Origin of the sequence: Trichodesmium erythraeum IMS101 (assembly GCF_000014265.1) — a bacterium.
GTDB lineage: Bacteria > Cyanobacteriota > Cyanobacteriia > Cyanobacteriales > Microcoleaceae > Trichodesmium > Trichodesmium erythraeum.
In genome coordinates, this window is sequence record NC_008312.1 from 6,676,176 (window position 1) to 6,906,861 (window position 230,686).

143 protein-coding genes, 1 rRNA gene and 5 pseudogenes (2 of these 149 only partly in view) are annotated in these 230,686 nt (G+C 34.7%); 81 read left to right on the forward strand and 68 right to left on the reverse strand.

Features of this window, described 5'->3' with window-relative positions; genetic code table 11:
- From TERY_RS28860 to TERY_RS20905, 3 genes and pseudogenes are all read right to left on the reverse strand, one after another.
- Positions 1-871 (reverse strand): annotated as a pseudogene (locus TERY_RS28860) (transposase); its annotated part reaches 26 nt to the left of the window's first position; the annotation flags it as partial.
- Between the two features lie 802 nt (positions 872-1,673).
- The gene (locus TERY_RS20900) at positions 1,674-2,726 is read right to left on the reverse strand and encodes an anthranilate phosphoribosyltransferase family protein (RefSeq protein WP_011613650.1); all 1,053 of its coding nucleotides are present in this window, start codon (positions 2,724-2,726) and stop codon (positions 1,674-1,676) included.
- Positions 2,727-3,208: 482 nt separating this feature from the next.
- Complete coding sequence (locus TERY_RS20905) at positions 3,209-4,186, reverse strand: LysR substrate-binding domain-containing protein (RefSeq protein WP_011613651.1); 978 nt, start codon at positions 4,184-4,186, stop codon at positions 3,209-3,211.
- A gap of 1,731 nt (positions 4,187-5,917) precedes the next feature.
- On the opposite strand from TERY_RS20905, the gene TERY_RS20910 reads away from it, so the two are divergent.
- On the forward strand, positions 5,918-6,136 hold the full coding sequence (locus TERY_RS20910) for a hypothetical protein (protein ID WP_011613652.1): 219 nt from the start codon (positions 5,918-5,920) through the stop codon (positions 6,134-6,136).
- A 136-nt stretch (positions 6,137-6,272) separates the two neighbouring features.
- Here TERY_RS20910 and ilvC read toward each other — a convergent pair whose 3' ends face one another.
- Positions 6,273-7,268 carry a ketol-acid reductoisomerase gene (gene ilvC / locus TERY_RS20915; protein ID WP_011613653.1) on the reverse strand — a complete coding sequence of 332 codons (996 nt, stop codon included), beginning with the start codon at positions 7,266-7,268 and terminating at the stop codon, positions 6,273-6,275.
- 367 nt (positions 7,269-7,635) lie between these two features.
- Positions 7,636-8,148 (reverse strand): pentapeptide repeat-containing protein, encoded by a 513-nt coding sequence (locus tag TERY_RS20920; protein WP_370496004.1) that lies wholly within the window; start codon positions 8,146-8,148, stop codon positions 7,636-7,638.
- 1,418 nt (positions 8,149-9,566) lie between these two features.
- Here TERY_RS20920 and TERY_RS20925 point away from each other — a divergent pair.
- Positions 9,567-11,084 carry a SagB/ThcOx family dehydrogenase gene (locus TERY_RS20925; RefSeq protein WP_044136979.1) on the forward strand — a complete coding sequence of 506 codons (1,518 nt, stop codon included), beginning with the start codon at positions 9,567-9,569 and terminating at the stop codon, positions 11,082-11,084.
- Between the two features lie 813 nt (positions 11,085-11,897).
- On the opposite strand, the gene TERY_RS20930 is transcribed toward TERY_RS20925, so the two are convergent.
- On the reverse strand, positions 11,898-14,051 hold the full coding sequence (locus TERY_RS20930) for an AAA family ATPase (protein WP_011613656.1): 2,154 nt from the start codon (positions 14,049-14,051) through the stop codon (positions 11,898-11,900).
- Positions 14,052-15,031: 980 nt separating this feature from the next.
- On the opposite strand from TERY_RS20930, the gene TERY_RS35465 reads away from it, so the two are divergent.
- Positions 15,032-15,277 (forward strand): pentapeptide repeat-containing protein, encoded by a 246-nt coding sequence (locus tag TERY_RS35465; RefSeq protein ID WP_370497300.1) that lies wholly within the window; start codon positions 15,032-15,034, stop codon positions 15,275-15,277.
- 6 nt (positions 15,278-15,283) lie between these two features.
- Entirely contained in the window at positions 15,284-15,661 is a 378-nt protein-coding gene (locus TERY_RS20940) for a hypothetical protein (RefSeq protein WP_213960326.1), read from the forward strand.
- A 554-nt stretch (positions 15,662-16,215) separates the two neighbouring features.
- On the opposite strand, the gene TERY_RS20945 is transcribed toward TERY_RS20940, so the two are convergent.
- Positions 16,216-16,764 carry a CAP domain-containing protein gene (locus TERY_RS20945; protein WP_011613659.1) on the reverse strand — a complete coding sequence of 183 codons (549 nt, stop codon included), beginning with the start codon at positions 16,762-16,764 and terminating at the stop codon, positions 16,216-16,218.
- 628 nt (positions 16,765-17,392) lie between these two features.
- The gene (locus tag TERY_RS20950; protein ID WP_011613660.1) at positions 17,393-18,688 is read right to left on the reverse strand and encodes an insulinase family protein; all 1,296 of its coding nucleotides are present in this window, start codon (positions 18,686-18,688) and stop codon (positions 17,393-17,395) included.
- A gap of 1,126 nt (positions 18,689-19,814) precedes the next feature.
- Between TERY_RS20950 and crtD the strand changes: the two genes are divergently transcribed.
- A complete protein-coding gene (gene crtD / locus TERY_RS20955) occupies positions 19,815-21,368 on the forward strand; it encodes a C-3',4' desaturase CrtD (protein ID WP_011613661.1) in 1,554 nt (517 codons plus the stop codon).
- A gap of 313 nt (positions 21,369-21,681) precedes the next feature.
- Here crtD and TERY_RS20960 read toward each other — a convergent pair whose 3' ends face one another.
- Complete coding sequence (locus TERY_RS20960; protein ID WP_011613662.1) at positions 21,682-22,647, reverse strand: choice-of-anchor L domain-containing protein; 966 nt, start codon at positions 22,645-22,647, stop codon at positions 21,682-21,684.
- Positions 22,648-22,758: 111 nt separating this feature from the next.
- Between TERY_RS20960 and TERY_RS37580 the strand changes: the two are divergent.
- Positions 22,759-23,195: pseudogene (locus TERY_RS37580) on the forward strand (IS1 family transposase); the annotation flags it as partial.
- A 222-nt stretch (positions 23,196-23,417) separates the two neighbouring features.
- On the opposite strand, the gene TERY_RS20970 reads toward TERY_RS37580, so the two are convergent.
- Positions 23,418-24,815, reverse strand: coding sequence for a Rieske 2Fe-2S domain-containing protein (locus tag TERY_RS20970; RefSeq protein ID WP_011613664.1), 1,398 nt, complete (start codon positions 24,813-24,815; stop codon positions 23,418-23,420).
- Between the two features lie 539 nt (positions 24,816-25,354).
- Positions 25,355-25,444, reverse strand: a complete 90-nt coding sequence (petN, locus tag TERY_RS28870) for a cytochrome b6-f complex subunit PetN (protein WP_071820711.1) — start codon at positions 25,442-25,444, stop codon at positions 25,355-25,357.
- A 682-nt stretch (positions 25,445-26,126) separates the two neighbouring features.
- Here petN and TERY_RS28875 point away from each other — a divergent pair.
- The 5 genes and pseudogenes from TERY_RS28875 to TERY_RS20990 all read left to right on the forward strand — a co-directional run.
- Positions 26,127-26,264: pseudogene (locus TERY_RS28875) on the forward strand (group II intron maturase-specific domain-containing protein); the annotation flags it as partial.
- A gap of 136 nt (positions 26,265-26,400) precedes the next feature.
- A complete protein-coding gene (locus tag TERY_RS20975; RefSeq protein WP_011613665.1) occupies positions 26,401-26,679 on the forward strand; it encodes a MoaD/ThiS family protein in 279 nt (92 codons plus the stop codon).
- A gap of 274 nt (positions 26,680-26,953) precedes the next feature.
- A complete protein-coding gene (gene thrC / locus TERY_RS20980) occupies positions 26,954-28,267 on the forward strand; it encodes a threonine synthase (protein WP_011613666.1) in 1,314 nt (437 codons plus the stop codon).
- Between the two features lie 292 nt (positions 28,268-28,559).
- The gene (locus TERY_RS20985) at positions 28,560-28,835 is read left to right on the forward strand and encodes a MoaD family protein (protein ID WP_011613667.1); all 276 of its coding nucleotides are present in this window, start codon (positions 28,560-28,562) and stop codon (positions 28,833-28,835) included.
- Positions 28,836-29,233: 398 nt separating this feature from the next.
- Positions 29,234-30,262 (forward strand): C39 family peptidase, encoded by a 1,029-nt coding sequence (locus tag TERY_RS20990; RefSeq protein ID WP_011613668.1) that lies wholly within the window; start codon positions 29,234-29,236, stop codon positions 30,260-30,262.
- Between the two features lie 1,069 nt (positions 30,263-31,331).
- On the opposite strand, the gene TERY_RS37585 is transcribed toward TERY_RS20990, so the two are convergent.
- From TERY_RS37585 to sufR, 5 genes are all read right to left on the reverse strand, one after another.
- Positions 31,332-33,980 (reverse strand): SUMF1/EgtB/PvdO family nonheme iron enzyme, encoded by a 2,649-nt coding sequence (locus tag TERY_RS37585; protein ID WP_011613669.1) that lies wholly within the window; start codon positions 33,978-33,980, stop codon positions 31,332-31,334.
- Between the two features lie 384 nt (positions 33,981-34,364).
- Complete coding sequence (nadC, locus tag TERY_RS21005; protein ID WP_011613670.1) at positions 34,365-35,237, reverse strand: carboxylating nicotinate-nucleotide diphosphorylase; 873 nt, start codon at positions 35,235-35,237, stop codon at positions 34,365-34,367.
- A 717-nt stretch (positions 35,238-35,954) separates the two neighbouring features.
- Positions 35,955-36,071, reverse strand: a 5S ribosomal RNA gene (gene rrf, locus TERY_RS21010).
- Between the two features lie 252 nt (positions 36,072-36,323).
- Positions 36,324-36,695, reverse strand: a complete 372-nt coding sequence (locus tag TERY_RS21015) for a hypothetical protein (protein ID WP_011613671.1) — start codon at positions 36,693-36,695, stop codon at positions 36,324-36,326.
- A gap of 190 nt (positions 36,696-36,885) precedes the next feature.
- Positions 36,886-37,572: an iron-sulfur cluster biosynthesis transcriptional regulator SufR gene (gene sufR, locus TERY_RS21020; RefSeq protein ID WP_011613672.1), complete on the reverse strand. Its 687-nt coding sequence runs from the start codon at positions 37,570-37,572 to the stop codon at positions 36,886-36,888.
- Between the two features lie 250 nt (positions 37,573-37,822).
- Here sufR and sufB point away from each other — a divergent pair, with 250 nt between their 5' ends.
- From sufB to TERY_RS21045, 5 genes are all read left to right on the forward strand, one after another.
- Positions 37,823-39,259: a Fe-S cluster assembly protein SufB gene (sufB, locus tag TERY_RS21025; protein ID WP_011613673.1), complete on the forward strand. Its 1,437-nt coding sequence runs from the start codon at positions 37,823-37,825 to the stop codon at positions 39,257-39,259.
- Positions 39,260-39,871: 612 nt separating this feature from the next.
- Positions 39,872-40,654, forward strand: a complete 783-nt coding sequence (gene sufC, locus TERY_RS21030) for a Fe-S cluster assembly ATPase SufC (protein WP_044137890.1) — start codon at positions 39,872-39,874, stop codon at positions 40,652-40,654.
- Positions 40,655-40,659: 5 nt separating this feature from the next.
- Positions 40,660-42,021, forward strand: a complete 1,362-nt coding sequence (sufD, locus tag TERY_RS21035; protein WP_011613675.1) for a Fe-S cluster assembly protein SufD — start codon at positions 40,660-40,662, stop codon at positions 42,019-42,021.
- 386 nt (positions 42,022-42,407) lie between these two features.
- Positions 42,408-43,670 (forward strand): SufS family cysteine desulfurase, encoded by a 1,263-nt coding sequence (locus TERY_RS21040; RefSeq protein WP_011613676.1) that lies wholly within the window; start codon positions 42,408-42,410, stop codon positions 43,668-43,670.
- Between the two features lie 905 nt (positions 43,671-44,575).
- Positions 44,576-44,953 (forward strand): DUF4177 domain-containing protein, encoded by a 378-nt coding sequence (locus TERY_RS21045; protein ID WP_011613677.1) that lies wholly within the window; start codon positions 44,576-44,578, stop codon positions 44,951-44,953.
- Between the two features lie 372 nt (positions 44,954-45,325).
- Here the strand turns inward: TERY_RS21045 and TERY_RS21050 are convergent, their stop codons facing one another.
- Positions 45,326-45,799, reverse strand: a complete 474-nt coding sequence (locus TERY_RS21050; RefSeq protein ID WP_071820769.1) for a hypothetical protein — start codon at positions 45,797-45,799, stop codon at positions 45,326-45,328.
- Positions 45,800-46,646: 847 nt separating this feature from the next.
- Here TERY_RS21050 and TERY_RS35470 point away from each other — a divergent pair.
- Positions 46,647-46,886 carry a hypothetical protein gene (locus TERY_RS35470; RefSeq protein WP_011613679.1) on the forward strand — a complete coding sequence of 80 codons (240 nt, stop codon included), beginning with the start codon at positions 46,647-46,649 and terminating at the stop codon, positions 46,884-46,886.
- Here the strand turns inward: TERY_RS35470 and TERY_RS25810 are convergent.
- The 3 genes from TERY_RS25810 to TERY_RS21070 form a co-directional block, all read right to left on the reverse strand.
- Complete coding sequence (locus tag TERY_RS25810) at positions 46,855-49,032, reverse strand: tetratricopeptide repeat protein (RefSeq protein WP_011613680.1); 2,178 nt, start codon at positions 49,030-49,032, stop codon at positions 46,855-46,857. The two genes, TERY_RS35470 and TERY_RS25810, sit on opposite strands and share 32 nt — an antisense overlap.
- Before the next feature lie 7 nt (positions 49,033-49,039).
- Positions 49,040-50,659 (reverse strand): CHAT domain-containing protein, encoded by a 1,620-nt coding sequence (locus TERY_RS21065; protein WP_370496015.1) that lies wholly within the window; start codon positions 50,657-50,659, stop codon positions 49,040-49,042.
- A 138-nt stretch (positions 50,660-50,797) separates the two neighbouring features.
- Positions 50,798-51,154, reverse strand: coding sequence for a trypco2 family protein (locus tag TERY_RS21070; RefSeq protein ID WP_011613682.1), 357 nt, complete (start codon positions 51,152-51,154; stop codon positions 50,798-50,800).
- A gap of 203 nt (positions 51,155-51,357) precedes the next feature.
- On the opposite strand from TERY_RS21070, the gene TERY_RS21075 reads away from it, so the two are divergent.
- Together TERY_RS21075 and cobJ are read left to right on the forward strand one after the other, a co-directional pair.
- Positions 51,358-52,104, forward strand: a complete 747-nt coding sequence (locus TERY_RS21075; protein WP_011613683.1) for a PAP/fibrillin family protein — start codon at positions 51,358-51,360, stop codon at positions 52,102-52,104.
- A 255-nt stretch (positions 52,105-52,359) separates the two neighbouring features.
- Positions 52,360-54,351 (forward strand): precorrin-3B C(17)-methyltransferase, encoded by a 1,992-nt coding sequence (gene cobJ, locus TERY_RS26505; protein ID WP_011613684.1) that lies wholly within the window; start codon positions 52,360-52,362, stop codon positions 54,349-54,351.
- Between the two features lie 1,086 nt (positions 54,352-55,437).
- Here cobJ and TERY_RS21085 read toward each other — a convergent pair.
- Complete coding sequence (locus TERY_RS21085) at positions 55,438-56,214, reverse strand: PEP-CTERM sorting domain-containing protein (protein WP_011613685.1); 777 nt, start codon at positions 56,212-56,214, stop codon at positions 55,438-55,440.
- A 1,464-nt stretch (positions 56,215-57,678) separates the two neighbouring features.
- Between TERY_RS21085 and TERY_RS33780 the strand changes: the two genes are divergently transcribed.
- From TERY_RS33780 to TERY_RS21115, 7 genes are all read left to right on the forward strand, one after another.
- A complete protein-coding gene (locus TERY_RS33780; protein WP_155994553.1) occupies positions 57,679-57,834 on the forward strand; it encodes a hypothetical protein in 156 nt (51 codons plus the stop codon).
- Positions 57,835-58,312: 478 nt separating this feature from the next.
- Positions 58,313-58,525 carry a hypothetical protein gene (locus TERY_RS21095; protein ID WP_044136980.1) on the forward strand — a complete coding sequence of 71 codons (213 nt, stop codon included), beginning with the start codon at positions 58,313-58,315 and terminating at the stop codon, positions 58,523-58,525.
- A 75-nt stretch (positions 58,526-58,600) separates the two neighbouring features.
- On the forward strand, positions 58,601-58,714 hold the full coding sequence (locus TERY_RS31355) for a PEP-CTERM sorting domain-containing protein (protein ID WP_081432500.1): 114 nt from the start codon (positions 58,601-58,603) through the stop codon (positions 58,712-58,714).
- Positions 58,715-59,300: 586 nt separating this feature from the next.
- Entirely contained in the window at positions 59,301-60,296 is a 996-nt protein-coding gene (locus tag TERY_RS21100) for an aspartate carbamoyltransferase catalytic subunit (protein WP_011613686.1), read from the forward strand.
- A gap of 515 nt (positions 60,297-60,811) precedes the next feature.
- Positions 60,812-61,336 carry a molybdenum cofactor biosynthesis protein MoaE gene (locus TERY_RS21105; RefSeq protein WP_011613687.1) on the forward strand — a complete coding sequence of 175 codons (525 nt, stop codon included), beginning with the start codon at positions 60,812-60,814 and terminating at the stop codon, positions 61,334-61,336.
- A gap of 605 nt (positions 61,337-61,941) precedes the next feature.
- The gene (locus TERY_RS21110) at positions 61,942-62,598 is read left to right on the forward strand and encodes a sigma-70 family RNA polymerase sigma factor (RefSeq protein ID WP_011613688.1); all 657 of its coding nucleotides are present in this window, start codon (positions 61,942-61,944) and stop codon (positions 62,596-62,598) included.
- A gap of 256 nt (positions 62,599-62,854) precedes the next feature.
- Entirely contained in the window at positions 62,855-63,307 is a 453-nt protein-coding gene (locus TERY_RS21115; RefSeq protein ID WP_011613689.1) for a putative transmembrane anti-sigma factor, read from the forward strand.
- 777 nt (positions 63,308-64,084) lie between these two features.
- Here TERY_RS21115 and TERY_RS21120 read toward each other — a convergent pair.
- Entirely contained in the window at positions 64,085-64,483 is a 399-nt protein-coding gene (locus tag TERY_RS21120) for a gamma-glutamylcyclotransferase (protein WP_011613690.1), read from the reverse strand.
- A gap of 320 nt (positions 64,484-64,803) precedes the next feature.
- On the opposite strand from TERY_RS21120, the gene TERY_RS21125 reads away from it, so the two are divergent.
- A complete protein-coding gene (locus TERY_RS21125; RefSeq protein ID WP_011613691.1) occupies positions 64,804-65,385 on the forward strand; it encodes a hypothetical protein in 582 nt (193 codons plus the stop codon).
- An 827-nt stretch (positions 65,386-66,212) separates the two neighbouring features.
- Here the strand turns inward: TERY_RS21125 and TERY_RS37590 are convergent.
- The 7 genes from TERY_RS37590 to TERY_RS21155 form a co-directional block, all read right to left on the reverse strand.
- Entirely contained in the window at positions 66,213-66,335 is a 123-nt protein-coding gene (locus TERY_RS37590) for a hypothetical protein (protein ID WP_370496022.1), read from the reverse strand.
- 580 nt (positions 66,336-66,915) lie between these two features.
- On the reverse strand, positions 66,916-67,473 hold the full coding sequence (locus TERY_RS21130; RefSeq protein WP_011613692.1) for a YqeG family HAD IIIA-type phosphatase: 558 nt from the start codon (positions 67,471-67,473) through the stop codon (positions 66,916-66,918).
- A 181-nt stretch (positions 67,474-67,654) separates the two neighbouring features.
- Positions 67,655-68,743, reverse strand: a complete 1,089-nt coding sequence (mltG, locus tag TERY_RS21135; protein ID WP_011613693.1) for an endolytic transglycosylase MltG — start codon at positions 68,741-68,743, stop codon at positions 67,655-67,657.
- Between the two features lie 137 nt (positions 68,744-68,880).
- Positions 68,881-69,462 carry a DUF3727 domain-containing protein gene (locus TERY_RS21140; RefSeq protein ID WP_011613694.1) on the reverse strand — a complete coding sequence of 194 codons (582 nt, stop codon included), beginning with the start codon at positions 69,460-69,462 and terminating at the stop codon, positions 68,881-68,883.
- Positions 69,463-70,367: 905 nt separating this feature from the next.
- Positions 70,368-70,817, reverse strand: a complete 450-nt coding sequence (ruvX, locus tag TERY_RS21145) for a Holliday junction resolvase RuvX (protein ID WP_011613695.1) — start codon at positions 70,815-70,817, stop codon at positions 70,368-70,370.
- Positions 70,818-70,986: 169 nt separating this feature from the next.
- Positions 70,987-72,279 (reverse strand): GNAT family N-acetyltransferase, encoded by a 1,293-nt coding sequence (locus tag TERY_RS21150; RefSeq protein ID WP_011613696.1) that lies wholly within the window; start codon positions 72,277-72,279, stop codon positions 70,987-70,989.
- Between the two features lie 648 nt (positions 72,280-72,927).
- Entirely contained in the window at positions 72,928-74,100 is a 1,173-nt protein-coding gene (locus TERY_RS21155) for a F420-0:Gamma-glutamyl ligase (RefSeq protein ID WP_155994727.1), read from the reverse strand.
- A gap of 781 nt (positions 74,101-74,881) precedes the next feature.
- On the opposite strand from TERY_RS21155, the gene TERY_RS33785 reads away from it, so the two are divergent.
- The 5 genes from TERY_RS33785 to TERY_RS21175 all read left to right on the forward strand — a co-directional run bounded on the left by TERY_RS33785 (position 74,882) and on the right by TERY_RS21175 (position 82,152).
- Positions 74,882-75,058: a hypothetical protein gene (locus TERY_RS33785; protein WP_155994556.1), complete on the forward strand. Its 177-nt coding sequence runs from the start codon at positions 74,882-74,884 to the stop codon at positions 75,056-75,058.
- Positions 75,059-75,160: 102 nt separating this feature from the next.
- Positions 75,161-75,445 carry a hypothetical protein gene (locus TERY_RS25815; RefSeq protein WP_155994558.1) on the forward strand — a complete coding sequence of 95 codons (285 nt, stop codon included), beginning with the start codon at positions 75,161-75,163 and terminating at the stop codon, positions 75,443-75,445.
- Positions 75,446-76,305: 860 nt separating this feature from the next.
- Complete coding sequence (locus TERY_RS21165) at positions 76,306-77,253, forward strand: DUF362 domain-containing protein (protein ID WP_011613699.1); 948 nt, start codon at positions 76,306-76,308, stop codon at positions 77,251-77,253.
- A 508-nt stretch (positions 77,254-77,761) separates the two neighbouring features.
- A complete protein-coding gene (locus TERY_RS21170) occupies positions 77,762-80,521 on the forward strand; it encodes a UPF0182 family membrane protein (protein WP_011613700.1) in 2,760 nt (919 codons plus the stop codon).
- Positions 80,522-81,246: 725 nt separating this feature from the next.
- Complete coding sequence (locus tag TERY_RS21175; RefSeq protein ID WP_011613701.1) at positions 81,247-82,152, forward strand: MauE/DoxX family redox-associated membrane protein; 906 nt, start codon at positions 81,247-81,249, stop codon at positions 82,150-82,152.
- Between the two features lie 292 nt (positions 82,153-82,444).
- On the opposite strand, the gene TERY_RS21180 is transcribed toward TERY_RS21175, so the two are convergent.
- Both TERY_RS21180 and TERY_RS21185 read right to left on the reverse strand, forming a co-directional pair.
- Positions 82,445-83,188: a methyltransferase gene (locus TERY_RS21180; protein ID WP_011613702.1), complete on the reverse strand. Its 744-nt coding sequence runs from the start codon at positions 83,186-83,188 to the stop codon at positions 82,445-82,447.
- Positions 83,189-83,506: 318 nt separating this feature from the next.
- Positions 83,507-84,310: a methyltransferase domain-containing protein gene (locus TERY_RS21185; RefSeq protein ID WP_011613703.1), complete on the reverse strand. Its 804-nt coding sequence runs from the start codon at positions 84,308-84,310 to the stop codon at positions 83,507-83,509.
- Positions 84,311-85,006: 696 nt separating this feature from the next.
- On the opposite strand from TERY_RS21185, the gene TERY_RS21190 reads away from it, so the two are divergent.
- Positions 85,007-86,557 (forward strand): radical SAM protein, encoded by a 1,551-nt coding sequence (locus tag TERY_RS21190; protein WP_011613704.1) that lies wholly within the window; start codon positions 85,007-85,009, stop codon positions 86,555-86,557.
- A gap of 817 nt (positions 86,558-87,374) precedes the next feature.
- Here the strand turns inward: TERY_RS21190 and TERY_RS21200 are convergent.
- Positions 87,375-88,712: a lysine 2,3-aminomutase gene (locus tag TERY_RS21200; RefSeq protein ID WP_011613705.1), complete on the reverse strand. Its 1,338-nt coding sequence runs from the start codon at positions 88,710-88,712 to the stop codon at positions 87,375-87,377.
- Between the two features lie 416 nt (positions 88,713-89,128).
- A complete protein-coding gene (locus tag TERY_RS21205) occupies positions 89,129-90,610 on the reverse strand; it encodes a glycoside hydrolase family 13 protein (RefSeq protein ID WP_011613706.1) in 1,482 nt (493 codons plus the stop codon).
- Positions 90,611-91,190: 580 nt separating this feature from the next.
- Here TERY_RS21205 and TERY_RS21210 point away from each other — a divergent pair.
- Positions 91,191-93,263, forward strand: coding sequence for a S8 family serine peptidase (locus tag TERY_RS21210; protein WP_011613707.1), 2,073 nt, complete (start codon positions 91,191-91,193; stop codon positions 93,261-93,263).
- A 16-nt stretch (positions 93,264-93,279) separates the two neighbouring features.
- Here the strand turns inward: TERY_RS21210 and TERY_RS21215 are convergent, their stop codons facing one another.
- Positions 93,280-95,835: a HEAT repeat domain-containing protein gene (locus tag TERY_RS21215; protein ID WP_011613708.1), complete on the reverse strand. Its 2,556-nt coding sequence runs from the start codon at positions 95,833-95,835 to the stop codon at positions 93,280-93,282.
- Positions 95,836-97,075: 1,240 nt separating this feature from the next.
- Between TERY_RS21215 and TERY_RS21225 the strand changes: the two genes are divergently transcribed.
- The 4 genes from TERY_RS21225 (at position 97,076) to TERY_RS21240 (ending at position 101,326) form a co-directional block, all read left to right on the forward strand.
- Positions 97,076-98,362 carry a glucose-1-phosphate adenylyltransferase gene (locus TERY_RS21225; RefSeq protein ID WP_011613709.1) on the forward strand — a complete coding sequence of 429 codons (1,287 nt, stop codon included), beginning with the start codon at positions 97,076-97,078 and terminating at the stop codon, positions 98,360-98,362.
- 82 nt (positions 98,363-98,444) lie between these two features.
- The gene (locus TERY_RS33790; RefSeq protein ID WP_011613710.1) at positions 98,445-98,618 is read left to right on the forward strand and encodes a hypothetical protein; all 174 of its coding nucleotides are present in this window, start codon (positions 98,445-98,447) and stop codon (positions 98,616-98,618) included.
- A 1,066-nt stretch (positions 98,619-99,684) separates the two neighbouring features.
- Entirely contained in the window at positions 99,685-100,698 is a 1,014-nt protein-coding gene (locus tag TERY_RS21235) for a DnaJ C-terminal domain-containing protein (protein ID WP_011613711.1), read from the forward strand.
- 250 nt (positions 100,699-100,948) lie between these two features.
- Complete coding sequence (locus TERY_RS21240; RefSeq protein ID WP_011613712.1) at positions 100,949-101,326, forward strand: DUF732 domain-containing protein; 378 nt, start codon at positions 100,949-100,951, stop codon at positions 101,324-101,326.
- Between the two features lie 229 nt (positions 101,327-101,555).
- Here TERY_RS21240 and TERY_RS21245 read toward each other — a convergent pair whose 3' ends face one another.
- Complete coding sequence (locus tag TERY_RS21245; RefSeq protein WP_011613713.1) at positions 101,556-102,539, reverse strand: ATP-binding cassette domain-containing protein; 984 nt, start codon at positions 102,537-102,539, stop codon at positions 101,556-101,558.
- A gap of 702 nt (positions 102,540-103,241) precedes the next feature.
- Here TERY_RS21245 and TERY_RS21250 point away from each other — a divergent pair.
- Positions 103,242-104,228 (forward strand): YdcF family protein, encoded by a 987-nt coding sequence (locus TERY_RS21250; protein WP_044136984.1) that lies wholly within the window; start codon positions 103,242-103,244, stop codon positions 104,226-104,228.
- A 735-nt stretch (positions 104,229-104,963) separates the two neighbouring features.
- On the opposite strand, the gene TERY_RS21255 is transcribed toward TERY_RS21250, so the two are convergent.
- Complete coding sequence (locus tag TERY_RS21255; protein ID WP_011613715.1) at positions 104,964-105,257, reverse strand: hypothetical protein; 294 nt, start codon at positions 105,255-105,257, stop codon at positions 104,964-104,966.
- A gap of 239 nt (positions 105,258-105,496) precedes the next feature.
- Here TERY_RS21255 and TERY_RS21260 point away from each other — a divergent pair, with 239 nt between their 5' ends.
- The 5 genes from TERY_RS21260 (at position 105,497) to TERY_RS21280 (ending at position 112,668) form a co-directional block, all read left to right on the forward strand.
- Positions 105,497-107,251 carry an ABC transporter transmembrane domain-containing protein gene (locus TERY_RS21260; protein ID WP_011613716.1) on the forward strand — a complete coding sequence of 585 codons (1,755 nt, stop codon included), beginning with the start codon at positions 105,497-105,499 and terminating at the stop codon, positions 107,249-107,251.
- Between the two features lie 933 nt (positions 107,252-108,184).
- The gene (gene leuB, locus TERY_RS21265) at positions 108,185-109,267 is read left to right on the forward strand and encodes a 3-isopropylmalate dehydrogenase (RefSeq protein ID WP_011613717.1); all 1,083 of its coding nucleotides are present in this window, start codon (positions 108,185-108,187) and stop codon (positions 109,265-109,267) included.
- A gap of 1,576 nt (positions 109,268-110,843) precedes the next feature.
- Positions 110,844-111,119 (forward strand): hypothetical protein, encoded by a 276-nt coding sequence (locus TERY_RS21270; protein ID WP_044136985.1) that lies wholly within the window; start codon positions 110,844-110,846, stop codon positions 111,117-111,119.
- Positions 111,120-111,802: 683 nt separating this feature from the next.
- Positions 111,803-112,045 carry a TIGR02450 family Trp-rich protein gene (locus TERY_RS21275; RefSeq protein ID WP_011613719.1) on the forward strand — a complete coding sequence of 81 codons (243 nt, stop codon included), beginning with the start codon at positions 111,803-111,805 and terminating at the stop codon, positions 112,043-112,045.
- Positions 112,046-112,053: 8 nt separating this feature from the next.
- The gene (locus tag TERY_RS21280) at positions 112,054-112,668 is read left to right on the forward strand and encodes a hypothetical protein (RefSeq protein ID WP_011613720.1); all 615 of its coding nucleotides are present in this window, start codon (positions 112,054-112,056) and stop codon (positions 112,666-112,668) included.
- Positions 112,669-113,671: 1,003 nt separating this feature from the next.
- Here the strand turns inward: TERY_RS21280 and TERY_RS21285 are convergent.
- From TERY_RS21285 to TERY_RS21300, 4 genes are all read right to left on the reverse strand, one after another.
- Positions 113,672-114,106, reverse strand: coding sequence for an SRPBCC family protein (locus TERY_RS21285; RefSeq protein ID WP_011613721.1), 435 nt, complete (start codon positions 114,104-114,106; stop codon positions 113,672-113,674).
- A gap of 305 nt (positions 114,107-114,411) precedes the next feature.
- Positions 114,412-114,747 (reverse strand): ribulose bisphosphate carboxylase small subunit, encoded by a 336-nt coding sequence (locus TERY_RS21290; protein ID WP_011613722.1) that lies wholly within the window; start codon positions 114,745-114,747, stop codon positions 114,412-114,414.
- Positions 114,748-114,920: 173 nt separating this feature from the next.
- Complete coding sequence (locus tag TERY_RS21295) at positions 114,921-115,307, reverse strand: RuBisCO chaperone RbcX (protein WP_011613723.1); 387 nt, start codon at positions 115,305-115,307, stop codon at positions 114,921-114,923.
- Positions 115,308-115,560: 253 nt separating this feature from the next.
- Complete coding sequence (locus TERY_RS21300) at positions 115,561-116,991, reverse strand: form I ribulose bisphosphate carboxylase large subunit (protein WP_011613724.1); 1,431 nt, start codon at positions 116,989-116,991, stop codon at positions 115,561-115,563.
- Positions 116,992-119,054: 2,063 nt separating this feature from the next.
- Between TERY_RS21300 and TERY_RS21305 the strand changes: the two genes are divergently transcribed.
- Positions 119,055-120,875 carry a protein kinase domain-containing protein gene (locus TERY_RS21305; protein WP_011613725.1) on the forward strand — a complete coding sequence of 607 codons (1,821 nt, stop codon included), beginning with the start codon at positions 119,055-119,057 and terminating at the stop codon, positions 120,873-120,875.
- A gap of 423 nt (positions 120,876-121,298) precedes the next feature.
- On the opposite strand, the gene TERY_RS21310 is transcribed toward TERY_RS21305, so the two are convergent.
- A complete protein-coding gene (locus TERY_RS21310) occupies positions 121,299-123,071 on the reverse strand; it encodes a DEAD/DEAH box helicase family protein (protein ID WP_011613726.1) in 1,773 nt (590 codons plus the stop codon).
- Positions 123,072-123,203: 132 nt separating this feature from the next.
- Positions 123,204-123,428 carry a hypothetical protein gene (locus TERY_RS21315; RefSeq protein WP_044136986.1) on the reverse strand — a complete coding sequence of 75 codons (225 nt, stop codon included), beginning with the start codon at positions 123,426-123,428 and terminating at the stop codon, positions 123,204-123,206.
- Between the two features lie 38 nt (positions 123,429-123,466).
- Between TERY_RS21315 and TERY_RS21320 the strand changes: the two are divergent.
- Positions 123,467-124,421, forward strand: a pseudogene (locus TERY_RS21320) (IS5 family transposase).
- On the opposite strand, the gene TERY_RS33795 reads toward TERY_RS21320, so the two are convergent.
- Positions 124,418-124,708 (reverse strand): hypothetical protein, encoded by a 291-nt coding sequence (locus TERY_RS33795; protein ID WP_155994560.1) that lies wholly within the window; start codon positions 124,706-124,708, stop codon positions 124,418-124,420. The pseudogene TERY_RS21320 and the gene TERY_RS33795 overlap by 4 nt on opposite strands.
- Positions 124,650-125,195: a hypothetical protein gene (locus tag TERY_RS21325; RefSeq protein WP_011613728.1), complete on the reverse strand. Its 546-nt coding sequence runs from the start codon at positions 125,193-125,195 to the stop codon at positions 124,650-124,652. The genes TERY_RS33795 and TERY_RS21325 overlap by 59 nt, the downstream gene beginning before the upstream one ends.
- 74 nt (positions 125,196-125,269) lie before the next feature.
- On the opposite strand from TERY_RS21325, the gene TERY_RS21330 reads away from it, so the two are divergent.
- The 7 genes from TERY_RS21330 to TERY_RS21365 all read left to right on the forward strand — a co-directional run bounded on the left by TERY_RS21330 (position 125,270) and on the right by TERY_RS21365 (position 141,552).
- Complete coding sequence (locus TERY_RS21330; RefSeq protein WP_011613729.1) at positions 125,270-126,502, forward strand: HhoA/HhoB/HtrA family serine endopeptidase; 1,233 nt, start codon at positions 125,270-125,272, stop codon at positions 126,500-126,502.
- A 1,627-nt stretch (positions 126,503-128,129) separates the two neighbouring features.
- Positions 128,130-128,489, forward strand: coding sequence for a hypothetical protein (locus TERY_RS21335; protein WP_011613730.1), 360 nt, complete (start codon positions 128,130-128,132; stop codon positions 128,487-128,489).
- 560 nt (positions 128,490-129,049) lie between these two features.
- Positions 129,050-131,914: an efflux RND transporter permease subunit gene (locus TERY_RS21340; protein WP_011613731.1), complete on the forward strand. Its 2,865-nt coding sequence runs from the start codon at positions 129,050-129,052 to the stop codon at positions 131,912-131,914.
- An 868-nt stretch (positions 131,915-132,782) separates the two neighbouring features.
- The gene (locus tag TERY_RS25820) at positions 132,783-135,551 is read left to right on the forward strand and encodes a DUF4347 domain-containing protein (protein WP_011613732.1); all 2,769 of its coding nucleotides are present in this window, start codon (positions 132,783-132,785) and stop codon (positions 135,549-135,551) included.
- Between the two features lie 47 nt (positions 135,552-135,598).
- A complete protein-coding gene (locus TERY_RS21350; protein WP_011613733.1) occupies positions 135,599-138,337 on the forward strand; it encodes an FG-GAP-like repeat-containing protein in 2,739 nt (912 codons plus the stop codon).
- 806 nt (positions 138,338-139,143) lie between these two features.
- Entirely contained in the window at positions 139,144-140,250 is a 1,107-nt protein-coding gene (locus tag TERY_RS21355) for a TRAP transporter substrate-binding protein (protein ID WP_011613734.1), read from the forward strand.
- A 216-nt stretch (positions 140,251-140,466) separates the two neighbouring features.
- Entirely contained in the window at positions 140,467-141,552 is a 1,086-nt protein-coding gene (locus TERY_RS21365; RefSeq protein WP_011613735.1) for a TRAP transporter substrate-binding protein DctP, read from the forward strand.
- A 751-nt stretch (positions 141,553-142,303) separates the two neighbouring features.
- Here the strand turns inward: TERY_RS21365 and panB are convergent.
- The 7 genes from panB to TERY_RS33805 all read right to left on the reverse strand — a co-directional run bounded on the left by panB (position 142,304) and on the right by TERY_RS33805 (position 149,850).
- Entirely contained in the window at positions 142,304-143,095 is a 792-nt protein-coding gene (panB, locus tag TERY_RS21370; protein ID WP_011613736.1) for a 3-methyl-2-oxobutanoate hydroxymethyltransferase, read from the reverse strand.
- Between the two features lie 716 nt (positions 143,096-143,811).
- Positions 143,812-144,018, reverse strand: a complete 207-nt coding sequence (locus TERY_RS21375; RefSeq protein WP_011613737.1) for a hypothetical protein — start codon at positions 144,016-144,018, stop codon at positions 143,812-143,814.
- Between the two features lie 433 nt (positions 144,019-144,451).
- A complete protein-coding gene (locus TERY_RS21380) occupies positions 144,452-144,973 on the reverse strand; it encodes a GNAT family N-acetyltransferase (protein ID WP_011613738.1) in 522 nt (173 codons plus the stop codon).
- 111 nt (positions 144,974-145,084) lie between these two features.
- On the reverse strand, positions 145,085-146,239 hold the full coding sequence (locus TERY_RS21385; protein ID WP_011613739.1) for an RNA polymerase sigma factor, RpoD/SigA family: 1,155 nt from the start codon (positions 146,237-146,239) through the stop codon (positions 145,085-145,087).
- A 1,162-nt stretch (positions 146,240-147,401) separates the two neighbouring features.
- Complete coding sequence (locus TERY_RS33800) at positions 147,402-147,551, reverse strand: zinc ribbon domain-containing protein (protein WP_155994729.1); 150 nt, start codon at positions 147,549-147,551, stop codon at positions 147,402-147,404.
- A gap of 139 nt (positions 147,552-147,690) precedes the next feature.
- Positions 147,691-148,572 (reverse strand): CbiX/SirB N-terminal domain-containing protein, encoded by an 882-nt coding sequence (locus TERY_RS21390; protein WP_011613740.1) that lies wholly within the window; start codon positions 148,570-148,572, stop codon positions 147,691-147,693.
- Positions 148,573-149,682: 1,110 nt separating this feature from the next.
- Complete coding sequence (locus TERY_RS33805) at positions 149,683-149,850, reverse strand: hypothetical protein (RefSeq protein ID WP_155994561.1); 168 nt, start codon at positions 149,848-149,850, stop codon at positions 149,683-149,685.
- 205 nt (positions 149,851-150,055) lie between these two features.
- On the opposite strand from TERY_RS33805, the gene TERY_RS21395 reads away from it, so the two are divergent.
- Positions 150,056-151,300, forward strand: a complete 1,245-nt coding sequence (locus TERY_RS21395; RefSeq protein ID WP_011613741.1) for an N-acetylmuramoyl-L-alanine amidase-like domain-containing protein — start codon at positions 150,056-150,058, stop codon at positions 151,298-151,300.
- Between the two features lie 254 nt (positions 151,301-151,554).
- On the opposite strand, the gene TERY_RS21400 is transcribed toward TERY_RS21395, so the two are convergent.
- Positions 151,555-152,883, reverse strand: a complete 1,329-nt coding sequence (locus TERY_RS21400; protein ID WP_011613742.1) for a D-alanyl-D-alanine carboxypeptidase — start codon at positions 152,881-152,883, stop codon at positions 151,555-151,557.
- A 442-nt stretch (positions 152,884-153,325) separates the two neighbouring features.
- Between TERY_RS21400 and TERY_RS21405 the strand changes: the two genes are divergently transcribed.
- From TERY_RS21405 to TERY_RS21430, 6 genes are all read left to right on the forward strand, one after another.
- Positions 153,326-155,716 (forward strand): ATP-binding cassette domain-containing protein, encoded by a 2,391-nt coding sequence (locus TERY_RS21405; protein ID WP_011613743.1) that lies wholly within the window; start codon positions 153,326-153,328, stop codon positions 155,714-155,716.
- Between the two features lie 135 nt (positions 155,717-155,851).
- The gene (locus tag TERY_RS21410) at positions 155,852-156,307 is read left to right on the forward strand and encodes an EVE domain-containing protein (RefSeq protein WP_011613744.1); all 456 of its coding nucleotides are present in this window, start codon (positions 155,852-155,854) and stop codon (positions 156,305-156,307) included.
- Positions 156,308-156,690: 383 nt separating this feature from the next.
- Positions 156,691-159,957, forward strand: a complete 3,267-nt coding sequence (locus TERY_RS21415; RefSeq protein ID WP_011613745.1) for a beta-galactosidase — start codon at positions 156,691-156,693, stop codon at positions 159,955-159,957.
- Positions 159,958-159,962: 5 nt separating this feature from the next.
- Positions 159,963-160,640 (forward strand): sulfotransferase family 2 domain-containing protein, encoded by a 678-nt coding sequence (locus TERY_RS21420; RefSeq protein WP_011613746.1) that lies wholly within the window; start codon positions 159,963-159,965, stop codon positions 160,638-160,640.
- 36 nt (positions 160,641-160,676) lie between these two features.
- Entirely contained in the window at positions 160,677-161,423 is a 747-nt protein-coding gene (locus TERY_RS21425; RefSeq protein ID WP_011613747.1) for a sulfotransferase family 2 domain-containing protein, read from the forward strand.
- An 18-nt stretch (positions 161,424-161,441) separates the two neighbouring features.
- Complete coding sequence (locus TERY_RS21430) at positions 161,442-162,557, forward strand: polysaccharide pyruvyl transferase family protein (RefSeq protein ID WP_044136990.1); 1,116 nt, start codon at positions 161,442-161,444, stop codon at positions 162,555-162,557.
- A gap of 503 nt (positions 162,558-163,060) precedes the next feature.
- Here TERY_RS21430 and TERY_RS25825 read toward each other — a convergent pair.
- Complete coding sequence (locus TERY_RS25825; RefSeq protein WP_011613749.1) at positions 163,061-166,246, reverse strand: tetratricopeptide repeat protein; 3,186 nt, start codon at positions 166,244-166,246, stop codon at positions 163,061-163,063.
- Positions 166,247-166,479: 233 nt separating this feature from the next.
- Positions 166,480-167,434 (reverse strand): annotated as a pseudogene (locus TERY_RS21440) (IS5 family transposase).
- 82 nt (positions 167,435-167,516) lie between these two features.
- On the opposite strand from TERY_RS21440, the gene TERY_RS21445 reads away from it, so the two are divergent.
- Complete coding sequence (locus TERY_RS21445; protein WP_052845853.1) at positions 167,517-168,617, forward strand: hypothetical protein; 1,101 nt, start codon at positions 167,517-167,519, stop codon at positions 168,615-168,617.
- A gap of 187 nt (positions 168,618-168,804) precedes the next feature.
- Here TERY_RS21445 and TERY_RS21450 read toward each other — a convergent pair whose 3' ends face one another.
- Both TERY_RS21450 and typA read right to left on the reverse strand, forming a co-directional pair.
- Positions 168,805-169,689 (reverse strand): methyltransferase domain-containing protein, encoded by an 885-nt coding sequence (locus tag TERY_RS21450; protein ID WP_011613751.1) that lies wholly within the window; start codon positions 169,687-169,689, stop codon positions 168,805-168,807.
- A 248-nt stretch (positions 169,690-169,937) separates the two neighbouring features.
- A complete protein-coding gene (gene typA, locus TERY_RS21455) occupies positions 169,938-171,728 on the reverse strand; it encodes a translational GTPase TypA (protein ID WP_011613752.1) in 1,791 nt (596 codons plus the stop codon).
- 787 nt (positions 171,729-172,515) lie between these two features.
- Here typA and TERY_RS21460 point away from each other — a divergent pair.
- From TERY_RS21460 to TERY_RS21475, 4 genes are all read left to right on the forward strand, one after another.
- Complete coding sequence (locus tag TERY_RS21460; protein WP_011613753.1) at positions 172,516-172,938, forward strand: SufE family protein; 423 nt, start codon at positions 172,516-172,518, stop codon at positions 172,936-172,938.
- Between the two features lie 594 nt (positions 172,939-173,532).
- Positions 173,533-173,835 (forward strand): helix-turn-helix domain-containing protein, encoded by a 303-nt coding sequence (locus TERY_RS21465; RefSeq protein ID WP_044137908.1) that lies wholly within the window; start codon positions 173,533-173,535, stop codon positions 173,833-173,835.
- 337 nt (positions 173,836-174,172) lie between these two features.
- Positions 174,173-175,027, forward strand: coding sequence for a D-alanyl-D-alanine carboxypeptidase family protein (locus TERY_RS21470; protein WP_011613755.1), 855 nt, complete (start codon positions 174,173-174,175; stop codon positions 175,025-175,027).
- Between the two features lie 132 nt (positions 175,028-175,159).
- Positions 175,160-175,849: a hypothetical protein gene (locus tag TERY_RS21475; RefSeq protein ID WP_011613756.1), complete on the forward strand. Its 690-nt coding sequence runs from the start codon at positions 175,160-175,162 to the stop codon at positions 175,847-175,849.
- Positions 175,850-175,872: 23 nt separating this feature from the next.
- On the opposite strand, the gene TERY_RS21480 is transcribed toward TERY_RS21475, so the two are convergent.
- Entirely contained in the window at positions 175,873-181,509 is a 5,637-nt protein-coding gene (locus TERY_RS21480; RefSeq protein ID WP_011613757.1) for a PAS domain-containing protein, read from the reverse strand.
- Positions 181,510-182,284: 775 nt separating this feature from the next.
- Here TERY_RS21480 and TERY_RS21485 point away from each other — a divergent pair.
- Positions 182,285-183,070 (forward strand): MotA/TolQ/ExbB proton channel family protein, encoded by a 786-nt coding sequence (locus tag TERY_RS21485; RefSeq protein ID WP_011613758.1) that lies wholly within the window; start codon positions 182,285-182,287, stop codon positions 183,068-183,070.
- Positions 183,071-183,408: 338 nt separating this feature from the next.
- On the forward strand, positions 183,409-183,993 hold the full coding sequence (locus TERY_RS21490) for an ExbD/TolR family protein (RefSeq protein ID WP_044136991.1): 585 nt from the start codon (positions 183,409-183,411) through the stop codon (positions 183,991-183,993).
- Positions 183,994-184,281: 288 nt separating this feature from the next.
- On the opposite strand, the gene TERY_RS21495 is transcribed toward TERY_RS21490, so the two are convergent.
- Entirely contained in the window at positions 184,282-184,605 is a 324-nt protein-coding gene (locus tag TERY_RS21495; RefSeq protein WP_011613760.1) for a hypothetical protein, read from the reverse strand.
- 452 nt (positions 184,606-185,057) lie between these two features.
- Positions 185,058-185,450, reverse strand: a complete 393-nt coding sequence (locus TERY_RS21500) for a hypothetical protein (RefSeq protein ID WP_011613761.1) — start codon at positions 185,448-185,450, stop codon at positions 185,058-185,060.
- 242 nt (positions 185,451-185,692) lie between these two features.
- Here TERY_RS21500 and TERY_RS21505 point away from each other — a divergent pair, with 242 nt between their 5' ends.
- The 7 genes from TERY_RS21505 (at position 185,693) to TERY_RS21535 (ending at position 197,280) form a co-directional block, all read left to right on the forward strand.
- On the forward strand, positions 185,693-186,793 hold the full coding sequence (locus TERY_RS21505; RefSeq protein WP_011613762.1) for an AAA family ATPase: 1,101 nt from the start codon (positions 185,693-185,695) through the stop codon (positions 186,791-186,793).
- Between the two features lie 349 nt (positions 186,794-187,142).
- Entirely contained in the window at positions 187,143-187,754 is a 612-nt protein-coding gene (locus tag TERY_RS21510; RefSeq protein ID WP_011613763.1) for a hypothetical protein, read from the forward strand.
- A gap of 761 nt (positions 187,755-188,515) precedes the next feature.
- Positions 188,516-190,729 (forward strand): AAA family ATPase, encoded by a 2,214-nt coding sequence (locus tag TERY_RS21515; protein ID WP_370496049.1) that lies wholly within the window; start codon positions 188,516-188,518, stop codon positions 190,727-190,729.
- 907 nt (positions 190,730-191,636) lie between these two features.
- The gene (locus tag TERY_RS21520) at positions 191,637-192,740 is read left to right on the forward strand and encodes a hypothetical protein (RefSeq protein ID WP_011613765.1); all 1,104 of its coding nucleotides are present in this window, start codon (positions 191,637-191,639) and stop codon (positions 192,738-192,740) included.
- A 244-nt stretch (positions 192,741-192,984) separates the two neighbouring features.
- The gene (locus tag TERY_RS21525) at positions 192,985-194,637 is read left to right on the forward strand and encodes a mechanosensitive ion channel domain-containing protein (protein WP_011613766.1); all 1,653 of its coding nucleotides are present in this window, start codon (positions 192,985-192,987) and stop codon (positions 194,635-194,637) included.
- A gap of 314 nt (positions 194,638-194,951) precedes the next feature.
- Positions 194,952-195,368 carry a secondary thiamine-phosphate synthase enzyme YjbQ gene (locus TERY_RS21530; RefSeq protein ID WP_011613767.1) on the forward strand — a complete coding sequence of 139 codons (417 nt, stop codon included), beginning with the start codon at positions 194,952-194,954 and terminating at the stop codon, positions 195,366-195,368.
- Positions 195,369-195,987: 619 nt separating this feature from the next.
- On the forward strand, positions 195,988-197,280 hold the full coding sequence (locus TERY_RS21535) for a PQQ-dependent sugar dehydrogenase (RefSeq protein ID WP_011613768.1): 1,293 nt from the start codon (positions 195,988-195,990) through the stop codon (positions 197,278-197,280).
- 414 nt (positions 197,281-197,694) lie between these two features.
- Here the strand turns inward: TERY_RS21535 and TERY_RS21540 are convergent, their stop codons facing one another.
- Entirely contained in the window at positions 197,695-198,201 is a 507-nt protein-coding gene (locus TERY_RS21540; protein WP_011613769.1) for a heme-binding protein, read from the reverse strand.
- A gap of 599 nt (positions 198,202-198,800) precedes the next feature.
- Here TERY_RS21540 and TERY_RS21545 point away from each other — a divergent pair.
- Positions 198,801-202,544 carry a CHAT domain-containing protein gene (locus TERY_RS21545; protein WP_011613770.1) on the forward strand — a complete coding sequence of 1,248 codons (3,744 nt, stop codon included), beginning with the start codon at positions 198,801-198,803 and terminating at the stop codon, positions 202,542-202,544.
- 324 nt (positions 202,545-202,868) lie between these two features.
- Here TERY_RS21545 and bluB read toward each other — a convergent pair whose 3' ends face one another.
- Complete coding sequence (gene bluB, locus TERY_RS21550) at positions 202,869-203,513, reverse strand: 5,6-dimethylbenzimidazole synthase (RefSeq protein ID WP_044137913.1); 645 nt, start codon at positions 203,511-203,513, stop codon at positions 202,869-202,871.
- A gap of 890 nt (positions 203,514-204,403) precedes the next feature.
- On the opposite strand from bluB, the gene ribBA reads away from it, so the two are divergent.
- The 5 genes from ribBA (at position 204,404) to TERY_RS21575 (ending at position 214,657) form a co-directional block, all read left to right on the forward strand.
- Positions 204,404-206,116, forward strand: a complete 1,713-nt coding sequence (ribBA, locus tag TERY_RS21555) for a bifunctional 3,4-dihydroxy-2-butanone-4-phosphate synthase/GTP cyclohydrolase II (protein WP_011613772.1) — start codon at positions 204,404-204,406, stop codon at positions 206,114-206,116.
- 526 nt (positions 206,117-206,642) lie between these two features.
- Positions 206,643-206,897 (forward strand): TIGR03643 family protein, encoded by a 255-nt coding sequence (locus tag TERY_RS21560; protein WP_011613773.1) that lies wholly within the window; start codon positions 206,643-206,645, stop codon positions 206,895-206,897.
- A gap of 419 nt (positions 206,898-207,316) precedes the next feature.
- Complete coding sequence (locus TERY_RS21565) at positions 207,317-209,524, forward strand: alkaline phosphatase PhoX (protein ID WP_011613774.1); 2,208 nt, start codon at positions 207,317-207,319, stop codon at positions 209,522-209,524.
- A gap of 747 nt (positions 209,525-210,271) precedes the next feature.
- On the forward strand, positions 210,272-211,990 hold the full coding sequence (locus tag TERY_RS21570) for an iron uptake porin (protein WP_011613775.1): 1,719 nt from the start codon (positions 210,272-210,274) through the stop codon (positions 211,988-211,990).
- Between the two features lie 918 nt (positions 211,991-212,908).
- Positions 212,909-214,657 (forward strand): iron uptake porin, encoded by a 1,749-nt coding sequence (locus tag TERY_RS21575; protein ID WP_044136992.1) that lies wholly within the window; start codon positions 212,909-212,911, stop codon positions 214,655-214,657.
- A 281-nt stretch (positions 214,658-214,938) separates the two neighbouring features.
- Here the strand turns inward: TERY_RS21575 and TERY_RS21580 are convergent, their stop codons facing one another.
- From TERY_RS21580 to bchM, 3 genes are all read right to left on the reverse strand, one after another.
- On the reverse strand, positions 214,939-217,035 hold the full coding sequence (locus TERY_RS21580; RefSeq protein ID WP_011613777.1) for a protein kinase domain-containing protein: 2,097 nt from the start codon (positions 217,033-217,035) through the stop codon (positions 214,939-214,941).
- A gap of 134 nt (positions 217,036-217,169) precedes the next feature.
- The gene (locus TERY_RS21585) at positions 217,170-217,559 is read right to left on the reverse strand and encodes a DUF423 domain-containing protein (RefSeq protein ID WP_011613778.1); all 390 of its coding nucleotides are present in this window, start codon (positions 217,557-217,559) and stop codon (positions 217,170-217,172) included.
- A 970-nt stretch (positions 217,560-218,529) separates the two neighbouring features.
- The gene (gene bchM / locus TERY_RS21590) at positions 218,530-219,216 is read right to left on the reverse strand and encodes a magnesium protoporphyrin IX methyltransferase (protein ID WP_011613779.1); all 687 of its coding nucleotides are present in this window, start codon (positions 219,214-219,216) and stop codon (positions 218,530-218,532) included.
- Positions 219,217-219,414: 198 nt separating this feature from the next.
- Here bchM and TERY_RS21595 point away from each other — a divergent pair, with 198 nt between their 5' ends.
- Positions 219,415-220,497, forward strand: a complete 1,083-nt coding sequence (locus TERY_RS21595; RefSeq protein WP_011613780.1) for a transporter substrate-binding domain-containing protein — start codon at positions 219,415-219,417, stop codon at positions 220,495-220,497.
- Between the two features lie 719 nt (positions 220,498-221,216).
- Here TERY_RS21595 and TERY_RS21600 read toward each other — a convergent pair.
- The 4 genes from TERY_RS21600 to nagA form a co-directional block, all read right to left on the reverse strand.
- Positions 221,217-224,192 carry a type I restriction endonuclease gene (locus tag TERY_RS21600; protein WP_011613781.1) on the reverse strand — a complete coding sequence of 992 codons (2,976 nt, stop codon included), beginning with the start codon at positions 224,190-224,192 and terminating at the stop codon, positions 221,217-221,219.
- Positions 224,193-226,054: 1,862 nt separating this feature from the next.
- On the reverse strand, positions 226,055-227,302 hold the full coding sequence (locus tag TERY_RS21605; protein WP_011613782.1) for a restriction endonuclease subunit S: 1,248 nt from the start codon (positions 227,300-227,302) through the stop codon (positions 226,055-226,057).
- A 121-nt stretch (positions 227,303-227,423) separates the two neighbouring features.
- A complete protein-coding gene (locus TERY_RS21610; protein ID WP_011613783.1) occupies positions 227,424-229,457 on the reverse strand; it encodes an N-6 DNA methylase in 2,034 nt (677 codons plus the stop codon).
- Positions 229,458-230,515: 1,058 nt separating this feature from the next.
- Positions 230,516-230,686, reverse strand: the final stretch of a protein-coding gene (nagA, locus tag TERY_RS21615) for an N-acetylglucosamine-6-phosphate deacetylase (RefSeq protein ID WP_011613784.1). 1,020 nt of this gene lie beyond the right edge of the window; 171 of the gene's 1,191 nt are visible here — the last part of the coding sequence; its start codon lies off the right edge, out of view — the gene reads right to left on this strand; it ends in the stop codon at positions 230,516-230,518.

Here is a 230,686-nt window from a genome sequence, read left to right on the forward strand (position 1 = left end):
GAATTAGGTAAGCCATGAGACTAGAATAGATTTGTCTGCTAATACCATTGACATTTTTGGTAATTAATCTATTTAGTTTTAAATGTATCTTTGAAAATTTCCATAGCAATTATACTTCCCACTTTTTTAGTTTTTCGGACTTATATCTCTGATATTTATTATTTAACTGCTGCCTCGACCTTCTCTAATAAATTCGCGACTAAGGTAAATTCTATTTTAGTCTCTACATCACAAAAATTAATTACTCTATAAGCAAGATTATCAGAGAATAAACTAATTTTACCTAGCCAGATTAGAATTGAAACTCTAGTTTTTAATTATTCTTAGTTCGTACTATAAAATATTTGTCTTTTTGTCGTAATTATGCCATAAATCTGAGTCCGGCAAATCCCTTATCCATTACTACTACTGCATATAGTGGTAAATTAGACATCATAGTTGCACCCTCTTTGTAATCATGATTATATCCAAAATTTAGAAAATTATCTTCGGGACTTTCTGTAGATAGATTCAGGGAACTAAAAAGTTTGACTTCATGAATACCTCAAACCCATAGCAACTTAATTGTTAGGGTAATTACTGTTGAATCTATTAGACAAATTGCATACTTGTAATATAAATTTTTATGATTATTTGTATGGGATAATTGATATAATTTGCCATAAGTTTTTGGAAATATATATTGATAATTCTATCTATATTGGCTGATTAAAATGTTGAGATTATAAAGTTAATTTATGTGTTATTTATATTTTCAATAAGTCTTTCAAACTTGTTAAGTTCATATCTAAAACTAGAACTCAATCTAAATACTGATATTAAATACATAATCATCATTTTTGGGGAATGCTTTGAGAATGTATTTGAGAATCTTAGGATAATAATTAAAATTATTATTGACTAATTTATTCTAATTATTTGGCTAAAGTTTATGAGATTAAAAATATTTGTTGTAATTTTTGTTATGATTACTGTAATCTAGATAATAGTTTAATTTTTAAATAATTATTTGGAGTAAATTATTGATGATTTTATAGCTGATTATATGCAGCAATAGTCTAGACAATATTTTTGATTTTTTTTAAGTAATAAAGCCATAATTTTTTGCAAATTTAATATTAATCACTAATCATTTATATTAATTTATTACTAAATATATATAACTACCAGTATTTTTCCCAAAAATTTACAAAATAAGTCAAGCATATACCAGGTTGTAATGTGATATTAGCTGATATAATAAAAACATCAATTGTAATAAATTGAGGAAATAGTAATAGTAAATTAGAGGTAATAAATTGAGGAAATAGTAATAGTAAATTAACTCTGATTGAAATTATTCACTTTGATTTAGCTTCAAGCACAAGAATAATTATAGGTATTTCATTATCAGTATTTTGGGACTAACTTTCAGATATAGCAACATGGGTATCTATTAAGACAATACCAATTTTAGTAAGCACACAAAATTAATCATATATCTATAGTTAAGCTAATTTTTTTGCTTTCTAAATATGCTAGAAAATAAGAATACTTAAATAATGAGTATAATGGTACTTATTCTAGTTTTATTTACTAACCTTATTTATACTTATATAATTACTAAATAACGGTTTTATAGAGATAAATCATTAATTATGGTGCGTTAACTTGTTTCAACGCACCTACTAAACTTATATCTCAATTTTTGCTTTAATTTCTCTCAACTTATCCCTAACTTTACCACTATTTAATAAACTTTCCGCTTTCAACAAACCTTCATTAATATCAGAGCAAATTCCACAACGCCACAAATAAAAAGCGCCATTCCAAATAACTGCTGACATTAACTTACTGGCTTTACCCTGTAGTATTTTTTGTATCTCTTCTACTAACTCTGCAGTTGAACCCAATACAACTTCCTTCCCTCCACAACTATAGTCACTCGGATGTAACAATAGACGTTCAAATGTGGCATCATTCCCAGATGACAACGATACCCCAATAATAGCTGTCCGATCGCGGGGCAAGTCACAACTTCCCTCTAACCCCTTCACCGTTGTATAATTCCTCAAACCATGTAATTCCAATACTTCACGAAACATACCTTCTGTGGGAGGATGAACATACCCTGCAGCTAAATGAACTTCTCCCGCCAAGGGTACCCAAATTAATTCCATTATTGCGATAGGAGGTCGTTTACCAATATCTCGACGATGTTTTACTAAAGCATCTGCTTGAGGAAAATGTCTTGGTAAATAGACGAACCCTAGACCAGTTTCCTCAAATACTCGTTGAACCTCCACCAGCGATAATTTTCCCCACTCAACCCCTAGTCCTTGCCAGATATCAATAAAAGGTATGCCTTCTTTTGTCGGCATCCGCCTTCCACCGTGGATGACAACAAATACTCCTGCTGTTGCCAAAATTAAAGCTGTGAGTAAGGTGACAGGTGAAGTCCGCGATCGCCCATCATAAGGACAACCTAAGACGGTTACTGTACCCATAGATGGTTGACTTTTAAGTTTTGGCCCCAATTCATTATAGGTATCTAACATTCCTGCTAACTCCTCACCAGTGGGGCGTTTAATACGGTGAGCAATAAGAAAAGCACCTATTTGTGTAGGTGTTGCTTCTCCTAATAACATCATGCGCATTGCTGCTGCTGCTTCTTGGCGAGTTAAATTTTTACCTGTGTGGGTTCCACTGCCAATGATTTTGAGTAATTCTCGAAAGCGATCGCTCATCTAACTTCTCTCTCCAGTTAATTAGTTAGTAGTTCTACATATAGTTAAGAATACCAAAACTGTTCTCGATCATTACTTTTTTTATGACTGAGACTTGAGGAAAAAATAGATGTTTTTCTTTTTCCAAACCTAAAATTAACTGTTTTTTTGATATCTTTAGGTTTGAGTTTTTTTGAGCTTTTTGGCAGTATTTCCTAATTTAACTGGATTATATCAAATCTGCTTAATTTGGTGTGAAAAAATATTTCATTTTCAGCCCAGCCTGTAAATATTCCTAAATTTTTGACTTCTGAGCTTTGAGTACTTACTCCTAATTAACTATCTAATTTTATCAATGCTACCGAATTTTATGTAAAAAACCTCAAAGTAGCGCTAAGAATTAGTTGATCAATAAAAGTGCTTATGGCAATGCTAGGGAGGCAGGCTTTCCTCTCTGTTTCAGTTGTTGCGGAGTTCTCAATAAGTAGTTATCAGGATTTTAGTCAGAGATGACTTTGAACTTTTAACTTTGAACTTTTAACTTGAGTGACTCTTGGTGGAATTATTTCTTTAACTAACTTGCAAAAATATTTTATTGGTGGAATTTTCATCCTATCGCTAGTTGTGACTAAAACTACATCACGACTCCAAACAGAATCTTTAGTTGAAGAGATCTTAGAAATGTTAGGAGTTTTAGCTATTGTTCTAATTGCTAGAGTGGGATCAACTCTGGCATCTAGTAGAGCTGAACTGGGCAGTAAAGCAATTAAATTTCCTTGTCTAACTACTCCTCGGAAAGCATCAAGGGTATTTAACTCTAATGTTGCGTTCAGTTTTGCCCCTAATTGCTCAAATTGTTCTTTGACTAATCTCTGCATTCCATACCCATCTTTGAAGATAACTTGAGGGTAGTAAATAAGTTCTGCCCAGGGTATTTCTTTGTATTTAGCAAGGGTATGGTTTGCTGCCATTAATACTTCTATGGTTTCAGTGTATAGATGATGTACTATCATTTCTGAAGTGGGGGTAAATAAGTCATTATTCATAATGATCGCTACATCTACTAGACCGTCTTTGAGAACTTTGAGGATGCGATCGCTTCCTAGGGCAGTTACTCGTAATTTAACTTCTGGATAGTGGCGACCAAATCTTTGCAAAACTGGAGGTAGGTAGTTAGCACAGACAGAGTGAATAGTTGCAATACATAATTCTGGTTGTTTTCCGGTGAACATTTCTGCTATTTCTTGAGTAGCATTTTCCCAAGCTTGACAAATTTTTCTAGCATGAGGCCACAAACATTCTCCTGCTAAGGTTAGTTTAGCTTGGTTGCTACGGTGAAATAAGATAGCACCTACTTCTGCCTCTAAGGCTTGCACTTGCCGACTGACTGTTGATTGGGTGACATTACATTTTTGTGCTGCTTCTTGAAAGCTACCCGTTTCTGCAACCCATAGAAACGCTTGCAATTGCTCTAGACGCATGGAGTTTTTTATGTGTTATTTTATACAAATATTATCATAACTTACGCAGGAGCACTGTATAGATTACCAAAAATATAAATATTTCATTTACATGACAATTAGAACCTTTAAGTAAGTTCTGTTATTGCCTAAACTTTTCTATAAATGCATTATTACCTAAACTTTCTTATAAATGCAAGGGTTTGAACAACTTAAAATTGTACCTAATTGAAACAATTATGTCTCAAATTTCACAGGTAAAATGGTCCATTTTCGTCCATTTTAAGTAAAAATTAGCTAAAAGGAAGTTGATTTAATGTAAACAGATAATTTTTGAAGACATAATTCACACAATTATGTCTTTTTTGATTTTCTGATGGTATTGAACCACAATAAAAGCAACAAAAAAATAGGCCCATAGTTTAATGGACAGGACTTACACAAATACACTATATATAGTGCATGCTAAATATAGTGATGTAGCTCCGGCCACCATTCTCCGCCAACGCTTAAAAATATAGAGGGATATAGCTGCCTAGCTGCTCCGCCAAGACCTCAATACAAGTACCATTGTTAAAACTAAATAAATTACCTTGAAAATAAAAACAGCCCTGAATTTTATTGTAAGCTTCTTGAATTCTTTCCTCGGATAACCTGAGAGTAATTTGTGTTTGACTTTATAAATAGTTTTTCCTATTTTCACTGCTTTTCACTGCTAATATTTTGAAAAAATTCTAGACTAACATAACACAGGCTACAAGATTTTTTTTAGTTTGCCTAAGACAATATTGACAAAATTATCTTGCCTTTAATTGTTTAATTGTGGCGTGAAATTGCTCAGTATTCTATCTACTATGAGACTCAAATTATACAGTATCTACTGAAGATTAACTTCAGTCATTAGTAACAACATATTCTGCTGAGGTTGGTAGAAACACTTACACATAAGGAGATTAACTTTTTTATTTCCAAGAAATTACTTTTATTTTAATTATTTTACCTGATATTTTTTATGATTCATTCTCAGTTAATTCTCCAATCTTTTTATACTTTTCTACACCACCAGTGTCGTCTACTAAATGATTAATTTTTAAGCGTTGGCGGAGGATGGTGGCGGCAGCTACATCGCTATATTTGTCTACACTATATATAGTGTCTTTGGATAAGTCCTGATTATGTAATAGAGTTGTTTGGTGTGGAAAATTTTAAAATACTCAAAGGTTTACCATGTAATATTTTCAGCATTTTAGAACTCAAAAGCAAGCTGAAACTTCAACTGATAAAGGCTTTAACCATTTTTTTTCTTTAATTTCCAACAACAATATCAGCAGATTAGTTATTTTAATTTTGTCAGTTATAGTAAATATTGCTAGTATTAATTATAAGTACCTCTGGCTAAATCAAAGGGTTAAAATACTGAAATTATTTTTTTTGATGACTTTCTTTATAATAACATCAAGTGATTAGAGATATAGGAATGGTTACTGATATTTATTTTCATTAAAAAAATGAACAATTTTGGGGAAAGCTTTTCCGAAATAACAGCTATATTTATCCCTTGATTTTTCCTTTCTTATTTGCTAAAAATACTAATATGTGTGAGTAAATAAAACTGAAAAACCGAATTTTTTTTTAACTTTTTTGATGGTTTTAACCTTTATTTTTCAGCCCTAACTAATCATAAATTATTATATTTTGATCAGTAGTGGGAAAAGCACAGTTAAACATAATAAATATAATTAAGATCAGCTTATGAATAAAAATCTAATATTGTTATTTTTCATTGTGGCTATAGTTTTTGTCAGTTTTGGAGATAGTTTAGAATTTATTCCTGAACCAATCCAAAATGCCAGTTTCAAAAGCCGTAAATTTGCGGTTGGGTTATGGCCTGATTGGTTGAAACCTAAAAATAGGAATGAACGTACGGAAGAAGCTTTAGAAAAGTTAGAAAATCCTGATCAAACAGAATAGTATTTATAAAGATAAGGGAAGAGGAAAATATAAGTTGTATCTTGACCAGAAAGTTAGATCTCAAGTTTCCAGTTGGAAGTAAGAGGTACTGATAACTAATGACTGGAATTACCTCTTCCCTTTTCCTAGAAAATTTTTAGCGTTTCTTTAACCAGCTAAACATAGCGCGTAAGTCTTTCCCAACTTCTTCAATAGAGTGTTCTGCTTCTTGGCGGCGCATGGCAGTAAATACAGGTTTACCGGTTTGGTTTTCCATGACAAATTCCCTGGCAAACTGACCAGATTGAATTTCACTTAAAATTTTCTGCATCTGAGCGCGAGTTTCATCTGTAACGATGCGAGGCCCGCGAGTGTAGTCGCCAAACTCAGCAGTATTGGAGATACTGTCACGCATATTAGCTAGACCACCTTCGACAACTAGATCGACTATAAGTTTAACTTCATGGAGACACTCAAAGTATGCTAGTTCTGGTTGATATCCAGCTTTTACTAAGGTTTCAAATCCAGCTTTAATTAATGCACTGAGGCCACCACAGAGAACAACTTGTTCACCAAAGAGGTCTGTTTCAGTTTCTTCCCGGAAGGTAGTTTCTAGGATACCAGCGCGAGTACCACCAATACCTTTAGCATAAGCCATAGCGCGATCGCGTCCTTGACCAGAAGCATCTTGGAAAATGGCAAATAGACAGGGGACTCCTTCTCCTTGTTCATAAGTACGCCTGACTAAATGTCCAGGGCCTTTTGGTGCTACCATTACTACATCCACATTTTCTGGGGGAATAATTTGGCCAAAGTGAATATTGAAACCGTGGGCAAAAGCTAAAATTTTTCCTTCTTTGAGATGGGGTTCAATTTGATTTTTATAGACGGTTTTCTGCACTTCGTCTGGTAATAGAATCATGATTAGGTCTGCTTTTTCCGCAGCTTCATCTACTGGGTAAACATCTAGACCTGCGTCTTTGGCTTTGGTAGCAGATTTACTACCTGAATAGAGGCCTACAATTACCTTTGAGCCACTATCTTTGAGATTAAGGGCGTGAGCATGACCTTGAGAACCATATCCAATGATAGCGATCGTTTTGTCATTTAAGATGTCCAGGTTAGCATCAGAGTCATAGTACATTCTGGCCATTATTTTTTTCTCCTATTAGCAACTGTTATCATATATGAGAGATTTTTATCATATCAAATATAACTTTAAGCATTTAAATATCGACAATATAGCCAAGACTCTTGGCTGTAAAGGGAATAATCACTGGTATTTTTGTCCTCACACTTTTTTTGCTAGCACCTTTCTTAAGTAAGAAGGAAGAAAAAATATTAATTATTTGTTACCTTAATTCAAGACTTTTACTATTAGCATGGCTCTAAATTTATATATCTGATTCCAGCCTTAATATTTTGTTGTTCAACAGTCTCTAAAATATCCTCACTCTATGAAAAATAAATATTTTATTTTTAGCCAAAATTAACCTTATAGCTAATACCTTTTTCAACCATCAATATCCATTAGGATTGATAGTAGTATGATCGTATTCTGCCATTGATAAATCAACAATTCTTGCTCTAAATAAATTACACCATCCCAATTTAGCATTATCTAACTTAGCTTTTTCTAGGTTAGTTCCTCTCAAATCTCCATACCTTAAATCTGTATCTCTTAAGTTTGCATGGTATAAGTTTGCACCTTGTAAATTAATTCCCCTCAAATTTGCACCTTGAAGATTAGCATGACGCAAATTAGCTCTTGATAGATGTCCCTGTTGAATATTAGTATTTGATAAGTTGGCTTTATAAAGTTGAATATCTCCCATTTTTACTTCTAGTAAATTACATCCTTGGAGGTTAGCTTGATTCAAATTTGCATAAGGAAGATAAGCTCTTGTTAAATTACAACCTTCTAAATTAATTCCTTCTAAATTAGCTTCAAATAACTCTATATTACTTAAATCAATACCAGAAAATTCTCTTTGACCCTCTGCATATCTCCATAGTAATTCCTCTGCATTCATATTCTCTATCTTAATATTTTTAGAGCTAATCTCGATTCGGTTGATAATCATAATTTATTGAATAAATGATGATTATTTATGTATTGTATTTTTATAATAAGTTATACTAATATTGTTGGGCAAAAATTACTACTATCCTAATCCTTTTTTAAGATTTGTAAAATTTTCATTTTTGATGTTCTCTTGACCCTGACTCTACTCTAGGAGAAAGTATGGTACTCGAAAATTATTGATAGGGGCTTTCTACTTCAATGTACCTGCTTTGAGAGACCTATTCTCCTCAAATATGCGATCGCTCCACAAACTGATACTGGGAGAGTCCCCCAACCAAAATATTAGTACTTAGGTATATATCGCAATGATAGTAAATACCAAATTCTGGGCTATCTCACCCTCTGATACTTAAGGGTAATTTTGCTACTATGTAGCTATAATTAGAGTAAAACTTAGAACTGGAGAAATATCTGTCAATTTTGATTAACTTATACCCCTAATTTTTTACTTTATATTCTAACTATCATTTTCTCTTGTAAGGGGATAGAGGTACTACTAAGCCTGAACCACAATCAATTAATTTTCTCTGATTATTTAAGTTTTCAGTTTATGGGCATCCTCAAGTATTAAATCTTTAATTTTTGCATGTATTGTTGCTAATTTGAGTCGTAGTTTATGATAATTACTAGAGCTTTTTGTTTTTATGAATAGAGACTTTTGAACTAATCTTAAATTTTTGTTTAATACCAAACCTGATAAATGTTTGGTACAAATAGCTAGAAGATTTTTTTAGAATTAATAATTTTCAAGGTGAATGGCTATCATCCTGTACAGAAGTTATGAATAAATAGCTTTTACAGCAATAATAGTTCATAAATTATCTGATTTTTAAAAAATATATCTTGTCAAATGTTTTGATATTTATAGCCAAAATCAATTGAAATATATTCTTTTTTTACCCTCTTGTTTTAATTCTATATAATTTTTATTATTAGCAAATACTGATAGTTAATAAACTAGTATTTTTCAAATAAATATACAGATAAAAAAATAAAAATTAAGCTCAAATAGTAATAATATATTATATATTTAAATGAACTATTAGAGTATATTTATAAATATAAATTAATCAAAAAAAGACTTATTATTTTTCAATACAAACAACTAATACTACTAATATAAATTGCTCAAAATTTTGCTAGCTGTAGATTAAGGTTGCACAACCTATTATTCTCCTTATTTCTCTTGTTCTGGAGTCGCACAAAACTTAAGTTTTTCAGTTCAATTAAGGATATAGAATACTTGCTTATTATTTTCTATACAGTTTAATATGTTATGTGTAAAACCACAATATTGCTTGCGATTTCTTGATGACGCTTCCTTGTAGGAAAGTAGTGGTCTACTCGCAACATTTAGATAAAAAGATGGCAGAAGTTAAACAATCTATCGCTCAATATTATCATGAACAGACAAAATATGACCCAGAAACCATTGGGAGGAAAAATCACCAACTAGACTGGGAAAATCAACCAATACAATTTAAAGAGTATAAATTTGGGACAACTATTGACCTGAAACCTTATCTACAAGAAAAAATTCAACAAAAAGATCCTAAAGAAGAAGAAAATCTATCCAACTTACTTGTATGTACTTATGGCTTAACCGGTAAGATACCAACAATGATGGGGAATCATTACTTAAGGGCGGCTCCTTCTGCTGGTGGGTTGTACCCAGCAGAGGTTTACTTAATTTCCCGTGGCACACCCCTATTACCTACAGGATTATATAACTATCAGGCCAAAACTCATTCCTTGCTCAAATTTTGGGACAATAGAGTCTGGCCAGAATTGCAGGATGCTTGTTTTTGGCATCCTGCTCTAGAAAATACAAAATTAGCGATCGCCATCACTGCCATATTCTATCGTTCTGCTTGGCGTTACGAAGATCGGGCTTATAGACGAATATTTTTAGATGCAGGTCACTTACTAGGTAACGTTGAACTAGCTTCTAGTTTCAGTAACTACCGATCACATCTAATTGGGGGGTTTAATGATGAAGCAATAAATCAAATGCTTTATTTAGATAATCAGGAGGAACAGGCGATCGCCATTGTCGCCCTTGCAGACTTATTAGATATTGAACAACATCTGCCCCACTGGCAAGCTGCTTTACCTTCTGGGACTCAAACAGATTATCCGAAAATTCAAGAGGGTGACCTCTTAAAATATTTACATAAAGCTACTCATATTAACTCAAATTCTCCAAAAGTATCTGCTTGGAAAACAAGAGCAACCCTAGAACATTCAGAAGATAAATATAACTTTCCATTTTGTACAAAAATTTCAACTGTAACTCCTCCCATTTCATGGGGTCAAGACTTACAAGGTCTCAGAAAGACAATTCTCAAACGACGTTCAACTCGCAGCTATTCGGGAGAAACTATTGCTTTGAATAAACTCTTGGCTGTCTTAGATTTTACTTATCAACCCCACCATTACATTAATCAAGAATTAGATCGTAATCCTGATTATTTTGATATAAGTTTGATTGAGACTTTTATTGCAGTTTCTGGAGTAAATGACTTAGAAGATGGTTGTTATTATTATGCCCCAATAGCTCAAGAACTACGACAAATTAGGTTTAAAAATTTCCGAAAAGAATTACATTTTATGTGCTTAGGGCAAGACTTAGGTAGAGATGCTGCTGCTGTTTTATTTCATACTGCCGACTTAAAAAAAGCTGTAAGCAAATATGGCGATCGCGTTTACCGTTATCTCCATTCAGACGCAGGCCATCTAGGGCAAAGACTAAATTTAGCAGCTATTTATCTAGGTTTAGGTGTTAGTGGTATCGGCGGTTTCTTTGACGATCATGTGAACCAAGTTTTAGGTATTCCTGTAGATGAAGCAGTTATTTATATAACAACTTTAGGTTCTATTTAATAACAAGAATAACAGTTTTCATAGTTATGGCTGGCTAATTAATTCTTAAAGCATTGACAGATAAAAGCTAGTACAAATTCTGGGGGGGGGTTGAGCAAGGGTAATAACCATTTTTAGGGCCTTGACATCTAGGGGAGCAAAAAAGCCCCCTTTCCATTTAAAGAGAAAGCGATCGCTTTGTCAAAGTCAGGGAATCTGTATATAATAGTATTGTCTGATATAGGAAAATTTAAAATGCTCAAAAGTTTACTCTATAATCTTTTCAGGATTTCAGTTCTCAAAAGCACGCCCTCCTGGACTTGTGTTAGATGTTAGCCATTTTTTCCCCTTAATTCCTAACAATTTTAATATCAAATTCCCTTAATTCGGTGAAAAAAATATTTTATCTTCAGCAAAGGTGCAAATCTTCTTAAACTCTCTTTTCTCGTATCTTCCTGAATCCTAATTTTTTAACATTTATAAATTTCCATCTACTCATTTGGCAATCATCTTTCCCTTTCTTTTTTGGAATACTTTTTTCCAACTAAACCAGTACTTACCCACCTATATGAAATTATACCCAAATGTAGAGTTAAAAAGCTATTAACCCTTACTATATATAGTAGTTATAGTTAAGTTCTATAAACCTGGTATTTTCCAAAGTGTAAGTAATATCATGCCCGGTTGAATATTTAAAGGTAGGATAATTATGGCATAAGGCTCTCTGGCTCTCGGCAGGAGGATAGAATTGGCGCTTGCCACCAGAATTTTTTTTTGATGAGTAATTATCCGGACATGATATAACCAAAGGGAAAAAAGGATAAAGTTTTTTGATCACTGATCATAAACTTCAACAATACCTAACCCAATTTCATAAACACTATCGATTAATTCATCTGGTTTTTTTACTTTTACATGACCGCCAAACCCAATAACCCAACTTAAAAAACTCACATCTTCTATACACCAACAAGGTAACTCTACTCGAAACCGATAAGGAAAATGTTTATTTTTTGTACCTTCCAAATCAAAAATTTTTTCATATTCCTTCTTCTGGATAAAACTACTACCTTGAGGAGGAGGTGACATTTTCAATGTTCCTGATGGAAACAGTTTAGTTTTTTCACATACAAACTCAAATTTCTCCTGATTAAACCACAACTCAACTGTTACTATTACCTCCTTTTTTTTCTTCTTGTCTTTACTTAAAAATTTACTTTGATCCTCAGCTTTATAACCTAAAAATATCCCAAAGCTGGCATCTAAAAGTTTTTGTAACCGTTCTAATTTTGAGCGCTGTTTTTCTGGGCAAGACTTTCCTAAATCTTGACTAATACGTAAGCGATCTAAACGTTCAAACCTGAATAAGCCATTGAAAGTACCCCCCTCATATTCAAAACCTAAATACCAAGCATTATTAAAAAATACTATCTGTAATAACCGAACAGAAAACTTTCCTTCTTCACCTCCACTAAATTTTCCTTTGCCTTTTAACCGCTCTAACTCGACTAATTTTCCATGAATAATAAATTCTTCAATTTGATCAAGTTTCCGAGATAATACATTCTCATCAACGAACTCTAAGTCGATCATTGATTTATGAGCGATCGCTCTAATTGGATAAGGTTTTTCAATGTTAATTTTAGAAGAAATCATCCGTTGACAAAACTGGTCATAAGTAGATAAAGCCATCGGATCTTCTATACTTTTAACTTGCCCTTGTAATATATCCTGCAAACGTTTTAATTGCTCCTGGGACAAAATTCCTGTCCCGGCAAAATAACCACGTCGCATGGGAAATTCTGGCAATATATGAAAGGGTTTGAGAATATATTCCACATCCTTGCGAAATTTGTCTCGACAGTTGCCTCCTATTCCTGGTTGTTTGGATAATTCTTCTGCAAAAATGTCTAAACTTTTTTGATCGTCGTTTCTGAGAAATGGTCGGTTTAAGATCAAACGAATGGCGGTTATTAACCTTTTAAACGGAGCAATATCTGAATAAGGATGGGGAATGATGTCTTGCTCTGAATTGTTTTCACTTCTCGCTTTTATCTCCTTCCCTTTTTTTCTTTTAAGGGGAAGATCAGATGTTCCATTTTTCTTTTTCCCCCTTTTTGTCAGGGGTTGGGGGGATATTTCCTGACGTAATATTGCCGGAGTAACAGTTTGTCCTTCTGCTACGATGCCGTTTTTTTCTAACCAAGCTAAGTCAGTAGCGATCGCTTCTCTGTCTGCATAAACTTCTCCTTTTAATAAGGCTATAACTGCTACTATTTCTGCTAAAGCATCTGGAAATTCTGGTACTTCTTTAAATATAGCAATTAGTATATCGGGTTCTGTTTGTTCTAAATTGCCAAGGCCTGGATATTTAATGAATAGGGCAATTAAATGCATGAGGCGCTCGAAGTCTAGGAGTCGGGAATAGGAATGAAATTCTAGGCACGAGAGACGGTTTTGGCGGTTAACGCTGCTGCGGGTTAGGGAGTCAATTTTTTCCTGTATTGTTTTGGGGTTAAAGTTAGGTTTTTGAAGAGTATGTACTGCTGCAAAGCCTTCTGCTATTATGGGCTGAAAGTTTTTCAGGGATAGAAACATTTTTTTGACAGTAGTTTCTGGTACTTTACGAGTCCGTTGTTTATTCCATTTTAGGCAGGTAGGGAGAGAGGTTTTTAGATGCCATGCTATCCATGCACAGTTTTTTTGGGGTAGTTTCTTTAGTAAGGCTATGCGATAGGGGCGTATGGCATTGGTGGCATCGTAAATGATGGGGATACCTGCTTTGATGCTTTGGGTAATTTGCTTGAGTAAGGTGGCTTCTATTTCCCTCCATTCTCCTTGGATGGTTTCGTTGCCATAGAGTTTGGAGCGTATTGTGTCTGTAGAAATGATGGTATAATCTCCTAATGTTGACAGTTTGGTGGCAAAGGTTGATTTCCCTGATCCTGGGGGACCGATGAGGAAGTGACATATTAAAGGTTTGTTCATTTGTGGTAGCGGTGTTAAAAATATCAAGTTTTACACTATTAAACTTTTGTTTGAAAGAGTCTGAAGACATAGACTCACCCCTAATTTTTTCCCTTGAGGGAGACTTTGTTTGGAATGTCCTTAAAACATTTATACAATTAATACTCTTTTAGCCTGCTAATTATCAAGAAAAGCTATCGGCTAGTGTTAATTGCTTAATTATTGAAGTTTTACCTAGATTTAAAAAATTTTTTTTATTTTTGGTATAACTAATTCTTTGGCAATGGGCATAATTTTTACAGAAAAATAGATAGTTGTCACTCGCATAATTTTACATAATAATGATTGCGGTTGTCAAAAAAAATATGCTATTTTAAAAATGTCAAAAAAATTAAGCAAATTATCAAATATGTAATCTAAGAATAGAAACTTTTCACTCGCATATATTGTCAATTCCTTAATTATTGAGGTTTTAGCTAGATTTAATTTTTTTTTATTTTTGGTATAACTAATTCTTTGGAAATGGACGTAATTTTTACAGAAAAATAGATAGTTATAACTCGCATAATGATACATAAAAATGGTTGCGGTTGTAAAAAAAGTATGGTATTTTAAAAATGTAAAAAAAGTCAAGCAAATTATCAAATATATGATCTAAGAACATAAACTTATCACTCGTATAACTTTACATAATAATGATTGCATTTATTAAAAAATGATGCTGCTTTCAGAATATTGAGAAAAAAATTAGCAAATTATCAACGACATTATCTAAGAATAAAAAACTTGTCTCCCGCATAAAATTATATAAGAAGAATTGTGATTCTCAAAAATGATGCTATTTTCAGAATATTGATAGTTTAGTTCGGGGTTTATACAATTTATTTGGGATAGAAACTCTGAGCAATGAACAGTTTCATCAGGCTCTAAAAGAGGGTCGAGGAGATTTTATAAAAACTTGATTAATTAACCCTAATTTAGCGAAGAAAAATTTAGATGGTATTAACCTAAGTGGAGTTAATTTAAATAAGGTTAATCTTAGGGAAGCGTCTTTAATTAAAGCGCAGTTACATAGGACTAAAATGGTAGGAGCTAATTTAGATTCGGCTAATCTCAAAGGAGCTCATCTTAGCCGAGCTAATTTAAAAGATGCTCAAGCATCTTGGGCAGATTTAAGAAATACAAATATGAGCAATACTGTACTTCATAATGCTAATTTAACCGGTGCAGATCTGGATAAGTCATAATCAATTTTGGAAGCTAAAACAATGTTTGCCAGAGAAACAATATTTAAGGATTATAAAAGCGCTGCTTATAACCTAGAAGCATCTAAGGCTATTGAAAACAGACTGAAGAATCTAATTTTATTAATAGCTATTTCTTATGCAATTAGTTCATTTCAAGGAAAAAAAATTAAAAATAAAGGGCTTCAAGAATATATATCAAGAACTAATGAAAGAGGTAGAAAAGAAAGAAGACATAATAGTTTTTTTGTGGGATTATCTAGGATTTATTGGGCAATAAATGATAATTTTATCTGGGAATTAGTAGAACATTTAATGAGTCTTAATCCTCATAAATTTCTCTATTATCGTAGGGAAATAAAAGCGATGAATACAGTGGTTAATTAGACTGTAATTTTTGATTAACTATCAATTAATAAAAGTGATTTTTTTCATAATATTATTCTCTAGTATAACTTGAATAATGATTCAACAATTTTAGGGGGTGCAGTGCGAGCACTCTGCCCTGGCACTGCACCCCTTTCCCAGTCCAATAAGGATTTTCTTTTAGTTGAAGTATTCCTCAGTTCCTGAACGCAAATTCATTTCTATATATAGCCTTCAACTAGCTTGTCACCCCATGAGGGAATTTTCACTTAGTTTTTTCTAACCAGCTTTCCCTGAAGCGAAACTAATGGAAACTTTATCGTTATCACACATTTATATCTGCTTATTCCTTGAATAGCGATCGCTCTTGGGAAGCCAAAACTTAAAAGTCACCCATTCAAAAGTCAGACTTGAAAAAAATTAAAATTTTGACGCGCTCAATAGCTTTAAATAATTATAGCTAACTTCAAAAAAATAATACACAAAGTAAATATTAAAAATCACATAGTTTGGGTACATTGTGTAGGTACATTGCCGCCGTGAGCATCTCGCCCCCGTGGGTGTACCTCTCTTTTCTACCTAGTTTTAATAAAAAGCTGATTGAAATAATACATTCCTTGAGAATTTTGAGCAATACCAATAGCAGTTAAATTATAGTCCCCCACTATATTTTTATGATGACCAGGACTTTTGATCCAACCCTTCACTGCTGCTTCTGCAGGGTCACTATAACCTTGGTTAGAAGCTATATTTTCAGCAGCACCCTTGTAAGGAATTTTTTGACTAATTATTTCTACTCTTTTTTTAAAACCATCATGGCTAAAAGTTGTTTTTCCACTAGCCATTTGTTGAGCATGAATTCTTGATTGTTGAACAATATCATTATTCCACTGTAATGCCGGTAAATTTTTAGATTGTCGATATTGATTTATCAGGGTAAATGTGTTTTTTTCTAACTCTTTAATATTTTGTGATGCTGCTAGATTTGTACTGGAAATATAATTTTTTTTTGGGTATAAATTGTCTTGCATTTCTGAAAAACTTTGGATTGATTTTTGATAATTACAACTACTCAAAAATATTACCATAATCCAGACAAATTGTTGTAAATATTTATGATTCATGATTTTAACCTATTCCATACCATTACTAATCTTTTTAAGTCTCTCTGCTTTTTGAAGCTATCCATTTCAGGAACTCCTCAAACCCTTTTCTGATAGAAATATGAGTTAATAGAAGCGCCAAATTATCCCATTTCTCAAAAACTTTCTACAAAGTAATTTGAGTAGGAGTAGGAAAATTGCATACAACATCTATACAACAGAAACAACCTAATTATCAATATTATAACTCAACATAATTATACTAATTTAATTAACTTAGGCTACACTTCATAACTATTAACAGCAAATGTCAAATAAATGTCAAATAACTTACTTAAACAACTGAAGCCGTCAAAGTTTAAATTTTAAAAATTTGACTTTTGAGGATAAATAAAAATCGGAATTGAATGGAGGATAAATACATAAATAAATAACTTCATTAAAACGGTATTAAGAGCATCTATATAATCTCAAAACTAAAGACTTTTAATAATTAATATTTATCACATAAAATTTCCTAGCCCTACTTGACTAACACAGCTAAAATAGTGCATTAACGCTTTTAGTATTATGGCAAAGCTTGACCATTTTTTTTCTAATGCAACAGTTAAATTTAAACCGTGTCAGTCAACCACCTAAACTTTTACACCTACTTAGGTCGAAAAACTGCTACTCCATAAGCATCAACAGATAAATACTTCAACGCTGCTTGTTGAATATCTGATGACTCAAATGCCTGAATATTCTGGGGATAGTTAATAGCAGATCCTAAGTCTCCGACCATTGACTGATAATAACTATATAAACTCGCGCGATCGCTTGGTGTCTCATTAGCAAAAATAAATCTCTTCGCCACCAACGTGCGAATACGTTGCATTTCTGCATCTGTTACCGACTCCTGTTGAATAGTATAAATATGATGAGCGATCGCTGCTTCCACTTCAGCTAAATTTTCCTCTGGCAGTCTTGCAGAAACATAAAAAAGACCTTGATAACGATGACTTACATTACTGATACCAATAGAATAAACTAAACCTCGTTCTTCCCGTAAGTCACGCACCAGGTGAGATGTTTTCCCCCCACCCAAAATAGTTGCTAACACATCCAACGCATAAGTTTCATATAACTCGGTTAACCCAGGTACCCGCCAAAACATAATTAACCTTGGTTGCTGAAGAGCTTCATCAACCACTTCATGGCGAACTATTTTTGTAAAAGGTGACTCTGGTGTAAAATTGATATTCGGTGGCAATAAAGTTTCTGAAGTACTTTTACCATTATTCGCTTCCGTAAACGAGTCTGTAACAATATCAATTAATTCTTCCACCGGCAAATTTCCGACAACAGTAGCAGTCATAGAACTCGGTTTATACAAACTCTGGTGAAAATCTCGCATTTGTTGAGTTTGTAGTTGAGAGATAATTTCTGGCGGACCCAATACTGGGCGACGATAAGGTAATTTTTCAAAAGCAGTTTCAATGACTTTTTGGTAACAACGACGGCTAGGGCTATCATCTGAACGCCGAATTTCTTCAAGTACAACAAGCCGCTCTTGTTCAAAAGCATCATCAGCAATACTCGGGTTGAGGAGTATCTCCCATTGCAAAGGTGCTAACTTAGCAAAGTCTTTGGGAGCGGTGGTAATGTAAAAGTAAGTGTAGTCTTGACTGGTGGCAGCATTCATTAAGCCTCCTTTTTGTTCTACTAAACGTTCAAATTCTCCACTAGGAAGCTTGGGGGTACCTTTGAAAACCATATGTTCCAGAAAATGGGCCATTCCGTTGATAGATTCAGATTCTAAAGCGGAACCAACATTAAGCCATATATTGAGGTTCACAGCTTCAACTGCCAGGTGTTCGGCGATGATGGTTAGTCCATTTGGTAATTGACGAACAGTGGGGGTATTAAGATAGGAGAGGGTCGGTGGGACTAAAGTTGAAGTCATTTTTAGTTTTATCTTTGGTTAGTCTTTAACTATATATAACAAAAGATAGAAAAAAGCGGAAAATGAGTAATAGTATGGGAGGTGAGCAGATAGAGAGTTTACTGGGGGAAAATAGGAGTTAGGAGAAAAGTAGGAGGGGTAATTATTTTTATGAGTTGTATCAGTAATACTACTATTTTGAAGCCTCACTCTCACAGTAGAGTAAACCCTAATTATCCTAAAAAAGCTCTATTCTAATGGTGTATTGAAAAACTTTCAAAATCAGTTTAATTATGCTTGAGTCTATAATTTTTTATAGCTATTTTTATCAAGTTATAGTCTTTTTTATAAGTGTTAATACGGAGTACCTTATTTCTGGTTAGTCAGAATATTTCTAATAATACTTAAGAATAGATGTAAATTTTTAAAATTAACTAATTAGCTATACTTTTAATCTGAAATATTTTCAATATAAAGTATGTAAAATATACTTTTTATGTTACTAAAAGTATAGAATATTTATACATATACTTTTTTTGATTAAACATTTAAGTTTTTTTTCAGTTATCTTCAGATATTGTAGTTCATCAAATTATCAAACATTCTGGAGAAATATTTAACTATAAGCTGTTGTATTTTTTTTAAAAAAATCAGGATTATAAATGCTAGTACCTAACCACTTCACTAAAAATTTAATGGATAGTCATTTGGGGAAAGGTTGAAGCCTCTAAAAAATAACGAATAATCGCAATTATTATTGATAATAACAATTTTCATAAAATCCAACATATTCCTCAACAAATCGAAGGATAAATACTAAATAATCGACAAGAATACTTACTAGAATACAATTCAGATTCTAACTTAATAGAATTACTAGGCTACTTAGCAAAAAAATAGATTACTAAACATTATAGTTACATCAATTGAATAATTATAAGATTTCCTCAAAAGATTGTTAAATGAAAAACACTAATTATTATAAACAAAAATAGCCCTATTTATTAAATCTAAATGCATAACGCCTTAGAAACAATAGAAATCCATTACAATTATGCGATCGCCAAGCTTTGTGGCCCTTTCCTTGCCAACTACCATCGGGACAGATTATATTAATATTTAGTTAAAAAATGTTAACAATGATCCTATGTCCTCTAAAAATACTAGACAAAAATCTAAAGTTGTGGTATGTGGTGCAGGTATTGGTGGCCTCACAACAGCAGCTTTACTGGCCCATAGAGGCTACGAAGTCCAAATATTTGACCAAGCTATTATTCCCGGTGGCTGTGCCTCAACTTTCAAACGGCGGGGTTTTACCTTCGATGTCGGTGCAACTCAAGTCGCAGGCTTAGAACCCGGTGGCATCCATCACCGCATTTTCTCGGAATTGGAAATAGACATCCCGAACGCCACCAATTGCGATCCTGCCTGTGCCGTATTTCTCCCCGGAGAAACAGAACCCATAAATGTTTGGCGAGACCCTGAAAAATGGCAAGAAGAAAGACAACGACAATTTCCAGGCAGCGAACCCCTTTGGCAATTAATGACAAAACTGTTTGAGGCAAGTTGGAAATTTCAAGGTCGCGACCCAGTTTTGCCTCCCCGAAATATTTGGGATCTCTGGCAGTTAGTCAAAGCAGTACGCCCAGATACTCTAATTACAGTACCATTTACTTTAATGACAGTAGCAGATGCGTTACAATTATGTGGTTTAAATGATAACCTAAGGTTAAAAACTTTCCTAGATTTACAATTGAAACTTTATTCTCAAGTTGGTACAGAAGAAACAGCTTTACTTTATGCTGCCACTGCTTTAGCTGTTTCTCAAGCTCCTCAAGGCTTGTACCATCTTGAGGGAAGTATGCAGGAATTGAGCGATCGCCTAGTTGCAGCCCTAAAAAGAGACGGAGCCAAATTGTTCATGGGTCATACTGTTGAAAACATACATGTAGATAATGGCAAAGCTAACGCTGTCAGGATCAGAAATCAGAAAACTGGGGAAACTTGGGTAGAAACTGCCGACCATGTTGTGGCAAACGTGACTGTACAAAACTTAGTAAAATTAGTAGCCAACGAAAATCAACCACACACTTTAGACTCAATGGCTGGTTACAAACGGCGAGTTGATAAACTGCCATCTCCCTGGGGTGCATTTATAGTGTATTTAGGGGTCGATGAAAGCGCTATTCCCACAAACTGCCCGCCTCACTTGCAATTTTTCTATAATTATGATGGTCCTATAGGGGAAAATAATTCTTTGTTTGTATCAGTGAGTCATCCTGGAGATGGTCGCGCTCCCACTGGTAAAGCAACAATTACTGCTTCAAGCTTTACTGATACTCAGATATGGCGACATAGCCAAAATTATCAGGAGTTGAAACAGAAATATATGGAGGAAGCGATCGCTCATTTAAGTGGATATTTTGACTTAAGGCCAGAAACAATAGTTTATCAGGAAGCTGCAACACCTCGTACTTTCGTGAAGTTTACAGCACGGGATGAAGGTATTGTTGGTGGTGTCGGTCAGCGTCTGGCAAACTTCGGACCTTTTGGAATTGCTAATAGGACTCCCATCCAGGACTTGTGGTTAGTAGGAGACTCAACTCATCCGGGAGAGGGTACAGCGGGAGTTTCTTATTCAGCATTGACTGTAGTGCGACAGATTGACGCAGAGGAAGGGTTTACAGGGTTTTTCAGTTGATTATATTCAAATAGGGACATTCTTATAAATGTCCCTAAAACAGTGGTAATTTTGACTTTGTGGTTTATATAGAAGTAACTAAAAAAGCCTTTCCTATCAATAATTGTCAATAATTTCAGTGACTTCAAACCTTTATTCCAAATAATTCCTCTGTGCTGTTGAAAGCGATCGCTATCTAATATCCTCAGTCGAAGAAATTAGTTATTAAACTTTGTAGACTTTCTTGAAAAAGAAACTGCCCAAACTAGTTACTCATAAACCGATCATTGTGGCTCGATCGCTATCTAATATCCTCAGTGGAAGAAATTAGTTATTAAACTTTGTAGACTTTTTTGAAAAAGAAACTGCCCAAACTAGTTACTAATAAACCGATCATTGCGGAAGGCTCAGGAACATGCTTTGTTAGTTTATTTGTTGGTTGATCAGAAAAAGTATTTTCCGGAATAAACACGGCAGGATCAGCGGAAGGCTCAGGAACATACTTTGTTGTTTGAGTAGAAAAAGTCTTTCCCTGAATAAACACGGCAGAATCAAGAGAAGAATCTCCTCCATCAGCTATCGCTAGTTTGATATTATGAACACCAGGATCTAGTCCAAACGCTTGGGCAGTAAAGACATCAGTGAACCCATCAAATGATATATTGAACCTTTCTCCATCATTATTATTGAAAAACTCAGGGTTACTCCCATTAGTTCCAAAAGGGTTGCCTCCGTTTACTGTGCTAATTGCAACTGGAGTAGATGTATTAGGAATGAGAGCAATATTTTTTCCGTTTAAAAAGAAGCCGAAGACATCGTTGAAGGCACTGCCAACATATTGGTTATATTCTTCCGAGGCAAACACATAATTAAAGAAAATATTGCCTCCTGCTGTTTTAAACTGAAACTCTAGAATAGTAGCATCACTAGTTGAAACCCCAGGCATCAAGGCACCCAAATCAGGATCGCCAGAGAGCCCATTCACAGTACTTCGTTTACTTAAGTTATTCGGACCTACTGCATGTTCTGCTAAACCTGTACTTAGAATAATACCTTCATCAATACCTATTCCTGATTTAATTCCATTTTGGAAAAATCCTGAAGCACCAGTAGCACCAATATAATTAACAGAACCTGGCATTAGTGTAATTCCACTTCCGAGAATCTTCGATGCTAAATCTTGTTCATTATTCCTAGGGGCTATAGAAATTGCCTCAGCTACAGTTGTTCCTGTTATGGAAAAAAAACTTGTTCCAGCGACGATAACTGAAAGTTTCTTCAGTAATTTTGACATATCCATTACCTTATTACTCCAATTAAATAAAGTATACCATATTATTATATCAAACAACATCAAAATTTGGGCGTTTGTGAATTAAGGTATCATTTGAGTTTATAAGGATCGCTTATCAACTCTATTAAACAAGTAGGAAAACTATTACCACGTTCTTAACTCTTCTCAAGAAACTCCTCAAGTAGGAGAGCTAGAAGAATTACAGACATAATTAAGCTCAAAAAAAAACCAAATTTGGCTGTAAACCGCAGTAAATCATTTTAAACAAGGAATTTTAGAATTGGTTATTGGAAGTCATAGTGGAAAAATCTTTTATTCTTTATGGGAACCAGTTAAAAAATGGGAATGTTGTTTTTATTTTACAGATGGATGGAAAGTATATGCCAAGACCTATTAATGATGGGGATAAAATTATCAGCAAAACCTTTATGACCAGAGTAGAAGGAGAAAACACTAGACTTCGGCACTATCTTGCCAGATGACATCGAAGGACTCTTTGCTACTCAAAATCTCACGAGAAGTTAAAGCATTCAATTCCCTTACTGATCCATTAAATATCAATTTTGGAATGTTCCAGTTCTTTATAGATATTCACAGTGATCGCTATCACCTCAAACCATATCCTAAGTCACCAATGCCAAAATTTGTATTATTTGTATATTTTTTGCAAATATTTTTTGCTACCTTAATCAAATATTTGACAAATAAATCACAACTCTATATTTATTCAGCAAACCATGTAGAAGTAATTTAGAAGCAGTTCTCTAGAGAAAAATTCAATTATTTAATAAATTTCTTGGAGGTATTTCTCGTCCTTGATAAAACTGTTTTTCTAATTTACTTAACAGTAACCAAAAAACAACTCCAACAGGCAAACTTAAAATCAAAAAAGTCATCAAAGTCATATTAAAATCATCTAATATTAACAGCATAAAAAAAATACTTGCCCAGATAAATGAAGTCACAAGCACGACTCCAACCTTTATTCGTTGTAAATTTTTTAAAGCTCTGCGACAACTACTACATTTTTTAGTATGAGAATGATACCTATCTAACAATATTTCTGAGTTCAGAGCAGAACTTAAAGTTGCATTAGGAAATAATTGAGCATTATATTTATTCACCCAAGAACGCAATTCAAATACAAATAAATCTGCTTTTGTAGGTAAATAAAAAGCCTTAGAAAAATTAGCACTACCACCCTTTGCTTCTAAATATCGTTCTTGATAATGTAAAAATATTTGGTCATCTTCCAATACTCCATTTTGCCCAATATGAGAATACCAACGGGGGCTTAACTGAATAAAAAATTTCGGTAAGGGAGAAGAAAACTTAAAAGGGAAACGGGCAAATAAACGACATTCTCCTTTACGAATAGGTGTTGCATATACAACTGTTAATGTACGACCAAATTGTTTAGAAGTAAGGTCATGCCACATCATTCCAGGAGCAATAAAAGTAGTCTCTTGTCTTCCTAAAGTTCCTTTTCTTGGACCTTCTTCCCAGACCCCTTTAAAACCCCATTTTCCAGATTCTAAAACTTCTAATTCTACAGGAGCAACATTAGCGCGGTTTCCCACAGTACGATGATGAGTATAAGGAATATGACTAGCATCTAAGACATTTTCCATTAATGTTAAACCATCATAAGGTACATCTCGAAAAGTATTTAAACAAATCCATTCATTAGAATTTTCATCTAAAACATCAACTTTAGGAATAGGTGTTTGAGCAGCATTTTCGATTTTTCCTGCATAGACAAATAAAAGACCTTGACAAACTTTTGTAGGTAGAGATTTAACTTTTGCTCTTGATGATTTTTCTGCCTTTCCTCCTGCAATTTGTTGAGGAATAATTTCACAATTTCCTCCCCCTGAAAATGCCCAACCATGATAGGGGCATTCTAAGCATCCAGCCTCATTAATTCTACCTTGAGAAAGGGGTGCTAAACGATGGGGACATTGATCTTCAAATACCCGCCATTGATTGTTTTTTTCTTCCCACCAAATCACAAGATCTTGTTCTAATAATGTAAATGTTGTAGGTTTATTTTTCTCTAAGTCTTCTATATAATAAATTGGATACCAAACTTCTTGCCAATCAAAATATTCTGGGTCTGTTCCACCTGCACTTACAGGAATATTGTCGGATTTTTTGATGGTATTAGCAATCATTAGAATATCAGTTATTTTACTTAAGCTACTTAATACAATATAGCTTTATGTGGGAAGAAAATTCTTAGTTTAGTATTTTGATGGGTCTTCGTATTATTAATCAATATCATTTCAGTTATTAGTTATTACTACAGACCGCTGCAGGTTTATATATCTATTTATTTCAAATTTATTAAATGACAAATTGTATTATAGTAGTTTTGATTTCAGTCAACTACAGTATAAACGTTTCAGAAAAGCCCCTAAATAATTTTATAAATGTGACGCGAAGTTATCAATTTTAACATCTCTGCCAGTCAATTTTTTAGTTAGCATTCAGCTAATTTTAAAAAAATGATTTATGGCTGTATTTGGTAAAAATTATGTAGTGCCCCCACCTGACTCCCGTAGGCATGTTTCATTAACCTGAAAGATGCTGTATATAAATTCAAGATGAGATAAGCTTATCACCTATCCCATCTTTTTGACTATTAGATTACAATTTAGTCTGGTAAACAAAGATCAAAAAATTAAGTTTCCTACAAACCGATACTTAATTTTTAGAACCCGTTACGACCCCAAACTACCATCGAAATAGAGAAACCGAACAGAACTAAAATGGAAACCCAACCTAATGACAAAATATCCATAATTGCTTTCAAAAAAAATAAAAATTTACTCCAAATTCTATAATATTTTATTTATGGTATTTTGACTACGAGATAATCACATAGAACAAAATATTCATAGGGTAGTCAGCAAAACAGAGTAATTCTGTTAATATAGATTCTAGTTATATAGTATATCTCTATGCTACATTTTGTAATGTAAAATATAGATCAATATAGCACATATCACTTTTCAAATAAATATCAAATCATATACCATAACTCAGTATAATACTCCCCATACCTAACAGCGGGGCAAGATATAAAACTGATTTTTCCTATTTATCACTATCTAGTTGCTAGAGGCAAAACCCAGCTTGTATGGTTAATTCCTAATCAAATTTTACCTTCACAGAAAGAATTGAATTTCTCAACGCAGAAATTCTTGTTGGTATTTTACTATTTTTGGCTTTCGGGGCGATCGCTTACGGCTACAGTTATCAGGCAAAAACAATTCTTTCAGAAAGCTAATTAATCTTCAAATAACAACTTATTTGGTCAAAAAAGCCACGACTCATAAAACTTGCAATGTTATTGAAAATTTAACAGATATTAGAAATAAAACTTATCCAATACATTGTTGTAGAATAAAACGAAGACTATCTAATAATTAGGCATTTTATTCAGTATCCCATAGATAATTAGGGAATAGGTTAACTATTTCTTAACTCAAGTCAGTAAAGAAGTATTCAATAGTTTAGACCACTTTCAAAGGAAAAAAATATGGCGTTTATCTTCTAAAAAACATTCAAATAAGTCCGCTACTAGGGAAAAGAAAAGACCTAGTTTAACTAATCTTTGATTTGAAGAAAAACAAACATTAACTTGCACAAAACACTAAACTCTGATTAATTAAGTTTATGGTTAAACTAATTTGTTAACAATAATGACTTTTTATTCAACAAAATAAAAAATTTATAGTTCTTTGCCTCCTTAACATGAATAACCCCAAAATCACGATTACTTTAAAACTATTTGCAGTCTACCAAGAAGCTTACAAAGTTCCCGAAGTCCAACTCAGCATTTCCCATGGAACAACAGTATCTCAACTTCTAGAAAGGGTCATTAGCCAATACCCCGAACTAGAAAAGTGGCAAGATGTCACAAAATTTGGCATTAACCTCAATTTTGTCCCTCCAGAAACCATTCTTCAAAACGGCGACGAAGTTGTCCTCATTCCTCCAGTCAGTGGTGGCCTTCATGATTTTAGAATTTAGAGATTTTTTTTTAGAAAATATAATTTACTCCCTATCTAGTCATAGATTATAGACTTAAACAAAATTAAAGTTCATAAAATGATACATTTACTATAACAAAAAGTAATATAAATAAACTAAAATTAACTATTTATCTGTAGCATCAAATTAATGAAAAAATGCTCAAAAATTATACCCGACTGTTTTTGTCGGGTATGGTTGACGGTAACTTTGACCCATGCTAGTATCTGAAAAATCTAAATAGTTCTGAGAAATGAAGTAGGGAGTAAAGACTATGACCCATGCCACAAAAACTCATAACCAAATCGAAACGACAAACACAGCCGTAGAAAACCTTAGATGCAAAGAATGTGGAGAAGAATACCCCTTAGAAGCAAAACACATATGTGAAGACGTGTGCTTTGGCCCTTTAGAAGTTAAATATAATTACGAAAAGCTCTCTCAAATAGTAAGTAGGGCCACAATAGAAGCAGGCCCTAAGTCTATCTGGCGTTATCGACATTTCCTACCAGTGGTAACAGACAACTTTATAGATGTAGGAACAGGTATGACTCCCCTCGTAAAATCAGAACGTTTAGCACGTCGCCTGGGTCTAAAAAATCTCTATATTAAAAATGATGCAGTAAATATGCCTACCCTTAGTTTCAAAGATAGGGTAGTATCAGTGGCCTTAAGTCGCGCTAGAGAATTAGGTTTCTCTACAGTATCTTGTGCAAGTACAGGTAACCTAGCTAACTCTACCGCAGCGATCGCGGCCAAAGCTGGATTAGAATGTTGTGTATTTATTCCTGCTGACTTAGAAGCAGGAAAAGTTCTTGGTACCTTAATTTACAACCCAACACTCATGGCAGTTAAAGGGAACTATGACCAAGTAAACCGCCTTTGTTGCGAAGTAGCAAATAGCTACGGTTGGGGCTTTGTAAATATTAATCTCCGCCCATATTATTCAGAAGGTTCAAAAACTCTTGGTTTTGAAGTTGCTGAACAACTAGGATGGCAACTACCAGATCATGTGGTTGCTCCTATTGCTTCTGGTTCCCTTTACACCAAAATTTACAAAGGGTTCCAAGAGTTTATCAAAGTAGGTTTAGTGGAAGATAAGGCAGTTCGTTTTAGTGGAGCCCAAGCTGAAGGTTGTTCACCAGTAGCTCAAGCATTTAAGGAGGAGCGTGATTTTATATCACCAGTTAAACCTAATACTATTGCTAAGTCAATTGCTATTGGCAACCCGGCAGATGGTGTCTACGCACTAGAGTTAGCTCGTAAAACAAATGGTAACATTGAATCTGTGAATGATACTGAGATTATTGAAGGTATAAAATTATTAGCAGAAACAGAAGGTATATTTACAGAAACAGCGGGTGGTACAACTATTGCTGTATTGAAAAAGTTAGTAGAGGCAGGTAAAATTGACCCTGAAGAGACTACTGTTGTTTACATTACAGGCAATGGCTTAAAGACTCAAGAAGCAGTACAAGGTTATGTCGGCGAACCTTTAACAATAGAAGCAAAGCTGGATAGTTTTGAAAGAGCATGGGAACGCGCTCAAACATTAGAACGTCTTGACTGGCAACAAGTTTTGGTTTAATTTTTCGTTATCCTATGGGATTTTTATGATAAATTCCTAGGAAACTTAAGGTTATATATAGTAATCCTATTTTTATGTGGTCTAAAATATTACCATTTTTTGGCAATATGTAATGAGTAATAGTTTTGGAGTTTATTTCTAGTTTTTGAATTTTTGCAATAGTTTGATAGGATTACTATATTAGTTTTGGAAAAATAATTTTTTTGTGAAAAAGATAACTATATTATTGAATTAACCATAATAATAAGTATCTACAAATTAAGCGTTATTTATACGAGTTAATTAACAAGTTATGGCAATCAAAGTTTTAATTCCTACTGCATTGCAAAAGTTTACTAACAATGAATCACAAATTGAATGTAGTGCTGGTAATATTTTAGATTTAATTGAATCTCTAGAAGCTAAATATCCTGGTATAAAAAAAAGTCTTTGTGATGATAAAGGAGAACCAAGAAGATTTTTAAATTTCTATGTTAATAGTGAAGATATTAGATTCTTAGAAGGAACAAAAACATCTATAAAAGATGGGGATGAAGTTAGTATTGTTCCTGCTGTTGCTGGTGGTTGAGTTAGTTGGGATAAAAAGTGTTGGAAAACCTACCCCATGGGATATCCTATGAAAGAAATTGGCGATCGCTTTTAACTTAATACATTACTTCCCTCTAAGGGTATATATCATGGCTTTTGAGCATTATACCTAGGTAATTTTTATTGTAATAGTAGTGTATTGTAGTTATTTTTGTGAAGAGACAAGGTAGTGGGAGCAAAGTGCTCCCGTACTATTCTATTTACCATTACTATATAAAGAATACTAAAATTTATAATACAAGAGTGTGACTATTCATACCTTAGTACTTTATTACTGCTTTTCAAATTTGCGTTTCAAAAATGTCCCATACTTTGGTCTAGCCCAAGAGATGGTATATCATAGCTGCTGATTACTATTTCCTATTATGTAAAGCTAATATGGAACTTAAAGATTTTCTCGGAACAGACCTTAAATACGACGTAAAAGCCCTCGCTGATGATGAATACTTAACTTGCGAGATTCAGGCCATACTAATTGACTTAAATATGCTTAACCCTCCAATAGATGGCATATTTGGCCCATTGACTACGGCAGCACTTCATCGGTTTCAAGTAGAGCAAAAAAGTGGTGAAGCGGGATATTTAGGAGAAAAAACTATCAAAAAATTGTGGGATGCAAAAGAAGCAAATATTTTTGCAGCTCCAATTATATTAAGAACTACAAAAGAAACTATTCTGAAGTTAAGACCTCTTCTATCTTCTCAATTATCTGATTCAGAAAAGCATCAAATGTCTGCTCATCAAGAATTTGAACTTTTAGCTTACACTCCAGTTAGAAATCATTTTCGGGTTGCTTTTCGTAATTATAAATATAATGGTTTAGGGGTTTGGTATGTTGATGAAAAAAAGGTTGAAATTTATGAAAATAATCAAGTTGTACATCCTAAGCTGAAGCCAGAAAGTATTAAAATAAAAGTTCCTTACAAAACAAAATTAGATGATTTGTATAATCCTACAGGTTTATGTAATATTACTTCAATAGCTTCATGTTTAGAATTTTTAGAAGTAAATCGTAAGTCGAATTATGGTGAGTTTGAAGATGAACTTTATGAGTATGCTTTAAGTCAAGGTTACAGTCGTCATCATCCATATCATTTAGTTAAAATTATAAGGGATTATGGATGTAAAGATACTTTTAAAACTCATGCTACTATTCAAGAGGTTCAAGACTCTCTAATAGCAGGAAACCCTGTGGCTATACACAGTTATTTTACTTCTTTTGGTCATCTAATTGTTGGTGTTGGTTTTGATAATAAAGGATTATTTATCCATGACCCATATGGGGAATGGTCTTCTACTAAATATCGGACTGACCTAAGTGGTGCTTGTCTACATTGTTCTTATGAGTTAATTCGTAATGTTTGTATGCCAGATGGTAATTTCTGGGTACATTTTATTTCAAAGTAGAAGCGATCGCGATACATAGACTATTAATAGTTATTATTAATAATAGAGGCTGAAATAAACTCTTTCTTCAAATAATATCATCTCTTCCGGTACAAAACACCTCAGGTAGTCTCTCTAGTCTCACTACTTCAATAGTGTTTTGTGCTTGAGCGGCTTGCAAGGCTGAGAACAATTCTATTCTTAACTGAGTGGTAATAACGCTCAGGAATAATTTGCCAGAATAAAGTTTAGTGTTTATGGCGGCAAGCGATCGCTAAACCAGAAAAGGATAGATATGGCAATTCTATTTTATTTATGTTGAAAATCCTGCCACTTTTTGAGAATAGGTAATGGTGTAATGGTCAATAGGGAAGAGTTTTAGAGTTTATTTCTAGTTTTTAAATTGTCACAACTTACGAGGGAATTGCTATACAATTTGATACATTGTTTATAGCTACTGAAAAGCTAGCACAATTTTATTTTGTATTCATTAGCAGCATGTTCATTTCTGAGCTTAACTCACTCTTTTTCTAGCTTTTCGATACGAGATTCCAGAGAAGCACCACTAGCATTAGTGGTAGAGTTGATAGCTTATTCAAGTCTAGTAAAAAACATAATTAGATATCTCCTGTCAATAATTAATAACTAACAATTAATAATTTATAAGCAAAGTTATGATATTTGATTGGTTAACAAATATAGCCATAGTCAAAGCAGAAAAGCTTAGACATAGCCTAGCTAAATGGAATAATTATTATTCAGATTTATTATCATTATAAGGTAGTTTTTTTTATTTGACAAGATATCTTATATTTGACTTTTTTATGGGAATAATTATTGTTTGAAAAGCAAAATTTATTGGTTAATAAAAAGGAATAACATTTGATAAATTGAGGAATACTAAAATCACAAAAAAGAATAATATTTAATCTGGATTTTGTCTTATAGTTTGTGTCTAATTCTATTCGTTGAATTTTATATTACAAATATATTACATTGATTTGAAAAAATTTTTCGACTCGCCAGAGGCGAGACTCATGAGAGAAAAAAAAACACAGAGTAAAGGGCAAAAGAGGAAAAGAATAAAGGGTTAAAGAGTTCTCCCGCCATCGCAGACAAGACGAAAACCAGTATCGTAGTTGAGGTCGACGCGCCTATAAAAGTAGTTGCGAACCGCAGAACGGCAATTAATAGGAAGGTTGAGCCAAGAACCGCCCCGCAGCGGTGATCGTTCTTTATTTCCATTTAGCCAAACACTGCCATCTGTAGGCGCACCAGCATAGTTATTATGCCATTCATCCGCACACCACTCCCACACATTTCCATGCATGTCATACAAACCAAAAGCATTAGCAGGAAATTGACCTACAGGAGTTGTTTGTTCTCTATATTTTCCTTTTGGTCCATTGCCGTAAGTGTAGTTACCATCATAGTTAACTAATTCAGTTGTTATAGTCTCTCCAAAGTAGAAAGGTGTAGTAGTTCCTGCGCGACAAGCATATTCCCACTCTGCTTCACTCGGTAGTCTATAGTCTCTTCCTGTTTTCTTAGAGAGCTTTTGACAAAACTCTGTAGCGTTATTCCAACTTACACATTCCACAGGGCGATTTTTTCCTTTAAATTCCGAAGGATCATTTCCCATTATTGCTTGCCACTGTTGTTGAGTAACGACATACTTTCCCATCCAAAATTCTGGCACATCTACATAATGTTGCGGACCTTCCTTGTCAAGTCTTTCTGCTTCCGTATCTGGAGACCCCATTAGAAACCTACCTCCAGGAATTTTCACCATTTCTAAAGACACTCCATTACCCAAATCTTCAATTATCTGTCTAGCGCTTTCTTGCCTACGGTTAACAATACTTCCAGAAGCATTAACCCTTACAACTTCAAAAGTAAATAATTTTCCTTTTTCTGGTTGAGATGTTTGTGGCTGAGATATTTGTGGTGGAGAAATATGCTGAGTTTTCCCGCCATCGCAGACAAGACGAAAACCAGTAATGAAGAAGTGGTCGTCGCGCCTAACAGAGTAGGTGTCGCGAACCGCAGAACGGCAATAATTAGGAAGGTCGTACCAAGAACCGCCCCGCAGCGGTGATCGTTCTTTATTTCCATTTAGCCAAACACTGCCATCTGTAGGCGCACCAGCATAGTTATTATGCCATTCATCCGCACACCACTCCCACACATTTCCATGCATGTCATACAAACCAAAAGCATTAGCAGGAAATTGACCTACAGGAGTTGTTTGTTCTCTATATTTTCCTTTTGGTTCATTGCCGTAAGTGTACTTGCCATCATAGTTGACTAATTCAGTTGTTATAGTCTCTCCAAAGTAGAAAGGTGTAGTTGTCCCAGCACGACAAGCATATTCCCACTCTGCTTCACTCGGTAGTCTATAGTCTCTTCCTGTTTTCTTAGAGAGCTTTTGACAAAACTCTGTAGCGTTATTCCAACTTACACATTCCACAGGGCGATTTTTTCCTTTAAATTTCGAAGGATCATTTCCCATTATTGCTTGCCACTGTTGTTGAGTAACGACATACTTTCCCATCCAAAATTCTGGCACATCTACATAATGTTGCGGACCTTCATTACTATGTCTTTTTGCTTCCGTATTTGGAGACCCCATTAGAAACCTACCTCCAGGAATTTTTACCATTTCTAAAGACACTCCATTACCCAAATCTTCAATTATCTGTCTAGCGCTTTCTTGCCTACGGTTAACAATACTTCCAGAAGCATTAACCCTTACAACTTCAAAAGTAAATAATTTTCCTTTTTCTGGTTGAGCTCTTTGTGGCTGAGATATTTGTGGTGGAGAAATATGCTGAGTTTTCCTTTGAGAAGTCGGTTGAATAACAGACAAAATTTCTCCTACATTTTGAAACCTTTTCTTAGTTGCTCCCACAATCATTTTATCCAATATTTCCCCACATTCATTACTCACATTTGATTGTAAATAATCCCGCCATACCCAATCATTTTCACTCACATCAAATAAGTCAAAAGGTTCTATTTGAGTTAATAAATGAATACAAGTTACACCTAGACTATAAATATCACTTACAAAACTTGCTTTTCCTACTGACTGTTCTGGTGCCACATATCCCGCAGAACCTATAACCGTTCCCGTTCTTCCTAAAGCTGTCATTGTCGCATATTTAGCTGCTCCACAATCTACTAATACTAATTGATTATCTTTTCTTCTCCTAATAATATTTTCTGGTTTAATATCTCTGTGAATAATTTGTTGGGAATGAATAAATTCTAAAACTGGTAATAAACTTTTTAATAATTCTAATATTTGATTTTCACTAAAAGCACCTGACTCTTCTAGTTCCTGCTTTAAATTTTGCCCATCAATAAATTCTTGCACTAAATATTGCCGATTATTCTGAGTAAAATATGCTAAAAGTTCTGGTATTTGTGAATGCCTACCTAAACCATCTAAACGTTCTGCTTCTTGAGCAAATAATTTCGCAGCTTTTTCCAAATTTTTAGTTCCTTGTGCTTGAGGAAAAAATTGTTTAATTACACAAAAAGGCTTTGAAGGTTTATCTTCATCTACAGCTTGAAAAGTTCTACCAAAACCTCCTTCTCCGATTATTTTCAGAGGGCGATAACGTTCTCTTAATACTAATTTTTCACCACAGCTAGTACAGAATTTTGTTTGTGCTTGGTTAACTTCTAAACAGTCAGGGTTTAAACATTGAGTCGTTTCAATTTTTAGAGTCATTTTAATTTTTAGTTATAAAATTATGCAGATAAATTATATAAAGCTATAATTATAGCAATGCTATTTTATTTGTGGCAAAAATCTTACTGCTTTTTAGGTAACAAGCAACAGGCAACAGCCAACAGGTAAGAGACTCAACTTTTTGATCTACTTTTTGATTTGCCGGAACCTATGGGCGGATGGCTATATCTATTCTCATCATTTTCACACAGCCCTACTCTAAGAACTCTTAAAACTGCTGGGACCATAGAAACCGGGTTTCTTCTTTCGAGTCTCTTGTTGTTACCTTTATAGCTGTTGTGAGATTCTCCCACTGCGACCATAAGGACCTTGTATACAACATCCTCAACATTAATTCATATTTTTTACCTAGAAATGAAACACTTATGAAACCGCTTTTGTTATTTTCATACTTAAATCTAACCAAGTTGACCGAGTAATAGGAGCACTAGTCGAAATATAATCAACTCCGGTTTCCGCAACATTTCTAATAGTTTCCAGGGTAATATTTCCCGAGGCTTCAATTTTAATCCGACTATTATTTTGCCGAATCATTTTAACCGCTTGCTCCATCACTTCAACAGACATATTATCAAGCATAATAATATCCGCTTGATGCTCCAAAGCCCTCTCAACCTCCACCAATGTTTCCGTCTCCACCTCAATAGTCAAAGGATAAGGTATCCTTTCTCTCACCTTAGCGATCGCTTCCCCAATACCTCCAGCAGCAGCAATATGATTATCTTTAATCATCACCCCATCATCCAAACCCATCCGATGATTTTTCGCCCCACCAACTTGAGTAGCATACTTTTCCAAAATTCTCAGACCAGGGGTTGTTTTCCGAGTATCAACCAACTGTACTGGCAGACCAGCAATTTTCTCCACATATTTACGAGTCATAGTTGCTATCCCACTCAGACGCATCCCCAAATTTAAAGCCACCCTTTCCCCAGTCAGTAAACTATCTAAAGACCCATCCAACTTAGCAACTACAGTTCCCTTCTCACACCATTCTCCCTCAGCAACAGTAGGTAAAAAGTTTACCTGCTGGTCTAGAAGTTCAAATACCCTAGCGGCTATAGGCAAACCTGCAATAACCCCAGGCTCCTTTATTAACCAATGGCCTGTTCCTACAATTACCTCATCTTCTAGTAAAAGGCCAGAAGTTGTGCGATCGCCGCGACCAATATCTTCTAGCAACCAATCTTTTAATAAATTATCTAATATTATTTTTGGAGGTATGACCCCTTTCATAGTTTTCCCTATTTGCGAAAATCAAACAAAAAATTTTTTTCCAGTACAATCAATAATAACCATCTTGTACATTCCCCATATCTCTACTACTTTAAGATTAAAATACAGGGTCGATCAAAATATCCATGCTGAACTGAAAAAGCATTAAATCCACCCTTTCATTTTCAGTTAATTGTAGTTAACCTTATATATTTGCTGATATGCTCCAATAATTGATAATACCACCTGATTCAGAAAATTAATGATTAACTCAGCAATTCATTTGTCCAGTACTAAAACCTCCATCAACTCTAGCAATAGTTAAAGTAGATAGCCATAGTTCAGATTAGCAATTTTAGCCAGCACTGGAGCAACCATATTCATCTTTTCCCATCCCATTAAAAATATAGGAAACTCAAATTTTTTTTTTCAGACAAACTCTTCATCATTATTAGTAACTAGATGAACTTAGGGATAACTCATTTTGTAAGCTCGTTTAACTTCAAAATTAATTTTTCAAAGTTACTTAATCATTTTTGAGGGTCAATGTCCCTTTGTCTTAACCCTTGTCCACTCCCGGCCAAGTTTGATCAACAGACATCTGGGCCAAAATAAAATATTTTAATTAGCCTGATTACTAATTATTATTAGGCCAGGAATTTTGCTAAATTCCATTAAACTAACCAAAAAAAAACAAAGGTCCTTTTGTATCGTTAAAAGGACCTTTGTTTATATTTAACCTGGCATCGTGCTATTTTACCGGGCAGCTACCCACCGAGTATCTTCACCACTGCAGCGTTTCACTTCCGAGTTCGAGATGGATCGGAGTGGTTCCACTGCGTCATAGACACCAGGAAAAGCTAGTTAACTATAATCTTTTTTGTTATAATTACCTTTGACTGTTCAGGTCGCCGGTTGCTTTCTTTTCCTTACATTTACTACTATAAATACCTTTTCCATAAATGTCAACCCCCTAAGCAAAATTTTTTTTTCACCCCCAACTTTTCCCTAAAATCGGCCATTTTTCCTAAAATCAGGCACCCAAAAACTGTCATCTAGGGGCCATCTGTATATTTGTGGCCCAAATTAAGCTCTAACCTTTCTTCTTTACTGAATTTTCCCTTTTTTCTCAAACCATTTAACAACTTGTTGGACAGTTAAATCCTGAAGTGCTACAGCAGATTCTTGAGCAACTTGTTTTAAAGGGGACAAGGAGGCCATCACCAATCTAGTAAAGAAGCTCTCAAAACTAGGGTCTGAATCTAAATTTTGCTTCAGACTTTTGTCCTTTTGCATCCAAGCCTTCACCTGTTCAGCAGGTATTTCCTCTAGAGTCAAACCTGTTTCCCTTGCTATTTGCCTTAAACACCTTAAAGAATAAATGGCCAAACGCGTTGAAAACTTATCTTTTGAAGTTAAGAGAGCTGCATCAACTTGAGCCGACTCCTCGGAAGTTAAAAAATTTAGAGATGATTCCATATTAACTTTATGATTTGATATTTTTTGACTGACGGGAAAGGGGCATTCTAACAAAAGTTAAAAGTCAAAGGTCAAAAAGAGGAGGTTAAATTCTCAGTACCCACTGTATTGTATTTAGGAATTTGAGAATATTCTCACAAAAATGGCCACTGCTGCGATATGTCACTTTGAGTAATCTCTTTTTAAAATTTTATTTTTTAGTAATTAAATAACCACAGCGATGTTCTCCATTAACAATTGAGTGGGTTCTTTCCACAGTACAATCAGGCAGTACAGCACCAAACATCTCTAATTCATGGCCACAAACAATGGGAAAAGATTCGGCCACATTAGATATGGCACAATTATGTTCTATTAATATATAGCCTTCAACTTCCTCTAAACTTGAATCACTTTTGAATTGTGAGTTTTGAGTTTTGACCTGTTCATTAGGGTACAATTCTGCCATGTAGCCCTCAGCTTTGCGAATTTCTACTAATTGGGCCATCCGCTCCTGTACTGAGCCTGTCCCCAATAGTTGGCGATAGTGCATTGCTTTGCGTTGCCATTGTTCGTGCAGCACTTGGCTGAGTTGCTCATGTCCCATAGTTTCGGCAAAGGTATCGAGGAAAGAAACAGCGAATTTATCGTAGCTGTGGGGAAAGCGATCGCGTCCCTGGGTTGTCAGTTCATAAATATGTTGTGGCCTTCCCGTTCCTGTTCCTACTGATTTGTATGTAATTAGTCCTTCTCGTTCCAGATCCTTCAAATGACGACGTATAGCTTGGGGACTAATTTCTAGGGACTTAGCTAATTCTAAGGCAGTAGCTTGAGTTTGCTTCATCAAATGTTGCAGAATTTCTTGTTTGGTTGAATTTTGTTGAGTCGTTTCCATCATTTCAGTTATCAGTTATCAGTTATTAATACCGACCCCCTTCAGCCAGGGACTTAAATACTTATGACAAAAAATCTTTGTCGTCCCCTATCCCAGGGCGGGAGACCTAATTTTTTGGTTTTTTGGTAAAAAAAAAATATTTTTACTAGACTTTGACAATATTAGTATTGTTAATGTAACATAAAAGAGAATTAAACAACAAATAAGTTGTTTAAGTATCCACCAAGTAAATATAACGAGGAAATTAAGTATAATGACTGCTAAAGTAACAAGTTTAGTCAATCAACCTTATAAATATGGTTTTGTCACTGATATTGAGTCAGACACAATTCCTCGTGGACTAAGCGAAGACATAGTTCGTCTGATATCTGCTAAAAAGAATGAACCAGAGTTCATGCTCAACTTTCGTCTCAAAGCATACAAGAAGTGGCTGCAAATGAAAGAACCACTTTGGGCACATGTTGACTATCCAAAAATAGACTATCAGAATATTATTTACTATTCAGCACCAAAATTGCAAGACAAGAAGAAAAGTCTAGAGGAAGTAGACCCTACTTTGTTAGAAACTTTTGAGAAACTTGGCATTCCCCTCTCAGAGCAGAAACGTCTAAGCAACGTTGCGGTTGATGCTGTGTTTGATAGTGTTTCTGTTGCTACTACTTTTAAAGAAAAGCTGGCTGAGGAAGGGGTAATTTTTGGCTCTATATCTGAAGCAGTACAGGAACATCCAGAGTTAGTAGAAAAATATCTGGGTAGTGTTGTACCAGTGGGGGATAATTTTTTTGCGGCTCTTAATTCTGCTGTGTTTAGTGATGGGTCTTTTGTGTTTATTCCTAAAGGTGTAAAGTGTCCGATGGATCTATCGACATACTTTAGAATTAATAATGGTGAGTCTGGTCAGTTTGAGCGGACTTTAATTGTGGCAGAGGAGGGTAGTTCAGTAACATATTTGGAAGGTTGCACTGCTCCAATGTTCGATACTAACCAACTTCACGCTGCGGTAGTTGAGCTGGTTACCCTTGACAATGCTGAAATTAAATATTCAACTGTGCAAAATTGGTTTGCTGGGGATGAAAATGGTAAAGGTGGTATTTATAATTTTGTGACTAAGCGCGGTTTGTGTAAAGGAGTAAATTCTAAAATTTCTTGGACTCAGGTAGAGACTGGTTCAGCTATTACCTGGAAATATCCTAGTTGTGTTTTGGTGGGTGATAACTCAGTGGGAGAATTTTATTCTGTTGCTCTAACTAATAATAAACAACAAGCAGATACAGGCACAAAAATGGTACATGTTGGCAAAAATACTCGCAGTACAATTATTTCTAAAGGTATTTCTGCTGGGAACTCCGCTAATAGTTACCGTGGTTTAGTAAAAATGGGGCCTGGTGCTAAGGGATCACGGAACTATTCTCAATGTGACTCAATGTTAATAGGCGATCGCGCACAAGCAAATACTTTTCCTTATATTCAAGTAGATAATAATACTGCTAAGGTTGAACATGAAGCTTCTACTTCTAAAATTGGAGTTGACCAACTTTTCTATTTTGCTCAAAGAGGTATTTCTCCTGAGGATGCGGTTTCTATGATTATTAGTGGTTTTTGTAAGGATGTATTTAATGAATTACCAATGGAGTTTGCTGCGGAAGCTGATAAGTTATTGAGTCTGAAATTAGAAGGTACAGTAGGTTAAATAAGGGAGTAGGGGAGAAGGCTAAAAAATATTCATGTTTGTAATTATACCATATCAAATTAAAGTTTGTTGTAATAATTAATAATGAATGAGTTTTCTGCCAGTTACTACTTCATGTTACTAAAAAACTTTCTAACTCTTTTTTTTGCAACTTTAGTTTGGGTTTTGCACTGCAACATGATTAAATGGCAAGGCAACCCAATAAAAGTTTATATCTATAGTTTTCAGCACATCGCGTATCAGCGAAAGTAAAAACTATAGTAAAAACTATTGGTTGTCGATGATAAGTTTTATTAATTTCCTAACACTTTGGGACTAGTTATATATGATTCTAGTAGATAAAACGTCATTTTCAAATAATTAAAATCAGAGTAAGGCTTACGTACCGACCTGGTGCTCATACAAAATTTCCAGATTTGAAAAACAGTAATCAGGGTAATAAACCAGGTTTCCTCTTTGGGTGAGTAAGTCCTGAAGATAATTACAATTTACACCCCACTTAAACTTAGCAGTAATTATTAATTATTAATTAATTACTAAAGTACTTACTTCTTAGAGAAATCAAGGGTAAATTACTTAATGAAAATCATTCATAACTCTTCTTATGTAAATATGATTAAAGAAAATAGCGAAGTAATTTTATCTGTTAAAAACTTAACAGCGAATGTAGAGGGAAAAGAGATTCTCAAAGGTTTTAATCTGGAAATAAAAGCGGGAGAAATCCATGCTATTATGGGGCCAAATGGTTCTGGAAAAAGCACATTTTCTAAAGTCTTGGCTGGTCATCCGGCCTACGAAGTTACAGGTGGAGAAGTAACATTTTTAGGTAAAAATTTATTCGACATGGAACCAGAGGAACGATCATTAAATGGTGTTTTTTTGGCATTTCAATATCCTCTAGAAATTCCTGGAGTTAGTAACTTAGATTTTTTACGAGTTGCTTATAATACGAAACAAAAATATCAAGGATTAGAAGAATTAGATGCTTTTGATTTTGATGATTTGGTACAGGATAAATTAGATGTTGTGAAAATGAAACCAGAGTTTTTAGACCGGAGTGTAAATGAAGGTTTTTCTGGAGGGGAAAAGAAGCGAAATGAAATATTACAAATGGCATTGTTAGAGCCAAAATTAGCAATTTTAGATGAGACAGACTCCGGGTTAGATATTGATGCTTTGAGGATAGTGGCAAATGGAGTAAATAAATTAGCAAATGAATCAAATTCTTTGTTAATAATTACTCACTATCAACGTTTATTAAACTACATTGTTCCGGATTTTGTTCATGTAACAGAAAGTGGTAGAATTATTAAAACTGGTACAAAAGAATTAGCATTAGAATTAGAAGAAAAAGGTTACGATGATGTGACTGAAGTAGCAAAAGTTGGGGTTTAAAAAGTATGCAAATATCCGTCAAACCAGAGATATTTTATTTAGACAAATTACTTGAAGAATCTTGTAAAAAAGTTTCCCCAGCTATAGCGTCAGACTTTTCTCTAGATGTAAAGATGGCAGCTTGGTTACAACAAGTACGCGATCGCGCAGCTGCCTGGGTGCGTGAGTTGAGTATTCCTACTAAAAAAGATGAGGAATGGCGCTTTACTAATTTGTCTTCAATGATGAAGCTAAGTTTCCAAGCACCGACCCTAGTAGACTTGGATGCTTTGAATATCGCTCCATTTATTTTGCCGGAAGTAGCAGACAGTCGGTTGGTGTTTGTCAATGGGGTATTTGCTCCTCAGTTATCAGAGGTGAAAGGTATAGAAAATCAGGTATTTGTGGGCAATTTGGGGCAGTTGCCTGAGGAATATCAAAAGCGCGTTGGCAATTATTTGGCACAACAACCAGGGAGTGAAGAAGTATTTACTTGCTTAAATACTGCTGGTTTAACTGATGCAGCAGTAGTATGGTTGCCCAAAAATCAGGTGCTAGAAAAACCAATACATCTATTGTTTATTGCGACTGAGACGGAAATTCCTATATTGACTCAGCGCCGTTGTTTAGTAGTAGCAGAAAGCAATAGTAGTGGGAAAATAATTGAGCATTGTGTGACAGCAGAAGTAATTTGTCCAGAAGCACCAAATTCTCATCCCTATCTGACAAATACTGTTACAGAAATATGGGTAGAGGAAAATGCAGAAATTGATCATACTAGAGTGCAACGAGATGCAGGGGCAGCGTTTCATATTGGCAAAACAGCGATCGCTCAAGCTAAAAATAGTCGTTATACTTGTAATGCTATTAATTTGGGAGGAAGGTTATCTCGTCATAATTTAGAAGTTGTTCAAATGGGTGAGGGAACAGAAACAAATCTTTATGGTTTGGCATTTCTTAGGAATGAGCAAGAAATAGATACTCACAGCAGCATTACTTTGAATTATCCCAATAGTGTGACTGACCAACTTTATAAGTGCATTGTTGATGACAAAGCACATTCTATATTTAATGGCAAAATATATGTTTCTCAAACTGCTCAGTTGACAAATGCTGCTCAATTAAATCGTAATTTGTTGCTTTCTTCTGGAGGGAGAGTTGATACAAAGCCACAGTTAGAAATTATTGCTGATAATGTTCAATGTTCTCATGGGGCAACTGTTAGTCAGTTAGATGATGATGAGGTATTTTATTTACAAAGTCGAGGCTTGAGCCAAGAGGCAAGTCGCAATTTGTTAATTGATGCTTTTGCTGCAGAAATTCTTAACAAGTTACCTTTACCTTCTTTGCAGCGTATTTTAAAACAATGTGTCGCTTGTAAAATTTAACATAAGAAAGGATAAATAAAGTGAGTTAATAAGTTTATTTAGATCTAGAGCTAACTCAAACTTAAAAGACTAATGTTAAATAATACCTTTGTCATGTTGGCATCTTGCCTGCTATACTTAATAGCTCAAAAGAAATAAGGCCTCAAGCAACTTTATTCAAGGGGATAAAAGAGGAAATTGCAGACTTTCTGACTTCGGTATTATTGGAGGTATTGTTTTATCACCTAAAATGAACAATACAGTTCCTCCTCCAGGAGGCTAACTGATAACTAATTTTCTGGCCTCCTTATTACTGGAGCACTGTTTAACTACCCAACATGAAAAAAGCAGTTTCTCTTCTAGGAGGCTAATTTATAACTGACCATTGATAACTGATAATTAAAAAGATGACTATTATTCAAGAAAGAACTTTGGCAGAAAAATTACGTGCAGATTTTCCAATTTTAAATCAGGAAATAAATGGTGAACCACTTATTTATTTAGATAATGCTGCTACTTCCCAAAAACCATTAGCAGTTATCAACGCTTGGCAAGAATATTACCTCAAATATAATTCTAATGTGCATCGGGGTATTCATACTTTAAGCTCGAAGGCAACAGATGCTTATGAAGGGGCAAGAGATAAAGTGGCTGCTTTGATTAATGCGGCATCTCGGAATGAAATTATTTATACTCGAAATGCTAGCGAAGCAGTTAATTTGGTTGCTTATTCTTGGGGTTTAAATAATCTTAAATCAGGAGATGAAATAATTGTCTCTGTGATGGAACATCATAGTAATTTTGTTCCCTGGCAAATGGTTGCTCAAAAAACTGGATCAGTTTTAAAATTTGTTGAGTTGAATGAAACTGAAGAACTTAATTTAGAACAATATAAAGCTCTAATTTCAGACAAAACAAAGTTAGTTGCATTAGCTCATGTTTCTAATGTTTTAGGTTGTATTAATCCAATTCAAGAAATTTGTTCAATTGCTCATAAAAATGGAGCTAAAGTATTAATAGATGCTTGCCAAAGTGTACCTCATTGTGTGGTAGATGTGCAGTCAATAGATTGTGATTGGTTAGTAGCTTCCGGCCATAAAATGTGCGCTCCTACTGGTATTGGTTTTTTGTATGGTAAGTTGGAATTACTAAAAGAAATGCCACCATTTTTAGGAGGGGGTGAAATGATTTCTGAGGTGTTTCTTGATCATTATACTTATGCAGAATTACCTCATAAATTTGAAGCAGGAACCCCAGCGATAGGAGAGGCGATCGCTCTTGGTGCAGCAGTAGATTATCTCACAAATATAGGTATGGAAAAAATTCATAATTATGAAGTAGAATTAACTACCTATTTATTTAATAAATTACGTCAAATTCCTCAAATTACTATTTACGGACCTCAACCAAATACCTATGGAGAAGGTAGAGGGACATTAGTATCTTTTACAGTAGAAAATATTCATCCTAACGATTTATCAACAATGTTAGATGAAGCAGGGATAGCAATTCGTTCTGGTCATCATTGTGCTCAACCTTTGCATCAATATTTAAAGGTTTCATCCACAGCAAGAGCAAGTTTATCTTTTTATAATACTCGTGATGATATTGATATTTTTGTTGATGCTTTGAAAGATACAATCAATTTTTTTGCTGATATTATGGGTTGAAAAAATAATTGATCAAATAATTAGTAATGAAGCCTTTGGTTGGGTTTAGCTATTGCTAAACTCAACGGAAATATTTGAGTTCTACTAAATTGGCAATAATTTATAGATTAATTTGAATTTTAACTATTTTTAGCCACTTAAATAAATGAAATTTCTGTGGTTTTCTCTACTCGTTACAGCAGTTTTTTGGCACCCTAGACAACAGTAGGAAGTTTACATACAACATCCCTATATGCAAGTCTCGACAAGGTTTTAGTTATGGCAATGTCGTTCATTAATTTGCATTAATTTGAAAAGCGCTGTTAATCAAAAATTATAACGGGAGCTTCTGAAACGAGGATAACTATACCCAAGTCTCAGAAGTTTCTGACTTTAGGGGCTGACTAAGGTCTAAGCTTTGTATAGCTATACAAAATGAGACCCACCTCCCTTCATATTTTATTTAATATGTTTCGTGTTCCATTCTCGTGTCTATCTAATACTTTTCTAAATTTATGACTATTGGGAGTTCTGAGTGATAGATATGAGTAATAAATTTTTAGGTACTTTGCTATTAGAATTGCTACAATAAGTGTGAAGTATTATGAAGATTTACTGTAAAAAAGGTGTTGCTGAACTAAGGGATGAGTCTTTGCAGAGTTTGCAGAAAAGGTAAATTCTATCTTTGACTTCCTATTTCTCTAAAACTGTAATTCATCCTGTAAATATGAAACGCTTTTAAAAATGACAGGCATATTTTGCTCCTACTGCTGGAAGTTTTATAAATTACTTGGAAAAGCTATATTATATATGTTGGGTTAATAGTGGGGATGAGCTTTCCTGCGGAATGGTGTGCCTAGGCTAATGCACCACCCAACCGCGACTAAAATTCCTAAATTTTTTTTCAATTAATAGAGGCGATAAGTATGAGAGAATGGAATCTAAATAAACTTATAGTTATTAACTTAATTGTTCTGAATGTTGCGATTATTTTATTAGCAATAGTATTGATTTTTTTTCCCTATCAAACTTTAGCAACTTCTACCCCTAAACCTCAAGGAAAAACAGAGTCAAAAACTGAATTTGTAAATTCAGAAAAGTTAAGTCAGGGTAGGAAGAGACGATATGAGTATAAGGTTGAATATCAATTTGGTTTTCCTCAAAGTGAGCAAGAAAGAGACAATTATACAAAAGCTTTAAATGAAGCTGGAAAAGATGGGTGGGAATTAAGTCAAACTAATGTTGTTTTTAATCCTACTAATGGACAGGGTTTATATATTTTGATTTTTAAAAGAGAGAAATAAACTTTGATTTTTATCTTGATATTTAATCAGGCTGCATAAAGTTAATTTAACTCTGGTTAGAATCTGCTATTCGGGTACAGTTTATATTGTTTTTTATAGTAATACTAATTCCCAGATATTAATACTAACTATTTGTAAGAATTCATAAATTTAAGTAATGAAGATAAAGGGAATAATTTTTTTTACGATTAACGCTATTGAATTGAGTTAATGTTATAAATCATGTACAGATGTTGTATGCAAAGTCTCTAATGTCATAATTTTTTATACAATATCTCTACAATTATTCCCATCTTCTGGAATTATTTCAAGTTAGGTGTTCTACTCAAAGTGGAAGGTTGAATTTTTTTTAATAAATAGTATTAGTTAGTCCTATTTTTGTGCTACAACTTCAATTATTTCTGTATCCATAATCATCTGGTTATTACTAACTAAATTTTCGTGTTTATTGGTATTCAGACTAACAGTTATTTTATTCTTACCTGGCTCTAAATTTCCGAGATAATACCAATTGCTATAAATTCTAGTTATTTTTTTGTCGTTGATGTAAAGATGAGCATGACCTTCATTAATGTTGCTATTTTGATTAACTGTTTCTGGGGAAAATTGAAAGTTAGTTAACTTGATATGTAAATTCCATCCTTTCATGGTATCTTGATAAACAAATAAATCTACTTTAGGAACTGGTTTTTCTGATGGAATTTCTATGTTTTTATGGCTATGATTTATGTGATTGTGAGACTTATCAGCAACTAAATGATTATTAGCATAATTTACTTTGATAGCAACTCCTAATCCAGTAGCTAAAATTAGTATTGTAGATACAATCTTGAGTATTTTGTTCATCTTTTTTTTCATTATTTATGATTAGTCTGCCTACCATAAAAAATGATAGTAACTGAAGCTTAGACTAAATTTTTTGGTATTCAAATAATCTACTCAGAAGCAATAAAAACTTGCCACTTAGAACCCTTGGGTAATGTAAGGGAGGCATATGTTTTATGTTTTTAGTGCTCTTGATTATTTTTATTTATTTGGCAAGTTTAGGTAATGCTGAGATTATTCAAACTATTTAAAAAGTTTTTCTAGGACACAATTACCTTGTAGCAAAAACTGTGGATAATTCTAATACAAAAATAGTTTTAGTCTAGTTGGCTTCTGTCACTATTTTTTTTGTACGCAAGTTTTTGAGTATATTTAGTTAATATAAACTTCAGTAATGAAAATGTCAAAAGACAAGTTGTCATACTTAATCAGTAAAAAAAAAATTAAGAATTAATTAAAAAATTATATATGTTGGTGATATTTTGGTCAGTAAAAAAAAAATTAAGAATTAATTAAAAGGTTATATATGTTGGTGATATTTTGAGCGGCTAGATTGTATAATACAAGGTGAACTGCTAGAAGCGATCGCTTTGACAGATAATCATGAAACGACTTCAGTTTTACCAATGGGCTGGGGAAGCTCAAAGACTAGAAAGATAGCTATTTTTAGCCATCGGTCATGCCACATCTATTGAACATTTGCAAAAACTAATTTTTTAGCTTGTTGTTTAGGCTAAAGAGAATTAAGTTATCAGTTTTTATTTAGAGGAAGTATTAAAATCATCAAAGGAAACTATATCAAACGGAAAATCTAGAAGCAGTTATTGGTTCTGCTTATTGAGAAAAGGAAGAAGGGACTTTAACAACTTTGGATAAATTATTAGAAGTTTCAGTTGATATGTTGACTGTAATTTTAATAGGTTATCAATTTACAGGAGTTTATAATAATTGGATGATTACACCTAGAGGTTATTTAGGGTTAGAAATAGATGAGCAGGTCGGGAAAACAAAATTGAATGGATGGAAGCATAATTTACCTTTCAGTAGAAGGCGTCCTTGTGATAGAAACTATTGCTTTACTGTTTTTTTATTGATTCTAATAAGTTGAGTGCTAATTCTATATGCCCATGTCGGTCCAGGTTATTCACAAGGGCGTCAATTTCTCTATTGTAGCCTGATTCTGCAATCTCAGAATAATATTTTTCTACAAATGTGCTTAAGTCTGTATCCTGGAGATAATTTTCGACTATTTTACAAAAATTACTTAAATGATTTCGTGTTTTCAAGTCTTCTCTGAGAGCGGCTATTGTATCTTCAAATTCGCTATATCGCCCTTGGTTAGAGTAAAGACCAGCTAAGTTGATGAAGCTTGAAGCAAGAGAGGGATGATTTGCTGGTAGGGCAATTTTATTAATTTCTATCGCTTGTTTGTACAAAGCTTCGGCTTCGCTGTATCGCCCTTGGTTAAAGTAAAGAGTAGCTAAGTTATCGAGACTCGAAGCAAGAGAGGGATGATTTGCTGGTAGGGCAATTTTATTAATTTCTATCGCTTGTTTGTACAAAGCTTCGGCTTCGCTGTATCGCCCTTGGTTAAAGTAAAGAGCAGCTAAGTTATCGAGACTCGAAGCAAGAGAGGGATGATTTTCTGGTAAGGCGATTTTATTAATTTCTATCGCTTGTTTATACAAAGCTTCGGCTTCGCTGTATCGCCCTTGGTTAAAGTAAAGAGCAGCTAAGTTCTCGAGACTCGAAGCAAGAGAGGGATGATTTGCTGGTAGGGCAATTTTATTAATTTCTATCGCTTGTTTGTACAAAGCTTCGGCTTCGCTATATCGCCCTTGGTTAGAGTAAAGACCAGCTAAGTTGTTGAGATTGAAAGCAAGAGAGGGATGATTTGCTGATAGGGCAATTTTATTAATTTCTATCGCTTGTTTGTACAAAGGTTCGGCTTCGCTATATCGCCCTTGGTTAAAGTAAAGACTAGCTAAGTTGTTGAGACTCGAAGCAAGAAAGGGATGATTTGCTGGTAAGGCGATTTTATTAATTTCTATCGCTTGTTTGTACAAAGGTTCGGCTTCACTATATCGCTCTTGGTTAGAGTAAAGACCAGCTAAGTTGTTGAGACTCGAAGCACGAGAGGGATGATTTACTGGTAGGGCGATTTTATTAATTTCTATCGCTTGTTTGTACAAAGGTTCGGCTTCACTATATCGCCCTTGAGAACGATAAAGAATAGCCAGGTTGTTAAGATTAGAAGCAATTTCTGGATGTGTTGCTCCTAACAGTTGCTTGTTCATCTTTAATGCTTCGAGATACAAGGGTTCGGCTTCGCTATATCGCCCTTGGGAATAGTAGAGACCAGCCAGGTTGTTAAGATTAGAAGCAATTTCTGGATGTGTTGCTCCTAACAGTTGCTTGTTCATCTTTAATGCTTCGAGATACAAGGGTTCGGCTTCGCTATATCGCCCTTGGGAATAGTAGAGACCAGCCAGGTTATTAAGATTAGAGGCCACATCCGGATGTGTTGACCCTAACAGTTGCTTGTTCATCTTTAATGCTTCGAGATACAAGGGTTCGGCTTTGCTATATTGCCCTTGATTTTCATAACAAATGCCTAAATTACCTAAGGCTTTACTTTCTGATTGCCGATCTTTTATTTCGCGAGTAATCGCCAATTGTTGTTGAAAATAATTAATGGAGCGTTCAAAATGCCCTAGTGACTGATAAACAATTCCTAAATTACCTAAGGCTTTACTTTCTGATTGCCTATCTTTTGTTTCTTGAGTAATCGCCAATTGTTGTTGAAAAGAATCAATGGAGCGTTCAAAATGCCCTAGTGACTGATAAACAATTCCTAAATTACCTAAGGCTTTACTTTCTGATTGCCGATCTTTTATTTCGCGAGTAATCACCAATTGTTGTTGAAAATAATTAATGGAGCGTTCAAAATGCCCTAGTGACTGATAAACAATTCCTAAATTACCTAATGCTTGACTTTCAGATTGCCGATCTTTTATGTCACGAGTAATCGGCAATTGTTGTTGAAAAGAATCAATGGAGCGTTCAAAATGCCCTAGTGACTGATAAACAATTCCTAAATTACCTAATGCTTGACTTTCAGATTGCCGATCTTTTATTTCGCGAGCAATAATCAATTGTTGCTGAAAATATTCAATGGAGCGTTCAAATTTTCCTAGCGAATGGTATGCAATCCCTATTTTTCTATATAGTTCTAATGTTAGTGGTTCTGGCATTTTAATTTTATCTACTGTATAACTCTGATTGTAATAACTTTTTTTGATTAAACTCTAAATGTTCTATTTTTTCTATTTCTTCTAAAATTTTTGGTTCTTTGCACTTTTTATAGAGCTTATAGAGTCCAGCTTTTAATTCTGATAATGTTGCTAAAGTATCAACTACAGTATCAACTACTAAGATTTCTGGCGAATTAATGTTATTAATGTTTTGATTGGGAATTGCTCTCAAACTTAATTTTATTTGATCCTCTATAATTGGTGGATGATTGCTCGGAATTGGCTTATTTACACTCTTATTTATACTTTTTATCGTAGATTGAGTAACAAACAATTGGCCCCCCTCATTATCCTGCCAGCGCAAATAAAGCACGGGACGATACCACTGATTTCCATCCACACCCATGGCTGCCCGCCCCTGACTAACAGCCACCGCTAGAGAATTTTTCTGTCCCAGAGAACGATAAAATTGTTCAGCAAACTTAGTTGCACTGTCTACCCTCACAGAATATTGCATGGCCACCACCGCCGGCACCCGATGAGCAATCAGACTTTGAGCAGCACCATTAAACACAGACTCTCCCACTATAGCCATTCCCGACTGACAAGCACTCAACACCACCAAAACCACACCCTCTGTTTTACCATTACCATCCCTCAAACCAGACTGTTGCAGCAGAGTACCCAATTCTTGACCACTAATATAATCAGCATCTCCATCCTTATCCTCAAAAACCAGATATCCCTGAGGCAAAGGCAACTCTGTCTCACACTTACGGCATCGTCGAGATTTTGTCCCCCCATTCATCGCCCCACATTCAGAATTAGGACAACGTTGGCCAAACAAACCATGTCCATCAAAATGGATCACATGGGGTCCCTTATCCCCCCGATGTTCTGTCAGATAATTTCTTAACTCATCCAAAGTAGGTTCTTCCAGTTGTGCCAAAAAAATATCCCCTCGATCTCTAGCTTTTTCCAACCCCTTAAGAACAGCCTTTTGTTCCTTGCGGGACAGAGGTTGGAGATTAAGTTTATGATCAGATGCGGCGGAGGATACCAATAAAACATTCAGTTTTTCCGCTGTGGGTAAGTTAGGAGGAACAGATGGATAGGCAATATACCGAGAAAACTCAACTTGGTAATGACAGAGAAAGCCTTGGTTGTGCAAAAGTTCCCAAGGATAATCTGCCAGTCGCGTTTTCTGGGCCACATCCCCGTCAAGTTTCAACCGCACCAACAGTTTAGTAGATTTAGATTCAGCAAAACTAATAGACTTCTGCAATAAATTTTCTACCTTACTACCTGGAGGAAACAGAGAAGAGTAAAGAGCTTTACCGATATTGATCAAATAATTAGGATGGAAATTTGAGCGATCGCTTCCTAAAATACCCGCTTGGCTCATCCATTCCTGTTCCTGTGCAGAAAAAAACTCAGGACGGAAAGTAGAAACCTCCAAACTTCTAATCACAGTAATGCGCCAGTCCCATTCAGCATCCAAAAAAGGCAACAATGACTCATTCCTTCCCTGTCCCGCAGGAGAGTCAGTCACAATAACCTCAAATTTAGTAGAGTCATCAAGGGGTGACAGGTATAACTCCAAAAGTTCCATAGCTCTAAAAGTCAAAAGTCAAAAGTTAAAAGTTAAAAGTTAAAAGTGAGATTTTAATAGATCAAAACTTTTACCCCCTCAGTAATTTCGCGAAATTATTTCAGAAATGGAGATAAGTGGTGTAGCCTAAGTTAATAAAATTGGTATTATTATTTAGAAATTTGGTTCCGGGCCTTTCATCCCAGCATCACTCACTTTTTCCAAAAATTCTGGCCAATTTTCCGGATACTTCTTTTGATACATTTTTAAAAGCTGTTCCCTATTCAAAAGTGGAGATAATTTCACCTTAACCTTCTGGACATCATCCCGACTGCTACCTCCTCCCATTTCTAGAACATATATTTTAATTCCAGCTTTTCCTGATTTTTTGACTGTAACTTGTAACTCTAATTCCACAGAATCAACTGCAAAAATAGGAATATCTGTTTCCCCATCTGGTGCTTGAGTTAGCAATTCCTCTTTTACTTGTTGAATTAACTCTGCTAAACCAATCGAACTTTCATCATTCATACTTTTTAACCTTATCCTTTTTTTTGTTTTAAACCAAAATAAATATTATAATTCAACACAAAATTAAATGTCAAAGAATTTGATAAATATTTACTTCTTAAACCCCTGTAGAATTGACCTCTAATTTATGGAAAAAATGCCTACATTATTCATGTTAAACTAATTTAATACAGGTAGTTATTCTATAGTCTGGGAAAAAAATTATGAATAATATAGCAACAATACTAGAAACAAAAATGGCTTTGAGAGAAGCTTTAAAAACCTATGATGGAGACGTGAAAAACCAGAAAGTTAAGGCAAAAATTGAGCAACTTTCTCAACTTAACCCCATAGAAAAACCGACCCATAGCTCCCTACTAGAATCTCATTGGTTATTAATTAGTGCCCCTTCTTTTCCTCAAGGGCAAAAACTTTCTAATGGCAAATATGCTTATACCTTGGGTAAATTAGCATTTAATATGTTTCAACCTACCAATTTAAAATTAGTTATTGACTCTGTTAAACAACCTGTTGTGTTGTTAGGAGAAAAATCAAAACGTAGCCATGATATTGTAGTTGAATTTAGTATTATTGATGAATTATTCCCACCATTAAAAGGTATTGTTCGTAATTTAGCTGTTTGTTATCCAGTGGATAATAAAAACTTACAAGCTGAATTTACAGGAGGTATTTTTGCTCCACAAAAAGGTGAAAATTTATCAACTTGGAAAGATATATTTGTTCAAGCAAAAGCATCAAAAAAAGGATTAAAAGAACAATTAATGTCTGTATTTTTCAAGTTGATGTTTGGGTTAACACCTCCCCAAGGTATGAATACAGAAACAGGAGAAATTTCTTTTACAATGAAGCGATCGCCTAAAGGTCGTTTAGAAATACTTTTTTTAGATGAGGAGCTTCGCATCACAAAGGGAAAAAAGGAAAATATTTTAATCTTTGAACGTATGGTATAGCTTTTACTTAATTCATCATTATTAACTGACCATTAGCACTCACTCATCTGTTAAATTTTAGTAGGTTTCCGGTTTCAGGTTCTAGACAAAAATAAAAATGATTGAAGTAAAAAGTTGTCAAAATTTAACAGGCAAAAATTATCACTTTGGTCCTAAAATATTATCAATTTGTTGACTTTTAAACTTAACACCTAACATCTGACACCTAACACCTTAAATTATAAATACAACTTCATATACCCAAACAGCTAAAAAATGAATGTAATTGGCCAAGAATTTCAACCAATAGCAGCGATCGCGACTACCCCTACAGGAGCAAAATTATTACAACCTATTTGCCAAAAATTGGAAGGTACTCTCTGGATACCAGAGTCTTGCCGAAAAACCGTAAACCTCTCTCTTAACACTCAGGTTTACACCGACTCTCTGAAAAACCATCTGGCAAATATTTGGCTAGACTATAATGCTATTATTTTTTCTCTTGCTAGCGGTGCAGTAATACGTTTAATTTCTCCACTCTTGCAAAATAAATATCACGATCCAGCAGTAGTTATCGTCGATCAAACAGGTAAATTTGTCATTAGTTTATGTAGCGGACATCAAGGAGGCGCCGATCAACTAACCAATATCCTCGCTCCCCTCCTCAATGCTACCCCAGTTATTACAGGCGCATCTCATAATTTAGAATTACCTGGTATTGATATTTTGGGCAAACCTTTTGGTTGGCAACGTGGGGAAGGTGACTGGAATACAGTTAGTGGAATTATTGCCAGAGAAGAAACTGTACAAGTGCTTCAGGAAGTAGGTTCCATGTTGTGGCAAAAACATCTACCACACCAACATCCATTTTACTTTGGGTTTCCCAAAATGGGTGAAACATCTCCAACTCCTAAAGCCAGAATTTGGATTAATTTTTATCAACATCAGTTTTCGCCAGATTCAGATTTACCAAAGGTCCAGTGGCACCCGCGAGTTTTATGGGTAGGAGTTGGTTGCGAAAGAGGAACTTCTAAAAAGTTAATTGCCACTGGTATTGAAAAAATATTGTCCACTTATAATTTAGCAGTAAAAGCGATCGCTGGCATCGCCACTATTAATATTAAAGCTGATGAAATAGGACTAATAGAATTTTGTCAGGAAAAAAACTTACCTTTGCAGACCTTCTCAGCAGAATTATTAAACTGTGTTGAAGTACCTAATCCTTCTGATATTGTGGCCGCAGAAGTAGGAACTACTAGTGTGTCTGAAGCAGCAGCAATTTTAGCGGCAAAGCAACAGCAAGACACAGATTTTAAACAGAAATATAACGTGTTTGAACAGGAAGAAATAAGAGACAATAAACAGGAATCAAAATTACCTTTACCTGGAGAATTTCAACAGGAAAAACAACAATTAAAATTATCCACAAATTTATTAGTTAGTAAAGAAATATTCCGCCTAGAAGGAGAACCAGGAGCAATGACTATTGCCATTGCTTTATCGGAAAAAGAATATACAGGCAGAACCGGAAAATTATTATTAATTGGTACAGGTCCTGGTCAACTAGACCAGATAACATCCGCAGCTAAAACTGCCATTAGTTATGCAGATGTTGTAATTGGTTATTCTCTTTATATTGACTTAATTCAACCCTTATTTAATCCCGGACAAATAGTCGAAAAAATGCCAATAACTCAAGAAAGACAACGAGCAGAAAGAGCAATTGAATTAGCAAACTTTGGTTTAACTGTGGCGGTAGTTTCTTCTGGAGATTCTGGAATTTATGGTATGGCAGGGTTAGTTTTAGAACAGCTTCGAGCTTCTTATTGGGATGGCAAAAATCCGGCAGTAGAAATATTTCCGGGAATTAGTGCTTTACAATCTGCTGCTTCAAGAGTTGGTGTGCCTTTAATGCACGATTTTTGTGCTATTAGCTTGAGCGATTTATTAACACCTTGGGAAGTAATAGAAAAACGTTTAATTGCTGCTGCAATGGCAGATTTTGTAGTGGCAATTTATAATCCTAAATCTCAGAAGAGAACCGAACAATTAGTTAAAGCGGTCAACATTTTTTTAAAATATCGTCAACCAAAAAATCCAGTAGCAGTTGTTCGCTCTGCTTATCGAGAAAATGAAGAAGCAACTTTAACAACTTTGGATAAATTATTAGAAGTTTCAGTTGATATGTTGACTGTAATTTTAATAGGTAATCAATCTACAGGTATTTATAATAATTGGATGATTACACCCAGGGGTTATTTAGGGTAAGTAGGGAGTGGGGTAGTGCATAAAATGACTCCCTATTCATGATATAATTATTAATATTAAACTCAAATATTCAAAAAATATTTTGCATTTCACAAGTTTAATATTAGGAATAATTAATTATGGATATCTAGATAGTATTATTAGCATTAGATGGAAAACTTGAATTACTCCCACCAAAAAAAAATTAAGCACTAAGCAAAATTAAAAAATCAAACTAACTATTAGCGATCGCTAAGTTTATATCAGAGAAAGTTTAATAATTTTAGAAAAAGTTCAGCAACCCCTAAACTTAAGTCATTGGTGTCAACATATTGAATATTTAGCACCAGGCTCAAATAAACCTTCTCTTTAAGAAATTAGTGAAATAGTAAAAAAAGTCGACGGGAACGGAAGTTTGATCAATGAGAGTTTTTCTAGATATAAATATTTTGATTTCGGCTTGGTTGTGGGGTGGTGTTCCTGGTCAAATTATATTCATTACTAAAAATCAGCAAATTACTGCGTAAGCTTTCTCAACCAATTTGATAGGAGTTAGAAACTACTTGAAAAATAGCAAAACTTCAGGCAAGAATAGAGTTATGAGAATAGTGGAGCCTTTCATTTCCAGAACCCAAAAGTAATCACAATTTTGTCTAACAACTGTTGTCAATTTTTTTCTACTCTGTGACCTAGATGATACTGTGATGTTGATCACTGCCCATGGATCTCAAGTTAATGTTCTTCTTGCTCGCGATTTAAATTTACTAAGTTTGTCAGAATTTTGAAGCATTCCGATCTTGAAACCCATAAATTTGATCACGGCTTATTTTCCTGCTACATAAAATATGATTTTCACTTATAAAGCGATCGCTCCTGGGTAGTCCTGTAGATCAAGTGATATTTACAGGTAAACTCTTTTTCTCTCTCATGAGTCTAACTGCAAAAATCACTACTTGTACACCACTACTCACTCCTAAAACTAGGAAGCGATCGCTCTGACCTAACATTTATAGTCATTTCAATTGAAGTCAAGACGAGGCTTGATTTTTTGTGAAATAGCTTCAGAACAAAAAGTGTTATACTCTTATTTGAAATGACCATATAACTTTAGTTATTCTTTTTCTGTTTTAACATCGAACCAGTACCAACAGCGCCTATAGCCAATAAACCTAAAATTGAAGTTGGCTCAGGTACCGGAGTAGACTTACTAATCCTGACTGGACCAACAATAGCATCCATTGACTCTGGACTACTAATGTCTAGTTGAATTGCCCCAACATTAGTGAAATCTGCAGTACCAACAAAATCTTGAAAGAGGAAAGTTTCTGCTTTTGAAGTCAACGTACTGCTGTTAAGGATCCGTGAAATACTTGAACTGTTGCTGTTCATATCATAGATAGTAAAGGTCATATCTAAACCAGCAGCCTCGGCTAACATGATATCCATCGAAATACTATCTAGATTACCCTGAGTTATATTTATTCCTCCCAAACCCTGAGGATTTAGTGTTTGAGAATTATTAACTCCATCCCAACGTATCATTCCAGTCCCAGTGATGCCAGCATCGTTGTTAAAAGATCCTTCTCCGTTAACTACTGAGAGATTACTGCTGAGATATGGATTATTACTATTGTTGTTTACTACCTCAACAAATATATCCCGGTAACCACCCAGAATATTACCTGTTGGTCCTACTTGGCTGTTAGTTAGTGGACCAGTACTCTCAACCATCTGAAAATCGAGAAACTCGTCGATAAATATATTTTTTGTATTTGCTTGAGCGTTACCTACTCCTAACAGAACTGTACTAGCTAATGCAGCAACTGTCGTTTGTACTGTCTTAGTTAGAGTATTTTTTTTTGACACTTGAGCTTTATCCTTCATAATTATTATGATCCTTAGAGTTGTATTTCCCCGGACTGAGGCAAAGAAAGCCGATTTCTAGGATAAATGGTTATTTTACTAAGCTAGCCTGCATAAGTCCTATTTATTTAACTACTCGTTAAATATTTTTGATTAATCTAACATCAATTATAGCAGAAATAAAAATAATCTACATACTTGCCCCTTTTGTCAATCTTTTATTTTACTTATTTCTCCTAATAATTATACTTATGCTTTGTTTTTTTGTCAATGCAAAGCCCCTAGAGGATATTATATTACAAACCAATACAATATTTAGCATCTGCTTCATCCCATTTTTATTAAATAAACATAAAAACTAGAAACAGGAATTCAGTTTCATAAACATTCTATTTTATAAATAGTATCATTTTTTCTATGGATACAGCTACTATAAAATATATGAATTGATTTTTTTTTAGGTCTATTCATAATAATCTATAAGTGGAAATAATAGTAAACAATATGATTTTATATTAAATATTATATACATAGTTTTATCTTTTGTAAGGTAATTATAAATCTACTATATCTCTACTAAAATCACCATTCTCATAATAGTAATTAGTCTGTATCTTATTAGCACCATTGATATTAAATGTAAGTTCAGCTTCTTTTGCTTTGCTTACAATATTTAGAAAAGACGATAAAGCTATATCTGATAAAATCCTAATAATAATAATCACTACAAATCACTCAATACAAGTAAATAAATAGTTATTATTTTGCTTGTTTAAACCTTGTAAAATCACCTAATTGTTCTTCTAAATTGAATAAAAATGAAAACTTTTATGTGATATCTCTATTAACATTCATATTTTTACCTTTGATATAAATATGATTTTTTATCAAGTTTGACCTTCATCTCTTCTATTGATATTCTTGTCTGCAATTTTATAAATTATGCAGTTATTTAGGTAAATATTTCCTGAGTAATATTGCGCAAATAGCCGTTAGCAATCAACTATAAACCATGAATTATTAATATTATTTCCATTTGAATAGTTCAGTTAAACCTCATCCCAGAGTTTGAGTAATAAGATAGATAAAGCTCAAACCCTACTACAAACAAAAACTTTTTTATTGCTTCCCCATCCACAGTAACAACTTTCACCTTGACAGATATCCCATACTCTGAAACCTTACTATTGAGTGTGGAACAAGAAGAAAACCCATATCAAGAACCTGGAAAAATTGTTGTTCTAAATTAATAGAAACAGGACTTACGCAAATTCACTGAGGCCCAACCTCTATAGGGACAACAGCCATTTGACCTCACAATTAATACCTGCCCGTGCCGAAGTCCTGAGAAATATATTATTTTCTATTATTTCACTAAACAAGTGCATAAATTTTCCTCCTCAATAAAAAAGAATTAATAGAAACTCGAAAAACCTATATATAGGAGTTATCCAAATATTATCTTTTTTCAACAGAATAGTTTTCTTGACCAATATTATTACTTTGATAGCGATCGCTTCCCCATCAATAGCAACCACGTTCACCTTGACAGATATCCCATACTCTGAAACCTTACTATTGAGTGTGGAACAAGAAGAAAACCAATATCAAGAACCTGGAAAAATTGTTGTTCTAAATTAGAAGTATAATATTAAATATTGTCAATTTTCAACAATTTTTTTTAATCTTCGTTTTTAATATTTGTGCCTTATGATTAAAATCAAGTTATTGCAAGGAGAAAACTATTCAATGATTTCCATAAAATAGTTATCAAGACTTATTATGGGAGCTCCAACTATTGCCTCAATAACGACAATGTCAGCTTTAAGTGCCAAAGCAGGAACATTTACTTACTCCGACTCAACATTTAATAACGAAGACTGAGAACTAACCAGAAAAAACACTGGTTACTTAAGTGGTTCAGCAACTGTAACCCAAGTCAATTCAGGAGATATTGATAGTAAATTTCGTCGTATAGTCAACTCTGTTAACTCATCTTCCCCTTCTCAAAAATCTACTGTTTGGGGAGTCCATCTTTAGAATAGCGATACCCATAGCCCACAAACTCAAGGAGCAATTTTTTCTATTAATTATTCTGAAAACTCTATTATCTATTCCGTTGTCTGGTTTTGGCCAAAGACAAAGTGTAGGTTTAGCTTTGAAACAAAACGGCAATTTTTATCTAGGGGTGGGCAATAACTATTTTATTAAGCCAGAGACAAGCTGGACTAAAAAATATTTAACAAATTTGACAGAAAGCAATTTTCAGTTAATAGGCGGCGGGGTTAACCAGCATCCAGACTTTTCTGAACAAGACGTAGACATTCAATGATGATTTTCCCGTGGCAATACCCCAGGTTTTAATGCTAATGGTTATTCCATATTTGGTGGTATAGACAACTAGTCAGTGGTAGTCACAATAGAAAAACAAGAAACAGCACCAGTTCCCGAACCAACAAGCACAGTGGGAATTGTGGTTTTAGTAGCGATCGCTTTATTCAGACACAAACGTCATAGTTAGAAATTCTAGCCCACCCATCTCACCAACACCTGAGTCAGATAAAATTCACTATATAATTTTATCTTCTCGGATACAAGAATAGTCCTGTTATTAATTCAAACAGGACTTACCTACGGGCACTACATGAGCGTGAGTGCGAACGCCTAAAAGCCTATACATATCGCGGACCTAGGTAAACTTGTACAACTACAAAACAAATGCCGTAAACTACTAAGTGCATCCTGAAATTTTCTAGCCTGTGTCATCACTAGGAAGCTCCTGGAGAAGGAAGTTACAATAACTAAAGGTATAGCTATTTTAGGATCGACAGAGGTTGCTATAGTAGGCAAACATATATTTAAAAAACCCAGTCATCTTATTCCTTTGAGAAAAGCTGCAAAGAAAAACAATAAAAGTATGGAAATTATTGCCTAGAAATTCATATCAGAATTTACCCACACACATGAAGTTATATAACATTTGTAGGGGTTAACAGCCATTAACCCCAAGCATCATATAGAATAGTTATCCGTAACTCCTGATATCATAGTGCTATTTATAAAAGCCAATTAATTAACTGATAATCATTTCACGAATATACACCAAAATGTCTACAAACATCTGGACTCCTCGTCATATCCTCTCTCTAGCAGAATTTACACCCACTGAATACAACATCATATTACAAACAGCAACCAGTTTTCAAGAAGTTCTGGGTCGCCGAATGAAAAAAGTACCTGCATTACAAGGTCAAGTAGTAGCAAATTTATTCTTTGAACCCTCAACACGCACTCGTAATAGTTTTGAATTAGCTGCCAAACGCTTATCTGCAGATACCCTAAATTTTGCTCCAGGAACCTCCTCTCTTACTAAGGGAGAAACTATTCTTGATACAGCAATGACCTATCTAGCAATGGGAACAGATATGATGGTCATCCGACATCGAAATGCAGGAGTTCCAGCAGCGATCGCCTCTGCCATGGATCGAAACGGTCATCAAGTTCGAGTTCTTAATGCTGGAGACGGTCAACACGAACATCCTTCTCAAGCTTTACTGGACCTATTTACTATTTGTAAATTATTAAATTCAACTGAACCCAGAATAGAACTTTTAGAAACAAAAAAAATTGCTATTGTAGGAGATATTTTGCACTCTAGAGTAGCACGATCTAATATTTGGAGTTTAACAGCTTCTGGTGCAGAAGTACATTTAGCAGGAACCCCCACTTTACTACCTAAATATTTTGGTGAATTTGGAAAACTAAGACCCTCAAAATTATTTGTACATTGGGATATCGAACCGGCCTTAGAAAAAGCTGATTTTGTCATGACTTTACGTCTACAAAAAGAAAGAATGAGTCAACATTTACTGCCAAGTTTACGGGAATATCATCAACTATTTGGAATTACACGTGATCGCCTAAAACTTTGTCAACCAGGAGTCAAAATATTACACCCCGGACCTGTTAACCGAGGAGTAGAAATTAGCTCTGACTTAATGGACGACCCACAGTTAAGTCTAATTTCTCAACAAGTCACCAGTGGCATTGCTGTCAGAATGGCTTTACTATATCTTTTAGGAGGAGGCAAAGCTGATCAATAATTAAAAACAATTAAAGCCTAAGTGCAAACATTCAGCAGTCATCTATTATCTTGAGCCGGTGATCAGGTAGAAACATTACATCCAACCTCAGTACTAAATAAGAATAATTAACATGAACTAGGCTCAAATTAGCAATAATATTCTTGATTTTTTTTCATTACTTAATAACTGAAATTTGACCTAAGTATATTATTAATTCATGAGAATTGGTATCAAATACCCACCCCAATTCATCTTTAAATTATCTTACTATATTATAATCTATTTTTATTTCAAATTAAACATACAGCATATTTAATAGTTTATGAAGTGAAATAGCAATAAATTTTGAGTTTTTGAAATATGCAATTAAGTTTTTCTTCTGACTTTCCCCAACCTACTATAACACTGCACCCAAATTACATGAATGGAAGCTATAAATCTTCATAACTCCTCATTTATCCTCTGAAAAAATCACAATTTTGCTATAATTAATATATTTTTGATATTACTGAAAAAAAAATATTTATACTACCATGAATTCTAATTTTACAGCACCTTTCTCTGGAGAACTGAAAGAAGAAAAAGATAACTTTTCTATTACTATAGCTCCTTTATCTATTGCAGAAATATATGCTTTAGCAGATAACCCTAGCAATGGCGCTGTAGTTGTAATGAGCGGAATGGTTCGTAATATAACAGACGCTAAATCTGTTATTGCTTTAGAATACCAATCCTATCAACCTATGGCTATCAAAGTCTTCGAGCAAATTGCCACAGAAATTCGCCATCAATGGCCAGAAGTTAATACAGTCGTAATTCATCATCGGGTGGGACGTTTAAACGTTGGTGACATCAGCGTATTAGTCGCAATAGGTTGTCCCCATCGCTCAGAAGCATTTGAAGCTTGTCGTTATACTATTGACACTTTAAAGCATACAGCCCCTATCTGGAAAAAAGAACATTGGGCCGATGGATCAAGTAGTTGGGTAAGTATTGGAGCTTGTGAAATAGAAAATCAGAATAACTCGGAACCTCTTAAAAATATTCCACGCCTATAAACATAGTTGCACTGTATTATATAACCCCCGTTCTAGATTCAAAAAATTCTAGTATAAAATGCAGGAGTCAGAATATGCAATGGTTCTGGCTAATAGCCATTCCCTTGTACAGAAGTTAGGATAAAATCATAGTCGTCCATAGGAATAAATATTTAACAAGCTGTGTATACTTGGGTAAGTCTTGGAGCTTGTGAAATAGAGATTCAGAAGAAGTTAGGAACTCTTAAAAATATTCCACGTCATTAGATATAATTACTTTTTTTATAATAAACACCCATATCTATATGTAATGTTCGTATGAAACCCGTTGTAGTGTAAAAAAAAGTCCAGGAGTTGTAAAGGCTGATAGCTATCCGCCTGCAAGCGCAGTTAGGATAAAATTATAGTTGTCTTACTTGAGTAAGTATTTTAACTAACCTATTTATATCTAGTATTTTCTTGAGGATATGACCAATAAAGATAAAGTTAATAAATACAATATATATATTAATTATATATACCTAACAAGCAACGGATTTTTATAGTATTTTTAATATTACAAGTTGACGTGGGGAATGTGGGTTGTAGTGAAGTAGGAAAATAAAATTATTAAGCCAATTCCGCCAATGAGTCAATATATGTATGTACCGTGGTCTAAGGTAGAACAAACCCTTTCGCAAGTGGAATTGCCACCAGAAAAACTCTCTAACTACGATCTAGTATTGCGCTGCCAACAAGGTAGTCGCCCAGATCGTACAACTTTTGCAGAACTTCTACATCGATACCAACTCCATGTAGATAAAATCTTATATCACTTGGCCCCCGAATGGCAAGATAGATCTGATTTGGCCCAAGAGGTTTGGATCCGTGTATATCGTAATATTAGAGGCCTACAAGAACCAGCAAAATTTAAGAGCTGGCTCAGTCGGATAACAACTAATCTATTTTATGACGAGTTACGGAAACGAAAACGAATTACCCCACCTCTATCGTTGGACGCTCCTTTGACTTTAGATGATGGTATAGTAGATTGGGAAATTGCTACAGATAAACCAGGACCAGAAGAACAATTAACCACACAAGAATTTTACGATCATCTTAGAGATGCGATCGCTCAATTACCTGAAGTATTCAGAGTAACTATTATCTTGAGAGAAATTCAGGGTTTATCATACGAAGAAATTTCAGAAATTACAGGAGTTTCTCTAGGAACTGTTAAATCAAGAATTGCTAGAGCTAGACAAAGATTACAATTGCAGCTCCAAAAATATTTAGATATTTGATGATTTTAATAAGCTACATTAAGTTCTTACATTCTCTTGTAAATTATTCAAAAATCTATCCAAAAAAACTAACAATATTAAAAACTAACAATATTTCAATATATACCTAAAGTTTAGCTAAATTTAAGTAAAAAAAACTAATTGCCAAACAAATTTATTTTTTGATAAATAAATCTTAACTCCATAATTTACAAGTATGAGTAAAAAATTGAATTAAGATGAGTTTTGTCATCATCTTCAAAGTAGGAAAAAAACGATGAAACAAGAAAAAATTGAACTAATAAGTGCATACATTGATGATGAGGTGACACCATCACAACGCAGAGAAGTAGAAGCTTTATTAGAGACAGATCCAGTTGCTAAACATCTTTATGAAAGACTACTACAACTACATTCTGAATTTCAAAGAATACCAATAGATATAACACTAGAACCTGTCGACAAAACCATCGAACAAGTATTTAATAAAATTGACCGTAGATCGAAACGCAATTTTGTGTTAGTTGGTAGTGCAGTTGTTGGTCTATGCATAGCAGTTATATCAGGATTTATTTCTACTACTCGCTCTCCTGTAACTAAGTTGGCGGAAGTATCTGATTCTGAAACTTTACAAATTGCCTTAAATGAACCCGTTATAGAAACACTTAACCCAGATAATGTTATTTTAACTGTAAATGAACCATTGCTACAAATTCCCCAAGCATATTAAACCTAAAAAAAATTAATAGTAGTTTCCGCTCCTTATGAAGTAGACTGAGAAACAATAGACATTTCGACCTCCGAAAATAGTCAAAAACTTCTTAATAGAACTTTCTTGTAGGAAGTGATAACTAAACCGAAAATAATAGTTGATTTGCAAAATATAATCATTCTTAAAAATATAGATATTTAGTATAACAATTACCCCTAAAATACCATCTATTTTTTACTCATTTTTATATTTTATTGACTAATTTATTATTACAAAATAAATATACCTATCCGGAAACAAACTAAAAAAAAGTTAAAAAATAACTTGTTTCAATATTTATTCTAGCTGTTCATACTAAAAAAAAGTTAAAAAATAACTTGTTTCAATATTTATTCTAGCTGTTCATACTTGATAACTAGTAAAGGTTGCGTTTCTTCGGTAATTATTTTGAATATATTCAACTATACTACTCATAATCTAGTGGAAAATTTATATTTTTTACGATTTGATCACGGTCTATTTGTTTTTCGCAGATGTCTAACAATATTTTCTGGGAGCTAAAAGTCCTAAGTTTATCTCTACACTCTCCTGAAAGTTATCCTATTGAATTATGATGCTCCTAACTGAAATCTTTTTTGGGGCATAGTTTTTCTCCCACTTAATACAAAAAATGCTTGATATAATCATCAGGCATTGCAGTGGAGTTAATAATCCTCAACATTTAAAAACTGGTTAACTAAGTGGTATTAGCATACCTTATAACAACAGGAATTAAGGTATAATTTTACTATAGCTTTAAGGTTTCCAAAGCCCACCAGGTAATATTTGAGACCCAAGTAACTCTACCCTTTCTTGTGACATTAAATAACTCCAAGCTTTACCTAGATATTTTCCATCAGAGCTAAAGGTATTAATAATTTGTCTTTGATATTCGTTTTTCTCTGGAGAACGTTTCGGATGATAATCTTCTAACTTATCAAGTTCTGATAAAACCAAAGGATTTTTAAATAATAAGACAAATCCATGCACATTACTATCTCCTTTAGTCATTGCCGGATAACCAATAGGTAGTTTATACAGCACACCCTTTGCCACCGCTGGAAAAAAGTGCACAACATATTCAGCACAGTAAAACTGATAATTAACCTCCCCTGGTTTGAGAGTGCCATAGACAAACACTTTAATATACTTCACTTTAACATCCTTCTGGGGAACCAGTTCCTAAACTTCAAGCTAAATTGAAGATACCCTTAAAAGATTTTCTACATAAATTGTCTACTGAAATAATTTGATAATTCCTTGGCTTATAGCAGTGAGCTATGGCATATTGACAGTCCAAATCCTATAAAGTAAGTCTTCATAACAAAAATTGTCAATACACAGCGAGAACTTTACTATATATAGCGTGCCATAGTATAGCAGTAATGTAAAACTTAAATTAAACTTGTGGTAAAGTCAAAAAAACCTATTTATAATAATACTTTATATCTGATTGAATGATGTCAGTAAATGTTATGGCTTTATTGCTTCCTAAGTTTCACATAAGTGCTTTTTTACCACAATTGCCCCTTGATAGTCTATTTTCTACTCAGGGAATAATGGTCATGCTATTAGCTGCTTATGCTGTAGCTATGTGGATGTTTCTGACTAGCGCTCCAAAAGTTCATACAATAATGGTTTCCGACTTAGCTATCGCCCAACAATTATATGAAGGGATGCTAGAGTTACCAGTAGCAGAAGTACCTTTACATTACTACTATAATTATGAACAAACATTAGGAGCAACTGGTATGGATCCACTTTACCTATCAAATGATTATACCAGACTGAGTACTACTAACCAAGGAACAGCAGTTTCAGATGGTTTGTGGTATCAATTAATGAAAAACACTCAACTACATATTATCAGTGGAGCGAGTCTCGGTGCTAAAAATCACCAACGTCATGTTTGTTTTGATAAAGACTGTTTAGAACAAATATTAATGCGTGTACAAATAAGAGGTATTAAGTACAAAATTAGGTCTGAAAAGCCCCTGAATTTATTAGTTAAAGACTGGAATAGTCGAGTAATAGAAATAGCAGAAGTTAAGAACTAAAGATCGATTAAGTAGTTTTAGAAAAAATATAGCAGTCCGCCTATTGGTCGTGGCAAGATTTCATACTGAAAAAATTTGGTAAAGTCTAATATTCAAACAGATCCCCAAAGACTTCAAATAACTGCAAAAATATTCAAATTATCTGATGAAATTTTTGCCTGGTTACCAAACATCTTCAACGGATTTTTGCTCCGGGGCATTTGGAGTAAATTATGTACAATTTATCCATCATTCTGCTTCGGGTTTTTCTGTATTAATGATAATTAAATATTCTTGCAATTCTCTCCAACTATGATCAGTATCTTCATCCCCAAGTATTGCCCATCTTTTTCCCAGCCTTTACTTCTGTAAATATGTAATAAATTTCATGGTCTTTTCGGTATTTCCAATTCTTTTCAATAGGAATAAATTATTAGCTTTGATAGTCTAAGGTAGAAGAATAAGTAAGCATTGATTTTTCATTTTTTATCAGAATTTTTCTTCTTTGATATATTTTTCCTAAATATAACCTCAAAGGTGTCCTCATAGCAGATTACATTCCTCAATCATAAATACTGCTTGCTGTCTGAGTTCTATTTCTGGTTGCTATTTAGTCAATTTATCCCCTCTAACTTTTTTTGCTTTCACTAATTCATTGTTTTTGGTAGAATTATTTTTAGTTTTTTTCCAAGTCCTAACTGCCCTTTTCAGGTTCGTTATCATAACTTTGATTAGACTCAAAAACTACATTATGTTATTTGGTAGAAATAGTTTTGCCAGCCTGAAGAGTCATTGAACAAATTTTAGTACTCCAATTGCTTCTTTAAATTGGATTTGGATCCATGCTCTTAAAAACAATACAGCAGCAAAAAAGGCAGGATGAGCGATCGCACCCTAAACTTGGAACGACTTAACTCATCATCCCACACGTTACCCTCTGCACCACCGTTATTTCTTTGGCCTCTTTTCACTGAAATATAAAATCATCTAGTTCATCTATAATATTCATTTTTTATCTAGTGAAGTAGAGATATTATTTTTACCATGATATCTTTTATGACCTATTTAGAATTGCTATTTACTCTAATAAACTCAGAAACCTATTGGCCAAACTTTATCATTTGATTAAGCTTTGCTGATTAAATCTTAGAGTATTCAATGATATGGCCTCAAACCCTTTTGTGATTGAAAAAAGTGCCTGAGCACATATCTAAAGCCCTCACATAAGTTAGTATTTTGATGAGAATAGTTACAGAAAAGTCAACAGACCAATATACCTAACTATTTCCTCCTTATGGACATTGCATAAACTATCCTTACCAACTGCTTTACTCCCTCTCCATAGTTAGAAGAGTGAGTCCTGAAAAAACTTAAAAAAACCCTTATAAAAATAAAATCATCAGCATTCAAAAATTATCAGCATTTAGTCATTAGTGGTCAGCTATCAGCTAACCAATGAATTAAGTAAGCATTGGTTTCATTTCTACTATATTACTTTTAATTCTTTGAAACCTCTAAAGGTAATGAAGCTGATAGCTGAGAGCTGAATAGTTACATAAAATCATTTTTATGATCATAAATCAAAGAGTGAGTAGTCAAATTCAAAGATACTCCTAATATTTGAGAAACCCATACTTCAAAAGAACGAACTTTATAGTTAGAAAATTCTAAACCATTACTAGATATAGGTTCAACAAGAATAGTAAACATTCCTAAACGATTTCCTGCTAAAACATCAGTAAACAAGCGATCGCCTACCATAGCAACTTTTTCTACTGGTAAATTCATCGCATCAACAGCCTTTTTTAACTTACGACGAGAAGGTTTCCCAGCAGCAGTAATATAAGGTATATTGAGTAAATCACCAATTCGACCTATTCTATCTTGACTAAGATTATTACTGACTAACCATAAACTTGCTACACTTTTAATTTTTTCTACCCACACAGCTAATTCAGGAGAAGCTTGACTATGGTGAATTGGCACAATAGTCTCATCTACATCTAACACCAAACCTTGAATTTGATATTTTTGGAGAATTTCTAATGTTAGACTTAAGACTGAGTTACCCAGAACTAAATCTGGTTGTAAAAGTTTACCCCAACACATAATATTAATATTTATAACAATAATTTTCAGCTGCTCAATTATAAAGTAAAAAATTAGCAGAGTATAAATAGAAAAAAATATTTATTAACAAGTCGCTAATTTTCACTTTTTTAAGCATCAAAAAAATCTACAAAATTACTATTTACTAAAGTAATCCCAAGCATAATAAAATGGATCACAATTACTGAGATGATAACAATCTCTCTACCTCTGCAATAGCAGCCTCATGTTCTCTAGCAGTACGACTAAAAATATGGGTACCATCATAGCGAGCCATAAAATACAAATATTCTGTATCTTCTGGATTAAGAGTTGCTTCCAAACTGGCCTTACCTGGACTAGAAATAGGAGTTGGTGGTAACCCAGTATTCATATAAGTATTATAAGGTGAAGGAGTTTCAATCTGACTATAAGTAAGAGGCTTATCTTTCGTTTGACGAATACCAAGACCATATTCTACTGTTGGGTCTGCTGCTAACCTCATACCCTGTTCCAAACGGTTATTAAACACCCCCGAAATTAAACCACGTTCTTGTGCAACTACAGCTTCCTTTTCTACAATACTTGCTAAACTTACCCATTCATGAAGACTCAATTTTGTTGTATTGTTCTGGTTTTTCTGATAAACTGGCAAAGCTACTTGTTCAAACTGTCCTATCATTTGATTGATAATAGCTTCTGGAGTAATATTATCCGCTACTATTTTATAAGTATCTGGGAATAAATAACCCTCTAGATGAGGTATATTAGTTGGTAACCATGGAAACTTATCATAGGGAATATTTTTTGTTGCTGCAATAAAATCAGCAGCTGGAAAAAAACCTTCATCATCCAAATATGCAGCCATTTGTTGAATTGACCATCCTTCACGAATGACATAGCTGAGTTTAACTACATCTCCCTGTAGAATTTTATCTGCGATCGCGCTTAGTGGTTCTGTAGGCAATAAATTATAAGTTCCAGCTTTAAACTCAAGATTGGGATTTTGTAGACTCAACCATTTTACCCATAAATTCCAAGCTGTTGCAGAGCGAATAATACCAGCATCTTCTAAATACTCACCTATTTGTTGACCATAAGTTCCCACAGGAATTTTAATTCTTATAGCATTAGCTTGTGAAGACTGAGTAGAGGATGTTGGTGAAACTACAGGTCTACTTACCCAACTCCACCAACTCCAACCCTGCCAAGCAAAAACACCACAGCTTACAGGTAGAATGGCCAAGTAAAATAAGGCACGATTGGAAATAAGTTTAATACTTTTTTTCATTTGATTGGTTAATATGGGGCAACAAAATTGCTCTAAGCTTAAGTTTGTCGTAAAAATTATGATTCGACTATTCTAGAGTATTACTAAGTGCTAAATCTTTGACCAAAGGACTGAATTTACTAAAACCTACAAATGCTTTACTCCATATCATTAAACAATTGATTTTCTAGCATTGTTTGAACCATTGGCTGAATTTGCTTAAACTCTTCTTCTGAAAGTAATTCCAGTTTTCCATTATCACTTTTACGAGCTGGAATCAAAAATGGATCTAATGGTGTGTATATAGCGTATTTCCGATCTTCATACAAAAAAGTTGCCAATTCTTCATAATATTCACTGGCCTCATCATTTTCATCTACTTCATCTAGTTCATCTTCACCCCATTCTGGTAACTCCCCAGTAACAGTTAACGTTATTGCTGTTCTTTGCAAGACTAGGTTTTGTTCTTCAAGGACAACTTTAGCAGTATCAAAAATTTTATCAATTTCTAATTCATTATCTACAGGAATACTTGCTTGTTCTACATCTTCTGGCCCCCAAGTAAATATTTCAACAGGTAAGTCTAATGGTAGTAACATTACATACTCTTCATCATCTGACTCTAGAGAATACTCTATAGTACAACATAGTATTCGTTCTGCCTCATCAGTTAAAGTGATATAGGTTTCTTGAGATTGTCCATTTTCTTGTGATTCTGGGGATGAAAACATTTTAGGCATTTTAATTATTTGTTAATGTGATATAACCCCATACTAACCTTGCGGTATAGTTTGGGTCTCTCGCTTCCCAGTTCCGCTGTTGCATCAGACAAGCGTGTATTTCAAGGAGGGGTCTCTGCCCTGTCTTTAATATTTCTGGCTGCGGAGCACGACATACCACAATTTTACAATGTGGATAGTGGATAGGAATGGGTTATCTCTAATAATTTTTTAGGGTATGTGTTCTGACAATATGAGCAATCTTGACTTGTGCTTTTTGGATTCACGCCTATAGCTTTCTGGCCAGCATTTAAGTCCTGGGGACGACCTAATGCTAAGGCTTTGATCATTAAAATAGTTAGGAATTAACTCCCACCTGCATTGTAGATTGATTTGCTTAATCTTATTTTTCCTAATCTTTTTATGTTTAAGTTTTCGTAGGTAATAAATTCGTGCTTTAATTATAACTTATTAGCAGAATAGAAAGTGGAAATATATTTTTTTTATTTACTATTTTTGTATGTTATTTTGCCAACTCCTATCATAGCCATAGCTGTGATTCACCTTTCACTTACTTTTTAATTACAATATCTCCAAAAATGCCAATTTAGGAAAGGGGGAGCCAGGGGCAAGAAAACGTTTTTTTTGAGATATCTATTGTAATCCAGTGTATGATTTTAGCTTACCTTTGTGTAATAGTATTTTTCACTATACTCAATAAGCACTAATAAGGTGTAATATAACCAAAGTATTTAACGAAAAATAAAATTATTAAAAAACCTCTTTAATTCTGCATTTTACACTTCCTAAGTTGAACATAATTCGTCAATTAAACAGCTACCCTAACCCTAACCAATTATATTTTTATTGCTACTTATCTATCAAAATTAGCCTTTACTCAATATGTCAATGAAATATTGCAATGATTAGCTTGTCAACTGAGTATTTTTTTCTCTGCGTTCATCAAGCCATTGTTGTAAAATCAATGCTGCTGCCTTTCTATCAATTAAGGCCTTATTTTGAGAAGGAGAAATATTAGCAGCCTTGAGCATTTCCTCAGCTTGGACCGAAGTTAAACGTTCATCAACGTATTCTAGAGGTAATCCGAGAGTTTGTGACAACCTTTGAGCATATCTTTGTACTTTTTTAGCTTGGAAACCTATAGAACCATTCATAGAATAGGGTAAACCAACTATAAGAACTTGTACCTGACGTTCCTGGACAATCTTTTGCAATTGAAATACATCTTTCTCAAATGAAGCCCGCTTGATAGTCATAATACCAGTAGCAATTAAACCAGTACCATCACATCCGGCAACCCCCATACGTTTTATACCTACATCCAAACCTAGGGCTGAAATACGCTTTTGAGACATTTGGTAATTGTACTCCTTTTTATATTAATAATTGAATTTATAGTGTTATTTACATTGATTATATAAAAGTCTTATCCCCAGTATAAGTGCGTAAGTACCTTTAAGCAAAAATCTCTGTATTTTTGAATAATGAAAACTGCTATAGTTGTATGCTAAAAAATTGTAATTATTAGATTTTTTTATCATCATTATTCTCTGCACTTTTTGAATGATGAGGTATAAACTCCGATACCGAATTTAATTTTTCATTTTTCCCTTTCCAATCATGATTATTATCAGTATTAGTATTTTTCTGGGAGTTACTACGCATCTCTTTTTTATTTCGCATCATTTTCAACCAAGAACTACGACTAGGAACTGGTTTGCGAACTGGTTGTAAACTTTGAAGAACTCCTGAAAACTGGAGTTCGGCAATAACTAATCTAGACTCCCGAATTTTATGCCAGACAGAACGAGACATTAACAAAGTATGTTCAATTTGTTTTGCTTTTATCTGTTCTAAATAAGCTTCACGTTCAGGTTGATAATCAGCACAAGCAAGTTGCAAAGATTGATTAGGAAAATCTTGAGCCAATGTTGCCATTTGTGATAATAATTCTGGATATAACCAAGTATAAGCTGGATGTACAGTTAACTCAGCTATGTGTGGTTGTGTACCGTCACGGCATAATTTTACTTGGAAGTAACCTATTGCGGCCTTACGTTGAGATTCAAACACATAACCACTTACCAACTCAGTATGATTAAGCCATTGCCTGATTCCTTCTATCAAACCACTAACAAAACTAGTTTGAAAATCTTGGATATGGCGGTCAAATACTTGGCGTACCAGGGGTGGCATTGATGCTGTGTCTAATTGATAGAGCAACTGAGCATCAGCATTACTAACAGGTAGTAAGTTGGGTAAATTTGGCTGTGAAAGGGCTAAATCTTGTAGTTGTTGGGGAGTAATTGTCCAGTAAGTAATTTGAGCCAATGGCTGAAAACCATTTTGGCGATACAGTGCCATTGTATCTTTATCATTAACATTAACTTGCAACAACCATGTCCGTGCTTCCCAAATTTTTTCAAAGCAGTATCGAAGTAATTGAGAACCTATTCCTCTTGTATTTCCTGTTTCTTCGATAAATATCTTTTCTACCCGCCAACTGCTGCGAGTGCGATTACTTGGACAAACTTGAATTACCCCCTTGACTTGTCCATCTACTTCTGCAACATAAGAAGTTAACAAATATTTACAGGGATTAGGGAAAAAGCTCAACAGCTTTATAGGCCAGTACCAATGATGAATTTCTGGCAATTTTTGGCTAAGGTGAATGGGAGAGAGATTAAAAGTAACATCTTGGTGGCAATTCTGGGCTTCTGGAGTTTCCCGACATAGCTTTTTGATAGCTTCTAGGTCTCGGTACTCTAGAGAACGGATAACCACCTGGCTTTGCTTTTGGCGGATAAAAGGTTTCATAATTTTGTATTCTTAGTAATGGGGATGCTTACTTGACATTCTCCCGTGACTCAAGCTAAGGGGATATCACCGAGCCGAAGCTCTTTGGTTGATTGAGGTTTTGCAAACCTCATGAGCTGCGCTAACAAAGGATATTACTACCTTGGTGGTAGTCTGATGCTTCCTAGGTAAGGTCCACTTTTTGTCTCCGTTTAGCTTTTGAACTAATGAAAAGGGAAGCTAGGAGCTAAGGATGCATAGCCCTTGGAGCGACTAATATATTTATTGTTGTATTACCAACTAAAAAGTTGTCCTCAAACAAAAGGCTTGGCTATTGACTCAATTTTCCAATCAAATTAATTTGTCCCAAGGGTATAAACAAAAGTAATATTAAAATGATGATTGGGAAAGGGTTAAAACTTCTGGCGCTTCCCCAGGATTTTAACTTTTGGTAAGCTAAAGTTCTGGGGAAAAATCAAAATTATCCTAGTCACTCCACTCAAATCAAGATTGAGTATTGTAATTACTTTACTAATGATATTAACCAAAACAGTTAGAATAGATAGATATCGACAATACCACTTCAGGGGAGCAAGATACTTTGACTGTTTCCTTGACCAAAATAATTACAATCAACTCCCATTAGAATCAACTTTCTGTCTTATTGTCTTATGATAATGATGGACGAATTAGAACTACAGGGGTTTGCTCGTCAGCATTTCCTGCGGGATTAGTTCTCAATGCTTCCTCTAGTAAAGAGTGGGATACATTAGAGGTTGCTGCTAATATTTTAACTGCTTTCAAGTCGTTCACATCTACTATTGCTGCACTTAGACCTGTTGCTTGTTGTATTTTTTCTACTACTTCTTGAGGATTTTCTGGACCTAAAACTATAAATTGGTCATAAGGAGGTAAAGTTCCAGTAACATCATCTATTAGTCTGGCTTGTTGTCCAGCAAATTGGTAGAACATTCCTGATTTCCCTAATATTTTAGCAATAGAGCCTCCAAAAAAAGCTATTAATACTCTTATTGGTCCAACAATATCTACTAGAGTTTGCATTCCACAAGCTGTGGCCAAGCTTGAGGTGGGCAGGAAGAAGTAACAAATACGTTTAGCAACCCATCCTAGTTTTATATCTGTGGGGTGACGAAAACGACCTTGTATTAAGGCTAGGGGTGTTTCTCCTATGGTAACTATGTCTCCTTTTTGAGCATGAGGAACTACATAACGTTTAATAATTTCTATTGGATCGTCTAGTTGAGTTAATAGGTGAGTGGGAATAGGAAATACTTTGGCATTTGTTACTTCTCGCACTTTGGGCGTAGAATTAGGGTTGGGAAATTTGAGGGGGACTATAATATGCTGCACTTTGGGAATTCGACCCTCAGGTCCATATGTAATATAATGTACTTTAATCCATGCAGAATTTAGTTGCTTTAGGTTATTACCTTGAATATCAATTGATATTTTGAGTTTTGTCTTTTTTCCTACTTTTACTATATAAGCAAACCAATAGTTATCGTATCTAGCGGGAGCATCTTTATGGAAAGGAATAATTCTAGTTTGATAATTTACTCCTTCTAAACTTCCACTAGATAATAGTTTTACTTTTGCTTGTACTTCTGGCACCATAATTTCTAGGCTTTTAGTACGGTTGCATAATTCCATTTCACCCACTAAAAGATACCTTTCTGGTTCTGCAACTGCTAAATTCCAATCTTGAGAGGTTAATTCTAAGGCATTCCCTGGACGATTACGATATTGTAATTCTATTGCTAACCAGATTAAAGTTATAAGTATAGCTAAAACAATAATTCCTGTTGTTAAAATATTTGTAATCACCTAATCTCCTACATTCATATAATTTTATCTAAGTTTACTTCATATAATTAATTCCTTTATTTTATTTGAAAATCCTGCTTATTTTACATAAGTCTAGTTGATTTAAGCGACTATCAGAATATGTTCATTATTGACATATACTATAAAATATGACACATAAAAAATGTTGTTGATGTTGATGGAAAAAGTAAAACTAAATTTAAGGCCAAAAAAATCATCAGCCTAGTTTTTTCCTCTCACTGAAAAAGAAAGCAAAATCTAAAAATATCAACAACAAAAATATCTAAGGCTATTCTGGTTATTTTTTTGTAAAGTTTTGTAAACTACATAAATACCCTGTTGTGGAATTGATTAAAAGAAAAAATTAGTCCCACTATGAAAAAATGGTTCTAAATTTCTACTGCTGATGCTAAGGATGTAGATTTAAACTATTTTCCCGAAAGTATAAACTTAGTAACTTTTGACAACAAAACAAAGCCAATAGTTTTTTTTGCTGAGAGTGAAAAAAAAATCAACTTCAGTATCGCAATAAGAGTGAGTGGTTTTTAGGAGTAGATGAGGATACTCAACCAGCTCCAGGGGTAGTACCTAGTTTGGTTAAAAAGGCTGAGGCTGAAGGATAAGATGTGATTTCGCTGTCGCCACGGTTTATCCTGAAATATCCAGGATAACTTTGGCTACAACTTGCTTTATTAAAAATGTTAGTTTATAGGTTTGGGCTAACGGGTACGGGGATACAAACACCAGGAAGAGTTATGGCTAATGGTCAGTATTTTTTGTGCGACGTTCGGTGTTATCGAAGATGGGGAGTTACATTGGTGCTCAGGGTTCTTTTTGTGATCATGTGGCTCTGGCTAGAAATATTGCTGCTGAAGGGTTTAAGGTGCTTCGTTTTGATGGAGCGGAGGTTTTGGGAGTGAGAATGTATGAGGGGATGGTGAAAATTTTGCAGTAGTGGGGGCGATCGCTTGACCTAAAGGATGCTTATTCAACCGTTCAAGTTGGGAGCGATCTTTGGTTATTTTGGGTAACTCAGGGTTTACCTTTATTAGTGCTATTGGTTTATTTTCTTTTTGGTCTCCCTATTTCTATTTCTGTGTCTGCTAAATTTTTGTTATCTGCTTTGAATTTATTTTTATTATTAATTAGGTTTGTTTTGTTGTTAGTTATTCCTTCCTCCTATGACTTCAGTCAAGCTCAAGCTAGTTGGTTATTTTTATTATCTCTTTTAGCAAGCTCTTTGGCAGTTTTACAGATATTTTTATCTGCTATCAAGACTCCAAAAAATGGCGGGGTAGAGTTTATGGAGAAAATTAGGCTGTTTGGTAGAGTTATGACTTAGGAGTCAAGGCTCAGGAGTCAGAATGAATAGTCTAAATATTCGTTACATAGTGAGGTTTATTAGTATTTAACTACTGAGAGTTAGCACATCTATTGTCAATGGGATAAGGGTTATTGCAGTTCAGCATGTCAGCAGGTCAGCACAGATAAATTGCATGGTCACCAGGTAGGGGTAGTAAGAATTGTCTCCTGATTTTTCTACCTAGGTATGCCCAAAATTTTACCCATGCATGAGCTTCAGCGACAGATATTTTGGTACTTTTTGAAACTTCTTAATTTGGCGCATAATTTGTGTGAATGCTTTGAGAGTTAATTAGTAGGGTTTACTTAAGTCTGATGAGTTAGGGTTAAGCTTTTGCTCAAATATAGTAAACTCTTCAGCATAAATGCCCTAGATCTTCTTGACGCCACAGTATAATATGAAATACGTTAATGTTTGCTACAAAAGATTGATACTTTGGTTTTAGTTGTGAAGTGAGACTGAAATGCTAGTTTAATCAGGCTTAGGAGTTCAGTCCCAAGGGTGTGTTAGGGGAGCTAGATCAGGCCGACTTTGCTAGGGTAAAGCAGGAATAGAACTGATATAGGCGAGGGTATTCAATGATTTATGTAGATAATTGTAGGTTTCTCAGAACAGAAATGATATTATTAACTAATCAAAATTAAACATGTCTAAAAATACTTTTACTATTTGGAAAATGTTTAACAAGTTTAATGGAGGTTTCCAGTACATTCACATAATTATTTATGTAATTAAATCCTACAATGTAATAATTTTAATAAATAGGCTGAATAGAAAATTGATTTTTTCAGATGCTATTTAACCTTTTATCAAGATATCTATTAATCTAATTAAAAATCATGTCTACTGTTAGTTTAATCCGAGCTAATTCCTATAAAATTCAAGAATTAGAAAAATCCATAGAGAATCTTTTAGAGCCATTAGGGGGAATTAATGCTTTTGTCAAAGCAGGCGATCGCGTTTTACTTAAACCAAATTTGCTGACAGGTTCTCGCCCCACAAAAGAATGCGTAACTAGAAAAGAAGTAGTTTATTGTGTCGCTAAAATGGTAAAAAAAGCTGGCGGTAAACCTTTTTTAGGCGATAGTCCAGCTTTTGGTAGTGCTATGGGTGTGGCAAAAGCAAATGGTTACTTATCATTGCTCAAAGAATTTGACTTACCAATAGTTGAATTTCACGGGAAACGTTACGACATAGTTAGTGAAGAGTTTAATCATTTACTATTAAGTAAAGAAGCAATGGCAGCAGATGTAATAATTAATTTGCCTAAGCTGAAATCTCATGTGCAATTAACTATGACAATGGGAGTCAAAAATTTATTTGGTTGTGTACCGGGAAAAATGAAAGCTTGGTGGCATTTAGAAGCAGGTAAAGATGCTGATCGTTTCGGTAAAATGCTAGTAGAAACAGCAAAAGCAATTAATCCAGATTTGACTATTATTGATAGTATTATCGGTCAAGAAGGTAATGGTCCTATTGGTGGAGAACCTAGAAAGTTAGGTATTTTGGGAGCATCTATAGATGTATTTGCCCTTGACCGAACATTAGTAGAAATTCTCAAAGTTAATCCTGCAGAAATTCCCACAGTGGCAGTTGCTGAAGAAATGGGGTTTTGTTCTGATTTAAAAAGGGTTAATTTTCCATTATTACAGCCTATTGAAGTTGAGGTAGAAAATTGGCAGTTACCCACAACTAAGAAACCTATTGATTTTGGAGTTCCACGCATAATTAGGTCTACTTTTAAACATCTATATGTTAAGTTTATTCAAGAACCAATGAATATTTAATAAAGTGGTGGTGGTGCTCCCAACTCGGGTAAAAGAGATGGGAGGGTGATAGTTTTTTTGTCGGAGCCAGAGAAAACTCAAGATCAGAGTCCCGTGAGTAAATGCTTCCTATCACCCCTTGAGCTCCATCTTCTAGTCACTTCATGCCCATTTTACTCAAAAACTATTACCCAAAAATAATTATCAATCAAGTTTATTAATATAGTCATTTTACCTAACTTTTCTGTACAGGTATATAGTTAATCTTATCTTAAAAAAAAGACTAAATTATATTATGTTTGGTAGCATTGTTTCTGTATAAAATTCAGTCACGATCAAAATAAATCCTTTTACTTTTTATCTTCTGTCTTCCTGTTACAAAAGTATAATTATTCCGAAAAAAATAATGCCATACTAAAACCATATCGGGAAGACAGGTTACCAATAAAATGTATTAAAGTTTATGATATGGTTGTAATTCTCATCTAGAAAGTATAATAATTTTTTTGATACATAATAATGGAAAATTATGAAAATAAGAAATTACATAATCATTGCAATTAGTGTCATTCTTTTAGTTGTTTTTTCCCTTTCTCGAACTTTAGTTCACTTATTAACTGAAGCATGGTGGTTTAATACGGTTGATTTTGCTAATATTTTTTGGACTAGATTAAATTGGCAAATATTTCTGTGGGTAGGTGCATTTGTTATTTACTTTTTGTTTCTATGGAGTAATTATTGGATAGCTGAAAAATTGACAAGCGATCGCTCCTTTAATATTTTATTAGGAACTGAATTAGCTCCCTACAGAAATATTTTTGTGAAAATAATTTTCCTTGTCAACATTACTTTGATATCTTTAAGCGCAGCCACAGCTACATCTCCAGCTTGGGAAACTTTTTTGAAATTTTTAAATGCTGTAGATTTTCCAAATCAAGATCCAATTTATCAACGAAACATAGGTTTTTACATATTTAGATTACCCTTATATGAAGGAATAAAAGAGTGGCTATTTACTCTGGTTTTCGCTGGTTTAATTATTAGTATCATAGTATATGCTTTGAAGGGTAAATTTACCGCTGGGCGACAATGGCAAAATTTTTTAACAGGTTCAATTAAAACTCATATTAGTCTCCTACTGGCAGGGGTGACAATTTTAATTGCAGTAGGATTTTGGTTTGAACGTTATGAATTACTTTTTGACTCTAATGGAGTAGTTTTTGGGGCTGGATACACAGACGTTCATGCTAAACTTTTTGCCTATTGGGCCATGGCAATAGTGGCATTATTATTAGCAGTAGTTTGTGTACTTTCTGTTTGGAAAAATAACATTATTTGGCCAACTTATGGAATAGTTATTTATATAGTTTTATTGGGATTATTTAATGTTTTATATCCATGGTTTCAACAGAAATTTATAGTTAATCCTAATGAACTACAAAAGGAAAAACCATACATAGCAAATAATATTAAATTTACCCGTGAAGCCTATGGTTTAGATAATGTAGAAACTAAAAGTTTTCCAGCTAAATTTGAGTTAGATAGTCAAACATTAAAAAATAATCAAGGCACAGTTCGCAATATTACGCTTTGGGATTATAGACCACTTCTCAGCACCTATCGTCAACTTCAAGAAATGCGGCTTTACTATCAATTTAATGATGTAGATATTGACCGTTACACTATTGATGGTAACTATAGACAAGTAATGCTTTCTCCAAGGGAAATGGTTTATTCTCAAGTTCCTAGAAAAGCACAAACTTGGGTAAATAAACATTTAAAATATACTCATGGTTATGGGTTAGTAATGAATCCTGTAAATGAAGTAAAGGCAGATGGTTTACCGGTTTTATTTATTAAAGATATTCCACCAGTTTCTCAGGTAAATCTTCAGGTAAAAGAACCTGCTATTTACTATGGAGAAAAAACTGATACTCATATTTTTACGGGTATGAGTACTGAAGAATTTGATTATCCTCGGAGTGGTGAAAATGCTTTTACTTTTTATAGTGGTACGGGGGGAGTTCCAGTAAATTCTTTATGGCGAAAACTTGCCTATGCTTATGACTTAAGCAGCATTAATATTTTAATTTCTGGCTACTTTACTGACAATTCAAAAATTCACTACTATCGAAATATAAAAGAAAGAGTAAACCAAGTTGCACCCTTTTTAAGATTTGATAATGACCCTTATATTGCTTTAATTGATGGAAAAATTCAATGGATATTAGATGCTTATACAGTGAGCGATCGCTATCCCTATTCGGAACCACTTTATCTGAGTAATAATGCCCGGGCAATATTAAATAGAGGTAACATTGAGCGAATAGCTAGGGGAAATGTTAATTATATTCGGAATTCTGTGAAAGTTATGGTTGATGCCTACAACGGTACGATGAAGTTCTTTGTAGTAGATGAAAATGACCCAGTACTAAATACTTACCGCAAAATTTTCCCCCAGTTATTTACAGAAAAATCGGCAATTCCAACTAATGTTAAAGCCCATTTTCGCTACCCCTTAGACTTATTTAAAATTAAAGCTCAAATGTATTTATCATATCACATGAGCAACCCTCAATTATTTTATAATCAAGAGGACTTATGGAGGTTTCCTACAGAAGTTTATGAAGATAATAAACAATTAATGGAACCATACTATTTAATTATGCGTTTACCAGAAAAAAAGGGTGAAGAATTTGTTTTAATTTTGCCATTTACTCCAGTTAATAAAGATAATATGATTGCCTGGATGGCAGCAGAATCAGATGGAGATAATTATGGTAAATTATTGCTATATGAATTTCCTAAACAAAAGTTAGTTTATGGTCCCAGTCAAATTGAAGCTCGCATCGACCAAAACCCAAAAATATCCCAACAATTAACGTTATGGAGCCAAAAAGGTTCTAAGGTAATTCGAGGAGATTTATTAGTAATTCCTATAGAGGAATCATTAATGTATATAGAACCAATTTACTTAAGGGCTGAACAGGGAGAATTACCAGAATTAAAGAGGGTAATAGTTGCTTATGATAAAGAGGTTGTAATGACAGAAACTCTCAGTAAATCTTTAGAAACAATTTTTGGTATGGAAGTTAAACAACCAGAAGTTAAAGTTACAGAGAAAACCCCAGAAACAAAAAATATTTCTGAGTTGATTAATTCAATAGTAGAAGCTTATAGTCAAACTGAAGCAGCAAGACGAAAAGATAATTGGGTAGAATATGGTAAGTCTAAACAAAAGTTTGAACAGCTACTTCAACAGTTAAAAAAGCAAACAGAAAGTAATTAGGGTTTACTACTCTTTGTCTTTTTTTAGGAGTAGGAGAATAAGTAGGGATATTTTGATTAAAATCCCTATTTTTTATTTCCTATTCTCTGAAAAAATAGGAGATTTTTTTTGTCTAATTTTTAGAAATATTACTTCTACAATTAGGAGAATATCTGCTCAAAGGAAAGACTGTTTCAGACTATAAAAATTAGATATTAGCAGCAGCTAAAAATGGTGTATCTATTTTGGAATAACTATGATAGTAATGGTTAATGTTTCCTATTTTTTTCAAAAAATTAGGTTATCCATAGGTATATTATATTCTGTGATTATATGACTAATATCAGGAGTTAGTACTTCCCAACTTTTACACTGATTTTCTGATATTTTTGATGATGATTTAATATTGACTTTTGTTGGAGATGTAGATATAATTTTTAATTGCTGTTTGACTCCAAACTATTTTTATGATAAGCATTCATCCATTATTTATTAGCTATTGCTTTTGGTTTTAGATAACAGTTTGTTTAAACCCTTTTCTCATCCCTAAGATATCAAACCTAATTACTGAATGCTGAGTTTATAATTAATTATAGCAATTTTCATATTAGTTGGGTACAAAATTATAGGTTTTAAGGAACACAATTACTGGTAAAATAGCAGTAACCTGATATCATTACTGAGTTATTTTATAAACAAAATAATGATAAATTAAAAATTAAAACTGATAAATTAAAACTGATATTATGTTATTTGTCTTAGCTTCTATAACCTCAAACATAGTAGGTAGTATTTTTCTGTTGACTGGTATTGCTAAAGTTATAGAACCTTGGAAATTTGCCCAACATATTACTAAACTTAATTTAGTAAATCCTAAGTTAATAATACCTGTTGCTTTAACATTTACTGCTATTGAATCAGCTTTAGGAGTGGCTTTAATCTTAGGAGTTTTTCTGAACCTAATAATACTTGTAAGTATTTTATTATTATTTGGTTTATCAATACTCACTTACTGGAGTACATCAACTGGTAAAACAACAGACTGTGGCTGTTATAATGGTTTGTTTGAAATTACTCCTACCCAAAGTTTAATTCTGAATGCTATTTATATTTTTCTGTTAATATTCGCTGAATTTTTTGGTAAATATCAACCTACTATTTTCTGGCAATGGCTAGTGGTATTAATAACTTTGATAACTAGCTATGCTTTGGCTGCTGGTTCCCTAGAATACATACAAGAAAATGGTCGTCCTTATATTGATTTTACTCCATTACAAGAAAACCGGATGTGGCAAATAGAATGGCTAGGAGAGGATTCAAAATCTTTAATGTCTGGGTCTGTAATTGTGGTTTTTATGAGTCCTGAATGTTCTCAATGTAAACATTGGTTAAGTCTTTTGAAATTGGCACAATTGCAAGATAATTTACCAGCAATAGTGGGATTAATAGATACTGAAAATCTTCAAATAGGACAAAATTTTGTAGATAGATATTTTTTGAATTTTCCTGTTGTTGCAGTGGATAAAAGGTTGTATAAAAAATTGAAGATAGAGGTAGTACCTACTGCGGTTCTTTTGAAAGATGGTGTTATTCAACAGAGATGGATAGGGTTAATGCCGATGTGGTTTATTAATAAGATTAATCAAGGGTAAATAATTACAAAATTAGCTTAAAGTTAACTCATACCGTTTCACAGAAGTCATACATTAATAGCACTTTTGAAATTGATGAAGTACATCATGATAACCAAAACCTTATATATTCTTACTAATTCTTAAAAACTTTTCTTTCCCTATATTGAGGATGAGAAGTTCTTCCAGGATCTCAGTAGGAGGAGTGACAACACTATCCTCCTGCTGAAAGCCACAGAGACTCCTGTCAACATTCTCCAAAGTGTAAGCATTCAGACGGAAAGTTTACAGCTGAGAAATCAAAACTATAGACTTATTTACCTGAATATTTATCCACAGACAGCAATAAACCATGCCCATCATCCTCTTCTACATACCATAACAACTTAAGAGTAGTCAGGTCGAAATGTGCTGCTAACTTTGACATTACCTCTAAATATAGCGGGAAGCGTTCATTAAACACCCTATAAAAAAAGACAAACTCCCCCCCAGGTACTAATACTCGCCCTACCTGCTCGATCGCCCGAAACACTAGATCGTCATTTCTTAATATTCCCATTTCATAGGAGTCTGCATTAATAGGGCGATCAATAGAACGACTAGGAAAAGGCATAAATGCTAGATCGTAAGATTTGTCTGCTTCTCCCACACACAAATTTTGTACTTTGACCTCATCTTGTTCTCGAATTAGGGGATTATTTTTGAGAGGCATAATATTCGGATGAAGATCCGAAAAAACTACTTTATTGCTGTCTTTAAATAGGCAACACAAACCAAGAACTCCAGAACCGCATCCAAGATCGAGTACCTTTTTTCCCTTAACATTAATTATTTGATTCAAAATACCGCTCATAAAAGCTTGAGCAGCTATACCGCCATAAGGGTTAAAAACTCCTTGAGGAACTAAAACATTAAAAATTGGTTTATCTTGAAATAAGATCGTAATTTCTCGGTCTTTTGATGAAAGTTCTTCGTGAAATTTTAGATAATCTTTTCGGTCGTATTTGAGTACTTCTTCCTCTTGAAGAATAATTTTAACGTCTTCTTGTCGAATCATTTTAAGTTCTTTTACCGGATTAAATTATTAAATTAGAATATACAGCATATTTCAGACTAACATACTACAAATGACAGGATAAATATCTTGGGATTTCTTCCTATTTTATGGCTCATTCTTTTAATCTGTAAAGACATTGCATTTAACCTAACTACATATTTTATAAAATAGTTAATAGATCGCAACTTACCCATAGATTGTAATATTTTATCGCTAGGGTTTTATCTCCAACCCCTACAGTTTTCTTTTATAAATTATGAGAATTAGTATATCTAGCTCATAACTTGACAAACTGCTCTATACATTGATATAGCTCGATTAACTCTTTTGACAAAGATAAAACCACCATCCAATCTCCTCATTGTTGACAGCATCCCTAGTTTTTTCATAAGCAATACTTCGCTCTGGAAACTCCTTTTGAAATCGCTTTGCTTGAATACCATAAAACTTTTTCATATGGGGGGATAAATCTAAAGAATCTAATATTGTAAAGCCTGCTTTTTCCAGATAATTTTTATAATCGTTAGGAGAAAATAACTGACTGATTTGCATCCTCTCATAGACATATTTTAAAGTAGAATCAGTGACTTGGGAAACTAGGGTTACTAAGTCATCAAATATTAAAATTCCACTTTTATTTAAAAGGCGATAAAATTCTCTTAAAGTGAGTTCTCGTTCGTGAATATGTAAAAGAGTTCCTTGACTCCAAACATGAGTAAAATAGCCATCTGAAAAAACTAAATTTGTTGCTGATGCTTTCTTAAAAGAAAGGTTAAGATCGGGAAAGCCTGCCGCTTTCTTTTGAGCATTATTCACATGAGTTTGGCTAATATCTATTCCTACAACTTCGCAGTTAGTTTCATTCCCTAAATAAATAGCCGTGTTACCATTTCCACAACCAACGTCAAGAACGCGAGATTTACAACATATTTTACTTTGATTTAACATATATTCGTTCCAGCGATCGCTAGCTTGAAATAATTCTTCTTCGTGATCGGGAGCGTCTAAATTATCAAAGTATCCCCAATGCTTACTACCATCTGGGTTCCAAGGAACTTGGTATTTAATTTCTACTGTATTATAATAATTTTCTGTATCGGCATCCGTGAAATTTTTTTTCACCTTTGATCTCCTTTGATTTCTTAAAATTTTGTAACTACTAGAACTTTGGATATTAGAGCAGTTTTAGAGGGGTTAGTTATTTGAAAATTCTCAAGTTTTAGGAAGTTTTGACATTTTTTAATCTTACTATTAGGTTAACAGAATTAGAGTTTAATATAGTTAGGTGATTTCTATGTATACTTAGTTTTAGGAATAAAAAAATTATTAGATCATTAAAGCAATTTAATTGTATTCATTTCAAAAATTTAGTCACTTTTTGAGAATATATTTGAAGGGAATGATTAATGGGTAATATTAACTACCATCAACTTTATTATGCCTTAGTCTTTCTTTTTTTTCAATACTTTTATTCCTTATTTTTTTTATGTCTCAATAGTTATACTTTTTTTTATAACAAACCAGTTAACATAATGTTAAGTTTTGTTATAAAGAACATTTATTTTGCAACCTTATAAATATAGCATGAACCTTGAAAATTTGTATAAAACTTTCAGAGCTTATATCTGGTTTTTGAATTGTTACATTTTATTAATTATTATTCAAATGACCTAAACTCTATATCCTCTAAGTTCTTTCACAAAAATTATAGACTTTACTTAATTTTTATTCCTTTTTTTTGTCAACTTAACTTGCTTTATATACTTAGAATATATAAACTATAAACATCAAAAAAAAATAACCAGGGAAAAAAAGGTAATGACAATTGATACAAAGAATCAAACTATTGGTTTGGTTGAATTACCTCAGTTGAAGCTGTCTGATCCAGAGGGTAACGATTTTTATTCCTTACGGAAGTTTGAACCAATTATTAGTAAGCAAATTTTAATATCAAATCTCCAAGCAGGAGGATTTAAAACTAAATTTATAAACCTTCGAGATGGAGATTATGTAGAAAATTATGGACACATAACTTGGAGAGGAATTGAGCTCAGTAAAAATTACTGTGGTGTTGATATCAAGAGCATAGACCCAGAAAGTTGTGAAATCTGGTGTATAACAGTTAATTTTACATTATATCGTGAAATAGCAATGATGCTCTTAAAGCACCTAGCAAGCAAAGGTAAAGCAGTAGTTGTAGGTGGTTCCGATCCTTTTGCTGCTCCTGAAGTTTATCTTCAAAACGGTGCAGCAGTAGTTGTTAAAGAAAAATCCGGTGCTGCAAATTGGCCGCTATTTAATTATCTCCTAGGAAAAGGTTCAAAAGAAGCACTGACTGGTGTAATTTTGGCTGATGGAACTGAGTATCGGAGACCAAGGGTTCCCCTACAACCAGAAGAGTGGCCTTTACCTTCTGTAGAAGTGGCAAGAGAATGTTTGGGAACCCAGTATTGGATGGACCCGTTTCCGGAAGAATTAAAGCCTATTGGCGCTATATTTCCTGATATGGGTTGCGATCGCCACTGTGATTTTTGTCAAACTCCCACTTACGGTACAGGATATCGCCGTATGACACCCAAAAGAGTAATGGAGTGGCTAGATGTACTCTGTGAAGCAGGAGCTAAATCAGTAGTTAGTCTCTCCGATCAATTCTTGGGGCGGACAATTTTCCCTGGTGGCCGAGAAGAAATTCTAGAAATTATGCAAGGAGTGCGAGATCGGAACTTAGCAGTTCTCTGGCCGAATGGTCTAGAACTGAGAAAAATGACCATGGGACGTGGGCATAGTGGTAAAAGAGAAGATTTAACCCCTGATGAAGAGGTTATCCAAGCAATTTACAGTTGGGATGGGCGAAAAGGAACTCTTGCCGGTTATCTTCCTGCGGAACGACCTATTTTTGGACGGGAATCTTATGCTAAGTTAGTTCCCTGGCAGCAACATAAACGAATTGTGCGGACTATTGTACAAACTGGGGTTCCTATGATTAGCTATGGGGTAATTATTGGCTTGCCGGATGATGATGAAGAGGCGTTGTTGAGACTCGAAGAGGCCTTATGGGAAGTATATCATGAAGTAAAGGCAATTAACCCATCAATCATATTTCAGGTCAGTCCCTTTGTTATTTCTCCAATATTGGGAACACCACAGGGGGAGACAATTCGTAAATCTGGTCTGCTGCGGTTTGAGGATCCAGCACTTTTTGCTGGATTCTGGACCGCAAGTGTTGATACGAAACATTTGAGTTACGAGGAAGTATCTGATTGGCAGTTTCGTTTAGCCCGGGTTGGGGATTCAAAAAACCTGCAAATTCCTCAAAGATTTAGAACTTTGTCTACAGGGGGAAAGGATAAAGTAGCAGTACCGGTATAGCAATAAGTTGTAGAGGTCTAGATTGTATTTTGCTCTCAAGAGTTGATTTATTACTCTTTTACTATTAGACCTCTCCAAAAATGCCAATTTGGCAAGAGCGGGGTAAGGGTTTGAGAGCCTTTTCTGGATATATATAGAGTTGTCGGCTTTGGTGAAAGAACGGAAACAAGGTGCAAACATCGGTAAAAAAAACTATCAAAACTTTACCCCAATACCTCCCTATAAGCTAATTCAACAGATAACTTATAAATGTCAACTAGCTGGGCTCAAAGTCATTGAAACGGATATTGTTACACCAGTAAAACTTCTGCAATTGATCTTGAGCTACTAGTTAAACATAAAATTTCTGGGGGTAAACGAGTCAAACGTGGTTTATTCAGAAGTGCAACTGGTATAGTCATTAATGACGATATCAATTGCAGTCTTCAAATTTAAGACAAGAAATTCCTAGAGGTATTTACTGCCGAGGGAATAGTGAGCTGTGCCGCACAGCCTGTATTGGTTAATCCAATATCAAGATAAAAGCTGTTAGGATTTTCTACAGTTTTTTTCGTACGGTAGATTTTATTTAACCCATAAGTAACCTGGGAGAAGCAATACATATTTCCTCACTATACTATCTGCCACAGAAATTTAAAAATCTCTGTATTGTTTTCTCTTACTACCTAACCTTAAGATCCGTTTTTGGAATTTAAGCTTTATCAAAAAGTCAATGAATCCTGAATAGACTTTTTGATCAGCTCAGTTCCTGTATTTTTGAGGAAAAATAATAAATTGACATAAATAACCGTAGATTTATCAAAACGGTCATAAACCATTAGAATAACTTTTGTCGGGTCAAAATCTCCTCAAGCTGGTTTTCATAGAAAAATTTATCTTCCCCAAAAGCAGGTTTGAGATTGTTCAACCAAGTAGCATCTGGATTAAAACTAGCAAAAAACGGTCGCTTACACCAGTCAGGGTCGCGACCTTGCAAAAACGACAATACAAAAACCTTTTCCCCAGCAATTTCAGCAACACCATCAATAGCTACTTTTCCGGGCAAAGCTGACATTAATGGACCTCTTATAGTTCTTGCTAAACCAGACACTTGTTTTACAGCCTCTCGGTAAATTTCCAAAACCCGCACCAAAGGAATTTCAAAATATTTCTTTGCACCTGTTTGTCGCTCCACAAACATATAATAAGGAATACAGCCTAAACTCACCTGCATTTGCAACATTTTTGCCCAAGTCTCAGCAGAATCATTGATATGGCGTACCACGGGCGCTTGAGTCCTAATCTGGGCCCCTGTAGAGCGAATCCGTCGAATTGCTTCAGTTGCAACTGGAGTATCCAGTTCCTGCCAATGTTCATAGTGAGCCATTATTGCTAAATGTTTCCCCCGTTTGACTATTTTTTCAAATAAGCGCAAGGTATTATCAGCATCTTCATCGGTGACATAACGATAAGGCCAGAAAGAAATTGATTTTGTCCCTATCCGAATTGTTTGGATGTGATCGAATTTAGCTTCCAGTAAAGGATCGATGTAAAGACTCAGTTGCCTTGCTTTCATAGTCATTGGATCCCCACCTGTAAATAAGACATCCCTGACTTCCTGATGTTGCTGTAAATATTGTTGAAACATTCCTGATTCACGGGTGGCAAATTTTAAACCTTCAAGCCCCACAAATTGTGGCCAGCGAAAACAGAAAGTACAATAAGCATGGCAAGTTTGCCCCGCAGTCGGAAAAACTAAAACTGTTTCGCGATACTTGTGCTGAATTCCAGGAACAGGTTCGCTATTAAAGGTAGGAACGTTGTGCTGTTTTTGTCCTGACGGATGAGGGTTTAGTTGCTGACGAATCTTGTTAGCTGCCTGTTTTAAAACAGTTTTAGGAGCATTTTCTGTTAAAAGCTGAATAATATGGTTATAGTCTTTTGACTCTAACATTTCTGGATGAGGGAAGGTCAACCGAAACATTGGATCGTTAGGAACATTATTCCAATCAATTAATTGTTCTAATATATAATTATTAGTTAGGAAGGGTAAAACCTGAGCAACAGCTTTAATACCTAGGCGATCTTGCTCGGAGAAATTACTTAATTGGGGTATAGAATCTAGATTTTTAGCCCCATAAAAACGTATTTTTAAGGATTCAATTTTGCTACTCATAAGTTTTACAGCACTTTCCTAGTTTATTAGTTATTACCATTATAACTTTTTAGCAGTTTTTAAGATAACACCATAATAAGCAAAAATGATTTATTTGAGGTTAATGCACAGGAATTTTTTAACACAATTGATGTTATAAAATGTAAGTTCTCTCAACTTATACCCAACCCATTTCTGTATCCATCGCCTTTTTGAAATTTCCCTCTAATCTTTCTAGCTTCTGAACTTATTTTGACCTTACCTCCATAATAATAGCTCTGTTTAAACCCGATGAACATATCAAATATTTAGATGATTTTAATAGCTACTCAATAAATATTACATATTATTTTTATTATAGGTGCAAAGAGATAAAATCTTAATCCCCAGTTTCTATTGTTCATCTCCATATACTATTTTCCCAAGTATAACACCAATTAATCTTTAACCAAAATACAACCTTTTCTTCCTGGCAAATATAACTCTAATTTACTAGCTTCATCTCCTCCTTGCCAGGAAATTTTACAACTACCATAAACAACTTTATTAGGTTGAGATTTAAGCTTATTAAAAATAACATTTACTTTTGCTGCTTCTATACCAATGTTAACAGCTACAATAATTTCTTCCTCTTCTAAAATACGAGCAAAAATATAAACATTTCCCTCGGCAAACAACACTTCGTAATTACCAGTGCGCAAAGCTGAATATTCTTTTCTAATAGCAATTAACTGTTTATGATATTCCAGAACTTCACGATCCCATTTTTCAGTAGTAGGAAAACTACGACGACAGTCAGGGTCAAACTTACCCGGTAAACCTACCTCATCACCATAATAAATACTTGGTGCTCCGGGAAAAGTCATTAACAACAGAGTCGCTAATTCAACACTTGCTTTATCCCCTTTAGCAATACTCAAAACTCTAGCTGTATCATGACTATCTAATAAATTGAGTTGAGTTAATTGAATTTCCCAAGGGTAAAGTTGCAGTAACTCCTGCATTTTTTGACCGTATTCAACAGCAGATATAGCCGGATAAGCTACATAGTCACGGCCTTCAATTTGCTCAAGATCCACACGATCGCCTACAGTAAAAGCAATAGTTGGACCAGTAAATAAGTAATTCATCACTCCATCAAACTGAGTACCATCCAACCATTGTGCGCAGTTACTCCAGACTTCACCCACAATATATGCTTCTGGGTTAATAGCCTTAACGCGATCGCGAAATTCTTGCCAAAACCCGGGAGTCTTCACTTCAAAAGGTACATCCAACCGCCAACCATCAATACCAAATTTTAACCAATATTCTCCAATTTCCATAATGTATTCTTTGACCTCTGGGTTGTCATGATTAAAAACAGGTAAAGCACGGTTATCTAACCAACCCACATAATTAGCAGGTAAACTACCATCGTAAGCAGACAGAGGCCAATTTTCTATTTTGAACCAATGCAACCAGGGAGAATAAGGACCGTTTTCCAGGATATCGTTAAAGAAATAAAAACCCCGGCTAGCGTGGTTGAAAACTCCATCAAGAACCACTTTAATATTGCGATCGTGAGCAGTATCTATTAATACCCTTAAAGCCTCATTACCTCCTAAAATTGGATCGACTCGATAATAGTCATGAGTATGATAGCGGTGGTTACAGGTTGACTGAAAAATTGGTGTAAAGTAAATAGCTGTGATACCAAGTTCCTGAAGATAGTCAAGTTTTTTAATGACACCCCAGAGGTTCCCTCCTTTATAACCTTGAGGAGTAGGATATTCATCCCAAGGTTCTAGACTGCTGGGATACCAACCTTTGTCTATTCCTTTTCCAGTTTCAGTCGTTGGTTGAGCTTTAGCAAAACGATCTGGAAAAATTTGGTAAAATACAGCCTGTTTAACCCATTCTGGTGTTTGAATTTGCATAAATAATTTTCTCTTTGAACAAAAACCACTACTATTTTGACAGTCAATTAATCTTATAATATTATACAATTAAAGAGAAGTCAAAAGTTAAAAGTTAGACTTGATCAGTAATTTCAGGAAATTATTTCACAGATAAGATGACTATTGTAGCCTAAGTTCATGAAATTTTATGGGAGAAATTAATATAACATTAAAATTTATGACAATTACTAGACAATCAATTTATACTTTTCCTAAAATGAAACTCATATCCTTGAAATACTTGAATAAAAACTAAGTCCCCGGAGATATATTTTATAGATAAAAGTGATAGATAAAAGTTAAAATATATGGGTTCTAAAATTGGTAAAGGAAACTGACGAAATCAATTCATAATTTATGATTACCAAACAATTGGGTCTCTATTGCCTTGCAGTCAGAAAAGTAAACTTTTCCCTTTATCCCTGCCCATCGAGGGAGTTCAACGCTTTAGCGCCCTCAGTAATTTCAGGAAATTATTTGATATCTGGATAATTAAGATAAGAGGATGTCAAATAAGTTTCACTATAGTTAATCTTTACAGAAAAATGAAAAACTAAAAATGGTGAAACCACAAAACCAGAATTTGCCATCTATTATTTATGCTGAAGTTTCTGTACGTTCTCAGAGTGGAGATTCACTTTTGAAAACATCAGAGATAATTACCAGCAAGAATGTAGAGCGGTTTTATTCAGAACCTCAGTTAGTTAATGCCACCGCAGAAAAGTTGCGTGCTGAAGGTTTTAATGTTTTCTCTGAGGGACCAATAAGTATTACTATTGCTGCCCCTCCAGAAGTTTATGAACGGGTTTTTCAGACTAATATTATTACCCAAGAAATTCCCATAATTAAAGGAGGACTTTACCCAACAAAAGCAACATTTTTATCTGTTCCCAACGCAGAAATATCAGGGTTAATAGATGCCTCTGGTAGCTCTTTAACTAACTTGATAGAAGGAGTGGCAATTAATGAACCTGTCTATAATACGGCCTCAGTTACTCCTCCAAAACCCAACTATTGGCATCTCAATGTACCAGATGATATTTGTCAAGGCATAAATGCTCATCGACTTCATGACCAAGGTATCACAGGAAGTGGTGTCAAGGTAGTCATGGTTGATACTGGCTGGTATCGTCATCCTTTTTTTGAGTCTCATGGTTATCAAGGTAAGGTGGTGCTGGATGGGGGTGCAGTTAACCCAGAATTAGATGAAAATGGTCACGGGACCGGGGAATCAGCTAATCTGTTTGCTATTGCACCAAATGTTGAGTTGACAATGGTTAAGGCTAAGTCAAAAAAATCTGCATTGGTTAATTCAGTAGGAGCATTTAAAAAAGCGGTTTCCCTAAATCCTGATATTATATCCTGTAGTTGGGGTGATGATCAAAGAGACCCTCCTCTTTCTGCTTTTGCTAAAGTAATGTCAGCGATAGTTTCAGATGCAGTAAATCGGGGAATTATTGTTGTTTTCTCCGCTGGAAATGGAGGCTGGAGTTTTCCTGGACAACATCCTGATGTGATTTCTGCTGGCGGTGTTTATATGTCTTCTGATGGCAAGTTGGAAGCTAGTGACTATGCTAGTGGGTTCAGGAGCAGAATTTTTCCCCAACGAACTGTGCCTGATGTTTGTGGTTTAGTGGGCAAACTACCACGGGCAACTTATATTATGTTGCCAGTACAGCCGGGGAGTCTGATGGATGTTACTCGTGGAGCACGAAATATTGGCTATCCTTATGGAGATGAGACTTTGCCGAAGGATGGTTGGGCTGTGTTTAGTGGTACATCTGCAGCAGCTCCTCAGTTGGCGGGTATTTGTGCTTTGATGAAGCAGGTATATCCTCAAATTTCACCCCAACAAGCTCGGGATTTTCTGAAAAAAACTGCTCGTGATATTTTTACGGGGAAAAGTAGTTTGAGTACGGGAGGAAATCAGGCAAATGCTGGCGTGGATCTGGCAACTGGGTCTGGTTTAGCTGATGCTTTTCAGGCAACAATGATGGCAGCTAAGGCTAGCGGCAAGACTATTTTAAATAGCACTCAATTAGCACAGCAACAACCAGAGAAATTTTTAGTTACAAATCAAATTCAAACAAAGGAGATTATTATGGACTGCAAACTTGGAAAATATTACGAAGAAATTCTTTGGGCTTTAGATAAAGCACTGCAAAATGTAGAAGGAGTTGAGGGTGAGTATCAGTTGGTTATTAGTCAGGCTAACTTGATTTCTCGCACACCAGCAATGAAGGCAGCATATCGTTTGAGGATGTTGCTAGAGCCAGTGTTATTATTACCAAAGGATCCAGAAGATAAGCCCCCAAAGGATAAGGAGGAACATAATAATTTATATCAATGCCTTAAGAGTGGCGTTTCAGCTGCTGAAGGTTTATTGAGTATGAAGCAATATCAGGAAACTGCGTTAAATGGTCTTGTAAAAATAATTGATTATTTAAATGCTTCATGGTGGGAATTGAAAGATAAATCAGATGTGCAGTCGCGGGCAATTAAAGCTTTAGGGGAAATTAGTAATACTAATAATATCAATAGTCGATTAATCCCTAAAACTATATTAGATGGAGGAAGATGTTACTGTGAAACGGATGAACAAGGAAACTGCTACCCGATATGCGAGGATTGAAAACAATAAATTAGCTTTAGCTATAGTCCGCATCTAAATAATCAATTATCGAAACAAGTTCCTCCAAGAAAAAATCAGGTATTTGAACTTTATCTTTTTTAGCTAAACAGCATTCATGCAAAGCTTTTAGAAAGCCTACGCTAGAATTAGGTTGACCTGATAAAGTATGTACCTGTGTCAAAAAGTCACGCCATAAATTGCCATTATCCTGGTAAGTGTCGACTAGGTAAAGACTTGCAAGATACTCAGCTAAAGGATCGAGAGAATAACGAATTTCATTTTCCTCTGGTTTAATTGTCTTAATAATACCAAGGCGATATTCCAAATATTTTAACCTGGCTTCTGGCTCATCTCCACCCAGTTGAGCCAGTTGAGCGATTACAATATCTCGTGTAGCCCTTCCTGGTTGATATTTTTGTCTGATACATTCCCAAGCAACAACTTTAGCATCACGGTGTACAGACGGATTATCCAAGTGATTCTCTGCTATATTATTTAGCCCGCTTAAATAATATAGCATAATGTCAGGAATATTACTTGGTAGATCATCTAAAATTTCATTCGTTTTAACTGCAATCATTTGTTCAGCGTAGAGTTTAGCCAACATAACAGTCATGTGACTATTACCTGCCATTGCTGAAAGCTTGCTACAGCCTTCAAAAAATTCTTGATTGTCGAATAAATCTCTTTTTCCCCGATGTACTAAGTATGTGTCCATAAAATCGGAAAGTCTATTACCTTCAATAGGCTTTAATTTGATTGTTGTTTTGTTTACACTTCCTAAGCTTTCGTCACGGCGAGATGTAACAACTAAAGCATTAACAGGAAAATCAGGTAATTCTGGTCGTATCTGATTTCTAGTGGTTTCGCTCATTTCTGAAAAGCGGTCAACAATAACTAGAAGGCGTCGCTTTCTCAGAAGCTGTTCCAACAATTCTTCAGACAAGGTATCTTCCTCATCAACTAAATCTCGTAGGGCACCACGAATTGCTTCAAGAAAAACCTTTTTTCCTTTTTTGACTTCAAAATTCAATTCTTCTTCTAGTAAAATTGGCAACATCTGGTGTTTACATAAACGTTCTTCTGGAATATTAGACATTGCCCAATGAGCTATCTGACAAGCCAAACTTGTTTTTCCTGAGCCCCCTTCTCCGTAAATAAGTATGCATTCTTTTTGTTCTGCAAAGTTTCGTTGCAAGTCTTTTCCAGTTAATTGTGAAATAGATTTTTTACCTATATCAACAGGTATTCGAATATGAACTTTTCGCTGCTCAACAGTAGGCTTCTTTTCAAATTCATGATTAGCTTTGTCAATTTTTAATTTAACCCATTCATCAAGCACCCTAGGATGGTAGTGAATATCAAACAAAAATTTTCTTAATGAAATCTTGATTCCTCCCAAAATTTCAGGCAATGGAATATCAGTGTAACGTTGTAAAAAGTTATTAATTCGCAACAACTGAATCGGATTAATCAAAAATAAAAATGAAATTGATAAAAACCATAGGAATAAAACAAATAACGGAATAGATATTGTCCGGTGAGTAGCTATTAAATTAACAATTATTTCAAATGGCAGATTTGGTGTTGTTTTTTTAATAATTGTAAGCGTATTTTTTAAATCAACTTCTAATTGATTTATTTCTTCTATTTTGGAGAATTTATCTTGATTATCCTGAAAAAACTTTAAAACTGTTTCTAAGCCACTTATAGCATCTTTCCTTTCTTGGGAAATAAGCAATGGTGCTCTGCTAGGAAGTAAATTGGCTATTTTTTTTAGAGATTCAAGGGATTTTTTCAGAACTTCTTCATCAGTTTCTTGTAAAAGATTGATCAGAGTTTCTACCGCTAGTTTAACATCTCTACCACTACTTCCTAGTGAATGAGCTGCTCCTAATCTTACCTGCCAATTATTTGTTTTGTTAGTTAGTTTTTTAAGTTTAACAAGAGTTTTATTTAACCTTTCTGAACTTTCTATTTTTTCAATAGCAGAGGCAATAGCACTAGTAGCACGAAGACGCACATCATCATCATCATAATTTTCTAAAGTATAAATTACAGCTTCAACAGTTTCTGGCTCTGTTGGCGAAATTTGCATTAGAGCATGAATGCTATAAAAAACAATAGGCTGATACTGATTTGTTTTTAATTCCTGAATCAAAGGTTTAACAGCAGCTTTAGCTTCTGAACCAATTTGACCCAAAGTTCTAGCAGCAAACCAACGACTTTTTACATCTTTTTGGTCATCTTGTAGTACCTTAGTCAAAGGTTGAACAGCTTTTTTAGCTGAAGGGCCTATTTCTCCTAAAACTTTAATAGCAGCTTGACTATCTCTTAATTGACCCCTATTTAATATTATGATTAATCCATCAATATCATTAGTTTTCTTGATTTTTTGGATTGCTTCTTTATCGTTGCTAGGGTTATCATCATTTAACTGGTCAATATATGGTTGAATATTAGGAGCGATCGCCTCTTGTGACCAAGTATTTCTATTCATCAACAAAGACAAAGAAATACCAATTAAAATAGCACACCCCAACCTAGATAAATTTAGCCTGCGATACCCCATGATTAAATTCTCCAATTTCAATTAATCCATAATTTTATATAGTCAACAATTTTATGGACATTTATTCTAACTAACTAGCTTTATAAAATTTTACTCATAATAGCTTAACGACAAAGCTCACTATCGAAATAATATTCTCAGTGAAAATATTAACTTATTTTAGGTAATAAATGCTAAATTATCTAACCCTAAATCCACATAATCTGAAAACCATGAAACTTCACTTTGTTCTTCAGTCTACTCGGAAAATATTTCTACTATATAAACTCTCGTTATGGGGATTAATCTTACCTCTAAAATATTTTCTACTTTTTTTTTCGACGCTGAATTAACAATTCCAATATCTTTCTATTATTGATTTTATCACAGTTTTAAATATTTCAATCCTACTCCAGTTAGCCGAGCTTTATCTTCACAAACAATTATTGAATCATTATTTTTTTCTAATAATTGAATAAGCTTTTGGCGATAAGAATTGAAACCACTGCTAACCCCCTTAACAATATGCTTGATTTAATAACTTTTAGCTATACAGTAAAACTTCATTCTTTCTAATTGGAAATCTAAATTAGATTTATTTGCCCAACTAGATACACAAGTATAGATAGATATACCTTGAGAATTTTGCTTGTCAGTGCTGACAATAATTGTAGCGATAAGAAGTTGAGAGGTTTTAATTTCACCTCACTTCCACATTCTCCAAGCAGTTTGGTCAGATATTCCCAAATTTTTAGCACCATCAGATAGCCTCTCATTGACAGTAAGAATATAACTATCTTTGCTCTAACTTATATAACTTTAATTTAGAATATATTTATCTATTCTAACTAAAAAGCATGACAATACAAAACCCCTGAGACTAACTCTTCTGAAAAATCAACAATACAGAAAACTTCTAATTTTTGACTTCATCAACAGCGATCATCTATCCATAACCAAAAATTAACCTGATCATATAAACACTTACATCAAGACACTAATTGTACTGAAAATATCTCAAATAATTACCAAAAATACACTATGTATAGTGCTAATACCTAAATCCTGCATATCTCAAAATACAGCAGTTCCTATCAATAGCACGGACACTCTTGCCCTTCTGAATTCAGTCACAACAATAATATAGGGGTAAATAGCCATTCCCTCCTACTTCTGACTTCTCCTATATTTACCCCCTTGTCAAGGATCCCTAACCGTTGGAAACTTAGAGTATGAGTGTTTTTGGCAGTGAGGTTTAACCGTGAAAAACGTACTAAGTATAATTCTAGGCGGTGGCGCAGGTACCCGTTTATATCCCTTAACAAAACTACGGGCCAAGCCTGCAGTGCCCCTAGCAGGAAAATATCGTTTAATAGATATTCCTATAAGTAATTGCATAAACTCAGAAATCCAGAAAATTTATGTTTTGACCCAATTTAACTCAGCTTCTCTAAACCGCCATATCACTCGTACCTATAACTTCTCAGGTTTCAGTGATGGTTTTGTCGAAGTTCTAGCAGCTCAACAAACTAAAGATAATCCAGAGTGGTTTCAAGGAACAGCAGATGCTGTCCGTAAATATATATGGTTATTCAAAGAGTGGGATATTGATTATTATCTAATTCTCTCTGGAGACCATCTCTACCGTATGGACTACCGAGACTTTGTCCAACGCCATATCGACACCAAGGCAGATATCACCCTTTCTGTCTTGCCTATTGATGAAGCACGGGCCTCCGAGTTTGGCGTCATGAAAATTGATAACTCAGGTCGAATTGTTGAATTTAGTGAAAAACCGAAAGGTAATGCCCTTAAAGCTATGGCAGTTGATACTTCTATTTTAGGAGTCAGTCCAGAAATAGCTACAAAACAACCTTATATTGCTTCTATGGGAATTTATGTATTTAATAAAGATGCAATGATCAAACTTATAGAAGATTCAGAGGATACAGATTTTGGTAAGGAAATTTTACCCAAGTCGGCTCAATCTTATAATCTTCAAGCCTACCCATTCCAAGGTTACTGGGAAGACATCGGAACCATCAAATCATTTTATGAAGCTAATTTGGCTTTGACTCAACAGCCTCAGCCACCCTTTAGCTTTTATGATGAACAAGCCCCTATCTATACCCGCTCTCGTTATTTACCTCCGAGCAAACTTTTGGACTGTGAGATTACAGAGTCAATTGTGGGAGAAGGTTGTATTCTTAAAAAATGTCGGATTGACCATTGTGTCTTAGGAGTGCGATCGCGTATAGAAGCTAATTGTATAATTCAAGATTCTCTGCTAATGGGTTCAGATTTCTATGAATCTCCTACAGAACGTCGATATGGCCTAAAAAAAGGTTCTGTACCTTTGGGTATTGGTGCTGAAACGAAAATTCGTGGAGCAATTATTGACAAAAATGCCCGCATTGGTTGTAATGTCCAAATAATCAATAAGGACAATGTAGAAGAAGCCCAACGTGAGGAGGAAGGGTTTATCATTCGCAGTGGTATTGTTGTTGTTTTGAAAAATGCTACTATTCCCGATGGTACAGTGATTTAGTAAATGTTGTTAGTATTAGTAGTTCAGTTGATTAGTAGTTATGACTAAATACTACTAATCACTAAATACTAATTACTAATTTATGACCAGAATAATTATTTTGATTAGAATACCAGCTAGTGGTAAATCCACTCTAGCCATGAAAATAGTTTCTAGATATTCTCAGTATCAACTAATTTTTACTAATGCTATCTGTGCTAAATTATTTAGTGACCGAGCAATTCAGGAGCTTTGGTTAAAAGCTTGGCAGCAATAACAGCAACAGTCTCACCAAGCTGTCAGCAAAACATCTCTAGCCATATATAATGCTACTAATACAGAATGTCGGGGACTCAAATAACTTATTAATCTTGCTAGAGAAAATGGATTTAGCCACATACCTGGTTTATTGCTTGACAAATGATTAAAATTATGCATATAAAAGAATAAATAACGACAGCGCCAAGTATCAGAAGAAGTAATAATGAAAATGTAGCGCTAGTTAACAGATACTTCTCCAATTTGTGACAAAGGGTGGGATAAAATTCAACGAATTACTAGGAATTACAAAATCTAAATAACATTGATTTCTAAATATTTCTCATGATTTCTCATTATTTATTAGGAAAAAAAGATTTCTACTTAGACTAAATTAAACATATCTATTACTAACTGTTTAGTCATAAATGATTTCAAATTGGGGAAACAAAAAAGTTGATTACTAATAACTAAAAATTTGGGTACGGCAATTGCTATTAGTCTTTCAGGAAAAACCGAACTTAGCTAAATGTTAATCTTATGATAAATTTAATAATGAAGGAAATCAACTTTAATATTGACTATAGTGTATTATTTACCAATATCAAAGGATAGTTTTTACCATAACATAAAAAGTCTTGAGGGGATAGTAGAGAAAAGTATCGTCAACCTCGATCTGAGGCTTAAAACATACTCATATCTGAGAAAGCATAACTATTAAACCGTAATAATCGATATTTAACCACTACCTATTTAGGGCGCTGAGGTTAGTACATCCCTAAATTTAAACTTACTCAGAAATTACTTTTCAATTTTAACTGATCCATAGGGCTATACATATTACCCAAGTAAACTATTATAATGCTATTAATATAGTATTTACAAATTAGAAAATTTTATTTTTTTTACTACTAAAAACTATCTTATTATCTTCCATTTTTTCTAAAAATCACTACAGATATTACCTTAAACATTTAACTTTATGTTCATCTCTCAAATGTCAACTTCAACTCATTACTAAAATAAAAAAAATCATATATTAACATTAAGTAACTACTCAAAATATAAGATAAGGATGAGAATAAATGGCGAAAACTGATTTTAAAGACTATTACTCAATTCTAGGCTTAACCAAAAGTGCTAGTGCAGAAGAAATAAAAAAAGCTTACCGGAAGTTAGCTCGTAAGTATCACCCAGATATGAAGCCTGGCGATCGCAAAGCAGAAGCTCGTTTCAAAGAAGTTAATGAAGCTTATGAAGTTTTATCAGACTCAGAAAAACGCCAAAAATATGATCAATTTGGTCAATACTGGAAACAGGTAGGCTCTAGTGGTAGTGGATGGCCTGGTGGGAATAGTGGTAGAAATGTAGATTTTAGTGAATTTGACTTTAGTCAGTATGCCTCCTTTGAAGATTTTATCAATGCTTTATTAGGACGTGGTGGTAACCCTGGTAGTAGTAATAGCGGTAGAAGAAAAAATAATAGCTACAAAACAAATACAAGTTGGCCAGATGGATTTAATAATGGGTATTATAATCCTTCTAGTTTTAATAATCCCAATTGGGCAACCTCCCTAAATTTAGAAGCTGAAATTACCCTGACTTTTGCAGAAGCTTTTCGGGGAACACAAAAACGTATCGGTAGTGGAGAAGTTTCAATTCCCCCTGGAGTAAAATCAGGAAGTAAGATCAGAGTTAAGGGTAAAGGTAAACTAGACCAATATACTCAACAAAAAGGAGATTTGTATTTAAAAGTAGAAATTCAGTCTCATTCTTTCTACCAGTTTGAGGGAGATAATTTACTTTGTGAAGTGCCAATAACTCCCGATGAAGCCGTATTAGGCACATCTATTAAAGTACCAACTCCTGATGGGATGGTTAATGTTAATATTCCTGCAGGTATTCGTTCTGGTCAGTCTTTGCGGTTACGGGGTAAAGGATGGCCTAAACCTAAATCAGAGGAACGTACTGACCAATTAGTAAGAATTATTATTACTGCTCCCAAAAATATTAGTTCTTTAGAAAGAGAATGTTATGAGAAAATAACAGCTAATCGTACATTTGATCCTCGTAGTCATTTAAAAAATGTATCTCTTTAGTTAAGAGGGTATCTGTAAATAAAATATTAAATCATGGTGTAGTTCGGGTAATTTTGTACGCTTCCCCGGTTAGACTTGATAATATCTAAGATTCCTTATAACCTACTGAAGCGTAAGTTTTTAGCAGACCTTAAGACTTATTTTATAGATACCATTAAAGTTAATAGTTTCAAACCACTTTCAAGTCAAAAGTCAATTGTAGGACTTTTGACATTCTCTTTAAAAAATCTATCCTTTTTAAGGTTATTGTATGGAAAAAAATAATAAAATACGTCAAAGTTTAACGATTAGTATAACCGTAATATTAAACATATTATTATCTAGTCCTGCTCAAGCAGAATCATTTGAAAACTTATTAAAAACTTCATTAACTCCAGCAGAGGTAGAAATACATAATATAATGGGAGATGAAAAAGCATCAGAATTAGCTCGTGATGCTTGTAAAAGTTTTGAAAAAGGTACTTCTGTAGAACAAGTTGCCAGCCAAGCAGCCATATCACTACTTCAGTTAAATTTCACACAAGAACAATTAAAAACAGCAGCTCATTATACAGGTAAGGTGATAGCTAAAGGTGTAAATTCTTTTTGCCCAAAACATAATTTAAAGTTACAAGAACTGAAACTATAGCGCTACGTGCAAATAAAAAGTTAAAAGTAATTTTTAACCCTGGTATTATGTGTTTAAATACTTCTCTAAAGGAAGCGAACTATTCATGTAGCTGAAGTTTTCATACCGACAACAGCCAAAAACGCAAACGAGATTGAAGCTAAGTCCATCAAAAATATATTATCATCATTTTCTTAGGAAGTCAGAATAGTTGTAGCCCGTAAACGAGCCACACAAAAAATATTAGGAATTAATTAGTAGAAAAAATTCCCCGTTCTCGGAGTTGCTGCATAAAATATTCTTCCAGACTAAACCTTTCTATATTCATAGTAATTAGTGTAGCTTTCATTAATCCCAAACTAACTAAAAATTCTTGGGGGTCTCCCTGTAAATGACCATGCCAAAAATTATTCTCAAATTCTAAATCTGGTATCCATTGTTTAAGTATCTCAAAATTACCATTTCTACCTTTAACATAACAGCAAGATTCATCTGTACTTAATATTTCTTCCATTGTACGGATACAAATTAATTCTCCTTCCGCAAGAATAGCTATTCTATCACAAATTTTCTCCACATCTGATAAAACATGACTGTTAAAAAAAATAGTCTTTCCAAGTTTATTAAGGGAAACAATAATTTCTCTAATTTGATAACGACCCATTGGATCTAAACCTGACATAGGCTCATCTAAAAAGACTAATTCTGGGTCATTAATCAAAGCTTGCGCCATGCCAACTCTTTGCAACATCCCTTTAGAATATTGACGTAGTTGCTTTCTAATAGCTGTTGATCTGGATAACCCAACTAGGTCAAGTAACTCTGAAATTCTTTGCTTTTGTATTGATTTAGATATTTTAAATAATCCTGCTACAAACTCGAGGAATTCCCATCCAGTTAAATAGTCATAAAAATAAGGATTTTCTGGTAAGTAGCCAATTTTTGCTTTAACTGAGCGATCGCCTATTGGTTGCCCCAACAAAAATCCCGATCCAGAGGTAGGGCGTACAATTCCTAGTAAAGTTTTGAGTAGAGTGGTTTTACCTGCACCATTCTGTCCCAAAAGTCCAAAAGTTTCCCCTTGATAAACTGTTAAATTACAGTTTTTAAGAGACTCTATTTTTTGATTCATCCAAAAGCCAGTGCGGTATAATTTACTTAGATTAGTAGTTTCTATGACTGGCAATTTTTCTTGTATCTTTGGTTCTGTAGGAAAATTGACAGCAGGTTCCATAAAAGTTCAGCTTGGGTCTAAAATTTATTATTAATTATAATAAACTGATTAGTTAGATATTAGCTAGGAGGAATAGCTCAAAGGATTCACTCAGGGAGAAAATGATCCAAGATCAGACCCTAAAATAAACAAAACCTTAAGCCCTTATTACGTTAGTTAGACGGGCTTATAACTCCAATTTTTCCTGAGCAATATATGCCCTAGCCCAGCAAATAGCAAGATTTTTTTTGGGGGAAGATTTACTTTATAAGCCCTTTCTAAGTAGAATAAACTTACTGAAGAAGATTGATGCAATCAAAAAAAATTGCAAGTTTATTAAGTAACTCTAAATCAAATAATTCAAGCTACAAGTATATCAATCGGTTTTTGGACTTGAATTGCAGGTGATAATAAACTTATGTCCGTGTTAAAGTAATCTAAATAGTGACAGAAAAAAAATTAATTATTAACTATAGTTTTGCTAAAACTAGTTGATTTTTATTTTTATTTACGGGTAATGGGATACCAATTCTATTTTTAGATTGTCCAAAATCTTGTCGCTTTTTGGGAAGAGGAAATAGATAATTGACAATGGACAATAATTTTAGAGTGAATTTTTAGTTTTTTAATTTTTACAACCGTTTGATTGGGTTGCTATATGTTAAGGAAGTAAGTTAAGTAAGCAAAAAATCCCAATTTTTTCAGGACAAAAATCAAAACATTATGCTGATAATTTTAACAAGAATAGTATTTTGTGCACTATTAATTTGTATAGTTAAATCACTTTGGGACAATTCAAGTGGCGATAAGAAAAACTTAATTTCTAAGTTGTTACTGGTATTTTCAGTTATTTTATTAATGCTGGCATTTTATGCCCCAGATAGTCCTGTGGGGGCTGCAGTTTTCAGGTTTCTGGCTTTTGCATTTAAACCACTTGGTTTTTCAATTATATTGTTGGTTTATGCAACTACTCTAATATCTGGTGGAGGCATAAAAAATCCGGCACCAGCACTGATTATTACGGCATTAATAGTTATGATAATTTCTAGTGCACCAGTATTTGCTGTATGGTCAGCTCAACAAGTAGAAGAAGATGCAATAGAGATTGTTTCTGTTTCAGCTTGTTGTGATGAAAAAGCAGATGCAATTGTATTATTAGGTCAAGGAACAACTCAACCAATAGTACCTGATAGAATACAAATTCAGCTAACTAAAACTGCGGAGCGAATTACATATGCTGCTGAGTTATATAAAAAGGGTTTAGCTCCTTATATTATTGTTAGTGCTGGTCCAAGAATTGGAGAAGATATTAATACAATTGAAGCTGAAGATATTACAAGAGTTTTAGTTTTATTAAATGTTCCAAGAACTGCTATTATTATCGAACCTCATAGCTCGACGGTTTATGAAAGTGCTATCGAAACTCGTGAAATACTAAATGAAAGAGGTTTAGATCCTACAGTTATTCTTGTTAGTTCTGCTATCCAAATTCGTCGTGCTAGTTTAACTTTTACTGACATAGGTATGAAGGTTATTCCGGCTCCTACAGATTTTAACACTGTTAATCCTTATGAAAACTCTTCCTATCGTTTTGTACTAGCAGATTTTTTTCCTAATACAGAAGCTATTTCATTAACTACTGAAGTTTGGGAAGAATATTTGGCATTATTTTATTACTTCTTGCGTGGTTGGTTAGCCCCCAGTTTCTAAATTACCACCATGTAACTACTGGTTTTTGCTTTTAGTTAAAAGCTTTATTGAATTATTGAATTAAACTCTGCCCGATCGGGCGGGGTATTATTATCCAAGACTAAATTATACTACAAAAGCCGGGTAATATACCATTTCTCAAAAAAAAAAATTTAACGCGGGCTTTTGAGCAGAGAACTCACTCCTAACCTTCAAGATAAACCCATCTAATTTGCTCATTCCTCCTGTATGTAGTTTTTTTTAAGTTGAATAAATACTATATGTAGAAATTTGCGAGTCAATAAATGCAATAAGCTCAAGTTTATTGATAATTTATCCCGGTTTATTGACAATATACCTTTGGCCTACACCTAAACCTGACCGTGTAAGGAAAATTACCCCGACCGGGCCCTGGTATAGTAACGACATTTAAAAATTAACACCATTCGATGGCATTCATTGTGCAGAAAGGTTATTACCTTTGTGTTAATTACTTAAATTTCTGAAGTTTGACAAAAAATTAGTATTAATTATTTGCGGTCAATTTAATCATTTCAACTAAGAATTGAATAAATGATGATAATTTAAAATTATCATCAGTTTTTTGGGGAATAAAAAATTAACTGTTTTCCGATTTATTCAGCAAAACCTAATTAATTTATATATCTCCAAAATACTGATATTGGAATAGTTTTATAAGGGATTCATAACTTTTTGAAGTATATGTATAAATGAAAAATTTACTGTCAACCAATATCAATATTCTTCAAAATACATTTTTACTGGCTCATAATTATTAGAAGATTTAGCAGTTGAATTATTGGGAGAATTAGTAGGTAATGGTTCTGGTGATTGTTCGCTTGTATTCTCTACACTAGATGAGATTAAAAAATTAACAATAAAGATAATACCTAAAATTATAATTGACAAAGAAATCACAAAATCTTGTCCAGGAGGTGGTTGTTTATTTGGAGGTGGTGGTGAAGGAGGAACAGGTTTAACCTTAATAGTGCCATCGTCTTCTAATGTAAGAGAAAAACGTTTACTCATATTTGTTAATCCTAATTGCGACAAATATTATAGTCAATATATTAAGATAATTGTAGTAATATTTTGAAATTAACTTGAGACAAGATTATTTAGTATTGATACATTTACTCGTTACTTGATACATATTATTTTGATTGAAAACTAACTACCAATGTATATTAAATTGAAAATCAAGCTTGTGTCTATTGAACTATTTACAATTATAACATTATCTAAAATATAACATTACTACTACTAATATGACTCAATCTTCTCAACTACGATTCCAAAAATTAGCCTCCTACTTACGTCCTCATTGGCGAAAGTCTTTCTTAGGAATTCTCTCCCTGCTAATAGTCAATGGCTTAGGAATATATATTCCTAAATTAATCAGTCAAGCTATAGATGATTTGGAAGTAGCAACTCAATTTAATGAATTCTTATACTATGTGGTGACAATTGTAGTTTTTGCTTCCATTATGTGGGTAATTAGAATACTCTCTCGCATTCTCATCTTTGGAGTAGGGCGACAAGTAGAATTTGACCTTAAACAAAAGATTTTTAATCGACTTTTAAAATTAGAACCATCCTACTTTAGTAATAATACAATTGGAGATTTAATTAATCGCGCTACAAGTGACGTTGATAATATCCGTAGACTATTAGGTTTTGCAGTCTTAAGTATTTTTAATACAATTTTTGCTTATGGTTTAACCATACCAGTTATGCTTTCTATTGATGTGCGATTAACTATATTAGCAATTTCTGTTTATCCTATTATGCTAATAATGGTACAAATATTTAGTCATAAACTGCAAAGCCAACAATTAGCTGTGCAAGAAGAACTTTCTAGTATGAGTGATTTAATTCAAGAGGATATAAATGGTATTTCTCTAATCAAAATATATGCTCAAGAAGAAAATGAAATCCGAGCTTTTGGTGAATATAATAAACGACTTTTAAATTGTAATTTAGACTTAGCAAGAACTCGTAATACTATTTTTCCTATCCTCATTAGTTTAGCAAGTTCAAGCTTATTAATATTATTAGTTAATGGTTCAAGTTACTTGGAAGCTGGTAGATTAACAGTTGGTAATTTTGTAGCTTTGATTCTTTATGTTGAGCGTTTAGTTTTCCCGACTGCATTATTAGGTTTTACAATTACTGCTTATCAAAGAGGAGAAGTAAGTATTGACCGCATAGAAGCTATTCTCACAGTTGAACCAAAAATTCAAGACTATAAATTACCTCTAGCTTTTCCACAAGTAGTAAAAGGTTCGATAAAAAGTCAAGGATTAACATATACTTATCCAGGCAGTCAAACACCGGCTTTAGAGAATATTAATTTTTTGATTAAACCAGGAGAAACTATTGCTATTGTTGGATCTGTTGGTGCAGGTAAATCAACTTTAGCAAATATATTACCTCGGCTTTTAAATATTGATGTTGACCAATTATTTATAGATGGTTGTGATGTGACTAAACTAAAATTAGAAGATTTACGCAAGGCGATCGCTTATGTTCCCCAAGAAAGTTTTTTGTTTAGTACAACTATTAAAAATAATATCTGTTATGGAGATCCATTAAAAGAACAAAAAGAAATAGAATTTGCTGCTAAACAAGCACAAATTCATACAGAAATTATGAATTTTTCCCAACAATATGAAACGATAGTCGGAGAAAAAGGGATTACTTTATCAGGGGGACAAAGACAAAGAACGGCATTAGCAAGAGCTTTATTAGTTGATGCACCAATATTGATTTTAGATGATGCACTTTCTAGTGTAGATAATCAGACAGCAACTAATATTTTGCAAAATTTATCAACAGGAACTCAAAAGAAAACTGTAATTTTTATTTCTCATCAAATGTCTGCTGCGGCTACTACTGATAGAATTTTGGTGATGGATAAAGGAAAAATTGTGCAAGTAGGAAATCATGCAGAATTAGTAAATAAACCAGGTTTATATCAGTTACTTTGGGAAGAACAAAAGCTAAAACAATTATTAGAATAGGAGGTATTTCAATTATCAGTTATTAGCTTTCCAAAAACTTATTTAGGTAAAACTTGAGTCAAAAATTAAAGGTCAAGAGAATAATGTTAAGACTCCATTTAGTTAATGTTTAAAATAGACTAGATAATATTTTCATCAACCTATGAGATACGGTGCTATAGTCTGTTACAGATAAGTCTACTTCCATCAAATTAAATATAAATTTCGGAAATAAATCATAAGGGTTTGTCGTCGAGGCTAATTACGCCCAAGCTATTCAGGGAGACCATTTATTTAATAGCCACATCACTGTAAGTATTCACATAAGTATTCACCTTCTCCCCTCTCCCAGTTTTCTGTTGGCTTACCCACTACTCTATTGCTTCAGCACTGAGTCAAAGTATTAGACTCCCTTAGTGCTTTAGGTAAGGATCTATCCATAAGATTAGTTCCTAACCCGGTACTTGGACTTAGATTTTGCTGCAGGTTTTGCTTTCAATGCACTATGATTTTTGTTCTATTTTCTTTCTTTGTAACGCAAAGCTATCCTTACAAGGTCTTAAAGCTATTACTACCAAAGTCAATATATGGCAGAAATTGCAGTCTTTTCTTCAGTTTGATCCTGAGCTATACTGTTAAGAGGAGCTAAACTAACTAGTACAATAAATACAGCCAGAGCCAGTAATTAATTGCTTCATTTTGAATTTATTGAATTGAACGGGGTATTTAATCAGCAGGTACACAAAATTAATTATACATTTTTTGATAGTAAATCCCCTACATTGCAGAGTTAACATCAAATTAGGATAAGTAAACATTTTTATAATAATACTTATTATACTTTAATAACTTTATGAAGACCGAGAAATATTTTCTTAGCTTTCTATATTGCCTCCAACCTGATATTATTAATACTTTACTTACTCACTCATAGAAAATTCAAAATTAAAGAACATGATAAACTGCCGCATTACTCTACTTCCCGGTGACGGCATTGGCCCTGAAATTATGGCAGTGGCGGTAGATGTCTTGAAAGTAGTTGGCAAGCAATTTAACCTCGAATTTGAATTTCAAGAAGCTCCTATTGGTGGAGTAGCTATTGATGCTACAGGAGAACCTCTACCTAAAGAAACTCTGGAAATGTGTCGTAATAGCAATGCAGTGTTATTAGCAGCTATCGGTGGTTACAAGTGGGATAATTTGCCCCGCCATCAACGACCAGAAACCGGACTATTAGGACTTAGAGCCGGATTAGGATTATTTGCCAATTTACGACCTGCTAAAATTTTCCCCCAATTAATAGATGCTTCAACTCTGAAACGAGAAATAGTTGAAGGAGTGGATATTATGGTGGTGCGAGAATTAACTGGTGGGGTATATTTTGGTACACCTAAGGGTGTGTTTGAAACGGAGACTAAAGAGAAACGGGGTGTCAATACAATGGCCTATTCTGAGTCAGAAATTGACCGTATTGCTAAAGTAGGATTTGAGACTGCCCAGAAACGAGGAGGTAAGTTGTGTTCCGTGGATAAAGCAAATGTTTTGGAAGTGTCTCAGTTCTGGCGCGATCGTATTAATCTAGTTGCCCAAGAATATCAAGATGTAGAGTTATCTCATTTATATGTAGATAATGCAGCTATGCAGCTTGTTCGTTTTCCGAAACAATTTGATACTATTGTCACAGGAAATTTATTTGGGGATATTCTTTCTGATGCTGCTGCCATGTTAACAGGAAGTATTGGGATGTTACCTTCTGCCAGTTTAGGTGCTTCTGGACCAGGAGTATTTGAACCTGTTCACGGTTCTGCGCCAGATATTGCTGGTCAGGATAAGGCTAATCCTTTGGCACAAGTTTTGAGTGTAGCAATGATGTTGCGTTATGCTTTAGAGCAACCTGTAGTAGCAGATAAAATTGAACAAGCGGTATTGCAAGTATTGGAGCAAGGTTATCGTACTGGTGATATTATGTCGGAAGGAATGAAACTCGTGGGATGTAAAGAAATGGGGGAGGTTTTGTTAAAAATATTGAGTTTGTAGCGAAAGGAGTAGAGAGTAGGGAACAAGGGAAAATTTGAAAAATATTCTGGCTTCAACACCTACAAAAATCTTTATTATGTCTAATTAATGAGGCTTAATATCCTATTTTCCCAGAGGAACCCACCAAACCCAGTTTTTTCCTAGATGCCTATTTAGACCTCTCCAAAAATACCAATTTTAGAAAGGTAGCAGATGGGTTTGAGAATTTTTTATGGAGAGGTCTATTATTAAAAATAACAATTTATCCTAACTCTTTTATAAAGCTGGAGTCCGTCTCCGTAAATCCTAAGTATTATTTGTAGCTTAATTATAAAAAATTGGTATTAGATATTTGGCTTGTTTATTTGCTGTTTTTTACCAATAAATACATTCAAGCACTATTAAACTCATTTTTTTTCCGATAAATATATGTAAGCACCATTATACTTATTGTTTAGCTACTCTAGTTTTACTTATAGTATATCCTATAATAGGTTAAGTCTTAAACCTAGGTGTAGTTAATTTTGTGTGACTGCTTAATAATTTAATCACAAGTATTCAAGTATTTTTTGATAGCCAATTAAGTAAATATTATCAGCTTAGAGTAATTAAATATACTTTAACAGAAAAGGATTGGATGAATAGGCAATTGCCACCATAAAATGTTGATCACAAATAAAGTCCTTACCTTGATCCCCAACCCTAATCAATCCTGTAACTCTAGCCAGCTTTCTTAATTTTCTTTGGCATCCAACTCAAGACTAGGTAAATTAGTCCCAAGTAAATTGTAGCTGTCAGTAAAATGTAGAAGCAATCAAAGTTAGCCATAATAAATGCCCTCCAGCTATAATTTTCTTTTTGCTCTGCATAGTTTTATTTTTCTTTAAAATTATGAATGTACCATCTCCTAATTTCGTATATCAGAGCGGTGAAAACCAGATTAGCTAGTTATGTTAAATTAGATGCAATTATGTATCTATGCTTACCTCTAATGAATTTTATTGTCACCTCATCTCCAATATTAATTGATGACTCATCTCATAAATAATTTTGAGAAAGAAAAATAACTTTTCTTTGTAACTATCATAATTAATTTTAACACAAATTATTTTTCTTTATGTTATTTATATAAAGAAAATTTTTCTACTAATCTCTCAACTTAGAAAGAAAGATTAAGGGAAAATCAATATTAATTATAAAAAATCAATATTAATCATAAAAAGTTATATTTCTTAATATCAAACTGATAGTTTGACCAAAATCTTACCATATCAGGATTATTCCTAAATATTTAGGGTTTGTTGAAAAAGTCTTTGGGTGAGGGTAAGAAACTGGAAATAAGGAATTAATTTTTCTGCGTTTTCCCACACAACCCAGGTAAAATCCTAAATGAGGGAAAATTAATTTTATAATTGTTTGGCATTTTTATCAAGCTAAGCCACCACTTAAATTGATGTCTCATCAGAATTCTATATTTATTTAGACAGGCCTATTGAGCTTGGCATATTAAAGATATTGACAAAGATATTGACAGGACTCACCTAAGCAACACTACATATAGTAGAATTCCCTAAAAATAATGTATAATTTTTAATTGGTGCATAAGTTCTATATTATTTATAAGTCTAGAGTAGAACTAATACCAACTAACCTGGGTAGTGACGATCCAGAAGTTGGACCTTTAACAATTCACTGGATAGCGATCGCCAATCTGACACTGGAAATATGTTCAAATAGAAATTGGATAGCCTTACAAATATCAAGTTTGGTATCAACTTTGGTAATGAGGGCTTACCCAAAACTACTATTCCAAGTAGGGGTATATTATTTGATATTTTGCTCAGGTCCTTGTAATCTGTTAGGAGATTATTAAATTCTCAGATATAGTCCGTCCTGGGTATGTACTGAGGAATTCCCACTCGCTTCTACTGAATTTCCTCGTTAAAACTTAGGGGTTTACAAAGATAGGTTTTTGACAATTAAGGGAATAAGATAAGACAAAGTAAATAACAGGTGCAGAGTAAACTTGAAAGGACAAACACCAGAAAATTAAAACCTTTTATGTTTCAAAGTTATCTATCAAAAACCATTTGATGTAGCAATGACAATTTTTGAGCTATTACCCATAGTTTCTCACCTAACTAGATAGACTCACATATATAGCTAATTTCCGGCAAATGATGTATGGAGTAAATGGTAAAAATCATGTATTGGGAGCATATTTCCCGTTGGGAGTACCTCATAAAGCTAAAATATGCTGTAATTATTTGTCGTTCCTTTCCTTAAAGTTTGTAGGAAAACTTTGCGCAAAATTTTGATAAAAAAAATTGTATTACTCCATTACTTTTTTCTAATTTGTTACCGTATCTTCTAACTCTATTTTGTTTTGTTATCGTCACAACTAGAAAAGAAAAAACCTCTCCTAAATCTTTGAAAATAACCTGTATATTTAATCAAGTTTTATTTTAATAAAGATGTTTATAAAGCATAGACTTATAAGTGGGGGTTAACTTCTGACTTGCCCGTAAGACTATATTTCCTTCTTCCTTGTTGAAAATGCCAAAAAAACAAAAGTTTCCTTATCTTCTTGGTTCTAAATGGACAGCAACTAAAAAAACTTGGGGATGGCGACATTTCCAAGTAGTAAATCGTAAAAATCAAGGTCAATGGGTATTTGCTGAAATGGTAGCATCCTGTGACTCAAATGTGAGATTTTGGCTAAATGCTAAACAACTAAAAGACCGCTCTCTTTGGCAGCCAGGATGGCAATCAACGCAAGAATTAGAACCTATTGAATAATAATAATAATGGATTATAAGCATCTAAAAAAAGCAATTGAATTATTAATCAATGCGACCAAATATTTAGAAGATATTGTCAGTGAAAAAAACACAAATAAAGTTAATAATCAAACAGTTAAAACTGCTCAAACAACTATCAAAAAAGCTATGGCAGAAATCTCTGCTGCAGTAAATCCGTGCCTCACAAATCATATTCCTGATAAATTTTTAGCCCAAGCAGAAAAATTAGGTATTCCCTTAGATGATATTGAGGTTATAGTTGCTATTTCTGAACATCATTCTAGTCAGTTAGCTGGTGTATTAAAAGAAATTGAAAATCGATCAGAAAATATTAAACGTAGGCGAGAATATTTTTTGCTCCGATTACCACAAATGCCAATAGAAAAGTTAGGTTCTCGACTACCAGTTATCAAAGCTACTGATTTTAATTGGCCGGAAAAACCGATTTCTAAAGAATATAAAGAGGCAATTAAAGCTAAATACAAAATTGATAGACTGATGACAAAAAAACCTGGTTCTAGAACATCTTTTTTTGCAAAAATTGAGGCTGCAGAGAAGAATTTAGCTCAATCTCAAGCGGTTGAAAATGATTATGACTTAGATCAAGAAATTCCATTTTAAATGTTATTATTCTCTCAAACTTCTAATTCAGTCGGAGACTATATCATGTCGGGTTAAATAATTATAATGAAAGCTGCTACTAGAACAATATCTCTATCTATCTTAGGGTTCTTGTCTTACTACGAATAAATCGAATCTCCGTAATTATCTTACTTGTATCAAACGAAAAACTCTTTGTTACTCTAAGCCAGAAATTATGCTGGGATATTCAGTGAAATTATTAATTTACGCTTCTGAAATTCAGAGATGTTCCTCTACCATTGAGGGATTAGCTACGGCAGCGATCGCTTGTCCTCCAGTGGAAAAAAATTACTAGAAATCTATATTTCCTACTTTCAAAAAAGTGGTTATTTTCCGACTCCTTCAAATCAATTTATACCACCTAATAAAGACATTGGGTCTTTGGAAATCAATTAAAACTAATATCATATAAAAAAATTGATCCTTTGCAATTAAACTAACTTTTCCCAACAACAACTTCCCCTTTCCCTTCGCTGAAGAATGACTAGCGATCGCTCATAAGTTTTCTTATTTTTAGTGTTAAAAGAATTAACAAACTGTACTTTATTATCTAGGTAAAGTGCTGTAATTTTAATAATTTTAATGGTCGCGATCGCCTATTGTTACATCGTTAATAAAATCCATCAATAAAGTATTAAATTTCTCTGGTGTTTCCCAATAAACTATATCTTGGGTGCCAATTTTGACTTTTTGTGATTTAAGTTCTATTTGATATTAAAAAATTATAGTCAGTACTTAGGCACACATCACAAATCAAAGTTATTGGGGATATAAAATCACAAATTATCAAAAGTTTACTCTATAATGTTTTTAGTATTTCATAACTAACAAACACTATAAACTTTGACTTAATTTGGGTTTTAGCCTTTTTTTTGCTTAATTCTCTATAACTTTATTATATAAAACCTTTAGGGGTATTTCATATTGCGGATATCCACAGCGGTTCGCTATTATTTGAATCAAAACCATTACGCGAGCAGGACTAATTCTGAAATATCTCCTTCAATGAGCTGAAACCTCTCTGATAAATATCACTTAATAATTTAATCAGATTCTTTTCTTTTTGGGGGTCACAGTCGAATGTGCTTGTCCATTCAGCATAAGTTAAATCTCCATCTGTGATAGGCTTAAACTGTAATGTTGCTACATAGTTCCTGAGAGGGAAGGAAGATTCTAGAATTGAGTAAGAGTATAAATAATTTAAGTCGCTCAGAACTAATAGCTTTTCGCGAATAGATCCGCCTTCTATGAAATTTACACTACGAACACAGCCAATTTCATCAGCTGCCTTATTATCTTCTATGAAACTGGTAGCAACAACTGGATGCCATCTAGGTAGAGAATTAAAATTTCTAGTCTTCATCCATACTTGATCAATATGAGCATTGATAACAGAACTTATAAAAACTTTAACCATTATTTAAATATTTTTGATACTCTATTATCCAATATGTAGATCATAAACTAAGTTTTTGTGATAGTACTACAAAAATTTAAGCTTAACTCTTTGATATTAAATCCCGTTTAGACATAAGCTTGATTTTGAAGACTAGACACTTATCTTAAGGTCTGAATAAAAAAGGGTTAGAGATAAATTTGAAAAAGTTACTTTTGAGAACTAAGTTTGGTCTAGTATCTCTAATTATAAATAATTTAGCGGATACTATAAAAAAAACAGTGGGACAGACTATCGCCTATCCCAGGATTTTCTAAATTAGTAAATTAGTATCTTCTTTGATTAGGCTTGTGTACGATAAAGCTCAATACTTGACATTGCTTCACATTATCAAAACCCATTACACGAATAAAGCAGTCAGGATTTTCACTACGGCAAGCATCAATTTCTACTAAAACTTCATCAATTGTTCTGGCTTGGAACAGAGGTAACTTCCACAAAGTCCAGTAGTGCATTTCTGCATCAGAAGACTCACTAAACTCTACACCAGCAATAAACCCTTGATCCAAAATGTATTGTAGTTGTTTACGAATTTGAAGATCAGTTAGAGGAGGTAAATAGGAAAGGGTCTCGTAACGACGCTCTTTTGGTAATGTTCTCATGTTTTTTTTTACTGTTTAATTAATGTACAACCTGCTTCATTAAACTGATATAAAACATCACAATTAGTGAAATATTAATGTTTACTTCCTGCTTCTGGTGTCGCTCTCGGCAGCACAATATCCACAGGCATCAACTTTCAACCTAACCGCATCTCTCACTATAAAAGTATGCTTTAAAGCTCATCAGTTCCTTGTTCAGGATCTAGACTAGGGTCAGCTATTTCCAGTTGCGTTATCTTCTCGAGATACCCACGACGATGTTCAATATTAGCTTTTTGAATGCTACTACGAACCATTTCCGGTAAATAATCAGCTACTTCCTCTGCCAAATGCTGTCGAACGGTCATCACTCTAAATGCTAATTCTTGATTTTCCTGAAGTAGCTCTTGTAGGTAAGCTTCTCCATCTTGAATTTTGCCTGTTGAGGAAAAACCACTTAACCAGATCCCTAAGGGAGGGTTCGTCTCTCGTAACTGATTCGTTACAGTTCGTACAGCTTGGTAAGTTAGGTAGCTTGTTAGTACCTTTGCAGTATCTTTTGCAACTTTTTTTATATCCATTTTTGACCAAAAAATAGGGTCTCAAATCTACCTTTTTCAACGAATGAAAAAAGTAAACTTCAGTATTTCTTGCCTTCTACTTTAGTAGAAGGTATTAATAACTGATATTTGATAACTGAAATGACCCTAGCCTGAACTTATGGTTAGACTTTAGATTTTAGATTAAGGATTGATTAATTTCTTCGTACTTAAGTTTGACGCAATTATCTATCTGTTGACCTATTCAATCTAAAGTCTTCCATTTTCCATAGACTTAGAGGGTGTCCATAGCCTCGAACTCGAACTTAATTTCTTTCCAGAGTTCACAAGCAACGGCCAAATCAGGAGACCACTTAGCAGCTTCACGAATTACATCGCCACCTTCACGGAACAAGTTGCGACCTTCGTTACGAGCTTGGATACAAGCTTCCAGAGCTACACGGTTAGCTGTTGCACCAGGAGCATTACCCCAAGGGTGGCCTAAAGTACCACCACCGAATTGTAAGCAGGAATCATCACCGAAGATTTCTACTAGAGCTGGCATATGCCAAACGTGAATACCACCAGAAGCTACTGGCATTACACCAGGCATAGAAGCCCAATCTTGAGTAAAGTAAATACCACGTTCCCGGTCTTGCTCAACGTGGTCTTCCCGCATTAAGTCTACAAAGCCCATTGTAATGCCTTTTTCACCTTCGAGCTTTCCAACCACAGTACCTGAGTGGAGGTGGTCACCACCAGACATTCTCAAGCACTTAGCTAAAACCCGGAAGTGAATACCGTGGGCTTTCTGACGGTCAATAACAGCGTGCATTGCCCGGTGAATGTGTAATAATACACCATTACGACGGCACCATTTCGCTAGAGTTGTATTAGCTGTAAAACCACCTGTTAGATAGTCGTGCATAATGATTGGAGTACCAATCTCCTTAGCAAAATCTGCACGCTCTAACATTTCTTCACAGGTAGGGGCAGTTACGTTGAGGTAGTGACCTTTAATTTCACCTGTTTCGGCTTGGGCCTTTTCAATAGCTTCTTGAGCGAATAGGAAGCGATCGCGCCAGCGCATGAAAGGTTGAGAGTTAATATTTTCGTCATCCTTGGTGAAGTCTAAGCCTCCACGTAAGCACTCATAAACTGCTCTACCGTAGTTCTTAGCGGATAAACCTAACTTAGGCTTAATAGTACAACCTAATAAAGGACGACCATATTTATTTAATTTATCACGCTCAACAGTAATACCGTGAGGAGGGCCTTGGAAAGTCTTCAGGTAAGCAACTGGAATCCTTAAGTCTTCCAGACGTAGTGACCGTAGTGCTTTGAAACCAAATACGTTACCGACAATAGAGGTTAACATATTAGTTACAGAGCCTTCCTCAAATAAATCTAGAGGATAAGCTACATAGCAAATATATTGATTATCTTCACCAGGAACAGATTCAATATCATAACAACGACCTTTGTAGCGATCAAGGTCAGTCAATAAGTCAGTCCATACTGTTGTCCAAGTACCAGTAGAAGATTCAGCAGCCACTGCAGCACCAGCTTCTTCTGGAGGAACTCCAGGTTGAGGACTCATACGGAAAGCTGCTAAAAGGTCTGTATCTTTTGGTATGTAATCAGGGGTATAGTAAGTCAGTTTATAGTCTTTTACTCCAGCCTGATACCCAGATTTAGACTGAGTTTGTGTTTTAGCGTAACTCATATCTTAATTTTCCTAAGAATTTCTTTACTGCTTCATAAACTCATAAAGCTCATACAAAAAGTCACAAAAAGTGACAAATTGATGTTTAATTCCTGTTTCTACTGAGGCCGTTGACGGTTGCTCATCCACAGGTGTTAACGGTCAAGTAGACCGCATTTCTTGAGTGTATCTTGCATTGTATCTTAGATAGTATCAAGAATTGTAACTTTTTTACTTAAAAGATTTTTTTTTTATTGATAACTTTTTTTAATCCTTTTGTTACATTTGTTGACTTTATCGTAGTAATAGTTATCAATAAATCAAGTGCATAATTACTTATTGACAAACAAACATAGATATGCACATCAAAACTTACTTCTGACAATAAGATTAAATACTCAGTGAGCTATTAAGTAAGCTATAAGGGATCATAAGAAAATAACATACTTAGGACAAACTCAAGACTCTGATGATTAACTAATCTCAGCAATTATACTTTGATGTTTTCTAGTAAGTATGACTAACGATTAAAGGAAATAATCGTTTTTTTCATAAACAAAATCACCAGCCAATATAGCAACAAAAAAATCCCTAAATTAATTTTCATGGTGGGGTTAATTATTTAGCATCTATCTATTAATAACTATCCTGTGAAAATACTCAACTATCCTACATTTAATCTGCATTTTTTTACTACAAAAATAAAAGTTACCAAAATGGATTATTCTTAACTATAAAGATTTCCTTAATTTGACTCGTACTAAGCAAATTAGATGTACGTTAGTGGAATGAAAAATATTTTTAGATCTGTTAAGGATAGATTGTTAAATCTAATCTCACATTCCCCAAATATACTTGTAACGTTTAAAGTAGTATAAAAAAACCTAAGTATTTATACTATTATATTTATATTATATAAATCATCTTCATTGAGTAGATTCAGGAGGTCTAAAGTCTCCCCTTTCAAGGGAATAAAAAAAATAAATCTGCCCTTTAGCCTCTGCCTATTGAGGATTTCTTGCCTCCCTATTCCATTGAGGTAATGTAGCTATTGACTTTGGGGGAGTAAAACAAAGCAAACCCATCTAATTTGCTGATTCCTAATATATATTTTGAAAATCAAATAAAAGCCATAAATGGAAAGTCTTTTATCAACAAGCGCCATAAAGCATGACTTCTTCAAAATTACCCCCTTTATAGACAAGATACGTTTGCCCTGGGGAGTGAAAAAATTGAATAATCATCAAATAAAACCCACAGAAACTAAGGGGGATGAGGGAAAAACCAAATGCTGAAACCTTAAACGGTCAATCTTTTCCTTTCTGCCTTTTAGCCTCTGCCTTTTGGTATATCTCCGAGTTTGGAACTGTGGGAATAACTTCTTATGTCTTCAGAAAGAATCTCTTGAGAAAGCGCTTCCATTTTATAATTATCCTTTCGGAACTGTTCTGAGAAATCTAAGATTATCTACATAAATCTTTGAAGAGGCTCGCTTATATCAGTTCTATTTCTACTTCACCTTAGCAATGTCGAAATTATCCAGCTCCTCTAGTACACGCAGTCATTCGCAGAATGAGAAGCATACCTGTTTGTGAACTCCATTGCTAAATTTAACATCGTTTGTCGCTGATTTGAAGATGTATACATTAGGGAAAGTAACTCTATATATTCCTAATAATTGCCCTATTCTTGATGGCTACTTCCATATCCAACTAGTTATCAATTCTTGTCAGCTACTAATTTCATAGATGTTCTTTGTATTTTAATATATTAACCTACATTATTCTTTTATACTACACTTAGTAAAATTATCTAGCCTTTGTCAATTTGATAATAATTTTTAACATTTCTTAAAATTTTCAGGAGAGATGGTCAGGGGGAATTTTGACAGAACACCTTTTGATAACCGGATGTTGTTATGAAATACCCGTTGTATTCTTTAATGAAACGCTATATTAGTTTTGTGTAGCTAGGTTCGATCGAAAAAATTGGGTATAAAACTCTGCCTTTTAAGGCGAAATGTTTTTAAAGAGTTGCTCAAAATTTCTGTGACAAACACAACTTCTAAATTCTAACTTCTGACAATGACTGTACATCAGTCCCTATTATCAAAAATCCACTGTATAAACCCCCATTGTCCAAATCCAATCCAGATATGGGGCAATAAATTTTGCCAAAATTGTGGCACCCCTGTGCTACTCAAAGATCGCTACATTCCCCTGAGAAAAATAAGTAAAGGTGGTTTTGCCAACATCTATATTGTTTGGGACAAAAAAACTCAAACCGAACGTGTCCTAAAAGTATTACTAGAAACTTCCCCAAAAGCTCTTGAGTTGTTTGATCAGGAAGCTTGGGTTCTAGCAAATTTGAATCATTCTGGCATTCCCAAGGTGGAACCAGAAGACTATTTTCACCTCCGCAGGCGAAATAGTAAGTCAGAAGTTGGCCATTCTAGCCAATGTTTTTTGCCATGTTTGGTGATGGAAAAAATTGATGGTTGTACCCTAGAAGAAATTATCGAACAATATCCCCAAGGATGTCCCGATATTTATGTGATCGACTGGCTTCTCCAAGCAATAGAAATTTTTAGGGAACTACACAACCGAAAAATTATTCACAGAGACATTAAACCATCTAATTTAATGTTACGAGGATTGGAAATTTCCTCCCTGACAAAATTATCCCCAACTTTTTCTCATCATCAAAGAAAAAAGAGGGGTCAACTAATAGTAATTGACTTTGGGGGAGTGAAACAAATGAATAACTATAGAATCAAACCTACAAAAACTGTGCCAAAATGCAGTACAACTCGGTTAGTTTCCCCTGGATATAGTCCCCCAGAGCAAATTACTGGAGGTGAAATAGGTCCTTTTACAGATTTTTATGCTTTGGGTCGTACTTGCATTCATTTATTAACTGGTCAATATCCGACAGACTTGGAAGATCCCTCCACTGGTAAACTGAAGTGGCGACAGTTAAAGCCTGTGAATTCGACTTTGGCTAATTTACTTGATGATATGGTTAGTTTAGATGTATCTCAACGACCAGCTACGGCAGCAGAAGTTCAAGTCCGTTTAGCTAAAATTTATCGACAACAAAAGAGGTCTCTGGGAATATCTATTTTTGCTACAAGGATTAAAAATTTCCTGAAGCTTCAGTTGATCAACTTGGGTAAGAATATTAGTAGGCTGTATCTTACTGCATCTCAAATAGTTCATCAAATAGTTGCAGGTTGTGTAGATACATTTTGGGAAATGATACTGGGAGGAGTCGGGGGAAGTCTTGGGGCGATATTCGGATTAATTTTTGCTTATTGGTCAGGAGTTGGCGATCGCTTTGCTGGTTTATTTTCTAATTTTTTGTTTCTGGTGTCAGATGTTCCTTTAACTATTGGTCCGGAAATAGTTGTCTTTGGTTTGGCAGGCTTAGGGACGGGAGTTGGTTTAACTGATGTGGGAGGTTTTGGTCAGCGTCGTCGTTATTGGTTGGCTGCATTTGTGGGAATTATTGGTTATATTTTAGGTGGGTTATGTTGGCAATTTTCTCAAGTTGCTAACAGTGTCTATACGACAACAGAGGATTTAATTATTCTAGAAATTATGGGTAAGTTGTCTGTGGGAGTAGCGACTGGTGTTATTACTCTGGGTTTAGGTTTAAGAAGGTATCATTCGGTTTATGCTTTGTTGGTTGCTGGTTTGACAGCGATCGTTTTTGTTGGTTTTGAGCAATTAAATATATTTCCAAAGCTATTTTTAGAGTTTATTGTGGTGAGTCAAAGTCAGCCTAGTTTATTAGAATTTTTTGCTAGTATAAGTTTTTTTGGTTTATTAGGTTGTATTGCTGGTTTTTGTCTGGGTGTAAGTCATTATATTATTGTTCCTCTTTTACAGAGATTAGGTTTATAGTATAATAAGGAATCAGAAATTTAGAATAAAATAAATAAGCATTCAGCTAGCAGAATTATTAATTCTATAAATCTGTTATAGCTGAATATTTTTTAATTGTTGAAATTCTGTTTATTCCTCTTCTTGCTATTGAAATTTAACAGGTTATTTGTCAGTGTTATATTTCTTATATTTTCCATATTTTGCACCTGTTTATACAGCTAATTTAGTAGCAAAATTATTAATTATATAAATCGGTTTTGGCTGGATATTTTCTAATGGTTAAAGTTCTGTTTTTTCCTATTCTTAATCTTGAGATTTAACAGATTATTTATCAGGGCTGTCTTTCTCATATTTTCGATATTTTACACCTGATTATGCAGCCAGTTTAGTAGTAGAATTATTAATTATATAAATCGGTTCTGGCTGAATATTTTCTAATAGTTAAAGTTCTGTTTTTTCCTGTTCTTGCTCTTGAGATTTAACAGATTCTTCCTCAGGGTTGTCTTTCCCATATTCTTTATACTTTTTACCTGGTTCTGCAGCCAGTTTAGTAGTAGAATTATTAATTCTATAAATCGGTTCTGGCTGAATATTTTCTAATGGTTGAAGTTCTGTTTTTTCCTGGTCTTGCTCTTGAGATTTAGCAAATTTTTGGTTGGGCAAGTTATCCTCTGGAGTTTTTACATCATTTTCTTTCTCATAATCCCATTTTACTCCAGGTTCAGCTACAGCTTGAGCGGCTGGATTATTAATTTCATAATTAGGTTCTGGTTTAATAATTTCTAACTGCTGAACAACGGAATTTTCCTGTTTTTCATCTTGATCTTGATGAGACTTTTTCCTCTTAATTCCAGCTCTACGTCTGCGAGAAGTCTGCTCTTCAGTAGTATTTTCTGTAACAACTTCATACAAAATTGCTAACTTATTTTTATCACTACCTCGACGCAAAACTCGACCTAACCTTTGAATATATTCTCGTTCGCTACCTGTACCAGACAAAATAACTGCTACCCTCGCATCTGGAACATCAACACCTTCATTTAAAACATGAGAAGCTACAATAGTTTTATATTCCCCAGTCCGAAATTTACTTAAAACTTCATGGCGTTCTTTTACAGGTGTTTGATGAGTAATTGCCGGGATTAAAAAGTCATGGGAAATTCGATAAACTGTAGTATTATCAGCTGTAAAAATTAAGGTACGTTCTGGGAAATGTTGAACCAGTAAATTACTTAAAGTTCGCAATTTTCCCTCAGTACCAAGAGCAATTTCTTTAGCTTGACGGTGAGCTAGCATTGCTCGACGACCAGCAGTAGAACGAGCACTCGCTATAACAAAGTTTTTCCAACCATTTACCCCACCTAATTTAATATTTGCCTGTGTTAAAAAGTCATTTCTAATTATCATTAACTTGTTATATTCTTCACGCTCTTGTGGCGATAGTTTAACCATTATTTGCACGATTTTATGGTCAGCTAAGGCGCTACCTGCTAACTCTTCAGGAGTTTTGCTAAAAACGGTAGGTCCAATTAAATAATTTAGGTCAGAATGACGACCATCGGAACGGTTAGGGGTAGCGGTAAGACCGAGGCGATAAGGAGAGATCGCGTATTCGGCTATCACCCGATAAAAATCAGTGGGCAAGTGGTGGCATTCATCGAAAACTAATAGAGCATATTTATTTCCGATCGTCTCGGCATGAATAGTTGCACTATCGTAAGTTGCTACTAAAATTGGTGTTTTATCCCTAGAACCACCTCCGAGCAACCCTACCTCTACATCGGGAAACGCTGCGTTTAAATGTGCATACCATTGGTGCATTAAATCTAGGGTAGGCACTACTACAAGGGTACTGCGGGGAGTTGCCTGCATTGCTAGTTGTGCCAAATATGTTTTACCCGAAGCAGTGGGGAGGATAACAACTCCATTTCTATTATTTTGTTTCCAAGCTTTTAATGCAGCTTCCTGATGGGGGTAGGGTAGCATCTCGAAACTAGGAATGAGCTCAAGAGGTGCAAACTCTTTAGCTTTGTCAATAAAGTCGATTTTTTCTGCTTTTAACAATTCTACTAAAGGCCGATAGTCTATTGCCCTAACCCGGAATTTTTCTACCCGGTCATCCCAGGTAGCGTAGTCTATCCAAGTTTTTCCCTGGGGTGGGGGATGGAGGATAAGAGTCCCGCGATCGAATGAGATAGTTGGTTTACGATACATTATAGGGTTTTCAAGTTAAAAGTCAGGAGTGAAAAGTTAAAAGTCATGAACTTTAACGCTATAGTAATTTTAGGAAATTATTGGACATCTAAAGTTTGAAACTATTTGTAACATTCTTTTTTCAAGTTAGTATTATACCATTTTAATAAAGTTATCTGGAAAACCCTTGTATTTATTGGTAGCTGCTACTAACTTTTCCACAGTATCAGCTTGCATGGCTTCGACTATATCTAGTTCATGTCTCCACTGGTGATATTTTATGACAGCTTCTTCTAATCTATTTCGCTCAGCATCAGGTAAGGAAGGATTATTTAGATAAGCGGCTTTGTTGTATAAAGATAGAAAATATGGTAACAATAAGCGTGTGGCACAAGAAACCTATAGTAAGGGTAGAGATGAGTAAGTCCAAGTCCAAGTCTAAGTACCTCTTCAGCAACTGGTCGTAGGTCTGATGCGTCCCTAAGACAGAGAGGGAGCCTCACATTTTGGTTGAATGATGAAGTCATAGAGCAGTGGGTAAATCAACAAAAAACTGGACGTAGGGGGGCATCAAATACCTATAGCAATACGGCCATTGAATTTATGGTCACTATACAATCATTGTTTGGTCTGGCCGGACGACAGACTGAAGGTTTTGTCGAATCTATATTTCAATTGATGGACTTAGATTTACCAGTACCAGACCATAGCACTGTATCCCGTCCCTTGCTCAAACTGAATATCCAACTGCCAGTTATACCAACTAATGAAACTATTCCGTACAGTAGTAGACTCTACAGGGGTGAAAGTTTACGGAGAAGGTGAATGGAAAACAAAAGTTCATGGTGTCAGTAAACGGCGTACATGGGGTAAATTACACCTAGGAGTAAATGAGGCTACAGGAGAGATTGTCAGTGGAGTAGTGACTACCAATGATGTCAGTGATTCACAAGCATTTTCTGAACTTGAGAAATGGAGTAGATGGGGAAATAGCCCAAGTATCAGGAGATGGAGCCTATGACAAGTATAAATGTTACCAGAAAGCTAACCAACTAGGAGCAAAAGTAACAATTCCACCCAGGAAAAATGCAGTAATAGGTCAACACGGCAACTGCAAATGCCCACCTCATCCCAGAGATGAAAACCTCAGAAGAATCAGAAAGGTAGGACGCCAAAAATGGAAGCATGAAAGTGGTTACCATCGGCGTTCTCTATCAGAAACCACAATGTTTAGACTCAAAGTGAGCTTTGGAGGTCAGTTACGACGAGGAAAATTCGAAAGCCCAAGCAGTAGAGTTGTTCATACAATGTGCCATGCTGAACCGTATGATTCAAACAGGTAAACCCAAAAGTCACAAAGTGAAAATCTAGTTAACTTCCTGATGGAAGTTTTTGGCGATCACTACTTTCATGCAACAAAGCCCCTTTAGATGGAGGCTTTCCATTGACAAAGGTTCAACTGTACGGTTGTTGTTGACATAGACATTGGTAAAAGAAGTCCCGAAGTCCACTCCTATTTTCCATCGATATTGGAGCCTAATTTCCTCGGGAGTCTTCAGCAAAATTAAACCAATGCAGTTTCCCGAACTATCCTGGCACTCAATAAAACTGGGAAATTCTTCTAGGCGATCTATTTGATAAGCACCCCGACCATGCACAAGGGTGACGCTCTTTTGCTTCCGGTAGATACACTTGGAAAGTATCTTCTCCAAACTCAGCATCGTAATAAAAAGCATAATAAGAGTGCCATCCCTCTCCTCGGAAATTCGGCCATATTTCCAATACCTGCACTTCAGGCAAAGCATTTTCCTCTTTTATCGGATAATTTTTATAAATTTGATAATTCTTCGGCTGCCGAGGGTCATCTTTGAGCTCCGAAAGGGGCAAGTCTAGGATGACTCGCACTTGGGGTCCGTCGCTGCTATTTATTTGAGCTAGCTCGACCTTGGCAATTAAATCTTCTGGAGTAAAATAGTGGAGAAGTATAGGCTTGAGGGGTATTAGGGGCGTAATGCTTTGACCCTGAAAAATTAACTTCGTCCCTTGGGGTAAGAAAGCTCCCGGCAGGGCATCCTCTTGGTTTACAAACCGGAATTCTTCTAGGAATAAGTTCTGGGAATCTTTCCACTCAATATCTGGCAACATAATTTCTTTTTTAGTGTCTATAATTGTAAACAAGCTACCTGAAATTTACTTATTACATAATATAGGAGTCTACAATGAAAATTTCAGATCAAAAAAATCCAGCTAGACCTCAAATAGGTGTTTATGTAGTCGCTATAGCTGTAAGTACAGGTTTGACTTTAACTGCCATACGCGCTTTTCCTAGAATATTTCTACCCACAGATAACAGGGAAACGAGTCAAAATAAACCTCAAAGTCAGCTAGTAGTAAATACAAAAGTTCCTCAGATAGCACAAGTACCAATAAAAGCTGATAGTTTTGTCGCCACTGCGGTTGAGAAAGTAGGACCGGCTGTCGTACGCATAGATACAGAACGTACAGTAGCGCGTAATACACCCAATTTTTTTAATGACCCATTTTTCCGTCGCTTTTTTGGAAATGATAGTTTTTCCCAAGTTCCTAAGAAGTTTCAACAACAGGGACAAGGCTCTGGTTTTATTACTGATAGTAGTGGTATTATTTTGACTAATGCCCATGTTATTAAAGGTGCAGATTCAGTTACAGTTAAGCTTAAAGATGGGCGGAGTTTTGAGGGAGAAGTAAGAGGTCTTGATGAACCTTCTGATTTAGCAGTGATCAAAATTGATGGGGAAAATTTACCTGTTGCATTTTTAGGAAATTCTGCTCGGGTCAAAGTCGGCGACTGGGCGATCGCTGTAGGAAATCCCCTGGGGTTAGATAATACGGTAACTTTGGGTATTGTTAGTTCTCTAAACCGCGCTAGTTCGGAAGTTGGTATCCCTGATAAACGTCTTGATTTTATTCAAACTGATGCTGCTATTAATCCTGGTAACTCTGGAGGTCCTTTGGTAAATTCTCAGGGAGAAGTTATTGGTATTAATACAGCTATTCGTGCTGATGGGCAAGGTATCGGATTTGCTATACCTATAGATGAGGCAAAGGTGATTCAAGAAAAGTTAGTTAAAGGTGAAAGTATACCTCGTCCTTATATTGGGGTGCGGATGGTTACTTTGACTCCAGAAATTATTGAAAAAATTAATAAAAATCCCAATTCCTCAATACAGTTGCCTGAGACTGATGGTGTTTTAATCGCACAAGTAATTTCTAATAGTCCAGCAGCTAAAGGGGGTTTACGACTTGGGGATGTGGTTACAGAAATTGATGGTCAAAAAATTGCTACTGCTGAAGAATTACAGAGTATAGTTCAGAAAGGTCAAATTGGTAAACCTCTAAATATTACGGTAAAACGTGGTAAAGAGACTCAAACGTTTTCTGTGAGTCCACAAGAATTACAGGATGCTAATTAATCAAAGTTGTTTCTTAATTTCGTAATTATTATTATAGTTATCGAATGCGCTTACTTTGGAGTTGGAAGATTCTACTATCATGGCAAAAACTCCAAGTAGGGCTTTTGTTTTAGTGACAAAACTCCTACGAGATATGAATGAGACTGACACTAAAAGATTTGATATTACTTTTCAGCAGAAATAGTAAAGGTAGAGTGGGCAAATATGAATGGACTCACTATCAAGCTAGAGTCATAGCTATTTTGCCACTTGTTTGTCTGGTTCATAAATGGGTGAAACTGACTGCGTTTTTCAGTCTACCTAAAAGTTACTGTTGACTGATGCTTTTCTTGAATTAACCTGGTAGATATATATCTACTAAATCATTACTAGTTATTGTTGTTAGTTCGGGAGTTCAATTATAGAGAGGAAAGTATTACCACTATCACTAGAAAAACCTATTAACACTAGGGTATAATCTACTTTGCTTAAAATTAAAGGTATTAGAAGTGATACCATTAGCTGTAAATTTTGGTAGCTCTGCATTTAACACAGTATTATTATGGATATTCTTAGTGAGTAGCTCTGCATTTAACACAGTATTATTATGGATATTCTTAGTTTGCCTATAGTTGACAAGTATAGTTGAAGTTTTCTGCGCTCTTAAAAAGACTTGTCAGTTTACAACTTAAAAAAAACTACCAAAAGCCTGATTCTGTAAAGATTGTACATGTTGGAAAGTAATAATCCTTGAATTATTTTCTCTGTCTAGGTTAGAGTGTTTTCCTTGGTTTAGCAACACAACTCTCAAGAATGGGTAAAAGACAAGTTCGCCTCTAGAGGGAAATATCCTATAAAGTTATGACTGTTTAAAAATCAATTACTTTGACTAAAAGTTAAATCACTAACTGCAAATAGGGTATTGACGTCTTTGCTAAAGCCTTAACTATGATACTGAATATAATTTGTGGAATATTTATTTATAGGAGTGTCCTAAGTTCTTCTTTTATTTGTCCCATTGTTTTCATTTGAGAAAGATACACCAAATATTTGAGCAGGTATACTAAAAAAAAACCAGATGATGTTCCAAAAATGGGTTGAGATAATCAACTATTATAATATTCTCTTAATCTTTATTGGGTAGATATTTATTGTAAACTATTATTGAACATAGCTATATAATAACAGTACATATGACCAGTATAAATAGATAAGGTGAATTTTGAGCAAGCCTTCGTTTTTTACTCTGATAATTCTGAATATTGATCTGGTTGAGATTAAGAGCTGATTTATAGATAATTAATTTGTTCTATACAGAATACAGCTAAATATCTTGATGTATAAAATAAATTAATTATATTAACTGGAGTAATTTAGTAGTTTAGCCTTTCACTTGACTTGAAAAAAAACTCTTAGTTAATTCCTTTTGTGGAATGACAATAATCAGCTTTTGTGATACCTCTCTTCTTCCCCATTTTCAGATAAAAGCTGGCCAAATTATAGGTTAATACTCCTGAATATCTAAGCTAATGTTACATTAAATACTTTTTGTTTATTACCTATGTAATATCAAAACATATTAGGCATAGAGTAATATCAAAACACATTAAACAGAAAAATATTGTTGATAACAAGGACTAATTAATTCATGAAGACTACTTTTCGACAACAATCTCTAATTACAGCTTTTTTAATGACTGTTTCTATAATGTTTTATTGTAGTTTATTTTTGAATGAAGCTAACAGTCAAATGCCCAAGTCCTCGTCTGGAAACAAGTATCCTAAAGGTTTTGTAGATAGTTATCAGGCAAGTTGTCAATTTAATGCTGTGGCAAAAGGCTTGTCTCAAGAAAAGTCTAAAACTATATGCGATTGTACCTTAAATCACTTTAGATCTAAATATACTTTAGAAAAATTTCAACAACTATTGAAACAATCAACAAAGGACAAAACACTAGATGAGTTAATAGAAGTTGGAGAGCTTTGTGCTGAACAATTAATCAATTGATATAGCAGTTCTCAAGTTACGATCATTAAAAACTTGGGCTTACTTTGTGGTTAACTGAATTACCCTTGATGAAATTTCCTAAATCTACTTGCTTAGGGAAGGCAAAAGGTAGAAGGGAAGAAAAAAACAAGAAGGAAAAGCTTTTTTGATGACTTATTATCTAAATATGATAGGACTTAGATAACTGCACTATATGTAGTTGACTTGTTCCTAGAGACATTTATCACAAAATGTAAAATTAATGCATCAAAAAATCCCTATTATGAGATGATAAAATAATGACTAATTTTCCGAAAAATATGGACTTTGGTTATATTTATCCGACACTAATATTTGCTCAATTCTGACAGGAACTACAGTTTAGTTAATTGATATAACTAACTAAAAAAAATTAGCTATGATACAATAAATTCTTATGGAAAAATATCAGATTTAAGTTAACTATGGGCTACTATGCTAACATAAGATTTATGGCGAGATCTCAAAGGGGACTTGACAGTTACATAAGAACTAACTATATGGATTTTAACTTACACATATATAGGGATAAATGCCCTTAGATGAAACAGTCTTCAGAAAAAAATCGGCGACGGCGCTGGAATATTTCTAGGTGGGCGATCGCTAAACCTTGGCTAACTATCTGTTTTTGGTTAACTGTAACTATAGCAGGGTTATTTGCTTTTACCAGTCTCAAATATGCTTTATTTCCAGAGGTCAGTTTTCCTGTAGTAGTGTTACAAGCTCAGGGAAATTTTGACACTGCGATAGAAACAGAAAATGCAATTACCGCTCCTATTGAAAATGCTGTAAAAGTCCTGGAAAAGAAAGGGATGTATGAATTACGTTCTTCGACGTATCCAGGTCAAACAGTTATAAACATGGCTTTTAGCACTCTCAATAATTTAAAGTCGGCAACAGCAGATGTGGAAACTGCCCTCAAACAAGTAACTCTACCTCCAAAAACTAGTTTAGAAATAATTAGTCTGGACTTAAATGAGTCGGCAGCTATTAGTTATGCTATTACCAGTGACAGTCAAACCCTGAAAGAATTGACTGAAGTTGCTCAAAATCAAGTTATTCCTACTATTGCAGAATTACCAGGAGTTTTAAAGGTTAATTTACTGGGTGATACTTCCAGAAAACAAAAGGATGGGGAAAAATTAACCTCTAGGTCTGTGCCTACTTTAGTTAGTTTCAATGCTAAAAATGCTATAGCTTTTCAAGTAGTTAAACTTGCTGATGCTAATACTCTAGAAGTTGTCAGTAGAGTAGAAGCAACTGTAGAAAAATTGCAGTCTGACTTACCAGAAATTCAACTCGTTTTAGCAGAAACTCAGGCAAATTATATTCAGGAGTCAACTCAAGCTACTATTGATGCTTTATTATTGGGAATTATTCTGGCGGTGCTGGTGATTTTTCTTTTCTTACAGAATTTTCTGGCAACAATAATTACAGCTTTAGCAATACCTGTTTCCCTATTGGGTACTTGTATTGTGATGGGGATCTTTGGGTTTAATTTGGAAACTATTACTCTTTTAGCATTGGCAATAGTTATTGGAATTATTGTTGATGATGCTATTGTTGATGTGGAAAATATTGTTAGGCATATTGAGGTAGGAAAAACTTCTAGGCAAGCAGCAATTTCTGGTACTGATGAAATAGGTGTAACTGTTGTTGCTTCTACTTTGACTATTGCTGCAGTATTTCTACCAGTTGCTTTTATGGGAGATACTCTTGGTCAATTTTTTCAACCTTTTGGTTTGACGGTTTCTGCAGCAGTGTTAATTTCTTTGTTGGTTGCCCGCACTTTATCCCCCGTATTGGCAGGTTGGTGGTTGGGAAATGGAGCCAGGAGCCAGGGTGGAAAAGGCAGTCGGCTTTCTGCAGGAGAAATTAAACTGAGGCATAAGTCTGGTTTATCAGGGAAATTTGCTGATTTGAATAATGATGACAATAAGCCAAGTTTATTGTTTGGTCTCGTCAGTTCTGAGGAAAATTATGCCGCTTTGAAGGAAGATAAATTGAGGCGAAGACCAGAGTGGGAAAAGATTTTATCTAATCAATACCAAAGATTACTTAACTGGTCCCTAGACCATCGCCAAATTGTTATGGCAATAGCTTTATTGAGTTTTGTTGCTGGTGTAGCAATGATTCCTCTAGTTCCTAAGGGGTTGGTGCCTCAGCTCGATCGAGGAGAATTTAATGTTATTTACTCTTATCCTCTGCCTAATTTTCTGAGTAATACTGAAAAATCTCTCCCTCTCGAAAAAATTCAACCACCTCCTAATAACTCAATTTTTGGAGAGGGTGCATTTAATTGGATGAATAATTTAACTGGTTCTCCCACTAGAATATTGTTGAGAAAATCTCGTAGAATAGCTCAAAAAATTGAGAAGGTAGTTTTGTCTTCCCCAGAGGTGGAGTCTGTTTTTAGTATTGCGGGTTTCCATGGTGAACCAAATAGTGGCAAAATATATGTGAAGTTGAAAAATGAGCGATCGCTAACTACTGCTCAAGTACAGGAGCAAACTCGCATTGCTTTATCAGAATTAGAAAGGGTAGCTATCAGTGTTGAGGATATTCCTTTTGTGGAGACTGGTACTGGAAAACCTTTTGAAATTATGCTGTTGGGAGATAACCGGGAAATTCTCTACAAAAGTGCGACGGAAATTCAAGCTCAGATTGAAAAAATACCAGGTTTTGTAGACATAACTATAACGTCTCAGTTTCAGAATTTTGATAACCCGATGGAAATAACTCGCCGTGGTCTGAAACAGGTTGTGTATATTACTGCTAATCTTTCTGATACTCTGGGGTTGGCTGATGCTATTAATTTAACCGTTCCAGCGGCTCAAACTATTTTACCAGATGGTGTGGAATTAGATCTGGGAGGAGATTCTCTGAGGGTGGGAGAAGTTTTTGGTAGTTTTGCTTTGACTTTGGGTTTGTCTATTGTTTGTATGTTGGCAGTGCTGTTGTTACTATTTGGTAGATTTTTGGAGCCTTTGGTGGTAGGTTTGTGTTTGCCCCTGTCTATTGTGGGAGCAATGTTAGGGTTGTTAGTGACTCAGAGTTATTTTGGTGTTATTTCCCTACTAGGTCTGATTTTTCTTCTTGGTTTGCTTGACAAAAATGCTTTGTTGTTGATGGACTATATTAATCTATTACGTCAGTCTGGTTTCGACCGGAAGGATGCTATTTTGGCAACTGGTGTCGTCCGACTGCGACCCATTTTGATGACGACAAGTTCGACGGTTTTAGGAATGTTGCCTATCGCTCTGGGGTTAGGTGCTGGGGCAGAGTTACGACAACCTCTGGCGGTGGCAATTATTGGGGGGTTGATTACTTCTTCTTTGTTGAGTTTGGTTGTAGTTCCTGTTTTGTATACTTTATTGGAAGATTGGTTGGATAATCAAAATGGTTGATTTTTTGGGCGGCGGAACTCAAAAGTTAAGGGTTAAAAGTAAGGTTTGATGGGTTTAGAGATTCAACGTCATTTCTGACATCAGATTAAATGGGCTGGGTTTGGTGACAAAACATGTTTAGTCAAACTACTCTTGTTAAATCTCATGTCAACAATATCATCCTTTGAAGTTTTCAGTTCTCAAGGGCTGATCGATTTTGGTTTGCGTTTTTCTATGCTCCCGATCCCTTAAGCTTAACTGAAAATAGTTTTTCATTTTGCTAAATTTAGGTTTTTGATGTTGAGCCACCAATATTGTCAAAAAGCTTTAGTGATTTTGGTTTGCGTTTTTCTATGTTCGCGATCGCTTAAGGTTAACTGAAAATAGTTTTTCATTTTGCCAAATTTAGGTTTTTGATGTTGAGCCACCAATACTATCAAAAAGCTTTAGCAATTTTGGTTTAACTTTGCAGTGATCGCTATCACTTAACATTAACTGAAAACAGTTTTTCATTATTTAGGTTCCCGACATGGAGCTACCAAGGTCCGTGATTTGAAAAGCTTATAGAGCGTGACTTACAGCAATTTTTATGTTGGTCAACCACAGTAGAGACATTGCATATAAGGACATTCCCTGGAAGGTCTTTATGGGGCTTTGGTTATGGTTATGTGGTTCATCAATTTGAAAAAATTATATGGGAGGCTTGACGGATAATTTTTTATAATCAAGCTGAAATTATCAGTTAATGATGCTATAATTAATATCGAAAATAACTATAAATATAAACTATTCTCAAGAACTCTATATATACTCTAGAGTTCTCCTGAATTATTTATTCTAACCGTTAACCTGCCTTGGAAAAATTGGCATTTATTGAGACTTATAACTTATGTCTATTATTGAAATGAGCAAAACTGTCACCCTTAATGAAGCTAGTGCAGTAGCAGAAACTTCTACTATAGGAGCCGCTACAATGGATAGTACAGCAACCACTGTTACCTTCAAGGAAAAAAAAGGTGGGGTTGTTATTGCAGATGGAAAAACTAGTGGCATAAAAATAGTTTCCAGGGACAATATGATAACCGATGCAGGAGGGACAGTCGCCCTCACTCTGACAGAAAAAACTACAGGAATACACTTAGAAGATAATGTGATCTCAATGACTGGGAATGAAACAGAGGCTGTGGTAATTACGGATGAGACTAACCTCCAACATCAAGAAGCAGGGATAAATAAGAAGGCTATCTCTACTAACCTCAACCTTGGTATCTCTAATGAGTTAGACTCTCCACAAGAAATAGTATTTATAGATTCTAGTGTAGGAGGTTACGAGGAGTTAGCTAATGGAGTTTTACCAGGAAGAAAAGTAGTTATTCTGGACTCTTCCTTAGATGGTTTCGGGCAAATTGTTAGAGTTCTCGAAGAGCATCCTCAGGTTTTATCTATACATATAGTTTCTCATGGTACGCCCGGCTCTTTATTTTTGGGTAATAGTGAATTCAATCTCAATAGTATTGATAGTAGTAATACTCAGACTCTGGAGTTAAAAGCCCTCTCAGTAAAGAATATATTGCTCTATGGATGTTATTTAGCTGCGGGACCTTGTGGTAGGGAATTTATTGAAAAAGTACATCAGCTGACAGGGGCGAATATTGCCGCTTCGGCGAGGTTAACTGGTGGTAAGTTTTTGGGCGGTGACTGGGAGTTGGAGTTTGTTAGAGGTGAGTTGGAGGTAGTTCTACCTTTCACAAAAGAGATACAAAGAACATGGGGTTATGTTCTTTCAGCTTTTGAGGACAGACCAGCAGTATATCAAATCAGAGAAGGTGTACTCAAAGAGCTAAACCCATTAACAAGAGAGTTTATCGACATTGGTGATACTGGCATCGCAAGCATAAATGCAGCAGGTCTTAACCGTGCTGATAATTACATGTATGCCATGGAAAGGGTGACTGGCACTAGTCATAGACTTGTGAGAATAGACTCAACCGGTACTGTTGAATATGTCACAAGCAGTGGTGGTACAAGTAGCAACAGCGCCGATGCTTTTACTCTTACTACAGCTAACAGCTCAAAACCTGCTGCTGGAGATGTAGACGACAAGGGTTATTTATGGGTAGTCTTTAAGTCAGAGGATGAGGATAGTATAAACTCATCTGTGTACCGGATCAAACTTACTGATCCAAGTCACGTCTCTACAGGTGAGATAAATACTATTTGGACTAACGTGGACTGGCATGAGATAGCAGAAGACGTAGCCTATGTTAACGCTGATGGCAAAGACTATCTTTTTGGCGTCAATAGTGTCGGTCGAATTTTCGAAATAGATATCAGCGCTGCTGCTGTTGATCAGGACGTAAACACAATAACCCAGCTTGTGCCCGACATGAGTTCAAGCGTAAACATAAGGGACGCTAATGGTAATAGTACCACAAATCGGCTTATAGGCGATTTTATTAGTTTTGATCCCATCACTGGTGTTGAGCGGAGTAATTTTGAAGCAGCTTGGACTGGTTCTGAAGGGGGGTTATATGTTAGTAAGAATGGGCAAGCCTATAACATGGCTAACTTTAGTCCGGATGAACAACCGGACCGAGCGGCTGAAGAACTTGTTTCTAATACAGATGGACAGAATATTAGGGAAACTGATGGTGTGTCGACGAGTGACCTAAGCTCGGTTTTCCATATCCCACTAATAGACTTAAATGGCACGGAGACAGGTGATAAGAATCTTGATGATGTAGATTATGATGCAGGTACGTTTACAGAAGGTGATCCTGCGGTTGATATAGTCGAGACGACAACTGGCACGGTTCCAAATCCAGAAAATCCCTCAAATCCCGTTTTTAACAATGGTCTAATTATCAAGGATTACATAAATATAAGCGACCCTGATAATATTACTACTGCTACTAATAATAATAACAGTGGTGTTGTTTCTGCTGGCGATAGGTTAGCTACAGCAACTGTTACCTTGACTAATGCCTATGATGGTGACGAGCTGTTAGTTAGTAGTGCTACCGTGGCAGATGGAGCATCAACAACCGTAGGAAGTATAACTATTGCACGTGCAGGTACAGGAAATACGGCGGGAACTAATAATATAGCTCTGACTCTTACACCTACAACAGGAACTACAGCTAGTGTAGATGATTTTAACGCAGCAATTAAAGCTATTCAGTTTAAAAACACTAGCGAGGCTCCAAACAATACAAACAGAACTATACAGTTTGTCCTCACAGATGCAGATGGTAACACATCAGATGAAATTTTCGGCCCAGATAGCGGCGGTCGGAAGCATACTACAACAGTCGCTGTTCAGGCAGTCAATGACGCTCCCGTATTAGACTTAGATGGGAATAATAGTAGTACCGCTACAGGCAGTGACTACAAAACAACTTTCACAGAAGGCGGAGGAGCAGTAGCCATAGGAGACAGCGATGTTAGTATCACAGATGCAGATGATATCAACATAGAGTCAGCCACAATAACATTAGGCAGTCGACCAGACGGAGATACAGTAGAAAGCTTATTAGTCAACGGTACACTACCAGGAACAATATCAGCAGGTGCTTATGACAGTAGTACAGGAGTCATAACACTCACAGGCAGCGCTACATTATCTCAGTATCAGGCAGCCATAGCCCAAATACAATAAACAACACCTCGGAAAACCCAGACACCAGTGCTCGGACCGTGACCGTAGTGGTGAACGATGGTAATGTTGATAGTAACACAGCCACAACAACAATAAATATTACTCCAGTCAATGACGCTCCCGTATTAGACTTAGATGGGAATAATAGTAGTACCGCTACAGGCAGTGACTACATAACAACTTTCACAGAAGGCGGAGGAGCAGTAGCCATAGGAGACAGCGATGTTAGTATCACAGATGCAGATGATATCAACATAGAGTCAGCCACAATAACATTAAGCAGTCGACCAGACGGAGATACAGTAGAAAGCTTATTAGTCAACGGTACACTGCCAACAGGAATAACAGCGAGCAGTTATGACAGTAGTACAGGAGTCATAACACTGACAGGTAGCGCTACATTAGCTGACTATCAGACAGCCATAGCCCAAATACAATATAACAACACCTCGGAAAACCCAGACACCAGTGCTCGGAGCGTGACCGTAGTGGTGAACGATGGTAATTTTGATAGTAACACAGCCACAACAACAATAAATATTACTCCAGTCAATGACGCTCCCGTATTAGACTTAGATGGGGATAACACAGGGAATGACTACACAACAACTTTCACAGAAGGCCTAGGAGCAGTAGCTATAGGAAACAACGTTGGTATAGCAGATGAAGATGATACCAACATAGAGTCAGCCACAATAACATTAGGCAGTAGACCAGATGGAGATACAGTAGAAAGCTTATTAGTCAACGGTACACTACCAACAGGAATAACAGCGAGCAGTTATAACAGTACTACAGGAGTCATAACACTCACAGGCAGCGCTACATTAGCTGAGTATCAGACAGCCATAGCCCAAATACAATATAACAACACCTCGGACAACCCTAATACCACCGATAGGACAGTGACCGTAGTGGTGAACGATGGTGATGCTGATAGTAGTACAGCCACAACAACAATAAATATGACTCCAGTCAATGATGCTCCAGTATTAGACTTAGATGGGGATAATAGTACGACAACAGGCAGTGACTACATAACAACTTTCACAGAAGGAACGGCAGTAAACATAGGAGACAGCGATGTTAGTATCACAGATGTAGATGATAGCAACATACAGTCAGCCACAATAACATTATCGAACATACAAGACGGAGCATCAGAAAGCTTATCCGCCGGTACACTGCCAACAGGAATAACAGCGAGCAGTTATGACAGTAGTACAGGAGTCATAACACTGACAGGTAGCGCTACATTAACTGACTATCAGACAGCCATAGCCCAAATACAATATAACAACACCTCGGAAAACCCAGACACCAGTGCTCGGAGCGTGACCGTAGTGGTGAACGATGGTAATGTTGATAGTAACACAGCCACAACAACAATAAATATTACTCCAGTCAATGACGCTCCCGTATTAGACTTAGATGGGGATAACACAGGGAATGACTACACAACAACTTTCACAGAAGGCCTAGGAGCAGTAGCTATAGGAAACAACGTTGGTATAGCAGATGAAGATGATACCAACATAGAGTCAGCCACAATAACATTAGGCAGTAGACCAGATGGAGATACAGTAGAAAGCTTATTAGTCAACGGTACACTACCAACAGGAATAACAGCGAGCAGTTATAACAGTACTACAGGAGTCATAACACTCACAGGCAGCGCTACATTAGCTGAGTATCAGACAGCCATAGCCCAAATACAATATAACAACACCTCGCAAAACCCAGACCCCACGGATCGGACCGTGACCGTAGTGGTGAACGATGGTGATGCTAATAGTAACACAGCCACAACAACAATAAGTCTTGTTCCAGTCAATGACCCAGTCCACTTTGATTTTAATGCTGATGGAGTGGCAGACATTCTCTGGCGTCATAAAAGTCTCCAAAATGGACCTAACAGGATCTGGTTGATGAAGAATGACGGCACACGGGATAGTATCGTTAACCCTGGATCTTTTGGTTCAAATTGGAATGTAGAAAGAGTGGGAGATTTCAATGCAGATGGAGTGGCAGACATTCTCTGGCGTCATCAAAGTCTCTCATCTGGACCTAACAGGATCTGGTTGATGAAGAATGACGGCACACGGGATAGTATCGTTAACCCTGGATCTTTTAATTCAAATTGGAATGTAGAAGAAGTGGGAGATTTCAATGCAGACGGAGTGGATGACATTCTCTGGCGTCATAAAAGTCTCCAAAATGGACCTAACAGGATCTGGTTGATGAAGAATGACGGCACACCCGATAGTATCGTTAACCCTGGATTTTTTGGTTCAAGTTGGAATGTAGAAGAAGTGGGAGATTTCAATGCAGATGGAGTGGCAGACATTCTCTGGCGTCATAAAAGTCTCCCACATGGACCTAACAGGATCTGGTTGATGAAGAATGACGGCACACCCGATAGTATCGTTAACCCTGGATTTTTTAATTCAAATTGGAATGTAGAAGAATTGGGAGATTTCAATGCAGATGGAGTGGATGACATTCTCTGGCGTCATAAAAGTCTCTCACATGGACCTAACAGGATCTGGTTGATGAAGAATGACGGCACACCCGATAGTATCGTTAACCCTGGATTTTTTAATTCAAATTGGAATGTAGAAGGAGTGAGAGATTTCAATGCAGATGGAGTGGATGACATTCTCTGGCGTCATCAAAGTCTCCCAAATGGACCTAACAAGATCTGGTTGATGGAGAATGACGGCACACGGGATAGTATCGTTAACCCTGGATCTTTTAATTCAAATTGGGATATAGCTGGAATGTAATTTCTTGCATAGGAATTACGCAACTAGAGAGTACAAAGTTTTTCTCAAAAACGATTAGCTGCTCCAACTGAAAGCTTTATTGGATAAGGTTGATAGCACTTCAAGTTGAGAACATAAATTTTCTGATCTTGACATTGCTGAAAGCCTTACCTTCCAATATTTATTTCCCTAGTTTTGTACTCTCTAGTAAAACAATAATGCTTCAATGCTTCAATATTTATTTGCAGTATATGTGGATGGTAATAGGAATGTATATGTTATCAGTACTGCAAGCTCTGTAAACTAAGTCGCCCTGTACCTCAACAATAGCAGGAATAATCTCAAATTAGCAGACTTCTGAGTGTGACCAGAAACCAAATTGATGGGAAACAGGTGTCAGTATGGTAAAGCCTTTCATATCAACTCGGAATTATCTGCTTTATTGAGGGCTGGCTGATTAATTTTCAGAGCATTAACACAAATTATCCTTGAGCCAAATTCTCCACCACGAGTAAAAGTACCAGAAGTTCAGTAGCTCAAGCTGATGCACAGATAGAATTTTGCGTATACCTATGCCGAAAAATTAGGTGACAATTCTTACTAGACCGGACCTGGTGACTAAGCCACTTATCTGTCCCTCTGTCCTTCCCTCCTTCCTGAGGTAATTTTTATGAAAATATTTTTATAAAAATATTGTAACTCCCATTTTACTATATGTTTAGGTAAATATTTAAACTTTTGTTTTTACTCCCATTGTTGACGATATGAAACCTTGAAATATTATATGGTATAAGTAGAAGACGTTAAAATATTCATAGTACCAAACAATGAAACGAAGAAAACTCATTAACCATATCGCAACTGCTACAACTGTCGCAACTTTAGCAGCTTGTAATCAAACTACCACTCAATCTGTTTCTACTGATAGCTTACCTTCTGTAAAATGGAGAATGACCACAAGTTGGCCTCGCTCCCTAGATACAATTTTTGGTGGGGCACAAACAATATGCGATCGCGTCGCAGCTATGACCAACGGCAGATTTACCATTACTTCCTATTCTGCAGGAGAAATAGTCGGAGGTTTAGAAGTTCTAGACGCTGTCCAACAAGGTACAGTACAATGTGGCCATACTGCAAGTTACTACTATGTAGGCAAAAACTCAGCCCTTGCCTTTGGTACCTCTGTCCCCTTCGGATTAACGGCCCAACAACAAAATGCTTGGTATTATCATGGTGGAGGACTAGAAATCATGCATAAGCTGTACTCCGACTTTAATATTATTAATTTTCCTGCTGGTAACAGTGGAGTCCAGATGGGAGGTTGGTTCAGACAAGAAATTAACACTGTTAGTGATCTAAATGGTTTAAGTATGCGCATCCCTGGTTTCGGTGGTGAGGTCATGAAAAAATTAGGTGTAAATGCTCAAGTATTACCTGGTGGTGAAATTTATTTAGCTTTAGAACGAGGTGCCCTTGATGCTGCGGAGTGGGTAGGTCCTTATGATGATCAGAAATTAGGCTTACAAAAGGCAGCAAAATATTATTATTATCCTGGTTGGTGGGAACCCGGTCCTACTTTTGAGGTGCAAATTAATCTCAATGAATGGAATAAACTACCAAAGGAATATCAAGAAGTTTTGAAAACTGTTGCATACCAAGCTAACATTAGTATGCTTGCCCAATATGATGCTTTAAACGGAGTAGCATTAGCAGAATTAATAGCAGGCGGTACAGAGTTACGCCCCTACAGTCAAGAAATTTTACAGGCAGCACAGAAAGCTGCTGTTGAATTTTACGAAGAAAAAGCTACTCAGGATACAACTTTTAAAGAAGTCTATGAACAGTGGAAAAAGTTCCGAGAACAGATTTATAAATGGAATACTATTAATGAATTGAGTTTTGCTCAGTTTACCTTCAATAACTCCCTAAAGTAAACTCAGAATTCATTTCTGTTATTAGTTATCAGTGCCTAACCCTGAAGTCAGAGGACTCATATACTCAATCAAATATTTTTTTGACTGTCCCAGTGCAGACTATTATCCTAGTTTTTCCTCAGAAGTAAAATTCGTAGCACAAACTAAATTTGAGAAACCCGAGAATGTTCTAACCACTCTAGGGGTTGCTATAAATAAATCATACATAAATGAACAATGAAACGTCGAAGTCTAATTAGTTATACTACTGTTGCTGCTACAACTGCCCTGGCTTTACCTGCATTTAGTCAAACCAAATTCCCACAGATAAAATGGAAAATGACGACAAGTTGGCCAAAAACTCTCAATACTTTATTTGGTGGAGCCGAGAAGATTTGCGATCGCGTAGCAGCTTTAACCAATGGTAGATTTACTATTACTCCCTATCAAGCTGGTGAAATAGTAGGAGGGTTAGAAGTTTTAGATTCTGTACAACAGGGTACTATAGAATGTGGTCATACTTGTAGTTCTTACTATAAAGGCAAAAACTCGGCCTTAGTTTTTGCTACCAGTGTTCCCTTCGGTTTGACTGCCCAACAACAGAATGGGTGGTTATATCATGGAGGGGGTTTAGAAGCTATACAAAAAGTTTATACTGATTTTAATGTGATTAACTTCCCGGCGGGTAACACAGGGGCGCAAATGGGTGGTTGGTTTAGGCAGGAAATTAATACTTTGGCTGACCTCAATGGTTTAAAGATGCGCATTCCTGGTTTGGGAGGAGATGTAATGAGCAAGTTGGGAGTAAATGTTCAGGTTTTACCAAGTGGGGAAATTTATTTGGCTTTGGAAAGAGGTGTCATTGATGCTGCTGAGTTGTCGGGGCCTTATGATGACCACAAATTGGGTTTGTATAAGGCAGCAAAATATTATTATTATCCTGGTTGGTGGGAACCTGGTCCGACTATTGATATATTGGTTAATCTAGATGCTTGGAACAAACTACCAAAAGAATATCAAGAAATTTTTCAGACTGCTGCTTATGAAACTAATTTGAATATGTTGGCTCAATATGATGCTTTGAATAGTAAAGCATTGCTAAAATTGATGGCAAAAGATGTCCAATTCAAGACTTTTAGTCCAGAAATCATGGAAGCTGCTCAGAAAGCTACTTTTGATATCTGTGAGGAAAATGCAAGTCAAGATGAGAGTTTTAAGGAAGTTTATCAACAATGGAAAAAATTTAGAGAACAAGTTTTTAATTGGAATAAGTTTAATGAATTAAGTTTTGCCCAGTTTTCTTTTAATAATTCCTCAAGCTGAACTCAGAACTCAGAACTCAAGTTATAGCTGTGATACTGTTAAGATTTGAAAAATTCCCAACTTTGAGCCTATTATACTAATTTCAAAAATACGTTACACATAGTCAAACCAAGAAAATGATTTTACAGGAGATGCCTATTTGACAAAAAAAAAGAATTTATGGCATAAAAAGTGGTATTGAAACGATTTATTATGAATTATGAACCCATACTCCTGATTTATAAAAAATTTCCTATTTATTTGTAGCAAATATTTATTAAATTTAGTAATATTAATTTAGATGAAGGAGAGTAGCGATCGCTCCAGTCAAAATAGTTACAGTAAATGCTTGATGCTTTTGGGATGGGTCTATTTTAGGAAGAGTAATTTTAATTGCATATCAATAAAATTTCATTTTCATTCATGATTATGCAGAAATTAGTAGGGAGCAGTATAAAATCTGCTTTGAAACAATACACATTACTTCATCATGAGTCTGCAATAACTAGTAATTTACCAAAAATTACTGTGAGTTGAAAGCCTCACCCTTCTTCGGCGACTTTTTACTTAACTTTCTTTACAATACATAAGTTATTATATTATTAACTTAGTCACCTTTTGGGCATTCACTCCTTCAAAAAATGGACGTAGAGGTAACATGAGCAAAGGTAAAACTCACGATGGTTTGGAAGTACCGAATCTAGTTTATCATATTCTGTAGTGGTGCATGGTATTAAGTTCAAAATTGTTAACCCGCACCTTCTGAGCTCTACTATGGTGATGGTGGTTGAGGAAATTTTCTTTTCTTTACTTCTAAACTATATTCTTTAACTGCTTGAGTAATAGTCTCTCGCAAGTTAACATAAGGTTTAGCAAAAGGTGGCTGCCAATGGGAAAGCCCTAAAACATCATTAATCACTAATATCTGACCATCACAATAGGCACCTGCACCAATACCAATAGTAGGAATAGAAACTTTTTCTGTAATCTCTTTAGCTAAATCTGCTTTAATATGTTCTAGAACTAGGGCAAAAGCACCAGCTTCTGCCAAAGCTAGAGCTTCTGTTAAAATACGCGCACTAGCATCAGGAGCGTTGCCTTGTTGAGGATAACCTCCAAATTGATGTACAGATTGGGGAATTAGGCCAATATGACCCATCACAGGAATACCTATTGACGTTAGTTTCTTAACAGTTTGAGCGATCGCTTCATTACCACTTTCTAGTTTGACAGCTTGAGCTCCTGTTTCTTTTAGTATTCTTCCTGCTGAATGTATAGCTTGTTGGGGACTTTCCTGATAAGTTAAAAATGGTAAATCTACCACCATTAAAGCTTGTTTTACAGCTCGTCGTACTGCTTTAGCATGATGAATCATTTCCTCAAGAGTCACTGGTAAAGTTGTTTCATAACCTAAAGTTACCATTCCCAGAGAATCTCCCACCAGAATTAAATCTACTCCAGCATTGTCTAAAAGTTGAGCGATCGTATAATCATAAGCTGTCAGAGCTACTATTGGGCGACCTTTTTGTTTCCATTGAATTAATTGTTTAGTTGTAACTGCCATTTTCAGTTAAGTTAACCGCTTTGCGGAAGTTAAAAATCAAAAATCAAAACATATGACTTGATTGATTAATCAAGGACCTTGCAAAAACGACAGAGGTTTTTCCATCTCCACTGACGAATTTAAGAACTTGTGTAAGGCTAAACACAAGTCAAAAGTCACAATTTAAAATTCAAAAATTATCTCTCAAAGAGTTTTTCCTCCAGAAATGCTCCGGAAAAAGAATTTACCAATATCCGCGCCTTAAGTGAATAGTACTATATCAAGTAGTTTTTTTGCTCAAAAGTTAAAAGTCAATTTTTCATCTAGAATTCAGACAAAATACTTATAGGGAGTTGAGCACAAATTTTAATCATCTAAGAAATGATCAAAAAAACCTTAAGCTCTTGTAGTGTGGGTTAGGCAGGTTTATGACTGTAATCTTTTATAATGCTATACAGGCCGCAAGCAACCAAATAGCAGGATTTTTTGCTTAAGGTTTACTGGGATATACCCTTTCTAAATAATACTAAATCCAATTTAGACAACCTTGCCAAACCCAAGAAATTATAAGTGGTTCATATAGCTCATGTTTTGACTCAAGGTTTACTGGGATATACCCTTTCTAAATAATACTAAATCCAATTTAGACAACCTTGCCAAACCCAAGAAATTATAAGTAGTTCATATAGCTCATATTTTGACTCATAGAAAAAAAGTACTAATCAAAATTTGAAAGTTCAATTCAATTTTAAAGCACTAACAGGCACATCATCCCAAGACTCAACAATTCGCAATGTAGCTTTCCATCCTTGTTCTTTTTGAGTATCAGTTAAATTTTTTTTAAAAGATTCATGGCATTCTTGGGCTTGCAATTTCTCACAACAGGCAATACAAGAGTAGACAATACCAGATGGATCTATCTGTTCATTTACCCAAATAGTCATAGTTAATAACCTCAGTATATATTTTTCAATTGAAATCCTCTACAACCTAATAGTTTTAACTTGAGCTGATAGTTCAAACCCCAAAGGCTTAAAGCTATAAAATCTGTTTGTAATATGCATATCCACATTCTGCCAATTGTAAAAGGGTATTTTTTCAAGTTATAGCTGTTCAGGAAATAAGGCATTAGGGAATGGGACAATCCTATTTTTATACCCAAATTTAGTAGATACTATAGATGTTAACAATAGTCAAGTTAAATAGATTTAGCCACTACACACAAAAAATTCTGAATCCAAATAGACTCAGAATTTTATAGTAGCAGTAAATTTTTAATTTTGATCTTAAATCTGATATAGCAATTTCTACTACCCTTCGGACATTCTCGATCTTCTTTTGCCTGAAGCACAGAAATGATTTAACTTTTAACTTCAGCTATAATTCCTGTTGAGATGCTAACTTCCCGAGAGCATTGTCAGTAACACGACAGATACGCCACTCGTCTAAAATTGACGCACCCATATGTTTATAAAATCCGATCGCAGGTTTATTCCAATCTAAAACGCTCCATTCTAAACGTCCACAATTTTGGGATACTGCCAACTGGGCCAAATAACTGATCAGTCGCTTTCCTATACCCCGCCCTCTATAATCAGGTAACACAAATAAATCTTCAATATAAATACCGGGTTGGGTTAAAAAAGTTGAATAGTTATAAAAGAATAAAGAAAAACCGACAGGTTTGCCTGTCAATTCAGCAATAATGGCTTCAGCCATGGGACGATAATTGGATCTATCGCTATCAGGTTCGCCAAATAAATGAGCTTCCAAGGAAGCAACATTACCTGTAACAGCATGAGATAAATTTTCATACTCAGCTAGGGCCTTAATTAAGTCAAATAGAATAGATACATCTGCTCGTTTAGCAACACGCAGCTTTAGTTCATCGAGGGACATAAATTTAACTACTATAGCACTATAAAAAAGTGTTAGGATATTGATAAAATTGGAGTTCTTGACGACAAATCGTTGGGACTTTAGCTGACAGCGATATGATTTTGAATTTAATTAAAAACGATTCAACCATCCTTTTAAACGTTCAGCCACTTGAGGGCGACGTAACTTTCGCATTGCTTTAGCTTGAATTTGTCGTACTCGTTCCCGAGAAAGATTAATCATCCGACTAACTTCATCCAAAGTATGAGGTTCTCCTGTGATTAAACCATAGCGGAGACTGATGACATCTTGCTCACGATTGCTTAATACATGATTTAATACCTCCAAGATATCCTGGCGCATCATCATATCATTCATTTGTGCTTCTGGAGTACTATTTTCATTATCTTCTAAGAAATCTAACAGTTCAGTATTTTCGTCAGTACCTAAACGATGATTCAGAGAGAGAGTTTTCCGACGAATTTGCTGTAGGTTGCGCAGTTGTGGGAGAGAAATTTCTAGTTCTTGAGCAATTTCTGTGTCATTGGGAATACGATTTAAACTCCGTCTTAGGTCGCGGTAAACTCGTCTAAGTTTGTTAATTTGTTCAACTACATGAACTGGTAGACGAATAGTACGTCCTTGGTTAGCAATGGTGCGGGTTATTCCTTGACGAATCCACCAATAGGCATAAGTAGAAAACTTATAGCCCTTATCTGGATCAAATTTTTCAGCGGCGCGATTTAATCCTAATGCTCCTTCTTGAATCAAATCTAGAAAAGGTACCCCACGGTTTAGATAACGCTTGGCAATTGAAACTACTAGACGCAGGTTAGAACTAATCATTCGACGTTTGGCTGTTCGACACTGATGTAAGCGATGATCTAGTTGTGATTCTGTGAAACCTGCTGCGACTGCTACTTCAGATTTTGTAGGTGTTCGTCCTAAGTCATTTGCCAGTTTCTCTGGCAGTTTTTCAAATACTACTAACTCTTGAATTAACTTCGCTAATTCTATTTCTTCTTTTTGATTCAGAAGAGGATAACGAGACATTTGCTTAAATAATGCTCCTACTGCATCATCTATATCTTGTTGATTTTCTGAGACTGGAATGGTTGTAGCTGATATATTCATACTAGAATTCTCCTGATTTTGAGTTTCTTTATGTAGAGATTCGGCAACGATCAAACTGATTTGTTTCATCTGATCTGCCATGTCTGATTTATTATTGGAGTCTGGTGATGAGATTTGATGCTTACCTGAATTATTGGGAAGTAGAATTTTCATAATTCGTGTTTTTTTCTATTATATAGTTTGCTGATCGTAAATAGTTTATAAGATATAATGGAAGTGTTAATTTATACCAGAAACCTCAATTATTACTTGACAATTTAACTTAATATCAACAACTCAATATCAAAAGAAACTAGTAAAAATATTGAACTACCACATTTTTTACTTTGTGTCAATAAACAACTAAGAATAATCTCAATCCTGAATTCAACTTAATTCCTGAGATTTATCTTTAAAGATATTTACATAACTAAATAATTGTTTAATAATCAATTAATATATTAATATTTAGTTATATCAGCCCAAGCATGACACCAGGAAAACGAGAAAACTTCAAAGCAACTACCTGTAAAGTTTTAACTAAAGCTGAATACTGAATGCGATATCTGTTGAAAAACAAATAACAATATCTATTTCAAAACTTTAATCTGTAATTGGCTGTATTGATAAATACAAATTAGATATTTTATGCCGGAATTTTTAATTTTAAAGGGAATAGGAAATAGGGAAGAAAAAATCAACATTCATATTAGATTATATCTCATTATTTTCCAAAATGCTGTAATGATTTTGATTAAAAAAAATTAGGCAAACCATATTTATAGCTATTTGTAACAAAGTTAACTGCTTTATTTTTCTATTAATGCACTATTAATTATACTGAACTTTGGAAATAGAAGTGGATAGGATCGAAATCATATTATAATCAAGACTTACACACCCAAATAAGAAAGCGGGTCTATTGTCCTGAGAATTATTTTTGAAATCACCAAATTTTATTGATCAACCCGGGTTATGGATAAGTCCGAATAATCTCATATTCAGTTGAAGAGTGAACTCTCTACTCCCTACTCCTGTTAAACACTTTTGATAGAGTTGATGGGTAATTTCGCTCCCTCACCTCTCCTTCACGTTCCATAGATGAGAGCTTCGCTCCTCATAGGACTGCTGATACTAGATATACGTTTAAGAATTTGCCGTTCAGAAGACTAGCTCCGACCCTTCTAGCAGTTCCACTAAACTCACCCAAACTTATATAAGTGCGATGGCATAATTTTGATCTGGCTTCAGTGTTTACACATCTACCACTGACCGCAGTCTGTAACTTATCTTCGTACACAATTTAGCCACAAAATACCAAGGAAGCTAAAGCTACTTATACACCTAGTTTTCCCTTGTTAACCGTAGCATTAAAGTTTCTGTCTACCTTCAAACCGCAGTTGCTACATTCATAAGTTCTCTTATGCAATGGCATTTTCTGTTTAAAACTAAATTGAGAAAAGATTTGAGAACAGTAAAAGCATATTTAGAAGTAACTCAAACTACTCGAACCTAAAAGTTGGGCTCAAAAATTTACGATCCTATTTGTTACTCTACTCCCAAGCTTTCCTTATTTTTTTGGGGGGAGGTTAAGTTACAGTAACCAGAAAGTAAAAAGCAAAAACCTACCCTTGTGAACTACTCACTAGATCTGCAACCAAGCAAGCTAATTCCTCTGTTGGACCAAGAGGAGTAGTCATATGAAACTGAATAGTAGGATATATTTGGGATAGTTGATTAACTGTATCCGCGATCGCGTCAGTAATTCCCCCATTAAACAGAAAGTAAGGCAAAATTCCAATTTTTTTATATCCCTGTTTCATTAAGATATCAACCCTAGACTTGAGATCAGGAGGAACAGACCAATAAGCTGTACACACTAAAACTTTGCAACTACTACTGAGAAACTGGGAGATTTTTTCCACAACTTCATTACTCTCAGTGCGGCGACTACCATGAGAAATAATGACCCAAGCTTCAGCTATAACAGAAGTCATTTTAGTTGCGAGTAGATTTACCATTTTGGGATGGGAACCAATATAAGGGTACAAGTTTACTTTAATTGGAATATTAATTTCTAATTTCTTTTCAAGCTTCAAGTGACTCTTTTCTTCGTGCAAAACTATCTTAGAGGTTGCATTTGCTTTTACTCGCTCTCGGAATATCTGAATTTCCGCGGGAATATCTTCGGTGACATGAACTCCCGGCAAAAGAAATAAAGGTATAATTTGGATTTGACTAATATGGAGTGCTCGTATACTTTGCCAAAAATCCTCTATTTGTTCATGTAAAGGTTTCGGTCCAAGTTCTAATACACCTGTAGTAATCATAGGATATCTTAGTATATTGTTATGCTGCCTAAAATATTTACTTAAAGTTGTTTGTTTAGATAAAAGATTAGCTAGTGTCTGTAATTCTAGCTTTGGTCGTGGGTCACGGCTACCATGAGATACTAAGAAATATGTTGATAAGTAGTTATTCATAAATAAGTCGTTGACAAAGTTCATTTAATGTTTAATACTTAATAGATACTCTCAAAACTTTAAAATTAGGTTTTTTAGTACTCGCTAAAAGCTGATTACTCTAAGAAAATAATAAAAAGCAAATATCAATTTTAACTACTAATTAATCTCTTGATAATTATTTGGAGAAAATCACATTTACTAATCATAATTTTTTGATCACATTATTGCTCCCTTTAAATATAAGATTATTTCATATACTTTTTATTTTGTCAATTATGTAGTAGTTTTTTGATTGTAGGGAGGGACAAATATATTTTTTTACTTTTAATCAAGTCGGGATTAATTCTTTAGCTTGTAATTGAGTAATTAATTTTACTCATTCTGTTGTATGTGGCAAAGGAAAGCTTAATCTTTATCATTGTAGGGAAGTTTGAGTAAGTTTTTTTAGAAAAAACTACTCAAAAAAACTACCGACGGCAATGCTAATAATTATAATTATTTCTAAATTTATGCGGCTGATAAATAGTTCAGCTTCAGGTAATTATAAATATTTATATACAGGTGAATATAAAGTGATTTTTATAATTATAATTCATGACATTTAGGAGTAAAAATGATACTTATATTTCATTGATAAAAAAACTGACTTTTATCGCAATATAAAGCTAACTAGATAGATTGTTTATAACAAAATAATTACTAATGTCAGGTTTTTCTATATAAAGATTATGCTAATTTAGAAGTTTTATTAGATGTATTTTGCTTCTAAATTATTTTTCCATTTTGTAAATATATTTCTAAGTTTTTAATATTTATTTATTGGCAATAAATTAATTACTGTTAATTATAAAATCTCAAAAAACAAGAGTATAAATTGGTATAATTACAGTCTTTTTTAATAAACTATATATACATAAAACTTGTAATCAAAACTGTTTTCTGGGAAGATTAATTACTATAGTAATAGAGATTTCCTCTACAAAAAAATCTATTAAAACTAATTAATAATCTTATTGAGGTACAATAATATTTTCCAGCTTAATATTCTGGCGAATAACATTTTTACTATGTATATAGTTAATAAACTATAGCAAACTAATCAGTATTTTCTTAACATAACTATCTGTAGTTGTGTCTTATGTTGCTACTATTTTAGCGAGAGTTTATCCTCTTATCTAAGTAAAATTTATCTGCTCTATCAGCAAAATTAGCATATAATTTATATATGTGGCTATGAGTATCCCCTAATTCTGCCAAAATGCCTGCTTCTCCTTGAAAGAATTTTGCTGTTTTTTGGTAAAGATGGAGATTATTGGTCACTACTTTAAGTTGCTTAATTACCCAGGAGCAACCACAAGATATTTGGGTATTTTTACTAAAAAGATTTTCCCAAATCTAACACTACTGATGGTTCATACAACTCTTTGCAGGGATTGTTTAAAACTAGAGGTTTAAAATCAATAAATATTACCAATTTTTTATTATTTAAAATCACATACTTATAGGCTATATAACAAATAAAAAAATGAGAAAATTATTAGGGTTAACTTTTTTAACAGTGGCAATATCTGGCTTTTCTACAGTAAAATTTCCTCTTGGATTAAATAGTTCGATGTCTTTTTTCAGTCTGGTTAATGCTGCTGAAAAAGATGACAAGATTCAGACAAAATATCTTCCCAATAATCAGGATAATAACAAAATAAAATTTGGTGGTAAAAAGTTAATTAATCCCATAGTACCTATTTCTGAAAAACCATTAAATTTGCATTACCTTAAATTTGACAATATGACTTTAAAGTCTTTAGATTTATTTGGTAATGCTTTCTTAAAATTATCTATTTTATCAAAGCAAAACATTTTCAAAGAACTACCAGTCGGTCCGTCTCAGCCTCCCACAAGACCGTTAATTGATGTTCGCTTAAATAAAGGTAGTCAAAAAAAAGAAATTAATAAATTACCAGCATCAAATATTCAAGAAGATCCCAAGTTTAAATTAGTGATGGAGTATGCCATAAAACAGAATCTTGCTCAACTTTCTATGGCAGAAATTATGCAGGCGATCGCTGCTTATTTTATTGATACTCCTTACAAAGCTGGATTATTAGACCAATCAAATAAAGAGTCCTTAATTATTACTTTGGATGGATTTGATTGTGTATTATTTGTGGAAACTGTATTGGCAATGGCTAGGGGAATAGCGATGGAAGATTATTCTTATTTGACCTTTATTAATCATATTAAAAACCAGCGTTACTGGAAGGGTAAAATGGATGGATATTGTAGTCGTTTACATTATTTTTCTGAATGGATTGCTGATAATCAAAGGCGTGAAAATGTTATAGATATAGCTATTAAATTAGGTGGAAAAATGGTTAATAAGCAATTATTTTTTATGAGCAAAAATAGATTAAAGTATCCACAAATTGCTAGGAATGAGGTTAACTATCAGTGTATTGTTAGTATGGAAAATAGTATTAGTAAACTTAAAATAAATTACATTCCTTACTATAGAATTAGCAGTATTTATTCTCAGCTAAAACCAGGAGATATTGTTGCTGTAGCGACAGAAATTAATGGATTAGATGTTACTCATACAGGCTTAGTTTATCGTAATTCTGATGGTAATATTGGTTTTATTCATGCTTCTCCTGCTGGAAAAGTAACTGTTGCTTATGATTTAGAAAGATATATTTGGAATGTGGAAAGTGCTATTGGTATTTTAGTGGCAAGACCTGTCGATCCAAGGTTTGAACTTCAGCACTATAATTAAAGATGTTCTAATACATTTATTACTATTGGTAGGCTTTTTTCAGATTGCGCTTGCTCATAAGCAAACTCTAAATCAAACATTTAAACTGATATAATATAGTTTTTATGATTTTTTTTTGCTAATATTTTCTAAGGCTACAGAGATGACTTTAGTATTATCTGTAATTAGACAAAGATACTACTATAAAGCAAAAATAGGAAGATAAAAAACTTTGTATTTTTCTTCCTACTTCTTATTTCTTCCCTCTTACTTTTTTATATAATTTCGCTACGAGAAGTTTTAGTTTTTCTCTGAGGATTAGCTGTTAATTCTGGTGACAATGACTCAGCATTACCCCACTTTTTCACAATATCTCTTAGTAAAATTTCTTGTTGATTTCTTAATTGAGTTACACTAGGTCCTTTATTCAGAATTGTAAACCAAATAACTCCTTTTTCTTTGGTTGGTAAAGCACCTGCTAAACTACTAACATAATTTAGAGTACCAGACTTAACTACTGCAAAATTTGGAAGTTGTTTACGTTCATCTAAAATACCTTTATCTTTACCAACTATAACAAACGCATCTGCCACACTCATATTGTATTGCTGAAGATAATTATTAATTGCTAGAAACATTCCTGTAGCAGCCCTAGGAGAAATACGATTTTCTTCTCCTAAACCAGAGCCATTAATTAATTGAATTTCTTCTTTTGGTACTCCTGTCAATTCAGCAGCTTTTGTTGCAACTACTTGATAACCTCCTACAGCTTCAGCTAACATATCCGCCATTAAATTATTGCTATATTGATTCATTTTTTTGACTAGTTCTACTAGGGGAAAAGAATAATGCCTAATTAATAGTTTTATATTTTCAGGAGTACTGGGAGAAACTTCTACAACACCATCAATTATGACTTGAGGTTTTGGGGTTTCTGGAGGTAAAGTTTGATATTGAGTTAAAGCTTCTCTCTGCCAAATTTGACTATTTAATCCTTGTTTAAGTAAATTACCAGCAGTCTTAGCATTAGATTCAAAGTTCATATAAAATTTACCAGTAATAATGAGATTCCCAGTAACTCTTTGAATGCCTATTTTATTTAAAAGATTACCAATAGCGATCGCTTCTTCCCAAACAAAAAATGGATCTTCTCCTCCTTGAATAATTAAATCCCCATTTAATACACCATTTTCAATTTTTCCTGTTGTGGCAATTAAGGTAATAAATTGATGGTCAGGATTAAAAGTTTCTAAGGCAACTAAAGAAGTTGCTACTTTAGTAATTGAAGCTGCTGGCAAAGGAATTTTACCTTGATGATTTGCGAATAAAGTATCATTTGATTGTATCCAGACTCCTTGATTTTGTGGAGAAAAACCTTGAGTAGTTAATCTTTTTAAATATGTCTGTACTTCACCAGAGGTTATTGAATTTGAGTTATCTGTAGGTAATGTTAAGGGTTTTTCAGGAATTTTAATTGATATTTGTGATACTTGTGGAGAAAGACTTATTTTAGGGTTAGGAGATATTATTTCCGGTTTGGGAGATTGACATCCAGTTAGATATAAAAAAATACAGATAGTAGTTAAAGGTACTTGTTTTTGCATTAGTTTAATTTGAAATTATTATGGTAAAAATTTAGTAAATAAGTTGTAGGTTCCTTGATTTTAGAAAAGTAGCTAGCTTCTCCCTAGGAGTAACCAAACAGATAATATCATGTATTTAAATTTATCTGATTAGCACTTACAAATAAACTCGGTTGATCGAAAAAAAATTGTGAAGCATGAAAAACAATAGTCAGGGCAATAGACCCGATTTATTGTTTAGGTATTTACTCACTTAAGTTATATTTATTTTAGTTAGTTATCAAAAACTATAATTTAATAATTTACTTAATTTCACATAAATTTTATCATAAAAATAATATCTAATTTCTGCTAAAGTTAAAAGAATAAATAGTGGGTTAAACTATAAAAGTTGATCCACTTCTGATTGAATATAAATGGTTTTTGTCAATCTGTGCCAAGGAATCTAAAATCTAATATTATTATGAGTAATAAAATAGGTCAAACAACCCTGTTAAGTAATAATCCTTATATAGAATTAAATAATCAAGGCCAAATTATCACCTTCCAACTGACACAAAAGCGCCATATATTAGGACGCGATCGCCGCCGCGCCAATCTAGTAGTGCCCTCAAATTGGTTGCCCATCTCTAATTATCATGCCCTCATCAAGAAATCTGACGATCGCTACCATATTTATGATGGTGACGGTTATCGACCAAGTACAAACGGATTATTTCTCAACCAGACCCGCATTACTCCTTCAGAAGGTCATCCTTTGGAAAATGGCATAGAAATCAAAATCGGCCTAGAACCCCAAAATCAAATCTTGCTCAAATACTTTGAACCGAATAATTCTACAGCTTTAACATCTTTACCAAAAACGTCCTCAATATCTTTGCAAAATAGATCAGTATTACTTGGTCGGGATCCTGACGCTACCCTAGAGTTGAATGCTCCTATTATATCCCGTCATCATGCCACCATTGAGCCCAATGCTCAAGGTGAGTACGTTTTACAGGACTATAGTAGCAACGGTGTGTTTGTTAATGGGGTCCGAGTTCAAAGTACTATTGTTGTGACGGAGGGAGCAGTAATTAAAATCGGACCTTTTACCCTTATTCGTCGTGGGGATAACTTGGAAGTCCTCGACCCCGGTAACGAAATTCGTCTTGATGCCTATCGCCTCTACAGAATAGTTAGAGACCAACGGGGGAAAACACAAGTTTTACTAAATGATATCTCCCTTGCGATCGAACCTGGGCAATTTGTTGCTTTAGTCGGAGGAAGTGGAACTGGTAAGTCGACTTTGATGCGAACATTATTAGGAATAGACCCGACAACTAAAGGCCAAGTTTATATTAATGGTGAAGATTTAAGGAATAATTTTAATATTTATCGGACTCAGATAGGTTATGTTCCTCAAGATGATATTATTCATCCCGAATTAACAGTATTGGAAGCTTTAACTTATACTGCAAAATTACGCTTACCTCCAGATACTAATGTTCAAGAAGTAGTGGAAAAAACTATCGAACAAATAGAGATGGCAGAGAGAAAAAATATATTAGTTAGTCAGTTAAGTGGAGGGCAAAGAAAAAGGGTAAGTATTGGCTTAGAATTATTAGCAGATCCCAAATTATTTTTCTTAGATGAACCGACATCTGGACTCGACCCAGGATTAGATAAAAAAATGATGCAACTATTAAAAAAGTTGGCAAATCAAGGACGAACAATTATTTTAGTTACTCATGCCACAGCTAATATTAGAATTTGCGATCGCATAGTTTTTTTAGGTAGAAGTGGGCGTTTATGTTACTTTGGTTCTCCGAAAGAAGCTATGAATTTTTTCTCAATCAATACTGGTGACTTTGCTGATATTTACAATGAACTAGAAACCAGTGATGAAAATATTAATGAATGGGTCAATAATTTTCGTCAATCAGAATATTATCGGCGCTATATTTCCAATCATTTGAGTGTTAATAACTTAAAACCTCCTACTAACTTACCCCCCAAAAAACAACTCCCTTCTTTTGCTAAACAACTATTTATTTTAATTCAACGATATTTAAAATTAATTTTCCGTGACCCGATTAATTTAGGTTTATCTTTATTAACTGCTCCTATTGGTATTGGTTTAATTTTATTTGCAGTTAGAGATAAAAATCCATTAATTGGCGACCCAGAACCTACTTTAGCCCCTTTAGCTTTGCGAGTATTATTTGTATTTACTTGTGCCTGTTTATGGGTTGGTCTTTCGAGTTCTCTGCAAGAAATAGTCAAAGAATCAGCTATTTATATTCGAGAAAGATTGGTAAATTTAGGATTATTTGCTTATCTAGCTTCAAAAGTCATAGTTTTAGGATTATTAGCAATTTTTCAAACTTTATTAATAGCAGGAGTAATTATCTTGGGATTTGAAAGCCCCCAGCCAGAAATAATTTCATGGTCAATGGGAGTTAGTATTACTACTTTTTTAACTTTAATAAGTTGTATTAGTATGGGATTAATGATTTCTTCTATTGTTAAAAACGCTTCTCAAGCTAATAGTGCTTTACCCTTAATATTGCTACCTCAGATTATTTTTTCTGGAGTTTTATTTGAGATGAAAGGTATAGCTAGTAAATTTTCTTGGGTAATGTTAAGTCGTTGGTCTGTAGCTGCTTATGGGGCTCTAGTCAATGTCAATAAAATGGTTCCAGAAGCAACTAAATTACCAGATGGTAGTAGGGTTTCTTTACCATTTTCTGGTTCAGATATTTATAACCTTAACTGGGGAAATTTAGGTTTAAGTTGGGGAGTTTTATGTTTACATTCACTGATTTATTTAGGTTTAACCATTTGGTTTAAAAAACAGAAAGATATTATATAAATAAAACTTTTTATGAAAGCTGTAAAATTTGAAAAAATTTTAAAATATTAATGCTAGACTATTGAAGGTATGACTTTTTAAGACATAGCTTTCGTGAAAAGGTACTATTTACTACTGTTTCTTATTTCCTTGATTATGAAATATTGGCTAATAAAATCAGAACCAAAAACTTATAGTATCTCAGATATGAAACAAGAAAAAAATTGTATTTGGGATGGAGTCAGAAATTATCAAGCGCGGAATTTTCTCAGACAAATGAATCAGGGAGACTTAGCATTTTTCTATCATTCAAACACTAGATTTCCAGGCATTATTGGGATAGTAAAAATATGGGAAAGTGGCGTTACTGACCCCACTCAATTTGACCCAGAAAGCAAATATTATGATCCGAAATCTACTCCTAATGCACCTCGGTGGCAAACTGTTTCTGTGGAATTTGTAGAAGAGTTTCCTAAGTTAATATCTTTAGCTGATTTGAAACAACAATTTACTGGGGATGAATTGTTAGTTGTGAGGAGAGGAAATAGATTATCTGTAATGCCTATTCATGAAAATGTAGCAAAGAAAATCTTAGACATGAAAAATAATTAACCCTAGACATATTCGATATTGAATGTAGGAAAGTTTCATGGAATTTTCCTATCCTGTGGAATACAGGGCCAACAGCTATCGGCTAGACTCCTGAGTCCAAATTTTGCCATTCAGTTATGAGTTATTAACTCACTTTTTTCTGCCCCTAGTTATTCTGCTATTTTATGATAAAATAACTTAAACCATTAAATATTATCAAAAGTTTATGGCTGTAACAATCCCTATCCTTAATCCTTTCTTAACAAATAATTTCGCCAAGTTAATCTTGCTGTGCATTGTTAACAATTTAGTATCGGCTATTCAATATTCATAAATTTATAACCAACTGTTAAAACTTAAAAAAACGATCAAGATTATTTATTGGAGTAGGAGGTTTTTGAGAGATGAAAAAAATCTTGTATATACATATAGGAACTGGTAAAACAGGAACCAGTTCAATACAAAATTTTTTATCTGAGAATCAAAAAAATGGCAGGTTATCAAAGCACTTTAATACAAGGTATTGTTTCTCGGGTCGTCCCAATATTCATAATATATTGTTGTGTAAAAATTACCAGAGGGGAAATGAGAAGACTCAAGAGTTGATAGATGCAAAGATTCGTGAATTGAGAAAGGAAATTTATCAAAGTTCAGAACAGTTATTTATTATTAGTTCTGAGTATTTTCCCGGAAACACTCAAGATGAGATTCATGAATTAGTAAATACTGTAAGTGATATATGTCAAGTTAAAATTATTGTTTATTTAAGAAGGCAAGATGACTTTTTATGGTCTTGGTATACTCAACTTGTCAAGACAACTAATATATTTCTTGATATATACAAATTAAAAGATAAATTGTATAAAGGCCCGCAGCAGGTTTTCAACTATGAAACAAGTTTAAGAAAATGGGAGAATATCGTTGGGAAAGAAAACATATTAGTCAATATTTACGATAGGAATAATTTTAAGGAAAATTCAATATACTTTGATTTTATTCACAATTTAAATATTGACTTAGATCTGAAAAAAATGATAGTTCCAGAAGAGGTAAATCTAAGCCTTCAATGTGAACAAATATGTCTGATACGAACACTTATTCCTTATGTGAGTGAATGGAATGACGAACAACTAAAAATGTTGCAAAAACCACTTAATATCCCGTTTTTGTATACCAAAAGTCTCCTTTCCCCAAGAGAACGAAAAGAAATTTTAAATGACTTTAGACAACACAATGAATTTGTGGCTAGACGATATCTTAATCAAGAAAATTTGTTTGATGAAAATATTGAAGATGAAGACACATGGAGAGAACCAAATATATTTAGTTCTGGATATTTTGAAAAATATATTGATTATATCAAAACCGAAAAAAAGACGTTGTTTGAATTACTGCAACCGATATTAAAGAATGTCAACAGAATGAAAATCAAAACAGTGAGAAATATGTTATTAGTTAATAACATATTTATAGTTGATTGGACGGAGAAGGCGGGTTGCACCATAGTATGTAAAATGTTTTTTGATGTTATGGGGATACTCCAAGAAGCCTTAGACTATAATAGTTGGATACATAATTATCGACAAGATAAATTTTATGAAAAATTTGGTAAAGTAACGGAGGATATGCTTTCTGGGGACAAGTTTGTGAAAATGAAATTTGTCAGAAATCCATATACCCGTGCAGTTAGTTCTTATTTTGCTGCAAATGAAAACAATAAACAATATTTAAAAGGATATGAACATCTTGATTTGTCATTTTATGATTTCTTGCTTTTAGTTAAGCAGAAAAAAATAGTTAATGATCATTGGAGAACTCAATATCAAGAAATTGAATCCAGATTTAATTTTGATGAAATAATTAAAATTGAAAATATTGAACAAGAGGTAAAAAGACTGAATCAAAAATATAGTCTTAATTTACAACTCCATACACATTCTAGCCACCATCATAAAAAAGATAAAAATAAAAGTGAATTTGTTGGCAGAAAAAAGTATAGTGAGTTGGAAATTTCTGGTACTATTCCAGATTATAGAAACTTCTATGATGATGAAACTAAGTTACTTGTGAGTGAAATTTATGAAAAAGATCTTAAAACTTATAAGTATACATTCGATCTGGAAAAAAATCAGGAAAGAATTAAAGCAGAGAATACGGATAAAGATAAAAAAATGAAACACAATATCAATTACATTACAATTTGGGAGAACGAATGGAATTCGGTTTATGCTGACGAATTTCTAATTAAAGCTGCCAATTCTGATATTAATACTGTTGCCTTTGACATGCGGTGGCACAAGCACGAAACAAATGAAGGAAATTTTGATTTTTCTCATACTCAAGACAGATGCGATAAACTCATTGAGCATGGGTTCAAACTTATGCCATTAATTTCTATCTTTTATTGTCCGAATTGGGTTCATGAAAAATATCCTGATATAGTTGAGTTGAACGAAACCTTCGGTGCCATAGGCTCGGGTCATAAAGGTGTAAGTTCTGCATACGAAAAGTCATTGCCCTTGGCACTCAATTTTATAGATAAATGCATTGATGCACTGGAATGCTATAGACAGGATATAACAGCAATAAGTGTTTCGTGGAATAATGAACACGAAACAAAATTTACTCAAACACATGATTTGTTTAGACCCTATGAAAAGTCTGCTCAAGAAAAATTCAGATTATTTATTGAGAAGAAAAATAGTTCAATAAAATATTGGAACGACAGGTGGAATACTTCCTTTGATTGTTTTGCAGAAGTAACTTTACCCACATTACGATGTGAGAACAAAAAACAAATTGAGCAATTTCAACTCCAGGGGCAATTTATATTTGATTTTTACGCATTTAGAAGATTTTTGCTTGTTAACATATATCAAGGTTGTTGTGAACGAATAAAATCTCATCAGTATAAAACATGGCTGCATTTTGGTGAAATATTTACCTGTATTGATGCAATATATCAAGGTGATGTTGTGTTTGATATGATCACAGAAAATTGGTTGGATATCGTGGTTATAGATTCAAATTTATCTAAGATAGGGGTTGAAACAAATGACCCGTTCGTTTCTTATGTAATTGTTTCTGCTTGTCAGCAATACGATAAACCAGTGATATTTGAAGTTGCGGTGGAGCGCGATAAATCAATTGAGGTGTATAAAGAAAGTATTCTTTGGGCACAAAAAAAGAATGTAGACGGGCTAGGACATACAAATTTTATGAACCGGAAAAAATTTCATTGTCTTTTTCAGAATTCATCTCTTGCCGCAGGTATGGATGGTGTTGAGTCAACAAAACATTTGCTTTTGATACATCCTATTCGTGGATGTGGTGTATTGAGGCAAAGACAACATATTGTGGGAGCAATATCAGTAGATCCTGTTCAAGATTATTTGATGGGTGAAGTTAAGCACTGGTATGACAGAGGATTTAATGTAGATATTATCGGAGATCCTTTACTATTAAATAAGATTAATCAAGATGTTTATAATGAAATAGTTTATTTGGAACCATTGGCGTTATTGTCAGTTGACAAGAAGCATATTTCAGATTTTGTGGAAAGGTTGCCGAGTGACAAACCGTATTATCATAAGAAGTTGGATCGAGCATTCTTTGAACATCAAACCGGGTTTGATGGTGAACCTTTGGAATTTTTATCTTTTGAAGAATAATCATTATGTATTTTATTATTTATTCAGAAAGAAAAATAATATTTGGATGGTCAGCAAAATGTGGTTGTACTCATTTTAAAGGAATTGTTTGGAATCTTTTATACGATGAAGAATTAAAAGGCGCAAGAGTACATGAAAAAAAGGCTAGAGACAAGCTTCCAAGTGATATCGAAAATTATATTTCCGTTTTAGTCATACGAAATTCTTATGAAAGATTAGTTTCAGGTTTTTTGGATAAATACAAACCACGTGGACAATACAGGAATATATGGAAATGCGAACCATTGACCTTTACCAAGTTTGTAGATGAATTGATTAAACCAAATTGGAAGGTTATAGAACAACATCATTTTACTCCACAAATAACTGAAGATTTCAATGCAGATAAATTATTAAAAAGCAAAGGTCTAAAAATTTTTGACGTTGTTGATATTGATTATAATTTTCTTGAGAAACTATACAACAAAAAAATATCAGATTTTTCAATAAAACAAAAACATCAAAATTATCGCAAAGCAACGGTTGAAATTAAACAACCAATATATGACTTGAATATTGATGATTTTTTTGATAATTATGTACCAACACAATTTTTTTATAGCGAGGACATTAAAAATAAAGTTTATAATTTTTATATTGACGATTTTACATTTTTCAAAAATAACGGATTTGATTATATATAATTTACATTTAGAATTTTTATCTTTTGAGGAAGAATAATGGACGCATACGTATCACATGACAAAAAAATTGTCGCATTTTGGACTCCGAAATGTGCCTGCACTGCGGTTGTGTTATGGTTTTATTATAATGTACTTGGACATAAGCACGCCAAACAGGATCCTAGAATTTTACTGCATAAAAATAAGCATCTCATTTCTTTTGAAGATGGAAAGCATTTGGTTGAAAATGAAAAATACACAGCCATAGGGTTTGTCCGTGATCCAATAACAAGAAGTGCATCGGCATTTTTAAGTAAGTTTTTATATCGTTCCTGTGGTCAAACATTGCTAACATTTGATTCACTTGAACCTTTTGCCAAGAATTTATTTAAACAATACAAGCAACACAATAAAATAAAAGACAAGGAATATTTTGGATTTTCCTTTTATGATTATTTAAATATAGTTTACCATTTACAAAATACAGGTGCAAGGATTAATCCTCATTGGAATGTACAATTTTCCGGCGACATTGACTTTGATTTTCTTGTCAGGGTAGAAAGCTTTACTAAAGACTTGAAAAATGTTAATCAAACTCTTGGTCTTGGAAATTATATTCCTCGAGAGGCAAATAAACTGAAACCTTCGGGATGCCATAAATGTGAAAAAATGGTTGATAAAGAACCGTCCGTAAAACTTTTACAAGATAAGTTGATTGTTGACAAGAAGAGTATATTATCAGATGAGTGTATAGGTTTGATTAAGAAGATTTATTTAATTGATTTTGAAAAGTTTAATTATTGATTCAAGAGAACATTAAAAATGATGAAATACATACTAACTAATATACCAAAATATATTATTGACTCAAAATATGACGATCTACTCTCCCCTGAAATGCCATCTGAATCTATTGTCAAAAGATTTGGAAATGCAGGAAATTGCATGTTTTGGGAGTCTACAAAAAAAATCATAAACAATCAAACAAATTTGGAACTTTTGAATTTATTACATGATTTTAGAGAAAATAAAAATTATTACAAAAATAAAATTGAGATGGTTGTCATTGTAATGGCAAATGGCATCAATATCTTACCTAGGTCTTTTAACATTTTTAATGTTTTTTTTAATTCAATCAAGGATCTCAATTGTAAAAAATATTTGTTTTCCATTGGTGCTCAATCAAGCACACTTGAATTCAGAAAATTTTCCGATCAAGAGAAAAAAATATACCTTAATTTTCTTTCTTGTTTTGAATATGCATTCCTAAGAGGTCAATACACATATGACTTGCTTAAATACAACGATATCCCGTTAACGAATTGTGAAGTTGTTGGATGTCCTTCAATTTTATTAGAACCAGTTGATACGGACGAAATGAAGATTAAATTTGAAAAACTCAAGAAACAAAACGTAGATGAAATTAAAATAGGAATAAATTATCCAGGCCATCATCAGCACCCTCAATTGCGCAAGCATTTTGTCTGTATTATGCATGATCCAAATGTTTACACTTTAGCAGTTAATGAGCCAAGAATGTACGACTTTATCAACAAAGGTAAATCATTTCCATTACTTAAATATTCCGATGAAAAAAATATTGAAAAAAATAGAAACAACTTTATTTTTAGTGGTAATGTTTTTGAATCAATAGAGTTTTTCAGAAATAATGCCAACCTAATGATAGGAACTCGAATTCACGGAACCATTTTGGGTTTAATGGCAGGACTACCCTCTATGTGTTTAGTTATAGATAGCAGAACCTATGAATTATGTGAACAAATGAGAATTCCTTACATCAATTGTATTGAAAAAACAATAGAATTTCAGACTAAAGAGGAATTACTTCAAATATTCTTAAATAATTTTGATGCTACCAAATTAGATGGTCTTAAAGAAGTTATTGATAAAAACAAAAATAAATATTTAATCTCATAATTAGGGCTTGCTGAAAAAGTCTTTTTCAGGAGTAGGAGACCCACCCATAATATCTCCCAGGAGGAGAAGTAGGGACGTTGCATAACCAAAATGGGAACCTCCCTACAGAGGAACGGGGAGTTGGTAGAGGAGGTAGTTGGATATATTTGTCCCTTCATTTGTCTGCCATGGTCAGCCCTAAACCCTAACTTTTCTAAACCCTAACTTTTTAAGATTAAACGAGCAAAAAGCTGGTGTTTGACCCCAATAAGGCTAAAGCCTTTATATGTCAATGCTTTTATGATTAATCCAAAGCCATAATTAGTCATAAACACAAGTACATTTTGCTCCTGTTCATCGTCGGTAGTGGCTGTCCATGGAACATTCCTACTACTCTCTATTGCCTATTCCCTACTTCATAAACATTCCACCTCATAATGATTAAAATTATCCCTAAATTGATCAATGCCGAATTCTAATATTTAGATTTGTTGTTATCAAAGAATAAATTCCAGGATAACCCTCTACTTCAAAGCTGCCATATAGCCATGTATTCTTGCCTCATTATTTTTTTGTCTCATTATAATTACTTTTTCATCTAAATTTTTATCCCTTCCCCACTGGCTATCATGTTCATTTAGCAACTTTATTTGTTCGTAAATGTTGTCTTTATTAACCAACTCATACCCAAAAGTTTTTTGGAAAAATGAAGCCTCCTCCAGACTGCGACTGAAAATCTCCTCCGGCAAAAAATTATGTGAATGATACACCACTGCATCTCTCCCATACACCTTTCCATACCCCGCCTCAATAACTTGCCAAGCCCAAGCCTGATCCTCTCCAAAACTAATCTCTGGATATGGAATTTTTTCCCAAACACATCGACGCATACAGGAATTATTGTCGCTGTAAAAATGAAGTTTTTGTTTCCAGGACAAATCTTTGTTCTTATATAGCTTGAAATTTGTATTCTTATCAAGGTACACTGGTAGTTCATCAAAAATCTGAAAATGGTTTTCCAGGTCTCGCTTAGTAAAAGCATCTGCATCAGGATATGCTAAATGCTTGCCAAATATCCCTGCCGCATTAGGAAAATTTTCTAGTGTAGTCACCAGATAATATAACCAATTTTTATCCACTGGCAGAGCGTCATGGGTCAAAAAAGCAATATTTTCCCCTTCAGACAAAGATGCCCCCAAGTTCCTAGTCTTACCATGCTGAAACTCGGACTTAGGTATCTCGTAAAGTCTAATTACTGGGTCTGCCTTCATCCATTCTAAGGTTCCATCTGTTGAGCCACTATCAATAACTACAATCTCAAACAACCACGGTGTGACTTGCTCCTTCACCCTTTCTATTACCTGTTTAAGCAACTCACCACCGTTCAAGGTTGGTATAAAAACAGAAGCTTTTGGTTTAGAGGGTTTTGCCTTAACAACTATGGAATTTGGCTTTTTTTCAAGAAGCCTATTTTGAATAAAACCGTTTATCTTAGCTACTTCTTGTTCCCATGTAAACTGTTTTACCCATTCTGTTGCTAAATGTGCTTGTTCTTCACGGGGAGTTTTTGAGTCCATTAACTCTACAATAGCATCAGTGATATCCAGAGGAGCCGGACCGGCTAACCTTACTACCCCTGGGGGAAATACAACTTCCGTACTTTCACCAGCCAGTTCTATCACTGGTAAACCACAAGCCATCATCTCTTGAGGAACTAATGAATAATTAGTTGATGAAAATACAATACCAATGTCACTATCTTGGTAAAGTTCCCTTAGCTGTTGGGCAGTTAAAATTCCATGAGACTTAAACTGAAAAGGTGCACGATCAAAATTAGTATTCCCCCCAAAGAAATGCACTTCAAAATCTTCTCTATAAGTTGCTAACTTTTCTAATGCCAGCAACCCCAATTCAACAGCTCTTCTCTCTGTGCCACGACGATAATAAAAGGCAATTTTGACAACATCATTAACTTTTTCATCTGTTTGAGGAAAATAAACCGAAGTATCCACTGCTAGCCAAAACTTACAAGCCCAAGAACCGTATTTTTCAGACATTATTTTTTCTAGCCACGGCCCTGCACAAATGCAATCTAGTTTATAACTATAAGTCAAATCAGCCAAAAGTGCTTTTGTTCCTTGGGGAGAAAAGAACCGCTCGTAGTCTTGAACAAAGTAAAATCTGTTGTGGAAATTAGGATTGGAGACAGCAAACTGGACCGAACCCCAATCTGTGGCAATAATAACATCTCCTGCTGCACTCTCAAACTCTTCCCTGCCGATAATAAACTTGACTTCTACCTGTAAAGTTTGAAAATACTTTAATATAGTCTCTAATGCCTCTGTTTCAAACTTATGAACAACTGGTTGGTATATCCAGAGAGTATTGTGATGACCGAGTTGACCTAGTAATTTGATAAATCGGAATATTGTCATGTGTCCCCCAGCACCGGGAGAAAAGTCACAAGTCACCCAATGTAGATTAAGACAATTTAAGTCGAAATTGTGGGAGGCGGATAGTTCTGTGTATGAGTAGTCTATAAAAGCTCGCTTATCAGCTTCGTGTACTAACCGAACAAACCGATCTGTATTATTTATTGTCCCTATCTCTGACTTGGAAAGTGCACTTGCCACACTTTTTGCTTTTGGCAAATTAGCCATGTCAGGATTTAGTTCTGTCGCCTTTTGATAAGCTTCTTCAGCCTCCCCATCTTCCTCCAACTGCCATAAAACATCTCCCAACTGCTGCCAAACTATAGCCGACCTAGGATATAACTCCACAGCTTGACGCAGCTCAATCACAGCCTCCTCCCAATGCTCCAATTGCATCAAAGCATACCCAAGCTGGTGCCGAACTGGTGCGAACTTAGGATCAACCTCTACCACCAAACGATACTCAACAATAGCCTCCTCCCATTTTTTTAACTGTAGGAAAGCATACCCCAGAGAATGGCGCACCTCCGCCCCATCAAAACCAAAATCTATCCCTCGTCGATACTCAACAACAGCCTCCTCCCATTGTTTTAACTGTCCCAAAGCCTTCCCTAAACCAAAGTACACCTCACCAGACTCCCCAGAGAAAGCTACAGCTTGACGATATAAAGCCACCGCTTCACTCCATCTTCCTAACTTACCTAAAGCTACTGCCCAACTGATACAGCAGTTAACCCGATATGGATAAATTTCCCAACTCTGAGAATATAACTTTATTGCATCAGACCATTGCTCTTGACCAGACTTAGCTTCTGCCAAATAAAAATAACCCTCTGCCTGTAGAGCTCTTTCATATAACGTTCCTACTTTTTCATCCAACACCCTCAATGCCTGATGAATACATTCAACTGCTTCAGACCATTGCCTCAACTTCACCAAGGCAGCTCCCAAACCTAGATAAAACTCAGGCACATTTTTGTTTAAATCGATCGCCCGACGTAAGTAACCCACAGCTTCCTGAAACTGGCCTTGCCGACTCAATGTTATCCCCAATTTGTATAGAAAACAGTGGGATTGCGGATCTATGGCCACAGCCTGACGAAAAGAAGCGATCGCTTCTTCTATCCGCCCAGTTTTCTCAAGAGCTTCCCCTAAATTTTGGTAAGACCAGGTAAACTGGGGATTTTCTTCTATGGCTTTTTGATAATAAGCGATCGCCGACTCGAATTTTCCCTCCCGTAAGAGTTTGTTTCCTTTAGCAAAAGAAGTAAGAAGCATATTGATTTTAAATTTGCTATTTTAGATATAGACTTTAACTTCAAAATTCAATTTATCTGTAAATATTTTAAAATTTTTAAACAATTAATTATTTATATATTTAGAATACACCAAATTATCATAAAACCCAATCATGTCTGAGCTTCCTAAAACACGTTATTCAAAATTAATAGCTTATCTAGGCTTTGTTGCATGAAAGTAGTGATCGCCAAAAACTTCCTGATGGAAGTTAACTAGATTTTCACTTTGTGACTTTTGGGTTTACCTGTTTGAATCATACGGTTCAGCATGGCACATTGTATGAACAACTCTACTGCTTGGGCTTTCGAATTTTCCTCGTCGTAACTGACCTCCAAAGCTCACTTTGAGTCTAAACATTGTGGTTTCTGATAGAGAACGCCGATGGTAACCACTTTCATGCTTCCATTTTTGGCGTCCTACCTTTCTGATTCTTCTGAGGTTTTCATCTCTGGGATGAGGTGGGCATTTGCAGTTGCCGTGTTGACCTATTACTGCATTTTTCCTGGGTGGAATTGTTACTTTTGCTCCTAGTTGGTTAGCTTTCTGGTAACATTTATACTTGTCATAGGCTCCATCTCCTGATACTTGGGCTATTTCCCCATCTACTCCATTTCTCAAGTTCAGAAAATGCTTGTGAATCACTGACATCATTGGTAGTCACTACTCCACTGACAATCTCTCCTTTAGCCTCATTTACTCCTAGGTGTAATTTACCCCATGTACGCCGTTTACTGACACCATGAACTTTTGTTTTCCATTCACCTTCTCCGTAAACTTTCACCCCTGTAGAGTCTACTACTGTACGGAATAGTTTCATTAGTTGGTATAACTGGCAGTTGGATATTCAGTTTGAGCAAGGGACGGGATACAGTGCTATGGTCTGGTACTGGTAAATCTAAGTCCATCAATTGAAATATAGATTCGACAAAACCTTCAGTCTGTCGTCCGGCCAGACCAAACAATGATTGTATAGTGACCATAAATTCAATGGCCGTATTGCTATAGGTATTTGATGCCCCCCTACGTCCAGTTTTTTGTTGATTTACCCACTGCTCTATGACTTCATCATTCAACCAAAATGTGAGGCTCCCTCTCTGTCTTAGGGACGCATCAGACCTACGACCAGTTGCTGAAGAGGTACTTATACTTGGACTTGGACTTACTCATCTCTACCCTTACTATAGGTTTCTTGTGCCACACGCTTATTGTTACCATATTTTCTATCTTTATACAACAAAGCCCCGAGGAATTGCAAGTTACCACAGGAATTGAACACTTTTGTCCAGAAGTAGATAATTTAAAATATTTTCGCAGCAAGAACGCCGCTTTTGCCCAATATTTTGCAGATATGGAAGGTTTCGATCTAGTCCGAACGACTTGTATTTATATGAGAAGAGAGACTTCAGATATTTCAGTTTGGTACAACAACGAACTCATTCATCAATGTTCTGTTTTATTCGCTGGTCGTCATTTGTTATCAGATTTCTTAGAATTAAATCCCAATTTTTTTTCCCAACTATTCGAGCAGAATTTGAGAGACTGGAATCAATTAACAGAAGACAAATTCAGGGCAACGCTGGATGTATTTTTACGTCGAAAAAGCCAAAATTGGCTGAAAAATAAAAGAGACTTTGCCGAGGATGATCCTAAGTTCCAAGGCTTTATCCGCCTGATGGCAATTGGCATAGGGGGATTATACTACTATGTGGGAACAACATTGGGAGTGCTAGAACAGAAAGGAAAATACCAGAGTCGCGAAATTACTCCTGTTTATATTGGCGGAAATGGTTCTCAAGTGTTAAATTGGTTGGTTGAAGGGGGTAGGCTTCTTGCTGATTCAGAAATTAGCGATCTCCTGAGTCAGATGTTGAATAAAGGGTCTGGATTTAACGATCGCATATTGGAAAAAACGCGATTAAGTCAGAGACCAGAAGACGAGGTAGCTTGCGGTTTAGTATTGGATCGTGCTAAACTAACAGGATGGAATAAAAAGACTAAAGAACCGTTGATAGAATGGATAGAAACCTTGAAGTTTGAGGGGAATATTCGGAAATTAAAAATTCCTGATTTAGTACCGTTAAGAACATTTCTAGATTATTTTCATGTATCTTTAAAGGAGTTAGAGATAGAGGAAATTCTCCCGCTACAGAATTACGAACTGGGAGACGAACCAGGGGCAGAACCAGAATCTACTTATAACCAGACTCTCTGGCGAAATACCCAGATGGAGTTGACAAACATTTCATTGAAGATGAAGAGAGAAACTAATGACATTCTCCTAGAACCGCCCTTTATTATGGGACTGAAAGCTCTGTTAAAAGTTTTAGCTAAGGAGTGGGCAGATAAATAATCGTTTTTGGTTAGGAGTCTGGAGAAATTCCGCGTATGGTCTAATTTTCCCATTTGACTAACTACGTTAAATTATATCATTTTTTCAGCTTTTGCATTGAATTCAACAACCGTAAACCTATAGCTCAGGGGTGGGGAGTTGAATGCTCCCACTATCTAATAATTAATTTAATTTTGACAGTCCTAAATTAGTTAGGCTTTTCTCCAACACGAGTCCAACTAGAATGGGCAAACTGATGCACCTTAATGTTAACAAAGCCTGCTTCTTGCAGTAACTTATCTGGGTCAAGTTTTAGCCATTGCTCTTTATAGGGTTCAAAAAAGCCTCTGTATGAGTGTAATTCCCCAGTCAGCGCATCTGTTACAACTAACCGACCACCTGGAGAAATAATTCGCCAGCATTCTGCTAAGATGACTTGCTTAACTTCGTCAGGGCATTCATGGAGAAGATAAGTAATATTGACGGCATCAACTGAATTATCTGGCAGTTCTGTTTTTTCCACTAAGCCGTGTTTCCAATGTAGATTGGGAATATCCTGGTGGTACAGGCGACCAACTATAATCATAAATGGAGAAGCATCCCATGCGGTAACTGTAGCAGAAGGGATATAACGAGCAATAGCTGCTGCATCATCTCCAATACCTGCTCCCAAGTCTAAAATATAGCGAGCATCTTGGGGAAATAATTGGGCAATTTCGTCTCTGACTCCCAGTGATTTCCGTGGGTGGGCATTTTCTAATATGGCTTCCATTGCTATTCTATTGCCAACTGCGGCAGTTTCTGACAAGTATCCGCCCAGAACACTATGAAAAGGCTGAAGATAGTATTGAGGGTATTGAATTGTTTCAAAAGTAGATAATTCTGATTCCCAATCAATTTCGGCCAAATTTGGTGCTTCCTGAAACGGTATCCTTGTCATCACTCGCATCATGGCATCCTTAGGTGCACGAGAGTATAATTCATTTTGAATCTGTTTTCTCTGTCTATCTAAGTCTAGAGTTTTCCAACGAGGGTCAGGTTGTGATGCCAAATTGCTGAGAATTTGATCGACACTAGTTGCTGCAATTTCCATAGTTTTGTTCCTTTGAAAATTTCCTTTGAAAAGTTTTTGAGCTGAACCTTTATTATTGTAAATGAGACTTACGCAAACACACTAATTATAATGCAAATAAATGTAAATATCTGAAATTACAACCAAAAATACATCAGATATAGAGGTACTGCGTAAGTCCTGGCAAATACTTGTAGTGAAGCTTTCCTAAAGTATTCTGCCAATTTCAATTATTAGTCATCAGTTTTCGAGTTCATATGTTAACTGCTTTAACGTTTGACCAGTTTTTTACTCATCTTCCGCAACCGAATTGACTCTGGTGTGATCTCAACCAACTCATCCGGCCCAATATATTCCAACGCCCGCTCCAAGCTCATTTCCACAGGAGCTTGTAACTGCACTAACTCATCCCCAGTTGCAGAACGATGATTAGTCAACTGCTTAGTTTTACAAACATTCAAATCCAAATCTTGAGGGCGGTTATGCTCTCCCACAATCATACCTTTATAAACCTTTGTACCAGGGGTAATGAAAAATACTCCACGGTCTTCAGCATTTTTCAAGGCATAAAAAGTCGCCACACCTTCCTCAAATACAATAATTACTCCATTGCGTCGAGCTTCAATGTCACCAATTAAAGGACGATAATCTAAAAAACTGTGATTCATAATGCCTTCCCCACGGGTAAGACGCATAAACTCACCCCGGAAACCAATCAAACCACGAGCAGGAACAGAAAAATCTAACTGAGTTCGACCATTTGTACTCACCTGCATATTCTGCATTTCCCCTTTGCGCTGACCTATTCTTTCGATGCAACCACCGACAGCATCTTCGGGAACATCCATCACTAATAGTTCAAATGGTTCGCATGGCTGACCATTTATTTCCCGGTAAATAACTTGAGGTTGAGAAACTTGAAACTCATAACCTTCTCGGCGCATAGTTTCAATCAAAATACCCAAGTGCAATTCCCCACGACCTGAAACAGAGAACTTCTCTGGAGAGTCAGTTTCTTCTACTCGTAATGCCACATTAGTTTCTAACTCTCGCATCAGGCGATCGCGTACTTGCCGAGAAGTTACAAATTTTCCTTCCTTACCAGCAAATGGAGAATCATTTACAGAGAAAGTCATTTGTAAAGTCGGTTCATCTACTTTGATCAGAGGTAGAGCTTGAGGTTCGTTAGGACAAGTAATAGTTTCACCAATATTAGCATCACTAAAACCAGCAACTGCCACAATACTACCAGCAGCAGCTTCTTGTACGTCAATGCGTGCCAAACCTTGGAATCCCATTAATTTTGAGATTTTTGACTTAACAATTGTACCATCTTCTTTGACAATAGCAGCTAGTTGCCCAGATTTAATCACACCATTGTGGATACGACCTACCACTATTCTGCCCAAATATTCTGAATAGTCCAGAGTAGTCACCTGTAACTGGAGAGATTTTTCAGGGTCTCCCACTGGAGGGGGCACATGGTCTAAAATAGCATCGAATAAACACTGCATATCCTGTGATTCCGTTTCCAGGTCTTTTTTCGCGTAACCTCCCAAACCAGAGGCAAATAGATAAGGAAAGTCACATTGGTCATCATCTGCACCTAGTTCAATAAATAGGTCAAGAACTTTGTCAACAGCCCTGTGGGGATTAACTCGGGGACGGTCGATTTTATTAACAATAACAATGGGCCGTAAACCTTTTTCTAGAGCTTTTTTGAGCACGAAGCGAGTTTGTGGCATTGGGCCTTCATTGGCATCCACAATTAGTAAACAACCATCCACCATACCCAGAACTCGTTCTACTTCTCCTCCAAAGTCAGCGTGACCAGGAGTATCGACGATATTTATGAGAGTATCTTTGTATGTAACTGCGGTATTTTTAGAAAGAATTGTAATCCCACGTTCCCTTTCTAGGTCGTTGGAGTCCATGACACAATCAGGAACTTCTTCTCCTTCCCGGAAGATGCCAGATTGTTTGAGGAGCGAGTCTACTAGGGTAGTTTTGCCGTGGTCAACGTGGGCGATGATGGCTACGTTGCGAATAGGAAGAGACATAAGAAGTTTTTATTACGGATATTGGTTTTAGATTTCTTTAATTATTGTAGTTGATCTAAAGCACTATGGTGCTATCCGTAAGTCATAAGTTCTTAGTCAGAAGTCAGAAGTAATTCCTCAGAGAATTTAAGCATCTATAAATGTCCGCACCCTATTCCCGTAGTGCTATAATTTAAAAATTACTAAAATTCAAAATTAACATATTAAAAATTAGGAGCCAATTTTCTATTCTCTGACTTTGCCAATACCAGTTTAATAGGGAGTCATAGAGGTCAGAACTACCCTCGTATTCTGAGGTATTGTGAGTACAATAACATTTACTGAAAAAAATTCAGGCTGTTTGACCTTTTCTTGGACAAAACTCCACGCTCTACAGACTTTACCCACCCCTGGGGGTGATTTAGGGCAGGTTACCCAACCTCTGTGGATCTGTTTTTTTGTCTCTTAAGTCCCTGAAAAAGATTAATTAATATTTTTTAAAAATTAAGATATGCATTCCCAAAAACAACTGAAAAGCTCTCCATTTATAGGGGAAGTTTTAAACCCAATTTTTAGGTGAAAAATGGTAAATGTGATTCAGAATTAATTATAAAAGTAATCACTTACACAAATTATTACCATCCTTCTTACATATAGTTTTAATTAGTAACTTTAACTAAATTGCCAACACAAATAAAATTTATCTTTAGGTTCGGTGATTAGTTTAGTGTTGTATAATTCTTAATAGTAAATATTTTTTTCTCTTTTCCTATCCTACTCCCAATTCCCAATTTTTGATTTTTAATCTATGTCTTTACCATCTTCATTAGAACGTATTGTTAAAAAATTTAAACGGGCATCTTCCAATAAGTTACGTTATGAACAACTACTTTGGTATGCCAAAAAATTACCTGATTTTCCTGAGGATAAAAAGACACCAGAAAATAAAGTTTATGGTTGTCAATCTCAAGTATATATTACTGCTAACTTAACTGATGGAAAAGTTTATTATCAGGGGGATTCTGATGCTCAGTTAGTTAAGGGATTAGTCGCTTTATTAATTGAAGGTTTGAATCAATTAACACCTCAAGAAATCACTCAAATAACTCCAGATTTTATTGAAGAAACAGGTTTAAAAGTAAGCTTGACTCCTTCTCGTGCTAATGGTTTTTACAATATTTTTCAACTGATGAAAAGTAAAGCTAATTTCTATTCAAATTTAAGAGAGTAATAAGTGAGCAGGAACTTTGTAGCTTAAGGTAACTAATTATTAGTAATTTGGGAAACAGGGAGTTTAAAAGAACAAAAACAACTGTACTGAGGTACCTCAAGAAATCCTATATAATATGTTCACTAAAGCCAAAGCTGAAAAGTCTTGACCCTTGTTTATACTTATAGTGATTGAGACAAACTTAGGATGTTAGGCCATTTTTTTATGGCCATAAGTTAAGTATGTTGAGGTGATTAAGGATCAAAGAATTTAAAGATGAAAACTGTAGCCTTTTTTTTGTAGAGAAAGTCCTAGCTTTTGAAAGATAAGTGAAAAGCCGAAAAAGCTATCATTTCACCTCAAACCAGGGAAAAATATCAAGGGACAATTCCAACTCCCACCTCCAATTGCCTCTATATTATAGATACCTCCTATTCCTCCATACTACTCCCTACTGCCAGCAAATAATAATAGAGTCTTTTTTTTAAAAAACTAGACAATTAAATTTTAACGAGCTTAGAATAAAGTAGTTTGATTTAATTATCCAATCAGTTTTTAAAAAATACTATACTATATATTGTATTGTAAATGATTGGTGGAGGAAACATTAAAAGTATGGACATGGAAGCCCTGAGAGAACGTACGGGGCTTACCCGTGCTGAGGTAGCATATCGCCTGGGTATCAGCGAAACCAGTGTTCGTAACTGGGAGACGGGGCGTACAGAACCAACTATGACCCCCCAAAAATTTCTAGAAATTCTGGATATTTTAAAATGCAGTCCAGAAGAATTAGCTTTGGCCAGCGATAAATCTATTAGTCAACGTCACAAGCGTAAACCAGGTAGACCTAGAAAATTTATAGACAATAATGATGAACTAGATGAGGCCAAAACCACAGAATCGGCAACTGGCCATTAATGAAGTACTCAATAATCAGTAGGATATTTTTTTTAGGGTTGACAAGAAGATTTTAACCTTTCCTAAACCATCTAGCGGTTGGAGTTACCGGAGATGTTAACCCCAAGCTACTAAAAGCTGTTAAGGTAGTTCCTAGGCATAAATTTAGCTACTTGTGGAGAATTCCTGTAGAGAAATACTAAAAGTTGATAGCTAATTAATTAAAAATTGGCTGAGTAATATTTACTCTAGAAATAGGTTTTGAGCGCCGTAACAGGGAATGTAACAAAAGTGATGCCGGGGGTTTTTCAGACTGTTGGTCAAGCAAAAAAACTTACAAACTATTAAGGAGTTTTAGGTGAAAATTTTGAATAAGCTGGGTTTATTAAAAAAAACACCAGATGAGGCAAAATTACCAGTAGATGATATTCCTGAAGCTGTAAGAGATGAAGAAGAAAGTGCCAAACACCAATCTTTTAAGCCTCAGAAAATCTGGCAAATTTGGCAATTATTAGCAATGGGGGCGATCGCTCTCATAATTAGTATTAGTTGGCATTTCCAATTTAACAAAACTCTCAACACATCTCCTGTCGTCCAAATGAAACAAAAAATCAGCACAAAAGCAGTTGAAACATCTCCAACTCAATTAGAAACACCTTCACCTTCGCCATCTTTCAATTCTTCCATTAAGCAGAGAGAAAATATCCTCGGACACTTGCCCTACAAAGAAGCATCTTGGCAAGAATTAACACCAGTTTTTGGCAATCAAAATATTAGACTGCGTTCAATTGCAGCAGAAAAATTTGATCTTATGGCAGATGTAGCTTGGTCTGCAAATATCGAGTTGGTTCCTCTCTCAGGGTTTAGAACTGTGGGAGATCAACAATATTTATTCTTTGAGGTGAAAGCAGAGCGGGGACAGGAAACATCTAAAAGAGCAGAAGTTAGTGCCCCTCCAGGTTACAGCGAACATCATACAGGTTACGCTATTGATATTGGTGATGCTAGAATGCCAGAGACTCATCTCGAAGTTAGTTTTGAAAACACAAAAGCTTTCCAGTGGCTGCAAGAAAATGCTGAGAATTATGGTTTTGAGTTATCATTTCCCAAAGATAATCCTCAAGGTATTAGTTATGAACCTTGGCATTGGAGGTTTGTAGGAGATAGTCATAGTTTAAAGACTTTTGAGGAGGCGAGGTCACTCAAGGAGTGAGTAGCAAATAGAAAATTAAGATTATAGCTTTCAGCATTTAGTATTTAGCTAGCCTCTTGCAGAAAAACTGGGTATATCAGCTCAACTCAAAAATATTGCTTGTTAAGGACTTTAATAAAATTAAATTGAATTATGAGACAAACTTCACTTAATATTATTGCTATTGGTATCTTTGTTATGACCATGTCTAGCTTACTTGGACCGATATTTAATATATCTCCATTTTATATCGCGATCGCTACTTTTTCTGTGCTAGTATTAGCAACTATAGATACCTTGGGATGGCAAGGTCAAGGAAGTATGATTCTTGTAGATTTAGTAGCAGGAACATCCTCCGAAAAACGCGATCGAATTATTTGTCATGAAGCTGGACATTTTTTAGTAGCTTATTTATTAGAAATTCCTATAAGTGGATATGCTCTGAATGCCTGGGAAGCATTTCGGCAAGGTCAGTCATCTCAGGGAGGAGTTAGATTTGATGACCAAAAATTAGCTGCTCAGTTATACAGTGGTGTAATTTCTTCTCAACTTGTAGACCGATATTGTACAGTCTGGATGGCTGGTATTGCTGCAGAAAACTTAGTTTATGGTAATGCTGAGGGTGGAGCAGAAGATAGAACTAAGATTACAGCAATTTTGAGACAATTAAAACGTCCTGGAGAGTCTAAACTTAAACAAAGTTGGGCATCTTTGCAAGCTCGTAATTTGTTAGAAAATCATCAGTCTGCCTATAAAGCTTTAGTGAAGGCCATGACAGAAAGATCGTCCGTTTCTGATTGTTATCAAACCATTAAGGAGCATCTTTCTGTAGATCAGGATTAATTTACTATTTCCCAGCTCAAGGACTAGCAATTCATTTTTGTACTTAACTCTTTTTGAACTCTTTCCCATTCATTTTTGCTTTGTAAGAAAATTTTCGTAGCTTTTTCTAAATCAAAATCTTCTCTAGACTCAATCACAGCAAGAGCCATCTTCTCTAACTCTTCACATAGTTTAGAAAAATTAATTGCCCCCAATAAAGCACTGCTAGTCTTGAATTTCTGAGAAGCTGTCTTTAATGCATTAAAATTACCCTTGTTGATATAATTCCTAATCATATTTATATTTTTATTCCCATCAGTAAGATAATCTTGTATCAAAATAATTGGGGTATCTGGTTCATCATAATAAAGATTGCAAAATTTTTCTATAATTTTAGGATCGACAGCCAGTTGTTGATCGTTTAATAAATCTAAACCTGGCATTGTAATTTCTTTAGTTTCTGGTACATCTTCTATATTGCTTGGTATAACAATAGGCAACGTACTTTTGAGTGATATTATTTCATCTGACTGAGAAGTTGACTCTACCTGAAAGTTAGTAAAACTCGGCTTCTGAATAACTGGTTGCCTAGAAGAGTTAGTTTTAACTAATGTTGACCTGATAACAGAAGAATGACTCCTAACTGCATTTTCTAAATCCGTTTTGGAGCCTAATTTTTGGTTTCGTATTCTCTTGAATTTATTTAAAACTTCTACTAATTTTTCCTGATCAACTGGTTTAGTCATATAATCATCCATACCAGCATTTAGATACTTCTCGCGATCGCCCGACCTTGCATTAGCTGTCATAGCAATTATCCAAGGGCGTTTTTCTTCAGAGTATCTTTGACATATTTGATTAGTTATTCCTATCCCATCTCCATTATTCATCTGCACATCCATTAATACCACATCATAGGATATCCGCTTCAAAGCATCCAAAAATTCTACTTTGTTAGCAGCTACATCTGCAAGGTAACCAATTTTTTCTAGTAAGTGTATTACAACTTTTTGATTCACTACATTATTCTCTGCTAACAATATACGAATATTAGTATAATCCCTATTTTTTTCACTTAAATCTTGAAAATCTTCCATATCTAAACTAGGAACTTTGTCGTTTACCTCTTCTTCCTTTCTAGTTCCAAATACTTCCAATAAAACATTATAAAACTGAGACTGTTTGATAGGTATATTCAAAAATCCAGCTAGACTAACTTTTGCTTCCTGAAGTTCTCGGGAAATATCTACTGTATCAATATAATTCAACATTAGTAATGGTAAAAATGACTTATCATTCTTATTTTGTTTTGAGTTTTGTTCAGCTTCCAACTTGCGAATCTTTCTAGCTAATGTCAACCCATCCATATCTGAAATATCCATAGCAATAATTCCAAGATCAAAAACTTTTCCCTGTTCCAAGTCGCTTAAAGCTTTGGTAGCAGAATCAGCAACTATAGGTATCATTTCCCATTGCTTAACTTGCTGTTTAATTTCCTCTTGATTAATAATATTACTTTCTACAACCAATATTTTCTTACCTCTTAGTAAACCATCAACTATTTCCGGAGAATACATTGCAATTGCCTTAGCTTGAATAGTAAAATAAAAGATTGAACCTCTGCCACTTAGTTCTGGTTTAACAAAGTAATGCGGTGGATTTCCGGCAATATTTACTTTAGATTCAGGAGAACTAGAATTATAAACATTTATTGGATTTTTTGGGAAATTAATGTCCCTACTATCCTCAATTTTTAAGAGAGATATTTGTTTTTTTTCCTCTGACAAATTCTTAATTTCTAATGGCTGAGAAACTACCCACATTTGACCACCCATCATTTGACTCAATCTTTGACTAATAACTAATCCTAAACCTAAACCATCATATTCTCTATTCGTGGCAGGAGACACTTGAGAAAAATCTTTAAATAAGTGATCTATTTGGTCTAGAGGAATACCAGCACCTGTATCCTTAACAGCAAATTGTATTTCATAGTTATCTGTGATTTTGCCAGCCCCTTTAAAATCAGATATTTCCTCATAACTTATTGCTTCTAATTGACTATATTCCTGACTTTTTTCCGATTTTTTTATAGCACTAATATAAACAACTATTTCTCCTGTTTTTGTGAAATTAATACTATTTTTTAGTAAATTAAACAATATATTAACCAGTTTTTTATCATCTGTTAAAATTATTCTAGGCACATTTTTATCAATTAAATAAGCAAGTTCTAATTTTTTATTTTTTGCTATTATATCTAATGATTTTAGCAGATCTTCAACACAGCCTCTAATATCCAAAGGACTTAGTTCTAATTCTACTTCCCCAGATTTAATTTTAGTAAAGTCAAGAATATTATTAATCATATTTATTACTACATCTCCCCTGGCGAGAATAGTCTTCACAAAATCTCTTTGTTTAGGATTTAATTTCATACTTAATAACAAACTTGTCATCATCATTACATCATTCATATTGGTCTGAGATTTGTGACTCATCATTGCTAATAATTCCCCTTGAGCACGGTTCCTTACTTCTGCTACTTCTCGTGCTTTTTCTAAGGCTTGATTTTCAGCCTCTAATTCTTCTTTATGGGTAACTTCTGACTCTAATATTTGTGCTTTAGCTAATGTTAATCCTACCTGAAATGCCACCTCTTCTAATAAACTTATTTCATCCTGTTTCCACTGACGTATATAATCACATTGATGTAAATGAATAATACCATTTGGTTTTCCTTGATAGGAGGTACGAATTGCCAATATTGATCTAACTTTTAGTTTCTGGTACATCGGTACATCTGAATTTAACAGAGGATCTGAAAATACATCTGGAGAGGCGATCGCTCTGTCTTCTCCTAATAATTTTTCTGTATAATAATTAGAAGTAATAATCAGATCTAAACCCAATATTGATTCATGGTTTGTTTCCAAATACTCAGCCATACAAGGTAGATGTAAATCAGGTTCAGTAACATAACTATGAATTAAACAACGGCTCACTTTAAATGCTCGTCCAATTTGAGTAACAGTAGTCTGAAAAATTTCTTTAGTATCTAACTTCGAGCAAATTTCTTGGGTAATTTGTTTAAGTAATAAAAAGTGCTGATATTTATTTTCTAAAGCTTTTCTCTCATCTTCTCGCAACAACTCACCACCAATATAATTTGCCATTAGTTTTAAAACTTCTATATCTATAGAACTCCACTTATTCTTAGTAAGACGACTGGAAAAACTAAGAGTACCATAAACTATTCCTGATGCCAAAATTTTAGTGCCAATATAAGACTCGACATGACGCACTGTGTGAGCAGGATGATGTCGCCATTGTGAGTTTTTCGCTGATTCAATAACGAAGGGTTCATCGTATTGTAATGCTTCCTGGTCAAATGTTTGTTCCAGGGTAAAAATGTCTCCTTCAGCTATTCCAAATAGAAAATTTTCTGGTAGATGAGCTGCAATAACTTTATAAAGTTCTCCTAAAACTTGCCCTAATAAACCTATATCCATCCCAAAACGATGGCATCCCATTTCCAGTAATGCCACTATTTTGCTTTCAAAGGAAATATCTGCATTTGTAGTCACTTCATACAATTCTTTGATTGCTTTTTGACTAGCTTGTAATTGTTGTTGGGTGGCAATATCCTCAGAAATATTACTTAGAGTACTTACTATACCAGTAACCTTGTTTTCCCTATCAAATACCAATGTACTCTTCATTTTTACTGGACAATAGCCTCCCGTTTTGGTTAACAACTGTAATTGATAGGAATCTGCAACTAATTTATTATGAATAATAGCTAACTCTGTATTTTCTGGATGATTTTTTGTAAGAAAATTTAACTTATTTATATCTTCTGGATGAATATAGTCTAAAAAATTTTTTCCCAAGCTATTTTTAGGTTTAAAACCAGTGATTTTTTCCCATGCTTGATTTAAAAAAATTAAGTTGCCGTGAATATCAGTTTCCCAAACTATTTCCGACAAATTATTAATTATTTGGATATGCTTTTCTACTAGAAAACTTTGTTTTATTTCTGCCTCTTTTTCCTTAGTAATATCAACAAAAATTCCTACCATTCTCACTGGTTTTCCTGATTTCCATAAAGTTTGTCCACTATCAAAAATCCAGATGAAATTATTGTCTTTACCTTGAATCCGATATTTGATTTTATAAATAGTATTTTTTTTAGTTAAGTGTTCTTGAATAGCAGTATTAACTTTATCCCTATCCTCTGGGTGAATTCGACTTAACCATTCATCAAAACTAATTTTATGGGAAATTTCATGTTCTGTATAACCTAACATTTTTTCCCCCAAAGTCGAGTAGAAAATTTCGCCAGTTTCGATGTTCCAATCCCAGATTCCATCTTGATCTAATTTTAGAGTTATGCCTGTAGTTTCTGGCGCTGCTAGTTGGCTTTTTTCTAAATTGTTCTGTTCAATGGTGTATTGCTTAAGTTTTTTATTAGCTTGATGTAATTTTAAATATGTTTTTTCTACATAACTATAAAAGCGAATTAATGATTGATATAATGACTTATTTAGAAGTATTTGCCGAATAACTTTTGTAGGACTAATAAAATAATCAATTTTACCTATATAATTTTGCACAATTAGGGGCAATAAGCAATATTTTTTGTTGATCAAATCTACAGCTAATTCTAGGGTAACATCAGAACCTATTACTATTGGTGATTTATTACAAACTATCCCCGCTTTAACTTTATTAAAATCTATTTTTAATGCCTGTAGTTGTACTATATCTCTACTACTAATTGTACCTATAATTTTGATTGATTTTTGAGAATTTGAACTTTCTTGATTGAGATAAATATCAGTCTCATTTTGATATTTTTTTTCTGTGGCTTCAATAATCAAAACATAACTCACATTATGGGTAGACATCAGTTGGGTAATTTGTTTGATTGACAAAGAAAACGAACCTTGAATAACTTGAGATTCATGGGTTTTTTCTAGGTGATTAATTGGGATAAAGTTGCCTGGTAACTCTAAAGATGAGTCGAAGGTTATTTCTTGAGGTAATAGTTGATTATTTGGATTTTTTAGTAAATTATTCTCAGATTTTAAACCTTTATTTACAGTATTATTTTGATTAGCAGATAACTTTTGTTGACTCTTAATTTTCTTTCTTGAGAGGATTGATTTTTCACCCTTTTTTTTGATATTGTTCAGATTTAAAAGAAAACTGTGACCAGTAATTAGACCTATAAGTCTCTCTAAGTTATCAACAATTGGTAGATGGTTGATTTTATGTTTTTCAAATAGTGCGAACAGAGCAAAGATATCTGGAATTTCTGATAGTTGTGCTGTTACTATAGATCTAATCATAATTTGAGCAATTGGAAACCCACTTAGAGGAGCTCCAATAGAGGCTAATTGCACTAAGTCTCCCTCAGTAAATATACCAATAACTGGCCCTAAATATTGTAGCTTTGCATCTGGAGAATTGGAATGATGATTTCCCTTTGGGGATCCAGGACTGCGATCGCCTGGAGTCACTATTTTTATAGAAGTAGAAAAAGATGGTTTTTCTGTAATTAGTACACAACTTGAACCTGTACTACTCATGGAAATAATTATATCTTCTACAGCAGTTTCTGCCGTAGCAGTAAGGGGATGGTAATTAATAACCTGACTGATAGAGGGAATAAGCATTTTGCAGTTACTCTGGTTATTTTGCTAAAAATTGTTAATGTGGGTTTATGTCCCGAAATAATGCTATTTTTGAGGTTTTCTTTACTGGGATTCTATAATTCTTAGGTCATACCCATACCTACTTTGGCGGTTTCCTAATTAATGTTAATTCCTACCTTTTGCGACTAATTATTTTAATTAAGAACGTAATTGTTAATTAACAACTTATCTAAAATTAATAATAAGATTTTTTAGACTATTTTATGTCGTCTGTACTCAATGATTTAATTTTCTATTAGACTCTCAGACTCGTCACTATCTCAGTTATCGTTTAAACTTCTGGGCACGGAACTTCTTTTTTATATCGCGTAGAGAAACAGTACCTTAGATTGAAGCTAGAGGCTTAAGACCTAATTTTTTGGTCAAAGTCAGTATTGAAAATATCCTGAAACTTTATATATTAGTCTTAGCATTATTAATAAATGTTAATATTCACTCACCTATTACATATTATTTGCCATAAATATAGTTAATATATTTTTTATAGCATATTAAAGTTTAGTATAGCAATCCTAAATATAAGTTTAAAATCTAAGTTTAAAATCACTGAACTTATTAAAAAATAGTTCCAACTCCAATTCCTTCACCTAAAGTGTTTCCTACTTCCTGCATTAAAGCAGCCTAAACCTTTCACTTTTTAGATATCATTGCTATAAGTTTCTCAAAACTTAAATAAGAAGCAAACAGACAAGTATCAAGTAAATAATGAGTAAAAAACTGTTGGAGTAAATATACCGTGACTTTTGAAGAGCTGATTCAGAAGGGAGGCCCCGCTATGTGGCCTTTGTTAGTTTTATCAATCTTGTCCCTTAGTACCATAATTGATCGCATCTGGTTCTGGACAAGTCTATTAATTAAGGAAAAACAAACGGTTAATAGGGTATTAGAGTCGGCACGCCGTGACTGGAGCATAGCAACAGAAATGGCAAGACGTAACCAGAAACAACCTATAGGTCGTTTTTTATACGCACCTTTACGACTACAACATCCAGAACCGGAAGTATTTAAGTTGGCACTGGAGGCTGCTGCTGATGATGAGTTGGCCTCAATGCGAAAGGGAGATAAGTTACTTGAAGGAGTAATTGCTTTGGCTCCTATGTTAGGCTTACTGGGTACTGTTTTAGGTCTTATTGGTTCCCTAGGATCAATTCGTCTAGGTGATCTGGGTACTTCTTCCACTGCTGGGGTAACAGTAGGTATTGGTGAAGCTTTAATTAGTACAGCTACTGGTTTGGTAGTAGCTATTTTTAGTCTGGTATTTTATCGATTATTTCAAAGTTTATTGTTTAATCAAATGAAGGTTTTTCGGAAGGCTGGCAATGAGTTGGAGTTGCTCTACCGACAATATTGGCAACAGGTATTTTTAAGTAGTTCATCAGAAAATCAAAATCCTGGTTTTTCTACTTCATTTATTCAGAATACTCAGAATAATATAAATACTTTAGAACCAGATCAAAAACCCACAGATTTTTTATCTGAAAATGATCCTGAACAATCTCAAGATAATTCTCATGATCAATGATTCAAAAGTTAGCAAATACTAAAAAAAAACTTATTGATTCATTAAAGCAAAATCATCTTTAATTTTCTTTTATCAATTATTATATCAAGTCTCATTTATTAGCAATAATAAACATACTTTTGTCACATCAATTGCTCCTAATTCCTAATTCCTTTTTTACTACAGTCGGTATTTAAACAGATTTACACTTTCAAGGTTTGGGAAAAAAATGCTTAATTTAGTATTTCAATGAGAATGCTGAGTAGCAGAAGTACTGATAACTAATAACTGATAACTGATAACTGAAATGACTGCTATGGATGACTATAATTTCTCCTAGATATCTAAACCTAAAAATTATGAAGCTTAATCAAGAGTCTATTAGTGAAGAAATTAGGATTGAGTTAATACCTCTAATTGATGTAATTTTTTGTATTCTGACTTTCTTTCTTTTAGCTGCTTTGCAGTTAACCCGTCAACAAGCAATTAATGTTAATTTGCCAAAAGCTACCACAGGTAAACCTCAATCACAAGATATGTTACTTGTGAGTTTGGATGAAGTAGGAAAAACTTTTATTGATAAACAACCTGTCAGTACTATAGAATTAGAAAAGTTTGTACGTAGATATAATAAGCTTTCTCCTAGGGGGGTTGTTGTATTATATGCTCCTAAGGAGGCCAAATATAATGATGTTGTGCAAGTTTTAGATTTGTTGCGAGAGGTGGGAGGCGATCGCGTGGCTCTAGCAACTTTGCCCGGTTCTCCTCAAACTGGTGCTGGTAATACTTCTGAGAATCCTGTGACTCCTTTTCAAGAAGATAACAAAAATAATCCAACAGGGACAACTGATGCTGATAATACTTCAGATAACTTGGTGACTCCTTCATTTCCAGGAAGAACTGTTGATCCTAATAAATATAAATTACCAAAAGCTCCTGAATAATCTGAATCATCTACACAATAGGTTTATTTTATTTGTCAATTGTTAGCTTCTATTTGTCAATTGTCTGTTTTGAGCTGTTAATAATTTTCACCTTCGGTTGGTTCTGCTCCTTTATTAGTAGATCAGAAGCAGTAATGCTTAGTGCGGCGATAAGGCCCACTAGTAGTGGAGCAGGATGCTCCCACTACCATGGCTCATAATAAATATAATAATAATGGAGGACTATTCAAATTTACCATCACCGACTTTTGAAGGAAACAGGTAATAGAATTCCCTACTCACTATTATCTATTCTCTACTCCCTATATGATTTGAACCGACTTCGAGTAATTTTTCCAATCTTGCTGTTGACCAGTATTCTGTAGGGTAAGCGATCGCAAAAATAGAAGAAAGTCGAATTAACCAAGTCACCTGCTTAAAAGAATCATCTTCTTCGTCGTATTCATCTGGTGGCACTAGTACCATAATTTCTACAAAATCTTTTGTTAAAGTAACAGGAAAACCATAATAGGTTTCCTCGGCTTCGATGCGAACTTTATTACCATTTTCTAATGCTTCTTGCAACCTTTGGTAGAGAAGATTAGACTTTTGACATTTGTCTTTTTTGGCCACAATTATTCTCCCTAAGTCTTAATCTGGCAATTTAGTACTTTTCAAAGCACCCATGTAAAACTGCGGAATTAACTCAGTAGCAGTCGCACTACTTTGCTACTCACCAAAGTTAATTGTCAAATGCTACGCATTTAGGCCGCGGACATTGGTAAATTATGAAACTCATTCATAGATTACTTTTGCCTTTTTCCTACTCCCTCAAAAGGTTAAGGGGGCTGGAACTTTAATTGGCGCCTAGTTTTTTATCTATTCTTAAGTTTTCACTTTGTTGGTAATTTGTTTGACTATCTTATCACTTAACTAAATTATGTTATTACAAAATGTGTAAATGCCAACATCTCTAAAAATTAAACTTAATTTTTTTTTAGGTAAGTGTTAAGAATGTTTTAGCAAATGTCCCATTTTTAGATGAGTTTTAAATTTGTTTACCATAAAAATTGATAATTGCTGGTTTATTTATCATAAAATTCGAGAATTATTCTAGTCATTGTTGCATAATTTTTGATAATTTCCATGGTTTGGGTCTGGGTATCTAATTTTTCTTGATTCACAGGAGCAAAATTGGTTAATAAGGTAGTTATTATTGCTATTGCTATTTTTAATAATCTATGCCATCTAATTTTTGGTTTTCTTTCCCAGGGTATTTGATTATATTGAAAATAAATATCATCATTGGGGGACTTCAATAATAAAATGGGTTTATTACCGTGATTTTTGTTTTTCAAATGATGATTTTTTTTCGGATCACCTAATTTTGGCTTAAGTCTTAAAACATAATAGTTATTATTACTGTTGTATTGAATCAACAAGCAGTAATATTTTTTACATAGGTTTTGTTTTTTCATATTTTTTTTTCTAGAAATCTGTAATTTCAAGATATGAAATATTTTTTGATTCCGTAAGCCCCAAAAATTTCCCTCTGAAGAATCTGGTTAAGGGGAATTGGGGGAATATTATTTACCCTAGGCAAGTCAAAAGTTGAAATTTACAAGTCAAGAGTCAAGATTCAAAAGTAAGAAAAAAGTGAGTTGGTATTAAAAGGTATATTTTTCGCTATACTAAGTAGGATCAAATATAAGTTTGGCTGATGAATAATGGGCTACAATGGGATGATTTTCTGATAATAATTGCTAATGAATATCGTTTGACTAAAGTAGAAAAAGAGTTCTTTTTTAAAAGATTTGCCAAGGAAAATTTGGAGAAGAAAGATGGAGAGATGTCTCGTCTTGTAATGGGGAATGATAGTCAGGAGCAAACTTATAGAAAACGAAAGAGTAATGTATATAAGAAATTTAAAGACATCATAAATCATGATGGAAAAGACAAGTTTCCAATCTTATTAAAAAAGTTAGAAAAAGAATATCAAAGTCGGTATTTTTCACAAGAAATTACTAAGTCTCCACTAGAACCTAAAAATAAAGTTTCTAATCCTTTTATTCCATTAAGTGGAGTTATAGATAATTCCTGGTTATTTTTTAATAGAGAGGAAGAAATTAATAGCATTTTTGAGGTACTTAATAGTGGTAGTAGTGTTGCTATTATTGGGGAGGGTGGAGTGGGAAAGTCTTCTCTTTTGAAGGCGATCGCTCAAAAAGCTGATAAATATCTTGAAAAACCTCGGAAGTCAATATATATAGATTTGCAAAATATTCAAAGTGATGATGATTTTTATACTGCTCTTTGTGAGAAGGTTGGTATTGAAATTTCTCGGGGATATCTGTTACAAAGAAATCTGAAGTTACACCGAATTTTGCTTTTGCTTGATGTGGTAGAAAATATTAGTTATGACTGGTTTACTAATAAATTGCGTAGTCAGTTACGAGGGTTAGCAAGTAATTTTGAGCCTCCTTTACGTTTAGTTATTGCTGCTTCTAAATCATTGGATACTTTGTTTCCAGATAGCGGGGATAAAACTTCTCCATTTGAAAATATTTGTATTGAAGAACATTTGAAACCTTGGAATGAAAAAACTATTCGTAATTTTATTAATGCTCGCCTTCAGGCTGATTTTTTGGAGCCAGAATATCAAGGAATTAAGTTTGGTGAGGATGAGATTTTACAAATTATTGAAAGTAGCAAAGGTTATCCCCGTAAAGTGATACATCAATGTCATGAATTATTTAAGTCGAAGAGTTACAATTCTGGTTTGCTGAACAAGTCTTTTCAGGAGGGGGGAACTGAGTCTTAACCTCTATTCCTGGAGAACCCACCCCTAACCCAGATCGTGGAGGGGGGTAAGTAAAAGCCTCTAAAACGTCTCTACAGAGGAACAGAGGATGTGTAAACCCCTAAATCGGACCCTGGAGGACCTGCCCCAAATTCCGACTAGGAGGGGAAAGGTCGGTAGTCAGATACATTTGTCCTTTGATTTTTCTGCCATGGGAGTCCCTAAAATACCAACTTTTTGACTTTGAAGGACTGAAAACTAGGGACTAAAAAAAAGGCTAAGACTTTTATTTGTCAATGCTTTTAGATTTAATCAGCTAGCCCTAAGAACCTGAGTCCTTATTTAATTTCTAATTTCTAAATTCTTAATTATGTCCCAGCATTCTATTCTTCAGGAAAATAAGTCTTATACTTTCGGTTCTTATGTCGAGTTGCCTGATGAAACGGAAGATATTTTGGCTGAGTTTAACTACAATTTTAAAAGAGCAAAATTTTCTTTGCCTACATCACATCGGCAGTTGAAGGGTTTACCGGAATTAGGCGGGCGAATAGAGGAAAGTTTGCCTTTGGTAAGTTTGAGTAGCGAGGCGGCACGGCCAGAAGTTTTAATTGCTCCGGTACTTTTGCAAGTGGCTCGCTATTGTCAATGTTGCCTCAGAATTGAATATCCTTTGAATATAAATGAACGATTAAAAAGTAATCTTGATTATTTACTACAAGCTAATTCTCAACTGTTAGTAATTGAGGCTAAAAATGATGATATGACCGGAGGTTTTAGACAGTTAGCTGTTGAGTTAATTGCATTATCAGAATGGGAACGGGAACGGGATTTAATTTTTGGTTGTGTAACTATGGGAGAACTTTGGATATTTGGGTTTTTGGATAAAAAACAATGTTTAATTCAGCAAAATATTGATTCTTTGAGAGTTCCTGGAGATTTGGAGGTTTTAGTTGATGTGCTTGTGGGGATTTTAGAAGGTTGAAGGTATGGGTAAATTCTCTGTTTTTCTGTGCTTTAATGTTTAATCAGCAAGCCCTAATTAAACACTTATTAGTAAGAATATTTTTCTATGTTTTATAATGTTTTGGTGATATACTAAGATAAAAAAATTTATATTTTGAGGAAGGTAATTTATCTGCTGGTTGCTTTCCTGACAACACTAAATATAGGTGATAGTGTGACTCTGCAGCAACTAATTAATTGATGAAAAAAGATAATGACTCGGTTCCCCGTCTGGATCTAGCGCCACAGTTAAAGCGCCCCCTTTCTATTTGGAATCTTTTGGATTATTTGCGGTTGTTGTATTGGGTGTTTTTCTTTCCCCAGGCGTTGCCGTGGTATGTGGAAAAGCATGGGGGGGGAGAAGGTTTGGCTGAACAAAAAACTTGGGAAAGCCAGTTAGAATTTCTGCGGCAGCATCCTAACCAGTTGAGGTTATTGTTTCAGGGATTAATTTTGATTGTTTGTGTTCCTTTTTTGTTTTGTATGTTGCTGCAGCAAATAGGTTTTACTATTAATTGGTCCGACGTGGCGTTAGGCGTGGCGTTAGGCGTGGCGGTTGGCGTGGCGTTCGGCGTGGCGTTCGGCGTGTCGGAAGGCGTGGCGTTCGTCGTGGCGTTAGGCGTGGCGTTAGGCGTGGCGTTCGGCGTGGCGGTTGGCGTGGCGTTCGGCGTGGCGTTAGGCGTGGCGGGAGGCGTGGCGTTCGGCGTGGCGGTTGGCGTGGCGGTTGGCGTGGCGTTAGGCGTGGCGTACGGCGTGGCGGGAGGCGTGGCGTTAGGCGTGGCGTACGGCGTGGCGGTTGGCGTGGCGGTTGGCGTGGCGGGAGGCGTGGCGTTCGGCGTGGCGTTAGGCGTGGCGTTAGGCGTGGCGGTTGGCGTGGCGTTCGGCGTGGCGGTTGGCGTGGCGGTTGGCGTGGCGGTTGGCGTGGCGTTAGGCGTGGCGGTTGGCGTGGCGTTCGGCGTGGCAATGTGGCGTCCGGAAAACTGGTTAATTGGTGTGCCACTCAACTCGATCTCAATTCAAAATCGTAGTTTCCTCCTACCTAGAGTTACTCCTATTCCTTTACCCTTGCTAGAAACTCGCTTAAAACTTTGGTTGAAAAAAGATTGGCAACTAGGTCTAGAAAACATTGATCAGCTTTTAAAATATAGTTTACAGTTTATTCCAGTGGTTAATGCTATTAATGAGGTGTTAGCAGAAATTCCCTCAGAACAGATAATTTATCGAATTTCTCAGCTAGCAGAACATCCCTATGATTGGAAACTTGTAAAATTTGCCTCTGCATCTTTAGTGGAAGAGTTAAAATTAGAGTTTATTAAAGGATTAAATTGGTTTTTTTCTTTTATAAGTATAAGCACCTCGTCAGCACCAACTCGCTTAGATACTCCACCCCACGCAACAGCCGCAGGTTTCTGGCATCTCTACGAAAAAGAACCAAAAAAAGCAACAGCAGCGTTTGAGCAAGTACGGGATATCCTTTACGGCGAGGAAATGTTTCTACTAGCTCAAACCCTAACTCAATTTCAAACAGCAACATCTCCTGATACCATTGCCGAAATAAAAATTCCCAACTTTCCACCAGAACCTCATCTACGCCCCATCACCTGGAAAGCTATCAAAGACTTACATCGTGTTGTTGAAGATACCCGACTTATTTTAACAGCAACCTCAAAGTCAGCTCGTTCCTTTGCCCTTGCCAGAGCTATCGGTCAATTAGCAGAAACCCTAAATAATGCAAACACACTTCCCCAAGCCGAAAAAGATTTAATTGTCGATATCGCTCAAAATTGGAAAGAAGCTTTAGAAAAAATTGCTAAAGATGTCGGAGATATATCTATTACTAAACCCGTAAAAAATCCCTACGTCATTGGGGACCCAGTAGAGGGAGACCTGTTTGTAGGTCGGGAAGATATTATGAGAGAACTTGAGCAACTGTGGGTTATGAGTTCTCAAGCACAGTCAGTTATGCTCTACGGTCATCGTCGCATGGGAAAAACATCAATTCTACGGAATATTGCCAAATCTTCCGGTGCAGATGCACAAGTTATTTATGTCGACCTCCAAAGTTTAGAAGCCATTTCCCTGGGAATGGGTGAAGTATTTTTAGCCATTAGTGATAGAATTTCAGATAATATAAGCCTTCCTTCACCAGACACAGAGGAACTACTAAGACTTCCCCAACGAACCTTTGAACTCTACTTAAAACAGGCAATTAAAAAATTAGACAACAAAAGCTTAATTATTGCCCTGGATGAATTTGAAAGTATTGAAAACCTAATCAACGCAGAACAACTTCCACCTAACTTCATGGCAGTATTACGGAGCTTCGTGCAGATGAGTCCGAAAATAGCCTTTGCCTTCGCCGGACTGCACACTCTCGAAGAAATGACACAAGATTACTTTCAGCCATTTTTTGCGGGCTTCATACCCATCCCGGTCAGTTTTTTGAACAAAGCCACAACCAGTCAACTCCTTGCCAACCCAGACCCAGACTTCCTCCTCGAATACGAACCAGAAGCAATGGATCGTATTTACGACCTAACATTCGGGCAAGCCTACCTGGTGCAACTCCTAGGATTTTTACTTGTCAGACGCTACAACAAGCAAGTATTCGAGGAAGGAAAACCCAAAAAAGGTATTTTTACCGTTGCCGACGTGAATACCATTATTGAAGAAAATGAACTATTTGAAACAGGGCGCTATTATTTCACAGGAGTTTGGGGGCAAGCCGGGGAAAATGCACCAGGACAACAAAATATTCTCAGAGCTTTAGCCAACCATTCAGGAAACTGTAGCCGCGCCATGGTTCAGGAAGTTACAGGTTTAGAGCAAAAAATTATTAATGATGCTCTTGATACCCTTTTTCGCCACGATGTCATAGTCGAAACGGAGGAAAACCTAAAATTTGCCGTAGAATTATTTCACCGTTGGGTAGTGAAATATCAACTTGAAAAATAAGATCAGATCCAGAACAGCAAATTCAAAAAAAGTCTTTATTTGTAGTTGAGTTTTAGCCCTGTTCTCATATCCTGTTGAACACTGACACTTGAGAGAATTTGGTCAGGAGAAAGGATACAGTAAGCAGGAAGAAAGAAAAAGCATCTGGTCGGGGTTCGGGGTGGGTACATTTCCTGTTTTTCTGTAGGGAAGTTTTGGTAATTTCTTAGTAAGCATTCAGCTATCAGCATTCAGCACTCAGGAAAATTCCCCTCCAAGAATAATTCCAACTCTGACAGAAAAAAAATGCTGAGTTCAAGTTAGTAATTTATGAGAATGGTGATTAAATAGTTTCCTGAAATTACTGAAGGGGTCAAAGTTTTAGATATCAAAAAATCTTACTTTTAACCTTGAAAATTATGACTTTTAAGCTCGGTGAAACAGTATAAGTTTTGTCAAAAAAATTGAGTCATGAAAATATATCCACTGAGTTCAGGAGCTTACCCGAGAACCAAAATATTTCTCATTCAAAAGTTTTAACAGCTCAAATCTTTATACTTAGTTATATTTTCAGCCCTACTATAAAAAAATCGTTATAATTAAATGAAATAGTTATAATTAAATGAAATATCTATACCTATCTTATGACTTTTAGCCGACTACAAACAAAAACTTTTTTTTTAGTAATTATCCCGAGAAAATATTATTTAATATGTAGCCAAAAATTGTAAAAACTCAAAAACTAGAAATAAATTATCAAACTCTTGCCCATTGCCCATTGCCCTAAAGCATAATCCTAAAAAGTGGTAAAATTTTGGAGAGAAATCAAAGAAAATTACCATGTTTTTCAAAGTGCTTTTATAGGCTCCTAGGTAGTAAATCTTGAGTTCCTAGTCCTACCTAATCATTTATAAGTAGAAAAAAATCAATGTCTCGACCAACTTTATATATTGCCATTACTAATCATGGTTTTGGTCATGCGGTCCGTGTATCATCAGTAGCGAATTTGGTACAACAAATGTGTCCAGACGTTTTATTAATTATGGTGACAACTGCTCCCTATTGGTTACTAGAATCTTATATTTATGGTGATTTTATTTATCGTCCCCGTAGTTTTGACGTAGGAGTAATTCAATCAGATAGTATAACTATGGATAAACAAACTACCCTAGAAAAATTGCAAGAAATTAAAAAGAAAGAATATTCAATTATTGCTGGAGAAGTAAATTTTATCAAGCAAAATAAAGTAAATTTATTATTAGCAGATATCCCGCCCATAGCAGCTAAAATTGCTAAAAGTGTAGATATTCCATGTTGGATGTTGAGTAATTTTGGTTGGGATTTTATTTATCGTCCTTGGGGCGGTGAGTTCATAGAAATTGCTAATTGGATCAGTGAATGTTTTGCTCAGTGTAACCGTTTATTTCGACTCCCATTGCACGAATCTATGAGTGCTTTTCCTAATATTTTTGATGTCGGTTTAACTGGGGGAATTCCACGTTATCAACCCGAAGAAATTAGAGCAAAATTTAATATTCATGCAGAGAAAGAAAAAACTATTTTACTGACCTTTGGAGGTTTAGGTTTAGATAAGATTCCTTATGAAAATATTGGTGCTTTTCCCGACTGGCAATTTCTTACATTTGATAATGATACCCCTGAAATTCTTAACCTTATAAATGTGAGAAAAGAATCTCAAAAAAAAGAGATAAACTTGCCAAATATTCGACCTGTAGACTTGATGCCAATTTGTGGTAGAATAGTTTCTAAACCAGGATATAGTACTTTTGCTGAAGCCTTGCGTTTAGAAATACCTATTGTGTCATTAATGAGAGAAGGTTTTGCCGAGTCAAAATTGTTATTAGAAGGAATTCAAGATTATAGTTATCATCAAATTTTGCCTCCAACAGAATTTTTTCATGATGATTGGGAATTTCTCAAACAACCCCTACAAGCACCCCGTAAATCTGATAAATTAGATAAAAATGGTAGCGAAGCGATCGCTAAATTTATTGTAGATTATATACAATAATTAAGTTTAACCATCTAATTATATTAGGCCTCTAATATTAAACCTCAAAATTCCTGTTATATCTTCTTAATTTGAGAATAGGGGTTTAGGTACAAAGTCGATAGGGAGTAGGTTTCTTAGGAATAAGTAACTTAACCCTTAATAGCTAGAATAACAAAAAACATTATTCTTACTTAATTATAAATTAATGACTTAAATTTTGAGGAATTGATATTACTTGAAAATCTATTGGAGGAAAACAATTATGATACCTGAAATTAACCTGAATAACTTAATTCAAATTGATCTAAACAGTATCATTTTAACTGTAGCTGAAGTCGGAGCCATCATATTAATCTTTTTGGTAATTAGATTTTTTTTCGGCAAAGCATATAAACAATTAATCAAAGTATCATCTATCAAAACAAATAAAAAAAACGTTGAAATTATATACAAAAATATTCTAACTTTTTTAACTATAAGTTGCTTAATCTCATGCTTATTAGTAGTCGGAGTTAATGGATGGCTGCTTTTTTATCAAAGAGAAAATTTAATCGAATACCAAACTTCTTTAATTAAAAATATTTCTTGGAATTATCTTATAGCCATAGGAATTAGAATCCTAAAAGTCTTAGGCATACTAATTATAACTAAATGGAGTATTCCATACATAAACAAATTTATAACCGGGTTAAAAGAGCGGATAAAAAAAATTGAATCTATCAACGCAAGTGACACCAGTATCGAAAAATTATTTGATTTTTTAAAGAGCAACTTTAATAATCTTATCTGGGTGTTATATTTGATAATATCAGCTCAAATAATGCTCTTACCAAAAGTAGTTATTAACTATTTGTATATAGGTTTAAAGATTTACATAATTATTATTATAGGATTAATATTTACTAAATCCAATGCTACAATTATTTATACTTTTGATGCTTTTAGCAAGAAATATTCCGAGAAAAAAAATATTTTTGGTTTCTACGAACGCCTAAAAAAATTAATACCTCTTGCCAAACGATGTTTTGAATATATAATCTATACTGCTACAGCTACTTTAGTATTTAAACAAGTTGATTTTATTGCTTATTTAGCTCCTTATGGCACCAAATTTATAGGAGTTATTGGGGTTATATTTATGAGTCGTGTTTTTCAAGAAATTGGTCAACTTTTACTAGCACAAATACTCCTCAGTCAAACTGATGCAGATGACTCATCTCAACAGAGAAGAAAAACATTTTTTCCTTTATTTAAAAGTTGTATTAAATACCTGATTTACTTTTGTACAGGCATAGTAATTCTTTATACTATTGGCATTGACCCGACTCCTATTTTAGCAGGTGTAGGAATCATAGGTTTTGCAGTTGGAATAGGAGCTCAAAGTCTCGTCGAAGATATAGTTGCAGGTTTCTTTATTTTGTTTGAAAATTATTACTTAGTAGGAGATTTTGTAGAGATAAATGGTATATATGGTGTTGTAACGGGCATAGAATTAAGAACAACTCGTATTAATTATGAAGACAAAAATCATATTATCCATAACCGTGATGTTAAAGATATAGTTAATTATCCCAGTTTTGGTAATGCAGTAGTCATGCTCAAAATTCCTTATCAAGTCAAGATAAGTCAAGTGCATAAAATTATAGAAAAAGTAGGAAATAAAATCCTAGAAGATTATTCAACAGATATAATTGAACCAACAATAATAGAAGGAATAGAAGAGTTTTCTGAACATCAAATATTAGCTGAAATAGTGACAAAAGTTAAGCCAGGAAAACATTTAATGATTCAAAAAATTGTAGGTTTGATGATTAAAGAAGCTTTTGAGGAAGAAAATATTGATCTTAGAGTGGTTAACCATATCAAACTGAATAATAGTAAACCTATTCCCATATTTTTAAAAGGTATAGAATAAAACTATATTTTCTTACTAGAATGTATAAACAGTTAATTAAAGTTACATTAATTTAAACAAGGCAACAATATGTAAAAGTTATCTGCAAAAATTTTTAGGTATTATGTAAGTATTCAGCTATTAACTGAGTCCCTAGTAAAAAAACCTGATTCTTAAGTATATTTTTATTTAAAAAATATCCTTTAAGGTCAAAGGATGCGGCTTTTGTTGTAACATTTAAATTTAGCTAAATTAATAAGGCTTTGAGCAAGCTTCAAAAGCAATAGCTGATAGCTGATGGTTGAACCTTTAGAATACTACTAACCAAAAATAATATGACTCACTATCAACAATTACTGCAAGTTAATACTTCTGGTAAATCTTTATCTAAAATTACTTCTAAAGTAAAGGAAGCTGTACTTAAGTCAGGGGTAAAAACTGGTTTATGCAATCTATTTTTACGCCATACTTCCGCCAGTTTAATAATTCAAGAAAATGCAGACCCAGATGTATTACTTGACTTAGAAAAATTTATTTCTAAATTAGTGCCAGAAGGCAATTATTATATTCATAGTGCAGAAGGACCTGATGATATGCCGGCTCATATTCGTAGTGTTTTAACTCATACTTCTGAACAAATTCCTATTAATAATGGCAAATTAGTATTAGGTACTTGGCAAGGAATTTATGTTTGGGAACATCGCCAACGTGGTCATCAGCGAGATTTAGTAATTCATATTAGTGGGGAGTGATTTTTGATTAATTAACCGATTTTATTCAATATATAGGATTTTTTCTCAAGTAATACTAACCAGGGAAGGCGATAACAATAACCAGATAAATAATACTATTTCTCAAAAATTTTATTCCTAGGTCGGAAATTGAAAATAAGTTTGGTTTCTTTGGTATTACACAAAAAAAAAGGTAAAAAATCAGTTAAAAATATTAGAAGCCAGAGGTTTTTCCCTCTAAATAAAGCGTCTATTTTTAGATTTTATTATATTAATATTCTTTGTAATAAAAGCTAGAGAAACTGTTTTTAATATTATCAAAAAAACACTTTCTCTAAACCTTAATAATATCAGGAGAGCAACTTATTAATCTCTATTCTATTGTGGATAAAAATTAGGGAACAAGTCGGGGAAAACCTATCTAATTTTCTGATTCCTATATATAGTTTTTTTCAAATTAAATCAACACCATAAATGGAAAATATACATTCCCAAGAAACTCCATATAAACCACGGTTTATTAACAAGATTCTTTTCCCCAGGGAAAGAGGTTAAATTTTTACTACTTCTCAATTTTAGTAGCACTTCTTAAATAGCTTTTCAATATAACTAAACTAGATGAAATTGACTATAATAAACCATGTTTCAATACAATTTTTTTTCTCAACCAGAACAAAAAATACTTGATATTTTCTATGGCTTGATCATAAAAAAAAGTACAATATTATTTCGCACTGCAATAGCGATCGCTCTCTTAGGCATTGTAAGTTGTAGGACCGAAATTAAACTTGAGTCATCTACTGCTACTCAGACTCAAAACAAGTCTAGGATAAACTCATCGGTCTCTGATGCTGAAAACATGACCTCTATTTCAGACTACCAAAAAATAACTTTAGTAAAAAACCTAGAACATCCCTGGAGTATTGCCTGGTTACCAGATGGAAAAATACTAATTACTGAAAGACCAGGGCGGTTGCGAATTTTTCGTGATGGAATTTTAGAGCCAACTCCTATTTCAGGTGTTCCCCAAGTCTTTGCTTTTGGTCAAGGTGGTTTACTCGATGTCTCTGCTCACCCGCGTTTTGCCGAAAACCGCTTTATTTATTTAACCTATTCCCACGGCGATCGCTCAAACAACCGCACTCGCATCGCCCGCGCTCGACTAGAGAATAATACCTTGGGGGATCTAAAAGTCATCTTTGAGGTTTCCCAGACGAAACCAGGGGCACAACATTTTGGTTCACGCATTATTTGGTTGCCTGATGGAACTCTAGTAGCAAGTATTGGTGATGGCGGCAACCCACCTATTGAGTTCAATGGTGAATTTATTCGGCAACAGGCTCAAAACCGCAATAGTCATTTTGGCAAAGTGATCAGGTTGAATGACGATGGATCTATACCTTCAAATAACCCTTTTGCTACCTCTACAGATGCTAAACCTGCTCTCTGGAGTTATGGGCATCGGAATATTCAGGGTATCACCTTAGACCCCACAAAAAATAGAGTCTGGGCTACTGAACATGGTTCCAGGGGTGGTGATGAACTGAATTTAATTGAGAGGGGAGAAAACTATGGTTGGCCTGTAGTTACTCACAGTCGTGAATATTCTGGAGGGCTCATCTCTCCAGAAACATCTCGCCCTGGTCTGGTAGACCCGAAAGTGATCTGGACTCCTTCTATAGCTCCCTCTGGTTTGGCTTTTTATAACGGCGATCGCTTTCCCCAGTGGCGAGGCAATTTGTTTGCAGGTGGGTTAGTCTCCCAAGATATTCGTCGCATTCAGCTTGACCCTGGGGGTAATGTTATCGCTCAAAATTCTATTCCCATAGGTCAGAGAGTGCGGGATGTCCGACAGGGACCTGATGGACTGTTGTATGTTCTCACCGATGACCGAAACGGGCAATTAATTCGACTAGAACCTATGGGGAAATAACATGGCGCTACACACTATTCAACAGGGAAGCTCCTGACTTTCCAGATGAGGGAATTCAATAATTTGAATGCAGAATACTTTTAATTATTTCGGGAACATTAGTGATCAAAAGTGTCTGGTTTGTAGTGGAGCTTTAGCCCTGGAAATATCTATCAAGGCAGGAAGTTACTCATAACTCCACCATATCTAGTAGGGGTGTTTTCCTCGGAAATGCTACGCAAATATATTGCCGAGTACTCGCGGATCTTCCCCCCTACAGATAGTCATATTTTGGTAAGTCTTGTTAGGACTTTTGCCTGACTACAAATTTTAATTATAAATATTAAGTCGGATCTGACGTTATCTGTACCTAATATACTTAATAATTTGCAGTGTTTAGAATATACCCTACTTGACCTAAAAGAGGATATTAAATTATGACTTTAAGCTGATGGCAATTTGCACTTCACTCCGTTTCAAGTCTTCCGGTGTCATTGGCGAGTTATACAACAAACGTCTCGGGGCGCTCACAACTTCATATTCTGGGTGCTGTGTCAACCAATGTTTTAACTTTTGCAAATTTTGTTCGTAGCTCTCCCAACTGTAAGCACCTTGCACCCCAATACTCACAACTGTCATTGGTGAAGTATCTCTCACCGCCACCTGAGAATCAATTTTTTGGGGGGTTAGCTCTGGGGTGGAATAAAGAAAGGATACTTCTGTTTTTTGATTTTCTTTAATATAACGAGCTTCTACAGGTGTTGTCATCGCAATTTGATTAGTGCTGATATGTTGATATAGCGGGTCAAAAGCGACTCTAGTTGCCATCCGGGAATCACCTGTATGGGTATAGGTAATGCCGCGGTATTGGGGATATTCTTTAACTTCGATGATGTTTACCTCGGTGGGTTGAGGAAAACCTTGGGGTAAGGACACAGACATAATTTTTTGTATGATTTATTTAAGGGGATATTTTGAGTTTTGGTCTCTAAATGGCCATGAATGCTCTTAAACATGTTTCCATGGCATTCCGAAAGCAAATACTCTGAGTCATTATATGATAATAAATATGTGGATAAAAGGGTAAGCCTAAGCAGAATAAAGGATAAAGGATAATGATAAGTTTACTGAAAATTTGGCAAGGATAATTGTGGTTTTCAATTGGCATATTTTGAGGTTTTTGATGAGCCAAAATAAATAATTTATTTAGCTATTAATTGCATACTTAGATTAATGTCTTAAGAAGATATTGAGAGTAGGAAAGTTGTATGCGGCGTTCCTACATTATTTCTAATGCTCAGGTTATCGGAAGAGGCTATTAATTTTTGCTGTCAGTTTTTTATCTAGCCAGAAAAAAAGATACGGCTGGTTTGGGTAAAATGATGTTTGGCTGTTATGGTATTATGTAGTGTGATTATCCAAAAAATTAGACCATGTAGACTATGTATAACCTAAAACCTGCTACCTAAAATCTAACATCTAAAACCTGCTACCTAAAACCTAATACCTAACAAAAGATATCAACCAACTAATAACTAAAAGTGGACAACAAACGCATAGAAGCATACACCAACCTCGTTAACCAACTGCTAACTTCCCCCAGCGGTGAGAAAGCAAAAATCCTCGAAACAAACCTAGACTTGGTAGATGAAGGGTTACTGGAAATAATGGAACTTTACGCACAACAACTGGCAGAAAACGATGACGAAAATGCTCAAAACGCTGCTAATTTTTTACGTCATCTCAGGAGTCAGCTTGTAGAGTTACTAGAAACTTCAGAATTTTCTCCCTCAACTCATTACTCATCGGCAGAATATTTGAATTTCTGGAGGGAGGTGTTGCTGGCAACTGCAGAAAGCAAAGGTGACCCGAAAGTTGTCTACCCACTCCTACAAGAAAACTTAGATAAACTTGATGATAACTTTGCTGATATATTGCGAAACTGGGCAACTGCTAAATTTTCTGAAGTGGAGGCGGGTGTAGCAAAAAGCATTGCTATAGATATTATTTATTTCAGTGTCTACATTAAGCAATTTCCTCTGGGCAGCAAAGCAAACAACATGGAAATTAGCATTGCAGGTTATGAAGTAGTGCTAAAAGTTTTTACATATAAGAGTCACCGGGAAATTTGGGCAATGACTCAAAATAATCTCGGCGCTGCCTACAGTGACAGAATAAGGGGAGACAAAGCCGAAAATATTGAAGCTGCCATTGCTGCATACCAACAAGCTTTGCTGGTGTACACCCAAACTGACTTCCCCATGGACTGGGCAATGACTCAAAATAATCTCGGCAATGCCTACAGTGACAGAATAAGGGGAAACAAAGCCGAAAATATTGAAGCTGCCATTGCTGCATACGAACAAGCTTTGCTGGTGTACACCCAAACTGACTTCCCCATGGACTGGGCAAGAACTCAAAATAATCTCGGCATTGCCTACAGTAACAGAATAAGGGGAGACAAAGCCGAAAATATTGAAGCTGCCATTGCTGCATTCCAACAAGCTTTGCTGGTGTACACCCAAACTGACTTCCCCATGGAATGGGCAAGAACTCAAAATAATCTCGGCATTGCCTACAGTAACAGAATAAGGGGAGACAAAGCCGAAAATATTGAAGCTGCCATTGCTGCATGCCAACAAGCTTTGCTGGTGCGCACCCAAACTGACTTCCCCATCAACTGGGCAGCAACTCAAAATAATCTCGGCGCTGCCTACAGAGACAGAATAAGGGGAGACAAAGCCGAAAATATTGAAGCCGCCATTGCTGCATGCCAACAAGCTTTGCTGGTGTACACCCAAACAGACTTCCCCATCAACTGGGCAAGAACTCAAAATAATCTCGGCATTGCCTACAGTGACAGAATAAGGGGAGACAAAGCCGAAAATATTGAAGCTGCCATTGCTGCATACCAACAAGCTTTGCTGGTGCGCACCCAAACAGACTTCCCCATCAACTGGGCAACAATTCAAAATAATCTCGGCGCTGCCTACAGAGACAGAATAAGGGGAGACAAAGCCGAAAATATTGAAGCTGCCATTGCTGCATACGAACAAGCTTTGCTGGTGCGCACCCAAACTGACTTCCCCATGGACTGGGCAAGAACTCAAAATAATCTCGGCAATGCCTACAGTGACAGAATAAGGGGAGACAAAGCCGAAAATATTGAAGCCGCCATTGCTGCATACCAACAAGCTTTGCTGGTGCGCACCCAAACTGACTTCCCCATGGACTGGGCAATGACTCAAAATAATCTCGGCAATGCCTACAGTGACAGAATAAGGGGAGACAAAGCGGAAAATATTGAAGCTGCCATTGCTGCATACCAACAAGCTTTGCTGGTGCGCACCCAAACTGACTTCCCCATGGACTGGGCAGGAACTCAAAATAATCTCGGCAATGCCTACAGTGACAGAATAAGGGGAGACAAAGCCGAAAATATTGAAGCCGCCATTGCTGCATACGAACAAGCTTTGCTGGTGTACACCCTAGAAGCAGACCCCATCAAACATCTCGGAACCACCCGCAACCTAGGCAACCTATATTTCGACAACCAAAACTGGCAACTCGCCGCCGACAACTATAAAAAAGCCATAACCGCAGTGGAACTCAGCCGCAGTTGGGCAACCACCGACGATCGCCGCCAGGAAATACTCAAAGAAAACATCAATATCTATAACAAAGCCATCCAAGCATACATACACCTAAAAAAGTTAGAACAAGCACTAGAAATAGCCGAGCGCAGTCAAGCCCGAAACCTAGTCCAACTCCTCACCAACCGCGACTTAGTTCCTCAAGATAATGTACCCCCAGAAATAACCCAACAACTTCAACAACAACAAAAAGAAATTCGCGTCAACAAAGGAGAACTAGAGAAAGTCAGAAAACAACTATCACAGCAAAACACAGAGGAAAAAACATCATTAGAAAAATCTGAGAAACAGCTAAACGAAGAATTACAGAAACTCAGACAGCAGTTAGAAAAAACATTCAATCAAATTCAGGAATACGACCCCACCTTCCGCCTGACCCAGGAAGTGCAACCAATAGCTTTTAGAGAAATTCAGCAACTTGCCACAGAACAGCAGACAGCAATTATTGAGTGGTATATTATGGGAGAAAAATTCCTAGCATTTATCCTAGTTCCCCCAACCTCAACAGCAACATCAGAATTATTTATGTGGCAGTCTACCGAAGACGACAGTAAAAATTTAGAGGAGTGGGTAAAAGAATATCTAGAAAAATATTATGAACTTCAGGAAGCAGAGCTAGAAAATCAGGAAAAAGCCAAAAAATTACAACAAGAATGGGAGACAAAAATAACAACTCGCCTAGAAAAACTAGGAGAAATTTTACATATAAAAGAAATACTCCAACCCATCCTCGAAAGTGAATGTCAAAGACTCACCTTAATTCCCCATTCCTTCCTACATTTTCTCCCCCTTCATATCTTACCCATTAATAACCCAGAAAATAGTCAAGAAAACCCAGAAAAAAAATATCTCCAGGATTATTTTAACCAGGGAGTAAGCTATGCTCCAAGCTGCCAAATATTGCAAAAAGTTAGAGAACGAAAAAACCAAGAATTTCAGAGTTTATTTGCCATTCAAAACCTCAACGACACCGAAAATTCACCCCACTTAGGCATTATTTCAATAATCAAAAAACAATTTAATAATGTGGAAATAATCCAAGAAAATCAAGCCACAAAATCAGCATTAATTAACCATCCCAAATTATCCCTTGCTAACTCCATATTATTCTTCTGTCATGGAGTATTTAACCCTACTTATCCCCTAGATTCAGGATTAATATTAGCCGATGAAAAACTCACATTAGGAGATATTATTCAAAACCTAAATTTAAGCAAATGTCGCCTAGTAACCCTAGCCGCTTGCGAAACAGGATTAACAGATATCTTCAATCAAGAATATGTAGGTTTACCCAGCGGTTTTCTCCTAGCAGGAAGTACAAATATTATTGCCAGTCTTTGGAGTGTGAGAGTTGATGCAACAGCGTTATTAATGTTAAGATTATATCAAGAATTAAAAAAATATGATAATATAATAATAGCCTTAAAAACAGCCCAAAACTGGTTAAGAGATATAAAGGTGCAAGAATTAAAAGAGTGGGTCAGAAAGTCCCCTCTAAAAATAAAAATTCATTGGCAAGAAGAATTAGAAAAAACATTTACTAAAATGGAAAATCTAGAAGGAGCCAATTGTAAACCATATAACTCACCTTATTTTTGGGCTGGTTTTTGTGTTGTCGGAAAAGGAGAATAAATTAAGTAAAAAGTAAAAAGTAAAAACTAAAAAATTAGACTTGAAAAATTAAAAACTTTGAGAGAAAAGTCACTTCAGGAAATTATTTGACATAGCTACAAAAGACCGTAACTATCTCTACACCCCTAGTATAATTACAGCCTTTTCAAATTGATCAACAACATCGCCATAACCAAAACCTTAAACTGACCCTCCATGGAACCTCCCTAAAGAATAAAAAATCAAAAAAGGTAAAAACCTGTTGATAAATTAGTTGTAGATTTTTTCCAATTATTTTGACTTTAACCCTTACTTATACTTAGCTACTCATTAAATCAATTATTTTTAGTTCTGATAACCATCATAATAAATAATCGACTCCTTGAGTTTACGCTTTTCCCAGTTAGTAATTTCCAGTAAAGGACGCTCTGTAAACTCTGTAACATAGCCTATACATAAATAAGCTATTAACTCATTTTCCAGAGGAGCATTCAGAATCATTTTCACCTCTTTTTCATCTAAAATACTCACCCAACCCAAACCTAAATTCTCCGCCCTAGCCATCAACCACAAATTTTGAATTGCCAGACAAACACTGTAGGGTCCAAACTTCTCTTGACTAGTTTGACCAACAACAGAATTAGGTGAAGGTTTATAGAAAACAGCAATATTAACAGGAGCCGCAGTAATTCCTTCCAACTGAAGCTGATTATAGAAAGGTCTATCTTTAAATATTTTTTTAGCCTTTTCATTCTCCTTAATAAAAGAATCTTTAACCTTAGCCTTAATTAATGGATCACGAATAATTATAAATTCCCAGGGTTGAGAAAAACCTACAGAAGGAGCGTGTAAAGCAGCAGATAACAACCGTTCAACTATTGAATCAGGAATTTCTTTACTAATAAAATTTTTCCCAAACTCTGTGCGGCGATTTATAATAATATCTGCAAGTACTTGACTTTCTTGTTCAGTAAAAGCTCGACCTTTCATATCATTTTTCTCCGTTTTATTTGACAAATTTTTTAACATAAAACTGAATCAACTAATATAAATTAAAGTTTTTGTAAATCAGATCTTTAATTGTTTATATTATACTCTAACTTAGTCATTATTATTGTACAAATCTAGCTTAAATATGTCACAAATAATGTTAAAATGTTAAGATATAAAAATAATTCATTAAATCACCATAATCTCAACACTTTGAACCAATAAAATCTTAATCAATAACTTTTAATTTTAACTTTCCCCTAGTGGCGCTAAGGGGGGTAACAATGCCGTCTATGCAAAAAAAATACAAATAATTTCAACCTGTTAAACCTGAAATAACTTTTTTCAATTACCGTAAATTCAAAGACTTGAAACCTTCAAAACTTACTTTAAACCTAAATCTAATATAGACATCATCCCAAAACAATCATTACTCAAAAAACTAACGACCCCAAGAGCCAACTCTATCCTCCTAGTTCCTGCTGAAAACCAAAATCCTCCCAAGTGTAAATATTTAACCAGACATGATATAATCTCAAAAATAAAAAAAGATACTTAACCTAAGTGAAACTTCAATTATTCAGAAATAAATACTGGCCGAAAAACTTTTGTACTAATTTGCTCATTAGCACAAAAAAGCATTAACTTTATAAATCTTCTACAGAGCTTCCATACAACCTTCCGACCCACTCGTCCACTTCCCCTCCACCATCATAACTAGAAGTAGACTTCCAACTCAAGAAACTTTAACAAACATTTATTAAACTAGTATAAAGATAATACTTTACCTTCACCCTTGGGGGTTAACTCCCATCAAAGGTTATAATCTTTGTATATTCTTAAGCATTAAGCATATTTTAACAAAAATCACAAAATCTAGGAATCTACCTGTGAACAAACAACAAAACCAAAAATTTAAATTTGACCCCATTGATACTGCCCTAGCAGACATTAAAGCAGGTAAGTGCGTCGTAGTAGTTGATGACGAACATCGAGAAAACGAAGGAGATGTTATTTGTGCAGCTCAATTTGCTACTCCAAACATGATTAACTTTATGGCAGTAAAAGCCAGAGGTCTAATTTGTCTCGCATTGACAGGCGATCGCCTCGACCAACTAGAAGTTCCACTGATGGTTACCAACAATACTGACAGTAACCAAACCGCTTTCACCGTTAGTATTGATGCCTCCCCAGAATTGGGAGTCTCCACAGGTATCTCAGCAGAAGACCGAGCCCGAACTATCCAAGCTGTTATTAATTCTAACACCAAACCAGAAGATTTACGTCGCCCCGGTCATGTATTCCCCATTCGAGCCAAAGAAGGAGGAGTCTTAAAAAGAGCAGGTCATACAGAAGCTTCCATTGACTTAGCTAGACTATCAGGTTTATATCCAGCCGGAGTTATTTGTGAAATTCAAAACCCAGATGGTTCCATGGCAAGATTACCTCAACTAGTAGAATATGCCCAAACTCATAACCTCAAACTCATTAGTATTGCCGACATCATCAGTTATCGCATCAAACACGATCGCTTTGTCTTCCGAGAAGCTGTTGCTAAATTACCCTCTCAATTCGGTAACTTCCAAATTTATGCTTACCGCGATACTCAAAATAATTTAGAACATATAGCTATTGTTAAAGGCAACCCAGCAGAATTTTCCCAAAGAGATATAATGGTGCGGGTCCACTCTGAGTGCTTAACTGGAGATGCTTTTGGTTCTCTGCGTTGTGACTGTAGAATGCAATTACAAGCAGCAATGAAAATGATTGAACATGCAGGTGCAGGAGTCGTTGTTTATTTACGACAGGAGGGCAGAGGGATAGGGTTAGTTAATAAACTTAAAGCCTATTCATTGCAAGACATAGGATTAGATACTGTGGAAGCTAATGAAAGACTAGGCTTTCCAGCAGATTTACGCAACTATGGTGTAGGAGCCCAAATATTACATGATCTAGGGGTCAATAAAATGCGTTTAATTACAAATAACCCCCGTAAAATAGCAGGTTTACATGGTTATGGTATTGAAATAGTAGATCGAGTACCTTTGTTAATTGAAACGACAGATTATAATTCTGCTTATCTAGCCACTAAGGCTCAAAAATTAGGTCATATTTTGTTACGGAGTTATTTAGTAACAATTGCTATTAATTGGAATAATCAAAAAATCGAAGAAGAAACTTTCGATAATTCTGATCATATAAATATGAAGTCTTTAGCTCAACAGCGGTATCAATATTTAGAAAAACTACGCAGTTTGATCAAAGAATATGATTTTCTGTTGCAGGAAGAAACAAGGCCAGTAGCAACTGCAGTCTTTGCCCAAGCTCCTTTAATCGTTAATTTTGGTTTAGAACAAGCAACATTAACTACATCTAAATGGTATCAAGAATCAAATAATCCTTATTTGGTAGCGATCGCTAAAGTCTTAACAGAAATAGCCCAATGGCAGAATATGTTAAAATTAGAATTTATCATTGCTTCTGGTTTAGATCCTATGATCGCCTTACAGATAAAACTAGAACGTCAGACCTTAGAAATTACTGAATTATCCACAGCTATGGAACATTTAGAAACACAAAAAATTTACAGTTTAAAAATTTAGCATTTTGGGCAAATAATCTTCCCGACACTGAGCAGGTAATATCATGTCCGGTTGAACGTTTACACTTTAGAGTCTTTTAGCAGGAGGCGCTCACCATGAGGTAACAGGATAGAATTGGTCATTACGGTCCTTAGTTTTTTGTCATTACCCGGACATGATATTAAGAAAACCGGAATTAGGAGAAAAGAGAATTTAGGAATATTTGCATCCTTGCTGAAGATGAAACTTTTTTCGGCCATTTCACCAAATTAAGCAGATTTGATCTGATATCAGAAATTACTTTTAACTTTTAAACCGATCAAATCTGACCTTTTAATTTTGACTCTTGACTTTTATTTCCATAATTCCTCAAGCTTTACCACAACCTTTCATTAGAACTACTCAACCGAAAATAATATGAGCCAAACAAAGTAGAGCCTAAAAAACTAATGAATAGTTTTAAAACTACCATAGTAAATATTTACAAAAATCAATATTTTGTCATATTATGAGATAAATGATGAAAGCAAGTCCTCTTTAAACCCAAATGAAAATCCCTGACTTAGACAACCAAAATATTGATCGTATCGTTGAAATGGCTTGGGAAGATCGAACACCCTTCGAGGCCATCAAAACTCAGTTTGGTCTCGAGGAGAAACAAGTCATTGTATTAATGCGACGCTCTATGAGTATCTCAAGCTTTAAGATGTGGCGCAAGCGAGTCACTGGGCGCAAAACGAAGCACACCCACAAAAGAGCCTTTGAGCTAGGACGTTTCAAGTCAAAGAACCAAAAAAGTTAACTATACTCTTATCCTCTTATATCATGTCCAGTTAAATACTTACACTTTGGAGAAAGTAAGGTCCTCAGAAGGCTCCTCGACCTTAATTGAATTATGATACTTTCTCTAATATCATTTAAGAAATTTATATATTATATCTAAGCTGTCAATAATAGAATTGTGCGACGTTGGAAAATTGAAAATTCTCAAAAGTATACTAATATAAGCCTTTAATTATTTTAATACTCAAAAGCACACTTAAACCTGAACTTGTTTTGGGTTTTAGCCATTTTTGGGGCTATATCCCCATCTCCAACAACTCCAATATCACACAAGAAATTAATTTAAAGAATAATTTTTGCAGGAAAAAAGCACAAATACTTTAAAATTACTATACTTTCAATTCTACATGAAAAATAGTCAAACTTATTTCTTTGTCTATGAACATTAAACGTAGAGAATTTCTTATCTTCCTTGGAGCAGGTGCCGGAAAAATTGTCCTGAGTTCTTCTCAGCAAGAACCTTCAGCCAAGCTAGCTAAAAAATATCCAATTAACAACAGTTCAACTAACAATATTAACTTCCAACCACCTCAAAGCCCAATACCTCTAGTAACCAGTAATCAAGAATTCAAAATAGATGACTATACTACATACGAAGTAGTAGATGATTTAGTCATTCCAAAAGGCTTTACCTACGACATTATAGCTTCTTGGGGAGACAAAATCGGTGATTCTCGTTTTGGCTACAATAATGATTATCTCTCCTATATTGAAACAGGAGAAAACGAAGGGTTATTAACCATAAATTTTGAATATATTAGCCCCTTACCTTGGGTAACAAGTTATCAAAAAATTATTGGTAAATCTTTGCCATTTTTAGAGATAGCATCAGAATTTCAGGAAGCAGTAAAATCCAATATTAACTCTCAAGAATTACTAAATAAAAGCCCTCTAAAAAAACAAATAACTACAATTGCTAAGGAAGCAATGATCGATATGGGAATAGGCGTTATTTCCATTCGTCGCCAACCTGATGGCCAATGGGTAAGAACAAACTCAAAATTTGACCGCCGAATAACAGGTATTTCAGGATTAGAAGATGGACACTATTTAAAATCAACAGGCCCAGCAGTAGCAGTATTTAAGAAAAAAGGCAAAGGTTATGATGATAAATTAGGCGATCGCATCATTGGTAGTTTTGCCAACTGTGCAGGTGGTACTACACCTTGGGGAACAGTCTTTAGTGCCGAAGAAAATTTTCAAAAGTATGTAATTGAAGCAGTTTATTCTGATGGTACTTCTATTGACCCTACCCAAGACAAGTCTCTCTTTATTGGTGAACAAGGAGTAGTTGGTCTGGGCAGTGCCTTTGGTTTAGCTGGTAATAAATATGGTTGGATGGTAGAAGTAGATCCAGCCTTACCCGATGATTATGGGACAAAACATACTTGGTTGGGCCGTTATCGTCATGAAGCAGTCGGTATTAGGGCACAAGCAAACCAACCTTTAGCTTTTTATTCAGGATGCGATCGCCGTAGCGGTCATCTCTATAAATTTGTCAGTAAAGACATTGTCAAAGACCCCACAGACAAATCCAACTCCCAACTATTGACAAATGGAATGTTATATGGTGCAAAATTTAATTCTAACGGTACAGGTAGTTGGATTCCCTTAAAAGAGGATACCCCCGTTAATCCAGATTTACCAAGTGTCCATGTGAACAATATGATTAATCTACCCCAAAGACCTGATGGTGGTAGCTTCAAAGTAACAAAAGATAGAGATATAGAAGCTTTTAAACAAAAATATCAAACTTTGGGGGACTTATACCAAGGAGACCCCGAAGCAAAACAAGGAGCAATTCTGATAGATGCCCATTTAGCTGGGAATGCTGCTGGGGTTACTTGTACTGCCCGTCCCGAAGATACTATAGTGGCCAAAGACGGCAGTCTATTTATTGCTTTTACTTCTGGATATCCTAGTAGTTCTGATGGTAGTCCAGATCAACGTATCTTTAAAGGTCCAGATGGTGAAGCTTATGAATATGGCTGGATTATGCGTTTAGTTGAAGATAGCGATCGCCCAGATGCTATGACATTTCGTTGGCAAATGTTTGCCACAGGAGGAGAACCAACATTTGGTGGACTAGGATTTTCTAATCCTGACAACCTAGAGTTTGACGATCAGGGTAATCTCTGGATGGTCACAGATATTAGTACCAATAAGCATAATCAAATAGTGCCTGAGAATCGAATAGACAAAGATGGCAAACCAATTAACCAGGCAAGTCTTTGTGGTTTATTCGGTAATAATTCAATCTGGTATATTCCCACCTCTGGCTCTAATGCTGGTCAAGCATACTTATTTGGCATTGGACCAACAGAATCAGAAACTTCTGGGCCTTTCTTTACCAAAGATGGAGAAACTTTATTTTTGGCCATTCAACATCCAGGAGAATATAACGGCATCCGTCAAAACATGGCCTCAGAAACTCGTCGGTTGGCCATGAAAACCATAGATGGTTCAGATTTTATGCAAAATCGTATAGTCCCCATGGGTTCTAACTGGCCTGAAAAAAAAATTAACCACCCTCCGAAACCTTCAGTAGTTGCTATTCGTCGCTTAGATTCAACAAGGATTACATGAAAAAATAAAAAACTGAAAAACAATTAAGTAGTAAAAATTTGGTGGTTAGATAAAGTTATTTTCTAATTTGCTAATTTATTTGAATTTCATATTCAACTACCATTTTTTTCTAATATCCTTATCCTATATTCGTTTTTGGATTTTTTTTCCGAAAAAATTATGAAAATTTAGGTTGCAAATTATCAGATTAGGTGTAAAATTTTGCACGAGAGTACAACTTTTTCTAATCAGGTAAAATCTAATTTCTAAGATGAAATCCTAAACTCATCATTAAGAAATATAGTATATAGACAAATTAACAAAACTATGATAGAGAGAAGGGAACAATGATAGATATGTTGGCATCTGAAATTCTAACTTTTGACTTTCATTTGGGGGAAATTCAAATTACAGCATAGCTTAACCATTGAACCATTCTCTAAGACTTTTAAACTACTTTGGCAATAAGTAACTTAAAACTTAGAAGCTCAAAAAAAATATTTCAAATAAATCCCAGATCTGTTTGTATTTTTTTGTAGAGCAAAGAAGTAAATGTAGTCTTAATTATTCCTCAAAAGTAGACTAATTTAAGTCTAGATTTATTCAGGCACCTATATTGCATCATAAGGTTAAACGATCAATCTAAAGTCGTAACCCAAATGAATGAATAAGGTGACAAGAAAGAAAGTGTTACTAAGATTATGTTAACCAAATTCTAGTTAGTTACTACCTGAGTGATGCTAAATCGGTGTGAGGATTGGTAAAAATATGATAAAACTTATATGGAATACTTTTAAGCACAGTCCTAGTGTTTTTAGTATAGCATTATTGATGGCAGGCTCAGCAATCGCTGCTGAGACTCCTCTACAAAATTTAGGAACTGATGAAAGTCCTGTAAATCAGAACTTAACCCAAGGCAGCATTGAAATTGCTCAAAATTTTGATACTCGGTTAATGCCAATGGATGACCCTTCACTTACACCAGTAGGGGTTTCAGACTTAGAAAATGGCGAGTACATGGACCAGGTAACATCTGTAACTCAGTTATCAGATGTACGACCTACTGACTGGGCTTTCCAAGCTCTACAATCCTTGGTAGAGCGTTATGGTTGTATAGCAGGTTATCCTGACGGTACTTATAAAGGAAATCGAGCGATGACTCGCTTTGAGTTTGCAGCCGGTTTAAATGCCTGCTTGGATAGAGTCACAGAATTAATTGCTGCTGCAACTTCAGACCTAGTAACTAGAGAAGACTTGGCAGTTTTACAAAGACTACAAGAAGAGTTCAGCGCAGAACTAGCTGCTTTGCGGGGACGAGTTGATTCTTTGGAGGCCAGAACATCAGAATTAGAGGCCAATCAATTCTCTACTACAACAAAATTAAACGGTGAGGTATTGTTCTGGTTAAGTGATACCTGGGGAGAAAGAGCCGCCGGTCGTGGGACAAAAAAGAGTGAGGAGGACAAAACTGAGACAACCTTTGCTTATCGAGTTCGTTTAATCTTTGATAGTAGTTTTACTGGGAAAGACCGCTTGAGAACTCGTTTACAAGCTCGTAACGTTCCAAAATACGACAGTCGAGATTTGACGAACACTATGATGACTCGTCTAGGTACTGACGATGATTTTGATGACGATTTTGTTCTCAATAAATTGGCCTATCGTTTTCCTTTACTAAATGGTAGAGGTCAAATAGAACTAGCAGCTAATGGTTATGGTCTGGACGACTTCATGGGACCCATTACACCTTTAGATAGTAGTGGTTCTGGTTCTATTTCAAGATTTGGGCGATTTAACCCTACTTTTTATCGTGCTCCAGCTGATGCTGGTGTTAAATTTGCTTATGCCTTCAACGACGCAATTAAGTTGACAGTTGGTTATGCTGCACCAGATCCAGAAGACCCTCAAGAAGGTAAAGGTATTTTTAATGGTGGCTTCAGTGGATTTGGCCAAGTTACCTTTGAGCCAAATGATAGGATAGTTTTTCAAGCAGGTTATGTGCGTGGCTTCCATCCTAAAGGAGATGTGAACTTAACTGGAAGTACAGGTAGCTTTAAAGCCAAAGATCCTTTTAAGGGTATACGGACTAGTGCAGATAATATCAACTTTGAAGCCCAGTGGTTAATTACTGAAGGTTTCCAAATAGGTGGTTGGTTTGGTGCCTCTTTTGCCCGTCCTGAAGATAACAATGATACAGATGATATCACTATTGTTAATGGTGCTTTGACTTTAGCTTTCCCAGACCTACTCAAAGAAGGTAGCTTAGGAGGTATTATCATTGGTGTACCACCAATTATTACTGATGGTGGTGATGATGATTCTCTGAAAGACGATGATACTTCTATTCACGTTGAGGTACTTTATCGCTTCCAAATGAATGACAATATTGCCATTACTCCTGGTGTATTTGTGATTACTAACCCTAATCACATTGAGGATAATGAAACTCTCTGGGTTGGTACAATAAGAACTCAATTCAGATTCTAGATTTTTGGCAAAAAGGAATCGAAAATTAAATAGCAGTCAACCATCAACAATTCCTTCATTATCAAAACATTGGTATTTATACCCCCATTCTCCTGAAAAGGAGTGTCGGTTAAATGCCAATGGATATTGCCTTTAGTACGAAAGAGAATTGGAAGGTTGATAGTTGAAAATTTTATTGCTGCTAGCTACATGCTAGAATCTTACAAACACAATAGTTAGGGTTGCTGGGATCAGACCAAACTTGTGGCCGACTTCCTGATAACTAACTCAACCGCCTGGGTATTGCCAATTAAGATATTTTATTTCCGCCTACATACAAGGAGATATAAGTTAAAGAGTTTTAAAAATTTTTTGGTAAATATTAGGAGATAGTCTCCAGTATACAAACTTTAATTTAACCACACATTTTTAACAAATGTTAGCACTTAGAATATCGAAATTGGTATAGTCAATAAATTCCTAATGAACGCTTCTATAAATAACCCTTAGCTAGGCTCTAGCAGTGTTGATTAGCTAATATAAAAGCTAAGGAGTATTATTCTGGTGAATTTTTTATTGTTCTCTCAAGTTGTATTAAAAATTAAAATCCTCAAGATACTTGCACTATGGTAGAAGAGGTGCTAACGTGTCATATAAAAATTGTATTCTAATATATCTAAATTATCTAACCAAAACTTTGGAGGATAGTTGCACTATTATTCACTTGCTCTAACTGTTGTCTGAGTGCAAACCCTAGCTTGAATCTAGTAATGGCAGTCAGGCAGCCTATAAGATTTCTGCTGCCATGCAGTTCCGGTTAAAGCAAGAACAGAGATAGACAATCAATCAGATAATTTAAAATTTTATTGATTTTTGTAGATTTCTGGGAACGGAACAATAGTTTCCTAGTTTAACTAAAAGGTGTGAGGAAAAATCAATATGACTAAAATAATCCTGAACGTTCTTAAGCAAACTCCAGGTGCGTTCAGTGCAGCTGCATTATTAATAGCTAATTCGGCTTTAGCTAATCAGGTTTCTGTAGAACAACTGGCTAATGCTCAAAATATCAATACCAATACAACTACTCAGTTACCTGCAGAGCCACAAAATAATACTACTTCAGAAGACGTAGTATCAGGAGATAGTCGGTTGCAAAAACTTCAAGACCCTTCCCTCAAAACTCCAGGAGCTGAATTAGAGCAAGCAGACCCAATGGGACAAGTAACATCTGTATCTCAGTTATCAGATGTACGACCTACTGATTGGGCTTTCCAAGCTTTGCAATCTCTAGTAGAACGTTACGGTTGTATTGCTGGTTATCCAGACGGTACTTATAAAGGTAATCGGGCAATGACTCGTTATGAGTTTGCAGCAGGTTTAAATGCCTGTTTAGAGAGAGTTACAGAGTTAATTGCTCTTGCAACTGCAGATTTAGTAACTCGTGATGATTTGGCTGTTTTACAACGACTTCAAGAAGAGTTTGCTGTAGAATTAGCAGAGTTGCGTGGTCGTGTTGATGCCCTTGAAGCTAGAACAGCAGAACTTGAAGCGAATCAATTCTCTACAACTACTAAGCTCAATGGTGAAGTTCTATTTTGGGTGACTGATACTTGGGGAGAACGAGCAGAAGCTCGTGGTGAACCACAAAGTGAAAACGATAGAACTGAAGCTGCATTAGGTTATCGGGTTCGTTTGAACTTTGACACTAGCTTTATGGGTAAAGACCGCCTCAGAGCTCGTTTACAGGCCAGAGATATTCCTAACTGGAGTGCCCGGGATTTAACTAATACTCTTATGACCAGATTGGGTACAGATGAAAGTGACCCTGACGATACAGTGGTTCTTGATAAATTGTTTTATCAGTTTCCTGTTGGTGATCAATTACAGGTAATTATTGGCCCTCAAGGGGTTGAAGTCGATGACTTTCAGACTGTCTTATCTCCCTTTGAAAGTAGTGGTTCTGGCGCTACTTCAAGATTTGGACGATATAACCCTACTGCCTATCGTGGACCTGATGATGGAGGACTAATTGTTCAATACAAACCTGCTAAACAATGGCAAATTAATGCTGGTTATTTAGCTGGAGAGCCAGAAAATCCTCGAGAAGGAAATGGTTTATTTAATGGTGAACATAGTGCGTTTGGTCAAGTTGCATTTGAACCTAATTCCAAGCTAGCTTTTACAGTTAACTATGTTCGTAAGTATTTTATTAAGGATGAGGTTAATGTTACCTCTAGTACAGGAAGTTTCCGAGCACGAGACCCTTTTGATGGCAGACGAACTACGGCTGATAATATTGGACTTGAAGCTCAGTGGAAGCTTAACGATCATGTCCAAATTGGGGGTTGGTTTGGTACTACCTGGGCGCGTCCTGAAGATGGTAATAATGATGATGATGATGACATCACTATTATTAATGGCGCACTTACAATTGCTTTTCCTGACTTATTTAAAGACGGTAGCTTAGGAGGAATTATTGTTGGTGTACCACCAATTATTACAGATGGTGGTAATGATGATAATTTGAAAGACCCTGATACTTCTGTCCATGTTGAAATTTTCTATCGTTATGCGATTAATGACTTTATAGCAATTACACCTGGTTTGTTTGTGATTACTAATCCCAATCACGATGAGGATAATGAAACTCTTTGGGTAGGTAGTTTGAGAACCACCTTTAAGTTCTAGTAATGTTGATTAATTAACTAAAAATAAAAGTAGGGTAAGGATATAATTTAGTCTATACCTACTTTTTTCTTATATATTAATTTCAGCATAAAATCAGGTATTAGATTATGTCTGGTAACATCATTTGTTTATAAAACTTAAGTATGGTTTCCTCTTTTTTGTCTTTTTAAAATGATAACTGAAATGATATTTATGATTTGATCCCACAAAGGATAATTTTGGGGATTTCACGATTTTTGATCTTACCTGAATATATTGGTTTCAGGAATAGTGAAATAGGTTTATGGTATTCGCCAAACTTTGAGAGTTTGATCTAGACTACCACTTATTAAGGTTTTGCCATCGGGAGTAATAGCAAGAGAACTTATTTGTTGTGAATGACCAAAAAATGTCTGTATTTTTTCTTTGGTAATTAGATTCCAAATAGTAATTTTGTCACCACTACAAGCTATCGTTTGGCTATCAGGACTGAAAACAAGAGCTTTAACTTTACCTACATTTGCTTTAATTACAGTTTTCTCTTTTCTTGTATTAAAATCCCATAGTTTAATGGTACCATCATTACTCCCGCTAGCTAAGATTTGATTATCTGGACTAATAGCGATCGCATTAACTGCCTGTGTATGACCTTGTAAAGTTTGTCTGCGAGTAAGTGTACTTGGATCCCACAATCTAATGGTACCGTCACTACTACCAGTAAATAAAGTTTCCCCATCTCGGCTAAAAGCTAGAGCATTTACTTCAGATTCCTTATCTGGTAAGCGAGTAAGTATTCGACTACCTGTTTGAATGTTCCACAGCTTCATTAATTTATCACTGCCAACACTTACTAATGTCTGTCCATCTGGGCTAATGGCAACTGTATTCAGTTGACCATTATGACCTAGGATATCCTTTAAGAGTTTACTATTTTTGAGATCCCATATTTTGATAGTTTTGTCTGTACTGCCACTTACTAATATTTCATCATTAGGACTTATTGCCAGGGTAGTTATTTTATCTGCATGAGCATCTTTAATATTGTTTTTTAGTTGCCGAGTCTTGAGGTTCCAAATTTTGATGGTATTTAAGCCACTACTGACTAAAGTTTGACCATCTTGTGTCAGAGCGATCGCATTTACTTCTCCAATATAACTATCTAAGGTTTTGTCTAAAAATCGACTACTTTTCAAACCTCGCAATAAAAAAACCGGATTAGTCGGAAATATGTTGTAGCGCCAAAAGCCATAAAACTGAAAAGTGGCCCCTCCCAATAGCAACATTGTTAACCCTATGACTAGGTTATTTATTAATCTAATTATTGACTTATTACTAAATGTTTTTGTAGTTGTTTTTGTTTTTGTTTTTGTTTTTGTTTTGAATTTTGTCTTGACTTTTTGCTTAGTTTTAGTTCTTTCTGTTAATACTTTTGGATCTTCCCTAGTTGCATAACTTTGTTGACCAGCAGTATAACTCCGAGAATTATCAGTTATGCTATTTTTTGTTTTGATCTCTGCCAGACACTTCAAAATCACTTTTGGTTTTTGAGGTCTATTACCCGGAAAAGGTGCCATTAAATAATCTATGACATCTTTCAATTCTGTTGATATTTCAGGGGCATATTTTTGCCATTGTAGCTTTCCGGAGCGTGGATTTTCGGGAAAACTTGTTGGGGATTTACCTGTTAATAAATATACAAAAGTACGTCCTAAAGCAAAAAAATCTGATTGAGGTACTGCTTTGCCATTCGTTTGCTCTGGAGCTGTATAACCTGGAGAAACAATTCCTGTAACATTTTGCCCAAGATCAACTTTTACCAAGTAAGTCTCAGATACCTCTCTCACTGTGCCAAAATCTATCAACACCAATTGACCATCTGGCTTGCGCATGATGTTTTGAGGCTTAATATCTCGATGGAAATACTTTTTATTATGAACTTTGTCCAATATTTCCGATAATTGTGTGAGCCAATCTATTGCTTGAGTTTGATTGATGGACTTATGGCGTCGACTCTTCATCCAATCCATCAAATTCGAGCCGTGGATAAATTCCATTACCAGGCAGTGTAAAGGCTCTTTACTATCTGCTGTTTTGAATGTAAAATAACCATCTTTCTCTATTTTAGGAATACCTGGATTTCGTAAACTGATAAGTACCTGTGCTTCCTGTTGAAACAGAGATATAGCTTTTGGATGATTTTTCAGTAATACCTTAAGAACTTTTTGTACCCCTCGATCTTCTATAAGATAAGTTTTACCAAAACCTCCACCCCCAAGGGGCTTGATAATACGATACCGATTTTGCAGCACCAGTTGTGAGCCACATTGGCAACAGATGCGTTGACCACTATTAAGTGGATCGGAGGGGTCGGGGCAATTGGGATTAAGGCAGTAACTCACAGAAGCCGGATACCCAGATTTATATAGCTTTGCTTTATTATAGTATACCTTGAATATAGTCTGATTTTACATTTCTGCTATTTTTTTGACATAAATCTACATATTTTTCAGAACTAGTTAAAATTATCAATTTTTTATAATTTTAAGTTCCAACCACTGATCGCTATACAACTCCATCCCACTATCAATGCTATTCCACCTATAGGTGTAATGGCTCCTAACCATTTTATTCCAGTTATACTCAGAACATATAAACTACCAGAAAAAATTGCTATTCCAGCAATAAAGGCATATCCAGACACCACCATTGAAGATGATGGTGGATCTTCCATTGTTAATAAAAAAGATACCATTAATAATGCTAAGGAATGATACATTTGTATATTAGCCCCTGTTTGAAAAATATCAAGAGAGTATTGACTTAGCTTGTCTTTCAAAGCATGGGCAGCGAAAGAATCAGCTACTACAGATAGACCTCCCAATATAGATGCAATTACTAAAAAAATCTTTGAAATTTTTGTCATTAATTGTGTACTGCTTCATGCAGCAAATAAGGAGCAAATGATGTATAAAGTAGATAGTGAGTTATGTATTATGGGCATATTATTCCCCTAGCTGTACCTTAATAACATAACAAAGCAAAGGGCTGTAAGCGCAATTAGTTAAGTACTCAGTTGTCAGCTATCAGTTATTGACTCTCCTTCTTTTGGTTTTAGATAAAAGCAGAGTTGAATATACGACAAAAACATTGCCTTATTACTGATAGCTGAATTCTTACTCAATTAGTTTCTGAACTCTTCTCAACTTTTTAATTCTTCTCTCAGTTTCTGTGATTGAAAAAAATCCAGTCTCAAAGTTATCCTTTAAAAGTTGGGGAAAAAAATACTCAATTAAATATCAATTAAATATTTGAATCTGAATACTTTAATTAGATGTACTATTTTCGTAGGTACATAAAAAACCCTGTTTCGTACCCAGGAGAATAATATCAAGGATGCAAAAAAAATGTGTTCAAATAGTAAGAGCGACAAAAAGAATTTATAGGCTCTCTCCATTTGACAAAAAAAATAATTTATCACCTGAGAATGGTATTGAAGCCATTCATTCTGACTCATAACTCATGAGGCCTAACTCCTAAAAAGTTCTCTATTCATAAAGCAAATATTGATAAACCTTGGTATAACGAATAATTTTTTTCCTACGCGATATAAAAAGCGAAGCTTTGACCAAAGATACTAACTGATAACTTAAATTACTTTTGTATCTAATTTTATAAATATTAAAACCTTTAGATAACTACGATTATTTTGATTTTTATTCATGCTTTACCCATGATTTTTTCCTGAATTCATAACCTCCTAATTATCATTAATAATATTGATATTTTATTGACTATTTTTCACTAGAGTTTTACTTACGACTTCTCAGAAAATTTTTATTGATATTAAATACAGTTAAAACTTAATTAAACTATAATTTTATTAAACATTTTTTTTACTTGCGAACAGTTTCTAGTAAACGAGAATAATAGAAACTTGTGCTGGTCATTGATTGTCTTTGGATAGAAAAACCATTACTTTCAATAATTTTGATAATATCAGTTTCCCGATGCTGATAAGCACGAGTAGTTTTACTTGGCCCAGGAAATAACTCTCCAACTTTTTTCAATATACTTAAAGCGAGAGTTTTTGGTGCAAAGCTAATAATTAACCGTGACTCTGCTAGAGAGATCAAATGATTAATCATAGTTGCAACTTGGTCTTGAGAATAATGAATCAACACATCTAAACAAACAACTGTATGATACTTACCGCTTAAAGTTTCTAAGTCTTGAGCTACAAAATTAATATTATCTATATTGATTAAACTAGATTTGGCACGCTGATATGCCTCCAATACCATTTTTTCTGATATATCACTACCATAAATAACTGCTCCAGATTTAGCTAAAGGAATACTCAAACTACCAACCCCACAGCCAGCATCGCATATTGATAACCCTTGTAGATTATCATCTGCTTGCAACCAATTGAGGACAGTATCAATGGTTTGCTGATGCCCTTTCCTAATATCTAATTGTACCTTATTTACTTGGCCATCTCCATAAATTCTTTGCCATCGGTCAAAACCAGTGGAATTAAAATAATCTCTAACAATTCTTTTGTCGTCTGTTTTTGTCATTTTTCTATTTAATTTTACAGTGATTCTTAAGTCAACCTACAAAGTGTTATATCATATCAAAGTCAGCTTTGATATTACAAGTTTCTAAGTGGGAGCCCATCAATGGTATACAAAAAAATTAACTTGATTATTATGCCTGATTTTGGGAAAAAAAATTATCACTATTAAAATTGAATTAGCTAACTTTAGTTCTGAGAAATGCTTAACAAACTAAATTTATTTACTTTTATTGCTATAAGCTGTGTCATTAATATCTTTTTACCAGCGCAAGCCGAAAAATTACGAGTTGGTGTAGCTGGAGCCGCTCCTTTTGTAATCAAGGATAATGTTTTTAAAGGTATTAGTGTTGAGATATGGAAAGAATTAGCTTTATCCGAAGGACTGGAATATGAGTTTGTGCCGCAAAATAGTGTAGCTAATAGTATTGACAGTATAAATAAAGGTGAACTGGATATTATTATTGGGCCAATAAGTATAACTTCTGAGCGCTTAGAAAAAGTTGCTTTTACTCAACCCTACTTTTATGCCAAAATTGGTTTATTAGCTAGCCCTGAGAGTCCTACTGTCTGGAGTATAATTAGACCTTTTTTTGGCCTGGCCTTTATTTCTTCAGTTTGTTTGTTAACAGTTTTATTATTTATAATGGGTAACCTTCTGTGGTTAGCCGAAAGAAGGCGTAATAAAGAACAATTTCCTCCAAATTATTTCCATGGAGTAGGCAATGCTATGTGGTTTGCTTTGGTAACTTTAACCACGGTAGGATATGGCGATATGACTCCAGTTACTAAATCTGGGCGTATTATTACTGGAGTATGGATGGTTCTTACTACAGTGACAATTTCTTCTTTGACTGCTGGTATAGCTACGGCTTTAACTGTTTCTTTAACTAATCAAAGAGTTACAGAGTTTAGTTATCCTCAAGATATTAAGGATGCAAGAGTTTCTGTTATTAAAGGTTCTACTGGAGAGAAGTGGGCTAAGCAATATGAGGCGCGTATTAATCAGACTGAGACTTTAGTAGATGCAATTAATTTACTCAAGTTAAATGAAGTGGATGGTGTGATTTTTGATGTTCCTGCTCTTCAATATTATTTACGTAATGATCGTGAACAGCGCTTAAAGTTGTCCCCAGTTAATTTTGCTGATGAACCTTATGGTTTTATTGTATCTCTTGATAACTCTTTTATCAAAAATCTTGATATTAAACTTTTAGAAATGCGAGAAAATGGCAAGATTAGAGAGATAGAATCTAAGTGGTTGTCTAGTTCTAAAGATAATTAGTAAGAGGTGCTAAATCTTTATTTAGCTATGGATAAATGGGTGAGTATACTATTCTTTGTTTAAGCCTTTTTTCCTAATAGTTATTTATGTAAAATAGTTCAGATAAAATAAAGTATTAGTTAACTATTCTAATTTTTTTATTCCCTGTAAGTTGACTATGTTATTCTATATACTCAATGTTCGCGAATAGAACTGTTTTATATATAGATTTTTTACGTTTTTTTCAAGCATTTTTTCCTGATAATATTTAAGATTAAATTAGGTATTAATTAACTATTATCAATCTTTTTTCCTAATGAATTAACAATTTTATTCTATATTTTCAGGAATAAAACATAGCTTTACAGGGATTTTTATACGGAAAACTGATTAGTATATAGTATTTTTTAAAGTAGTTTAATATTAATAATAGTCAATATTTAATCAAGTCTTAATTAATATAAATAGAAAAATTGAAAAGGATTTTAAGAGGAAGAAACGGATTAATATATAGTATTTTTTTAAAGGATTTTGCTATTAATAAACGGGTTAGTATTTAGTATATAGTGATTTTTTGAAGTAGTTTAATATTGCTCATAGCCAAGATTAAATAAAGTATTAATTAAATAGAAAATTTTGATTGCATATAAATTGAATATATTATTCTATATTTTCATAAGTTAAATATTACTAAATCAAGATTTTTCCACGGATAAACGGATTAGTATATAGTTATTTTTCTAAGCATTTTTATCTTGCTCGTAGTCAAGATTAAATAAAGTATTAATTAACCATTCTCGAAAACTTTTATTACCTGTAAATTGACGATATTCTTCTATATGTTCACGGGTAGAACGCCGTAATTCTTGATTGAATTTATTTTCAAAGGTAAGTTTGGCATTTTGCGGATCGCTATAATTTATAGCATTTTTATACTCCCCATTTCCTCTGACTTTTTCTGGCAACTCCTCTAATAAAAATTTCCATGCCCTACCCTCATTTTGCCAAACAATATTACCACCGAAGCGGTTATTAAATTCTTCGATTATTTGACTAACTTTATCTGACCTACTTTGAGAATTTCCACTAACAATATTCTTGGCAATGGGAGATAGGGTATTTTCTCCACTTAAATTAATACTTTGACTAGCTAGAAGCTCTACTCGATAACTCTCAATATCCACACTATTAATAATTCCTGCCGATAAATCAGAATTATCTAATTGTGGCAGTTTATTAACTAACAATTTCAGAAAACTATTTAAACTCTCCCAATTGGAATTTTTAAAACTTTTTACTTGCACCAAAAATTGATAATTTTTCACAAAACTCCTGGCTTTACTTTTAAACTCTATTTTTTCCTCCTCTAGCAAATCACAATTATATTTTTCCACACAAATATCTAAAATTGACTCCCAATTTTCCCGTGACTCACAATTCAAAAAAAGCTTCATAAATTTCTCTACATTTTCTTGAGAATAAATCTGAAAACTTGCTAAACTATCCTCTAAATCATAGAGGCGATCGCTATCTGTTTCTTCACTCAAAATAGTTGTTTTATAATAAGGTTCAAAAGCTCTCTGAATTTCATCAGCAGAATTAACAAAATCTAAAACAAAAGTATCTGTTTTTCCCTCACAAGAACGGTTTAACCTAGACAAAGTTTGTACTGCTTTCACATCAGATAAAACTTTATCCACATACATAGTATGTAACAACGGTTCATCAAAACCAGTTTGATACTTATTAGCCACAATTAAAAACCTATATTTACTATCATTAAATTTTTCTGTAATCTTACTACTAGAAAATCCATTCATAGAAGACTCATTTTCCTTTTTGCCGTCTATTTCTTTACTTCCAGAAAAAGCAACAATAGTCTGATAATCAGATTTTTTTTCTCTCAAATATTTATCAAAAGCTTTTTTATAATAAATCGCACTTTTAATACTATTACTAACGACCATAGCCTTAGCTTTTCCATTAATTTTTCCCTGAGCAATTACCTTTGATAAAAAATGCTCAATCATCACTTCTGACTTTTTGCGGATACTCTCTTGATCCTCTTCTACATATTGTTTTAACTTCTTTTTTGCTTGTTTACTATCAAATTCAGGGTCGTCTATAACTTTCTTCTCTAATCGACAATAGGTTTTGTAGGTCGTATAATGCTGCAAAACATTCAGAATAAATCCTTCTTCAATTGCCTGCTTCATGGAATAACTATGGAACGGATAAAATTTTCCATCTTCTGGATTTTTGACACCAAATAACTCTAAAGTTTTATTCTTTGGCGTGGCAGTAAATGCATAATAATTAGCATTTGGGCAAAGTTTTTGTGACTCAATAATTCGGATTATTTTATCCTCTGTGGTTTCTTCTACTTCCGAATCTTTTTTGCTCAAAGATTCACTCATGCTGGCTGCACTTTTGCCAGTTTGACTCGAATGTGCTTCGTCGATAATAATGGCAAACTTGTGATCGGATAAAGATTGAATTTCTTTGACAACATATGGAAATTTTTGCACTGTTGTAATAATAATTTTCCGTTTGTTTTCCAAGGCTGATTTTAATTTTTTGCTGTTTTTGGTTGCTTCTACGACTTTGTCTTCTTGAGCGAATTGTTGAATATTTTCCCTAATTTGTTTATCTAAAATTTTGCGGTCTGTCACGACTAAAACTGAATCAAAAATATTTTCTTTCTCGGTAATATTTTTCAGTTCTACGAGTTGATGACTCAGCCAGGTTATAGAATTACTTTTGCCGGAACCTGCAGAATGTTGGATTAAGTAGCGGTTGCCGACTCCATGTTTTTTTGCACTTGTTAAAAGTTGCTTGACTAGGTCGAGTTGATGGTAGCGGGGGAAGATTAGTTTTAGCTTTTTGACTGTTTTTTTGTCTTTGTCTTTATCTTCTTCTTTTTCTATCAGTTGGGCGTAATGTTCGATGATGTTTCCGAGACTTTCTATGGTTAAAATTTCTTTCCACAAATAATCTGTTTTGATGTGGTTGGGGTTGGGAGGGTTCCCTGCTGTATCCGGAAAAGGTAGATCAGGATTTGATTTTTTGCCTTTGTTGAATGGTATGAATTCTGTATTTTTGCCGTTGAGTTTTGTTGTCATCCAAACTTCATCGGCGTCGAGGGCAAAATGTACTAGGCAACGTTTGAATTGAAATAATAATTCTCTGGGGCGTCGGTCATTTTTATATTGGTTTATGGCGTCTCGAAAGTTTTGTTTGGTTAGTTGGTTTTTTAGCTCGAAGGTAATAACTGGTAAACCGTTTATAAAAATTACTAAGTCGAGGGAGAAGTTACGGTTTTCTTTGTATTTTAGTTGGCGAGTGACTGAAAAAACGTTTTCTTGGAAATTTTCGATAGTGTCGGGGTTGAGTTGGGAAGTGGGAAGTTTATAGTAAAGTTCGAGGTGGGTTTCTCCAGTTTTGATACCTTGACGTAATATATTGACTATACTTTTCTCTTCTATTTGGTGGTGGAGGCGTTCATAAAGTTTTTTCTCCCAGTTGGCGCCGTGGTAGTTAGAAATTTCTGTTAATTTTTCAGGTTGGGTGTTTTGGAGAAACTGGAAAAGTTTCTCAGTGTCGATACAGTAGGTTTGGTCGTAGTCTTTGGGGTTACCTTCTAAATATTGGCAGTCGTCGATGAGACTTTGATAGATAATATTTTCGAGACCTTTTTCAGTAATATCGGAAGCCATTTGGGTTATTAGTTATCAGTTATAAGTTATAAGTTATCAGTTTTGGCAAAGTCGGAAAATTCAGCACATATATATATAGATATGACTGGGAAAATTTTGGGAAAAATATCGGTTAGCTTCAGCCATGAAACCCAAAGGATAGGAATTTTGCAAAGTCGGAAAATTTAGCACATATATATATAGATATGACTGGGAAAAATTTGGGAAAAATATCGGTTAGCTTCAGCCATGAAACCTAAACGATAGGAATTTGGCAAAGTCGGAAAATTTAGCACACATATATATAGGTATGACTAGGAAAATTTTGGGAAAAATATCGGTTAGCTTCAGCCATGAAACCCAAAGGATAGGAATTTTGCAAAGTGGGAAAATTTAGCACACATATATATAGATATGACTGGGAAAAATTTGGGAAAAATATCGGTTAGCTTCAGCCATGAAACCTAAAGGATAGGAATTTTGCAAAGTGGGAAAATTCAGCACATATATATATAGATATGACTGGGAAAAATTTGGGAAAAATATCGGTTAGCTTCAGCCACGAAACCCAAAGGATAGGAATTTTGCAAAGTGGGAAAATTCAGCACACATATATATAGATATGACTGGGAAAATTTTGGGAAAAATATCGGTTAGCTTCAGCCATGAAACCCAAAGGATAGGAATTTGGCAAAGTGGGAAAATTCAGCACATATATATATAGATATGACTGGGAAAATTTTGGGAAAAATATCGGTTAGCTTCAGTCATGAAACCTAAATGATAGGAATTTTGCAAAGTCGGAAAATTCAGCACATATATATATAGATATGACTGGGAAAAATTTGGGAAAAATATCGGTTAGCTTCAGCCATGAAACCCAAAGGATAGGAATTTGGCAAAGTCGGAAAATTTAGCACACATATATATAGATATGACTGGGAAAAATTTGGGAAAAATATCGGTTAGCTTCAGCCATGAAACCTAAACGATAGGAATTTGGCAAAGTCGGAAAATTTAGCACATATATATATAGATATGACTGGGAAAATTTTGGGAAAAATATCGGTTAGCTTCAGCCATGAAACCTAAATGATAGGAATTTTGCAAAGTGGGAAAATTCAGCACATATATATATAGATATGACTGAGAAAATTTTGGGAAAAATATCGGTTAGCTTCAGCCATGAAACCCAAACGATAGGAATTTTGCAAAGTCGGAAAATTTAGCACACATATATATAGATATGACTGGGAAAATTTTGGGAAAAATATCGGTTAGCTTCAGCCATGAAACCTAAATGATAGGAATTTTGCAAAGTGGGAAAATTCAGCACATATATATATAGATATGACTGAGAAAATTTTGGGAAAAATATCGGTTAGCTTCAGCCATGAAACCCAAAGGATAGGAATTTTGCAAAGTGGGAAAATTCAGCACATATATATATAGATATGACTGGGAAAATTTTGGGAAAAATATCGGTTAGCTTCAGCCATGAAACCTAAATGATAGGAATTTTGCAAAGTGGGAAAATTCAGCACATATATATATAGATATGACTGGGAAAAATTTGGGAAAAATATCGGTTAGCTTCAGCCATGAAACCCAAACGATAGGAATTTTTCAAAAGTGGAAAATTCAGCACATATATATATAGATATGACTGGGAAAATTTTGGGAAAAATATCGGTTAGCTTCAGCCATGAAACCTAAAGGATAGGAATTTTGCAAAAGTGGAAAATTCAGGAATTTTTGTTAGTTATACAATAGACATAAATATAGATATAGATATAGAAAATTGGCTTTTTGTTGGGTTAACTTGAGGGCAACCCAGCCTACTACATTATAGCTTCGGTCCGTTATGGTTGCCATGAGTGAATTTATTGGGGAGGATGATATTTTCTAACGTCTATTTTGCCTGTTACTGTTTCAGAAATTAGAGTTGTTCGATATTCTTGGATTAATTTTATTTCCTTTTCTATTACGGTGAGCGATCGCTCAATTTTTTCTAATTTTTTTTCAATGAATGACACTATTTCTTTTTGTTCAGAAACTGGAGGAAAAGTAATAGGAAGTCTTTTGAGGTCTTTAAATTTCATATTCTGTCTTACACCGCTTCCCATAGAATAAAAAATTTTCAAAATATCATAGATGTGAAGTAGGGTATACACATATTCTGGAATTACGTTTTGAGGGTTTAAACAAAGGTAAGCAGATGTTATTATTCCTTTTTCTTTAACCAACCCTACTCTCAAACTTCTTTTATCGTTTTGCAAGTCTGTTAGTCTTAGTATTATATTACCAGGTGTGACTATTTGGTAAGTTTCAAAAGACTCTGGAAGTAAACCAAAATTGTTAGTAAAACTTTTTCTTATTATTTTACCGTAGCTAAGAGACAAAAGATTTTTTTCAACTAAGTCTCTGTTGATTACACATTGCTCTTTGAAAACTGCAAATGCTGGTAAAACCTCCCAATGTTCCGGTACTTCTCCTAACCATTCAATACCAGAATATTTCATCGAAACATCTGGGTTAATACCTTTAGTAACTGCCTGATTAATAATAACAGTTTTCTGTTCTTTTAGTAGTTCTATTATCCGTTGTTTTTTGGCAATATATTCATCTATTTGGGCGAGTTTTTCGTCTAGGAAATTAGCGATCGCTTGTTGTTCTGAAAGGGGAGAAACTGGAACTAATTTTTGATAAGCTTTTTCGCGAGATAACCCTGGTACACCTGTATCTTGGGAAATTTTATCAAGCTCTAATATTTGTAGAGCATAGCATAACCATTTGAGATTTTGTTTGGTTTTTCTTTGGTCAATCAAATAAGCTGTATCAATACAAAAACAAGGAAACAAAGAATATTGAATTTTACCAAAAGAACCTTTTCTACCAACAATAATTACTGGTGAAAGAGTATTCGCTTTTGAATGCAGACCTATCATTCCATTAGAACCATATACATTAATATTACCGTCTTCTCTATTTTCTGAACCTAGAGAGTCACCATAAACAAGATGAGATATAAACTTTAGTCTTTTCATCTCCCAATGTTCCGGTATTTCTCCTAACCATTCAACACCAGAACTTTTATAAACCGGATATTTTTGCCAATTAAAATTAACCATATTTTCTCAAAATCTCCTAGTTAAAAAACTCAAATTTTCCCCAATAGATAATCTACCTATTCTCCCCTCCTAAAATTATAAATCTGTAGGGAAATTGCATACAACCTCCCTACAATTCCTACTACTCAAAAACAATCTCTCTCAATATTCCCTCTGTCTCTTTTTCCAACTCCAAAAGTTCCTCCACAATATCCTCCAAACTCCGCAACTTCTGAAATTTATAAAAATACTTAGTAAACGAAATCTCATAACCCCTCACCACTTTATCAAAATCTATCCAAGCATCAGAAACATGAGGCAAAACTTCCCTCTCAAAATACTCCTGAATATTCTCCTTCAAAGGCACATTTTCAGTATCCCTCAATTCCGCATCTGCTTGATAAACAACTCCCTTTTTTGTCTGCTTCAAAATAACAGCCTCTCCTCGCTCATCCTTCTCAGTAAAAATTTGATAAATCAAATCCAAATCTCGCTTTTTCAAATTCCACCCCTCCACCTTCAACGCCTTCTCAAAATCTCTCTTCACCAAATTAAAATCCCACTGCACCTCCTCACCAAATAACCCCCGCAAAATATCCACCACTCCCAACAAATCATCCCCCATTTTTTCACCAAATTCCTGAACCCTTGCCGCCGTAACTTGAAAACTAAAACGCAAAGGTCTCTCCACAACAATCTTATGAAAACCAAAATCCTCATTATCAAAAATTCGACTATTATCCGACTCCGAAAAATCCAAAAACTCCTCAGTTATCCTGTCAATATCTTCCCCCCGTAACTCACAACTTTTACTCCCCAAACTTTTCCTTAATTTCCCATACCATTCCCTCCCATCTATCAACTGCACCTTACCCCGACGCTCCACAGATTTTTTATTAGAAATAATCCAAATATAAGTAGCAATACCAGTGTTATAAAACATATTTAACGGCAAACCAACAATACATTCCAACCAATCATTTTCAATAATCCAACGGCGAATATTACTCTCCCCACTACCAGCATCTCCCGTAAATAAAGCCGAACCATTATGAACAATTGCTATCCGACTTCCCAACTTTGTCGAGTCTTTCATTTTAGAAAGTTTATTGACCAAAAATAATAATTGCCCGTCACTACTGCGGGGAATAAGTTGTAATTCTTCCCCCTGATGTTTAACCAAAAACCTATTATCTTTAACCTCCTTTTTTCTCCCCACTAAAATTTTATCCTGATCGACCTTCCAAGATTTTCCATAAGGAGGATTAGCCAACATAAAATCAAAAGTAAAATCCGGAAAACCATCACTAGCAAGAGTCGAAGCATACTTAATATTATCGGTTTCTTTTACCTTAATTAACATATCCGCCTGACAGATAGCATAAGTCTCAGGATTAACCTCTTGCCCAAATAAATGAATGACTACTTTTTTCCCCATTCCTGTTGCTAACTCCAGCAAAAAATTTTCTGCTTCTGTCAACATTCCCCCAGAACCACAAGCACAGTCATAAACTAAATAAGTAGTATTTTTAATCTGGTCTTTCACAGGCATAAAAATCAAATTAACCATCAACTTAATAATATCGCGGGGAGTAAAATGTTCTCCTGCCTCTTCGTTATTTTCCTCATTAAATTTTCTAATTAATTCCTCAAAAACATAACCCATACCCAAATTAGATAAACCAGGTTGAATAACCTTACCTTTTTTATCTTTTCTCGGTTCGGGACTGAGATTAATATCTGAGTCAGTAAACTTTTGAATTAAAGCATAAAGGCGCTTATGTTCTACCAAAGTTTCTAACTGGTTGCGGAACTTAAACTTATTAATAATTTCCTGTACATTGTCACTAAAACCATTCAGATAATCTATCAAATTTTCCTTGATAGACCTAGGTTCATCCAGTAATTTTTTAAGAGTAAATCCAGAAGTATTATAAAAAGGATATTTAGTAAATTCTGTTAATCCAGATTTATCAGAAATTTCCATATTTTCATAAAAATTATTCTCTTTTAAAACTGCTGCTTTTGTAGGTTCAAGCAAACAATCTAACCGCCGAATAACAGTCATTGGTAGAATCACATCTCGGTATTTTCCCCTAACATAAATATCCCGTAAAACATCATCAGCAATTCCCCAAATAAAGCTAACAATTCCGTTATGTATATTTTGATCCATTTGTGTTATTTTTAGTGAAAAGTAACTAAAGTAAATTTTTTAATTTTATCATTAGTTCGACAGAAACTAAAACAATGCAGGGCGACAATATCATTATTCAGTTTATTAGCTGGAATAACTAAATCACCGTTTATCTAATAAAACCCGGTTCATATATAGCAGTCTTAAATATTATATAAATTAAATACCTACTTAAAAAATAGCTTCTTTTGCTTTCTTCCTTTTACTCTCTATATTAAAGCATTCTATTTATTTCATTATTCAGATAAGATTGCTATAGTAACCAAACCAAAATTAATTTACTTTTAAATCTAATTAGATAATTTTGATATTTTTTTTTACTTTATTTTCTTGAGTTTAATTTTTTATCTTAAAAATCAAATTTAAAGTTTTTAGGTAAAAATCAAATCTAGAAATAGAGAAACTAAAATCATTAAAATTTTGCCTAAATTGTGAAATCCCTAAAGTTCCCTATATCCTGTAATTAACCAACTCAAAAGTATGCTGAACTAGCTAGAAAGCAGCAGATAAATTCAGCATATTTTTTTTGTTTATATAAAAACCTACTTCAACTCAATATTTATAAAGTATTTGACCGATAAACTATATTTAACTATCTTTTAATTAACCAACTCAAAAGTATGCTGAACTAGCTAGAAAGCAGCAGATAAATTCAGCATATTTTTTTTGTTTATATAAAAACCTACTTCAACTCAATATTTATAAAGTATTTGACCGATAAACTATATTTAAGTATCTTTTAATTAACCAACTCAAAAGTATGCTGAACTAGCTAGAAAGCAGCAGATAAATTCAGCATATTTTTTTTGTTTCTATAAAAATCTACTTCAACTCAATATTTATAAAATATTTGACCGATAAACTATATTTAACTATCTTTTTTTTTAACTCTCATTTAATTTGAACTTAGACTAAGAGAATACCTCTAGATATTATAAAAAAATCTGCAAATTTAAGCACTCAGCCCTTAACCATAAACTAAAAGCTGCATCCCTAAACTTATGCTTTAATTTCTAACAAAACCATCAATACTTTATTTATCTATCTATGTAATCAACTCCAAATATTCTCTGCCAAACCAACTCTATCTCCTTATTAAATAACTGACTATTTACCCGCCACCTTAATAAACTATTTCCAGACTTCCCAATAATTTTACTGTCTATTCCTAAAGCTTTCCGAGGTGCAATAGTCCCTAAATTAATTGC

Excerpts from the sequence above, each read along its gene's own strand:
- TERY_RS20900 (WP_011613650.1), bottom strand. The coding sequence starts at position 2,726 with ATGAGCGATCGCTTTCGAGAATTACTCAAAATCATTGGCAGTGGAACC.
- TERY_RS20905 (WP_011613651.1), bottom strand. The coding sequence starts at position 4,186 with ATGCGTCTAGAGCAATTGCAAGCGTTTCTATGGGTTGCAGAAACGGGT.
- TERY_RS20910 (WP_011613652.1), top strand. The coding sequence starts at position 5,918 with ATGAATAAAAATCTAATATTGTTATTTTTCATTGTGGCTATAGTTTTT.
- ilvC (WP_011613653.1), bottom strand. The coding sequence starts at position 7,268 with ATGGCCAGAATGTACTATGACTCTGATGCTAACCTGGACATCTTAAAT.
- TERY_RS20920 (WP_370496004.1), bottom strand. The coding sequence starts at position 8,148 with ATGAATGCAGAGGAATTACTATGGAGATATGCAGAGGGTCAAAGAGAA.
- TERY_RS20925 (WP_044136979.1), top strand. The coding sequence starts at position 9,567 with ATGGCAGAAGTTAAACAATCTATCGCTCAATATTATCATGAACAGACA.
- TERY_RS20930 (WP_011613656.1), bottom strand. The coding sequence starts at position 14,051 with ATGAACAAACCTTTAATATGTCACTTCCTCATCGGTCCCCCAGGATCA.
- TERY_RS20945 (WP_011613659.1), bottom strand. The coding sequence starts at position 16,764 with ATGAATCATAAATATTTACAACAATTTGTCTGGATTATGGTAATATTT.
- TERY_RS20950 (WP_011613660.1), bottom strand. The coding sequence starts at position 18,688 with ATGACTTCAACTTTAGTCCCACCGACCCTCTCCTATCTTAATACCCCC.
- crtD (WP_011613661.1), top strand. The coding sequence starts at position 19,815 with ATGTCCTCTAAAAATACTAGACAAAAATCTAAAGTTGTGGTATGTGGT.
- TERY_RS20960 (WP_011613662.1), bottom strand. The coding sequence starts at position 22,647 with ATGGATATGTCAAAATTACTGAAGAAACTTTCAGTTATCGTCGCTGGA.
- TERY_RS20970 (WP_011613664.1), bottom strand. The coding sequence starts at position 24,815 with ATGATTGCTAATACCATCAAAAAATCCGACAATATTCCTGTAAGTGCA.
- petN (WP_071820711.1), bottom strand. The coding sequence starts at position 25,444 with ATGGATATTTTGTCATTAGGTTGGGTTTCCATTTTAGTTCTGTTCGGT.
- TERY_RS20975 (WP_011613665.1), top strand. The coding sequence starts at position 26,401 with ATGAATAACCCCAAAATCACGATTACTTTAAAACTATTTGCAGTCTAC.
- thrC (WP_011613666.1), top strand. The coding sequence starts at position 26,954 with ATGACCCATGCCACAAAAACTCATAACCAAATCGAAACGACAAACACA.
- TERY_RS20985 (WP_011613667.1), top strand. The coding sequence starts at position 28,560 with ATGGCAATCAAAGTTTTAATTCCTACTGCATTGCAAAAGTTTACTAAC.
- TERY_RS20990 (WP_011613668.1), top strand. The coding sequence starts at position 29,234 with ATGGAACTTAAAGATTTTCTCGGAACAGACCTTAAATACGACGTAAAA.
- TERY_RS37585 (WP_011613669.1), bottom strand. The coding sequence starts at position 33,980 with ATGACTCTAAAAATTGAAACGACTCAATGTTTAAACCCTGACTGTTTA.
- nadC (WP_011613670.1), bottom strand. The coding sequence starts at position 35,237 with ATGAAAGGGGTCATACCTCCAAAAATAATATTAGATAATTTATTAAAA.
- TERY_RS21015 (WP_011613671.1), bottom strand. The coding sequence starts at position 36,695 with ATGGAATCATCTCTAAATTTTTTAACTTCCGAGGAGTCGGCTCAAGTT.
- sufR (WP_011613672.1), bottom strand. The coding sequence starts at position 37,572 with ATGATGGAAACGACTCAACAAAATTCAACCAAACAAGAAATTCTGCAA.
- sufB (WP_011613673.1), top strand. The coding sequence starts at position 37,823 with ATGACTGCTAAAGTAACAAGTTTAGTCAATCAACCTTATAAATATGGT.
- sufC (WP_044137890.1), top strand. The coding sequence starts at position 39,872 with ATGATTAAAGAAAATAGCGAAGTAATTTTATCTGTTAAAAACTTAACA.
- sufD (WP_011613675.1), top strand. The coding sequence starts at position 40,660 with ATGCAAATATCCGTCAAACCAGAGATATTTTATTTAGACAAATTACTT.
- TERY_RS21040 (WP_011613676.1), top strand. The coding sequence starts at position 42,408 with ATGACTATTATTCAAGAAAGAACTTTGGCAGAAAAATTACGTGCAGAT.
- TERY_RS21045 (WP_011613677.1), top strand. The coding sequence starts at position 44,576 with ATGAGAGAATGGAATCTAAATAAACTTATAGTTATTAACTTAATTGTT.
- TERY_RS21050 (WP_071820769.1), bottom strand. The coding sequence starts at position 45,799 with ATGAACAAAATACTCAAGATTGTATCTACAATACTAATTTTAGCTACT.
- TERY_RS25810 (WP_011613680.1), bottom strand. The coding sequence starts at position 49,032 with ATGCCAGAACCACTAACATTAGAACTATATAGAAAAATAGGGATTGCA.
- TERY_RS21070 (WP_011613682.1), bottom strand. The coding sequence starts at position 51,154 with ATGAATGATGAAAGTTCGATTGGTTTAGCAGAGTTAATTCAACAAGTA.
- TERY_RS21075 (WP_011613683.1), top strand. The coding sequence starts at position 51,358 with ATGAATAATATAGCAACAATACTAGAAACAAAAATGGCTTTGAGAGAA.
- cobJ (WP_011613684.1), top strand. The coding sequence starts at position 52,360 with ATGAATGTAATTGGCCAAGAATTTCAACCAATAGCAGCGATCGCGACT.
- TERY_RS21085 (WP_011613685.1), bottom strand. The coding sequence starts at position 56,214 with ATGAAGGATAAAGCTCAAGTGTCAAAAAAAAATACTCTAACTAAGACA.
- TERY_RS21100 (WP_011613686.1), top strand. The coding sequence starts at position 59,301 with ATGTCTACAAACATCTGGACTCCTCGTCATATCCTCTCTCTAGCAGAA.
- TERY_RS21105 (WP_011613687.1), top strand. The coding sequence starts at position 60,812 with ATGAATTCTAATTTTACAGCACCTTTCTCTGGAGAACTGAAAGAAGAA.
- TERY_RS21110 (WP_011613688.1), top strand. The coding sequence starts at position 61,942 with ATGAGTCAATATATGTATGTACCGTGGTCTAAGGTAGAACAAACCCTT.
- TERY_RS21115 (WP_011613689.1), top strand. The coding sequence starts at position 62,855 with ATGAAACAAGAAAAAATTGAACTAATAAGTGCATACATTGATGATGAG.
- TERY_RS21125 (WP_011613691.1), top strand. The coding sequence starts at position 64,804 with ATGGCTTTATTGCTTCCTAAGTTTCACATAAGTGCTTTTTTACCACAA.
- TERY_RS21130 (WP_011613692.1), bottom strand. The coding sequence starts at position 67,473 with ATGTGTTGGGGTAAACTTTTACAACCAGATTTAGTTCTGGGTAACTCA.
- mltG (WP_011613693.1), bottom strand. The coding sequence starts at position 68,743 with ATGAAAAAAAGTATTAAACTTATTTCCAATCGTGCCTTATTTTACTTG.
- TERY_RS21140 (WP_011613694.1), bottom strand. The coding sequence starts at position 69,462 with ATGCCTAAAATGTTTTCATCCCCAGAATCACAAGAAAATGGACAATCT.
- ruvX (WP_011613695.1), bottom strand. The coding sequence starts at position 70,817 with ATGTCTCAAAAGCGTATTTCAGCCCTAGGTTTGGATGTAGGTATAAAA.
- TERY_RS21150 (WP_011613696.1), bottom strand. The coding sequence starts at position 72,279 with ATGAAACCTTTTATCCGCCAAAAGCAAAGCCAGGTGGTTATCCGTTCT.
- TERY_RS21165 (WP_011613699.1), top strand. The coding sequence starts at position 76,306 with ATGTCTACTGTTAGTTTAATCCGAGCTAATTCCTATAAAATTCAAGAA.
- TERY_RS21170 (WP_011613700.1), top strand. The coding sequence starts at position 77,762 with ATGAAAATAAGAAATTACATAATCATTGCAATTAGTGTCATTCTTTTA.
- TERY_RS21175 (WP_011613701.1), top strand. The coding sequence starts at position 81,247 with ATGTTATTTGTCTTAGCTTCTATAACCTCAAACATAGTAGGTAGTATT.
- TERY_RS21180 (WP_011613702.1), bottom strand. The coding sequence starts at position 83,188 with ATGATTCGACAAGAAGACGTTAAAATTATTCTTCAAGAGGAAGAAGTA.
- TERY_RS21190 (WP_011613704.1), top strand. The coding sequence starts at position 85,007 with ATGACAATTGATACAAAGAATCAAACTATTGGTTTGGTTGAATTACCT.
- TERY_RS21200 (WP_011613705.1), bottom strand. The coding sequence starts at position 88,712 with ATGAGTAGCAAAATTGAATCCTTAAAAATACGTTTTTATGGGGCTAAA.
- TERY_RS21205 (WP_011613706.1), bottom strand. The coding sequence starts at position 90,610 with ATGCAAATTCAAACACCAGAATGGGTTAAACAGGCTGTATTTTACCAA.
- TERY_RS21210 (WP_011613707.1), top strand. The coding sequence starts at position 91,191 with ATGGTGAAACCACAAAACCAGAATTTGCCATCTATTATTTATGCTGAA.
- TERY_RS21215 (WP_011613708.1), bottom strand. The coding sequence starts at position 95,835 with ATGGGGTATCGCAGGCTAAATTTATCTAGGTTGGGGTGTGCTATTTTA.
- TERY_RS33790 (WP_011613710.1), top strand. The coding sequence starts at position 98,445 with ATGACCAGAATAATTATTTTGATTAGAATACCAGCTAGTGGTAAATCC.
- TERY_RS21235 (WP_011613711.1), top strand. The coding sequence starts at position 99,685 with ATGGCGAAAACTGATTTTAAAGACTATTACTCAATTCTAGGCTTAACC.
- TERY_RS21240 (WP_011613712.1), top strand. The coding sequence starts at position 100,949 with ATGGAAAAAAATAATAAAATACGTCAAAGTTTAACGATTAGTATAACC.
- TERY_RS21245 (WP_011613713.1), bottom strand. The coding sequence starts at position 102,539 with ATGGAACCTGCTGTCAATTTTCCTACAGAACCAAAGATACAAGAAAAA.
- TERY_RS21250 (WP_044136984.1), top strand. The coding sequence starts at position 103,242 with ATGCTGATAATTTTAACAAGAATAGTATTTTGTGCACTATTAATTTGT.
- TERY_RS21255 (WP_011613715.1), bottom strand. The coding sequence starts at position 105,257 with ATGAGTAAACGTTTTTCTCTTACATTAGAAGACGATGGCACTATTAAG.
- TERY_RS21260 (WP_011613716.1), top strand. The coding sequence starts at position 105,497 with ATGACTCAATCTTCTCAACTACGATTCCAAAAATTAGCCTCCTACTTA.
- leuB (WP_011613717.1), top strand. The coding sequence starts at position 108,185 with ATGATAAACTGCCGCATTACTCTACTTCCCGGTGACGGCATTGGCCCT.
- TERY_RS21275 (WP_011613719.1), top strand. The coding sequence starts at position 111,803 with ATGCCAAAAAAACAAAAGTTTCCTTATCTTCTTGGTTCTAAATGGACA.
- TERY_RS21280 (WP_011613720.1), top strand. The coding sequence starts at position 112,054 with ATGGATTATAAGCATCTAAAAAAAGCAATTGAATTATTAATCAATGCG.
- TERY_RS21285 (WP_011613721.1), bottom strand. The coding sequence starts at position 114,106 with ATGGTTAAAGTTTTTATAAGTTCTGTTATCAATGCTCATATTGATCAA.
- TERY_RS21290 (WP_011613722.1), bottom strand. The coding sequence starts at position 114,747 with ATGAGAACATTACCAAAAGAGCGTCGTTACGAGACCCTTTCCTATTTA.
- TERY_RS21295 (WP_011613723.1), bottom strand. The coding sequence starts at position 115,307 with ATGGATATAAAAAAAGTTGCAAAAGATACTGCAAAGGTACTAACAAGC.
- TERY_RS21300 (WP_011613724.1), bottom strand. The coding sequence starts at position 116,991 with ATGAGTTACGCTAAAACACAAACTCAGTCTAAATCTGGGTATCAGGCT.
- TERY_RS21305 (WP_011613725.1), top strand. The coding sequence starts at position 119,055 with ATGACTGTACATCAGTCCCTATTATCAAAAATCCACTGTATAAACCCC.
- TERY_RS21310 (WP_011613726.1), bottom strand. The coding sequence starts at position 123,071 with ATGTATCGTAAACCAACTATCTCATTCGATCGCGGGACTCTTATCCTC.
- TERY_RS21325 (WP_011613728.1), bottom strand. The coding sequence starts at position 125,195 with ATGTTGCCAGATATTGAGTGGAAAGATTCCCAGAACTTATTCCTAGAA.
- TERY_RS21330 (WP_011613729.1), top strand. The coding sequence starts at position 125,270 with ATGAAAATTTCAGATCAAAAAAATCCAGCTAGACCTCAAATAGGTGTT.
- TERY_RS21335 (WP_011613730.1), top strand. The coding sequence starts at position 128,130 with ATGAAGACTACTTTTCGACAACAATCTCTAATTACAGCTTTTTTAATG.
- TERY_RS21340 (WP_011613731.1), top strand. The coding sequence starts at position 129,050 with ATGAAACAGTCTTCAGAAAAAAATCGGCGACGGCGCTGGAATATTTCT.
- TERY_RS25820 (WP_011613732.1), top strand. The coding sequence starts at position 132,783 with ATGTCTATTATTGAAATGAGCAAAACTGTCACCCTTAATGAAGCTAGT.
- TERY_RS21355 (WP_011613734.1), top strand. The coding sequence starts at position 139,144 with ATGAAACGAAGAAAACTCATTAACCATATCGCAACTGCTACAACTGTC.
- TERY_RS21365 (WP_011613735.1), top strand. The coding sequence starts at position 140,467 with ATGAAACGTCGAAGTCTAATTAGTTATACTACTGTTGCTGCTACAACT.
- panB (WP_011613736.1), bottom strand. The coding sequence starts at position 143,095 with ATGGCAGTTACAACTAAACAATTAATTCAATGGAAACAAAAAGGTCGC.
- TERY_RS21375 (WP_011613737.1), bottom strand. The coding sequence starts at position 144,018 with ATGACTATTTGGGTAAATGAACAGATAGATCCATCTGGTATTGTCTAC.
- TERY_RS21380 (WP_011613738.1), bottom strand. The coding sequence starts at position 144,973 with ATGTCCCTCGATGAACTAAAGCTGCGTGTTGCTAAACGAGCAGATGTA.
- TERY_RS21385 (WP_011613739.1), bottom strand. The coding sequence starts at position 146,239 with ATGAAAATTCTACTTCCCAATAATTCAGGTAAGCATCAAATCTCATCA.
- TERY_RS21390 (WP_011613740.1), bottom strand. The coding sequence starts at position 148,572 with ATGAACTTTGTCAACGACTTATTTATGAATAACTACTTATCAACATAT.
- TERY_RS21395 (WP_011613741.1), top strand. The coding sequence starts at position 150,056 with ATGAGAAAATTATTAGGGTTAACTTTTTTAACAGTGGCAATATCTGGC.
- TERY_RS21400 (WP_011613742.1), bottom strand. The coding sequence starts at position 152,883 with ATGCAAAAACAAGTACCTTTAACTACTATCTGTATTTTTTTATATCTA.
- TERY_RS21405 (WP_011613743.1), top strand. The coding sequence starts at position 153,326 with ATGAGTAATAAAATAGGTCAAACAACCCTGTTAAGTAATAATCCTTAT.
- TERY_RS21410 (WP_011613744.1), top strand. The coding sequence starts at position 155,852 with ATGAAATATTGGCTAATAAAATCAGAACCAAAAACTTATAGTATCTCA.
- TERY_RS21415 (WP_011613745.1), top strand. The coding sequence starts at position 156,691 with ATGAAAAAAATCTTGTATATACATATAGGAACTGGTAAAACAGGAACC.
- TERY_RS21420 (WP_011613746.1), top strand. The coding sequence starts at position 159,963 with ATGTATTTTATTATTTATTCAGAAAGAAAAATAATATTTGGATGGTCA.
- TERY_RS21425 (WP_011613747.1), top strand. The coding sequence starts at position 160,677 with ATGGACGCATACGTATCACATGACAAAAAAATTGTCGCATTTTGGACT.
- TERY_RS21430 (WP_044136990.1), top strand. The coding sequence starts at position 161,442 with ATGATGAAATACATACTAACTAATATACCAAAATATATTATTGACTCA.
- TERY_RS25825 (WP_011613749.1), bottom strand. The coding sequence starts at position 166,246 with ATGCTTCTTACTTCTTTTGCTAAAGGAAACAAACTCTTACGGGAGGGA.
- TERY_RS21450 (WP_011613751.1), bottom strand. The coding sequence starts at position 169,689 with ATGGAAATTGCAGCAACTAGTGTCGATCAAATTCTCAGCAATTTGGCA.
- typA (WP_011613752.1), bottom strand. The coding sequence starts at position 171,728 with ATGTCTCTTCCTATTCGCAACGTAGCCATCATCGCCCACGTTGACCAC.
- TERY_RS21460 (WP_011613753.1), top strand. The coding sequence starts at position 172,516 with ATGTCTTTACCATCTTCATTAGAACGTATTGTTAAAAAATTTAAACGG.
- TERY_RS21465 (WP_044137908.1), top strand. The coding sequence starts at position 173,533 with ATGGACATGGAAGCCCTGAGAGAACGTACGGGGCTTACCCGTGCTGAG.
- TERY_RS21475 (WP_011613756.1), top strand. The coding sequence starts at position 175,160 with ATGAGACAAACTTCACTTAATATTATTGCTATTGGTATCTTTGTTATG.
- TERY_RS21480 (WP_011613757.1), bottom strand. The coding sequence starts at position 181,509 with ATGCTTATTCCCTCTATCAGTCAGGTTATTAATTACCATCCCCTTACT.
- TERY_RS21490 (WP_044136991.1), top strand. The coding sequence starts at position 183,409 with ATGAAGCTTAATCAAGAGTCTATTAGTGAAGAAATTAGGATTGAGTTA.
- TERY_RS21500 (WP_011613761.1), bottom strand. The coding sequence starts at position 185,450 with ATGAAAAAACAAAACCTATGTAAAAAATATTACTGCTTGTTGATTCAA.
- TERY_RS21505 (WP_011613762.1), top strand. The coding sequence starts at position 185,693 with ATGAATAATGGGCTACAATGGGATGATTTTCTGATAATAATTGCTAAT.
- TERY_RS21510 (WP_011613763.1), top strand. The coding sequence starts at position 187,143 with ATGTCCCAGCATTCTATTCTTCAGGAAAATAAGTCTTATACTTTCGGT.
- TERY_RS21520 (WP_011613765.1), top strand. The coding sequence starts at position 191,637 with ATGTCTCGACCAACTTTATATATTGCCATTACTAATCATGGTTTTGGT.
- TERY_RS21525 (WP_011613766.1), top strand. The coding sequence starts at position 192,985 with ATGATACCTGAAATTAACCTGAATAACTTAATTCAAATTGATCTAAAC.
- TERY_RS21530 (WP_011613767.1), top strand. The coding sequence starts at position 194,952 with ATGACTCACTATCAACAATTACTGCAAGTTAATACTTCTGGTAAATCT.
- TERY_RS21535 (WP_011613768.1), top strand. The coding sequence starts at position 195,988 with ATGTTTCAATACAATTTTTTTTCTCAACCAGAACAAAAAATACTTGAT.
- TERY_RS21540 (WP_011613769.1), bottom strand. The coding sequence starts at position 198,201 with ATGTCTGTGTCCTTACCCCAAGGTTTTCCTCAACCCACCGAGGTAAAC.
- bluB (WP_044137913.1), bottom strand. The coding sequence starts at position 203,513 with ATGAAAGGTCGAGCTTTTACTGAACAAGAAAGTCAAGTACTTGCAGAT.
- TERY_RS21560 (WP_011613773.1), top strand. The coding sequence starts at position 206,643 with ATGAAAATCCCTGACTTAGACAACCAAAATATTGATCGTATCGTTGAA.
- TERY_RS21565 (WP_011613774.1), top strand. The coding sequence starts at position 207,317 with ATGAACATTAAACGTAGAGAATTTCTTATCTTCCTTGGAGCAGGTGCC.
- TERY_RS21570 (WP_011613775.1), top strand. The coding sequence starts at position 210,272 with ATGATAAAACTTATATGGAATACTTTTAAGCACAGTCCTAGTGTTTTT.
- TERY_RS21575 (WP_044136992.1), top strand. The coding sequence starts at position 212,909 with ATGACTAAAATAATCCTGAACGTTCTTAAGCAAACTCCAGGTGCGTTC.
- TERY_RS21585 (WP_011613778.1), bottom strand. The coding sequence starts at position 217,559 with ATGACAAAAATTTCAAAGATTTTTTTAGTAATTGCATCTATATTGGGA.
- bchM (WP_011613779.1), bottom strand. The coding sequence starts at position 219,216 with ATGACAAAAACAGACGACAAAAGAATTGTTAGAGATTATTTTAATTCC.
- TERY_RS21595 (WP_011613780.1), top strand. The coding sequence starts at position 219,415 with ATGCTTAACAAACTAAATTTATTTACTTTTATTGCTATAAGCTGTGTC.
- TERY_RS21600 (WP_011613781.1), bottom strand. The coding sequence starts at position 224,192 with ATGGCTTCCGATATTACTGAAAAAGGTCTCGAAAATATTATCTATCAA.
- TERY_RS21605 (WP_011613782.1), bottom strand. The coding sequence starts at position 227,302 with ATGGTTAATTTTAATTGGCAAAAATATCCGGTTTATAAAAGTTCTGGT.
- TERY_RS21610 (WP_011613783.1), bottom strand. The coding sequence starts at position 229,457 with ATGGATCAAAATATACATAACGGAATTGTTAGCTTTATTTGGGGAATT.